The sequence below is a fragment of the Pseudomonas sp. NFACC51 genome, from assembly GCF_900103575.1.
Taxonomy (GTDB): Bacteria; Pseudomonadota; Gammaproteobacteria; order Pseudomonadales; family Pseudomonadaceae; genus Aquipseudomonas; species Aquipseudomonas fluorescens_Q.
The window spans coordinates 1-192,922 of sequence record NZ_FMXH01000014.1 but is presented as its reverse complement, the minus strand read 5'-3'; the positions used below and the strand labels follow the sequence as shown (position 1 = coordinate 192,922).

The 192,922-nt window shown below is 60.3% G+C and carries 184 protein-coding genes, 4 tRNA genes and 4 pseudogenes; 109 read left to right on the top strand and 83 right to left on the bottom strand.

From position 1 onward, the window contains the following. Both BLT00_RS24520 and BLT00_RS24515 read left to right on the top strand, forming a co-directional pair. Positions 1–622, top strand: a pseudogene (locus BLT00_RS24520) (type IV secretion protein Rhs); the annotation flags it as partial. Beyond that, on the top strand, positions 619–1,038 hold the full coding sequence (locus tag BLT00_RS24515) for a hypothetical protein (RefSeq protein WP_092147709.1): 420 nt from the start codon (positions 619–621) through the stop codon (positions 1,036–1,038). The pseudogene BLT00_RS24520 and the gene BLT00_RS24515, both read left to right, overlap by 4 nt. A 554-nt stretch (positions 1,039–1,592) precedes the next feature. On the opposite strand, the gene BLT00_RS24510 is transcribed toward BLT00_RS24515, so the two are convergent. Further along, on the bottom strand, positions 1,593–3,380 hold the full coding sequence (locus BLT00_RS24510; RefSeq protein ID WP_092147712.1) for a bifunctional diguanylate cyclase/phosphodiesterase: 1,788 nt from the start codon (positions 3,378–3,380) through the stop codon (positions 1,593–1,595). A 118-nt stretch (positions 3,381–3,498) separates the two neighbouring features. Then, positions 3,499–5,577: a carboxy terminal-processing peptidase gene (locus BLT00_RS24505; protein WP_170846016.1), complete on the bottom strand. Its 2,079-nt coding sequence runs from the start codon at positions 5,575–5,577 to the stop codon at positions 3,499–3,501. Positions 5,578–5,716: 139 nt separating this feature from the next. On the opposite strand from BLT00_RS24505, the gene BLT00_RS24500 reads away from it, so the two are divergent. The 5 genes from BLT00_RS24500 (at position 5,717) to BLT00_RS24480 (ending at position 9,055) form a co-directional block, all read left to right on the top strand. After that, on the top strand, positions 5,717–6,679 hold the full coding sequence (locus tag BLT00_RS24500) for a zinc-binding dehydrogenase (RefSeq protein WP_063324792.1): 963 nt from the start codon (positions 5,717–5,719) through the stop codon (positions 6,677–6,679). A gap of 255 nt (positions 6,680–6,934) precedes the next feature. After that, positions 6,935–7,156, top strand: coding sequence for a hypothetical protein (locus BLT00_RS24495; RefSeq protein ID WP_092224639.1), 222 nt, complete (start codon positions 6,935–6,937; stop codon positions 7,154–7,156). A 9-nt stretch (positions 7,157–7,165) separates the two neighbouring features. After that, on the top strand, positions 7,166–7,405 hold the full coding sequence (locus tag BLT00_RS32635) for a hypothetical protein (RefSeq protein ID WP_092147718.1): 240 nt from the start codon (positions 7,166–7,168) through the stop codon (positions 7,403–7,405). Between the two features lie 226 nt (positions 7,406–7,631). Continuing rightward, positions 7,632–8,267, top strand: coding sequence for a DUF1326 domain-containing protein (locus tag BLT00_RS24485; RefSeq protein ID WP_092147721.1), 636 nt, complete (start codon positions 7,632–7,634; stop codon positions 8,265–8,267). Beyond that, a complete protein-coding gene (locus tag BLT00_RS24480) occupies positions 8,267–9,055 on the top strand; it encodes a DUF2182 domain-containing protein (protein ID WP_092147724.1) in 789 nt (262 codons plus the stop codon). Before BLT00_RS24485 ends, BLT00_RS24480 begins: the two co-directional genes overlap by 1 nt. Before the next feature lie 222 nt (positions 9,056–9,277). Here the strand turns inward: BLT00_RS24480 and BLT00_RS24475 are convergent, their stop codons facing one another. The 6 genes from BLT00_RS24475 to BLT00_RS24450 all read right to left on the bottom strand — a co-directional run bounded on the left by BLT00_RS24475 (position 9,278) and on the right by BLT00_RS24450 (position 14,588). After that, a complete protein-coding gene (locus tag BLT00_RS24475; RefSeq protein WP_063324797.1) occupies positions 9,278–9,931 on the bottom strand; it encodes an HAD family hydrolase in 654 nt (217 codons plus the stop codon). A 46-nt stretch (positions 9,932–9,977) separates the two neighbouring features. Beyond that, positions 9,978–10,967, bottom strand: coding sequence for an ABC transporter ATP-binding protein (locus BLT00_RS24470; protein WP_092147727.1), 990 nt, complete (start codon positions 10,965–10,967; stop codon positions 9,978–9,980). Beyond that, positions 10,964–11,764 carry an ABC transporter permease gene (locus BLT00_RS24465; RefSeq protein ID WP_092147730.1) on the bottom strand — a complete coding sequence of 267 codons (801 nt, stop codon included), beginning with the start codon at positions 11,762–11,764 and terminating at the stop codon, positions 10,964–10,966. Before BLT00_RS24465 ends, BLT00_RS24470 begins: the two co-directional genes overlap by 4 nt. Then, positions 11,751–12,587, bottom strand: coding sequence for an ABC transporter permease (locus BLT00_RS24460; RefSeq protein ID WP_161951765.1), 837 nt, complete (start codon positions 12,585–12,587; stop codon positions 11,751–11,753). Before BLT00_RS24460 ends, BLT00_RS24465 begins: the two co-directional genes overlap by 14 nt. Before the next feature lie 5 nt (positions 12,588–12,592). Next, complete coding sequence (locus BLT00_RS24455; RefSeq protein ID WP_063324801.1) at positions 12,593–13,399, bottom strand: alkaline phosphatase family protein; 807 nt, start codon at positions 13,397–13,399, stop codon at positions 12,593–12,595. Positions 13,400–13,520: 121 nt separating this feature from the next. Continuing rightward, a complete protein-coding gene (locus BLT00_RS24450; RefSeq protein WP_063324802.1) occupies positions 13,521–14,588 on the bottom strand; it encodes an ABC transporter substrate-binding protein in 1,068 nt (355 codons plus the stop codon). Between the two features lie 349 nt (positions 14,589–14,937). Here BLT00_RS24450 and BLT00_RS24445 point away from each other — a divergent pair, with 349 nt between their 5' ends. Continuing rightward, positions 14,938–15,684, top strand: a complete 747-nt coding sequence (locus tag BLT00_RS24445) for a UTRA domain-containing protein (RefSeq protein WP_063324803.1) — start codon at positions 14,938–14,940, stop codon at positions 15,682–15,684. A 7-nt stretch (positions 15,685–15,691) separates the two neighbouring features. Here the strand turns inward: BLT00_RS24445 and BLT00_RS24440 are convergent, their stop codons facing one another. The 6 genes from BLT00_RS24440 to minC all read right to left on the bottom strand — a co-directional run bounded on the left by BLT00_RS24440 (position 15,692) and on the right by minC (position 20,387). Continuing rightward, positions 15,692–15,874, bottom strand: coding sequence for a hypothetical protein (locus BLT00_RS24440; RefSeq protein ID WP_063324804.1), 183 nt, complete (start codon positions 15,872–15,874; stop codon positions 15,692–15,694). A gap of 242 nt (positions 15,875–16,116) precedes the next feature. Beyond that, complete coding sequence (locus BLT00_RS24435; RefSeq protein ID WP_014339686.1) at positions 16,117–17,406, bottom strand: M18 family aminopeptidase; 1,290 nt, start codon at positions 17,404–17,406, stop codon at positions 16,117–16,119. A 238-nt stretch (positions 17,407–17,644) separates the two neighbouring features. Further along, entirely contained in the window at positions 17,645–18,280 is a 636-nt protein-coding gene (locus BLT00_RS24430) for an RluA family pseudouridine synthase (RefSeq protein ID WP_003204542.1), read from the bottom strand. Positions 18,281–18,382: 102 nt separating this feature from the next. Then, the gene (gene minE, locus BLT00_RS24425; RefSeq protein ID WP_003179111.1) at positions 18,383–18,637 is read right to left on the bottom strand and encodes a cell division topological specificity factor MinE; all 255 of its coding nucleotides are present in this window, start codon (positions 18,635–18,637) and stop codon (positions 18,383–18,385) included. Further along, positions 18,637–19,449 carry a septum site-determining protein MinD gene (gene minD / locus BLT00_RS24420; protein WP_058542331.1) on the bottom strand — a complete coding sequence of 271 codons (813 nt, stop codon included), beginning with the start codon at positions 19,447–19,449 and terminating at the stop codon, positions 18,637–18,639. The genes minE and minD overlap by 1 nt, the downstream gene beginning before the upstream one ends. A 200-nt stretch (positions 19,450–19,649) precedes the next feature. Beyond that, entirely contained in the window at positions 19,650–20,387 is a 738-nt protein-coding gene (gene minC / locus BLT00_RS24415; protein WP_063324805.1) for a septum site-determining protein MinC, read from the bottom strand. A 118-nt stretch (positions 20,388–20,505) separates the two neighbouring features. On the opposite strand from minC, the gene BLT00_RS24410 reads away from it, so the two are divergent. Continuing rightward, positions 20,506–21,438 (top strand): lipid A biosynthesis lauroyl acyltransferase, encoded by a 933-nt coding sequence (locus BLT00_RS24410; protein WP_092147733.1) that lies wholly within the window; start codon positions 20,506–20,508, stop codon positions 21,436–21,438. A 44-nt stretch (positions 21,439–21,482) separates the two neighbouring features. Beyond that, the gene (locus tag BLT00_RS24405; RefSeq protein ID WP_092147736.1) at positions 21,483–22,643 is read left to right on the top strand and encodes a patatin-like phospholipase family protein; all 1,161 of its coding nucleotides are present in this window, start codon (positions 21,483–21,485) and stop codon (positions 22,641–22,643) included. A gap of 138 nt (positions 22,644–22,781) precedes the next feature. On the opposite strand, the gene BLT00_RS24395 is transcribed toward BLT00_RS24405, so the two are convergent. The 6 genes from BLT00_RS24395 to puuE all read right to left on the bottom strand — a co-directional run bounded on the left by BLT00_RS24395 (position 22,782) and on the right by puuE (position 28,437). Beyond that, a complete protein-coding gene (locus BLT00_RS24395) occupies positions 22,782–23,567 on the bottom strand; it encodes an outer membrane protein OmpK (protein ID WP_092147742.1) in 786 nt (261 codons plus the stop codon). 362 nt (positions 23,568–23,929) lie between these two features. Then, positions 23,930–25,231 (bottom strand): urate hydroxylase PuuD, encoded by a 1,302-nt coding sequence (locus BLT00_RS24390; RefSeq protein WP_092147745.1) that lies wholly within the window; start codon positions 25,229–25,231, stop codon positions 23,930–23,932. 51 nt (positions 25,232–25,282) lie between these two features. After that, entirely contained in the window at positions 25,283–25,786 is a 504-nt protein-coding gene (locus BLT00_RS24385) for an ureidoglycolate lyase (protein ID WP_092147750.1), read from the bottom strand. Between the two features lie 147 nt (positions 25,787–25,933). Beyond that, positions 25,934–26,929 (bottom strand): allantoicase, encoded by a 996-nt coding sequence (gene alc / locus BLT00_RS24380; RefSeq protein WP_092147753.1) that lies wholly within the window; start codon positions 26,927–26,929, stop codon positions 25,934–25,936. 54 nt (positions 26,930–26,983) lie between these two features. Then, positions 26,984–27,499, bottom strand: a complete 516-nt coding sequence (gene uraD, locus BLT00_RS24375) for a 2-oxo-4-hydroxy-4-carboxy-5-ureidoimidazoline decarboxylase (protein ID WP_092147756.1) — start codon at positions 27,497–27,499, stop codon at positions 26,984–26,986. Next, complete coding sequence (gene puuE, locus BLT00_RS24370) at positions 27,496–28,437, bottom strand: allantoinase PuuE (protein ID WP_063324813.1); 942 nt, start codon at positions 28,435–28,437, stop codon at positions 27,496–27,498. Before puuE ends, uraD begins: the two co-directional genes overlap by 4 nt. Before the next feature lie 413 nt (positions 28,438–28,850). On the opposite strand from puuE, the gene uraH reads away from it, so the two are divergent. After that, positions 28,851–29,204: a hydroxyisourate hydrolase gene (gene uraH, locus BLT00_RS24365; RefSeq protein ID WP_063324814.1), complete on the top strand. Its 354-nt coding sequence runs from the start codon at positions 28,851–28,853 to the stop codon at positions 29,202–29,204. A 96-nt stretch (positions 29,205–29,300) separates the two neighbouring features. Here uraH and BLT00_RS24360 read toward each other — a convergent pair whose 3' ends face one another. The 5 genes from BLT00_RS24360 to BLT00_RS24340 form a co-directional block, all read right to left on the bottom strand. Next, entirely contained in the window at positions 29,301–30,890 is a 1,590-nt protein-coding gene (locus BLT00_RS24360) for a hypothetical protein (RefSeq protein WP_139199629.1), read from the bottom strand. Between the two features lie 174 nt (positions 30,891–31,064). Next, positions 31,065–34,781: a calcium-binding protein gene (locus BLT00_RS24355; protein ID WP_175456243.1), complete on the bottom strand. Its 3,717-nt coding sequence runs from the start codon at positions 34,779–34,781 to the stop codon at positions 31,065–31,067. A gap of 121 nt (positions 34,782–34,902) precedes the next feature. Continuing rightward, a complete protein-coding gene (locus BLT00_RS24350) occupies positions 34,903–35,532 on the bottom strand; it encodes a LysE family translocator (protein WP_092147762.1) in 630 nt (209 codons plus the stop codon). 63 nt (positions 35,533–35,595) lie between these two features. Further along, the gene (locus BLT00_RS24345; RefSeq protein ID WP_063324817.1) at positions 35,596–36,945 is read right to left on the bottom strand and encodes an NCS2 family permease; all 1,350 of its coding nucleotides are present in this window, start codon (positions 36,943–36,945) and stop codon (positions 35,596–35,598) included. A 333-nt stretch (positions 36,946–37,278) separates the two neighbouring features. Continuing rightward, the gene (locus BLT00_RS24340; protein WP_092147764.1) at positions 37,279–37,725 is read right to left on the bottom strand and encodes a MarR family winged helix-turn-helix transcriptional regulator; all 447 of its coding nucleotides are present in this window, start codon (positions 37,723–37,725) and stop codon (positions 37,279–37,281) included. A gap of 81 nt (positions 37,726–37,806) precedes the next feature. On the opposite strand from BLT00_RS24340, the gene BLT00_RS24335 reads away from it, so the two are divergent. Further along, positions 37,807–38,973, top strand: coding sequence for an aminotransferase-like domain-containing protein (locus tag BLT00_RS24335; protein WP_092147767.1), 1,167 nt, complete (start codon positions 37,807–37,809; stop codon positions 38,971–38,973). Between the two features lie 79 nt (positions 38,974–39,052). On the opposite strand, the gene BLT00_RS24330 is transcribed toward BLT00_RS24335, so the two are convergent. The 5 genes from BLT00_RS24330 to BLT00_RS24310 form a co-directional block, all read right to left on the bottom strand. After that, the gene (locus tag BLT00_RS24330; protein ID WP_092147896.1) at positions 39,053–39,424 is read right to left on the bottom strand and encodes a glutathione S-transferase N-terminal domain-containing protein; all 372 of its coding nucleotides are present in this window, start codon (positions 39,422–39,424) and stop codon (positions 39,053–39,055) included. 104 nt (positions 39,425–39,528) lie between these two features. Next, entirely contained in the window at positions 39,529–40,074 is a 546-nt protein-coding gene (folE, locus tag BLT00_RS24325; protein ID WP_072348971.1) for a GTP cyclohydrolase I FolE, read from the bottom strand. Between the two features lie 77 nt (positions 40,075–40,151). Continuing rightward, positions 40,152–40,709, bottom strand: a complete 558-nt coding sequence (locus BLT00_RS24320) for a Smr/MutS family protein (RefSeq protein ID WP_092147899.1) — start codon at positions 40,707–40,709, stop codon at positions 40,152–40,154. Between the two features lie 73 nt (positions 40,710–40,782). Continuing rightward, positions 40,783–41,103: a hypothetical protein gene (locus BLT00_RS24315; RefSeq protein WP_063324821.1), complete on the bottom strand. Its 321-nt coding sequence runs from the start codon at positions 41,101–41,103 to the stop codon at positions 40,783–40,785. Positions 41,104–41,233: 130 nt separating this feature from the next. Further along, entirely contained in the window at positions 41,234–41,824 is a 591-nt protein-coding gene (locus BLT00_RS24310) for a cysteine hydrolase family protein (protein ID WP_003204493.1), read from the bottom strand. Between the two features lie 254 nt (positions 41,825–42,078). Here BLT00_RS24310 and prmB point away from each other — a divergent pair, with 254 nt between their 5' ends. Continuing rightward, on the top strand, positions 42,079–42,987 hold the full coding sequence (gene prmB, locus BLT00_RS24305) for a 50S ribosomal protein L3 N(5)-glutamine methyltransferase (protein ID WP_003204491.1): 909 nt from the start codon (positions 42,079–42,081) through the stop codon (positions 42,985–42,987). Between the two features lie 183 nt (positions 42,988–43,170). Here prmB and BLT00_RS24300 read toward each other — a convergent pair whose 3' ends face one another. Then, complete coding sequence (locus BLT00_RS24300; protein WP_063324822.1) at positions 43,171–43,959, bottom strand: hypothetical protein; 789 nt, start codon at positions 43,957–43,959, stop codon at positions 43,171–43,173. Between the two features lie 107 nt (positions 43,960–44,066). Beyond that, a complete protein-coding gene (locus BLT00_RS24295) occupies positions 44,067–45,032 on the bottom strand; it encodes an alpha/beta hydrolase (RefSeq protein WP_092147770.1) in 966 nt (321 codons plus the stop codon). Positions 45,033–45,174: 142 nt separating this feature from the next. Between BLT00_RS24295 and aroC the strand changes: the two genes are divergently transcribed. Genes aroC through BLT00_RS24280 form a run of 3 tightly spaced genes read left to right on the top strand, consistent with a single transcriptional unit; the run spans position 45,175 to position 48,014 of the window. Continuing rightward, positions 45,175–46,266 carry a chorismate synthase gene (gene aroC / locus BLT00_RS24290; protein WP_003204486.1) on the top strand — a complete coding sequence of 364 codons (1,092 nt, stop codon included), beginning with the start codon at positions 45,175–45,177 and terminating at the stop codon, positions 46,264–46,266. Between the two features lie 34 nt (positions 46,267–46,300). Beyond that, positions 46,301–47,446 (top strand): MFS transporter, encoded by a 1,146-nt coding sequence (locus BLT00_RS24285; protein ID WP_092147773.1) that lies wholly within the window; start codon positions 46,301–46,303, stop codon positions 47,444–47,446. 34 nt (positions 47,447–47,480) lie between these two features. Further along, a complete protein-coding gene (locus BLT00_RS24280; protein WP_092147776.1) occupies positions 47,481–48,014 on the top strand; it encodes an acireductone dioxygenase in 534 nt (177 codons plus the stop codon). 205 nt (positions 48,015–48,219) lie between these two features. On the opposite strand, the gene BLT00_RS24275 is transcribed toward BLT00_RS24280, so the two are convergent. Continuing rightward, positions 48,220–48,498, bottom strand: coding sequence for a DUF3509 domain-containing protein (locus tag BLT00_RS24275; protein ID WP_003204481.1), 279 nt, complete (start codon positions 48,496–48,498; stop codon positions 48,220–48,222). A gap of 354 nt (positions 48,499–48,852) precedes the next feature. On the opposite strand from BLT00_RS24275, the gene BLT00_RS24270 reads away from it, so the two are divergent. The 4 genes from BLT00_RS24270 (at position 48,853) to BLT00_RS24255 (ending at position 52,328) form a co-directional block, all read left to right on the top strand. Continuing rightward, positions 48,853–50,691: a long-chain-acyl-CoA synthetase gene (locus tag BLT00_RS24270; protein WP_092147779.1), complete on the top strand. Its 1,839-nt coding sequence runs from the start codon at positions 48,853–48,855 to the stop codon at positions 50,689–50,691. Positions 50,692–50,785: 94 nt separating this feature from the next. Continuing rightward, positions 50,786–51,304 carry an ankyrin repeat domain-containing protein gene (locus tag BLT00_RS24265; RefSeq protein ID WP_092147782.1) on the top strand — a complete coding sequence of 173 codons (519 nt, stop codon included), beginning with the start codon at positions 50,786–50,788 and terminating at the stop codon, positions 51,302–51,304. Positions 51,305–51,534: 230 nt separating this feature from the next. Then, a complete protein-coding gene (locus BLT00_RS24260; protein ID WP_063324827.1) occupies positions 51,535–52,065 on the top strand; it encodes a hypothetical protein in 531 nt (176 codons plus the stop codon). Between the two features lie 71 nt (positions 52,066–52,136). Beyond that, entirely contained in the window at positions 52,137–52,328 is a 192-nt protein-coding gene (locus BLT00_RS24255; protein WP_003204476.1) for a PLDc N-terminal domain-containing protein, read from the top strand. 60 nt (positions 52,329–52,388) lie between these two features. Here the strand turns inward: BLT00_RS24255 and BLT00_RS24250 are convergent, their stop codons facing one another. The 9 genes and pseudogenes from BLT00_RS24250 to gcl form a co-directional block, all read right to left on the bottom strand. Then, positions 52,389–53,591 (bottom strand): MFS transporter, encoded by a 1,203-nt coding sequence (locus tag BLT00_RS24250; protein WP_063325244.1) that lies wholly within the window; start codon positions 53,589–53,591, stop codon positions 52,389–52,391. 294 nt (positions 53,592–53,885) lie between these two features. Next, positions 53,886–54,884 carry a sulfate ABC transporter substrate-binding protein gene (locus tag BLT00_RS24245; RefSeq protein ID WP_092147785.1) on the bottom strand — a complete coding sequence of 333 codons (999 nt, stop codon included), beginning with the start codon at positions 54,882–54,884 and terminating at the stop codon, positions 53,886–53,888. A gap of 93 nt (positions 54,885–54,977) precedes the next feature. Next, positions 54,978–55,802: an ion transporter gene (locus tag BLT00_RS24240; RefSeq protein ID WP_063324829.1), complete on the bottom strand. Its 825-nt coding sequence runs from the start codon at positions 55,800–55,802 to the stop codon at positions 54,978–54,980. A gap of 20 nt (positions 55,803–55,822) precedes the next feature. Next, entirely contained in the window at positions 55,823–56,737 is a 915-nt protein-coding gene (locus BLT00_RS24235) for an urea transporter (protein ID WP_092147788.1), read from the bottom strand. Between the two features lie 142 nt (positions 56,738–56,879). Beyond that, positions 56,880–57,125: pseudogene (locus tag BLT00_RS24230) on the bottom strand (pyruvate kinase); the annotation flags it as partial. Further along, on the bottom strand, positions 57,115–58,395 hold the full coding sequence (locus BLT00_RS24225; protein WP_092147791.1) for a glycerate kinase type-2 family protein: 1,281 nt from the start codon (positions 58,393–58,395) through the stop codon (positions 57,115–57,117). The pseudogene BLT00_RS24230 and the gene BLT00_RS24225, both read right to left, overlap by 11 nt. Positions 58,396–58,483: 88 nt before the next feature. Next, positions 58,484–59,380, bottom strand: coding sequence for a 2-hydroxy-3-oxopropionate reductase (locus BLT00_RS24220; RefSeq protein ID WP_092147794.1), 897 nt, complete (start codon positions 59,378–59,380; stop codon positions 58,484–58,486). A gap of 178 nt (positions 59,381–59,558) precedes the next feature. Then, positions 59,559–60,341: a hydroxypyruvate isomerase gene (hyi, locus tag BLT00_RS24215; RefSeq protein WP_092147797.1), complete on the bottom strand. Its 783-nt coding sequence runs from the start codon at positions 60,339–60,341 to the stop codon at positions 59,559–59,561. Between the two features lie 169 nt (positions 60,342–60,510). Next, positions 60,511–62,286 (bottom strand): glyoxylate carboligase, encoded by a 1,776-nt coding sequence (gene gcl / locus BLT00_RS24210; protein ID WP_092147800.1) that lies wholly within the window; start codon positions 62,284–62,286, stop codon positions 60,511–60,513. Positions 62,287–62,553: 267 nt separating this feature from the next. Between gcl and BLT00_RS24205 the strand changes: the two genes are divergently transcribed. Continuing rightward, positions 62,554–62,994 carry a GlcG/HbpS family heme-binding protein gene (locus tag BLT00_RS24205; protein WP_092147803.1) on the top strand — a complete coding sequence of 147 codons (441 nt, stop codon included), beginning with the start codon at positions 62,554–62,556 and terminating at the stop codon, positions 62,992–62,994. Positions 62,995–63,118: 124 nt separating this feature from the next. Here BLT00_RS24205 and BLT00_RS24200 read toward each other — a convergent pair whose 3' ends face one another. Next, on the bottom strand, positions 63,119–63,724 hold the full coding sequence (locus tag BLT00_RS24200) for a TetR/AcrR family transcriptional regulator (protein WP_014339596.1): 606 nt from the start codon (positions 63,722–63,724) through the stop codon (positions 63,119–63,121). 131 nt (positions 63,725–63,855) lie between these two features. On the opposite strand from BLT00_RS24200, the gene BLT00_RS24195 reads away from it, so the two are divergent. Continuing rightward, the gene (locus BLT00_RS24195; RefSeq protein ID WP_092147806.1) at positions 63,856–64,770 is read left to right on the top strand and encodes a DUF808 domain-containing protein; all 915 of its coding nucleotides are present in this window, start codon (positions 63,856–63,858) and stop codon (positions 64,768–64,770) included. Between the two features lie 3 nt (positions 64,771–64,773). Here BLT00_RS24195 and BLT00_RS24190 read toward each other — a convergent pair whose 3' ends face one another. From BLT00_RS24190 to BLT00_RS24160, 7 genes are all read right to left on the bottom strand, one after another. Then, a complete protein-coding gene (locus BLT00_RS24190; protein ID WP_092147809.1) occupies positions 64,774–65,601 on the bottom strand; it encodes a Cof-type HAD-IIB family hydrolase in 828 nt (275 codons plus the stop codon). A gap of 58 nt (positions 65,602–65,659) precedes the next feature. Further along, the gene (locus tag BLT00_RS24185; RefSeq protein WP_092147812.1) at positions 65,660–66,328 is read right to left on the bottom strand and encodes a formyl transferase; all 669 of its coding nucleotides are present in this window, start codon (positions 66,326–66,328) and stop codon (positions 65,660–65,662) included. Next, on the bottom strand, positions 66,321–68,168 hold the full coding sequence (locus BLT00_RS24180) for an aminotransferase class I/II-fold pyridoxal phosphate-dependent enzyme (protein WP_092147815.1): 1,848 nt from the start codon (positions 68,166–68,168) through the stop codon (positions 66,321–66,323). Before BLT00_RS24180 ends, BLT00_RS24185 begins: the two co-directional genes overlap by 8 nt. Before the next feature lie 12 nt (positions 68,169–68,180). Next, a complete protein-coding gene (locus BLT00_RS24175; RefSeq protein WP_092147818.1) occupies positions 68,181–69,377 on the bottom strand; it encodes a hypothetical protein in 1,197 nt (398 codons plus the stop codon). 109 nt (positions 69,378–69,486) lie between these two features. Continuing rightward, positions 69,487–70,761, bottom strand: a complete 1,275-nt coding sequence (locus tag BLT00_RS24170) for an MFS transporter (protein WP_092147821.1) — start codon at positions 70,759–70,761, stop codon at positions 69,487–69,489. A 472-nt stretch (positions 70,762–71,233) separates the two neighbouring features. Beyond that, entirely contained in the window at positions 71,234–72,022 is a 789-nt protein-coding gene (locus BLT00_RS24165; RefSeq protein WP_092147824.1) for an MlaA family lipoprotein, read from the bottom strand. Further along, complete coding sequence (locus tag BLT00_RS24160) at positions 72,015–73,313, bottom strand: alpha/beta fold hydrolase (RefSeq protein WP_063324838.1); 1,299 nt, start codon at positions 73,311–73,313, stop codon at positions 72,015–72,017. Before BLT00_RS24160 ends, BLT00_RS24165 begins: the two co-directional genes overlap by 8 nt. A 422-nt stretch (positions 73,314–73,735) precedes the next feature. Here BLT00_RS24160 and BLT00_RS24155 point away from each other — a divergent pair, with 422 nt between their 5' ends. The 3 genes from BLT00_RS24155 to BLT00_RS24145 all read left to right on the top strand — a co-directional run bounded on the left by BLT00_RS24155 (position 73,736) and on the right by BLT00_RS24145 (position 76,897). Continuing rightward, positions 73,736–74,590 carry a glycine betaine ABC transporter substrate-binding protein gene (locus BLT00_RS24155; protein WP_063324839.1) on the top strand — a complete coding sequence of 285 codons (855 nt, stop codon included), beginning with the start codon at positions 73,736–73,738 and terminating at the stop codon, positions 74,588–74,590. 340 nt (positions 74,591–74,930) lie between these two features. Beyond that, on the top strand, positions 74,931–75,242 hold the full coding sequence (locus BLT00_RS24150) for a DUF485 domain-containing protein (protein WP_003179217.1): 312 nt from the start codon (positions 74,931–74,933) through the stop codon (positions 75,240–75,242). Continuing rightward, positions 75,239–76,897 (top strand): cation acetate symporter, encoded by a 1,659-nt coding sequence (locus BLT00_RS24145; protein ID WP_063324840.1) that lies wholly within the window; start codon positions 75,239–75,241, stop codon positions 76,895–76,897. Before BLT00_RS24150 ends, BLT00_RS24145 begins: the two co-directional genes overlap by 4 nt. 333 nt (positions 76,898–77,230) lie before the next feature. On the opposite strand, the gene gltA is transcribed toward BLT00_RS24145, so the two are convergent. Continuing rightward, entirely contained in the window at positions 77,231–78,520 is a 1,290-nt protein-coding gene (gene gltA, locus BLT00_RS24140; RefSeq protein WP_014339589.1) for a citrate synthase, read from the bottom strand. A 365-nt stretch (positions 78,521–78,885) separates the two neighbouring features. On the opposite strand from gltA, the gene sdhC reads away from it, so the two are divergent. The 11 genes from sdhC (at position 78,886) to BLT00_RS24080 (ending at position 93,038) form a co-directional block, all read left to right on the top strand. Then, positions 78,886–79,260, top strand: coding sequence for a succinate dehydrogenase, cytochrome b556 subunit (sdhC, locus tag BLT00_RS24135; protein ID WP_024780620.1), 375 nt, complete (start codon positions 78,886–78,888; stop codon positions 79,258–79,260). Beyond that, a complete protein-coding gene (sdhD, locus tag BLT00_RS24130) occupies positions 79,254–79,622 on the top strand; it encodes a succinate dehydrogenase, hydrophobic membrane anchor protein (protein ID WP_003204438.1) in 369 nt (122 codons plus the stop codon). The genes sdhC and sdhD overlap by 7 nt, the downstream gene beginning before the upstream one ends. 3 nt (positions 79,623–79,625) lie before the next feature. Next, a complete protein-coding gene (gene sdhA, locus BLT00_RS24125) occupies positions 79,626–81,398 on the top strand; it encodes a succinate dehydrogenase flavoprotein subunit (protein WP_063324841.1) in 1,773 nt (590 codons plus the stop codon). An 11-nt stretch (positions 81,399–81,409) separates the two neighbouring features. Beyond that, a complete protein-coding gene (locus BLT00_RS24120; RefSeq protein ID WP_003204434.1) occupies positions 81,410–82,114 on the top strand; it encodes a succinate dehydrogenase iron-sulfur subunit in 705 nt (234 codons plus the stop codon). 262 nt (positions 82,115–82,376) lie between these two features. Further along, entirely contained in the window at positions 82,377–85,208 is a 2,832-nt protein-coding gene (locus BLT00_RS24115; protein ID WP_092147827.1) for a 2-oxoglutarate dehydrogenase E1 component, read from the top strand. 43 nt (positions 85,209–85,251) lie between these two features. Then, positions 85,252–86,475, top strand: coding sequence for a 2-oxoglutarate dehydrogenase complex dihydrolipoyllysine-residue succinyltransferase (gene odhB / locus BLT00_RS24110; protein WP_072345690.1), 1,224 nt, complete (start codon positions 85,252–85,254; stop codon positions 86,473–86,475). A gap of 113 nt (positions 86,476–86,588) precedes the next feature. Continuing rightward, positions 86,589–88,034 carry a dihydrolipoyl dehydrogenase gene (gene lpdA, locus BLT00_RS24105; RefSeq protein WP_092147830.1) on the top strand — a complete coding sequence of 482 codons (1,446 nt, stop codon included), beginning with the start codon at positions 86,589–86,591 and terminating at the stop codon, positions 88,032–88,034. 196 nt (positions 88,035–88,230) lie between these two features. Beyond that, positions 88,231–89,397, top strand: a complete 1,167-nt coding sequence (sucC, locus tag BLT00_RS24100; RefSeq protein WP_003179235.1) for an ADP-forming succinate--CoA ligase subunit beta — start codon at positions 88,231–88,233, stop codon at positions 89,395–89,397. After that, a complete protein-coding gene (sucD, locus tag BLT00_RS24095; RefSeq protein WP_003179236.1) occupies positions 89,397–90,281 on the top strand; it encodes a succinate--CoA ligase subunit alpha in 885 nt (294 codons plus the stop codon). The genes sucC and sucD overlap by 1 nt, the downstream gene beginning before the upstream one ends. Before the next feature lie 489 nt (positions 90,282–90,770). Continuing rightward, entirely contained in the window at positions 90,771–92,084 is a 1,314-nt protein-coding gene (brnQ, locus tag BLT00_RS24085) for a branched-chain amino acid transport system II carrier protein (RefSeq protein WP_063324845.1), read from the top strand. Between the two features lie 216 nt (positions 92,085–92,300). Further along, positions 92,301–93,038 (top strand): DUF599 domain-containing protein, encoded by a 738-nt coding sequence (locus BLT00_RS24080; RefSeq protein WP_063324846.1) that lies wholly within the window; start codon positions 92,301–92,303, stop codon positions 93,036–93,038. A 72-nt stretch (positions 93,039–93,110) separates the two neighbouring features. On the opposite strand, the gene BLT00_RS24075 is transcribed toward BLT00_RS24080, so the two are convergent. Further along, positions 93,111–93,359 carry a hypothetical protein gene (locus BLT00_RS24075; RefSeq protein WP_063324847.1) on the bottom strand — a complete coding sequence of 83 codons (249 nt, stop codon included), beginning with the start codon at positions 93,357–93,359 and terminating at the stop codon, positions 93,111–93,113. 157 nt (positions 93,360–93,516) lie between these two features. On the opposite strand from BLT00_RS24075, the gene BLT00_RS24070 reads away from it, so the two are divergent. Next, positions 93,517–93,993 (top strand): PaaI family thioesterase, encoded by a 477-nt coding sequence (locus BLT00_RS24070; RefSeq protein ID WP_092147835.1) that lies wholly within the window; start codon positions 93,517–93,519, stop codon positions 93,991–93,993. Then, positions 93,990–94,451, top strand: a complete 462-nt coding sequence (locus BLT00_RS24065; RefSeq protein WP_092147838.1) for a PaaI family thioesterase — start codon at positions 93,990–93,992, stop codon at positions 94,449–94,451. Before BLT00_RS24070 ends, BLT00_RS24065 begins: the two co-directional genes overlap by 4 nt. 5 nt (positions 94,452–94,456) lie before the next feature. Here the strand turns inward: BLT00_RS24065 and BLT00_RS24060 are convergent, their stop codons facing one another. Continuing rightward, the gene (locus BLT00_RS24060; protein WP_092147841.1) at positions 94,457–95,344 is read right to left on the bottom strand and encodes a DMT family transporter; all 888 of its coding nucleotides are present in this window, start codon (positions 95,342–95,344) and stop codon (positions 94,457–94,459) included. A 117-nt stretch (positions 95,345–95,461) separates the two neighbouring features. Here BLT00_RS24060 and BLT00_RS24055 point away from each other — a divergent pair. The 3 genes and pseudogenes from BLT00_RS24055 to BLT00_RS24045 form a co-directional block, all read left to right on the top strand. Next, positions 95,462–95,581: pseudogene (locus tag BLT00_RS24055) on the top strand (PaaI family thioesterase); the annotation flags it as partial. A gap of 87 nt (positions 95,582–95,668) precedes the next feature. Continuing rightward, on the top strand, positions 95,669–97,573 hold the full coding sequence (gene htpG / locus BLT00_RS24050; protein ID WP_092147902.1) for a molecular chaperone HtpG: 1,905 nt from the start codon (positions 95,669–95,671) through the stop codon (positions 97,571–97,573). Between the two features lie 70 nt (positions 97,574–97,643). Next, positions 97,644–98,372 (top strand): dienelactone hydrolase family protein, encoded by a 729-nt coding sequence (locus tag BLT00_RS24045; protein WP_092147844.1) that lies wholly within the window; start codon positions 97,644–97,646, stop codon positions 98,370–98,372. Positions 98,373–98,497: 125 nt separating this feature from the next. Here the strand turns inward: BLT00_RS24045 and BLT00_RS24040 are convergent, their stop codons facing one another. After that, positions 98,498–99,358, bottom strand: a complete 861-nt coding sequence (locus BLT00_RS24040; protein WP_092147905.1) for a pirin family protein — start codon at positions 99,356–99,358, stop codon at positions 98,498–98,500. Between the two features lie 126 nt (positions 99,359–99,484). Between BLT00_RS24040 and BLT00_RS24035 the strand changes: the two genes are divergently transcribed. Together BLT00_RS24035 and BLT00_RS24030 are read left to right on the top strand one after the other, a co-directional pair. Next, positions 99,485–100,495, top strand: coding sequence for an amidohydrolase family protein (locus BLT00_RS24035; RefSeq protein WP_092147847.1), 1,011 nt, complete (start codon positions 99,485–99,487; stop codon positions 100,493–100,495). A gap of 184 nt (positions 100,496–100,679) precedes the next feature. Beyond that, positions 100,680–101,144 carry a DUF3859 domain-containing protein gene (locus BLT00_RS24030; protein ID WP_063324852.1) on the top strand — a complete coding sequence of 155 codons (465 nt, stop codon included), beginning with the start codon at positions 100,680–100,682 and terminating at the stop codon, positions 101,142–101,144. 97 nt (positions 101,145–101,241) lie between these two features. Here the strand turns inward: BLT00_RS24030 and fabB are convergent, their stop codons facing one another. The 5 genes from fabB to BLT00_RS24005 form a co-directional block, all read right to left on the bottom strand. Further along, positions 101,242–102,462, bottom strand: a complete 1,221-nt coding sequence (fabB, locus tag BLT00_RS24025; RefSeq protein ID WP_092147850.1) for a beta-ketoacyl-ACP synthase I — start codon at positions 102,460–102,462, stop codon at positions 101,242–101,244. 11 nt (positions 102,463–102,473) lie between these two features. Further along, on the bottom strand, positions 102,474–102,989 hold the full coding sequence (gene fabA, locus BLT00_RS24020; protein ID WP_003204400.1) for a 3-hydroxyacyl-[acyl-carrier-protein] dehydratase FabA: 516 nt from the start codon (positions 102,987–102,989) through the stop codon (positions 102,474–102,476). Positions 102,990–103,237: 248 nt separating this feature from the next. Continuing rightward, the gene (locus BLT00_RS24015; protein ID WP_092147853.1) at positions 103,238–105,139 is read right to left on the bottom strand and encodes an ATP-binding protein; all 1,902 of its coding nucleotides are present in this window, start codon (positions 105,137–105,139) and stop codon (positions 103,238–103,240) included. Then, the gene (locus BLT00_RS24010) at positions 105,136–106,068 is read right to left on the bottom strand and encodes an ABC transporter substrate-binding protein (protein WP_092147856.1); all 933 of its coding nucleotides are present in this window, start codon (positions 106,066–106,068) and stop codon (positions 105,136–105,138) included. The genes BLT00_RS24015 and BLT00_RS24010 overlap by 4 nt, the downstream gene beginning before the upstream one ends. Then, entirely contained in the window at positions 106,069–108,192 is a 2,124-nt protein-coding gene (locus BLT00_RS24005; protein ID WP_092147859.1) for a TonB-dependent receptor plug domain-containing protein, read from the bottom strand. It lies immediately after the preceding gene. 199 nt (positions 108,193–108,391) lie between these two features. On the opposite strand from BLT00_RS24005, the gene BLT00_RS24000 reads away from it, so the two are divergent. The 8 genes from BLT00_RS24000 to BLT00_RS23965 all read left to right on the top strand — a co-directional run bounded on the left by BLT00_RS24000 (position 108,392) and on the right by BLT00_RS23965 (position 114,730). Next, positions 108,392–109,417 carry an NAD(P)H-dependent glycerol-3-phosphate dehydrogenase gene (locus BLT00_RS24000; protein WP_092147862.1) on the top strand — a complete coding sequence of 342 codons (1,026 nt, stop codon included), beginning with the start codon at positions 108,392–108,394 and terminating at the stop codon, positions 109,415–109,417. Positions 109,418–109,447: 30 nt separating this feature from the next. After that, positions 109,448–109,795: a DUF4389 domain-containing protein gene (locus BLT00_RS23995; RefSeq protein WP_003204392.1), complete on the top strand. Its 348-nt coding sequence runs from the start codon at positions 109,448–109,450 to the stop codon at positions 109,793–109,795. After that, entirely contained in the window at positions 109,792–110,244 is a 453-nt protein-coding gene (sixA, locus tag BLT00_RS23990) for a phosphohistidine phosphatase SixA (RefSeq protein ID WP_092147865.1), read from the top strand. Before BLT00_RS23995 ends, sixA begins: the two co-directional genes overlap by 4 nt. Before the next feature lie 52 nt (positions 110,245–110,296). Beyond that, entirely contained in the window at positions 110,297–110,740 is a 444-nt protein-coding gene (locus BLT00_RS23985; RefSeq protein ID WP_063324859.1) for a hotdog fold thioesterase, read from the top strand. A gap of 297 nt (positions 110,741–111,037) precedes the next feature. Continuing rightward, positions 111,038–111,832, top strand: a complete 795-nt coding sequence (locus BLT00_RS23980; RefSeq protein WP_092147868.1) for an alpha/beta fold hydrolase — start codon at positions 111,038–111,040, stop codon at positions 111,830–111,832. Further along, a complete protein-coding gene (locus tag BLT00_RS23975; RefSeq protein ID WP_092147870.1) occupies positions 111,829–112,680 on the top strand; it encodes an alpha/beta hydrolase in 852 nt (283 codons plus the stop codon). Before BLT00_RS23980 ends, BLT00_RS23975 begins: the two co-directional genes overlap by 4 nt. A gap of 129 nt (positions 112,681–112,809) precedes the next feature. After that, the gene (locus tag BLT00_RS23970) at positions 112,810–113,628 is read left to right on the top strand and encodes a DUF4892 domain-containing protein (protein WP_092147873.1); all 819 of its coding nucleotides are present in this window, start codon (positions 112,810–112,812) and stop codon (positions 113,626–113,628) included. 64 nt (positions 113,629–113,692) lie between these two features. Next, complete coding sequence (locus BLT00_RS23965; RefSeq protein WP_092147876.1) at positions 113,693–114,730, top strand: AI-2E family transporter; 1,038 nt, start codon at positions 113,693–113,695, stop codon at positions 114,728–114,730. Between the two features lie 216 nt (positions 114,731–114,946). Here BLT00_RS23965 and xopAW read toward each other — a convergent pair whose 3' ends face one another. The 3 genes from xopAW to BLT00_RS23950 all read right to left on the bottom strand — a co-directional run bounded on the left by xopAW (position 114,947) and on the right by BLT00_RS23950 (position 117,651). Further along, the gene (xopAW, locus tag BLT00_RS23960; RefSeq protein WP_092147879.1) at positions 114,947–115,675 is read right to left on the bottom strand and encodes an EF-hand domain-containing protein; all 729 of its coding nucleotides are present in this window, start codon (positions 115,673–115,675) and stop codon (positions 114,947–114,949) included. 174 nt (positions 115,676–115,849) lie between these two features. Beyond that, positions 115,850–116,893 (bottom strand): sensor histidine kinase, encoded by a 1,044-nt coding sequence (locus BLT00_RS23955; RefSeq protein WP_092147882.1) that lies wholly within the window; start codon positions 116,891–116,893, stop codon positions 115,850–115,852. Next, entirely contained in the window at positions 116,893–117,651 is a 759-nt protein-coding gene (locus tag BLT00_RS23950; RefSeq protein ID WP_092147885.1) for a response regulator, read from the bottom strand. The genes BLT00_RS23955 and BLT00_RS23950 overlap by 1 nt, the downstream gene beginning before the upstream one ends. A gap of 290 nt (positions 117,652–117,941) precedes the next feature. On the opposite strand from BLT00_RS23950, the gene pyrF reads away from it, so the two are divergent. Further along, on the top strand, positions 117,942–118,640 hold the full coding sequence (pyrF, locus tag BLT00_RS23945; protein ID WP_063324865.1) for an orotidine-5'-phosphate decarboxylase: 699 nt from the start codon (positions 117,942–117,944) through the stop codon (positions 118,638–118,640). Between the two features lie 52 nt (positions 118,641–118,692). Here pyrF and BLT00_RS23940 read toward each other — a convergent pair whose 3' ends face one another. Next, positions 118,693–119,697, bottom strand: coding sequence for an NADP-dependent oxidoreductase (locus tag BLT00_RS23940; protein ID WP_092147887.1), 1,005 nt, complete (start codon positions 119,695–119,697; stop codon positions 118,693–118,695). A 226-nt stretch (positions 119,698–119,923) separates the two neighbouring features. On the opposite strand from BLT00_RS23940, the gene BLT00_RS23935 reads away from it, so the two are divergent. The 4 genes and pseudogenes from BLT00_RS23935 (at position 119,924) to BLT00_RS32625 (ending at position 124,358) form a co-directional block, all read left to right on the top strand. Next, complete coding sequence (locus BLT00_RS23935) at positions 119,924–120,685, top strand: SDR family oxidoreductase (protein WP_057451989.1); 762 nt, start codon at positions 119,924–119,926, stop codon at positions 120,683–120,685. 206 nt (positions 120,686–120,891) lie between these two features. Further along, complete coding sequence (locus tag BLT00_RS23930) at positions 120,892–122,280, top strand: aminotransferase-like domain-containing protein (RefSeq protein ID WP_092147890.1); 1,389 nt, start codon at positions 120,892–120,894, stop codon at positions 122,278–122,280. Between the two features lie 110 nt (positions 122,281–122,390). After that, positions 122,391–123,449, top strand: a pseudogene (locus BLT00_RS32630) (HAMP domain-containing protein); the annotation flags it as partial. Positions 123,450–123,476: 27 nt separating this feature from the next. Further along, a complete protein-coding gene (locus BLT00_RS32625; RefSeq protein ID WP_371914217.1) occupies positions 123,477–124,358 on the top strand; it encodes a methyl-accepting chemotaxis protein in 882 nt (293 codons plus the stop codon). Between the two features lie 196 nt (positions 124,359–124,554). On the opposite strand, the gene BLT00_RS23920 is transcribed toward BLT00_RS32625, so the two are convergent. Continuing rightward, entirely contained in the window at positions 124,555–125,313 is a 759-nt protein-coding gene (locus BLT00_RS23920; RefSeq protein ID WP_092147893.1) for a hypothetical protein, read from the bottom strand. A 371-nt stretch (positions 125,314–125,684) separates the two neighbouring features. On the opposite strand from BLT00_RS23920, the gene BLT00_RS23915 reads away from it, so the two are divergent. The 5 genes from BLT00_RS23915 (at position 125,685) to BLT00_RS23895 (ending at position 127,002) form a co-directional block, all read left to right on the top strand. Beyond that, positions 125,685–125,760, top strand: a tRNA-Glu gene (locus BLT00_RS23915). 2 nt (positions 125,761–125,762) lie between these two features. Then, a tRNA-Gly gene (locus tag BLT00_RS23910) sits at positions 125,763–125,838 on the top strand. Positions 125,839–125,942: 104 nt separating this feature from the next. Beyond that, a tRNA-Glu gene (locus tag BLT00_RS23905) sits at positions 125,943–126,018 on the top strand. Positions 126,019–126,021: 3 nt separating this feature from the next. After that, positions 126,022–126,097: transfer RNA gene (locus BLT00_RS23900), tRNA-Gly, on the top strand. 272 nt (positions 126,098–126,369) lie between these two features. Then, positions 126,370–127,002: a LysE family translocator gene (locus BLT00_RS23895; protein WP_092150200.1), complete on the top strand. Its 633-nt coding sequence runs from the start codon at positions 126,370–126,372 to the stop codon at positions 127,000–127,002. A 67-nt stretch (positions 127,003–127,069) separates the two neighbouring features. On the opposite strand, the gene BLT00_RS23890 is transcribed toward BLT00_RS23895, so the two are convergent. The 4 genes from BLT00_RS23890 to BLT00_RS23875 all read right to left on the bottom strand — a co-directional run bounded on the left by BLT00_RS23890 (position 127,070) and on the right by BLT00_RS23875 (position 131,832). Further along, positions 127,070–128,326 (bottom strand): aminotransferase-like domain-containing protein, encoded by a 1,257-nt coding sequence (locus BLT00_RS23890; RefSeq protein ID WP_092150197.1) that lies wholly within the window; start codon positions 128,324–128,326, stop codon positions 127,070–127,072. Between the two features lie 62 nt (positions 128,327–128,388). Next, positions 128,389–129,534, bottom strand: coding sequence for a PLP-dependent transferase (locus tag BLT00_RS23885; protein ID WP_092150194.1), 1,146 nt, complete (start codon positions 129,532–129,534; stop codon positions 128,389–128,391). Continuing rightward, a complete protein-coding gene (amrS, locus tag BLT00_RS23880; protein ID WP_063324873.1) occupies positions 129,531–131,015 on the bottom strand; it encodes an AmmeMemoRadiSam system radical SAM enzyme in 1,485 nt (494 codons plus the stop codon). The genes BLT00_RS23885 and amrS overlap by 4 nt, the downstream gene beginning before the upstream one ends. Positions 131,016–131,118: 103 nt before the next feature. Further along, positions 131,119–131,832: a YczE/YyaS/YitT family protein gene (locus tag BLT00_RS23875; protein ID WP_092150191.1), complete on the bottom strand. Its 714-nt coding sequence runs from the start codon at positions 131,830–131,832 to the stop codon at positions 131,119–131,121. 188 nt (positions 131,833–132,020) lie between these two features. On the opposite strand from BLT00_RS23875, the gene BLT00_RS23870 reads away from it, so the two are divergent. Then, on the top strand, positions 132,021–132,452 hold the full coding sequence (locus BLT00_RS23870) for an Lrp/AsnC family transcriptional regulator (RefSeq protein WP_063324875.1): 432 nt from the start codon (positions 132,021–132,023) through the stop codon (positions 132,450–132,452). Positions 132,453–132,525: 73 nt separating this feature from the next. Here BLT00_RS23870 and BLT00_RS23865 read toward each other — a convergent pair whose 3' ends face one another. From BLT00_RS23865 to BLT00_RS23840, 6 genes are all read right to left on the bottom strand, one after another. Next, a complete protein-coding gene (locus BLT00_RS23865; protein WP_256572789.1) occupies positions 132,526–133,665 on the bottom strand; it encodes an MFS transporter in 1,140 nt (379 codons plus the stop codon). Positions 133,666–133,739: 74 nt separating this feature from the next. Continuing rightward, a complete protein-coding gene (locus BLT00_RS23860; protein WP_092150184.1) occupies positions 133,740–134,342 on the bottom strand; it encodes a DUF1349 domain-containing protein in 603 nt (200 codons plus the stop codon). A 7-nt stretch (positions 134,343–134,349) separates the two neighbouring features. After that, a complete protein-coding gene (locus BLT00_RS23855) occupies positions 134,350–135,000 on the bottom strand; it encodes an HAD family hydrolase (RefSeq protein ID WP_092150181.1) in 651 nt (216 codons plus the stop codon). Further along, on the bottom strand, positions 135,000–135,674 hold the full coding sequence (locus tag BLT00_RS23850) for a dihydrofolate reductase family protein (RefSeq protein ID WP_063324879.1): 675 nt from the start codon (positions 135,672–135,674) through the stop codon (positions 135,000–135,002). The genes BLT00_RS23855 and BLT00_RS23850 overlap by 1 nt, the downstream gene beginning before the upstream one ends. A 29-nt stretch (positions 135,675–135,703) precedes the next feature. Next, positions 135,704–136,732, bottom strand: a complete 1,029-nt coding sequence (locus BLT00_RS23845) for an alcohol dehydrogenase catalytic domain-containing protein (protein ID WP_092150178.1) — start codon at positions 136,730–136,732, stop codon at positions 135,704–135,706. A gap of 323 nt (positions 136,733–137,055) precedes the next feature. After that, a complete protein-coding gene (locus BLT00_RS23840; protein ID WP_092150175.1) occupies positions 137,056–137,925 on the bottom strand; it encodes a response regulator transcription factor in 870 nt (289 codons plus the stop codon). 311 nt (positions 137,926–138,236) lie between these two features. On the opposite strand from BLT00_RS23840, the gene BLT00_RS23835 reads away from it, so the two are divergent. The 12 genes from BLT00_RS23835 to BLT00_RS23780 all read left to right on the top strand — a co-directional run bounded on the left by BLT00_RS23835 (position 138,237) and on the right by BLT00_RS23780 (position 148,505). Then, positions 138,237–138,431, top strand: coding sequence for a Flp family type IVb pilin (locus BLT00_RS23835; RefSeq protein ID WP_008070254.1), 195 nt, complete (start codon positions 138,237–138,239; stop codon positions 138,429–138,431). A gap of 158 nt (positions 138,432–138,589) precedes the next feature. Further along, positions 138,590–138,784, top strand: coding sequence for a Flp family type IVb pilin (locus BLT00_RS23830; protein ID WP_063324882.1), 195 nt, complete (start codon positions 138,590–138,592; stop codon positions 138,782–138,784). A 26-nt stretch (positions 138,785–138,810) separates the two neighbouring features. Next, complete coding sequence (locus tag BLT00_RS23825; protein ID WP_092150172.1) at positions 138,811–139,341, top strand: A24 family peptidase; 531 nt, start codon at positions 138,811–138,813, stop codon at positions 139,339–139,341. Between the two features lie 2 nt (positions 139,342–139,343). Further along, a complete protein-coding gene (locus BLT00_RS23820; protein ID WP_092150169.1) occupies positions 139,344–140,672 on the top strand; it encodes a P-loop NTPase family protein in 1,329 nt (442 codons plus the stop codon). Positions 140,673–140,687: 15 nt separating this feature from the next. Continuing rightward, positions 140,688–141,500: a Flp pilus assembly protein CpaB gene (gene cpaB / locus BLT00_RS23815; protein ID WP_092150166.1), complete on the top strand. Its 813-nt coding sequence runs from the start codon at positions 140,688–140,690 to the stop codon at positions 141,498–141,500. A gap of 70 nt (positions 141,501–141,570) precedes the next feature. Continuing rightward, on the top strand, positions 141,571–142,887 hold the full coding sequence (locus BLT00_RS23810; protein WP_063324886.1) for a TadE/TadG family type IV pilus assembly protein: 1,317 nt from the start codon (positions 141,571–141,573) through the stop codon (positions 142,885–142,887). 8 nt (positions 142,888–142,895) lie between these two features. Next, complete coding sequence (locus BLT00_RS23805) at positions 142,896–143,375, top strand: TadE/TadG family type IV pilus assembly protein (RefSeq protein ID WP_063324887.1); 480 nt, start codon at positions 142,896–142,898, stop codon at positions 143,373–143,375. Continuing rightward, the gene (locus BLT00_RS23800) at positions 143,375–143,869 is read left to right on the top strand and encodes a TadE/TadG family type IV pilus assembly protein (RefSeq protein ID WP_063324888.1); all 495 of its coding nucleotides are present in this window, start codon (positions 143,375–143,377) and stop codon (positions 143,867–143,869) included. Before BLT00_RS23805 ends, BLT00_RS23800 begins: the two co-directional genes overlap by 1 nt. Next, positions 143,863–145,083: an AAA family ATPase gene (locus BLT00_RS23795; RefSeq protein WP_092150163.1), complete on the top strand. Its 1,221-nt coding sequence runs from the start codon at positions 143,863–143,865 to the stop codon at positions 145,081–145,083. The genes BLT00_RS23800 and BLT00_RS23795 overlap by 7 nt, the downstream gene beginning before the upstream one ends. Before the next feature lie 3 nt (positions 145,084–145,086). Beyond that, entirely contained in the window at positions 145,087–146,529 is a 1,443-nt protein-coding gene (locus tag BLT00_RS23790) for a TadA family conjugal transfer-associated ATPase (RefSeq protein WP_092150160.1), read from the top strand. Beyond that, on the top strand, positions 146,526–147,512 hold the full coding sequence (locus BLT00_RS23785) for a type II secretion system F family protein (protein ID WP_063324891.1): 987 nt from the start codon (positions 146,526–146,528) through the stop codon (positions 147,510–147,512). The genes BLT00_RS23790 and BLT00_RS23785 overlap by 4 nt, the downstream gene beginning before the upstream one ends. Positions 147,513–147,539: 27 nt before the next feature. Next, on the top strand, positions 147,540–148,505 hold the full coding sequence (locus BLT00_RS23780; RefSeq protein WP_063324892.1) for a type II secretion system F family protein: 966 nt from the start codon (positions 147,540–147,542) through the stop codon (positions 148,503–148,505). A 568-nt stretch (positions 148,506–149,073) separates the two neighbouring features. On the opposite strand, the gene BLT00_RS23770 is transcribed toward BLT00_RS23780, so the two are convergent. The 4 genes from BLT00_RS23770 to BLT00_RS23755 form a co-directional block, all read right to left on the bottom strand. Beyond that, the gene (locus BLT00_RS23770) at positions 149,074–149,343 is read right to left on the bottom strand and encodes a DUF3613 domain-containing protein (RefSeq protein ID WP_092150154.1); all 270 of its coding nucleotides are present in this window, start codon (positions 149,341–149,343) and stop codon (positions 149,074–149,076) included. A 22-nt stretch (positions 149,344–149,365) separates the two neighbouring features. Then, positions 149,366–150,079 carry a tetratricopeptide repeat protein gene (locus tag BLT00_RS23765; protein WP_092150202.1) on the bottom strand — a complete coding sequence of 238 codons (714 nt, stop codon included), beginning with the start codon at positions 150,077–150,079 and terminating at the stop codon, positions 149,366–149,368. A 56-nt stretch (positions 150,080–150,135) separates the two neighbouring features. Beyond that, positions 150,136–151,359 (bottom strand): type II and III secretion system protein family protein, encoded by a 1,224-nt coding sequence (locus tag BLT00_RS23760; protein WP_063324894.1) that lies wholly within the window; start codon positions 151,357–151,359, stop codon positions 150,136–150,138. Positions 151,360–151,837: 478 nt separating this feature from the next. Then, complete coding sequence (locus BLT00_RS23755; protein WP_092150151.1) at positions 151,838–152,464, bottom strand: alanyl-tRNA editing protein; 627 nt, start codon at positions 152,462–152,464, stop codon at positions 151,838–151,840. 90 nt (positions 152,465–152,554) lie between these two features. On the opposite strand from BLT00_RS23755, the gene BLT00_RS23750 reads away from it, so the two are divergent. Next, positions 152,555–153,553, top strand: coding sequence for a LysR family transcriptional regulator (locus BLT00_RS23750; protein WP_092150148.1), 999 nt, complete (start codon positions 152,555–152,557; stop codon positions 153,551–153,553). A 179-nt stretch (positions 153,554–153,732) separates the two neighbouring features. Here BLT00_RS23750 and BLT00_RS23745 read toward each other — a convergent pair whose 3' ends face one another. Both BLT00_RS23745 and BLT00_RS23740 read right to left on the bottom strand, forming a co-directional pair. Then, positions 153,733–154,140 (bottom strand): PA2817 family protein, encoded by a 408-nt coding sequence (locus tag BLT00_RS23745; protein WP_003204309.1) that lies wholly within the window; start codon positions 154,138–154,140, stop codon positions 153,733–153,735. Between the two features lie 216 nt (positions 154,141–154,356). After that, positions 154,357–156,804, bottom strand: coding sequence for an acyl-CoA dehydrogenase (locus BLT00_RS23740; RefSeq protein ID WP_092150145.1), 2,448 nt, complete (start codon positions 156,802–156,804; stop codon positions 154,357–154,359). Between the two features lie 402 nt (positions 156,805–157,206). On the opposite strand from BLT00_RS23740, the gene BLT00_RS23735 reads away from it, so the two are divergent. The 4 genes from BLT00_RS23735 (at position 157,207) to BLT00_RS23720 (ending at position 160,386) form a co-directional block, all read left to right on the top strand. Continuing rightward, the gene (locus BLT00_RS23735) at positions 157,207–157,866 is read left to right on the top strand and encodes a transglutaminase-like domain-containing protein (RefSeq protein ID WP_092150142.1); all 660 of its coding nucleotides are present in this window, start codon (positions 157,207–157,209) and stop codon (positions 157,864–157,866) included. A gap of 45 nt (positions 157,867–157,911) precedes the next feature. Beyond that, a complete protein-coding gene (locus tag BLT00_RS23730; protein ID WP_092150139.1) occupies positions 157,912–158,535 on the top strand; it encodes a glutathione S-transferase family protein in 624 nt (207 codons plus the stop codon). A 136-nt stretch (positions 158,536–158,671) separates the two neighbouring features. Next, positions 158,672–159,604 carry an ABC transporter ATP-binding protein gene (locus BLT00_RS23725; RefSeq protein WP_072347156.1) on the top strand — a complete coding sequence of 311 codons (933 nt, stop codon included), beginning with the start codon at positions 158,672–158,674 and terminating at the stop codon, positions 159,602–159,604. 2 nt (positions 159,605–159,606) lie between these two features. After that, entirely contained in the window at positions 159,607–160,386 is a 780-nt protein-coding gene (locus tag BLT00_RS23720; RefSeq protein ID WP_072347169.1) for an ABC transporter permease, read from the top strand. A gap of 295 nt (positions 160,387–160,681) precedes the next feature. Here BLT00_RS23720 and BLT00_RS23715 read toward each other — a convergent pair whose 3' ends face one another. After that, positions 160,682–161,197: a DUF2062 domain-containing protein gene (locus BLT00_RS23715; protein ID WP_092150130.1), complete on the bottom strand. Its 516-nt coding sequence runs from the start codon at positions 161,195–161,197 to the stop codon at positions 160,682–160,684. Between the two features lie 144 nt (positions 161,198–161,341). Here BLT00_RS23715 and BLT00_RS23710 point away from each other — a divergent pair, with 144 nt between their 5' ends. The 12 genes from BLT00_RS23710 to BLT00_RS23655 all read left to right on the top strand — a co-directional run bounded on the left by BLT00_RS23710 (position 161,342) and on the right by BLT00_RS23655 (position 172,848). Then, the gene (locus tag BLT00_RS23710) at positions 161,342–163,588 is read left to right on the top strand and encodes a DNA internalization-related competence protein ComEC/Rec2 (protein WP_092150127.1); all 2,247 of its coding nucleotides are present in this window, start codon (positions 161,342–161,344) and stop codon (positions 163,586–163,588) included. Between the two features lie 95 nt (positions 163,589–163,683). Further along, positions 163,684–164,319, top strand: coding sequence for a MotA/TolQ/ExbB proton channel family protein (locus BLT00_RS23705; RefSeq protein ID WP_161951746.1), 636 nt, complete (start codon positions 163,684–163,686; stop codon positions 164,317–164,319). After that, positions 164,316–164,744: an ExbD/TolR family protein gene (locus BLT00_RS23700; RefSeq protein ID WP_013694002.1), complete on the top strand. Its 429-nt coding sequence runs from the start codon at positions 164,316–164,318 to the stop codon at positions 164,742–164,744. Before BLT00_RS23705 ends, BLT00_RS23700 begins: the two co-directional genes overlap by 4 nt. Next, positions 164,744–165,754, top strand: coding sequence for a tetraacyldisaccharide 4'-kinase (gene lpxK, locus BLT00_RS23695; RefSeq protein WP_092150124.1), 1,011 nt, complete (start codon positions 164,744–164,746; stop codon positions 165,752–165,754). The genes BLT00_RS23700 and lpxK overlap by 1 nt, the downstream gene beginning before the upstream one ends. Positions 165,755–165,777: 23 nt before the next feature. Beyond that, the gene (locus BLT00_RS23690; protein WP_003179363.1) at positions 165,778–165,963 is read left to right on the top strand and encodes a Trm112 family protein; all 186 of its coding nucleotides are present in this window, start codon (positions 165,778–165,780) and stop codon (positions 165,961–165,963) included. After that, a complete protein-coding gene (kdsB, locus tag BLT00_RS23685) occupies positions 165,960–166,724 on the top strand; it encodes a 3-deoxy-manno-octulosonate cytidylyltransferase (RefSeq protein WP_053189634.1) in 765 nt (254 codons plus the stop codon). Before BLT00_RS23690 ends, kdsB begins: the two co-directional genes overlap by 4 nt. Further along, positions 166,724–167,188 carry a low molecular weight protein-tyrosine-phosphatase gene (locus BLT00_RS23680; protein ID WP_072347151.1) on the top strand — a complete coding sequence of 155 codons (465 nt, stop codon included), beginning with the start codon at positions 166,724–166,726 and terminating at the stop codon, positions 167,186–167,188. Before kdsB ends, BLT00_RS23680 begins: the two co-directional genes overlap by 1 nt. Continuing rightward, positions 167,185–168,204: a UDP-N-acetylmuramate dehydrogenase gene (murB, locus tag BLT00_RS23675; RefSeq protein ID WP_092150121.1), complete on the top strand. Its 1,020-nt coding sequence runs from the start codon at positions 167,185–167,187 to the stop codon at positions 168,202–168,204. The genes BLT00_RS23680 and murB overlap by 4 nt, the downstream gene beginning before the upstream one ends. Positions 168,205–168,483: 279 nt before the next feature. Next, positions 168,484–168,954, top strand: a complete 471-nt coding sequence (locus BLT00_RS23670; protein ID WP_003204280.1) for a (2Fe-2S)-binding protein — start codon at positions 168,484–168,486, stop codon at positions 168,952–168,954. Continuing rightward, the gene (locus BLT00_RS23665) at positions 168,951–171,266 is read left to right on the top strand and encodes a xanthine dehydrogenase family protein molybdopterin-binding subunit (protein WP_092150118.1); all 2,316 of its coding nucleotides are present in this window, start codon (positions 168,951–168,953) and stop codon (positions 171,264–171,266) included. The genes BLT00_RS23670 and BLT00_RS23665 overlap by 4 nt, the downstream gene beginning before the upstream one ends. Beyond that, complete coding sequence (locus BLT00_RS23660; RefSeq protein ID WP_063324909.1) at positions 171,266–172,237, top strand: XdhC family protein; 972 nt, start codon at positions 171,266–171,268, stop codon at positions 172,235–172,237. Before BLT00_RS23665 ends, BLT00_RS23660 begins: the two co-directional genes overlap by 1 nt. Positions 172,238–172,257: 20 nt before the next feature. Beyond that, positions 172,258–172,848 (top strand): nucleotidyltransferase family protein, encoded by a 591-nt coding sequence (locus tag BLT00_RS23655; RefSeq protein WP_092150115.1) that lies wholly within the window; start codon positions 172,258–172,260, stop codon positions 172,846–172,848. A gap of 226 nt (positions 172,849–173,074) precedes the next feature. Here BLT00_RS23655 and rne read toward each other — a convergent pair whose 3' ends face one another. Beyond that, the gene (gene rne / locus BLT00_RS23650) at positions 173,075–176,269 is read right to left on the bottom strand and encodes a ribonuclease E (protein ID WP_092150112.1); all 3,195 of its coding nucleotides are present in this window, start codon (positions 176,267–176,269) and stop codon (positions 173,075–173,077) included. A 699-nt stretch (positions 176,270–176,968) separates the two neighbouring features. Between rne and rluC the strand changes: the two genes are divergently transcribed. Genes rluC through BLT00_RS23635 form a run of 3 tightly spaced genes read left to right on the top strand, consistent with a single transcriptional unit; the run spans position 176,969 to position 179,587 of the window. Further along, the gene (gene rluC / locus BLT00_RS23645) at positions 176,969–177,925 is read left to right on the top strand and encodes a 23S rRNA pseudouridine(955/2504/2580) synthase RluC (protein ID WP_063325247.1); all 957 of its coding nucleotides are present in this window, start codon (positions 176,969–176,971) and stop codon (positions 177,923–177,925) included. Further along, positions 177,915–178,577, top strand: a complete 663-nt coding sequence (locus BLT00_RS23640; RefSeq protein ID WP_092150109.1) for an HAD-IA family hydrolase — start codon at positions 177,915–177,917, stop codon at positions 178,575–178,577. Before rluC ends, BLT00_RS23640 begins: the two co-directional genes overlap by 11 nt. A gap of 20 nt (positions 178,578–178,597) precedes the next feature. Beyond that, the gene (locus BLT00_RS23635; RefSeq protein ID WP_063324913.1) at positions 178,598–179,587 is read left to right on the top strand and encodes a S49 family peptidase; all 990 of its coding nucleotides are present in this window, start codon (positions 178,598–178,600) and stop codon (positions 179,585–179,587) included. 138 nt (positions 179,588–179,725) lie between these two features. Here BLT00_RS23635 and BLT00_RS23630 read toward each other — a convergent pair whose 3' ends face one another. Then, complete coding sequence (locus BLT00_RS23630) at positions 179,726–180,304, bottom strand: Maf family protein (RefSeq protein ID WP_092150106.1); 579 nt, start codon at positions 180,302–180,304, stop codon at positions 179,726–179,728. A 105-nt stretch (positions 180,305–180,409) separates the two neighbouring features. Here BLT00_RS23630 and BLT00_RS23625 point away from each other — a divergent pair, with 105 nt between their 5' ends. From BLT00_RS23625 to BLT00_RS23555, 15 genes are all read left to right on the top strand, one after another. Next, on the top strand, positions 180,410–180,937 hold the full coding sequence (locus tag BLT00_RS23625; protein ID WP_003204262.1) for a YceD family protein: 528 nt from the start codon (positions 180,410–180,412) through the stop codon (positions 180,935–180,937). A 13-nt stretch (positions 180,938–180,950) separates the two neighbouring features. Next, positions 180,951–181,133, top strand: coding sequence for a 50S ribosomal protein L32 (gene rpmF / locus BLT00_RS23620; RefSeq protein WP_003179396.1), 183 nt, complete (start codon positions 180,951–180,953; stop codon positions 181,131–181,133). Between the two features lie 4 nt (positions 181,134–181,137). Then, positions 181,138–182,148 carry a phosphate acyltransferase PlsX gene (gene plsX, locus BLT00_RS23615; protein WP_092150103.1) on the top strand — a complete coding sequence of 337 codons (1,011 nt, stop codon included), beginning with the start codon at positions 181,138–181,140 and terminating at the stop codon, positions 182,146–182,148. 123 nt (positions 182,149–182,271) lie between these two features. Further along, positions 182,272–183,210: an ACP S-malonyltransferase gene (gene fabD / locus BLT00_RS23610; RefSeq protein ID WP_003204258.1), complete on the top strand. Its 939-nt coding sequence runs from the start codon at positions 182,272–182,274 to the stop codon at positions 183,208–183,210. A 15-nt stretch (positions 183,211–183,225) separates the two neighbouring features. Next, positions 183,226–183,969: a 3-oxoacyl-ACP reductase FabG gene (fabG, locus tag BLT00_RS23605; RefSeq protein WP_018613558.1), complete on the top strand. Its 744-nt coding sequence runs from the start codon at positions 183,226–183,228 to the stop codon at positions 183,967–183,969. Between the two features lie 191 nt (positions 183,970–184,160). After that, complete coding sequence (acpP, locus tag BLT00_RS23600; RefSeq protein WP_003175607.1) at positions 184,161–184,397, top strand: acyl carrier protein; 237 nt, start codon at positions 184,161–184,163, stop codon at positions 184,395–184,397. A gap of 108 nt (positions 184,398–184,505) precedes the next feature. After that, positions 184,506–185,750, top strand: coding sequence for a beta-ketoacyl-ACP synthase II (fabF, locus tag BLT00_RS23595; protein WP_063324916.1), 1,245 nt, complete (start codon positions 184,506–184,508; stop codon positions 185,748–185,750). Continuing rightward, on the top strand, positions 185,750–186,565 hold the full coding sequence (gene pabC / locus BLT00_RS23590) for an aminodeoxychorismate lyase (RefSeq protein ID WP_092150100.1): 816 nt from the start codon (positions 185,750–185,752) through the stop codon (positions 186,563–186,565). The genes fabF and pabC overlap by 1 nt, the downstream gene beginning before the upstream one ends. Before the next feature lie 3 nt (positions 186,566–186,568). Then, on the top strand, positions 186,569–187,729 hold the full coding sequence (gene mltG, locus BLT00_RS23585) for an endolytic transglycosylase MltG (protein ID WP_086936743.1): 1,161 nt from the start codon (positions 186,569–186,571) through the stop codon (positions 187,727–187,729). A gap of 19 nt (positions 187,730–187,748) precedes the next feature. Then, a complete protein-coding gene (gene tmk / locus BLT00_RS23580; protein ID WP_063324919.1) occupies positions 187,749–188,381 on the top strand; it encodes a dTMP kinase in 633 nt (210 codons plus the stop codon). After that, positions 188,374–189,360 (top strand): DNA polymerase III subunit delta', encoded by a 987-nt coding sequence (locus BLT00_RS23575; protein WP_072344216.1) that lies wholly within the window; start codon positions 188,374–188,376, stop codon positions 189,358–189,360. The genes tmk and BLT00_RS23575 overlap by 8 nt, the downstream gene beginning before the upstream one ends. A 125-nt stretch (positions 189,361–189,485) precedes the next feature. Then, a complete protein-coding gene (locus BLT00_RS23570; RefSeq protein ID WP_053180946.1) occupies positions 189,486–189,842 on the top strand; it encodes a PilZ domain-containing protein in 357 nt (118 codons plus the stop codon). A gap of 11 nt (positions 189,843–189,853) precedes the next feature. Beyond that, positions 189,854–190,648, top strand: coding sequence for a TatD family hydrolase (locus BLT00_RS23565; protein ID WP_092150097.1), 795 nt, complete (start codon positions 189,854–189,856; stop codon positions 190,646–190,648). Positions 190,649–191,031: 383 nt separating this feature from the next. Next, a complete protein-coding gene (locus BLT00_RS23560; RefSeq protein WP_060741238.1) occupies positions 191,032–191,670 on the top strand; it encodes a TetR/AcrR family transcriptional regulator in 639 nt (212 codons plus the stop codon). A gap of 153 nt (positions 191,671–191,823) precedes the next feature. After that, entirely contained in the window at positions 191,824–192,792 is a 969-nt protein-coding gene (locus tag BLT00_RS23555) for a GTP 3',8-cyclase MoaA (protein ID WP_092150094.1), read from the top strand. Positions 192,793–192,922: the final 130 nt, after the last annotated feature.

The following is a 192,922-nucleotide window of genomic DNA, read 5'->3' as shown; positions in this document are numbered from 1 at the left end:
TGGGTATCGCTACACGGTGAACCCGACGGGGTGGGTGGATCCGTTGGGGTTGGTGGATTGTCCGGGGAAGGGTGGGTGTCGGCCGGCGGTTGGGGGGCAGGATCCGGCGGTTAAGGTTGGGGTGGACGAGGGGGAGCCGCGGCTGCCGATGACGGCGGAGCAGCGGCGGGCGCGGATTGATGCGTTGGGGGAGGCGAATGCTAAGAGACGGGTTGTTGCTATGGAAGAAAAATACCGTATGCACACTGTTGAAAAACACAGTTCGGAAATATCAGATGTGGCGCTCAAACAGCGTGCCATTAACGGTGCAAATCCGCACACGGGTGAAATTCCCAAAGGAGCTAATGGAAGCCTAAGTTCTCAATTTAGCAACTGGCGAATTCATTTGAATGCGCTAAATAAAGCTATGACAAGAGAAAAGCTTGGACTGGATCCGTTTACTGGTGTAGATCACAAAAATGATAGAGTTGTCAGGCAGGAATTGCCGGGAGCAGGGCGTGGCTACAAACCAAATAAAAAGGATAAGCAAAATCCTAAATTGAACGAAGATTTAAATTGGTTTGAAGTTAAGTTTGGTAAGGACGGCTTACCTTACACCGGATTTCCTATGGAGAAAAAATGATGCTGATGCACCCTTTTATAAATGAGGAGTTTGTACCTGACTTAACCTGGTTCGTTGGTCAGTTTGATGTGTATGATCGCGAAGAAACACTCGGAGCGATACTAGAGGTCTACGATCCTGAGAATAAGCGTGACAGATCAGAGTTGATTGTTAGATATGGTCTGGATTTAGATTGCCTGTCTTATAGGCATAAATATGTATTGGTTAGATTTTTGGGTGACAAGCTTAATGATCCGAATTTTGACTTTAAAAGGTTGTTTGAGATAGATGAAGATTGTGCGGGTAGCTGGCCTCGAGGGGAGTGGTATAACTTAAAAAATCCTAAAGAATTTTTTCAGGACGTTTATGTCCTGGCAAAAGAAACCTGGAAGGAAGATCTCAGAAAAGCAGCTCTTGAAGATCCATCTACTTGGTAGGCCGTTTACCATCGAACCGCTTTTGTGGCGAGGGAGCTTGCTCCCGCTGGGCTGCGCAGCAGCCCTAAAAACAACTAACTCGGTCAGCCAGATACACCGTGGCGTTGGTCAGAAGAGGGGGGCTGCTACGCAGCCCAGCGGGAGCAAGCTCCCTCGCCACAGGGTTAGCGCCAGGCGTTTGGGCTGTGGTGAATAGAGAATCCGCCTAAAGCGGCGAACTCAATCTTCCTGACACTTGATCGTCCCCACGCTCCGCGTGGGAATGCATCCCGTGACGCTCTGCGTCACCTTCAGAGGCGGAACGCAGAGCGTCCCTGGCGACATTCCCACGCAGGAGCGTGGGAACGATCGAAACGCCCCCCTGCTGCACACCAAACCGCTTTTCGTGGCGAGGGAGCTTGCTCCCGCTGGGTTGCGCAGCAGCCCTAAAAACAACTAACTCGGTCAGCCAGATACACCGTGGTGTTGGTCAGAAGAGAGGGGCTGCTACGCAGCCCAGCGGGAGCAAGCTCCCTCGCCACAGGCGTTCGGGCTGTGGTGAGTGGGGAATCCGCTTACACCGACAAACCCAACGTTACCCCAGACTCCCGCTCCGCCAAACCCTCCACCAAATACACACTTCCTCCCAAAATTTCCTTGGCATGATGCTTGGCCTGGGAAGCCAGTTCCGCCAACTGGCTGGCGTCCAATTCCTCACAGGCCTCGGCGCGCAGGTGCACCACGCCAATCGACAGCGACAACAACGCGAACTCCTGTCGAACGCCCTGTCGGTTCAACGCTGTAAAGCAGCCAACCTCCAGGTGTTCGGGGCGGTAGAAGCGGCGGCAGTGGGTCTGGAAGTCGCTGAGTAGCTGGTCCAGGCGTCTGCGCCAGTCTTCCGGGCCGAGGACCAGCAGGAAGTCGTCGCCGCCGATATGACCGACGAAGTCGCGGCTGGGGTCGATACGTTCGTTCAGGCATTGGGCCAGGCACAGCAGGACTTCGTCGCCGCGACCGTAGCCGTAGATGTCGTTGAAGGGTTTGAAACTGTCGATGTCCACGTAGCAGATCACCGACTCCTGCCGCTGCTGCAGCAGGCGCGTGAGGCATTGCTGGATCGGTACGTTGCCCGGTAGCAGCGTCAGTGGGTTAGCGTAGCGGGCCTGTTGGATTTTCAGTTCAGTGATGAGCTTGAGCACATCGATCACCCGGCCCAGGCCCATGTAGCTGCCGTTGAGGGTGATGATGAAGTCCTCTTCGATGCGTTGTCGGGCGCGGCTGGTGATCAGGCGACTGACTTGTTGCAACGACTGGTTCAACTCCACTGCGAGAAAGTCGTCGCTCATCAAGCGGCTGATGGGTTTGCGGGCGAACAGGTCGGTGGCGAAGGGTTTGAGCAAGGCATCCGAGAGCGAATGGCGATGAACGATGCCGCAGGGCTGCCCTTGATCATCCAGCACCGCCAGGGAGTTGAGGTTGGCCTGGCGACGAAAGGCTTCCAGCACGGTGGCTGTCGGCGTGTTGTGGGCCACTGCCGGTTGTTCGTTGAGTAGCGCACCGAGGTCGTTGACCTCATCGCTCAACGCCGCCACGCCGCTGTCCTGCTTGGGCATCAGCGCCCTGGCATCGCGTGACGGTTGTTCCTGAGGCCGGGCCAGCAGATAGCCCTGGACCAGGTCGACGCCCATTTCGATCAGCACCGCCAATTCTTCCGGCAGTTCGATTCCCTCGGCAATCACCTGGGCGCGGGAGGCCCGGGCGATTTTCAGGATCGAGCCCACGAACTCGCGCTTGAGGGCGTCCTGGTGGATGCCGTCGATGAAATGCCGGTCGATCTTCACATAATCGGGTCGCAATTCAGACCACAGCCGCAGGCTCGAATAGCCGGCGCCCAGGTCGTCCAGGGCAATCGAGAAACCCATCGCACGATAATGATGCAGCGCGGTTTGCAGGAGCTGGAAGTCATCGATAGGGGTTTGTTCAGTCAGTTCGATCACGACTTGGCTGGGGGCAATGCCGAGGTCCTGCAGCAGTTGCAGGGTGCGCCCGGTCTGGTGCGCGGACTCCAGCAGCGACTCGGGCGAGACGTTGAGAAACAGCTTGCCCGGGAGCTTTTGCTCATTGAAACGCTGGCAGGCGCTGCGGCGGCAGGCCAACTCTAGTTCGCTGAGGCGGCCGGCCTGGCGCGCCACGGAGAGTAGCGCGATGGGGGAGTGCAACGGGCTGTTGGAGGGGCCGCGGGTCAAGGCTTCATAACCCACGATGCGCCGTTCGGAAAGGCAGATGATCGGTTGGAACAGGCTGTGCAAACCGCTTTGAGCCAGGATCGAACTCAAGGCACTCAGCTGTTCTGTCGTGGTCATGGCAATCTCTGGCGATAAAAAAAGGACCGGGTGCGTGGCACCCAGTCCTGTATTTCACGACAGACTGATGTCAGTTTGATGACACTCCGACGAGCATCACCATTAAATGGCCATCATCCTAGTGCTTGGCGATCGCTGTGTTGAGTTTCAGGTAATCCAGCAGGATCCGCCCGGTCTCGCTCAGGTAGGCATCGTCTTCCGGCTTGGTTTTCTCCGGCTCGGTGATCAGGTCTTCGTCCTCTTTCTTCAGTTCTTTGAGCGGTTCTTCGCCCTTGGCCTTGCGACGCAGGTTTTCCATGGTCAGTTGCTTGGCCTCGATGTCGGCATGCTGCGCGCGACGGTCGGCTTCGTTGAGGGTGACGGTTTTCTCCATCATCAACTTCTGCGCCAGGGCCAGCTTGTCGCGGATGAAGACAAACTCTGCATCCTGGGCCGTGCGGGTGTCATGCTCGGACTTGAGCTGGGCCAGGAACGGCTTGAACGGATCCACCGCCGGCTTGATCGCCGGGCGGATGGTGTCCCACGGCATCGCTTCGGGCAGGGCGCTTTCGCCGATTTCCTTGGTGTCGATGATCGACGGGTAGTCGATGTCAGGCAGTACGCCCTGATGCTGGGTGCTCTGGCCGGAAACCCGGTAGAACTTCGCCAGGGTCAGCTTCAGTTCGCCATGGTTGAGGGGCTGGATGGTCTGCACGGTGCCTTTGCCGAAGGTCTGGCCGCCGATGATCAGCGCACGGTGATAGTCCTGCATGGCGCCGGCAAAAATCTCCGAGGCGGAAGCGGACAGGCGATTGACCAGCAAGGCCATTGGCCCCTTGTAGAACGCACCGGGGTTTTCGTCTTCCAGCACATCCACTCGACCATCGGCGTTACGCACGAGCACGGTCGGGCCCTTGTCGATGAACAGGCTGGTCAGCTCGGTGGCTTCCTGCAGGGAGCCGCCGCCGTTGTTGCGCAAGTCGATGACCACGCCGTCGACTTTTTCCTTCTGCAGCTCGGTCAGCAGCTTCTTGACGTCGCGCGTGGTGCTCTTGTAGTCCGGATCCCCGGCGCGGAAGGCCTTGAAGTCCAGGTAGAAGGCCGGGATCTCGATGATGCCGAGCTTGTAGTCCTTGCCGTCCTGCTTGAGGTTGAGGACCGATTTCTTCGCTGCCTGTTCTTCCAGCTTCACCGCTTCACGGGTGATGGACACGATCTTGCTGGTCTGGTCGTTCGGCGCATTGCTGGCCGGGATGACTTCCAGGCGCACCACCGAGCCTTTCGGACCACGGATCAGCTTGACCACTTCGTCCAGGCGCCAGCCGACCACGTCGACCATTTCCTTGTTGCCTTGGGCGACGCCGATGATCTTGTCCGCCGGGCTGACCTGTTTGGTCTTGTCCGCCGGGCCCGCCGGGACCAGGCGCACGATTTTCACCTGGTCGTTGTCGCTCTGCAGCACCGCACCGATGCCTTCCAGGGACAGGCTCATGTTGATGTCGAAGTTTTCCGCGTTATCCGGCGACAGATAATTGGTGTGCGGGTCGTAGGACATGGCGAAGGTGTTGATGTACGCCTGGAAAACGTCTTCGGCGCGAGTCTGGTCCAGGCGAGCCAATTGGTTCTTGTAACGCTTGGTCAGGGTTTCCTGGATCTGCTTGGAATCCTTGCCGGCGATCTTCATGCGCAGCACTTCGTCCTTGACGCGCTTGCGCCACAGGTCATCGAGTTCGGCTGTGCTTTTGAGCCAGGGGGCGTCCTTGCGGTCGACCAGCAAGGTTTCCTTGGTATTGAAATCGATTTTGTCGACGCCTTTGTTCAGCTCGGCAAGGGCGTAGTCCAGACGCGCCTTCACGCGGTCCAGGTAGCGCTTGTAGATGGTGAACCCGGCGTTCAGGTCGCCGCTCTTGAGGAAGTCGTCGAACTGGGTCTTCCATTTGTCGAATTCAGCGATGTCGCTGGCCAGGAAGTAACTGCGCGACGGATCGAGCAGCTTCAGGTAGCTGTCGTAGATGATGATCGAGCGCGCATCATCGAGTGGCGGCTTGCTGTAGTGATGGCGCTTGAGCAACTCGACCACGTTAAGGCTGGCAATCACCTCGTCACGATCGGGCTGAAGCTTGTCCCAGCTGTTGGCTGCGAACGTATCGTTCGACAGCGGTAACAGGCCGAGGCCAATGACTAGCGCGAGGGCGGTACTGGGGAACAGATGCTTCATGCTGATTCGACGCAGGGACAATTGATAACGCATATTAGGCCGTCTTTGAAGTCGCCGGTTCCATGTGGCCCGGGCGCATAATGCAAGAAAGCCCGGCGTTGAAGCAGCGGGCCCAGTCGAGACTCACTATGGAGGCACCGTGAAAGCATTGCAAGGCGTTGAAGGCCAAGTGGTATGGGCAGATGAGCCGAGCCCGGCGTGTGATGTCGGGCAAGTTCGTATTCGTGTGGCAGCCGCCGGCCTGAATCGGGCCGATTTGCTGCAAAAAGCCGGACTTTACCCGCCGCCGCCCGGCGCCAGCCAGGTGTTGGGGCTGGAGTGCGCCGGGGTGATCAGCGAGGTCGGGCCGGGCTCGTCCTGGCAGGTGGGCGACCGCGTTTGCGCGTTGCTGGCCGGCGGTGGGATGGCCGAGGAGGTGGTGGTCGATGGCCGGCATGTATTGCCGGTGCCGGAGGGCCTGTCATTGACTGAGGCGGCCGCGCTGCCGGAGGTCTACGGCACTGCGTGGCTGAACCTGTTCCAGCTGGCGGCGCTCAAGCCGGGTGAAAAAGTACTGTTGCACGCTGGGGCCAGCGGCGTCGGCTCGGCCGCGATCCAGCTGTGCAAGGCGTTCGGCAACCCATGCTGGGTCAGTGTCGGTTCGACCGAGCGGCTGGCCTATTGCGAGGCCCTGGGCGCCCAGGGTGGCGTGGTACGCACCGATGGCCTGGAGAGTTTGAACGATCTCGGTCCGTTCGACGTGATCCTCGATCCGGTGGGCGGCAGCTACGCCAAACTCAACGTGAAACTTTTGTCAGTTGACGGCCGCTGGGTGTTGATCGGCCTGATGGGGGGGCGCTCGACCGAACTGGATCTGGCACAGGTGCTGGGCAAGCGTATCCAATTGCTCGGTTCGACCTTGCGCAGCCGTGACGAGCAGTTCAAGGCCGACCTGATCAGCGAGCTGGGCCAACAGGTGTGGCCGCTGTTTGCCGACAAGCGCCTGAGCCCGCAACTGGCCAAGACCTTCGCGATCAAGGATGCCGAAGCGGCGTTCGCGGAGTTGGCGACCAACCAGGTGTCAGGGAAGTTGGTGTTGGTGATCGACGAGAGTCTGAGCTAGTCGCGCAAGCAGTACAGCTGCGGTTCCTGTGTCGAGCAAGCTTGCTCGACAGAGGAATTTGAGTGTCCTGTAGTAAGTGCCCGCTCCCGCGCTCGCTGGAATTTGCAAAGGGCTAGATAGGGATACACCCTGTCAAGTCTGACAGTAGACACCACGAAGAAAGTCACTCTAGAGTGGGTTTGAGAGTAATAGATGTCTCTCTGTTTAGTGTCCACTGACAGAAGAGGTGCTGTGATGGCTACGAAAGAGCTCCGCATGACCCAGGAATATGTTGACGACAACAGATCGCCCGACGTTGTCCTGGAGATATATAAGGGCAAGAAGTTGCTGTTCGCGACTTTTGTCTCTGCGTCGAAAAAGAACGGCCCCTACGATACCGTCAATGTCAAAACCGACGCTGATGGCGACGGCGACATGGACAGGCAAGACGAAAAAGCAATTCTGGATCTGGCAAAAGCCTTTTCCAAGTTCAAGTAGGGCACTGGCATGTCTGATCATGTCGTTCTACACGCGCTGGTTTGTGCACTTTCATGGGTACTCGTTGAGGCTGCCCAAGCACAAGTGCCTTCAGACACGTCAGAACAAGGGCTATGGGGAGATTGGGGCGCGGCTGCATACTGCCCTCAGGAACAATATGTCTGGGGATTCCGACTCAAAAGTGAACCCGATCAGGGCAGTGGGGATGATACGGCCCTGAATGCGATGCAGGTGTATTGCGGGCTCTAGCTCTAGTGCCTGTTGCCGTTTCGCAGACTCACCAGCACAGTGCAGGTGCGGCCAGTGGCAGCGACAAGGTGATATCGATGGTGGCTTTCACCTTTGACCGGCGACCACGGGCAAGCTGACCTTCGGTCGGCAGCCCGTATCCGATGCGCGGGCCCTGCTAGCGTTAACTAATGGGGGATGGGGTAACCGCAGCTTTCATTTCACCCGCCAGGTGAAGAGGTTGATCATGGCCATCGCCGAATGGCGCATGCAGGGCGTCGAATTCATTGCCTGCAACTGCAATTGGGGCTGCCCCTGTCAATTCAATGCACCACCGACCCATGGTCACTGCCAGGCGGTGGCGTCGATGCGAGTGGAACACGGATATTTCAATCAGGTCGCGCTGGACGGTTTGTGCTGGGCCGCCACCTTCGCTTGGCCGGGTGCCATCCATGAGGGCAGCGGCAGTTGCCAGGTGTTCATCGATGAACGCGCCGATGAGGCGCAACGCCAGGCCCTGTTGACCATTCTTTCTGGCTTGGAGAGCGACCCTGGGGCCAACGTGTTTCAGGTGTTCAGCAGCACCATGAGTGAAGCGTTCGAACCGCTGTTCGTGCCCATCACTCTTTCCATCGATGTCGATCAGCGCTTGGCGCACCTGGACATTCCAGGCGTGCTGCAGGCCAGCGGCGAGCCGATCCGCAGCCCGATCGACGGTTCACCTCATCGAGCCCGCCTGTCCCTGCCCAACGGCTTCGAGTTCCGTGAGGCCGAAGTGGCCAGCGGCAGCTACCAGACGCATTCAGCCCTCAAACTACAATCCCAGGGCAGTCATAGCCACCTCGCCCACGTGCACTTCACCGGCCATGGCATAGAGCCGTAATGGCAGAACCTCAGGCGGCGACGCCGAGCAAGCGACTGACAGGCGAGCAGTTACTGCTCCTGCTCTGCCTGCTCGCGCTGACTGCCCTGGCCTGGCTGATGTTGCTGGAGATGGCTCGCGACATGAGTGCGCCGGGCGGCATGGCTGATGCGGCGATGGGTGGCATGGTCATGCCTTGGAGCCTGGCCGATGCGCTGCTGATGTTCGCCATGTGGGTGGTGATGATGGTCGGCATGATGCTGCCCAGCACCTTGCCCATGCTGTTGATCTACCAGCAGATGCTGCGCAAGCGCATGCCGGCACCGCGGCGACACCTGGCCCTGCTGCTGTTCGGCAGCGCCTATGTCCTGGTCTGGGCCGGTTTTGCCCTGGGCGCCACGGCGCTGCAATGGGCGCTCGAGCAGCTCGCCCTGCTCAGTCCGGGGATGCGTAGCACCAGTACCGCGCTGGGCGCCGGCCTGCTGTTGGTCGCAGGCGTCTATCAGTGGCTGCCAGGCAAGGCGGTCTGCCTTGAGCATTGTCGCGGGCCGCTGCATTTTCTGCTCAGCTACTGGCGCCCCGACGTGCTCGGGGGTTGGCGCATGGGGCTGGCCCATGGCGCTTACTGCCTGGGCTGCTGCTGGGCCCTGATGGGCCTGCTGTTCGTGGTCGGCGTGATGAACCTGCTCTGGGTGGCAGTGATCGGTGCCTTCATTTTGCTGGAGAAAAACCTGCCGCAGGGACTCTGGTTCAGCCGTGTCTGCGGTGTGTTGTTGCTCGGCTGGAGCCTGTGGCTGTTGCTGGGCTGAACCTGTGGGAGCGAGTGTGCCTTATTGTCAGGAACTTACCGACGCACTCGTGCCCCGTGGCGAGGGAGCTTGCTCCCGCTGGGTGGCGTAGCCGCCCCAATCGAGACGACGCAATTGCCCAGGCAGATCGCGTCAACCGTTTTTACGACTGCTTCGCAGCCGAGCGGGAGCAAGCTCCCTCGCCACACAAGCCTGGGTGTTCTTCCTGGGGCTGTTCAGTGTTCATTTCCAGGTATGGATTGGCCACCCGGCCGATTCGGCATGGGCCTTCAGCACGGGATCCGGGTTGACCACGTGGGGGAAATCCACCCGCAGCAACAACGGCAGGTCATTGCGCGAGTCGGAATAGAAACTGGCGCCCTCCAGGTTTTCTTCCTCGGCATCCAGCCAGTCCAGCAACCGCGCGATCTTGCCTTCGCGGTAGGTCAGGGTGCCTACGGTCTTGCCGCTGTAGACGCCATGGGCCACTTCAAGGTTGATCGCCAGGATCTCGTCGATGCCCAGGCGTTCGGCAATCGGCTTGACCAGGTGCGTGCCCGAAGCCGAGATCACCAGGATCCGGTCGCCGGCCTTGCGGTGTTCGGCGATGGTCTTGGTGGCGTCGCTGAAGATGATCGGTTCGATGAAGTCTTCCACCCAAGGCCCTACCAAGTGTTCGATTTCTTCCGGTGTGCGGCCGATCATCGGTTCCAGGCTGAAGTCCATGTACTCTTCCATGCTCAGTTTGCCGTGGCTGTAGGCATCCATCAGCGCGTTGTTGCGTTGCATGAACGACTCGGGATCGACCCAGCCCAGGCGTCCCATCTGTTCGCTCCAGAGGGTGGCGCAGTCGCCGTGGATCAGGGTTTCGTCCAGATCAAAAATTGCCAGGGCCATCAGCGCGTTTTCCTCTTCAAGATCAACTTCAAAATCGATAAAGCCATCAGGCTACCTCACACAGCGCCGACGGATCGATGGCAAGTGACAACCGTGCGCCATCGGGGTGCAGGTCGGCGGCCGAGCGATTGAGTACATCCACCACCAGTTCCACGCCACGGGCCTCGACCCGGTAGCGAATCACGTTGCCCAACAGGCTGTGGCTGCGGATCAGCGCATCGGCTTCGCCACCGCGACTCAGCTCGATGGCTTCCGGGCGAATGGCGATGCGGCCGTTCACCGGGCGTTGCAGCAGCCGGCTGGCACTGTCGGCGTCCAGCAGGTTGTAGTTGCCGATGAACCCGGCGGCAAAGACGTCGACCGGCGCAGTGTAAAGGGTTTCGGCATCGCCGCTTTGTACGATCTTTCCCTGGTTCATCAGGAAAATCCGATCAGACATCGTCAGGGCTTCTTCCTGGTCGTGTGTGACGAAGATCGTGGTCAGGCCCAGTTCGCGCTGGATCTGACGGATCTGTTCGCGCAGGTGTTTGCGAATCCGCGCATCCAGGGCCGACAGCGGCTCGTCCAGCAGCAACAGGCGCGGCCGGGTCACCAGGGAGCGGGCGAGGGCGACGCGCTGGCATTGGCCGCCGGAGAGTTGATGGGGATAGCGGCCGGCAAAATCATGCAGCTCCACCAGGCGCAGGATCTCCAGCACACGCTTGTGGCTGTCCGAGGCGTCGACTTTTTGCATGCGCAGGCCGAAGGCGACGTTCTGTTCCACGGTCATGTTGGGGAACAAGGCGTAGCTCTGGAAGACCATGCCGATGCCGCGTTTCTGCGGGCTCAACGGGACGATGTCTTGCCCGTCCAGGATGATCTGGCCAGCATCCACAGCGGTCAGGCCGGCAATGCAGCGCAGCAGTGTGGACTTGCCGCAACCGGAAGGGCCGAGGAGGGTGACGAACTCGCCTTTGCTGATCTCGCAATTGATGTCGCTGAACACCGGCGTGCCGGCGTAGCTTTTTTGCAGGTGTTGGACGCTGACGTAGCTCATTGGCTTTTGTCCTTGTTCAAGATGTTGGCCGCCCAGGTCAGGACCAGTACGAAGAAGAAGTAGGAAATCACCAGGGCACTGGTGAAGTGGCCGCTGCTGTTGCGCATGTTGTTCAGGTAGACCTGCAGGGTTTCATAGCGCGTGCCGACGAGGATGTTGGCAAACACGAATTCGCCGAACAGGAACGAGAAGGACAGCAGCAACGCCACCATCAAGCCCTTGCGCAGGTTCGGCAGTACGACCAGGAACGCGGCCTGAAAGGTGCTGGCGCCGAGCAGTTGGGCGGCGTCCATCAGGTCGCGCAGGTTGATGGCTTGCAGGTTGTTGGTGATCGCCCGGTACATGAACGGCAGGGCGACGGTGAAGTAGCAGCCGATCAGGATCCACGGCGTGCCGACCATCGCCAGCGGTCCGGAGCCATAGAGTTGCAACAGCCCCACCGACGACACCACCGGCGGCACCGCGAAGGGCAGCAGGATGAGGATGTTCATCAGCGCGTCGAGCCTGGGGAAGTGGTAATGCACTACGAACAGCAACGGCAGGATCAACACCACCGAGAGCACCAGCGCACCGACGCAGACCAACAGCGATTGGCCGAAGGCGTGGAGAAAGCGCGGATCGCTCCACAACTGCACATACCATTTTAACGTGAAGCCGCTGGGCAGCACGGTGGCCGACCAACTGCTGGCGATGGAGTAGACGAGCGTGCCCGCCAGGGGCAGCAGCAGGATGGCGAACAGCAGGTACACCACCGCCCGATGATAGAGCCCGGCGGAGCCCGGTTCAGCGCGAGACATGGTAGCTCCTCTTGAGCAGCAACTGGTGGACGATGGTCACGACGGTCATCAACGCCACCAACACCACGGCCAGGGCGCTGGCCAGGTTCGGGTCGAGGGAAATGTCGCCGGAAACCATGGCGGCGATGCGAATCGGCAGCACGTTGAAGTTGCCGGTGGTCAGCGCATAGACCGTGGCATAGGCGCCGAGGGCGTTGGCCAGCAGGATCACGAAGGTGCCCAGCAGCGCCGGGGTCAGCACCGGCAAGCCGATGTGCCGCCAGAACTGCCAACCGCTGGCCCCCAGCAGTTCGGCGGACTCGCGCCAGTCTTCGCGCAGGGCGTCGAAGGCCGGATAGAGCAGCAGCACACCCAGGGGAATCTGGAAGTAGGTGTAGAGAATGATCAGCCCGGTTTTCGAATACAGGTTGAAATCCTCGATGATCCCCGCCTGTTTGAGCATGATCGTGATGCTGCCGTTGAACCCGAGCAAAATGATGAAGGCGAAGGCCAGGGGCACGCCAGCGAAGTTGCTGGTCATGTTGGCGAACGCGTTGACGAAGTTGCGCAACCGCGAATCCACCCGGCGCAGGGAGTAGCTGCCGAGTACGGCGATGACGATGCCGAACACACTGGACCAGAAGCTGATCTCCAGGCTGTGCTGGATCGCTTGCAGGTAGAACTTGGAACTGAAGATCTTGCTGAAGTTGGCCAGGCCCCAGCCGAACTCTTCCGATTCCAGGCTGTTGACCAGCACCCACAGCAGCGGGGCGATCTGGAACACGATGAAGAAAATCGCGAAGGGCACCAGGCACAACGCTGCCAGCCATTTGCCGCGCGTCATGGCGTTCACTTGAGTAACTCCTGGCAATAGGGTTTGTCGTGGTCGACGCCGAGCAATTGGCAAATGGTGCCGCACAGTTCGGTCTGCCGGGGCGCGGCCGCGGGATCGAGACTGAAGCCGTCACCCAGGACAAACAGCGGCACTTCCCGTTCTTCGGCCAGCAGGCCGTTATGGGAGCGATCGTTGTTCATGCCGTGGTCGGACGTCACCAGCACCTGGTAACCGGCGTCGAGCCAGCCTTGCAGGTAGACCGCCAGGTTGATGTCGGCCGAGCGGGCGCTGTTGCGGTATTGCGGGGTGTCGAGGCCGTGCTTGTGGCCGGCGTCGTCGATGTTCATCGGGTGCACCAGCAGGAAGTTCGGCAAGTAGCGCTGGCGCAGGTGTTCGGCGTCGGCGAACAGATGGGAATCGGGGTAGTGGTCATTCCAATAGAAATGCCCGTACTGGATCGGCAAATCGGGGTTGTCGGTGTGACGATCTCGACCGGCCACGAAGGGTGAGACGTTGTAGAGCTCGCTGACCCAGTGATACGCCGCGGCCGCCGTACTCAAGCCGGCCTGGGTGGCGTAGTGGAAAATGCTGCGCTGATTCGACAGGCGCGAGACGTTGTTGTGCACGATCCCGCTGTCGATGGGCACGACGCCAGTGAGGATGCATTCATAGAGCGGGCGGGACAGGGCGGGCAACTCACATTCCAGTTTGTAGAGGGCCGCGCGTCCTGCGCCGACGTAAGCCTGCAAATGCCCCATGGCATGCCGGGCGACTTCATGGTTGAGGCCGTCGAGCACCACCAGGATGACGTTGTGCTTCATGGATACCAGGACTCCGGATGGGAACCAGAAAACTCGGATTCACCGCAGGTCCAATGTGGGAGCGAGATTGCTCACTCCCACAATTGGATTTCCATTGGATATCCGAGCGAGAGCTAGCGCCTCATTGCATATTGATGATCACTTCTTCCTGCCATTTCTGCGGCAGAGCCTTGGAGGTTTTTTCCCACGCATCGGCATCCTTGATCGGCGTCACGCCTTTGTACTGCTCATTCGGCAGCAGCTTGGCCTTGACCTCTTCCGGCAGTGTCAGGTGCTCGGCGCGGATGGGCCGGGCGTTGCCCTTGGCCAGGTTGATCTGGCCGGCGTCACTGAAGATGTACTCGCGAGCCAGCTTGGCGGCGTTCGGGTGCTTGGCGTATTTGTTGATGATGGTGGTGTAGCCGGAGATGACCGAGCCGTCGGACGGAATCAGCACGACGTAGTCATCCGGGTTGGCCATCTTGGCCTTGTAGCTCAGGCCGTTGAAGTCCCAGACCACACCGACTTCGACTTCACCTTTCTCCATCGTGGCGATGGTCGGGTTGGCCATGGACAGGCGCCCTTGCTTGGCGATCTCGGCGAACATCAACAGCGCCGGTTGCAGGTTTTTCTCGTCGCCGCCGTTGGCCAGGGCGGCAGCCAGCACGCCGTTGGCCGCCTGGGCCGCGGTGCTCACGTCACCAATGGAGACTTTGTACTTGCCGGTCTTCAGGTCAGCCCATTTGGTCGGCACTTCGGAGCCGTGCAGCAGCTTCTTGTTGACGATGAACGCGATGGTACCGGTGTAGGCCAATGCCCAGTTGCCGTCCTTGTCCTTGGCCCAGGCAGGTACTTGTTCCCAGGTGCTTGGCTTGTAGGGTTGTACCACGCCCTGCTTGACCGCGATCGGGCCGAACGCTGCACCGACGTCGCCGATGTCGGCGCTGGCGTTGTCTTTCTCGGCGGCGAACTTGGCGATTTCCTGGGCCGAGCTCATGTCGGTGTCGATGTGTTTCAGGCCGTAGACCTTGGCCAGGTCGTCCCAGGTGCCTTTCCAGTTTGCCCAGTCATCGGGCATGCCGACGCTGTTCACGGCGCCTTCCGCTTTCGCAGCGGCTTCCAATGTTTTCAGATCGGTGTCAGCGGCCATGGCGGCGGTGCACATGGCAATGGTCGAGCCTAACAGTGATGCCAGGAAAAGCTGTTTCATCCGAAGCTCCTATGGGCGTTTTCAACGCTGCGATTGCGGTTGTGTTGGTCTAGGTCAGCAATACCTGAGCCAATGTAGGCGAGCCCTGTGACATTTTGATGTCGGTGGTGGAGGCTTCAGGAAATGCCCGGCTCGTGGAGGTTGGCTGCGAATTAAGCGTAGACCATGGTTAAACAGCTGATCTGAAAGGACTTGGCCGTTAATTTGCACGCTTGCAAAACGACCGTTCGGCGGCTCTGTCATCTGCCAGTCATGTGCAGTGCCTAGGCTTGCTGGACCAAGAAGCGGATCGATGGACAGTCGATCTTGCCCCGAAACAGTGCTGGTCTAGTCCAGATAGGTAACGTTGATGCGCATCGATGCAACCAAAGCGGTGACAGCCATCGGACAGGTCCTGCAAGAGCAGCTCGACCACGGGTTGCTGGCGCCCGGCAGCAAATTGCCGGCCGAGCGCAAGCTCAGTGAGTTGTTCGGGACCACGCGGATTACCGTGCGTGAGGCGTTGTTGCAGCTCGAAGCCCAGGGGCAGATTTATCGGGAGGAGCGCCGGGGCTGGTTCGTTTCGCCGCCGCGCCTGGCCTACAACCTGATGCAACGCAGCCATTTCCACGCCATGGTCGCAGCCCAAGGGCGTGTGCCTTCTACCCAAGTGATCTCGGCGCGCCTGCAACCGGCCTCGGCGGCGGTATGTGCCTGGTTGCAACTGCCGGCGTTGTCCAGCGTGATCCAGATCTGCCGCGTGCGGCGTATCGACGAGCGGCTGGTGCTGTACGTCGAGCACTACCTGAACCCGCAGTATTTTCCGGACATCCTGGGGTTCGACCTCAACCAATCCATCACCGAACTGTACGCCCGCCATTACGACCTGCACTACGGCCGGGTGAAGTTTGAAATCGTGCCCACCTCGTTACAGCCGGAAGCGGCAGCGGCGTTGAAGGTTTCGGTGGGCAGCCCCGGGCTTCGCATCGCACGGGTCAACTATGACCAGCACCAGCGGCTGATCGATTGCGACCTGGAATTCTGGCGACACGATGCTATCCATGTCGGCGTGGATGTGCCGGAGCAACCTGTACCGGAACAATCGCCCGCAGCCTGAGGCAGGCTCAGAGCGACTCGTTGAGCTTGCTCAGGATCTTGATCACCACCGTGGCGAGGATCAGCAACATGCCGATCCACATGGCAAAGACCCCGACGCTCTTGTCACGGAAGTTGAAGCCGATGGCCAGCAGGATCATGCCGGCAATGATGGGCACCAGCATGGCGTTGAACGAAGATATGGAAACCATGGAGACAGCCTTGTCGGGGGGGATAAGGTCAGTCTAGTTGGGGTTTTCCCAGGATGTGATGATGTAAGTCACATCCCCCGCGATCCCGAGGTGAACACTCTTGTGGCGAGGGAGCTTGCTCCCGCTCCAGTGCGCAGCACTGGCAAATCTGCATTCAACCGCAGTTTTGGGGCTGCTGCGCAGCCCAGCGGGAGCAAGCTCCCTCGCCACATGGGGCCATTCACACAGAGGGGTCGCGGCGGTTATGGCAACTCGCGCGACGCATAAAACGCGCTCAACACCTTCACCAGATGCGCCAGGTCATGGCTGCCGCACAGTTCGCGGATCGAATGCATGGCGAAGGTCGGTAGACCGATGTCCACGGTGCGCACGCCCAGTTGGCTGGCGGTGATCGGGCCGATGGTCGAACCGCAGCCCATGTCGCTGCGCACTACGAAGCTCTGCACCGGCACTTCTTCAGCCATGCACAGGTGGCGGAAGAACCCGGCGGTTTCGCTGTTGGTGGCGTAGCGCTGGTTGCTGTTGACCTTGATCACCGGGCCGGCGTTGAGCTTGGGACCGTGGTTGGCGTCGTGCTTGTCGGCATAGTTGGGATGCACGCCGTGGGCGTTGTCCGCCGACACCAGCAAGGATTTCTGAATGGTGCGGACGAACTCTTCACCTTCAGGCAGCAGGCGACGCAGGGTTTGCTCCAGCATCGGGCCGTCGGCACCACAGGCCGAGCACGAACCGACCTCCTCGTGATCGTTGCAGACCAGCACGCAGGTTTCTTCGGTATCCGCGTTCAGCAACGCTTGCAGGCCGGCGTAGCACGACAGCAGGTTGTCCAGGCGCGCACCGGCGATGAAATCGCCGTGCAGGCCAATGACCGCAGCGCTTTGTGTGTCGTAGAAACTCAACTCGTAATCGAGTACCACGTCGGCGTTCAGGCCGTGTTCGCGGGCCAGTTGATCGGTGAGCACGGCACGGAAATCGACGCGCTCGTCCCCGGCGAACTGGGCAAGGATCGGCGGCAGTTCATTCTGCGGGTTGATGGCCCAACCCTGGTTGGCTTCGCGATTGAGGTGGATGGCCAGGTTCGGAATCGTAGCGATCGGCGCCTTGAAGTCGATCAACTGGCTTTCAACCTTGCCATCACGGCGGAAAGTCACGCGCCCGGCCAGTGACAGGTCGCGGTCGAACCACGGCGCCAGCAACGCGCCGCCGTAGACTTCCACGCCCAGTTGCCAGAACCCGTGGCGTTGCAGTTCCGGCTGCGGTTTGACCCGCAGGCAGGGGCTGTCGGTGTGGGCACCGACCAGGCGGATGCCATCGTGCAACGGTGAGTTGCGGCCGAGCTTGAAGGCGATGATCGAGGAGTCGTTGCGCGTGACGTAATAGCGACCGTTGGCCTCGGTGGCCCAGGTCTCGCGTTCGTCAAGACGCTGATAGCCAGCCGCTTCCAGGCGCTTGGCAAGGCTGGCGGTGGCATGGAACGGGGTAGGGGAGGCCTTGAGAAAGTCGATCAGGCCCTGGTTCAACTCTGCGCGCATAAGAAACTCCAGACAGCAATGGGCGGCAGTTTACCGTATTGGTGGTCGCTGGGGAGGGTGCGGCGTGGATATGTGAGTGACTCGGGGTGGGCCTGTGGCGAGGGAGCTTGCTCCCGCTGGGCTGCGCAGCAGCCCCAACAGCAGCAACCCAAGCAGACTTTCCGAGGTGTCAGTCTCTAGGGCCGCTTCGCGGCCCAGCGGGGATAAATCCCTTCACCACAGGGATCGGTGGTGTCTCTTAGAACGGTGCCGGGCACTCGAAGCGCAGGCGCTCGCCGCTTTGCGGATGGGTGAAGCTCAGCATGCTGGCGTGCAGGCACAGGCGCGGCCAGGCAGCGAGGGCCTGCGGGTGGGCGTAGAGTCCGTCGCCCAGCAGCGGATGACCGATGGACAGCATGTGCACGCGCAATTGGTGCGAGCGCCCGGTGATCGGCGTCAGCTCGACCCGGCACCAGTCGCCGCAACGTTCCAGTACGCGCCAGAAGGTCAGGGCGTGTTTGCCGTGCTCATGGTCCACCACATGCCGGGGTTTGGTCGGCGGATCGTAGCGCAAGGGCAGGTCGATGCTGCCGCTGTCCAGCTCCGGTTGGCCCCAGCACAACGCCGTGTAGGCTTTTTCGGTTTCGCGATCATGAAATTGCCGGGACAGTTCGCGATGAGTGTCCGGGTCGCGGGCCAACAGGATGATACCGGAGGTTTCCCAGTCCAGTCGGTGCACGATTCGGGCTTCCGGATAGCCGTTTTCCTGCAGGCGGGTGATCAGGCAGTCCTTGTTGTCGTCGGCCCGGCCGGGCACGGAGAGCAACAGGGTCGGCTTGTCGACCACCAGGACAGCGGCGTCCTGATGAATGATGCGGATGTTGGACAGGGGCATTGAAAACAGTCTCGTTACAAACGCCAACGGCGGCGCGGGCCCTTCTCAAGCCCACGAATGGGAGGAGAAGGACCCGAGCCGCCGTGGCTCCCGCCGGCGCGATCAGCGATCCGGCAGGGTGATGTTGAGTTCCAGGATCGAGCAACTGCCCTGGCTTTCCAGTGCCACGTGCACGTCATCGCTACCGATGTTGACGTATTTGCGGATCACTTCCACCAGTTCCTTCTGCAAGGCCGGCAGGTAGTCAGGGGTGCTGCGTTGGCCGCGTTCGTGCGCCACGATGATCTGTAGACGCTCTTTCGCGACCGAGGCGGTACTGGGCTTTTTGTTGGCACGAAAGAAGTCAAAAAGGTTCATTACCTACCTCCAAACAGGCGCTCGAAGAAACCCTTCTTCGTTACATCGAGGAATCGATGCGCTACGGTTTTGCCCAGCAGGCGATCGACGGCATCGCTATATGCCTGGCCGGCGTCGCTCTGGTCGTCGAGAATCACCGGCACGCCGGAGTTGGAGGCCTTGAGTACCGCTTGGGATTCGGGAATGACGCCCAGCAGGGTGACCGCGAGGATTTCCTTGACGTCTTCGACGCCGAGCATTTCGCCGTCGCTGACCCGTTGTGGGTTATAGCGAGTCAGCAGCAGGTGTTCCTTGATCGGCTCTTCGCCCTTTTCGGCGCGGCGGGATTTGCTTGCCAGCAGGCCCAGCATGCGGTCGGAGTCGCGGACCGACGACACTTCCGGGTTGGTCACGACAATCGCCTCATCGGCGAAGTACATGGCCAGGTGGGCACCTTTCTCGATACCGGCCGGGGAGTCGCAGACCACGAACTCGAAGTCTTCCTTGAGTTGCATCAGGACTTTTTCCACGCCTTCCTGGGTCAGCGCGTCTTTGTCGCGGGTCTGGCTGGCGGCCAGCACGTAGAGGTTCTCAAGGCGCTTGTCCTTGATCAGGGCTTGTTGCAGGTTCGCTTCACCGTTGACGACGTTGACGAAGTCATAGACCACGCGACGCTCGCAACCCATGATCAGGTCCAGGTTACGCAGGCCGACGTCGAAGTCGACGATGACTGTCTTGTGGCCGCGCAGAGCGAGACCGGTACCGATAGCGGCGCTGGTGGTGGTCTTACCCACACCACCCTTGCCGGATGTAACCACGAGAATCTTGGCCAAGGTGTTTCACCCCTAAGGAAAAAGGACTTTTTCAGCCCCTGAAAAACATCTCTGGAAAACGGCTGCAATTGGACAGGCTTGGCTGGAATCGGATGTCGGACGGGGTCTACCTCCGGTAAACACTGCCTGATCCTTTTTCCTACGTCGTTTAAGCCGTTTTCGCTCGTTTTAGAGATGCTTGGAAAATGCGGCAGTATCCGTTAAAGCCGAATGATGTTCAACACGTCGCCCGACAGGCTGATCTGAACGCCCGCCCCCCACAACGGATCGCGGCGCAAATCCTCGGAGACCTTGTACTGCCCGGCGATGGAGACCAGTTCAGCGCTCAATTGCTGACAGAAGATCCTGGCTTTCGTATCCCCCTTGACGCCGGCCAGCGCGCGGCCGCGCATCGGGCCGTATACATGGATGTTGCCATCGGCCAGAAGTTCCGCGCCCGGGCTGACCGAGGACACCACGACCAGATCGCCACCCTGGGCATAGATCTGCTGCCCGCCGCGTACTGGCGAGGTGATCACGCGCGTCGGCTTGATGGTGGGCTCTGGTGGTTTTTCCGGGACTTTCCTGGCTTCGACCGGGCTCAGTTCCAGCACGCGCTCCCGGGCGCCGGACGGCGGCAGCACCGGAATGTCCACGGCGATGGCCGCGGCGATGTCTTCGATGCGGCTGGCGCGGATCGCCAGGGTGCGCAGGCCGTGCTGGCGGCAAACGCGCATCAGGCCTGGCAGGTCCACCGCGCCTTCGCCGGCCGGCAGCTTGTCCAGGGCCAGCACCAGCGGTGCATTGCTGAAGAAGTTCGGCGCCTGGGCGACTTTGGCCGCCAACTGCCGGTCAAGGCCTTCCAGGTCGTTGCGGGCCAGCTCCAGCACCGTAATGGCGAGCATGCTGCCCTTCAACTGGAACACGGGATCTTGGTCTAGCGGTTCGGTTTGGCTCATGGTCGGCGTACAACGGCTTGTCACTAAAAGTGCCGAGACTTATAACGAGATCGTCCGCCAGCCGCAACCCGGGTCGAACAATGTAGAATGCGCGGCCCATGTCTTAATGGAAGCTGTAATGGATCGCCCGCGTTTTCGAGCTGCATTTTTTCATCCGCGTTTCTGGCTGCTGTGGTGCGGCCTGGGCCTGCTGTGGCTGATCGTTCAATTGCCTTATCCGTTGTTGCTGCGGGTCGGTCGCGCACTGGGCGCGCTGATGTATCGAGTAGCCGGCGACCGACGGCGCATCGCCCGGCGCAATCTGGAACTGTGTTTCCCGCAAAAGTCCGCCGTCGAGCGCAAGCGTCTGCTCAAGGAAAACTTTGCCTCCACCGGCATCGCTTTTTTCGAAATGGCCATGAGCTGGTGGTGGTCGCGTTCGCGTTTGGCGAAACTGGCCCATGTCGAAGGGCTGGAGCATCTCAAGCAGGCCCAGCGCGAGGGCAAGGGCGTGATCCTGATGGCGCTGCATTTCACCACCCTGGAAATCGGCGCGGCGTTGCTCGGCCAGCAGCACACCATCGATGGCATGTACCGCGAGCACAAGAACCCGCTGTTCGACTACATCCAGCGCCGCGGCCGCGAGCGGCACAACCTCGACTCCCTGGCCGTGGAGCGTGACGACGTGCGCGGCATGCTCAAGCTGCTGCGCGCCGGGCGGGCGATCTGGTATGCGCCGGACCAGGATTACGGCCCCAAGCAGAGCGTGTTCGTGCCGCTGTTCGGCATCCAGGCCGCGACGGTCACCGCCACCAGCAAGTTCGCCCGCTTGGGCAAGGCGCTGGTGGTGCCCTTCATCCAGGAACGCCTGGCCGACGGCAGCGGTTATCGCCTGGTGATCCAGGCCCCGCTGACGGATTTTCCGGGCGAGACCGAGGAAGCCGATTGCATCCGAATCAACCAGTGGGTCGAGCAGTCGGTGAGTGATTGTCCTGAGCAATACCTCTGGGCCCACCGGCGCTTCAAGAGCCGTCCACCGGGCGAGCCGAAGCTGTACGACAAACGCGGTTGAGCCAATATCCGCCATTTTCAGCACCTTGAGCACGGAGCATTGCGATGACCCCAGCTGAACCGGTTACAGGTTTGATTCTTTCCGGCGGTGGGGCTCGAGCGGCGTATCAAGTAGGCGTGCTGGCGGCCATCGCCGAATTGTTGCCAGACGGTGCGGACAACCCGTTCCCGGTGATCGTCGGTACGTCGGCCGGGGCAATCAACGCCGTCAGCCTGGCGAGCGGGGCGATGGACTTCAAGACCGCCATCGAGCGGCTGACGGCGTTCTGGCAAGCGGTGCGCAGCCATCAGGTCATGCGCAGCGACTGGCGAGGCGTGATCGCCCAGGCGACGCGTTTCATTACCCACAGCCTGTTGGGCCTGGGGGCCAAGTTGCCCGTGGCGCTGATCGACAGTTCGCCGTTGCGCGAACTGCTCCAGGCCCAATTCCACGCCTCGGGTATCGAGCAGGCCATCGTCGAGCAGCAACTGCGCGCCGTGGCAGTGACGGCGTTCGGTTATGAATCCGGCCAGGCCGTCACCTTCTACCAAGGGCGCGGGACCATCGATGCCTGGCTGCGACATCGACGTATCGGGGTGCCGACGCAGTTATCGGTGGAGCACCTGCTGGCCAGCTCGGCGATTCCCTTGTTGTTCGCGCCGGTCAGGATCGGCCCGCAATACTTCGGTGACGGCGCGGTACGGCAATCGGCGCCCATCAGCCCGGCCTTGCACCTGGGGGCCAATCGGGTGCTGGTGATCGGCGTCAGCGGCAATCCCCGTGGCGCGGGTGGTCAGGATCCCGCCGAGCGCAGCTACACCGGCCTGCAACCGACCCTGGCGCAGATCGGCGGCCATATGCTCAACAGCACGTTCATTGACAGCCTGGAAAGCGACATCGAGTTGCTTGAGCGCCTGAACGGGTTCAGTCACCTGCTGCCCGCCGACGTACCGGCCCACGCCCTCGGCGCGGCGCCGGTGGACGTGCTGGTGATTTCCCCAAGCCAGCCGATCGACGAAATCGCCGCCCGTCATCGGCAGGAACTGCCCCGTGCGCTGCGGTTATTCTTGCGCGGGCCGGGCGCGACCAAGACCAGCGGCGCTGGGGTGCTGAGTTATTTGTTGTTCGAGTCGGGCTATTGCAGCGAACTGATCGAGCTGGGACGCCAGGATGCACTGGCGCAGCGTGAGGCGTTGAGTCGGTTTTTGGGGTTGGCTCAGGGATGAGTCCATCTCGAGCCCCTGTGGCAGCGGGCTTGCTCGCGAAAGCGGTGGATCAGCTTGCACTGATATTGAATGTTCAGTCGTCTTCGCGAGCAAGCCCGCTCCCACAAGGATCTGTGGCGGGCCTGAGACTGGGTCGGATCAGAAATGGTACTTGAGCAAGAAGCTGGTATTGCTCTGGTTGGTCTTGAACCCGTCGCTGTCTTCGATCCCGTACTTGTTCTTCCAGTAGTCGTACTCCACGCCCACATACAACTGCTTGGCACCGAGCTTCAACGCCTTGCCCAGGTCATATTTGATCTGCGGGTTGATGTGCAGGTTGGCGTGGTAGGTGCCCTTGGAGTTGGTGTCATTGTCCACCACCCAGTCGATGAAACCGTCGATCAGGAGGTCGGATGAGCCCATGGGGATGGTGTAGGCCCAGGTCGGGGTGATCTGCCAGACGTTGTCGCCGGCGCGTGGACCTTCGGTCTGGCGGTTGTAGAAGTTCAGCTGGAAGTAGTCGAAGCCGGGAATCGCCAGGTCGAAACCCGGGCCGATCAGGTAGGACTCGTTGTCGCCTTCGCCGAATTCATACGTCATGGCCAGCAGCACGTCCTTGATCGGACCCAGTTCCAGCTTCTGGTCGAAGATCTTGCCGAACGACAGGCGTGGGCTGAACTCACCGTAGTAGGTGTTCGGGCCGGACTGGCTGTCGTCCTGGCCGTTGTAGAAGATCCGGTCGAGGAAGAAGAAGTTATCCCCGTATTTCCAGGCATCGGCGTGTTCGAAGGTCACGGTCTGCTGGATGCGCGGGTTGACCTGGAAATCCTTGCCGTACAGGTAGGTCAGACTATTGTTCTGCCATTGGAACAGGTCATCGGCCATCGCTTGGCCTGCGACCAACAAGGCGCCTGCGAGTGTCAGGCTGGTGCATGTACGTTTCATTCGGTTTGCTCCCAAAGGTAAGTGGTACCGCCATTTTTTTTTCAGATCAGCGCTCTTGATGTGGCGCTTTTTTCTACGGATAAAAACATCCGTTCGGTCAGCTTTTTGCTCATGGCAGATGCTGATAGCAAGAGCTGAGCCAAACCCGAAAAAAGCTCGTCCGGCTATTTGGAACAGTCGAAAAAGATGTTTTCCAGGGACGTCCGATATCCCCGGTGATGCCTGGATAAGCTGGCGTTTCGGTCAGGATTCGATGATTTTTTTACGCTGCCCGGGTGTGAACGGCCGCGCAGGGTACGGGCTTGTCCTGGTGGGATCAAGTGCCCTGCAACGGCGCATTCGCGGCGAATTTGGGGCGCGGCTCAGTTGGTCCGCGCGCCCTGGTTGATCCACGCGCCGATCAGGTCGCGTTCCTGCTGGGTCATCTGGGTGATGTTGCCCAAGGGCATGATCTGGGTGGCCACGGCCTGGGCCTGGATGCGCGCAGCCTGTTGCTGGATCTGCTCTGGTGTATCGAACATCACCCCACCTGGTGCGGCGCTGAACAACGGGCTGGTGGGCTTGGCCGAATGGCAGACTGAACAGCGCTCCTGGATCACGCTGTGGACCTTCTCGAACGATGGGCCCTGAGCGTTGGCGGCCTGAGTGGGGGCCGATGCCGGTGCGGCCGGGGCGGTTGCCGGTTTCGCGCCGCCACCCACTGCCGTTTCCGGCAACGGTTGGTACTCGATCACGCCAGGTACCTTGGCTACTTCCGGCGTGGTGGGCATGGGCTTGGGCCCCGTGACATACGCCAGGCAGATCATCGCCAGGGCGCCGACTGGCAGCGTCCAGGCAAACCGGTTGCTGTCATGGCGCGTGTTGAAGTAATGCCGCACCAACACCGCCGCCACGGCGATCCCGGCCAGGATCAGCCAGTTGTACTGGCTGCCGTAGGTGCTCGGGAAATGGTTGCTGATCATGATGAACAGCACCGGCAGGGTGAAGTAGTTGTTGTGGCGCGAACGCAACAAACCCTTGGCCGGCAGTGCAGGATCGGGCGTGCGGTTCTCGGCGATGGCCGCCACCAGTGCACGTTGGGCTGGCATGATGATGCGGAACACGTTGCCGACCATGATCGTGCCGATGACCGCCCCGACGTGCAGGTAGGCACCGCGACCGCTGAACACCTTGCTGAACCCGTAGGCGGCGGCGATCAACAGCACAAACAGGATCAAACCGAGCAGGGCGGGGCGCTTGCCCAGGGCCGAGTCGCAGAGAAAGGAATAGACGAACCAGCCGACGAACAACGAGCCTATACCCAGCGCCACGCCTTCGGGGCCGCTGAGGCTGCTGCCGGGGGCCAGCAGGTATAGGGTCGGGTTCCAATAGAACACCACGCACAGCAGCGCGACACCCGACATCCAGGTGAAATAGGCTTCCCATTTGAACCAGTGCAGGTTGTCCGGCATGGACGGTGGCGCGAGTTTGTATTTTTCCAGGTGGTAGATGCCACCACCGTGGATGGCCCACAAGTCACCAGCCAGACCACTTTTTGGATTGACGCGATTGAGGTTGTTTTCCAGCCAGACGAAGTAGAACGACGCGCCGATCCAGGCCACGCCAGTGATCATATGAACCCAGCGCACGCTCAGGTTCAGCCATTCCAGCATATGTGCTTCCACAGTCTTTACCTCTCGCCCGTCACGCTTGTCTGCGCGTGATCGGACCTTCTCTTATTGGTGGGGGGCGAGGATTAGAAATTCATCCTCTTGGAAAAAATGCTCATCGCAGTTATTGCCTGTGCCACTGCGATCAACCACCAGGAAGTCATCCCGCTTTTCGATCGTCAGCACCGGGTGGTGCCAGACGCCGCGATGGTAATTAATGCCCTGCCTGCCGTTGGTGACGAAGGCGCGGACCAAGCCTGATACAGGTGCATCGCCAAGTGGCGCGACCACGATCAGAAAGGGGTTGCCGAGCAGCGGAATGAACGCCTGGCTGCCCAGCGGATGGCGCTCCAGCATGCGCACGGTCAACGGCATCTCCAACGCGTCGGCGCGGAAGATGCTGATGATCGCCTGATCGTCCGGCGTGGCGGTTTGCACCGTTGCCAGGCGATGGAAGCGCATGGTCGAGCCGTTGTTGATCATGAAGTGATCGCTGCCATCGGTTTCGATCACGTCACCGAACGGGGCGAAGGCTTCTTTGGTCAACGGTTCGATCTTGAGTGTGCGCATGCTGGTCTTCTTATCCAAAAAATTCTGTGTCGTTTGTTCAGCTTTTGTGGCGAGGGAGCTTGCTCCCGCTGGGTCGCGAAGCGGCCCTCGAAATGGGACTGCTGCGCAGTCCAGCGGGAGCAAGCTCCCTCGCCACAGGTGCGGTGTCTACTTCGCTATCTTGCCCAGCACCCGCAGACGACTCACGCCACCATCCGGGAACACGTTCAGGCGAATGTGGGTGATCGGTCCCAGGACCTTGATCTGCTCGGCGAAGGTGTGTTCGGCGTGCATTTCCAGTTTCTGGCTGGGCAACAGCTCACGCCAGAACAGCGATTGAGTTTCGATCTGGCTGTCGGTGCCGCCCTTGACGAACGCGCCCTGGATCGAGCAACTGTCGGGGTAGTTGCCCTTGAAGTGCAGGGTGTCGACGATGACTTGCTCAACGATGCCGGCGTGGCCCAGGGCGACGATGACCCAGTCATTGCCCGGGGTGCGACGACGGGCGGTTTCCCAGCCATCACCCATGTTGACGCCACGACCCGGGTTGAGGATGTTGCTCATGCGGCCGAAGTGTTCATCGGAGCAGGCCAGGGCACGGCCTCCGTTGAGGGCTGCGGCCAGGTCGATCTGTTCGTTGTCGCCCACGGCCGACCAGTCGCGGTACGGAATGCCGTAGACCCGCAACCGAGCCACGCCGCCATCGGGGTAAATATTGAAACGCAGATGGCTGAAGGCCTGGTCGTTGTTGATTTCGTGATAGTGGTGGCTGTTGCCTTGCAACTCGACGGCCGACAGCACTTCAGTCCATTGGGTGTTTTCGTCTGGCTCGCCTTCAGTCAGGAAGCAGGCTTCGAGGGAGGCCGACGGGGGATAGTTACCGGTGAAGAATGAGGTGTCGATGTCCACGCCTTTGATCGAACCCGCCACGCCCAGGCGGATCACTGCGCTGTCGTAGCCTTCGAAGCGCTTGCGCCGCGATTCCCAGCCGTCCATCCACTTGCCGTTGTCGTCGAACACGCCCTCCTTCCACACGGCCGGGGTCGGCTGGAACAGACGGTTGGCGTCGGCGAACCAGTCATCGGTGACCGAGATGATCTTGGTGCCGAGGCGGGCGTCGGCCAGGTTGACGAACTTCTCGAAAGGTACGGCGTAAGCTTTCATTCTTCTTGTCTGCCTTTAATAAGTTGGCTGGGGATGCTTGCAGGAGGCTGCTCGCTAAAGGGTCAGTAGTCGGAACAACGCGATCTTGTTGATCTCTGCCAGCGCGCATTTGAATTCGGTGTCTACCGAGTGATGGATGCGCGTTTCGAACGCCGCGAGGATCTGATGCCGGTTGCTGCCTTTTACCGCCATGATGAAGGGAAACTTGAACTTGGCCTTGTAGGCGTCGTTCAGCTCGGTGAAGCGCTGAAACTCTTCGGCCGTGCATTGATGAATACCGGCGCCGGCCTGTTCGTTCGTGCTGGCTTCGGTCAGTTGGCCCTGGACGGCAGCTTTGCCGGCCAGGTCCGGGTGAGCATTGATCAGTGCCAGCTGGCTGGCGTGATCGGCACTCAACAGGATGTCGCTCATGCGCTGGTGCAGGGTTTCGATCTGGTCGATCGACAGGTCCTGGCCCAGGTCGAAAGCCTTTTCGGCGACCCATGGCGAATGTTCGTAGATGTCGGCAAAAGCCCGGATGAAGGCTTCACGGCTCAAGGTCGAGGGCTTGAGGGTCTGGAAGGCGCTCATTTCGACGCTCCTGGTTTCGAAGCCCCTTGATACGGATGGGTCTGCTGCCAGTGACGCGCAATGTCGACACGACGACTGAACCAGACGTGTTCATGGCCTTTGACGTATTCGAGGAAACGCTTGAGGGACGCCAGGCGGGCAGGGCGGCCGATCAGGCGGCAATGCAAGCCTATGGAGAGCATCTTGGGGGCTTCGGCGCCTTCGGCATACAGCACGTCGAAGGCGTCCTTGAGGTATTGGAAGAAATCATCGCCCTTGTTGAAACCCTGCACCTGGGTGAAGCGCATGTCGTTGGTGTCGAGGGTGTAGGGGATCACCAGATGCGGTTTGCCATTGGGCGTGTTCGGTTCCCAGTAGGGCAGGTCGTCGTCGTAGGTGTCGCTGTCATAGAGAAAACCGCCTTCCTCCATGACCAGCCGGCGGGTATTGGGGCCGGTGCGACCGGTGTACCAACCCAGCGGGCGCTCGCCAGTGATTTCGGTGAGGATGCGGATCGCTTCGAGCATGTGCTCGCGCTCCTGGGCCTCATCCATGTATTGGTAGTCGATCCAGCGATAGCCGTGGCTGCAGATTTCGTGACCGGCGGCGACCATGGCACGGATCACCTCCGGATGGCGCTGGGCGGCCATGGCCACGGCGAAAATGGTCAGCGGGATATCGAATGCCTTGAACAGCTTGAGGACCCGCCAGACCCCGGCACGGCTGCCATACTCGTACAGCGATTCCATGCTCATGTTGCGTTCGCCCTGCAGCGGTTGTGCCGCGACCATCTCCGAGAGGAACGCCTCGGATTCCTTGTCGCCATGCAGGATGTTGCGCTCGCCGCCTTCTTCGTAATTGAGCACGAAGGACAGGGCGATACGGGCATTGCCCGGCCACTGCGGATGGGGAGGGTTATTGCCGTAACCGATCAGGTCGCGTGGGTAGTCAGCGCTCACTGCAGTTTTCCTTCTTGTTCGAACCATGTGGGTGGCGCCCTGGCGATGGATCATAGGCTGGCGTCACGACGATGGAGTGATTGTATACAACTTTATATGCGATTTGTAAGCCTGGTTTTTTGCATTTTTCACCGCTGTCCCGGGTTTGTCTACACTGCAAGAAACCTGCCCATATGGTCAATTAATGGTTGGAAGAATGGCGTATCCGTTGGTTTGGCTTAAGATTGGGCGGGAACCTTTGTCGGGACGAGTGCCGACTGAATATCTGTTTTTTATTGTGTACAATTTTCTTTTAAAGTGTCTTAATTCGCTCATCGCCGTAGTGTTTCGTGCTCCGAAACGGTGCGGCCTGTCTTTCAACTGATTCAGGAGGCGTCGCGCCGGACTGCCCAGCAGCGAGGCACGCACAATCAATGGGACGTTTGACTACTCACGTTTTGGATGCTGCACACGGCTGCCCGGGCAGCTCGATCAAGGTCGAGTTGTACCGCGTGGAAGGTTCGCAACTGCAGCTGGTCGCCAGCGCGCTGACTAACAGCGACGGTCGCTGCGACGCGCCGCTGCTGCAAGGGGATAACTACCGTTCGGGCGTCTATCAGATTCAATTCCATGCCGGCGATTACTACCGCGCCCGTGGTGTCCAGTTGTCCGAGCCGGCGTTCCTGGATGTGGTGGTGCTGCGCTTCGGCATTTCGGCCGAGCAGGAGCATTACCACGTGCCCCTGCTGATTTCGCCTTACGCCTATTCAACCTATCGAGGCAGTTGAGCCCCCAAGCAACTGCCTGGTCCTGGAAGCCACTGCGCATAAAGCTTCTTTGGTTTTTCGCCCGCTCACACTGCGGGCTTTTTTTGCGCGGCGTATTTACAGCCTGGAATTGTCATCCCGGATGATGAAGACCGTGTCGGCAATGCCTGGACGGATTTCAGTACCGCCTTTGAGCCAGATGATTTTGTTGGCAGCGTGGGCGTCCCTGACGACTTTCGCCGCGGCTTCGCCGAGCTGGTTTTCCAGGAGGACGCCGGCTGTATTGGGGTCCAGGTACGTTGGCAGGGAAATCTTTGGGATCCTGGTGCGATGCAGGCTCATGAAAAATACATGGTCATGCTCGGCGCGTTGGAATACCAATGCCGGGAAACTATTGTAGGAGCTTGGCTCCATGACCGTGTAGCCGTTGCGGGTCAGAAGGGCGGCCATAAAGCGTTTGAACTCCACGGGTGTGTACGTCGACTGGAAAGAAAGCCACTGTCGCTGGAACCGCATGGGATCAAAATCCAGCCGCTCCAGCGTCCCCGTCGAAAATGGGGCGGGCAGGGTTATCGAGCGGGCAGCCCCTCTGGAGGAGGCCGTGGTCGCAAGCGTTGGCAGCATCAAGAGCGGATCGGACCATTGCGGATGCGGCGCGAGGTTGGCGTTTTTCCAGCCGTTGAAAATCTGGCGCAGCGCGGTCAAGCCCGCGGCATCGGCGAACGGTCCGTTATTGGCGAGTTCGAATTGCTTTCTTGCGATGTTTTCCAAGGTGACTGTCGTGACTTCTGGAAAACAATCCCTGACGTAAGCCGTCAGTGGTTTTTCAAAGGGAAGCCGGGCGTCAATTTCCCACTGGTTATCCGGTGGGATTTGCATTGCGCCTCGGGGCTGCTCGTCAGGCGTATGCCGGAGGGTAGCTTCCAACAGGTCAAAATCATAGGTGGGATGAGTGGGCGGCTGAACGTAGGCGATCGGATGTTCTCGCGCGTCGCTGCGTGTCACCACCTTGTAGTGGACGTTGTCCAGGGTGATGAACTCGGACACCATGAATCTTGGGTCGATCCCCCAATTCTTACTGAATACCGGGGCGCTTTGCCCAGGTGCTTCGCTTTGTGAGGTCGTCGCGCGCTGACGCTTAGGCGCGGTCACTGGCGACGCCTCATCATCCGATAGCCTATGGGGCGTGGAAGCAAGATCGGAATCATCGTCGTGCATCGCCTCTCGGTGCGGAATCTGACGCCATAGGTGGCTGCCTTCCACTTGCTCCAGGCGTGGTCCGGAAGCGACGAGTTCGATGCCTGATCGGGCCCTGTAGTTCTGTTCGGAATCGCGTCCAAGCAGCACCGTCCCACCCTCTGAAAGCTCGACGTAAGTGCGTGTCCTGAACGTCCGGATCCCAGACGTTGCGTCCGGCTCCGATAACATGGGCACCAGCTCGGGTGAAAGGTAGTAGTCGTCCAGCGATACCGAGGCAGGGGCTTCACGGATGGTGGCCGGTGATGCCATTTCGGATATCTGAATGGTCGAGAGCAAAGATTCAGGCGTTTCGATCGCGTGCTCGGTTGGCGAGACGGATGGTGGATCGATCCCCTCTCCCCTCACTGGGTTTGCGAGCGTTGTTTCCGCTGTCGTATCGCGGCTGGAGTGAGGTGTATCGGGGGGCGACTTTGGCGGCTTGGGCCGGGTGTTTTGTCTTGGACTCATTGAAAATGCCTGTTCTTGAGTTTGAAAAATAGTGTTGATTCATGCGGCCATGAAGCGAGCGGCCTGTCGCATAGCGGGCAGGCCCAGGGCTTGAGAATGTTCGTGGAAAACCAACAGGCAGATGCGGTACATATGTATGGCGTCTGGAAAAAACTTCGAAAAGATGCCTGAAGCCTATATCTGTTCGGGAGAGGGCTCAGCCAATGAGAGGAGCCAGCCCATTTGCGAAAGCCTGATGCCGAAGACCGCGCTCAGGGCTAGCGCCCGGGCAAACATCACCGAGTGTGCCAATGTGACGCTCTCCATCAATTCCACGCACTTGCCACGCAACGAACGCAGGGCTTCATCCCCCATGGGTGGGGTCTGGCTGAGGCCATCGCGGGCCAGGTCCTGATAGATCTGGAGGGCGTGTTCACACAGGTCTGTTTTTCTCAGGTCCGCCGTCTCAATGACTCGGGACTTATCGGTGTCGAGGATCCATTGGCGGGTTTTGAGGTTATAGCTCAAGTTGCCGGGAGACCCATCCTTGACAGCAATGTGAAGGACCTTCAGTTCTTCGGATGCCAGGCTGGACAGTTCGCTGGGCAACACTGCGCTGGGATCGGCGAGTGGGACAAAGTACCGGCCATCGAGCGCTTCTACATAAACTCGCTCGAACAGACTGTCGACAGCATGGACAACGCCTCGTGCGGTGATGACGCGTATCTGGTCGACAAGGTCTCCAGCTTCATGGACTGGAAGATGAATGATTGCTGTGCCGATCCGCAGCAGGTTGGAGGAAAACGTGATCTCAACTGGCCCGAGGTGCCGGGCGTCGAATTCCCATAGCGAGGCCCGGGGGAGTCGAGGATTGGCGCCGGCCAGCGCGCCCGGCGTGGACAGGCGTAGCGTCATGTCCGGGCTCAAGTGAACAAGGTAGGTGGCGCCTTCGCCAATCAGGACTTCGATGCCTGTCTGTTCGGTAGGGGATGTGAGCAGGGCGCAGGCTGCCCAACTGCGCATGTAGTGGGGATGCTTGTCCAAGGGCTGTAGGTAGGCGTAGTGCTTTCTCGTCGGTGTGAGTGCCCGTGACGCTTCTGTTTTCCACTCGACCGGGTCTTTACCGATGAATGTTTTGTCCAGCAACAGATCATAGTCAGGCGAGGGTTGGACCAGGCGGTAGGATGAGCCGTCGTTCATGACCAGAATGAACGTGTGATGCGAACCCAAGGCGGAAAATGCACGCCGCCCTGTCTGCGGGTTTTGCGCGCTATAACGTTCATCGGAACTTGCCAGGTTCTTCAAGACGACTCGGCGAACGCCAAAGTGTAATGTCAGGCCACATTCGCCGTATTTTACGGTATCCCCTTCGGCTTCCTGAGTGGCGTGGGCGCTGTAATGGGCTTCGATACGGGTCAGTTCAGCGTCGCTATAGTCCAGATGGAGGGTGGTGGAGAATTTGCTTTTTTGCTTGACCTTGAGCGTGGTGAGTTCATTGATGCGTGAAACGTAAAAACTCGTGTCTTTGTCATGGGCGATCTGCTGCTCGCTTCGTCCATTGAGGATGGCCGGGTTTCGTGGTGTTCCTGCCTGCACCACGATGGCTTCAATGTCCAGCGGACCGCGGTGCTCGATCGTGTCAGGCAGGTCGGGTACCAAATGGTAGCCATCCTGGGTGATGAACGTCAGCTTATTGTTTTGTAGGGGGCTTGGATAATCGATGTCTTCATAGACGTTCCTGATGATGACTTTTCGAAGCGCCCAGTCGTTTGCGTCGAAGCAGGACGTCATAACCAAGTGACCTTCTTCTATTCGCCAGCTTTCAATCAGGTCCGCTCTCCAGTCCAGAGCGATGACGCTGTTGCCTACGCCATCTTCGCTGATGGAGACACAACCGGGTTTATGTGCAATGGCATAGACATCATCGCCAGGTCCACCGTCTGCATTACGGTTGTTTCCATTCAGGAGAAAAATCCGGTCATTTCCCGCGCCGGCCTCGATTGAGTCATTGCCGCGGGATTTAATAATGTTCGGGCCGGCGCTACCCTTGATGACGTTGGCACCGCCCTCGGGGATTTCGACATTTTCAATGCCTTCAAGGCGCGCATGGGGAGTGTGTTCGCTCTCTGTTTGATGACTGGCTTGAGTGATGACGGATACGTGCCCGGCCTCCAGGTCGACCTGATAGCCCAGGCGCGGCTCCTGACTATTGCGGGTGCGACCTGATAAGATGAGCGTATCGTTGCCCAGGCCTCCCACCAGGGTATTCGTTGTTTGTCCTCCACTGAGAGACTCTGCCGAGCCCTCGAAGATGAAAACGTCATCTTTCACGCCGCCGGTCAGTTTTTTAACGCCCGCCCCGTAATGGAAGACATTTGGCTGGTTTTCAACGCCTAGAACCGTGTCGTCGCCACCGCCGATATACCAATGGATGCCTTTATCTTCCGCCGACGTTTCAATGACTGCGCCGGGCGTCTGAGCAGTAACGCCACTTCGCGCGTCGATCCAGTCGTCGCTGTCCTTGATCCTGGGACGTACTGTGGTCGCCTGGTATTGTTCTCCCGTCCACCAATTCCAAGTGGTGTAGGTCACCGGTTCGAGTTCTACGGTGAATGCTCCGTTTACGATCGCCTCAGTGCTGTCTTTCAACGGGCCCTTGAGCAAGTACAAGGCATTGGCCCGCAGCCGCTTGGTATGTTCGGCGGTCGCCTTGGCGAGGGTGTAGCGATCCTGGATGTCTTTATCAGGGCTGATTGCCCAGAAAGCGAGCCAACCGGTGCGCAGGCGCTCGTGCGCGGTGAGTTCGATATAGTCGTCGATTTCATCGACTTGACGAATCGCGCCCCAGATTTGTGATCCCACCACCAGGATAAGCCCCGCGGCAAGGCCCACGGGTCCGGCTGAACTGAAGCCTGCCAGTGCGGCGATGCCGAGGGTCAAGCTCATGGCCGCACTGGTGACGCTCAAGGCGGCGCTGACGTAGTGGTCGGTGGCTTCCTTGCCGGTGGCGCGGGCGGCGGCCTTGAAAGAGTCGACAGCGGCGATGATATCGAAAGGCAGTGTCAGTACGCTGGCGATCAGGCTGCTTCCACGGGCGAGCCTTATGGCGAAGCCTGTTTTGGCGAAATCCCTGAGGGCGCTCTGGCCGGCCTTGATCATCTGAGTGGCTTGTCGGGTCACCGCTGCCTCGACCCCGATCGAGGCCATCTCGGCCGCCACGCCGGCCCCGTTGAAGACCGTCTGGTAAGCGTCCTTGTTCTGGATGGCGTCCTGCAGGCCTCGCAGACCGCTGTAGATGCCGAAGGCCTGGAGGCCAAGGCCCGTTGGGATGAGGAGGTTGCTCTTCGCTTGGCTCACCCAACTCATGGTTTGCGAGAGCGCATGGAGGTTGAGTCTCTGGGCGGCGTTCAAAAGCTTTTCAAGCGTGCTTCGATACCCGGTTGGTTCAGCCTGTGTATCAGGACTTTCTTTCAACAAGGGGCGCGCCGTGGGCGAACGTTGACTCGCCATTTCGAAAAGCAAAGTGGGTAACCGATAGTCGTCCACATCGCTGGTGATCGTCATACGCGTTTCGATGTCAACGGCGCTGAACTGCAGCGAGTTCAAGAAAAAGCGATTGGGGGTGCGGAAAAAAGTATTGTCCCCTGTCAGCGGTTGTCCATCGGTCGTGGCGCCCAACGCATCCAGGGCTGAACGGGTCACCTTCACGGTGCCGATAGAGAGTGGGCCATAAAGTTTATCCACGACATCGAGTTGGGCCTGCCGATGCTTGTGTTCGGCGCTGAGCGGCGTCTCATCGGCCACCCTGAAATCGAGTGTTTCGACGGTGTGCTCATTGGCATGAAAGCCCAGGTCCGTAATGACTACGGCGTGCTCGTCAGAAACAGGGGAGGGATAGAAAACCTTGGTCATTGTGAACGTCCTTGTTCAACGATGATGTGAATGGCCCTCTATCTAAGGTGTTTTCCTGAAGGGTGTACATCGATTGGTTGTTGCGGTGTTTTGCGAAAGCCCGACATGAAAAACGACGGGTTCAGTGACTGGACAGTAAAGAGGCTGCGCCCGCGCCGCTAAATAATCCGGCACTGATGCGATTGAACCAGCTCTGGCCTTTTCCCGTACGCAAGTACCGCGCCGCGCCGTGGGCGCCGAGACCGTAGGCCAGCTTGCACAGCAGGTCGAGTACGGTCCAGGTGGCGATCATGATCAACAGTTGCGGCAGGAACGCTTGCTCGGCGCTCAAGAATTGCGGCAGGAACGCGGCGAAGAACAGGATGTCCTTCGGGTTGCTGGCGCCCAGCACGAACGCCCGGCCGAAGAGGGCGCCAAAGCGTGGGACGGCTGCGGCCTGGGGCACTTCGGCGCCTTGGGCGGGTTGGCGCGACTGCTGCCAGCTCTGCCAGGCTAGATAAAAAAGGTACAGCGCACCAACGATCTTCAGGGCGCTGAACAGTTGCTCCGAGGCCATCAACAACGCACCGAGCCCCAGCGCCGATGCGCTCAACAGGCAGATCGAGGCGATTACGCCGCCGAGGAACGCCGGGTACGAGCGGCGCAGGCCGTAGTTCAGGCTATTGCCGATCATCAACAGCGACAGAGGGCCGGGGATGAGGATCACCACCAAGGCGGCGCCGCTGAACAACAGCCAGGTTTCCAGATTCATTGCGTGGGTCCTCAGGTGCAAAAGCCTCATCCAAGGGATGAGGCGGGTGGCTAGGTGTATCGCTTACAAGAAGATGAACTTGGCGATGAAGATCGCGCAGAGCACCCACAGGCTGACGGAGATTTCCTTGTGTTTACCGGTGCCGGCCTTGAGCACCACATAGGTGATGAAACCCAGGGCGATACCGTCGGCGACCGAGAACGTCAGGGGCATCATGATGGCCGTGACGATGGCCGGGATACTGTCGGTCGCCTCGTCCCATTCGATATGGGCCATGCCGCCCATCATCAGCATGGCGACGTAGATCAACGCGCCGGCCGTGGCGTAGGCCGGGATCATCCCGGCCAGCGGTGCGAAGAACATGGCGGCAATAAATAGCACACCGACGGTCACGGCGGTAAGCCCCGTCCGGCCACCCGCCGCTACACCGGCGGCGCTTTCCACGTAGCTGGTCACCGGCGGCACGCCAACCATGGCGCCGAATACACTGGAGGCGCTGTCGGCTTTCAAGGCGCGGGACAGGTTCTCGATCTTGCCGTCGGCTTTCACCAGGCCGGCGCGCTGGGCAACGCCCATCAGGGTGCCGGCGGTGTCGAACATGTGCACGAACAGGAAGGCCAGCACCACGCTGATCATGCTGACGTTGAACACACCGGCTACGTCCATCGCCATCCAGGTGGGAGCCAGGCTCGGTGGTGTCGACATGACGCCGTTGTACTGCACCAATCCCAGGCCCCAACCGGCCAGGGTCACCGCGATGATGCTGATCAGGATCGCGCCGAACACGCGGTGATAACTGAGCACGGCGATCATCAGGAAGCACACCGCGGCCAACAATGGACCGGGCTCACGCAACGAGCCGAGCTTGATCAGGGTCGCGGGGCTGTCGACGATGATCCCGGCGGTTTTCAGGCCGATCAGTCCGAGGAACAAGCCGACCCCCGCGCCCATGGCGAACCGCAGGCTCACTGGAATGCTGTTGAGCAGCCACTCGCGCACCCGTGACAGGGTCAGGATCATGAACAGCACACCGGAAATGAACACCGCGCCCAACGCGGTTTCCCAGTTGTAGCCCATGGTCCCGACCACGGTGTAGGTGAAGAACGCGTTCAAGCCCATGCCTGGCGCCAGGCCCACCGGCCAGTTGGCGTACAGCCCCATCAGCAGGCAACCCAGGGCCGCGGCGATGCAGGTGGCGACGAAGGCGGCGCCGTGGTCGATGCCGGCGTCGGCCATGATGTTGGGGTTGACGAAGATGATGTAGGCCATGGTGATGAAGGTTGTCAGGCCGGCAATCAGCTCGGTCTTCACCGTGGTGCCATGCAAGCTGAGTTTGAAGATGCGCTCCAGCCAGCCACTGCGTAGCGGCGGCGAGAGGTCCAGCGTCCGGGCTTCGGGTTTGCGGCTTTCCACAGCGAGTACTCCTCAAGAGTCTTATTGTTATTTCCAGCACCGCATACGCCCTGGGGGTGGTTGCGATGCGCTGAGGCAGGTAAGGCTGGCGAAGTATGTTGACCTATTGGTCAGGAACTCGCACGAAGCGAATTATGCTTTTGTATACAAATAATGCAAATAATGTTTTCTGTGTTGTCGACGAAATGTCGGGCGATAGGGATATATCGCCGTTGCGGGCGCTATCGCGAGCACGCTTTGCTCCCACAGCGAGCGTCCGCTGAGACCCTCCGTGGGAGCAAGGCTTGCCCGCGATGGCGATAGACCGGGCAATACACAGCTTGCGGAGGAAACTCAGTCGACAGCCACCTGTCCCTTCCCCAGTGCCAGGTTTACCGCTAACCAGCCATTCACCGCCGCCTCCCCAGCCTCGGTAAACACCCGCTCCAGCAATTTCACCTGCTCACGCCGCAACGCCTGTTCGAACCGCTCGCCCTCGGCCGTCAGTTCCAGCAGCCGTTTACGCTTGTCGGTCTCGGACGCGACGCTGTTCACCAGGTGCATTTCCATCAGCTGCCGCAACGGCATGTTCAGCGCTTGCTTGCTCACGCCAAGAACCGCCAGCAACTCCTTCACGCTCAGGGACGGGTAGCGGGCGATGAAAAAAACGATTCGCTGGTGCACCCGGCTCAACCCGCGGCGCTCGAGCATTTCATCGGCCTTGGCGGTGAACGCCTGGTAACCGAAGAAGAACGCTTCCATGGCCATTTGTTGGGAAGTTGGGTTTTTAAGGTCAAGCATATTGACGTATCTACACGGGGCGGCGTAATTTCGGTCAACCAGTTTGACTCATTCCTCCCGTGCCCCGCTACAGGTGACCCCATGGCTTTTTCCGAACGTGTCTCGCGCCTCAAAAGTTCTTTGATTCGAGAAATCCTCGCGGCGGCGCAGCGCCCTGAAGTGATGTCGTTCGCCGGCGGCCTGCCGGCCGAAGCCATGCTGCCGAAAGTGGAATGGGCGGCCATGCCCTTGTCCATGGGCCAGTACGGCATGAGCGAAGGCGAACCCGCCCTGCGCGAAGCCCTGGCGGCCCAGGCGCGGGCGCTGGGTGTGGCCTGTGAGGCGAGTCAGGTGCTGGTGGTCAGCGGCTCCCAGCAAACCCTTGACCTGGCGGCCAAGCTGCACATCGACGTTGGGACTGAAGTGATGTTGGAAGCGCCCACTTACCTGGCGGCGTTGCAGATTTTCCAGCTGTTTGGCGCCGATTGCATCACGGTGCCCCTGGAAGCCGACGGTCCGGACCTGAAAGCGTTACGGGCTCGGCTGGAGCGGCATCGGCCGGCGTTCATCTACCTGATTCCGACCTTCCAGAACCCCTCGGCGGTGCGCTACAGCGAGACCAAGCGCGATGCCGTGGCGGCGCTGCTGGATGAGTTTGGCGTGACCCTGATCGAGGACGAACCCTACCGCGAGCTGACGTTCGATGGCGGCAGCGCCACGCCGATCGTCAGTCGCTTGAAGAAGGCCAGTTGGATCTACACCGGCACCGTGTCGAAAACCCTGTTGCCGGGGCTACGGGTAGGCTATTTGATTGCCAGCCCGGATCTGTTCCCGCATCTGCTGCGACTCAAGCAGTCAGCGGACCTGCACACCAATCGCATCGGCCAATGGCAAGCGCTGCAATGGATCGGCACCGAGCAGTACCGTCGCCATCTGAGTGAGCTGAGGGATTTTTACCGAGACCGCCGCGATCGGTTCCAGGCCGCGCTGGAGAAGCATTTCACCGACCTCGCGGACTGGAACGTGCCCGAGGGCGGGCTGTTCTTCTGGCTGACCCTCAAGCAACCGCTGGACACCCGCACCTTGCTCGCCGCCGCACTGGCTGCCGACGTGGCGTTCATGCCGGGGGAGCCCTTTTTCCCCGAGCCGGACCAGCACCCGGGGCACTTGCGTTTGAATTTCAGCCACATCGACCCGGCGCGGCTGGATGAAGGGCTCAAGCGCTTGGCGGGGGTGGTGCGGGAGGCGTTGGCGGCAAAAGCGGCTTGATATCAGGATTCTACGGTGGCTGTCCGGGCCCCATCGCGAGCAAGCTCGCGATGGGGCCAGTCGTCACGGTGGAAAATGGTCAGGCTGCCGAGAACCGCTTGTCCAGATACTCAATGATCACCTTGGACTCATACATCCAGGTGGTCTCGCCATTTTCTTCAATCCGCAGGCACGGCACCTTGATCCGGCCGCCTTGTTCCAGCAGTGTCTGGCGATCCTGCGCGTTGTTTTTCGCATCGCGCAGGGCCACCGGTACGTTGAGGCGGCGCAGGGTGCGGCGGGTTTTCACGCAGAACGGGCAGGCGTGGAACTGATACAGCGTCAGGCTGCGAGCGGCCTGCTCGACCTGCGCCTGGGCCTCGGCCGGGCGCTTTTTCTTGCCCGGGCGGGTGATGAAGTCGATGAAGATGATGAGCTGGCCCAAGCCAACCCGAAGCGCTTTGACGATCACGGTATTAAGCCTCGCGGCAGGGAAGAAGAGGGCGCGCAGCTTACCTGATTTTTCACAGGCGAAAAAAAACCGGCGATCAATGCCGGTTTTCTTCATGCGGCGGATTACTTGATGAGGCTGAGGAATTCGCTGCGAGTGGCGGCGTTTTCCCGGAACTCGCCGAGCATCACCGAGGTGATCATCGAGGAATTCTGCTTTTCCACACCGCGCATCATCATGCACATGTGCTTGGCCTCGATCACCACCGCCACGCCCAAGGCACCGGTCACTTGCTGGACCGCGTCGGCGATCTGGCGGCTGAGGTTTTCCTGGATCTGCAGGCGACGGGCATACATGTCGACGATGCGCGCGACCTTCGACAGCCCCAGCACCTTGCCGCTCGGGATGTAGGCCACGTGAGCCTTGCCGATGAAAGGCAGCAGGTGATGTTCGCACAACGAGTACAGCTCGATGTCCTTGACCAGCACCATCTCGCTGTTGTCGGAGCTGAACAAGGCACCGTTGGTGACTTCTTCAAGGGTCTGTTCATAACCGCGGCAGAGGTACTGCATGGCCTTGGCAGCACGCTTGGGCGTGTCGAGCAGGCCCTCGCGGGAAACGTCCTCGCCCAATTGGCCGAGGATCGCGGAATAATTCTGTTCCAGAGACATGAAACTACCTGTGGGATTTTACGCAAAGGGCAAGGGTACGGTGGCGGACACGGCGCTGCAAGCTCGGCAATCGAGGGCTATTCGTCGCGACCTTCCATCATGGTGCGCTTGAGCATCACGTACACCGCTCCGGCGCCGCCGTGTTTTGCCTGGCAGGAGGTGAAGCCCAGCACTTGCGGGTGCTGGCGCAGCCAGGTGTTGACGTGGCTCTTGATCATCGGCCGCTTACCGTCCAGGCGCACGGCTTTGCCATGGGTGACGCGCACGCAGCGGATTTCGAATTTCGTGGCTTCGGCCAGGAACGCCCAAAGAGTTTCCCGGGCCTTTTCCACGGTCATGCCGTGCAGGTCGAGGCTGCCTTCGAAGGGGATCTGGCCGACCTTCAGCTTGCGCATCTGGCTTTCCTGGACACCGTCGCGTGCCCACATCAACTCGTCTTCCGGCCCGACGTCGATCACGAACTGATCGGACAAGCCATCCACGGTCGTGGCGTCGGTGCGCACGGTAGCGGCCTGGCGCAGCTTGGCGATTTGTGCGCGGTCGGCCTTGGGCTTGCCGGTCTCGGCGCGGTCGTGCTTGATCGGTTTTACGCCCTGGATCGCACTTTTGAACAGGGAAAAGTCGTCGTTTTGCATGTCAGCCTCCGCGAAGCCGACCAGTTTACCCAACTCTGGCGGGATCAGGCGCGACAAAACGTCGGATGGCGGGTCAGTCGTGCTTTTTCATCAGGTGCGGAGCCATGGCCAGCTCCAGGGATTGGCGGGCGCGACGGCGGCAGCGGCGCCAGAGCCAGACGCCCAGCAACAACACGAAAAGACCGATCGCCAGGATGATCGCCGAACCCAGTGGGGTGGCATTCAATTCGCCCAGAGCGGGCGGGCGGCCCAGCAGGCTGGCCGCACCGGCCATGGCCAGCAACACACCGAGTGTTGCCAGTAGCGCGGCGATTGCCGCGCCAAAACGAAACCGCCAGTTGCTCGGGCCCTTGGGCCGCAAGCGACGTGCGTCAAAACCATCGGATAACTTCATTCCGACCTTCCTCAATGGGTATCGGCCCTTCGACCGGAAGATGTTCGGGTTGTTCCTGAAGGTAGGGCAATTGCGGCAAATGCGAGGCTTTTGCGGATGAGCGGCGAAAGTGGCCGCTCATCAAGGCGAATCAGATGAAGTCACGGGTCAACGCCAGGGTGGCGAAGTTGTCCGCCATGATCGCCATTTCGGTCTGCTGAACGTGTTCGGCGCTGAGGACGCCGCCCTTGTACGGCAGGTCGCGAGTGGCGCAGGCGTCTTCCACCAGGGTACAGCGAAAGCCCAGGTTCTTGGCGGCGCGCACGGTGGTGCTGACGCTGGAATGGCTCATGAACCCGCACACGATCAGGTCCAGGGGGCCGAAGTCTTCCAGGCGCTTTTTCAACTCGGTGCCGTGGAAGGCGCTGGGCAGTAGCTTTTCGATCACGGTTTCGTCGGCCTGGGGTTCGAGGCCGGGAATGAACTCCCCGCGCTCGCCTTGTGGATCGAACAGCCCGCCATGGGTGCCCAGGTGGCGCACATGCACGATTGGCCGACCGGCTGCACGGGCCGCGCCGAGCAATTGCTTGATGTTCGCGACGGCTGCATCCATGCCGCTCAGGGCCAGGGGGCCGGCGAGGTATTCTTTCTGGGCATCGATGATGATCAGGGTCGCTTGACTCAGATTGGCCGCTGCATAACCACGGCCGCTGAGTTGAAACATCGTTTTTGGAACGGACATTCTGGGGCTCCTTCGAGTGGGGCTTTTGCGACATTGTCCTCTGGCTGAGCGGTTCTGTGAATCGCTTCCATCGCAAGGGCCGCCGTTGCTGGCCTACAGCCTTGTCAAGATGCTCATCTTGTTCAATAGGCTGATCAAAAAACGGATAATTCCTACGATTGGTCCGGGGTTTTTCGTTCGTCATCGGGGCGTGTTTGGGTGGGGTCGCGTTTGACTGGTAGACTCGCCCGTCGATTTTTCTGGAGTTTGCCGCCGTGATCACTTCTCGTCTCCGTACCCTGCGCGACCATATCCGTTGGGCCGTCAGCCGTTTCCATGGGGAGGATCTGTTTTTCGGCCATGGCACCGACAATGCGTGGGATGAAGCCCGGCAACTGGTGTTGGGCGCATTGCACCTGCCATGGGAAATTGCCGACAGCTACCTGGACTGCCGTCTTGAAGACGAAGAATTGGTTCATGTGCAGCGCCTGCTGCGCCGGCGTATCACAGAGCGTGTGCCAACCGCCTATTTGTTGGGTGAGGCCTGGTTCTGCGGGATGTCGTTCATCGTCGACGAGCGCGTGCTCATTCCGCGCTCGCCCATCGGCGAACTGATCGAAAAGCATTTCGAGCCGTGGCTGGGCCAGGAACCGGCACGAATTCTTGATCTGTGCACCGGTTCCGGCTGCATCGGCATTGCCTGTGCCTATGAGTTTCCGGAGGCCGAGGTGGTGCTGGCCGACCTGTCGTTCGAAGCGCTGGAAGTGGCCAACCAGAACATCGAGCGCCATGGCGTCGACGAGCGCGTGTTCACGGTCCAGGGCGATGGCTTCGACGGTCTGCCGGGGCAACGTTTCGACTTGATCGTGTCGAACCCGCCTTACGTCGATGCGGAAGATTTCGCCGACATGCCGCAGGAGTACCAGCACGAACCGGAGCTGGGCCTGGCCTGTGGCGATGATGGCTTGAACCTGGTTCGCCGGATGCTGGCCGAGGCGGCCGATCATCTGACCGAGAAGGGATTATTGATTGTCGAGGTGGGCAACAGCCAGGTGCACGTCGAGGCGTTGTACCCGGAAGTCGATTTCGCCTGGCTCGACTTCGAACGCGGTGGTCATGGCGTGTTCATGCTCAGCGCCGAGCAGTGCCGCCAGCACCAGGGGTTGTTTGCTTCGCGGGTTTGACCCGATCGATGGTGAGCGGCTTTTGTGGCGAGGGAGCTTGCTCCCGCTGGGCTGCGCAGCAGCCCCGAAACCCACGCATGGTGATTTTTCAGGCCCGTCGCATCCGGCGGATTTACGGCTGCTGCGCAGCCGAGCGGGAGCAAGCTCCCTCGCCACAGGGGTGTGTGGGCAAGCCGCTGGCAATCAGTGCCGCGTCGCAATCCAGATCAGCAACCCCGCCTGGAACATGGCAAAGGCCACCAGACAGGTGATGGTGAAGCGCAGGCCGGCGTCTTCGCGCTTGAACTTGGTGACCTTTTCTTCCTGCTGCTTGAGTTTGACTTCCTGTTCCGCCAGGTTCTGCTCGGCCTGTTGCAGCATCTGCGCCGCTTCAAGGATTTCCACGAACTGCAGCTTCTCGGTGTTCCAGTCCCCGAGCAGATCACCAACGTGGGTTGGCTTGACGCTGCCCTTGAGGTGCTGGGCGTCGGCGTAGACCACCTCGAAACCCTGGGCTTTGAGAAAGCGGTCGCGGCGCAGGCGAGTGTCTTCGTTCAGGGCGTCCTTGTTATCCAGGTCGGTGCCGTGCACCTGGTAGGCCGACCAGCGTTTCTTGGCCCAGGTAATGCCCTGGGCCGCCAGGAAACGGCCGATGCCACGGTTGGACGGCTCGACTTGCAGGTTGTCCGGGGAAAAAAACAGGCGTTTCTCGACGTGGTCCGCCCAGACGTCCAAGTGATTCTGTTCCTTGCGCACACGCTGGTTCGGCAACTGGATGCTCATGCGCAGCAGGCTGCGTTCCTTGCTGTGGCGCTCGGCATAGCTGAACTCGACAAACCGCAATGGCCGCGCACCGGTGGCGCGGTCGGTCTTGAGCGGCGCCAGGCGGAGCATCTTGTGATGCTCGGTATGCACGTCGGCCCACGGCAGTTCCACCGCAGACGAGGCGGGGGCTTCGGCAGCGGTGTCGGGGGAAGCTTGAGTTTCAGTCATAACGGCAAAAATCCTGTCCAGGCCGGCGGGTCGGTAGCCATTGCGCTATCCGACACCGGGTTATCGGCTGTTTTTGCCAGTACTGAAGCTAAATCGACTAAAACCGCCTAACGGGCGGCTAACGAGTCAATAAAACGCAAAATCCGCGTACCCAGCTCGGCCGCCAGGGGTAGGTTGGGATCCTTGTAGGAGGCCAGTTGCCGTTTCACGTCGTTGGGCACGATGCGCATCACGTGGTTCATGCCCTCGATCAGCGCCAATTCAGCGTCGGGCTTGGCGGCTTTCAACTGCCTGGCGTCATCGACGCTGACCTGGATATCGTTGCTGCCCTGGATGATCAAGGCTGGCATCTTCAATGCCGCAAAGGCCCGGGCCGGGTCCTGGCGGAACAACGAGATCAGGTAGGGCTGTACGCTGGGGCGGAAAATGACCAGCAGTTGTGCCGGCACGTTATCGTCGGGCCGACCGGCCTTGAGGCTGTCGAGCAGCTCGTTGCTGCGCAACATCAGCGGCGGTGGCAAGCGGTTGCTCAATTGTTGACGCAGCACCTGGTCGATCGGCCTGGCGCTGCCAGACAGTGAAATCACCGCCGCCGCGTTGGCCTGGGGCGCGGCGAGACTGGCGATCAACGCGCCTTCGCTGTGGCCCAGCAGGATCAATGGGCCCAGGCGCGGATCGGCGGCGAGCTTGTGGCTCCAGGCCACGGCATCGGCCACATAGGCCTCGACGCTCAGGTTGCGCTCGTCCGGGGTCGCCGCGAGGCTGGCGGCCACCCCACGCTTGTCATAGCGCACGCTGGCGATGTTGTGCCTGGCCAGCACCCAGGCCAGGCGCTTGAGGCTGTCGTTGCGTCCGCCGTCGGGGTTGTTTCCGTCGCGATCCGTAGGACCTGACCCGGAGATGATCAGAACAACCGGCACCGGCGTGTCGGACTTGGGCAGCAACAAGGTACCGAAAAGCTCACCGCTGCCTGTATCGAGGCTGATGGGGCGTTGCAGCACCGTGGCCTGGGCCACGCCGGAAAGCAGGCCGGTGAACAAGGTAAGGCTTAGAGCAAGCAGCTTTAACATCATCACGCCATTAGTTGCGAAGGTGCCGGTTGGACTGGTGGCCGCCGATAAGGTTCGAGGATGAACTACGCGGGGAGCCTGCGTATACTGGCGCCCATTACGAATCCAAGGTTGAGTCTCTCAGCGATTTCACGGAGCACCCTGCATGTCCGGCAATACCTACGGCAAGCTGTTCACTGTCACCACCGCGGGCGAAAGCCATGGCCCGGCGTTGGTCGCCATTGTCGACGGCTGCCCGCCGGGCCTGGAGATTTCCCTGGACGACCTGCAGCGTGACCTGGACCGCCGCAAGCCCGGCACCAGCCGCCACACCACCCAGCGCCAGGAAGCCGATGAAGTCGAAATCCTCTCTGGCGTGTTCGAAGGGCGCACCACCGGCTGCGCCATCGGCCTGTTGATCCGCAACACCGACCAGAAGTCCAAGGACTACTCGGCCATCAAGGATCTGTTCCGCCCGGCCCACGCCGACTACACCTACCATCACAAATACGGTGAGCGCGATTACCGTGGCGGCGGTCGCAGTTCGGCGCGGGAAACCGCCATGCGCGTGGCGGCCGGGGCGATTGCCAAGAAGTACCTGGCCAGCCAGGGCATCGTCATCCGTGGCTACATGAGCCAGTTGGGCCCCATCGAAATCCCGTTCAAGACCTGGGACTCGGTGGAGCAGAACGCCTTCTTCTGCCCCGACCCGGACAAGGTGCCGGAACTCGAGGCCTACATGGACCAACTACGCCGGGACCAGGATTCGGTCGGCGCGAAGATCACCGTGGTCGCCGAAGGGGTGATGCCGGGCCTTGGCGAGCCGATCTTCGACCGCCTCGACGCCGAGCTGGCCCACGCGCTGATGAGCATCAACGCGGTGAAGGGCGTGGAGATCGGCGCCGGTTTCGCCTGTGTCGCCCAGCGCGGCACCGAGCACCGTGACGAACTGACTCCGCAAGGTTTCCTGAGCAACAATGCCGGCGGTATCCTCGGCGGCATTTCCTCGGGCCAGCCAATCGTGGCGCACCTGGCCTTGAAACCGACGTCCAGCATCACCACGCCGGGCCGCTCCATCGACATCCATGGCAACCCGGTGGACGTCATCACCAAGGGCCGTCATGACCCGTGCGTCGGCATCCGTGCCACGCCCATCGCCGAGGCGATGATGGCGATCGTGTTGATGGATCACCTGCTGCGTCATCGCGGCCAGAACGCCGACGTCCGCGTCAGCACCCCGGTGCTGGGGCAGCTTTGATGGTTGGCCTGCCGACCGCCGTGGCCTGACGACCATGGCGGCACTGCCGTACTGGCGGCTCTCCAGTTTCTATCTGTTCTATTTCGCGCTGCTCGGTTCGACGGCGCCGTTCCTGGCGCTGTATTTCGATCACCTGGGGTTCAATGCGGCGCGCATCGGCGAGCTGGTGGCGATTCCCATGCTGATGCGCTGTGTGGCGCCGAACATCTGGGGCTGGCTGGGGGATTACACCGGCCGGCGCCTGGCGATTGTGCGTTTTGGCGCGATCTGCACGCTGCTGGCTTTCTCGCTGATCTTCATCTATAAAAGCTACGCCTGGCTGGCGATGGTCATGGCGCTGCATGCGTTCTTCTGGCACGCGGTGTTGCCGCAGTTCGAAGTCATTACCCTGGCCCATCTGGGCGGGCAGGCCTCGCGCTACAGCCAGATCCGCCTGTGGGGTTCCATCGGTTTCATCATCACCGTGGTGGTGCTCGGCCGCTTGTTCGAATGGCTGAGCCTGGACGTCTATCCGGTGGCGCTGGTACTGATCATGGCCGGCATCGTGCTCGCCAGCTTCTGGGTGCCCAATGCCCAGCCATTGCAGGGGCCGCGCATCGCGGGGGAGGGGTTCCTACGGCAACTGCGCAACCCTGGCGTGTTGGCGTTCTATACCTGTGTGGGCCTGATGCAGGTGAGTCACGGGCCGTATTACACCTTCCTGACCTTGCACCTCGAACACCTGGGCTACAGTCGCGGGTTGATCGGCCTGCTCTGGGCCCTCGGCGTGGTGGCGGAAGTTCTGGTCTTCCTGCTGATGAGCCGGATCCTGACGCGGTTTTCCGTGCGCCGGGTGCTGCTGGCGAGCTTCCTGCTGGCGGCGTTGCGCTGGTTGTTGTTGGGCTCGCTGGCCGAGTTTCTCTGGGTATTGTTGTTCGCCCAGGTGCTGCACGCGGCGACCTTCGGCAGCTTTCACGCCGCTGCCATCCATTTCGTGCAACGCAGTTTCGGGCCTCGCCAGCAAGGCCAGGGGCAGGCGCTGTATGCGGCGTTGGCCGGCACGGGCGGGGCCCTGGGCGCGTTGTATTCCGGCTATAGCTGGAACGCCTTGGGGGCCAGTTGGACGTTCAGTCTCGCCAGCCTCGCGGCTTTCGCGGCAGCCGTTATCATTGCCACACGTATGCAAGAGGACCGGCCATGAGCCTTCGAACCGTTAATTTGCTGGAGCCTTTGTCATGAGCAGCCTGTCCGTCTATCACGTTTCGAGCCCTGACATCCCGAACAAAGTGTTGACCCACGTCGAGGACATTGCCGCGACCCTGGCTGAACAAGGTATTCACTTTGCCCGTTGGGAAGCGGCGGTGAAAATCCAGCCGGGTGCCAGTGAGGAGGACATCATTGCGGCTTACCAGGCGCAGATCGATGGGTTGATGACTGAGCGGGGTTATGTTGAGGTCGATGTTGTCAGTGTCAGCAGTGATCAGCCGGAACAGGCTGGGGAGATCGATGAGTATCGCCATAGCCAGGATGAAGTGCGATTTTTCGTTGCTGGTCGTGGCTTGTTTAACCTGCACGTTGGGGATTATGTCTATGCGGTGCTGTGTGAAAGGAGCGACTTGATAACGGTGCCGGCTGGTATGCCGCATTGGTTTGACATGGGGGAGCGGCCGCATTTCGTTACGATTCGCTTGTCTGGTGATTTGCAGGGGTTGGTTGCTGAGGTTACAGGGGATGATATTGCTCGCCGGTTTCCTCGCCTGGAAGATTGACCTGCGCGGGTGGTGCCGTGAGGTTTTTTGGGTGTGTATATCCGTTGCTGCGCAACCGTCAGCAGCCATTACCGAAGAAACGGATATACAGACCAGAACCAAAAGCGGACTCGCCCAAAAGAAGCCCCAAAAAAAACGGCGCTTCCCATTTCTGAAAGAAGCGCCGTTTTTTTCAAGCAAGCAGCATCGCGTTTTGCCAGCAGGCTCAAGCGCTATGGTAAGTCGGCAAAGCAAACCGATGCTGGCTCTGCAACAAGGTGATCTGTGGCAACTCGCTAGCCTGTTCAGCCAGGTCACGACGAATCGCGCTGATCGCCCAGGACAACTGATCCCCAGCGTGCAGTTGAGCATAGGAAATCGTGCGTTTGAACAGCTTGCCGTCGCTATTACGCAAGGTCAGCAGAATGCCGCCATCGGGGCGGGGCTGGGTGGTCACTTCGTAGTTGGAAAACAGGGACGCAAACTTTTCTTGAATCATGTTCATAGTTGACTGCTCCATGGTATGGCAAACCGTGGAGGGGAAGTTGCACTGTCTGTGCCAGCATTTGGCTTTATATAAAGTCCTTTAAAAACAAGTAGTTATGTTTTTGCTGTATTTTTGATTTCGTGCATCTTGCATGAATAGCCATCGTGCATCCTGCATTTTGCGTGGTCGGGCAATGATTTTTGGAACCAAATCGTTTTGCGGCGCTCACGCTTCGCCTGTCTCGGGCAGCGGATACAAAACATTGCAAAAACCGCATGTACAGCGCCGCAATCGCCGGCGTACTTTCGAGCCAAATCATCTGCTGCCCGATAACAAGAACCGAGACCACGAGGTCGAACGGGGAAGATCACCATGAGTCGTACACCCAGCGACGCGATTACCTGGGGCATGATGCTGCGCAAGCTGCCTGCCATTGCCAAAGCCGTCCCCCGGATCGTCAAAGGCATGAAGCAGGCCAACGTCCAGGACCCGACCCAGCCTTGCGGCCTGGGCTGGTGCTTCGAACAGGCCACGCAACGCAATCCCCAGGGCCCGGCACTGCTGTATGGCGAGACGGTGTTGAGTTATGCACAGGTCAACGCGCAGGCCAATCGCATCGCCCATTACCTGCTGGCCCAAGGCATCGGCAAGGGCGATTGCGTGGCGATATTCATCGAGAACCGGCCGCAGCTGCTGATCAGCGTGCTGGCGATGGCCAAGGTTGGCGCGGTCAGTGCCATGCTCAACACCTCGCAAACCGGCGATGCGCTGGTGCACAGCCTGGCCTTGGTCAACCCGGTCGCGGTGGTGGTCGGGGATGAACGGGGCGCGGCCTTCAACGACATACGAGCGCGAACCACTCTGTCGAGCAGCAGGACCTGGTGGCTGGCGGATCAGGACTGCGCCGATACCCCGTCCCATGCACCGTCCGGTTTCATCGACCTGATGGCGGGCAGCGAGGATTACCCAAGCGATAACCCGGCATGCAGCCAACAGGTTTTCTGCAACGACCCGTGTTTTTATCTCTACACCTCGGGTACCACCGGCCTGCCCAAGGCTGGGGTGTTTCGCCATGGTCGCTGGATGCGCACGTCCACCAGCTTCGGCCTGATCGCCTTGGACATGCAGCCCGACGACGTCGTGTATTGCACGTTGCCGCTGTACCACGCCACCGGCCTGTGCGTGTGCTGGGGCGCGGCGATCTGTGGGGCATCGGGGTTCGCGATTCGGCGCAAGTTCAGCGCCAGTCAGTTCTGGAGCGACGTGCGCCGCTACCGGGCGACCACGCTGGGGTATGTCGGTGAGTTGTGCCGCTACCTGATCGACCAGCCTGCCGCTGCCGATGACCGTCACCACGGTGTGAAGAAAATGATCGGCAACGGTCTGCGGCCCGGGGCCTGGTCGACCTTCAAGACCCGGTTTGGCATCGACCATATCTGTGAGCTGTATGCCGCCAGCGACGGCAATATCGGTTTCACCAACATCCTGAATTTCGACAACACCATCGGGTTTTCCCTGATGGGCTGGGAGCTGGTGCAGTACGACCATGCCAGCGGCCTGCCGCTGCGCAACCTGCAAGGTCGCATGCAAAAAGTGCCCAGGGGCCAACCGGGCCTGTTGCTGGCGCGCATCGACGAGAAGGCGCCGCTGGATGGCTACACCGATCAGGCCTTGACCGAAAAAACCATCTGCCGGGATGTCTTTGTCCCGGGCGACCGTTACTTCAATACCGGAGACCTGTTGCGCAACATTGGTTTCGGGCATGGGCAGTTCGTTGATCGCCTCGGCGACACCTATCGCTGGAAAGGCGAAAACGTCTCCACCACGGAAGTCGAAAATGTGCTGCTACAGCATCCGCAGGTGGCCGAGGCGGTGGCTTATGGCGTGGAGATCAACGGCACCAATGGCCGTGCCGGCATGGCGGCAATCACCCCGTCCGAGTCCCTGGCGACCCTGGACTTCAGCGAGTTGTTGCAGTTTTTGCAAGGCAAGTTGCCTGCCTATGCCGTGCCGCTGTTCCTGCGCATCAAGGTGAAAATGGACACCACCGGCACCTTCAAGTACCAGAAGACTCGACTCAAGGCCGAAGCATTCGATCCATGCGTTACCGGGGATGAGCCGGTCTACGCCTGGCTGCCGGGCACCGATACTTACGTGCGGGTGGATCGGCAGCTGGCAGTTCGGATTCAGGGTGGACAATTGCGTTATTGATTCTGGCTATGACAGGCACAGTGAAAAAAGGGATGACAGCGCCCGGGTCCCTCGGGAAACTAGCCGCTTTGCGAAGAGCCGAGTGGAGTTTCCCATGTCCGATACAAGCCGCCAGATGACCCCGGAAGAGGCTGCGGAGTTTGCCGAGCAAGTGTTCAACGTCGCACGCCAGGGCGATGCGGCCATGATGGCTGCGTTGCTGAGCAAGGGCCTGCCGCCCAATCTGCGTAACCACAAGGGCGACACCTTGTTGATGTTGGCCGCTTACCACGGGCATGTGGAAACGGTGAAAGTGTTGCTGGAGCACAAGGCCGATCCGGAAATCCGCAACGACAACGGCCAGAGCCCGATTGCCGGTGCGGCGTTCAAGGGCGACCTGGCAGTGGTTTCGGCGTTGGTGGATGGCGGCGCGCAAGTGGAAGGTGCCTCCTTCGATGGTCGTACTGCGCTGATGATGGCGGCGATGTTCAACCGCGTGGAAATCGTCGACTACCTGATCGGCAAAGGCGCCGACCCGAAAGCCAAGGATGCCAACGGCGTCTCGGCTCTGGATGCCGCCAAGACCATGGGCGCGGTGGACACCACGGCGCAGTTGGAAAAGATGTTGGGCTGAAAGGTCCGAGCAGATCCCGACGGCTTTTGTGGCGAGGGAGCTTGCTCCCGCTGGGCTGCGCAGCAGCCCAAAATCCAGCCACCGCAACCTGTCAGGTTTACCGCTGTTTGGCGGGTTTACGACTGCTTCGCAGCCGAGCGGGAGCAAGCTCCCTCGCCACGCCTGACTCGACCGATGTGATGCGCTATCCTGCCCGCCCTCAAGACACCCTTCGCCACAGGATCCACCCCATGAAAGCCGCACTCGTCGAACTCATCAGCAAAATCAGCTCCGGCTGCCTCGGCGAGGCGGACATTGCGAAAATCGCTGACGAAGCGGCCCAGGCCTACGCCGATCCGACGGCTTTCCTGGGGGCCAACCCCGATATCAACTACGACGACACGTTTCCGATCCCGTTGGGTGAGTGGGTAGTGGTGGGCAGCCTGCCGGACACCGTGCTGTTCCAGGCCGACACCTACGTGGACCTGTTCGAACAGATCGTCGCCTCGTTCGGCCCCGGCGTGGCGTTCAACCTCAAGCCCAAGCAATTGGCGAAAACCGAAGCCCTGACCGCGCTCAACCGCATCCAGATCCAGATGAGCAGCCTGAACAAGGAAAACGGCGGCTACGTGCTGATGAACTTCAGCCAATTGCTCGACGATGAATTGCAAATGGTGTTGGTGTACGGCAACGATGTTCCGCGTGTGCTGGAACTGTGTGCTGAAGTCGGCATCGCCGCCGCGCCCTCCCTGGAAGCCCTCAAGGTCGCGGTCCACGTCTGAAGCAATAAAACGGAACCCTTGCCAGAGGCCCGCTATCCTAAGTGTGCACATCACCATTTGGGAGCGACACCATGGGTTCCACTTTCAACGGCCTGGTCGGCCTGATCATCCTGGCGCTCGATATCTGGGCGATTATCAACGTACTCAAGAGTGGCGCGGAAACCGGGATGAAAATCCTCTGGGTGTTGCTGATCCTGCTGTTGCCGGTACTGGGCCTGATCATCTGGGCGATTGCCGGGCCGCGTGGCAACGTGCGGATTTGACACGCTCCACCAAAAAGCCCGGGCGCTGACGGCGACCGGGCTTTTTTATGCGTGGGGTATTCAGGCCGTAGCCAGGGACCGCTTGCGCGAGGTGCTCAAGAAGCGCAGCAAGGCCAACAGCGGGAAGGCACTGCCGACGATCACCACCCACAACCAGCCGCCGTGTTCGTACACCGCACTGGCAATCGATGAGCCGAAGGCGCCACCGACGAAGATGCTGGTCATGTACAGCGCATTCAGCCGGCTGCGACTCTTGGCATCGAGGGCATAGATGGTGCGCTGGCCCAGGACCAGGTTCATCTGCACACAGAAATCCAGGACCACGCCGGTCACCGCCAGGCCGATCACGCTGTAGAACGGATGGATGAATGTCGGCAGGAAACTCAGGCTGGCGAACAGCATCGCCAGCAGCGAGGCGATGCGGGTATGGCCGGCATCCGCCAGGCGACCGGCGATGGGCGCGGCAATGGCGCCAATGGCACCGACCAGGGCGAACAAGGCGATTTCAGTCTGGGACAGGCCATGGTTGCGTGACAGTTCCAGCGGCACGGCGGTCCAGAACAGACTGAACGTGGCAAACATGCAGGCCTGGTAGAACGCCCGTTGCCGCAACAGCGGTTGTTGGCGCAGCAGGGTGCCGAGCGAACCCAGCAGTTGGCCATAAGAGGCGCTGTGGTCGGGCTGGCGCTTGGGCACGGTCAGTGCCAGGACGATGCTGATGGCGGCCATCAACGCGGCGGCGATGATGAACATGGCCCGCCAGCCGAAGTGATCGGCCACGATGCTGGAGACCGGCCGCGCCAGCAGGATTCCCAGCAGCAGGCCACCCATGATCCCACCCACGACCCGACCCCGGGTCTGCTCCGGCGCCAGGTGTGCGGCCAGCGGAATCAGGACTTGCACCGACACCGAGCTGAACCCCACCAACAGCGAAACCAGCAGGAATACGTTCGGTTGATCGGTGAACGCTGCCCCTAACAAACTGGCGATCGCCACCACGGTAGTGATGATCATCAGCCGACGGTTTTCCAGCAAGTCCCCCAGTGGCACCAGGAAAAACAGGCCCAAGGCATAACCGATCTGGGTCAGCGAGACGATCAGGCTGGCCATGGTGCTGCTCAAGCCGACGTCGGGTGCGATCAGTTCGATGATGGGTTGGGCGTAGTAGATGTTGGCGACGATGGCGCCGCAGCAGAAGGCGAAGAGCAGGACCATGCCGCGGGTCAGGGGGCTGCCGGGCGAGGTAGGTGAATGAGCACTCATGGCAATCTCGTCGATCAATTGAAAGGATGGCGTGAGGCTAAAGTGTTCCCGGATGTTGCGACAGGCTTTGTGGTTGATAGCGGTCATGCTTGCCGTTAATGGTTGCAGCGAGCGCCTTGTTTGGAGCGGAGGCAGGGTGGCCTTTGTGGCGAGGGAGCTTGCTCCCGCTGGGCTGCGTAGCAGCCCCTTGGGTCGGCCATCGAGGTGTTTCAGGCCGACCGCATTCTGCTTTATTGGGGCGGCTGCGCTGCCCAGCGGGAGCAAGCTCCCTCGCCACAGGGGATCGGCAGCGATTTATTGCCCGCTGTAGACCTGGTCGAAAATCCCACCGTCATTGAAGTGAGTCTTCTGCACCGTGCGCCAGTCGCCGAAGGTTTTTTCCACCGACAGGAAGTCCACTTTCGGGAAGCGGTCGGTGTATTTGGCCAGTACCGCCGGGTCCCGTGGGCGCAGATAGTTGGCGGCGGCGATTTCCTGGCCTTCGGGCGACCACAGGTACTTGAGGTAGGCCTCGGCGGCTTCGCGGGAGCCTTTTTTCTCGACAACCTTGTCGACCACGCTGACCGGTGGCTCGGCCTCGGCGGAAACGCTCGGGTAGATCACTTCGAACTGGTCGCGGCCGAATTCGCGGGCAATCATTTCCGCTTCGTTTTCAAAGGTCACCAGCACGTCGCCGATCTGGTTGGTCATGAAAGTGGTCGTCGCGGCGCGGCCGCCGGTGTCCAGTACCGGCGCCTGCTTGAACAGTTTGCCGACGAAGGCCTTGGCCTTGTTCTCGTCACCGCCATTTTTCAGCACGTAACCCCAGGCCGACAGGTAGGTGTAGCGACCGTTGCCGGAGGTTTTCGGGTTGGGCACGATCACCTGCACACCGTCCTTGAGCAGGTCGGGCCAGTCTTTCAAGGCTTTTGGGTTGCCTTTGCGCACGATGAACACCGTGGCCGAGGTGAACGGCGCGCTGTTGTTCGGCAGGCGGGTGGCCCAGTTCTCGGGCACCAGTTTGCCGTTGTCCGCCAGGGCATTGATGTCGGTGGCCATGTTCATGGTGATGACATCCGCTGGCAGCCCGTCGATCACCGAGCGCGCCTGCTTGCTGGAGCCGCCGAACGACATCTGCACGGTGATGTTTTCGTTGTGCTCGGCCTGCCAGTGCTTCTGGAAAGCGGTGTTGTAGTCCTTGTAGAAATCGCGCATCACGTCGTAGGAAACGTTGAGCAGGGTCGGGGCGGCCTGGGCCAGGCTGCCAAAAGTCAGGCCGGCGGCGAGAAGGGAGGCGCCAAAGAAGTTCTTCACTGCGAATTCCTTTTTATCAACGGGGGTTCCGGGCAATTAGCCAGCACACTAGCTGCAAGCCTATAGACCTTCAAGCATCAAAAAGTGCTTTGCTTATTCCAATTTCTTAAACAGCGCATTGCCACAACGGGAGCAGAAAGCGGCACCGTGTTCGTGGTTGTTTTTGCTGCACACCGGGCAATCGTGCTTGAGCTGGTCCCCGCGCATGGCGGTGGCCAGTTCAGCCGTGAAAATACCCGTCGGCACAGCGATGATCGAATAGCCGGTAATCATTACCAGGGATGACACCACCTGGCCCAGCGGCGTCTTGGGCACGATGTCGCCGAAGCCCACGGTGGTGAGTGTCACGATAGCCCAATAGATGCCCTTGGGAATGCTGGTAAAGCCATGCTCGGGGCCTTCGATGACGTACATCAGCGTGCCGAAGACGGTCACCAGGGTCGAGACGCTGACCAGGAACACGATGATTTTCTGTTTGCTCCCGCGCAGCGCCGCCATCAGGTAGTTGGCTTGCTTGAGGTAAGGACTGAGCTTGAGCACGCGGAAAATCCGCAGCATGCGGATGATCCGAATGATCAACAGGTATTGGGCATCGCTGTAGTACAGCGCCAGGATCCCCGGCACGATCGCCAGCAGGTCCACCAGCCCGTAGAAACTGAAGGCATAGCGTAGCGGCTTGGGAGAGCAGTACAGGCGCAGGCCGTACTCGACGATGAAGACGAAGGTGAAGCCCCACTCGATACCGGCCAGCAGGGCCGCGTAGTTTTTATGCACGCTGTCGATGCTGTCGAGCATCACGATCACCAGGCTGGCGAGGATGATCAACAGCAAGGTGCTATCGAAGCGCCGACCGGCGACGGTGTCGGACTGGAAAATGATCACGTAGAGGCGTTCGCGCCAGTTGTTGCTGCTTTGCATAATCGTCGCCTGAACCGGAATCAGCGAAGCCTAGGGCGATTGCCCTGCAGAGCGCAAGGCGTGCTGTCGAGGCTGGCCTGGCGCCACGCCCGGCCGGTGGCCTGGATCAACCAGCACGCGAGGATGAACGGTGCCGTCAGGGGAGGCAGGCCGAGGGCGATAAAACCAGGGGTAAGCATGACCGCCAGGAGAATGCCCGCCAGTGGCAGCCAGGTTTGGCGGCCCTGTTGGCTGAGGGCCAGCGCCACCAACACCGGGTTGTAGCCACCCAGCCCGCAAAGGGCGGTTGCGTTTTCATGTTGCGACAAGGTGAAGGCCAGGCCGGCGGCGGAACCGACCAATGCCCAAGCGCCGGCGCGCCGGTTGGCCAGCAGCAGACCGGCGGCGATCAGCGCACCGGCCGCTGGATGGCCGAGAAACATGACCTGGCCCAGCCCGCTCAAATGCGCGGCCAGCAGATTGGGTACTGTCATTTCAATCGAGGTGGTTGAGGGCGGCGGCAGGGTGAAACTCATCAGCAGCCAAGCCAACCCTACAAAAGGCGCAGTGTAGGCGGGCAGGCATCGAGGGCCTCGGCTGCGCTTGAGCCACTGCTGGGTCAGCATCGCGCTGAGACCGCCTGCGGCGATGATCAACGGCGGCAACAGGACGGACCAGGGCAACGCGAGGCTCAGTAGCAAGCCCAGCAGGATGCCGTTGTAACTGAACAGCCCGGCTTCCCGGTCGGCCTTGGCGTAACCGCGTCGCTGGGCCGTGAGCAATCCGGCCACCCCGCCCAGTAACGCGCCGCCGAACAGGGCCGGCGCAGTGAGCAGGATCGCCAGCAGGCACAGCAGGCCGCACAACGGATGGCGTTGGAGGAAGACTTGGCTGAAGCCGTTGAGCAGGGCGGTGGCCCAGTCGGGGCAGTGGGTGTTGGAGAAATGGTTGGGCATGATGGATCGCAGATAAGAGAGCACTGTGGCGAGGGCGCTTGCTCCCGCTCGGTTGCGTAGCAACCGTCAAAAAGAGGGGCCGCTGCGCAGCCCAGCGGGAGCAAGCTCCCTCGCCACAGAAAATTAGATCAACGTCTCAATGCGCAGCGAATCGGCCGACCCGCAGCTTCGGGCCTTGCAGGTCCATCAGGATACCCAGCGGGTAATTGAGCTGCTGCTCGACCTCGCGAATCCACTGGTAGCGCTGGGCGTGGTCTGCATGCTCGCCGTGGCTGAAGTTCAGGCGGAAGATGTTCACGCCGGCCTGCACCAGTGCGCGGATGTCATCAATGCCGCGGGTGGCGGGGCCGAGGGGCGCGAGGATCTTGACCTTTTTATCAAGCGTCATGTTTGGGGGGCTCGAGGATCAGGATGGCGCGAAAGTCGTTGACGTTGGTGCGGGTTGGTTCGGTGACGATCAGCGCATCCAGGGCGGCGAAGTAGCCGTAGCCATTGTTGTTGTCCAACTCGTCGCTGGCGCACAGGCCCAGCGCGGCGGCGCGGCGATAACTGTCCGGGGTCATGAGGGCGCCGGCGTTGTCTTCGGAGCCGTCGATGCCGTCGGTGTCGCCGGCCAGCGCATAGATGCCAGGATGACCCTTGAGGCTGTCGGTCAGGCTCAGCAGGAATTCTGCATTGCGCCCGCCCCGGCCATTGCCGCGCACGGTGACGGTGGTTTCGCCACCGGAGAGGATCACACACGGTGCTGCCAGCGGCTGGCCGTGCAGGGCGATTTGCCGGGCAATGCCGGCGTGGACTTTCGCCACCTCCCGGGATTCGCCTTCCAGGTCGCCGAGGATCAACGGGCTGAAGCCGGCCTGGCGCGCCTTTACCGCTGCCGCTTCCAGGGATTGCTGGGGGCGGGCGATCAATTGGAAGTGGCTGCGGGCCAGGCTCGGGTCGCCGGGCTTGACGGTTTCCGATGCCGGGTTGTGCAACCAGTTGCGGACCGAGGGCGGCACCTCGATCTGGTAGCGTTGGAGAATCGCCAGGGCTTCGGCCGAGGTGCTGGGGTCGGCCACGGTGGGGCCGGAGGCGATGACCGTGGCAAGATCCCCGGGGACGTCGGAAATCGCGTAGGTGTACACCGTCGCCGGCCAGCAGGCCTTGCCCAGGCGCCCGCCCTTGATCGCCGAGAGGTGCTTGCGCACGCAATTCATCTCGCCGATGGTCGCGCCGGATTTGAGCAGGGCTTTGTTGATCGATTGCTTGTCGGCCAGGGTGATGCCTTCGGCGGGCAGGGCCAGCAGGGCAGAACCGCCGCCGGACAGCAGGAAGATTACCCGGTCGTCTTCGCTGAGGTTGCTGACCATTTCCAGCACCCGCTGGGCCACGGCCAAGCCGGCGGCGTCAGGCACCGGGTGGGCGGCTTCCACTACTTCGATTTTCTGACAGGGCGCGCCATGGCCGTAGCGGGTCACCACCAGGCCAGACACTTCGCCTTGCCAGCAGCGCTCGACCACTTGCGCCATGGCCGCCGCGGCCTTGCCGGCACCGATGACGATCACCCGGCCGCTGCGATCGCCGGGCAGGTAGCGTTCAAGGACGTGTTGCGGATGGGCCGCGTCGATGGCTGTGGCAAACAGCTCGCGCAGCAGTTGTTGCGGATCGACCGACATGGCGGGCTCCCGGTTTTTATTATTGGCTGAAGCGACTCGGTTATCTGTGGGAGCGAGCAAGCTCGCTCCCACAAGGGGAATGCAGGGCTTATTTGTCGCGAATGGAGAAATTGGCCATATGCTCCAACCCCTTGATCAACGCCGAGTGATCCCAGTTGCTGCCACCGATGGCCGCGCAGGTGCTGAACACTTGCTGGGCATTGGCGGTGTTGGGCAGGTTGATGTTCAGTTCCCTGGCGCCTTGCAGGGCCAGGTTCAGGTCCTTCTGGTGCAGGCTGATGCGAAAGCCCGGGTCGAAGGTGCCCTTGATCATGCGTTCGCCGTGCACTTCGAGGATCTTCGACGAAGCGAAACCGCCCATCAGTGCTTCACGGACCTTGGCCGGGTCGGCACCGTTTTTCGAGGCGAACAGCAACGCTTCGGCCACCGCCTGGATGTTCAGGGCGACGATGATCTGGTTCGCCACTTTGGCGGTCTGGCCATCGCCGTTGCCGCCCACCAGAGTGATGTTCTTGCCCATGGCCTGGAACAGCGGCAAGGCTCGCTCGAAGGCGTTGCTGTCGCCACCGACCATGATGCTCAGCGTCGCAGCCTTGGCACCGACTTCACCACCGGAGACCGGGGCATCGAGGTACTGCGCGCCTTTTTCATTGATCTTCGCCGCGAAGGCCTTGGTGGCTGTGGGGGAGATCGAGCTCATGTCGATCACCACCTTGCCCGCGCCCGCGCCCACGCCCGCCGCCACGCCGTCGGTGCGGAACAGCACGTCGTCGACCTGCGGGGTGTCCGGGACCATGACGATGATGAACTCGGCTTCCTGGGCCACTTCCTTCGGGTTGGCCAAAGCCACCGCGCCACCGGCCAGCAGGTCGGCCGGGGCCGCGTCGTGGTGCTGGGACAGGAACAGGTTGTGCCCGGCCTTTTGCAGGTTCAGGGCCATGGGGTGGCCCATGATGCCGGTGCCGATGAATCCGATTTTAGCCATGAAAAAAATCCTCTTGTTGTTAGATGTCCCGGTGTCTCTGGGTTCGGTGTCCCTGTGGCGAGGGAGCTTGCTCCCGCTGGGGCGCGAAGCGGTCCCAGAAATCGTGCCGGGTAAAATCATGCATCTGCTTCGCAGCCGAGCGGGAGCAAGCTCCCTCGCCACAAAAGCTCGCGCGGGATCAGATCACGTTATGGGTTTTAAGCCAGCCCAGGCCGGCTTCGGTGGTGGTCAGCGGCTTGTATTCACAGCCGATCCAACCCTGGTAGCCGATGCGGTCCAGGTGTTCGAACAGGAAGCGGTAGTTGATCTCGCCTGTACCCGGCTCGTTGCGCCCCGGGTTGTCCGCCAGTTGCACGTGGTTGATCTCGCCCAGGTGCGCCGACAGGGTCCGGGCCAGGTCACCTTCCATGATCTGCATGTGGTAGATGTCGTATTGCAGGAACAGGTTGGCGCTGCCCACCTGCTCGCGGATCGACAGGGCCTGGGCAGTGTTGTTCAGGTAGAAGCCGGGAATGTCGCGGGTGTTGATGGCTTCCATCACCAGCTTGATGCCTTTGGCCTGCAGCTTCTCGGCAGCGTATTTCAGGTTGGCGACGAAGGTTTTTTCCACCAGGGTTTCACTGCAGTTCTGCGGGCGAATCCCCGACAGGCAGTTGACCTGGGTGTTGCCCAGCACCTGGGCGTAGGCGATGGCCAGGTCGACACCGGCGCGGAATTCCTCGACCCGGTCCGGCAGGCAGGCAATGCCGCGCTCGCCCTTGGCCCAGTCACCGGCCGGCAGGTTGAACAGCACCTGGGTCAGGCCGTTGGCGTCGAGCAGGGCCTTGAGTTCGGAGGAGCTGTAGTCGTAGGGGAACAGGTATTCGACGCCACTGAACCCGGCCTTGGCGGCGGCTTCGAAACGGGCGAGGAAATCCTGCTCGGTGAACAGCATGGACAGGTTGGCGGCGAAACGCGGCATGACAGTCTCCTATGGACGAGTAGAGGCCCCTTGTGGCGAGGGAGCTTGCTCCCGCTCGAGTGCGAAGCACTCACAAAATGGGCTGCTGCGCAGCCAGCGGGAGCAAGCTCCCTCGCCACAGGTCCGGTGATTTCCTTGATGAACAGTATTGCCTGTGAAGGCCTCAGTACTAGTCGAGCAACGAAATGGCAGTCGGTGCATCGTTGCCCACCAGCGCCAGATCTTCAAACTCATTGACGGCGTTGATCTCGGTGCCCATGGAAATGTTAGTCACCCGCTCCAGGATAATCTCGACGATCACCGGCACCTTGAACTCCTCGATCATTTTCTCGGCCTGGCGCAGTGCCGGTGCGATCTGACTCGGTTCGAACACCCGTAGCGCTTTGCACCCCAGGCCTTCGGCCACGGCAATGTGGTCCACGCCATAGCCGTTGAGCTCCGGTGCGTTGAGGTTGTCGAAGGACAGCTGCACGCAGTAATCCATGTCGAACCCGCGCTGGGCCTGGCGGATCAGCCCCAGGTAAGAGTTGTTCACCACCACATGGATGTACGGCAGCTTGAACTGCGCACCCACCGCCAGCTCTTCGATCATGAACTGGAAGTCATAGTCGCCCGACAGCGCCACGACCTTGCGGCTCGGATCGGCCTTGACCACCCCCAGCGCGGCCGGAATGGTCCAGCCCAAAGGACCGGCCTGGCCACAGTTGATCCAATGGCGTGGCTTGTAGACGTGGAGGAACTGCGCCCCGGCGATCTGTGACAGGCCAATGGTGCTGACGTAGCAGGTGTCCTTGCCGAATACCTGGTTCATTTCTTCGTACACACGCTGTGGCTTGACCGGCACGTTGTCGAAGTGCGTCTTGCGTTGCAGGCTGGCCTTGCGTTGCTGGCAGTCTTGCAACCAGGCGTCGCGGTTTTTCAGCTTACCGGCGGCTTGCCATTCACGGGCCACTTCGATGAACACCGTCAGGGCCGAGGCGGCATCGGAAACGATGCCCAGGTCGGGAGTGAACACGCGGCCGATCTGGGTCGGCTCGATGTCCACGTGAATGAACGTGCGGCCTTCGGTATAGACATCCACCGAACCGGTGTGACGGTTGGCCCAGCGGTTGCCGATGCCCAGCACCACGTCCGACTTGAGCAAGGTTGCGTTGCCATAGCGATGGGAGGTTTGCAGGCCGACCATGCCGACCATCAGCGGGTGATCGTCGGGGATGGTGCCCCAGCCCATCAAGGTTGGGATAACGGGGATGCCAGTCAGTTCGGCGAACGCCACCAGCAGTTCGCTGGCATCGGCGTTGATGATGCCGCCGCCAGCCACCAGCAATGGACGCTCAGCCTGATTGAGCATCGCCAGGGCTTTCTCGATCTGCAGGCGGTTGGCCGCGGGTTTGGCCAGGGGCAGTGGCTGGTAGGCGTCGATATCGAATTCGATCTCGGCCATCTGCACGTCGAACGGCAGGTCGATCAGCACCGGGCCTGGACGGCCGGAGCGCATCTCGAAGAACGCCTTCTGGAAGGCATACGGCACCTGGCCCGGCTCGAGCACGGTGGTTGCCCATTTGGTCACGGGTTTGACGATGCTGGTGATATCCACAGCCTGGAAGTCTTCCTTGTGCAGACGGGCGCGAGGGGCTTGCCCGGTGATGCACAGGATCGGGATCGAGTCGGCCGAGGCGCTGTAGAGCCCTGTCACCATGTCGGTGCCGGCCGGGCCCGAGGTGCCGATGCACACACCGATATTGCCGGCCTTGGTGCGGGTGTAGCCCTCGGCCATGTGGGAGGCGCCTTCAACATGGCGAGCAAGGACGTGATCGATGCCACCCACCTTCTGCAGGGCGGAGTACAGCGGGTTGATCGCGGCACCCGGGATACCGAAGGCGGTGTCCACGCCTTCACGGCGCATTACCAGAACGGCGGCTTCGATTGCTCTCATTTTGCTCATTATTTGTGCCTCTTACGTTTTGTAATTGTATACAAGTTGCTGTGTGAAGAGTGTATTCACGGGAAATGGCGCAGGTCAATCCATTTCCTCAAGCATCTGTTTCATTCGTCGGAAGGCCAGGTTTTGCTGCGGTCTTCATCGATTAAAGTGCCTTTTGAGAAATTATTGTATACAAACATATGTATTGTTGTGTTCTATTTGTTGTGTTCGGTTTTGCTGAAAGTGAAGCCAGCAAGGTTCTCCCATAACAGAAGAAGGACAGTACCCATGAGCGTTCTAACCTTGAAAATCGCCGTTAACCTGGCCGGGCAAGCCCTTGCCGTCGGTCGTGAAATCAGCGCTGCACCCCTGGCCGTCGCGGTCCTGGACAGCGGCGGGCACCTGGTTGCCTTGCAGCGCGAAGACGGCGCCAGCCTGCTTCGCCCGCAGATCGCCATCGGCAAGGCCTGGGGCGCCATCGCCCTGGGTAAAGGCTCGCGCCTGCTCGCCCAGGACGCCCAGCAACGCCCGGCGTTCTTTGCCGCTTTGAATGGGTTAGGACAGGGCAACGTGGTACCGGCCCCGGGTGGGGTATTGATCAGGGATCAGGATGGGAAGGTGCTGGGGGCGATGGGGGTCAGTGGTGATGTTTCGGATGTGGATGAGCAGGTGGCGGTCAGGGCGGTGGAGGCGCTGCGGTTGAGGGCGGATGTGGGGGTGGTTGCTTGATTTTTATGCTGATTTGACTGGCGTCTTCGCGAGCAGGCTCAGATTTGATGCTGGACACATAATGTCTAAATACCGCAAACCCAGTGTGGGAGCGGGCTTGCTGCGATTGAAGGCGGCTCGGCCTTCAGTCTGGCTCACATCCCTTCAACACCAACCGAATAATCGTCTGCGCCGCCGCTTCGTAATCCGCTTCATCCAGCTTGGCCTTGCCGGTCACGGCGCTGATCTGCCAGTCGAAATCGGCATAGGTCTGGGTGGCGGCCCAGATGCTGAACATCAGGTGGTTGGGGTCGATGGGGGCGATCTGGCCACGGTCGATCCAGGTCTGGATGCAGTCGATGTTGTGCCGGGCCTGGGCGTTGAGTTGTTCCACCAGGTCGGGGCTCAGGTGGGGGGCGCCGTGCATGATTTCGCTGGCGAAGACTTTCGAGGCGAAGGGCAGGTCGCGGGAAATGCGGATCTTGGAGCGGATGTAATGACTCAGTACCTCGCCGGGCACACCGTCGGCATTGAACGGTGTCGAAGCCTGGAGAATCGGCTCGATGATGCTTTCCAGTACCTCGCGGTAGAGGTTTTCCTTGGATTTGAAGTAGTAGTAGACGTTGGGTTTGGGCAGGCCCGCCTTGGCCGCGATGTCGCTGGTCTTGGTCGCGGCGAAGCCCTTGTCGGCAAACTCTTCGCTGGCGGCACGCAGGATCAATTCTTTGTTGCGCTCGCGGATAGTGCTCATAAACCCAGGGGTTCCTTGCCTGTTCTGGCGGTGGCGCATGGTAGCACCGGCCTCGCGCGGCGCTCAAGAATGCCCAAGGCGCCGCGGCTCGCGGTATGCTGCACGGCATTATTATTCAAGGAGCCCACTCCATGGCTGGAAGCAGTTTGCTGGTACTGATCGACGATATCGCCACCGTGCTTGACGATGTCGCGCTGATGACCAAGATGGCCGCCAAGAAAACCGCCGGCGTGCTCGGCGATGACCTGGCGCTCAATGCCCAGCAAGTCTCGGGTGTGCGTGCCGAGCGGGAACTGCCGGTAGTCTGGGCAGTGGCCAAGGGATCGTTCGTCAATAAGCTGATCCTGGTGCCGTCGGCGCTGGCGATCAGCGCCTTTGTGCCCTGGCTGGTGACGCCGCTGTTGATGGTGGGCGGCGCCTACCTGTGTTTCGAAGGGTTCGAAAAGCTGGCCCACAAGTTCCTCCACAGCCCGGCCGAAGACCAGGCTGAACATGCGCAACTGGTCGAGGCCGTGGCGGATCCGGCGGTCGATCTGGTGGCCTTTGAAAAGGACAAGATCAAGGGTGCGGTACGCACCGATTTCATTCTTTCAGCGGAAATCATCGCCATCACCCTCGGCACCGTTGCCGACGCCGCACTGACCCAGCAGGTGATCGTCCTGTCGGGCATCGCCATCGTCATGACCATTGGCGTCTATGGCCTGGTGGCCGGCATCGTCAAGCTCGATGACTTGGGGCTTTGGTTGACCCAGAAACCAGGGCAGGCCGCCAAAAGCATCGGCGGCGCCATCCTGAGTGCAGCGCCCTACATGATGAAAAGTCTGTCGGTGATCGGCACGGCGGCGATGTTCCTGGTGGGCGGTGGCATCCTGACCCATGGCGTGCCGGTGGTGCATCACTGGATCGAAGGCGTGGCTGCCAGTGTCGGCGGTGCCGGGTTTATCGTGCCGATGTTGCTCAATGCGGTGGCGGGTATTGTCGCCGGTGGCGTGGTGTTGCTGGGCGTCATGGCCGTGGCCAAGCTTTGGAAAGCGGTACGATCCTGAACCTCAGGATTGCGTTACCGATTGAATTGGCAGCAGCACATGTTTCGAGAGGTATCGGGCCACGGCTTCGTCACAGCAGGCGCCAATGATCTGCGCATCAGGCAGCGCCTGGGTGACGTCTTGATGAGCGGTTCCCATGATGACCGCCTTGCCTGCCACTGAGAGCATGCCAATGTCATTCATGCCGTCACCAAAGGCGATGCACGCGCCAATGGGGACATCAAGAAACGCGGCCAGCTGTTTCAGGGCGTGGCCCTTGCAAACGTCGCTGGCCATGACTTCCAGGCACCAGGTAAACGAGAACACCGTGCTGATGCGGTTTCCGAATTTCCGCTCCAGCCGCTTCTGCAAAGCCAGTAAAGCCTGGTGATCTTTTTCCTTCTGAAAGAAAAACACCTTTTCGACGTTTTCCGTGGGCCACGTGTCGGGTCGGATCACGGTCGGTTGGAAATGCGGGTTGCGATTAAAGTCGCTGACATCATGCTCACAGCCGATTAACCAGCCGCAAGGACCGTACAGGTTGATGATCAGGTCAGGGCTGTGGCGGGCTTCTTCAATCAGCCCTTGGACAACGTCGTCAGGCAGCGCTTCGCAACGCATCAATCCGCCACAGGCGCTGCTGATCTTGGCGCCGTTGGAGGTGATCAGATGCAAGGGAGGCGAGCTGTCGTCGAGCAACGTCTCGACGTCGGCCTGTTGGCGACCTGTTGCCAACACCACATGCAGGCCGGCATCGTAAAGATGGCGCATCACCGTCCGGGTGTAGTTGCCCAGCGTATCGCCGGGCATCAGCAAGGTCCCGTCCAGGTCCGTAGCAATCAATGAATACATGGTGTTCCTCGAATAGGCTGCCGAGCCACAACCAAAGGCTGTGGCTCGGCACGGTAGATCAACGTCGGCCAAGCATTTTCAGCGACTGCTCGCGGGTGAACGTCATCCGTTCTTCCAATCGGGCGTTATCCTTCTCGAAATAGATGCTCATCTCTTCGTGACGTTGCTCAACAGGGATAATCCTGTCGAGCAACGGCAGCGTGTCGATCAGCAACTGGCGGGCGTAGCCGATTGCCCGATTGTAGGTGTCGATGACTTCTTCGAACTCCGGGTAAATACAGAACGACACCTGGTTGAGAATCGGGCCGTCGTCGATGCCTTCATTGATTTCATGAAGGGTCACCCCATGTTGGCGCTCGTTGTTCTTTAACGCCCAGTTGACGGGCCGCACCCCACGATAATGGGGCAGGTACGACAAGTGCAGGTTGACGATGCGCTTGCAGCAGTCGATGTAGGCCCGAGGCAGTATTCGTTTGTGGAAGATCACCAGGCACAGGTCGCATGAAAAGAGACCTTCCTTGTAGCCAGGCAAGTCTTCTATCTTGCCGCTTTCAATGAGGGGAATGTTCTTGTTACGGCAGTACTGGATCAACGTGAGCTCGCTGCTCACTGGCTCGAACGGATCCGCAACCACATAAGCGACGATGTGTTCGGACGAGGCATTGAAGTATTCACAGGCAAAAATCGCCAGTTCACCCTTACCGCAGATCACTACATTTTTAGGCATGGGACAGTTCCTTCTTCATGCGTGTACTTCTCGGTGTCGTCAGTGCCTGCATGGTCGATTTCAAGGCGCTTATGAGTTGGGCGTTTTCCTGGCGGGTGCGGCAGGAAATTCTCAGGTAGTGGTCGGAGTCGGTGTTGCGCTTGCCAGAGCATTCCTTGACGTAAAGGTTGTGCTCAAGCAAAAGGCGGCACAAGGTTTGAGCCGGGACCTGCTCGGTCTGGCAATACACAAAGTTGGAGTCGGTTGCAAAAGCTGTGATGCCTTCGATTTCGTCCAGCGCCTGGCGCAATGCCTGGGTGTCACGGATGACCTGCTGGCAGCTGTCCAGGTATTCCTGTTTGTATTGCGGCAGATGCAGCAACACTTCCTCGGCAAAGCCATTGAGATTCCAAATGGGCAGTAGCGAGTTGATCTGTGCCAATAAGCCGTGATTTGCACTGGCGAGGTAACCGATACGGATCCCCCCGATGCCGAATGTCTTGCTCATGCTGCGAATAACGACAAGGTTCGCGTGCTGGTCCAGCGAAGACAGCAGGGTGTTTGCGGCGCTGGGCGAAAAGTCCAGGAACGACTCGTCGACAATCAGCGCGATATCCAGTTCAGCCAGTTGGCTCGCCAGTTCCGAGAGCGCTGCGGCTGGCGTGAGGCAGCCGGTCGGATTATTCGGCGACTCGATGACGACGACCGATGGGCGCTCTTTCCTACAGGTCTGCAACAAGGCATCCAGATCGATATTGAAGCCTTGGTCTGCCTGGGTGTGATGACTGAGCGTGCGCTCCTCACCGAAAACATTGGCGTATTCGTTGAAGGACGGAACAGTGACCAACACTTTGCCTGGATACACAGAGGGCAATAATTTGATGATTTCCGCTGCGCCATTGGCCACGCAAAGGTGTCGGGCGGGGACGCTTATGAATTCGCTCAGCGACTCTTCAATGAGTTTCCGGCCGCCAGGATAGTTGAGGAGAATATCGTCGAAGTTTTCCTTGATCCGGTCTTTCATCTGCTGGGGGGGAAAGTGGAAATTATAGATCAGGGCGAAATCGAGGACCGGGTAGCGCCAGTAGCCACCGTGGCGGCTCTGGAGAAACGCTAGGCGATCCCGACTGGAAATGTAATTGCACACTGTCAGGTCATAATAGTTGTCGACCTCGTACCATTCGGTCGAAGGCACCACCGCGGCCTCGATGTCCCACTTTCCGGTCTTGCATGCTTGTTTGAAAACGTCTTCGTAATAGGCGTTCAGGTTGCCTTCTGCGACCTCGGCTTCGAGTTGCTCGCGCACGTGTTGGGCGAACAGCGGGGAGCCTATCCGATATAAGTTGACGGTCTTGTACTGTTCCTCCTGCGCCTGATGACCGCTATCTTTAGTCGAGCCGAAACTCTGGAGCTGTCCCTCATAAAGGTTGGCGTAGGTACCCTCCATGTTTTTCCCCAGCGGCGAGACCAGTGCAACCAGATCGCTTGACGTTCGCAGCAGTTTTTCCAGGCAGGCTTCGGAGAAAAAGATGTCACCTTCAACGATGAGTGTGTCCTGACCGATGTGTTGGCGAGCCAGATACAACGAATAGATGTTGTTGGTCGTCTCCCAGTCCGGGTTATTCACATACTCGATATCCAGCAGGGTCTCCAGGCTGTTCAGGTGCCCGGTAATGATCTCGGCTTGATAACCCACTACCACCACGACCCGCTTGACGCCATGCAGTTGAAGATTGCTCAACGCGTTATCTATAAATGCGATGTCGTTGGTCTTGACCAGAGGTTTGGGCATATGACGGGTGCGATTGGCCAAGCGGCTGCCGCGTCCGGCGCAGAGAATAATGGCTGTTCCAGTGTTCATTGAATGTCCTTATTAATGAAAAGCGAGTCGGGGCACCACGTGCTGGTAAATCCACACGCCGTCTATCCGGCCGCTGAAGCTTTCCTCGCCGCCGCTGTCACCCCCGGTCTTGATGCCGGCGCCCAAGCCGAAGGCGTGGAAGTTCTCTAGCGTTCGATCCGATATCGTGGTGGGATTCAGCCGGTGATCCACGATCAGGCCGTGGGCGTCCTGGCGCAGCGTGATAGGGGAGCCGTCGATATCGAGCAGTCGGACTGGCGTTGCGCTGAAACCGGTGCATTTGATCGTCAGATCGACCGAGTCAAGGCGCTTGCGCAGTGTCTCGGGACCCTCGGCGCTGATGTTCACAACGGTCAGGTTGGAGATTTCTCCCCGTTGGATCTTGCGAGCAAACGCGAGCGAGTCATACCGAAGGCCAGAGTAGCGATTGACACGCTGGCTGGCCTGGCAAACATCCGCATCGACAAAAGGGTAGCCCTGAGCCAGTGCCGCTTGTGGGGAGTCAAAGAAAAGCTTGAAGTTACGCTTGACCAGCAGTTGGATAGGGCCTTGAAAATCCAATTGTTCAATCAGGCGGATCAGGCAGGAAACGGCGCTATGGGATGAGCCCAGAATTGCAATGCTTGGGTATTGGCCTGCCTTGATTTGCTCGTCATATTGGCCTTTGAGCATGGCGTCGCTATTGATGGCATTCGGGTGTGGCAAGGCGACGTTGTTGACTTGTCCACCCAGGTTGACCATGACTTTCCTGCACAGCGCCTCTCGGGTTTGGCCGTCAACGGTATAGCGCACGGTATAGCGCCCATCGCCGGTCAGTTGGATTTCTTCGACGGTGGACAAGGTCGATACTTCGAAGCGCTTGTACAGCGTCTTGTGCTGTTGGACGAAGGCGCCGATGTGTTCCAGAAACTGTCCTACGTAGCGCAACTCGACCGCCTCGTCACGTCGTTCGCTGAAATACGCCCATTCCGCCGTGGTACGCATGTATCGGCTGAGTTCATCCTGCTTGCCCTGGAACTTTTCCAGGAAAACGCCGCCCAGAGAGTTGGCGGTAATGCGGTACTGTCCGATCGCACCGCTGCCCAAGGTGTTGGATTTCTCCAGAATCAAACACCGATGGATATCTTCCTTCTGTATGAGGTCAGGCAACAATGAAATGTTTGCCGGGCCCGCACCACATAAAATAATGTCGTAGTCGTCCTTGTTCATTCTTACTCCAGTTGAGCGCTGCATAGTTAAAAACATAATTTCAAGGCGCAGAAAGGCCTGATGTCATTGTGAGTGACCTCAATAGAATGGCGGGTGCATGCGTCAGGCGTTATTGGCCGATAGGGAGTTCCTGGCCGGTGCTGCGGGTTCCCTGTTTGTCGTTAGTTAAGTTGCGGTGGTGCAGTCGGGTGAAAATAGCGGCGAAGGTAAAGGCCATGACGAGACTGGTCACCGTCAGGAAAACAAACAGCGCTGTTCCGCTCAACGCTTGTATGAAAAAGCCTCCGACAATGGGCGCCATGGAAAAGCCAATGCTGTAAAGCGACGCGGCGCCAAAGTAAGCGCCTCTCAGGTTTCGAGGTGCCAGGCTGTCGACAAAAAGATTCAAACATGGAAACAGTAGGGCCTGGCTAAGGCTCAGCAGCAGCACCGCGCCGTACCACAATAGTTGCACTTGATAAAAGTGTGCCGCCAGTGTCATGCCGGCCTGACTTAAAACCAGCAATACAGAACCGATATGGATCTTGGTCTCTAATGTTGCCTGTGCCAGAACCCTGGCCAGTGGCAGTTGAAGCAGCACGATCACGGTGGCATGCAGCACGATCAGATTGGCGACAAAGGGCAGGTACCCCTCGAACGCGAGCGAAGCCATCAATTGAGGCACGCTGGAATCAAAGCTGCCGAAGATGAACATCATGACGATGTTGTTGATCACGAGCAGGAGGAACACATGATCCCGGGAGAGGATCTGCAAGGTACTTCGCAAGGAGGTGGTGTTGATGGCCTTCAGGGTAATACCGCGACCGAACACCATGACGCCCGACAGCAGGGCCAGGTAGGAGGCCGTCACCAGCACAAAGGACAGGGAATCCGTGGAAATGCCAAGCTTGAGCCCGAAGTAAGGGCCCACGGCGGCCCCAGCATTGAGAAAGAAATAGCGCAGGTGCATGGCACGTTCCACCAGAGAACAGGACTCGATGACATCACCGATGACCGTCTTGATTGGATTGTTGACCAGGGCCCAGGAGAGATTGGCCAACAGTGTTCCGGCGATGTAGCCCTCGGCATGCGTGCTGATACCCAGCAGCAAGTAGGAGACCATCGCCACTACGCAACCGACCAGGATGATCTTGAGGCGCCCGATCTTGTCGGAAAGATACCCGCTGTAGAAGCTGACCAGCGAAGAGAGGGCGATAGAGCAAGTCAGAATCAGGCCGATGGTCGAAGTGCTGAAACCGAACCGCGTATAGAGAACAATCGAAATGAATGGCCAAACCATCATTGACGTAGCGCGCGTCAGAAAGGTGCCAATGAACAGCATCCATATAAAGAATGGCAGCGATGAGAAATAGTATTTAAAACGGACAAGTTGGAAGGCGAGCATAAATAATCACATTGGATGTAATGCTTGGCGCATGACAATGAGGTAACGAAACGCAAACGACGAGACTTGAGCGTCTGGAGTTTAACGAAGGGCGGGCGCTGTAGAGTGTTTCCTGAGCCAGTTGTGCTCAGTCACTTTATTTAGTAAGCGCAGGCGTGTACCGAAGTTTGCCGATCGAAGCATCTGGTGATGCACAGCGAGGGGAGAGGAATTTTTTCATATCGATCCTTGATCTTAAACACGGTATTGCATCCTTTCTTTGGATCCAATCCTACACGACGTGTCACAAAATGTTAATAAAAAATTCACAATCGAACATTTGCTGTCGTTGAGCACCTCATGACGCTGCAATCGCGCACATGTTGTCTTCATTAAACGAAGTTGAACCAGAAGAAATTAGGTCGGCGGGAGGGGGCATTGCGCAGGGATACAGCAGCCAACACGCCGGATTCAGGCGTGTTGGCCTTAAGGATTACTCGGAAATCTGCAACTTGCGCGACTCGGTGTACACGTAGCGCACCTTCTCATACTCGAACGGCGAGTTCAGTTGCCCGTAGCGGAAGCTGGTCTGGTAGCGTTTGTCGACGCCGCGCAGAAGCAGCAATTCCGGGTGGTTGGCGCTGACTTCGGCGACATTGAGGTAGTTGATCGCTGATTCGGCCGTGTAGTCCACCAACAAGCCTGAGGTGTCGCGCAGGTTCGAAGGGCCGAAGATCGGCAATACGAAGTACGCGCCGCCAGGGACGCCGTAGAAGCCCAGGGTCTGGCCGAAGTCTTCGCTCTGGCGCGGCAGGCCCATGGCGGTGGCCGGGTCCCACAGGCCGGCGATGCCGACGGTGGTGTTGAGCAGCAGGCGCGCTGTGGTTTCCATCGAACGCTTGCCCTTGAATTGCAGCAGGCTGTTCATCAGGTTCGGCACATCCCCCAGGTTGTTGAAGAAGTTGCTGACGCCGGTGCGCACGAAGCTGGGCGTGACGTAGCGGTAGCCATCGACCACCGGCAGGAAGACCCATTGGTCGAAGCGGTAGTTGAAGTGGTAGACGCGGCGGTTCCAGGATTCCAGCGGGTCATAGACGTTCAAGGCATTGAGCGTCGAGCGCTCGAACTCACGCTGGTCCAGCCCCGGGTTGAACTTGAGCTTGCTCAACGGCTCCTTGAAACCGTCGGAGTCCACCACCACAGGCGCATTGGCCTTGCTGTTATCGGCCTGGGCCAGGCCAGCACTCATTAACGCAGCGATAAGCAGGAGATATTTAGCCACGGAAGAACTCCAGCATCGCGTCGCTGTTGACGCGGTAATTAATGTTGCCGCAATGGCCGCCCAGTGGATAAACCGTCAAGCGGTCGCCAAAGGTCTTGCGCAGGAAGCCCAGGTCACCCGGGCCGAGGATCACGTCGTCAGCGTTGTGCATGACGGCAATCTTCGGGCTGTCGTGCAGGTAATCCTTCAGCGCGTACAGGCTGACCTGGTCGACCAGTTGCAACAGGCTGCCGCCGTCAGTGCGCGCGCGCCACATCGGAATCACCTGCTCGGTGAGGTAACAGTCGAAATCGCATTGCAGTGCACGCTTGAGGAACGGCGTCAGGCTGGTGCTTTCGGTAATCGGGAACTTGGGCGGGATGATCAGCCCGCGCCGATTGATCAGGTCCGAAGTGAACGCGATGTCGGCCGCCGAGAAACGGAACGAGGTGCCGATCAGCATGGCCATCTGCTCGTTGCTCAAGTGTTGCTTGGACTGCTGGAAGTCATAGAGCAGCGCATCGTTGAGGTCGATGTAGCCTTTTTGCTGGAAGTAGCGCGTCAGCTTGTTCAGTACCAGTTCGTAGAACGTGGTGGTGCTGTTGATGCCCTTGACCTCGGTCTGGACCAGTTTGTCCAGGTTGGTGATCGAGGTGTAGAGGTTCACCGGTGGGTTGAGCAACAGCACTTTCTTGAAATTGAAGCTGCGCCGGGTTTCGTCCAGGTGTGCGACGAAGGCCGCGTCCAGGGCGCCGAGGCTGTAGCCGGTCAGGTAATACTCGGTCACTGGCAGCTTGGGGTTCTGCGCGCGCACGGCTTGCATCACCCGGTACATGTCTTCGGCGTCTTCCTTGCTGATGCCCGGGGTGGCAAAGCGTGAGGCGGCGCTCATGAAGTCGAAGCTGGTGGGCGAGGACAACTGCACCACGTGGTAGCCGGCCTTGTAGTAGAGGCGCTTGAGGTATTCATTAATGCTACTGTCAAAGCGCGCACCGGTGCCGGCGATGAGGAAGATCAGCGGCGCGGGTTTGTCCTGGGTGGCCATGCGGTAAGTGAGGCTTTTCACCGGCCAGAAGTTGTCCGGCAGGATGAACTCGCGTTCCGGGCGCAGGGTCAGGCTGTGGTCCGCCTGATTGATGTCTTCGATCAGCGGCAGCTCCGGGCGCAGGTCCGGCGGAGTGGTGGCGATGGTCGCTTCGAACGGGTTGGTCAAGGGGTAGCCATAGCTGGCGGCGTCAATGTCTGCCGCCAGCGCGGACGCACTCAGGATAAGGCCGCCGAGAAGGGCAGCGAAGCGCAAGGAACGGAGCATGACTGGATCCCTTAGAGGAAGGTGCCGAATGAGGTTCGCAGGCTATGACCACCGAAGCGGAGCCAAGTGCCATGACGGGCACAAAACAGGCACGGACGGGGTGCGATAGTAGCGGGACGATACACGGTCGTGCGTGCTGGCGGCTAGTTATCTGGCGTTTGCCGGATTTGACTGCTAAATCTCATGTGTGATGGAGCTACAAATGCCCGGAACTGAGAGCTGGCGTTCTGATGTCGTTTCTCGTTGCCTCGACGTCGCAGGCAGAGCAGGTTCCAGATCGGCGCGGGTTGATGATCGACAGGTCAGTACTCCACTGACGTTCGAGCCGGTTTCTAAGCGGGCGTGATGGGGGCGCTGCCACCATAACTATACGTTGACGCCGCTCGGCATCCGCCGGGCGCAGCACTTTCGGGGAAGTAACGATGAAGATGCGACGACTCTTGGGCGCAGGTGCCGCACTGGTACTGGCGATCAGCTCCACACTGGCTAGCGCCGAAACCAAAACCCTGAGCATCGGTTACGTTGACGGCTGGTCCGACAGCGTCGCGACCACTCACGTGGCCGCCGAAGTGATCAAGCAGAAACTCGGTTATGACGTGAAGCTGCAAGCGGTCGCGACCGGGATCATGTGGCAAGGCGTGGCCACCGGCAAACTCGACGCGATGCTTTCGGCTTGGCTGCCGGTGACTCACGGCGATTATTGGACCAAGAACAAGGACCAAGTGGTCGATTATGGCCCGAACTTCAAGGACGCCAAAATCGGCCTGATCGTGCCGGAGTACGTCAAGGCCAAGTCGCTCGAAGATCTCAAGACCGACGACTCCTTCAAGAAGCGCATCGTCGGCATCGATGCCGGTTCAGGCGTGATGCTCAAGACCGAACAGGCAATCAAGGACTACGACCTGACCGGTTATCAACTCAAGGCCAGTTCCGGTGCCGGCATGATTGCCGAGCTGACCCGTGCCGAGAAGAAAAACGAATCCATCGCGGTCACCGGTTGGGTGCCGCACTGGATGTTCGCCAAGTGGAAACTGCGCTTCCTGGAAGACCCGAAAGGCGTCTACGGCGCGGCTGAGACTGTAAACAGCATCGGCAGCAAGGAACTGGGCGCGAAGGCGCCGGAAGTGGCCGAGTTCCTGAAGAAGTTCCAGTGGGCTTCGAAAGACGAGATCGGCGAAGTCATGCTGGCGATCCAGGAAGGGGCTAAGCCGGACGCAGCGGCCAAGGACTGGGTCGCCAAGCACCCGGACCGTGTAAAAGAGTGGACCGGCAAGTAACTCACCGGGTTTAGCTGGCTCGAAAACCGCATGGCGTTGTGTCATGCGGTTTTTTTGTGCCCGCAATTCCTGAGTTCTACACCGAGCCCGGTGGGAGCAAGGTCTGTGGGAGCAAGGCTTGCCCGCGATAGCATCGCCTAGGTCTCAAGTTCAATCGAGGTGCCTGCATCGCGGGCAAGCCTTGCTCCCACAGGGGCTCGCTCCCATAGGGGGGCACAAGTAAACGCGGGAAACTGGTAAAGCGTCATGTCGTTCTAATACTAAGGTCGTCTGGAACCTGGCCTTGAGCCGCATAGAGTAGGGCTGTTCCAATTAAATCTGTGCTGCGAGGATAAAAACAATGAACGACAGCATTTACCTCTCGATTCAAAACAGCCCGCGCTTCAAGGAGCTGGTTCGAAAAAGAGAAAAGTTCGCCTGGATTCTCTCGGCGATCATGCTTGGGTTGTATTCCGGCTTCATTCTTCTGATCGCCTACGGGCCACACATTCTCGGGGCCAAGATCACGCCTGAGTCCACCATGACCTGGGGGATTCCCATCGGTGTCGGCCTGATTCTCTCGGCTTTCGTTCTGACTGCAATCTACGTACGGCGCGCCAACGGCGAGTTCGACGACCTGAACAACGCGATTCTCAAGGAGGCTCAGCAATGATCCGGCGTCTATTGGCCCTATTGAGCATCGCAGCGTTCGCCCCGGGCGCCTGGGCGGCTGAAGCCCTGACCGGTGCCGTGCAGAAGCAACCCCTTAACGTCGCGGCGATCCTGATGTTCGTTGCCTTCGTCGGCGCGACTTTGTACATCACCTACTGGGCGTCCAAGAAAAACAACTCGGCGGCCGACTACTATGCGGCCGGCGGCAAGATCACCGGCTTCCAGAACGGCCTGGCAATTGCTGGCGACTACATGTCGGCGGCGTCTTTCCTGGGCATTTCCGCGCTGGTGTTCACCTCCGGTTATGACGGTCTGATCTACTCCATCGGGTTCCTGGTGGGCTGGCCGATCATTCTGTTCCTGATCGCTGAGCGCCTGCGTAACCTGGGTAAATACACTTTTGCCGACGTGGCGTCCTATCGCCTCGGGCAAACCCAGATCCGCAGTCTGTCCGCCAGCGGCTCGCTGGTGGTGGTGGCGTTCTACCTGATCGCGCAAATGGTCGGTGCCGGCAAGCTGATCCAGCTGCTGTTCGGCCTGGACTACCACGTTGCGGTGATCCTGGTGGGCATCCTGATGTGCCTCTACGTGTTGTTCGGCGGCATGCTGGCCACCACCTGGGTACAGATCATCAAGGCGGTGCTGTTGCTGTCGGGTGCTTCGTTCATGGCGCTGATGGTGATGAAGCACGTCAACTTTGACTTCAACATGCTGTTTGCCGAAGCGGTCAAGGTTCACCCTAAGGGTGAGGCGATCATGAGCCCTGGCGGCCTGGTGAAGGATCCGATCTCGGCCTTCTCCCTCGGTCTGGCGCTGATGTTCGGTACCGCTGGCCTGCCACACATCCTGATGCGCTTCTTCACCGTGAGCGACGCCAAGGAAGCGCGCAAGAGCGTGCTGTATGCCACCGGCTTCATCGGTTACTTCTACATCCTGACCTTCATCATCGGCTTCGGCGCGATCCTGCTGGTCAGCACCAACCCGGCCTTCAAGGACGCGGCAGGTGCCTTGCTCGGCGGTAACAACATGGCGGCGGTGCACCTGGCCAATGCCGTGGGCGGCAGCATCTTCCTCGGCTTCATCTCGGCGGTAGCCTTTGCCACCATCCTGGCGGTAGTCGCGGGTCTGACCTTGGCCGGTGCCTCGGCGGTGTCCCATGACCTGTATGCCAGCGTGATCAGGAAAGGCAGGGTCAACGAGAAGGATGAGATCCGCGTCTCGAAAATCACCACCATTGCCCTGGCGGTGCTGGCGATCACCCTGGGTATCCTGTTCGAGAAGCAGAACATCGCGTTCATGGTCGGCCTGGCGTTCTCCATCGCGGCGAGCTGCAACTTCCCGGTACTGCTGCTTTCGATGTACTGGAAGAAGCTGACTACCCGTGGCGCCATGATTGGCGGCTGGCTGGGCCTGGTCAGTGCCGTGGGCCTGATGATCCTCGGCCCGACCATCTGGGTGCAGATCATGGGTCACGAGAAGGCGATCTTCCCGTATGAATACCCTGCGCTGTTCTCGATGGCCATCGCCTTCGTCGGCATCTGGTTCTTCTCCATTACCGACAAGTCGGCTGAAGGTGCAAACGAGCGGGCGCTGTTCTTCCCGCAGTTCGTGCGTTCGCAGACTGGTTTGGGGGCGAGTGGGGCGGTTAACCACTGATACGGTAAGTTGTAAGCGTAGTGCTTGAAGAAATACCCCGGTCGAGAGGCTGGGGTATTTTTTTGTGTGCGATAACGGTGGTGTGAGTAATGACGCCTTCGCGAGCAACGGCGCTCCCTCGGAAAAGCGCCGTTTCCTTAAGTGAGCGGTATTACGTTCCCGCAGGGGATTTGCGTCGTACACAGGGTCCAATGTGGGAGCGAGCTCGCTCGCGAAGGTGTCGGGCCAGTCGCCGCAGATATCAAAGAGGGCATAAACAAAACAGCCCCTGCTCTTATATATAAGAAGCAGGGGCTGTTTCAGTGCAGCGTGGGACCTATGGCAAGGCAGGCCTTACTTGCGGTCTTCCAGCTGGGTAATGTCACGCGACTCGTAGCCGGTGTACAGCTGGCGTGGACGGCCGATCTTGTACGGGCTGGAGAGCATTTCCTTCCAGTGGGAGATCCAGCCCACGGTCCGCGCCAGGGCGAAGATCACGGTGAACATGCTGGTTGGAATGCCGATCGCCTTGAGGATGATCCCCGAGTAGAAGTCGACGTTCGGGTACAGCGAGCGTTCGATGAAGTATGGGTCGGTCAGGGCGATCTCTTCCAGGCGCATGGCCAGTTCGAGTTGCGGATCGTTCGTGATCCCCAGTTCCTTGAGCACTTCGTCGCAGGTCTGCTTCATGACGGTGGCGCGTGGGTCGCGGTTCTTGTAGACCCGGTGACCGAAGCCCATCAGCTTGAACGGATCGTTCTTGTCCTTGGCCTTGGCGATGAACTTGTCGATGTTCGAGACATCGCCGATTTCATCGAGCATGGTCAGTACCGCTTCGTTGGCACCGCCGTGGGCTGGGCCCCAGAGTGCGGCGATACCGGCGGCGATACAGGCGAACGGGTTGGCGCCCGAGGAACCCGCCAGGCGCACGGTGGACGTGGAGGCGTTCTGCTCGTGGTCGGCATGGAGGATGAAGATCCGGTCCATGGCCTTGGCGAGCACCGGGCTGATCGGTTTGATCTCGCACGGGGTGTTGAACATCATATGCAGGAAGTTCTCTGCATAGGTCAGGTCGTTGCGCGGGTACATCATGGGCTGGCCCATGGAGTACTTGTAGACCATGGCTGCCAGGGTCGGCATCTTCGCCACCAGGCGGATCGCGGAGATTTCGCGATGCTGGGGGTTATTGATGTCCAGGGAGTCGTGGTAGAAGGCCGAAAGGGCGCCGACAACGCCGCACATGACGGCCATCGGGTGGGCATCGCGACGGAAGCCGTTGAAGAAGGTCTTCAACTGTTCGTGAACCATGGTGTGGTTCTTCACGGTGCTGACGAACTGGGCCTTTTGCTCTGCGGTTGGCAGCTCGCCATTGAGCAGCAGGTAGCAGGTTTCCAGGTAGTCCGATTTTTCAGCCAGTTGCTCGATCGGGTAGCCGCGGTGCAGCAGGATGCCGTTGTCGCCGTCGATATAGGTGATTTTCGACTCGCACGAGGCGGTCGACATGAAACCTGGGTCAAAGGTGAAACGGCCCGTGGCCGTCAGGCCCCGTACGTCGATTACATCGGGACCAACGGTGCCGGTTAAAATGGGCAGCTCGACGGGGGCTGCGCCCTCGATGATCAACTGCGCTTTTTTGTCAGCCATGTGGCCTCCTATTAATGCTTGGAATCATCAGACAGACCCCCCACGCAGGGCCCGCACCACTATAGTGAGATAAATCCGAATGTCAATTTGCCTAAAGTCTTGCTCCAGAAGGCTTTAACCGGACTTTTTCCGCGAAATTACCTGCCGTTTACGCCTTTTGCGCCGTATGTGCAATGCGCTATTAGGGGAAGGTGAACGCGTTGTCATTAGTAGCCTAACTGTCTATACTCGGCCACCGACCGCCAGGGGCTTTTGGGCCTGCTTTCTTGGGGGTCGTCACTCCCTGGGTGGTGAGTACCTGACCAGTGCGCGCCCCAACAACTTTGCCCTGATTGTTAGGGGCTCTTCAGTGTGAAAAAAAAGCCGTGAAAAGCCAACGACCTGTAAACCTAGACCTAAGGACCATCAAACTCCCAGTCACTGCTTACACGTCCATTCTTCACCGTATTTCCGGTGTCATCCTCTTCGTCAGCCTGGCCATCATGCTTTATGCATTGGACAAGTCGCTCGATTCGGAAGAAGGCTTCGGTCAGGTGAAAGCGTGTCTGACCAGTCCGCTAGCCAAGCTAGTGATTTGGGGCATCCTGTCCGCCTTGCTGTATCACTTGGTTGCCGGTGTGCGCCACTTGATCATGGACATGGGCATCGGTGAGACGCTGGAAGGCGGCAAGCTGGGCTCGAAAATCGTTATCGCCGTTTCCGTGGTGGTAATCGTTCTGGCAGGAGTTTGGATATGGTAACCAACGTCACGAACCTTTCGCGTTCGGGCCTCTATGACTGGATGGCCCAGCGTGTGTCTGCGGTCGTTCTCGCGGCTTACTTCATCTTCCTGATCGGATATGTCGTAGCAAACCCAGGCCTGGGCTACGCCCAATGGCATGAACTGTTCGCAAACAACTGGATGCGTATCTTCAGTCTGCTGGCACTTGTCGCACTAGGCGCTCACGCCTGGGTCGGCATGTGGACCATCGCGACCGACTACCTGACGCCAATGGCGTTCGGCAAGTCGGCGACTGCCGTACGTTTCCTCTTCCAGGCAGTATGCGGCGTTGCGATGTTCGCTTACTTCGTCTGGGGTGTGCAGATTCTCTGGGGTATCTGATCCATGGCTAACATTCCAACGATTTCTTTCGACGCTATCATCATTGGTGGCGGCGGTGCCGGCATGCGCGCAGCGCTGCAACTGGCACAGGGCGGTCACAAGACTGCCGTGATCACCAAGGTTTTCCCGACCCGTTCGCACACTGTTTCCGCCCAGGGCGGCATCACCTGCGCCATCGCTTCGGCCGACCCGAACGATGACTGGCGCTGGCACATGTACGATACCGTCAAGGGTTCCGACTACATCGGTGACCAGGACGCTATCGAATACATGTGTCAGGAAGGCCCGGCCGCGGTGTTCGAGCTGGACCACATGGGTATGCCATTCTCGCGTACCGAGCAAGGTCGTATCTACCAGCGTCCGTTCGGTGGCCAGTCCAAGGACTACGGCAAGGGCGGCCAGGCCGCGCGTACTTGCGCGGCGTCCGACCGTACCGGTCACGCGCTGCTGCACACCCTGTACCAGGGCAACCTGAAAGCCGGTACCACGTTCCTGAACGAGTACTACGCCGTTGACCTGGTGAAGAACCAGGACGGCGCCTTCGTCGGTGTGATCGCGATCTGCATCGAAACCGGCGAAACCACCTACATCCGCGCCAAGGCCACCGTACTGGCGACCGGCGGTGCAGGCCGTATCTACGCATCCACCACCAATGCCCTGATCAACACCGGTGACGGCGTCGGCATGGCCCTGCGCGCTGGCGTGCCGGTGCAAGACATCGAAATGTGGCAGTTCCACCCGACCGGCATCGCCGGCGCCGGTGTACTGGTGACCGAAGGTTGCCGTGGCGAAGGTGGTTACCTGATCAACAAGCACGGCGAGCGTTTCATGGAGCGCTATGCTCCGAACGCCAAGGACCTTGCCGGTCGTGACGTGGTTGCCCGTTCGATGGTTAAAGAGATCATCGCTGGCAACGGTTGCGGTCCGAATGGCGACCACGTGATGCTCAAGCTCGACCACCTGGGCGAGGAAGTGCTGCACAGCCGCCTGCCAGGCATCTGCGAACTGTCCAAGACCTTCGCTCACGTCGATCCAGTCGTTGCGCCGGTTCCAGTGGTTCCAACCTGCCACTATATGATGGGCGGCGTTGCCACCAACATTCATGGCCAGGCAATCACCCAGAACGCCGAAGGCGTGGACGAAATCATCCCTGGCCTGTTCGCAGTGGGTGAAGTGGCGTGCGTATCGGTCCACGGTGCCAACCGCCTGGGCGGCAACTCGTTGCTCGACCTGGTGGTCTTCGGTCGCGCTGCCGGCCTGCACCTGGAAAAAGCCCTGTCCGACGGTATCGAATATGACGATGCCACCGACGCCAACATCGAAGCCGCCCTGGCGCGTCTGTCCGCCCTGAACGAGCGTACCGAAGGCGAAGACGTGGCGACCCTGCGTCGCGAGTTGCAAAACTGCATGCAGAACTACTTCGGTGTATTCCGTACCGGCGAATACATGCAGAAGGGTATTGCCCAGCTGGCGCAATTGCGTGAACGAATCGCCAACGTGAAGATCAACGATAAGTCGCAGGCGTTCAACACTGCCCGTATCGAAGCGCTGGAGTTGCAGAACCTGCTGGAAGTGGCCGAAGCCACCGCCATCGCCGCAGAAGTGCGTAAAGAGTCCCGTGGCGCCCACGCCCGCGAAGACTTCGAAGACCGTGACGACGAAAACTGGCTGTGCCACACCTTGTACTTCCCGGGTGAAAAACGCGTCGCCAAGCGTGCCGTGAACTTCTCGCCGAAGACTGTTCCGACTTTCGAACCAAAAGTCCGGACTTATTAAGGGTGACCGCTATGTTGCAAGTCAGTGTTTATCGCTACAACCCTGATCAGGACGCTGCGCCGTTCATGCAGGACTTCCAGGTCGATACCGGTGGTAAAGACCTGATGGTGCTGGACGTGCTGGCCCTGATCAAAGAACAGGACGAAGGTTTCTCCTACCGTCGTTCCTGCCGTGAGGGCGTTTGCGGCTCCGACGGCATGAACATCAACGGCAAGAACGGCCTGGCCTGCATCACGCCGCTGTCGGCCGTGGTCAAGGGCAACAAGCTGATCGTTCGTCCGCTGCCAGGTTTGCCGGTTATCCGTGACCTGGTCGTCGATATGAGCATCTTCTACAAGCAATACGAGAAGGTGAAGCCATTCCTGCAGAACGACACGCCGGCTCCGGCCATCGAGCGTCTGCAGACTCCTGAAGAGCGTGAGAAGCTCGACGGTCTGTACGAGTGCATCCTGTGCGCTTGCTGCTCGACCTCGTGCCCATCGTTCTGGTGGAACCCGGACAAGTTCCTGGGCCCGGCCGCCCTGCTGCAAGCGTACCGCTTCCTGGCAGACAGCCGTGACACCAAGACGTCCGAGCGTCTGGCTTCGCTGGATGACCCGTTTAGCGTATTCCGCTGCCGCGGGATCATGAACTGCGTCAACGTCTGCCCGAAAGGCCTGAACCCGACTAAGGCCATCGGTCACATTCGTAACATGCTGCTGCAAAGCGGCGTGTGATTCAGCTGCTGTACCCGTAGGACCGTTGTACCCGTAAAGGCCAGGGCGCGGGCTTCAACCCGCGTCATGGCTATAACCAGAACAGCCGCTCACAAAGCGGCAGTTCTTATTTTGAAGAAATGAGACAAGCAGGGGCATCCGGGCTGGTACCCGGACTATCAGCGTGATCCTAAGTGGCTTGTTTTAGTCGCTGCACTCGGACTTCTGCAAGTTTGCTCGGTGTTTTCGCCGGTGGTGTTCCCCTAATCGAGGGTGACCAAGCATGCAAGAAAGCGTGATGCAGCGCATGTGGAACAGTGCCCACCTTTCCGGTGGTAACGCTGCCTATGTGGAAGAGCTTTACGAGCTCTACCTGCACGACCCTAACGCTGTGCCAGAAGAATGGCGCACCTACTTTCAGAAGCTACCGGCCGACGGTAATTCTGCCACTGATGTTTCGCACTCGACGATTCGCGATCATTTCGTGTTGCTGGCAAAGAACCAGCGCCGCGCTCAACCGGTGTCTGCCGGCAGCGTGAGCTCCGAACACGAGAAGAAGCAAGTTGAAGTATTGCGACTGATCCAGGCCTACCGGATGCGTGGCCACCAGGCAGCCCAGCTTGACCCGCTGGGGCTGTGGCAGCGTCCTGCACCTGCAGACCTGTCGATCACTCATTACGGCTTGACCAATGCCGACCTTGATACGACCTTCCGTGCCGGCGACCTGTTCATCGGCAAAGAGGAAGCGAGCCTACGCGAAATTCACGAAGCGTTGCAGCAGACATATTGCCGCACCATCGGCGCTGAATTTACGCACATCACCGATTCCGAGCAGCGCCAGTGGTTCCAGCAGCGTCTGGAAAGCGTTCGTGGCCGTCCGACGTACTCCGCCGACATCAAGAGCCACTTGCTCGAGCGCGTTACCGCCGGTGAAGGCCTGGAGAAATACCTGGGCACCAAGTACCCGGGTACCAAGCGTTTCGGCCTGGAAGGCGGCGAAAGCCTGATTCCGATGCTCGACGAGCTGATCCAGCGTTCCGGTTCCTACGGCACCAAGGAAGTCGTCATCGGCATGGCCCACCGTGGCCGCCTGAACGTACTGGTCAACACCTTCGGCAAGAACCCGCGCGAGCTGTTCGACGAGTTCGAAGGCAAGAAGAAGGTCGAGTTGGGTTCCGGTGACGTGAAATACCACCAGGGCTTCTCGTCCAACGTGATGACCACAGGTGGCGAAGTCCACCTGGCCATGGCGTTCAACCCGTCTCACCTGGAAATCGTTTCCCCGGTGGTCGAGGGTTCGGTCCGCGCTCGCCAGGATCGTCGCAACGATCCGACCGGCGAGAAGGTGCTGCCGATTTCCATCCACGGTGACGCGGCATTCGCCGGTCAGGGCGTGGTCATGGAAACCTTCCAGATGTCGCAGACCCGCGGTTTCAAGACCGGCGGCACCGTGCACATCGTGATCAACAACCAGGTCGGTTTCACCATCAGCAACCCGGAAGACTCGCGTTCCACCGAGTACGCGACCGACGTTGCGAAAATGATCCAGGCGCCGATTCTCCATGTGAATGGCGATGACCCGGAAGCCGTACTATTCGTGACCCAGTTGGCCATCGACTACCGCATGCAGTACAAGCGCGACGTGGTCATCGACCTGGTCTGCTACCGTCGTCGCGGCCACAACGAGGCCGACGAGCCAAGCGGCACCCAGCCGTTGATGTACCAGCAGATCGCCAAGCAGCGCACCACCCGTGAGCTGTATGCCGAGCGCCTGACCCAGGGCGGTGTTCTGGATGCCGAGCGCGTCCAGGAAAAAGTCGATGAATACCGCAACGCCCTGGACAATGGCCTGCACGTTGTAAAAAGCCTGGTCAAAGAGCCGAACAAAGAGCTGTTCGTGGACTGGCGTCCATACCTGGGCCACGCCTGGACCGCGCGTCACGACACCCGTTTCGACCTCAAGACCCTGCAGGAACTGTCCGCCAAGCTGCTGGAAATCCCGGACGGCTTCGTGGTACAGCGCCAGGTCGCGAAAATCTACGAAGACCGGCAGAAGATGCAAGCCGGCGGCCTGCCGATCAACTGGGGTTACGCTGAAACCATGGCGTACGCGACCCTGGCGTTCGAAGGCCACCCAGTTCGCATCACCGGCCAGGACGTAGGCCGCGGCACTTTCTCGCACCGCCACGCGGCGCTGCACAACCAGAAAGACGCCAGCACTTACATCCCGCTGCAACACCTGTACAAGGGCCAGCCACGTTTCGACCTGTACGATTCGTTGCTGTCCGAGGAAGCCGTCCTGGCGTTCGAATATGGCTACTCCACCACCGAGCCGAATGCGCTGGTGATCTGGGAAGCCCAGTTCGGCGACTTCGCCAACGGTGCCCAGGTGGTGGTCGACCAGTTCATCACCAGCGGCGAGCACAAGTGGGGCCGTCTCTGCGGTCTGACCATGCTGTTGCCACACGGTTATGAAGGGCAGGGGCCGGAGCACTCTTCGGCACGTCTGGAGCGCTACCTGCAATTGTGCGCCGAGCACAACGTCCAGGTGTGTGTACCAACGACCCCGGCACAGATCTACCACCTGCTGCGTCGTCAGGTCATCCGTCCGCTGCGCAAGCCGCTGATCGTGCTGACACCGAAGTCGCTGCTGCGTCACAAGCTGGCGATCTCCACGCTCGAGGACCTGGCCGAAGGCTCGTTCCAGACCGTTATTTCGGAAATCGACACGCTGGACGCGGCGAAGGTCACTCGCCTGGTCCTGTGCAGCGGCAAGGTCTACTACGACCTGCTGGAAAAACGTCGTGCCGAAGGCCGCGAAGACATCGCCATCGTGCGTATCGAGCAGCTTTACCCGTTCCCGGAAGAAGACCTGATGGAGGCCATCGCGCCTTACACCAACCTCACCCATGTGGTGTGGTGTCAGGAAGAACCGATGAACCAAGGCGCGTGGTACAGCAGCCAGCATCACCTGCGTCGCAGCATCGGCAACCATAACAAGGCCCTGGGTCTTGAATATGCCGGTCGTGATGCGTCCGCTGCACCTGCGTGTGGTTATGCGTCGATGCACGCCGAGCAGCAGGAAAAACTGCTGCAAGATGCTTTCACTGTTTAAGCCTTCGTGCTGACTGAAACCGAATTTTAAGGACCCACAGATAATGGCTATCGAAATCAAAGCCCCGTCATTCCCGGAATCGGTTGCCGATGGCACCGTTGCCACCTGGCACAAGAAACCAGGCGAAGCTGTAAAGCGTGACGACCTGATCGTCGACATCGAGACCGACAAAGTCGTTCTGGAAGTGTTGGCCGAAGCTGACGGCGTGCTTGGCGCAATCGTTGCCGAAGAGGGCGCTACCGTCCTGTCCAACCAGGTACTGGGCTCGATCGAAGAGGGCGGCGCTGCTGCCGCTGCTCCGGCCGCCGCCGCCGCGCCTGCCGCTGCCCAGGCCGCTGCTCCAGCTGCCGATGGCGAAGACGATCCAGTCGCTGCCCCGGCCGCGCGCAAGATCGCCGAAGAGAACGGCATCAACATCGCCTCCGTTGCCGGCACCGGCAAGGGTGGTCGCGTGACCAAGGAAGACGTGGTTGCCGCCGTTGCCGCCAAGAAAGCCGCGCCAGCCGCTGCTCCGGCCAAGGCTGCTGCGCCTGCCGCTGCCGCGCCAGTGTTCGCTGCCGGTGACCGTGTTGAAAAACGCGTTCCGATGACCCGCGTTCGCGCTACCGTGGCCAAGCGTCTGGTCGAAGCCCAGTCGAACATGGCGATGCTGACCACCTTCAACGAAGTCGACATGACCGAAGTCATGGCCCTGCGTTCGAAGTACAAGGATCTGTTCGAGAAGTCCCACAACGGCGTACGCCTGGGCTTCATGTCGTTCTTCGTCAAGGCTGCCACCGAAGCGCTGAAACGCTTCCCGGCCGTCAACGCGTCGATCGACGGTTCGGACATCGTCTACCACGGCTACGCCGATATCGGTGTTGCTGTTTCCAGCGACCGTGGCCTGGTGGTTCCAGTACTGCGTAACGCCGAACTGATGAGCCTGGCCGAAATCGAAGGCGGCATCGCCACCTTCGGCAAGAAGGCCCGTGACGGCAAGCTGTCCATCGAAGAGATGACCGGCGGTACGTTCACCATCACCAACGGTGGTACATTCGGTTCGATGATGTCGACCCCGATCGTCAACCCGCCGCAAGCGGCTATCCTGGGCATGCACAACATTCTGCAGCGTCCTATGGCGATCAATGGTCAGGTCGTGATTCGTCCGATGATGTACCTGGCACTGTCCTACGATCACCGCCTGATCGACGGTAAAGAAGCCGTGACGTTCCTGGTAACCATCAAGAACCTGCTTGAAGATCCGGCTCGTTTGCTGCTGGATATCTGATTTTCGCCGCGAGGGCCGGTCTGTTGTGACCGGCCTCTTGCTGAAACAACCGGTTTCGTCCCACGACGGTCACCACAAGTGACCGTTCGGTTTGATTCGAAAAGGAATGACTCATGACTCAGAAATTCGACGTGGTAGTGATTGGTGCGGGCCCTGGCGGCTACGTAGCGGCCATCAAGGCTGCGCAACTGGGCCTCACCACTGCCTGCATCGAGAAATACACCGACAAAGAGGGCAAGCTGGCCCTTGGCGGTACTTGCCTGAACGTCGGTTGCATTCCCTCCAAGGCGCTGCTGGACAGCTCCTGGAAGTTCCACGAAGCGCAAGACGGCTTGGCCATTCACGGTATTGGCGGTGTCAACCGCGAAAATGTCACCATTGACGTGCCTGCCATGGTTGGCCGCAAAGCCAACATCGTCAAAGGCCTGACCTCGGGTGTTGCCACCCTGTTCAAGGCCAACGGCGTGACTTCGATCCAGGGCCACGGCAAGCTGCTGATGGGCAAGAAAGTCGAAGTGACCAAGCCAGACGGCTCGGTTGAAGTGATCGAAGCCGAGAACGTCATCCTGGCGCCAGGCTCGCGTCCGATCGACATTCCGCCGGCTCCGGTCGACCAGAACGTGATCGTCGATTCCACCGGTGCCCTGGAATTCCAGAGCGTGCCAAAACGCCTGGGCGTGATCGGCGCCGGCGTGATCGGCCTCGAGCTGGGTTCGGTATGGTCGCGCCTGGGCGCGCAAGTGACCGTCCTGGAAGCCCTCGACACCTTCCTGATGGCCGCCGATGCCGCGGTCTCCAAGGAAGCGCTGAAAACCCTGACCAAACAGGGCCTGGACATCAAGCTGGGCGCTCGCGTGACCGGTTCGAAGGTCAACGGCGAAGAAGTCGTGGTCAACTACACCGACGCCAATGGCGAACAGACCATCACTTTCGACAAGCTGATCGTTGCGGTCGGCCGTCGTCCGGTGACCACCGATCTGCTGGCTGCCGATAGCGGCGTGGACCTCGACGAACGCGGTTTCATCAAGGTTGATGATTTCTGCGCCACCACCGTACCGGGCGTCTTCGCCATCGGTGACGTGGTTCGCGGCATGATGCTGGCGCACAAGGCGTCCGAGGAAGGCATCATGGTCGTCGAGCGCATCAAGGGCCACAAAGCCCAGATGAACTACGACCTGATCCCTTCGGTTATCTACACCCACCCGGAAATCGCATGGGTCGGCAAGACCGAGCAGGCCTTGAAAGCCGAAGGCGTTGAAGTTAACGTCGGCACCTTCCCGTTTGCAGCCAGTGGCCGTGCCATGGCAGCCAACGATACCGGTGGTTTCGTGAAAGTCATCGCCGATGCCAAGACGGATCGCGTATTGGGCGTTCACGTCATTGGCCCGAGCGCTGCCGAGCTGGTACAGCAAGGCGCGATCGGCATGGAATTCGGCACCAGCGCTGAAGATCTGGGCATGATGGTCTTCTCCCATCCGACCCTGTCCGAAGCCTTGCACGAAGCGGCCCTGGCCGTAAATGGCGGCGCCATCCACGTGGCCAACCGCAAGAAGCGTTAATAGACAATAAGAAACCACGGCGGTATGGCCCGTCGTGAGCCTTGCGAGCAAGACTCACCGCGGAATATCCGCTGGACGCAGCCTTGCGTAGCTGCACCGGTTAACTGGAAAGCTACGCAAGCAGCAGTCACAGGTGGTGCGGCACCAGAACGGTGCAGCACCGAATGCGCAGTACCTAACGAAGACGGTAATAAGCATGAATCTTCACGAGTATCAGGGTAAGCAGCTGTTCGCTGAGTACGGCCTGCCAGTATCCACCGGTTACGCGGTAGACACCCCGGAAGCGGCAGCAGAAGCTTGCGACAAAATCGGCGGCAGCGAATGGGTTGTCAAAGCCCAGGTTCACGCCGGTGGTCGCGGTAAAGCGGGCGGCGTCAAGCTGGTTCGCAGCAAAGAAGACGCCAAAGCCTTCGCACAGCAGTGGCTGGGCAAGCGTCTGGTGACTTACCAGACTGACGCCAACGGTCAGCCAGTCACCAAGATCCTGGTTGAATCGTGCACTGATATCGCTAAAGAGCTGTACCTGGGCGCTGTCGTTGACCGTTCGAGCCGCCGCATCGTGTTCATGGCTTCCACCGAAGGTGGCGTGGACATCGAGAAAATCGCTCACGATACCCCTGAGAAAATCCTCAAGGCCACCATCGATCCACTGGTTGGCGCACAGCCATTCCAGGGTCGCGAGCTGGCATTCCAGCTGGGTCTGGAAGGCAAGCAGGTCACTCAATTCGCCAAGATCTTCGTAGGTCTGGCCAAGCTGTTCCAGGACCACGACCTGGCACTGCTGGAAGTGAACCCGCTGGTGATCAAGGCCGACGGCGACCTGCACTGCCTCGATGCCAAGATCAACATCGACGCCAACGCCATGTACCGTCAGCCTAAGCTGAAGACTTTCCACGATCCGTCGCAAGACGATCCGCGCGAAGCGCACGCTGCCAAGTTCGAACTGAACTACGTAGCCCTGGAAGGCAACATCGGCTGCATGGTCAACGGTGCCGGCCTGGCCATGGGTACCATGGACATCGTCAACCTGCATGGCGGCAAGCCAGCCAACTTCCTCGACGTGGGCGGTGGTGCTACCAAGGAACGCGTAACCGAAGCGTTCAAGATCATCCTGTCCGACACTAACGTCGCTGCAGTACTGGTCAACATCTTCGGCGGCATCGTTCGCTGCGACATGATTGCCGAAGGCATCATCGGCGCCGTGAAAGAAGTCGGCGTGAAAATCCCGGTTGTTGTTCGCCTCGAAGGCAACAACGCTGAGCTGGGCGCTAAAGTACTGGCAGAAAGCGGTTTGAACATCATCGCTGCTACCAGCCTGACCGACGCTGCTCAACAAGTCGTTAAAGCTGCGGAGGGCAAATAATGAGCGTCCTGATCAATAAAGACACCAAGGTTATCTGCCAGGGCATTACCGGTTCGCAAGGTAGTTTCCACACCCAGCAAGCCATCGAATACGGCACCAAGATGGTTGGCGGCGTAACACCAGGCAAGGGCGGCACCGAGCACCTGGGCCTGCCAGTGTTCAACACCGTGAAAGACGCTGTAGCCGCAACTGGCGCCACCGCCAGCGTGATCTACGTTCCAGCTCCTTTCTGCAAGGACTCCATCCTTGAAGCAGCGTTCGGCGGCATCAAGCTGATCGTCTGCATCACCGAAGGCATCCCGACCATCGACATGCTGGAAGCCAAGGTCAAGTGCGACGAGCTGGGTATCACCCTGATCGGCCCTAACTGCCCAGGCGTGATCACTCCAGGCGAATGCAAGATCGGCATCATGCCAGGTCACATTCACTTGCCAGGCAAGGTCGGTATCGTTTCCCGTTCCGGCACCCTGACCTACGAAGCTGTGAAGCAGACCACTGACGCCGGTTTCGGTCAGTCGACTTGCGTCGGCATCGGCGGTGACCCGATCCCGGGTTCGAACTTCATCGACATCCTGAAGCTGTTCCAGGAAGACCCGAAGACCGAAGCGATCGTCATGATCGGTGAGATCGGCGGTTCGGCTGAAGAAGAAGCGGCAGCCTACATCAAGGCCAACGTGACCAAGCCGGTTGTTTCCTACATCGCTGGTGTGACTGCTCCTCCGGGCAAGCGCATGGGCCATGCTGGCGCAATCATCTCTGGCGGCAAAGGCACTGCAGACGAGAAGTTCGCTGCACTGCAAGACGCAGGCGTGAAAACCGTGCGTTCGCTGGCAGACATCGGCAAGGCCCTGGCCGAGCTGACTGGCTGGGAAATGAAGAAGTAAGCTTCGGCTGACTTTTTGTTCCAGCAACAAAGGCCACCCTCGGGTGGCCTTTGTCGTTTCTGGCCCTTGAGAATTCATGTGTTGTGGCGGCGGCTCTTGTGGCGAGGGAGCTTGCTCCCGCTCGGCTGCGAAGCAGTCGTAAACCAGGCAACGCATTTTGTCTGAATGAATACGGTCGCCTGTATGGGGGCTGCTTCGCAGCCCAGCGGGAGCAAGCTCCCTCGCCACGGGGGGCTGGCTCCTGAAAATTCCGCCGCGAGCCGAAAAATAGATACGTAAACGCGACGCTGGAATGTCGCGTATCGGATAGTTCGCCCCTTAACAGTGCGTTTTCTCGCTAAATTCGTTAGGCTAGCAGCCATTTTTGCGACCGCTGCCCACAAGGAAGCGCCGCGCTAAACGGGTCGGTCCCATACGGATCGGCAGCATTTCCCTCATCCATAAGGGAAATCCCTCTCTAAATTCCGATTCAGTAGTGTGGTTTCCTTAATGAAAGTGTTGAAAGGCCAGGACATCCTGGCGCTTGGTTTCATGACATTTGCCCTGTTCGTCGGGGCCGGCAACATCATCTTCCCGCCTATCGTCGGTTTGCAGTCCGGGCCTCATGTCTGGATGGCGGCGCTGGGCTTTTTGATCACGGCGGTCGGGCTGCCGGTCATCACGGTCGTTGCACTGGCCAAGGTGGGCGGGGCAATGGATGCCTTGAGCAGCCCCATCGGCAAAGTCGCCGGTGGGTTGCTGGCGGCGGTGTGCTACCTGGCCGTTGGCCCGTTGTTCGCCACACCGCGTACCGCCACCGTTTCGTTCGAAGTCGGCTTGGCGCCATTGACTGGCGAAAGCCCGCTGGCGCTGTTCCTGTATAGCGCCGCGTATTTCCTGCTGGTGTTTTTCATCTCGCTCTACCCGGGCCGCCTGCTGGACACCGTCGGGCGCTTTCTCGCGCCACTGAAGATCATCGCCCTGGCCGTGCTCGGCATCGCGGCGTTTGCCTTGCCCGCGGGTGATATCGGCGTGGCGACCCCCGAGTACATCGCGGCGCCGTTCTCCCAAGGATTCATCAACGGCTACCTGACCATGGATACCCTGGGCGCCTTGGTGTTCGGCATTGTCATCGTCAACGCGATCCGTTCCCGGGGCGTCGAGTCGCCGGCCTTGATCACCCGCTACGCGATCATCGCCGGGCTGATCGCCGGGGTGGGCCTGGCGCTGGTCTACGTCAGCCTGTTCCGCCTCGGTTCCGGCAGCCATGAGGTGGCCGCAGGGGCGACCAACGGCGCCGCTGTGCTGCATGCCTACGTGCAACACACCTTCGGCAGCCTGGGCAGCGGTTTCCTTGCCGTGTTGATCTCCCTGGCGTGCCTGGTGACCGCAGTCGGCCTGACCTGCGCCTGCGCCGAATACTTCAGCCGTGTCCTGCCGCTGTCCTACAAGACCCTGGTGGTGATCCTGGCGGCGTTTTCGCTGCTGGTGTCCAACCTGGGCCTGACCAAGCTGATCGCGTTCTCGATTCCGGTTCTTACCGCGATCTATCCACCGTGCATCGCCCTGGTGGCCCTGAGCTTCTGCAAGGACTTCTGGCACGAGCAGGGGCGCATCGTTGGCCCGGTGATGCTGGTGTCGTTCCTGTTTGGCCTGATCGACGCGCTCAAGGGCGCCGGCCTGGCAGACTGGATGCCGACGCAACTGGCCCACCTGCCGCTCAGCGAGCAGGGCCTGGCCTGGCTAGTACCTTCGGTGATGACCCTGGCGGTCGCGGTGGTGTGTGATCGCCTGCTGGGCAAGCGCAGCGAAGCGTTGGCTTAAGCGGCTACAGGCAGATTCATCGGCAAGAACCGAAATGCCCCGTATCAATCGATACGGGGCATTTTTTTTGAGTGCAGTGTCTTTTTCCGTGGGCTAACGTCGAAGCAGTGTCTTGAAAGGCTTGCACAAAACCTTGTGGGAGCTTGCTCCCACAGGTCGGCATTTCAAGGCAAGTCTGGCTTTAGACGTCATGTTTTTAGACATACAGGAAATCGAATGTCATTCATCCAAGCCAACCTGATCCACCTGCTTGCCGCCGCCTGGTTCATTATCTGCTGGGCGGGCTACACCCGTTATGCCACCTGGAAGGCGCGCGACACGGCGTGCCTGGCCAGCGTGATGCACCTGTACCGCGAAGACTGGATGCGCCGCATGCTGCTGCGTGAGAACCGTATCGCCGATGCCAGCGTGATCGGCAACCTGGAGCGCAACGCATCCTTCTTCGCCTCCAGCACATTGATCATCCTGGCCGGTATCCTGACGGTACTCGGGGCGTCCGATCGGGCGGTGTCGTTGCTGGCGGACATACCCTTGGTGCAGCAGGCGTCCCAGGGCATGGCGGAGGTCAAGTTGCTGTGCCTGGCACTGGTGTTCGTGTATGCGTTCTTCACGTTCAGTTGGTGCATGCGCCAGTACAACTTCGCGGCAGTCCTGATTGGCTCAGCGCCGATGATTGGTGAGCGGCATGTGTCGGAGCAGGAGCGCAAGGCCTTTGCGCTGAGGGCAGCGCGAGTGATCTCCATGGCCGCCAACCAGTTCAACTTTGGCCTGCGTTCCTATTATTTCGGCATGACCATGTTGGCGTGGTTCGTCAGCCCCTGGTTATTCATGTTGATGAGTGCCGGCGTGGTGTTCGTGCTGTATCAGCGCGAGTTTCACTCCGATGTGCTGGACGTGATGGTCTATACCCCCACCGAAGCGCCAGTGTCCGAGGTGGGCAAGGAGGCGGCCTGACAAGCGTGCCGCCAAATCGCAGGCAAAAGAAAACCCGCATCAGGCGGGTTTTCTTTTACTGCTAAAACCGTATCAGTTGGTTTTAGGCGCGGTAGCAGGTGCTTCCTGCTGGGCGGCACTGTTCGATTCAGACTGAGCTTTGGCGGCTTCGGCGTTTTCTTTCGCCGCTTCGTTCACTTTATCCTGTGCTTCGCCCATTTTCTGCTGGGCTTCTTGGGAGTGTTGGTTGGCATCTTGAGCTTTGTCCTCGGATTTTTTATCGCAGGCAGCGAGGCCGAGGGAAGCGGCCAACATCAAGGCAATAGCAAAAGTCTTACGCATGGGGTGTTTCTCCTTATGGAAATAACTACTGGCCTTTTGAACGCCACCCCTCGGATTAAGTTCCTGTTGTGTAACAGATATATAACTTTGCCCTGCAATGGAACTTTGTGCATCGCGCCTGTTGCCAGGTCTCGTCACTCATTGGAGCGTTGATCGAATGGCCGAAGACCCCGTTTTTGAGCGTGCCACACGTTTTTTATCCGCACTCAGGCATTGCCAGGTGCTGGGCTTGAAGTTGCACAGTGCCAGTCGTGACGGGCTGACGGTCATCCTGCCGTTCAGCCCGCAAATCGTCGGCAATCCCCTGACGGGCATCATCCATGGCGGGGCGTTGACCTCATTGATGGACACCGCCTGTGGTATGTCGACCCTGTGTGTGCTGCCGCAATTCGAAGTCTGTCCCACCCTCGACCTGCGGATCGACTACATGCACGCTGCCGAGCCCCACAAGGATGTCTACGGCTTCGCCCAATGCTATCGGGTGACCCCGGACGTGATCTTCACCCGGGGTTTCGCCTACCAGGACGATCCCGAGCAACCCATCGCCCATGTGGTGGGCACCTTCATGCGCCTGGGCCAGCATGCCAGGGGAATGGGGAAGGGCGGTCCGATGACCGCTGTGGGCCAGCCATGACCGATATCCTCCAGGAACAACTGCGCCGCGCCTGCGAGCAGGGCGACTACGCGCTGCTGCTCGCCTCGATTCCCTATGCCCAACTCATCGGCGTCGAATGCACGCGCCAAGGCGACGACTTGTTGTTTCGCCTGCCAGCCAACAAAGACAACATTGGTAACCCTTTACTGCCGGCCATCCACGGTGGGGTCATCGCCGGTTTCATGGAGCTGGCCGCTGCCGTGCATTTGTTGATCGCCACGGGTACGTCGGGCATACCGAAAATCATCGATTTCTCCCTGGATTACCTGCGCACCGGACAGTTTCGCGACACCTACGCCAAATGCCAGGTCTGGCGCCAGGGCCGGCGGGTCGCCAACGTCGCGATCACCGCCTGGCAAGACGTCGAGGCCGAACCCATCGCCACTGCCCGGGCCCATTTCAAGATCCAGGAACCGTCGAAACCGGATCGCCCTTGAGCTGATCACTCGGAGCTTGGCGAAGTTGACGATGGCATTTTCTTTTGTTCGATCCGGAAGGTCAGATAGTTTGAGGCGAAGATAATCACTGCGCCGACCAATACCCAGATTTCAAGAGGCTCACCGTAGAGAAGAAAACCAACGACGGCAATGAGTGGCACCCTGAAAAAATCAATCGGGATGGCAATGGAAGCTTCCATGACGCTCAGCGCCTTGGCCATGGCGAAGTGCGCACTTAAACCCGTTATACCCAACAGCAGGATCCAGGGGACGCAGGCGAGCGTAGGGGTACGCCATTGTGCCAGGGACAGACCAAGGCCCAAGGGCAATTGTAGAAGCACCATCCAGATCACGATGATGGCGGGACTGCTGGTCAACGTCAGTTTTTTCACCATGATGATGGATGTTGCGTAGCCCATGGCGGCCAGAAGAACGATGAACGCGGCGGGTTCAATGCTATCAAGGCCGGGCCTTAGAACGACCAGGACACCCAGGAAACCGCCGATGGCGGCGAATACCCTGGCGGTGGAGAGTTTTTCCTTCAAGAATAAAAACGCCAGGAGGGAGACCCATATCGGGGTGGTGAACTCCAGGGCAAAGACCTTAACCAACGGAAGTGATGCCACGCCAATGGTCCAGGCATATTGTCCGGCGAAGTGAACCGCGTTCCTGCCAATCTGTAGACCCAGGTCACGGGCTTGTTTGAGCTTGGCGCGCTGTTGGTAAATAACCGGAAAAACAATGATCAGTCCAACCAAGGACCTGAAAAACAGGATCTCGAAGATCGACATGAACTTGGAAAGCTCTCGCGCCGCGACAGCCATGCCTATGAATGAAAGCAGGCTTGCTGCCATCCATAATGCTCCACCTAATGGCAGCTTTACCTGATGCATTGACGCTCCTTTTTATTCGGCCATTGTTCTTCGTGAACCGCCGCCGGGTATTAAAGCAGCGATTATCCGTGGCTCAGGCAATTTCTTCGCAACGCATTTCGTCAGTACCCGGCCAGGCGCCAGAGGCGGGTCGCCAACGTCGCGATCACCGCCTGGCAAAACGTCGAGGCCGAACCCATCGCCACTGCCCGGGCCCATTTCAAGATCCAGGAACCGTCAAAACCGGATCGCCCTTGAAATCATCAGCGTTGCCCCCACCTTGAGGACATCCCGCCGCCAATCTCAGCGAGGCGGACACCACCATCCACTTGGAGTTTGATGACCATGAGCGTGGAAACTCAAAAGGAAACCCTGGGCTTCCAGACCGAGGTGAAGCAACTGCTGCACCTGATGATTCACTCGCTGTATTCCAATAAGGAAATTTTCCTTCGCGAGTTGATTTCGAACGCCTCTGACGCTGTCGACAAATTACGTTTCGAAGCCCTTTCCAAGCCTGAATTGCTGGAAGGCGGCGCTGAGCTGAAAATCCGTGTGAGCTTCGACAAGGACGCAAAAACCGTCACCCTCGAAGACAACGGCATCGGCATGAGCCGCGAAGAGGTAATCACGCACCTGGGCACCATCGCCAAGTCCGGCACCGCCGACTTCATGAAGAACCTGTCCGGCGACCAGAAGAAAGATTCCCACCTGATCGGCCAGTTCGGCGTCGGTTTCTATTCCGCGTTCATCGTGGCCGACCAGGTCGAAGTGTTCAGCCGCCGTGCCGGCCTCGCTGCGAGCGAAGGCGTGCACTGGTCGTCCAAGGGCGAGGGCGAGTTTGAAGTCGCCACCGTCGACAAGGCCGATCGCGGCACCCGCATTGTGCTGCACCTCAAGTCCGGCGAAGACGAGTTCGCCGATGGCTGGCGCCTGCGCAACATCATCAAGAAGTACTCCGACCATATCGCGCTGCCAATCGAGCTGCCGAAGGAAGTCACCGCTGCCGAAGGCGAAGAAAAGCCTGAAGTGGAATGGGAAACCGTCAACCGCGCCAGTGCCCTGTGGACCCGTCCGCGCACCGAAGTGAAAGACGAGGAATACCAGGAGTTCTACAAGCACATCGCCCACGACTTCGAGAACCCGCTGAGCTGGAGCCACAACAAGGTCGAAGGCAAGCTGGAATACAACTCGCTGCTGTACGTGCCGGCCCGTGCGCCGTTCGACCTGTACCAGCGCGAAGCGCCACGCGGCCTGAAGCTGTATGTCCAGCGTGTGTTCGTGATGGACCAGGCCGAGTCGTTCCTGCCGCTGTACCTGCGTTTCATCAAGGGGGTGGTGGATTCCAACGACCTTTCGCTGAACGTGTCGCGGGAAATCCTGCAGAAAGATCCGATCATCGACTCCATGAAGTCGGCGCTGACCAAGCGTGTGTTGGACATGCTGGAAAAACTGGCGAAGAACGAGCCCGAGCAGTACAAGAGCTTCTGGAAAAACTTCGGCCAGGTCATGAAAGAGGGCCCGGCCGAGGACTTCGCCAACAAAGAAAAAATCGCCGGCCTGCTACGCTTTGCGTCGACCCAGGGTGACGATGGCGAACAAGTCGTAGGCTTGGCCGATTACCTGGCCCGCGCCAAGGAAGGCCAGGACAAGATCTACTACCTGACCGGTGAAACGTATGCACAGGTCAAGAACAGCCCGCACCTGGAAGTCTTCCGCAAGAAAGGCATCGAAGTGCTGCTGCTGACCGATCGCATCGACGAGTGGCTGATGAGCTACCTCAACGAGTTCGACGGCAAGAGCTTTGTCGACGTGGCCCGTGGTGACCTGGACCTCGGCAACCTGGATTCGGAAGAAGACAAGAAAGCCGCCGAAGAAGTCGCCAAGAGCAAGGAAGGTCTGGTCGAGCGGATCAAGACCGCCCTGGGCGATGCTGTCAGTGAAGTGCGCGTCTCGCACCGCCTGACCGATTCCCCGGCGATCCTGGCCATCGGTGAGCAGGACCTGGGCCTGCAAATGCGCCAGATCCTCGAAGCCAGCGGCCAGAAAGTCCCGGACTCCAAGCCGATCTTCGAATTCAACCCGGCCCACCCGTTGGTGGAAAAACTCGACAACGAGCAGAGCGAAGAGCGTTTCGGCGATCTGTCGCACATCCTGTTCGACCAAGCGGCCCTGGCGGCTGGCGACAGCTTGAAGGACCCGGCGGCGTATGTACGCCGCCTGAACAAGCTGTTGGTTGAACTGTCAGCTTAATCAAGTGCAGGAAAAACCCGCTTCGGCGGGTTTTTTCATTTCTGGTGTTCCGATTGAAGAGGAGTCCGTCATGAGTCAGGTTACGGTTCGTTCGCTGGTCTATCAGATTGAAGGTCAAACCTATGAAGGCCGCCTGGCCTTCGACATTAGCCAGCAGGGCTCGCGCCCGGGGTTGCTGATGGCGCCGAATTGGATGGGCGTAGGGGCGGGGGCCGAGGACATCGCCAGATCGGTGGCGGCCAACGGTTATGTGGTGTTGATCGCTGACCTGTACGGGCAGACGGTCCGCCCGAGCAATGCCGATGAGGCGGGAGCGGCGATGATGCCCCTCAAGAACGACCGGGCGTTGTTGCGCAAGCGCATGCAGGCGGCGCTCGAGCAACTGCAGAGCCAGGACGAAGCGCAGGTCGATACTTCCAGGCTGGCCACGTTCGGCTTCTGCTTCGGGGGTTGCTGCGCCCTGGAACTGGCCCGTAGCGGTGCGCCGCTGAAGGCCGCCATTTCCTTCCACGGCACCCTGGATACACCGAACCCGGCGGATGCGCAGAACATCAAGGGGGCGGTGTTGGTGATGCACGGCGCCTCGGACCCGCTGGTGCCCAAAGAGCAGCTCCCGGCTTTCGAAGATGAAATGAACGCGGCTGGGGTGGATTGGCAATTGCTGAGCTACGGCGGTGCGGTGCACTCGTTCACCGACCCGCAGGCCAATGTGCCGGGCAAGATGATGTACAACGCCAAGGTCGCCGGGCGGGCGTTCCGGTCGATGCATAACCTGTTGGATGAAGTGTTCAAGGGCTGAGTGCTTCAAGCAAACCCCGTGGCGAGGGAGCTTGCTCCCGCTGGGCTGCGTAGCGGCCCCGTTTTTTCTGCGGTTGCTGCGCAACCGAGCGGGAGCAAGCTCCCTCGCCACGGGATGTTGTGAGTCTAGGGCAACTCGATCCGCTCACTTTCCCCTGGCACGGTCGGCCAGTCTCCGGCTGCCCAGCGTCGACGGGCATCGTCGATCCGTGCCGGGTCGCTGGAGACGAAATTCCAGTTGATCCGTCGCGGCCCGTCCAGCGGTGCGCCGCCGAACAGCACGGCATGGCAGTCGCTCTCTGCAAACAGCGTCATTTCTTCCCCGCTTGGCAGTATCACCAACGAGTGGGGTTCCACCGGCTCACCGTCCAGCGACGCCTCGCCGTTCAAGACATACAGCGCCCGCTCTGCATGCTCGGTGGGAATCAGCAAGGTCGTCGCGGTCAGCAGGTTCAGTTCGGCGTAAAGCGTCGGCGACAGCACCGGCACCGGTGATTCCAGGCAAAAGCCCGACCCGGCGATCATCCGGATGCTGACCCCCAGGTTCTCGCTGACGGGCAGGCTGTGTGCCGGGTGATGGCTGTAGTGCCCGGGGCCTTGTTCGTGGGCCTTGGGCGAGGCCAGCCAGACTTGCAAGCCGTGCATGACGAACGCGTTGCCCAGCAATGACTCGGGGGTGCGCTCGACATGGGCGATGGCGCTGCCTGCGGTCATCCAACTGACATCCCCGGCGTCCACCACCTGGTCGGAACCCAGGCTGTCCTTGTGCTGGAGTTTTCCTTCGAACAGGTAGGTGAGGGTGGACAGGCCGATATGCGGATGTTGGCGGATGTTCATGCCTTTGCCCGCCGGGTAGGTGGTTTGCAGCATGTGATCGAAGAACACGAAAGGCCCGACGCTGCGGCATTTGGCGGACGGCAGCGGGCGAAGAATCGGCTGGCCTTCGACATCTTCGGCGCGGGGGCGAACGGTCAGGGGAGTGGTCATGTTGTTTTCCAGGTTGAACAACGGTTGCATGAAGCATAACCCGTCGTCGGCAGGCGCGGCAGATACGCCTTGAACCCCAGCGGGACGGTGGGGGTCTATGTTGCTCATGGCTTCTGGAGACTGCCTGTGCTTTTGACCCGTTTGATCTTTGCCTGGCTGCTGGTTGTTTCGAGTAGCGGTGCCGCGGCTCGCGAATATGCCTACAGCGATGCGCACCTGCATTACGTCGATTTTTTCCAGGAAACCGCCGGCATGCCCAAGTTGCTCCAGGCGATGGCGGACAATCGCATCGAGCATGTGATGATTTCCGGTGTGCCAGTGGCCAAGAAATGGCACGAAGACGAGCCCAAGCGTCCTCGTTATTACGCCGGTGACGATGCGGATGCCTATTGGTACAGCGCCACCGACGTGATTGTCGCCGCGGCGGTGAGCAAGCTGACCGACGAGCAGCGCCGGCACTTTCATCCATTCCTGTCGGGCTTCAATCCCAACGACAAGAACTCCGCCGCGCATATCCAGCGCATGCTCGACCTGTACCCGGGGCTGTGGCAAGGCATCGGTGAGGTGTTCACCCGCCATGACGACCTGACTGCGCTGACCTCGGGCGACACCCCGCGGGCCAACAACGAAGCCATGACGCGGATCTATCACTTGGCGGCCGAGAACGACCTGCCGGTGATGTTGCATTCCAACATCACTTCCAAGCGTGAGAAAAATCCGCTGTACCTGGCGGAAATCGAGGAGCCGTTGCGCAATCATCCGCACACGCGCTTCATCTGGGCCCACGCCGGTACCAGCATGGAAATCCATCGCCACCAGACCCGCTTGGATTTTCTGTTGCCGACCCTGACCCGCATGCTCGAGGCCTATCCAAATCTGTACATAGACCTGTCCTGGAGCGTGCTCACGCCGTACTTGCTGGACGAGGCGGGTGAGCCTCGGCAGGAGTGGGTACGCCTGGTAGAGCGCTTTCCGGAGCGCTTCATGGTGGGGTCGGACGTGGTAGGACGTTTCAACACGCTTGGCAAGGAGTTGCGCGGTTTCGATCCGTTCCTCGATGCCTTGCCCGAAGACGTGGCGCGGAAGGTGGCGCGGGATAACTTTCTTTCGGTATTGCCGCGCTCAGTGGCCCGCTAAGTCCGCTTTTGTGGCGAGGGAGCTTGCTCCCGCTGGGCTACGCAGTAGCCCCAAATCTGGCGACTGCTGCGCAGTCGAGCGGGAGCAAGCTCCCTCGCCACGGGATTATCGGTGGGCAGGGTTTGTCATCAGCCTGTCACTCCCGTGTCATACCCTCGCGCTCATCTCAATCAAGGAGCGCACTATGCACCTCACCCGTTCAAGCGCACTGGTCGCGCTGTGGTTGACCTGCGGCCTGGCACAGGCCGAAGTCCGTGTCGAAGGCCCGGTGGAGTACGGTGTTTTCGAAGGGCCGCAAGCCGAGCTGCAATCGGGAGAGCGGGTCCTGCGACGCAGCAATGAGCAGATCCGCCAGACCGAGAGCGTGCCGGCGAAGCTGGGCACCAAGTTCGGCATGCGCTACCAGTTGGCCGGCAAGGTCGCGGATGACCAGCCGTTGACCCTGTTGTACTTCACTCCCGGTATCCGTACCCCCGATGGCGTGCGCCACGACAAGTTCGAGGTCATCCAGAAACTGGTGCCCGGCGCGCCTCAGGATGTCATGGCCTACGAATTCACCGAAAGCCACGAAGTGGTGCCGGGAGAGTGGCGGTTCATGGTGTTCCAGGGCGATCGGCTGCTGACGCAGCAGCGGTTTGTGGTGCGCTGAATTCCATTCACCACAGACCCCATGTGGTGTAATTGAGCAGGCGCAAAAAAAAGCCCCGAACCAGTCGGGGCTTTTTGTGTGCGGCTGTCGGCGGGGCTTACTTGCCCTGCCAGCGCTTCAGTACCAGGGTGGCGTTGGTGCCGCCGAAGCCGAAGCTGTTGCTCATCACGGTATTGATGGTGGCGTTTTCGCGAGTCTTGGTCAGGATTGGCAGATCGGCCACTTCTGGGTCCAGCTCGTCGATGTTGGCGGAACCGGCCATGAAGTTGCCTTCCATCATCAGGATGCAATAGATCGCTTCGTGAACACCGGCGGCGCCCAGGGAGTGACCCGACAGGCTCTTGGTGGAGCTGATGGCTGGCGCCTTGTCGCCGAACACTTCCCGTACGCCCTTCATTTCCATCACGTCGCCCACTGGGGTCGAGGTGCCGTGGGTGTTCAGGTAGTCGATCGGGGCATCGACATTGGCCATGGCCATCTGCATGCAGCGCACGGCGCCTTCACCGCTTGGTGCGACCATGTCGTAACCGTCGGATGTGGCGCCGTAGCCAACGATTTCGGCGTAGATTTTCGCACCGCGGGCCAGGGCGTGTTCCAGTTCCTCGACCACGACCATGCCGCCACCGCCGGCGATGACGAAGCCGTCACGGTCGGCGTCGTAGGCACGGGAAGCTTTTTCCGGCGTGTCGTTGCGCTTGCTGGACAACGCGCCCATGGCGTCGAACAGGAAGGATTGGCTCCAATGTTCTTCTTCACCGCCACCGGCGAACACGATGTCCTGCTTGCCCAACTGGATCTGCTCGACCGCGTTCCCGATGCAGTGGGCACTGGTGGCGCAGGCGGAGGAGATCGAGTAGTTGATGCCCTTGATCTTGAAGGGGGTAGCCAGGCAGGCCGAAACGGTGCTGCCCATGGTCCGCGTGACGCGGTACGGGCCAACGCGCTTGACGCCTTTTTCGCGCAGGATGTCCAGCGCTTCCATCTGGTTCAAGGTCGAGGCGCCGCCGGAACCGGCGATCAGGCCGGTACGTACGTTGGACACTTGCTCTTCGGTCAGGCCGGAGTCAGCGATGGCGTCCTTCATGGCCAGGTAGGCGTAAGCCGCCGCGTGGCCGACGAAACGGTAGATCTTGCGATCGATCAGCTCTTCGAGGGGAAGGTCAATGGAGCCGGAAACCTGGCTACGCAGACCCATTTCGGCATATTCCGGGTTGAACCGGATGCCAGGGCGACTTGCACGCAGGTTAGCGGAGACGGTCTCTTTGTCATTGCCCAGGCACGAAACGATGCCCAGACCAGTGATAACGACGCGGCGCATGCGGATAACCCTTAGAAGTTGTCAGTGGAGGTGAAAACGCCGACCCGGAGGCCTTCGGCGGTGTAGATCTCGCGACCATCCACGGCAACCGAACCATCGGCAATGGCCATGTTCAGCTTGCCCTTGAGGACGCGTTTGATATGAATGTTATAGGTAATTTTCTTGGCGGTCGGCAGGACCTGACCAAAGAACTTCACTTCGCCCGAACCCAGGGCGCGACCGCGACCCGGCAGGCCTTGCCAGCCGAGGAAGAAACCGACCAGTTGCCACATGGCGTCCAGGCCCAGGCAGCCCGGCATGACCGGATCACCTTCGAAATGGCAGGCGAAGAACCACAGGTCCGGAGTGATATCCAGCTCGGCGACCAATTCACCTTTGCCGTACTTGCCACCCTCTTCGCTGATATGGGTGATGCGATCCACCATCAGCATGTTCGGGGCGGGCAGTTGCGCGTTACCTGGGCCGAACAGCTCACCGCGACTGCAGCGCAGCAGATCTTCCCGGGTAAAGGCGTTTTGTTTGGTCATGCGAGCTCCTCAATAGTCCCATGCGGCAGGGTGGGGCAAATCTTCCCGGCCGACCGAAGCGTTCATGCCTCGAATCGACAGCCTACTCATAGACTATTGCGTTGTAGTGAAAGTCACAGCACACGGGAAATGAATGTACACCTGTGCACTGAAATTTTTATTCAAGCCCCAATCGAGGCTTGTTCGGGTGCCTAAGACTGCCGCACTTTCGCCTTTCACGCCAGTCACAGATGGTCCGGTGACCTGTTCTAATTCACCCAGCGCTGCAGAATCTGTTGCAGGTCGTTCCTTTTGAACGGCTTGGCCAGGTAATCATTCATGCCCGCCGCGAGGCAGGCTTCGCGGTCACCCTGCAAGGCGTTGGCCGTCAGGGCGATGATCGGCACCTCGCCGCAGCCCGGCAACTGACGGATCTGCCGCGTGGCTTCGTAGCCATCGATGATGGGCAATCGGCAATCCATGAGGATCGCTTCGAAAATCAGGCTTTCGGCGCTGCGTACAGCCTGGGCGCCATCGGTGGCGATGCTGACGGTGAAGCCCAGGCTGCGCAGCATGGCTTCGACCACTGTCTGGTTGACCGGATTGTCTTCCACCAGCAATACGTTGCGGCCTTCACCATCGCCGCTGCCGTTGGGCAGGCGCGGCGCCAGGGTCGGTGGCGTCTGGCGCGACAGGGCCAGCGGGATTTCGAGGGTGAACACCGAGCCCTGGCCTTCTTCGCTCTGGGCTCGCAGCGTCCCGCCCATGCGTTCGGCCAGGGTACGGGCGATCGGCAGACCCAGGCCGGTACCGCCGTAGCGCCGGGAGATCGAATTGTCGGCCTGCTGGAAGGCATCGAACATGCGCTCCAGGCTCTCGGCCGGGATTCCGATGCCACTGTCGCGCACCGCGCAGGTGAACCACAGCAGTTCGTGGTCCAGGGCCTGCCACTGGCATTGCACGGTGACACGGCCTTGCTCGGTGAATTTCAGTGCATTGCCGATCAGGTTGACCAGGATCTGCCGTATCCGCGTCGGATCGCCCTGGACCTGCAAGGCCTGCATGTCGTCCGGGACCAGCAGGTCCAGGCCCAGCTTGCGTTGCGCGGCGCTGTGCTGGAACGATTGCGCGCAACTGCCCACCAGTTCTGCCAGGTTGAACGGGATGTGCTCCAGCTCCAGGGCCGAGCGTTCGATGCGCGAGAAATCGAGAATGTCGTTGATCACCTTCAACAGGTGTTCGGTGGATTCCGAGGCCAGCGCCGTGTACTCGTGCTGCTCGTCGGTCAGGCGGGTGGTTTCCAACAACTGCAGCATGCCCAGTACGCCGTTCATGGGCGTGCGCAGTTCATGGCTCATCATCGCCAGGAATTCGGACTTGGCGCTGTTGGCTTTTTCCGCTTCTTCGCGGGTCTTGATCAACTGCGCCATGGCCTGGTGCTGTTCGCGGCTGGCTTGCCCCAAACCCTCGGCCAGGTTGTTGATGTGCCGCGACAAGGCCCCCAGTTCGGCGTCATCGACGATGGGTAGCGGGGTGCTGTAGTCGCCTTGCTGGATGGCCTTGACCGCGTTGCCGATGTCGCGGATCGGCCGGGACAGGTTGGTCGCCAGCCGGCGCGCCACCAGGAAGGTGAACAGCAGGGCGAACAGCGCCAGGATCGCGGCCTTGAACAGAATCTCCTGTTGCCGCTGACTGAAGGCGTCACTGGACATGCCGACGATCACGCGGCCCAGGTAATCTTCGCCGGAGGCCTCCACGGATGGGCTGTTGCCCTGCAGGAAATCATTGTTCAGGGCGATGCGCTGCAAGCGCACCGGGGCCTGGAAGACTTCGACCTGCTGGGCATGGCTGCGGGTCTGCTCGGGTTGTTCGACGTACACCAGGACCTTGTCGGTGCTGTCCTGGACCTCCAGGAAGCGCACGTGTGGGGTCGCCAGGGTGGCGGTGAGCAGGCTTTCCAACACTTCTTTGTTGCCGGAAATCACCCCGTATTCCGTGGCGGGGGCCAGTTGGTTGGCGATCAGTTGCCCGGTGTGATTGAGTTCCTGGCGCAAGTCCTGGATCCGCACGAAGGTAAAGAAACTGATCAGCAGCACAGTCAGCAGCAACGCCGGGCCGAGGGCGATGAGCTGGGTTCGGGTGTTGATGTCCCAACGGCGACGCAAGGTCATGGGCGGTGTTCTCCTTCGGCCAACGTTGCCGCGACGGATTCGGCATCAATCGGTTCGATCCCCAGCGAGCGGGAGACCTGCCGGTTGCCCAGGACCTTGAAACGGTCCGGATACAGGGTGCGCGGCCAAGTGGTGGCAGGGCGGTCGAGCAACTCGTCGAGAATCGCCAGCCAGTCTTGTTGGTCGCTATAGGTGCTGGCCAGGCTGCCGGCCTTGACGAATGCGGCGCTGGGCCCGATCAGGGCGCGTTGCCGGGCGTAGCTGCTGAGCAACAGGTTCTTCACTGTCTTGGGGTTGTACAAGTCGGGGTCATCGAGACCCAGAAGCACGTCGCTCTGGCCCAGCAGGTTTTGCAGGGGACGGCTGTCGTTGGTGTCGTCCCAGCGTTCGCTGACGATGGTCAGGCCCAGCGGTGCCGCGGCCTGTTGAATGTCCTTGAGCAGGAATTCGCTGTGGGTGTCGAAGAGCACGCCGACCCGTCGCACCTGCGGCAGGATGGCGCGGATCAGCCGCAATTGCCGCGCCATCGGTGGATCGCTCCACAGCAGGCTCAGGTGCGCAGGCGTTGCTTCGCCCAGGCGATCGCGGGCTTGCTGGCGGCTGATGCGCAGCACCAGGGTGGCCGGGCCTCGGGCGTCCTGCAGGCGCCAGTCGAGGCTGGGCAGGTCAAGCAGGATCAGGCGGACATTGCCCGGCAGCTTGTCTGGCGCTGGCAGGTCGGCCAGCGGCGTAAACCGCACGCTGTCTTCAGGGCGCAGGGTTTTCAGGGCCTGGGTAAAAGATTGCACGCCGGGGCTGTCCTCGGTGCCGGTCAGCAGGATTTCCGCGCCCCGGGCTTCGATGGTCGCCAGCCAACCGGCAAACACCAGGCATAGGACTAGCGTCAGGCGGCCATGAAATGGCGTCTTGCGGGGTGGGCGTCGGGACATCTAGAAAGACAACTCCGCGCTGAAGTACACGACATGGCGGGAGTCGTAGCGATTGTCGGTAAACGTGGTGGGCTGGTTGTCCAGGCGCTGTTGCAGGACTCCCGCCAGTTCCAGGCTGGCCTTGCCCAGGGAAATGCGCCGGGCGAGGCGGGTGTCTACCCGTTCGTAGCGATAGCCATTGAGGGCGTCGGCGGCGTAATAGAACAGCGCACTGTTCCAGCCTTGGCCCCAGTCCCGTAGCCAGCCGGCCGAACCGCTGTTGCGGGCGGTCAGTTGTTCGTCGAGGGGGGTACTGGCCTGGGCGTCGATATAGGCATAGGTCAGGCGCAGGCGGTCGGCGCTGGTCACGCGCCAGTCGACCTGGGTTTCGGCCCCGGAGAATTGCGATTCGTTGCTGTTGCTGGCGATGTACTGATTGTTGCGCAACGGTTCGCTGATCATGCCGGTGATTTCGTCATGGAACAGTTTTACGTCCACCGCCAGCGCCAGGTCCACGAAATAACCGTTGTAGCCCAATTCCCGGGAGCGCATGTGCTCTTGTTCCAAGTTACCCGGGCCGCGGGTCTGGACGAAATAACGGGCACTGTTCTGGCCGAAGGCGGCGGGTTGCAGGTTGGTGACCTGATAGCTCCAGTTGACGTTGTTCTCGAACATGTCCGGGGAGCGTACCGCTTCGGAGTACACCGCGCGCAGGCCGTGGCGCGGGGTGATCAGGTAGTTGACCGCGACCCGTGGGGTCAGCGAACTGCCGGTCAGGCGGGTGTCCTCGAACATCGCGCCGCCTTGCAACAACCAATGCTCGGTGGCCCGCCATTCGAGCTGGCCGAACAGGCGCCAAGTGGTGTCGTCCAGGGTGCCGTTGAAGTATGTCTGCGAATCGGCCCGGTCATAGCGATAGTTGGCGCCGGTGACCAGCCGCAGGCTGTCGGACAGGCTCAGCGTGTCCTGGATCTCCAGGTCGTAGCGCGATTCCCGGGTGCTCTGGTCGATATCGCCGCACAGGGTTTGCGAGGCGCCGTTGCGCCACTGGTCGAGCACCTGATTGGCCAACGCCTGTTCCTGTGGTGTGCCGGCTGGCGCGCCGCCGCTGATGTAGCTGGGGATATTGCGCGCCAGCTTCTCGGCATAGTAGGGATTGAGCTGCCACAGGTCGGTCAATTGCGGGCTGAAGGACACCTCGGCGTCGCAGGCGCGCCAGGTCTGCTGGCGATCCCAATGCTGGATCGAGCCCTGTACATAAAGACTGTGGTCGGCGTCCAGGTCCAGGTTCCAGCGCAGTGAGCCGGCGTAGTCCTTGGCGATCACGTCGGAGTTATCCCCAGCGGCGGTAATCCCGGCGAACACCGGGTGGTAGGTGTAGGGCCGCTGATTGGTCCCGTCCTTGGCGTTCAATTGCCAGTCGATACTTTGCTGCTCGTTCAACGTCTGGCTGACGGACAGGTTGAAGCGGTTCAGGCGGCGGCTGTCGCGGTAATCGGCACCGTTGCGGTCGCTGTCAAAGCCATCGTCCTCCTGGCCGGACAACGACAACCGCAGGTCGCCGCCGTCCCAACCGCTGCCCTGGCTGGCGTACCAATCGCTGATGCCGCGCTGGCCACGGGTGATTTTCAGCCGGGTGCCGTGGCTGTCGGCCGGCGCGCGGGTGATGATGTTGACCACTGCCATCAGCGCATTGGCGCCGTAGCTGACGGTGTTGGGGCCGCGGAAGACTTCGATCCGCTCGATGTCTTCCATGGCCACCGGAATATCGCTCCAGTCCACCGTGGCCAGGCCGGCGCGGTACACCGAGCGGCCGTCGATCAGTACTTGCATGCGGCGGGCTTCGCTGGCGTTGGTGCCATGGTAGTTCACGGCAGCCTGGTTGCCGCTGATGTTGCCGACCATCATGCCCGGCACCAGGCGCAGCAGTTCGCTGATGTCGCGGGCGCCGCTGGCCTTGATCAACTCGCTGTCGAGTACGGTCATGCTGCCTGGCACTGCCGCTGGTGATTGCTTGAGGCGCGTGGCCGTCAGCACCTGGGGCATGGGCTGGCTGTCCACGAACAGGTCGTCGCCCAGCACTGGCGGGCTGATGATCAGTGCCAATAGCAGGGACGAGCCAGGACGGGAAGGGCCAACGGACACGGCACAGCCTTTGAGATGGGATGGATGGCGGGCATGTTAACCGAGCTGAACGACTTTTCCATTCGCGTTGACAGCATTTTCCTAGGAATTGATGGTCAGCTTCCTACAGCGGATGGTAATTGTTGCCGGGGCTGGTCGCGCTCTGGCCGCTCCGTATAATGCCCCGCATTGCCACTTGGTATGGATGAACGGATTGCATATGACTGAACAGTGCCCGATTGCGGTCCTGGGAGGCGGGAGTTTCGGCACCGCCGTGGCTAACCTGCTGGCCGAGAATGGTCACCCGGTGCGCCAGTGGATGCGTGACCCGGAACAGGCCGAGGCCATCCGGATCAATCGTGAGAACCCGCGTTACCTCAAGGGCATCAAGATCCGTCCGGAAGTGGAACCGGTGACTGACTTGCAGGCAACCCTGGAGGGCAGCGACCTGTTCTTCGTCGCCTTGCCGTCCAGCGCCTTGCGTTCGGTGCTGGCGCCCTACGCAGAACGCTTGAGCGGCAAGCTGTTGGTGAGCCTGACCAAGGGCATCGAAGCCAAGACCTTCAAGCTGATGAGCGAGATTCTCGAAGAAATCGCGCCCAAGGCTCGGATCGGTGTGATCTCCGGGCCGAATCTGGCGCGGGAAATCGCCGAGCATGCGCTGACTGCCACGGTGGTCGCCAGTGAGGATGAGGAGCTGTGCCAACGGGTCCAGGCGGCCTTGCATGGCCGCACCTTTCGGGTCTACGCCAGTGCCGACCGTTTCGGTGTGGAGCTGGGCGGGGCGTTGAAGAATGTCTATGCCATCATCGCCGGCATGGCGGTGGCGCTGGGCATGGGCGAGAACACCAAGAGCATGCTGATCACCCGTGCGCTGGCGGAAATGACCCGCTTTGCCGTCAGCCAGGGCGCCAATCCTATGACCTTCCTGGGGTTGGCCGGCGTGGGCGACCTGATCGTCACCTGTTCATCGCCCAAGAGTCGCAACTACCAGGTCGGTTTTGCCCTCGGCCAAGGCTTGAGCCTCGATGAGGCCGTGTCGCGCCTGGGTGAAGTGGCCGAAGGGGTCAATACCCTCAAGGTGCTCAAGGCCAAGTCCCAGGAGGCGGGGGTGTATATGCCGCTGGTCGCCGGGCTGCATGCGATTCTGTTCGAGGGGCGCACGCTTGAGCAGGTGATCGAGCTGTTGATGCGTGGCGAACCGAAGACCGACGTCGATTTCATTTCCACCAGCGGTTTCAACTGAACCTTTATTGACCGCAAGCAGGAGCGAGCCATGAACGATCCGCAAGGGCAACCCCAATACGAATCCATCCTGCTGCGAGTGCTGTGGATGGTGATTTACCTGCTGGTCTGGCAGGTGGCGCAATTCATCCTCGGCGCCGTGGTGCTGGTGCAATTGATCTATCGGCTGATCTACGGCGCACCCAGCGCCAGTCTGATGAATTTCGGCGACAGCCTGAGCCAGTTCCTGGCCCAGATAGGTCGTTTCGGCACCTTTCACAGCGATCAGAAACCCTGGCCGTTCGCGGACTGGCCGACCCCGCGCACGCCTGAAGGTGAAGCGCCTCACACCGTGGCGCCGGCGCCGCATCCCGCCCGGGACGAGGAGCCGAAGCTATGAAACTGTGGGTATTGCGTCATGGTGAGGCTGAGCCCCATGGTGTCCGTCCCGATCCGGAACGGGTCTTGACGGTGCACGGCCGCGAGGAGGTGTTGCTCAGCGCCGGTCGGTTGATGGGCGAGCCGTTGCGGGCCATCTACGCCAGCCCTTATGTGCGGGCCCAGCAGACCGCACAACTGGTGCGCGAAGCACTGGGGTTCGAACCTGAACTGATCACCGTCGATTGGCTCACGCCGGAGACCCGGCCGACGGAGGTGCTAAGGCATCTGGAGGACCAGGACGATGTACTGCTGGTCAGTCATAACCCATTGGTGGGCAGCCTGCTGGGCTTGTTGCAGCACGGCCATCTGCAAAAACCCGAGCAAGTGCAAACGGCTGGCCTGGCTGAACTGGAAGGTGACCTGCCCCTGGCCGGAGCGATGACGCTCAAGGGCATCCGGCACCCATAGGCAGGTTGGCAGCAAGGGTTGAGCACAGTAAAACCATAAAGGAACGACAACGATGAGTCTGTGGCGCACCACCCCCAACATCGAGCAATTGAACGCCGCCGGTAAAAATACCATCAGCGAAATGCTGGACATTCGTTTCGAGTCTTTCGACGACGAATCCCTGACCGCCAGCATGGTGGTCGATCATCGCACCCACCAGCCGTTCGGCCTGCTGCATGGCGGTGCTTCGGTGGTGTTGGCCGAAACGGTCGGGTCCATGGCGGCCTATCTCTGTGTCGATGCCAGCAAGTTCTATTGCGTGGGCCTGGAGATCAACGCCAACCATCTGCGCGGTGTGCGCAGCGGACGGGTGACCGCCACGGCCCGGATGGTCCACCTGGGCCGCACTACCCAGGTCTGGGACATCCGCCTGGTCAATGACGAGGGCAAAGTCAACTGCGTGTCGCGCCTGACCATGGCCGTGGTGCCGCTGGGCGAGCAACCGCCGGCGCGTTGAAACATGAATACAGGTTTGTGACTGATGGACCGCTCTTGTGGCGAGGGAGCTTGCTCCCGCTGGGCTGCGAGGCGGCCCCCTAAACCCATCGACGCGGTTAGCCTGGCACACCGCGTCGCCTGGTTTTGGGCCTGCTTCGCAGGCCAGCGGGAGCAAGCTCCCCCGCCACAGGGTTTCATCGCTCATACAACCCCATAGCCCAAGCCCGACTGTCATCATTCCTGTCAGTTACGGTCATTGCCGTGCCATCGGGTTCTGCGGACAATCTGCCCCAGTTCCCCCAATGGATCGGCTGTCATGTCGCAACAGATTTTTTTCGCCCACGCCAACGGTTTTCCCTCGGCCACCTACGGCAAGCTGTTCGCCGCGCTGGCGCCGCAGTACCAGGTCGCGCATCTGGAGTTGCACGGCCATGACCCGCGTTTTCCGGTGGACGATAATTGGCACAACCTGGTGGACGAACTGATCCATCACCTGGAGCAGCAAGCGGCGCCGGTGTGGGGCGTCGGTCACTCCCTGGGCGGCGTGCTGCACCTGCACGCGGCGTTGCGCTGCCCCGAGCTGTATCGTGGCGTGGTCATGCTCGATTCGCCGCTGCTGACCCGTACCGACCAGTGGGTGATCCTGGCCGCCAAGCGCCTGGGCTTCATTGACCGCCTGACGCCAGCGGGCCGGACCCTGGGTCGGCGTGAGGAGTTCGCCGACCTGGCGTCGGCCCGGCAGTATTTTGCCGGCAAGACCCTGTTCCGCAGCTTTGATCCGGATTGCTTCGACGCCTACCTGCAACACGGTCTGCAACAAGTCGGCGACCGGTTGCGGCTGCGCTTCGACCCGGCCACCGAAATCAGCATTTACCGCGGCGTGCCGCACACCAGCCCCGGGCGGCCCCGTAAGCTCAAGGTGCCGCTGGCCGTGGTGCGCGGGCGGCAGAGTCGCGTGGTGATGCGTCATCACACCCGTTCGGTGGGACGTATGCTCCATGGCGAATCCTTGAGCATGCCCGGCGGCCATATGTTCCCCCTCGAACGTCCGCAGGACACGGCCAACCTGCTCAAGAACCTGTTCCAGCGTTGGGAAGGGCGCAGCGCATGAGTGTGGTCGAGGAAGTCCGCCTGAGCCTGCCGCACATCGAATTGGCGGCCCACCTGTTCGGGCCGGAAGACGGGCTGCCGGTAATTGCCCTGCACGGCTGGCTGGACAACGCCAACAGTTTCGCCCGCCTGGCGCCCAGGCTCGAGGGCCTGCGGGTGATTGCCCTGGACATGGCCGGCCACGGTCACTCCGGGCATCGGCCACTCGGTGCCGGTTATGCCCTCTGGGACTACACCCACGATGTGCTGCAAGTCGCCGAGCAACTGGGCTTGAAGCGTTTCGCCCTGCTGGGGCACTCCATGGGGGCCATTGTCTCGCTGGTACTGGCCGGCTCCCTGCCGGAGCGGGTGACGCACCTGGGGTTGATCGACGGGGTCATTCCTCCGACAGCCAAAGGCGATAACGCGGCCGAGCGCATGGGCATGGCCCTGCAAGCCCAGTTGGACCTGCAGCAGAAACGCAAGCCGGTCTACAAAACCCTCGAGCGTGCCATCGAAGCACGGATGAAGGGGCTGGTGGCGGTGAGTCGCGAGGCCGCCGAATTGCTGGCCCAGCGCGGCCTGATGCCAGTGCCCGGGGGCTATACCTGGCGCACCGACAATCGCCTGACCTTGCCATCGCCTTTGCGCCTGACCGATGAACAGGCCATGGCGTTCGTGGCGCGGGTCGCTTGTCCGGCGCATCTGGTGGTGGCCGCCGACGGCATGCTGGCCCAGCACCCGGAGTTGCTGGAGCGTCTACCCTTCAGTCATGAGCAGTTGCCCGGCGGCCATCATCTACACCTGAACGACGAGGTCGGTGCCACGCTTGTAGCAGACTGTTTCAATCGGTTCTTCACCGTTCCTTGACTTGCGGCGGGCAACTGTCGAGGCTGGGCGGGTTGAAAGGGAGACAACCATGACAGACCTCTGTTTATCAGCCTCGCGGTGCATCGACGACGCCCGTTGCGTCCAAGCGTCCCAGGCCAAGCCGACCCGATGAAATTATCCGTTCACTCACTCGTCCTGCTGGTGCTGGCCTGCTTCAGCCCGGCGTCGTTCGCCGTCGATGTGCCAGGCAGTCGCGACCTGGAGCGTGTGCCGCGCATGCCCGACGCGCAGATTGTCGATTACCGGCAAACCAGCGACCTGGAACGCGTCTATCCCATGGGCTCGATTCGCAAGATCAGCGGCCAGTTGCGCTTCGACGGCCAGGTCGATGCCCGGGGGAACGCCACGTCTGTTACTTACGAACTGCCGCCGGAACATTCCGCCACCCAGGCCTTTACTGCCGCGCGCGAAGCGTTGCAGAAACAGGACGCCGAGCTGTTGTTCTGGTGCCAGGCCCGCGATTGCGGCGAAAGCAGCCTGTGGGCCAACGATGTCTTCGGCAACGCCAAGCTCTATGGCGCCGACAACGGTCAGGCCTTCCTGCTGCTGCGCCTGGCTCCACCGGCGGACAACACACTGATTGCGCTGTATGCCATAACCCGCGGCAATCGCAAGGCCTACCTGCATGTCGAGCAGTTCGAGGCGAATGCACCGCTGGGGGACCTGCTGCCGACGTCGGCCACGCTGCTGCGCCAGCTCAAGGACACTGGGGTCCTGGATTTACCGCGTCTTGCCGGTGAGCCAGACGACACCTGGTTGCGCCTGTTGTCCCGGGCGCTGAACCTGGACACGGGCTTGCGGGTCAGTATCGCCGGTCCCCGGGCCGAGGATTGGATCGAGGCTCTGGCGGGCCAGGGCGTTCGGGCGGCGCGCATGGAGGCCGCCAGCGGCGAGGCGGCGGGATTGCACCTGGAGTTGCTGCGCTAAGCTGTCTCGGGGCCGCGGGTTTCACGCCGTTGCCTCGCTCCTGTTCATTTTTTCGAGACCCTACATGATCAATAACGATCGGCTGTTGGTGCAGATCCTGCTCCTGGTGTTGTTCGGCGCAAGCCTCTGGGTCATGGCGCCGTTCTGGTCGGCGCTGTTCTGGGGGGCGGTGCTGGCGTTCGCCAGTTGGCCGCTGATGCGCCTGCTGACCCGCTGGGTCAATGGCCGCGAATCCCTGGCGGCGGCGCTGCTGACAGTAGGCTGGATGTTGTTGGTGGCGGTGCCGCTGGTGTGGCTGGGTTTCAACCTGGCCGACCATGTGCGTGATGCCACCGTGTTCATCAAGGACGCACAGGTCGACGGCCTGCCCGAAGCCCCGACCTGGTTGGCCGGTGTACCGCTGGTGGGCGAACGGCTGGTCGGCATCTGGAACAGCATCGACCAGCAGGGGGCCGCGCTGATGGTGTCCGCCAGGCCTTACCTGGGGCAGGTCGGCAACTGGCTGCTGGCGCGCAGTGCACAGATTGGTGGTGGCATACTCGAGCTGACCCTGAGTATCGTGTTCGTGTTCTTTTTCTATCGCGACGGCCCGCGCCTGGCGGTATTCGTCCACGGGTTGCTGGAGCGTCTGATCGGAGACCGTGCCGGTTACTACATCGAGCTGGTGGCTGGTACGGTGCAACGGGTGGTCAACGGCGTGATTGGCACCGCGGCGGCCCAGGCCGTACTGGCGCTGATCGGCTTCCTGATCGCCGGGGTCCCGGGGGCGCTGGTGCTGGGTATCGTCACGTTCCTGTTGAGCCTGATCCCCATGGGGCCACCGCTGGTGTGGATCCCCGCAACGGCGTGGCTGGCGTGGAAGGGTGAGTACGGGATGGCGGTGTTCCTGGGCATTTGGGGCACGTTCATCATCAGTGGCGTGGACAACGTGCTCAAGCCCTACCTGATCAGCCGTGGCGGAAACCTGCCCTTGGTCATCGTGCTGCTGGGGGTGTTCGGCGGGTTGATTGCCTTCGGTTTCATCGGCCTGTTCATCGGCCCGACCTTGCTGGCGGTGGCGTATAGCCTGTTGACGGACTGGAGCAAAAGCCAGGCGCGGTAACCCCGGCAAGCCCAAGACCCTGTGGCGAGGGAGCTTGCTCCCGCCGGGTTGCGCAGCGACCCCAAACCAATCTTTTCGATATACCTGACACACCGCGTTGTCTGGCTTTAAGGGCTGCTGCGCAGCCCAGCGGGAGCAAGCTCCCTCGCCACAGGGTTATCGTCGATCAATCAACCGCGAACCTGGCTCCCGAGCGGCCAGGTGTGTACGGATGAATCAGGTCGCCACGTTCAGGTGTTTCCCTACAGTGGCGACGTTATCCAGCGAGTACTGCCGGCTGAGGTTGGCGATCATTCTGTTCAACGCTTCGCTGACATTGGCCTGTTCGGTGGAACTGTCGCTGCGGCGACCGGCCTGCAAGACGCTGCTCAGTTCGCTGGCGGTGACGGTGGCTTCGCCATCGGCATCGAGCTGGCTGAACAGCTCTTCACCGGAGGCCTGTTGCGGTGGTGGCGGTGGTGCAAGGCTGGCGGAGAGTTCGTCGAGGCTGACAGTGCCGTCTTCATTCTTGTCCAACGCCGAGAACACTTGCTGGCTGTCGGCATCGCTGTCCGTGCTGGCCAGGCCGTTGCTCAACTCATCGCTGCTGACCGAGCCATCACCGTCGCTGTCCAGGACGCTGAGCAGCGCATCGGCCAGTTCGGTATTCGGCGCCTGGCTCCGTGGCGGCGGAGGTGGTGGCGCCATTGCGGCCATTTCCTCGCTGCTCAGGTCACCACTACCGTCACTGTCCAGGTCGCCGAAATTGTCGCTCAGGCTGACCAGGATGCCATCGTCGCTTTTTTGCGACAGGGCGGTGCTCAACTCTTGCTGATTGATCGAACCGTCGCCGTCACTGTCGAGCTTGCTCAGCAGTTCCTTTTGAAACTGCTGGCTGCGGGCACTGCTGGTTGCGGTACTGCTGGTGCTGGTATAGGTGGAGTAACTGCTGACGCTACCGATCATGGGCGCTCTCCTTGGGCTGGGATAGCCGGTGGGTGCACCGGCTTATGCAGCCTCTGCGAGGGAGTTGTCTGGGGTGTGTGGAGTTTGTACCGGTGGGTGTACAAACTCAGTCCCGGCGCAGTGTCGAGTGTGGGAGCGAGCAAGCCCGCTCCCACAGAGGGACATCGGTGGGATTCAGGTGCGAGGCAGGCTGATCACCGCTGTCAAACCGCCCCCTGGCGTCTCTTCCAGGGTCAATTGCCCGCCCAGGCGTTCGGTGGCTTCCCGGGCGATGGTCATGCCCAGGCCGACGCCGCCGGAGTTGCGGTTGCGTGAGCCTTCCAGGCGAAAGAACGGCTCGAACACCGCCTCGCGTTTGTCCGCCGCAATACCGGGACCATGGTCGATGACACGAATCAGCACCTGCTTATGTTGGTCTTCCAGGCTAATCAAGGCATGACCGGCGTAGCGCAGGGCATTGTCGATGAGGTTGTTGAGGCACGAACGCAGCGCCATCGGTTGCACCTGCAGCGGTGCACAGGTCCCGCTGACCTGTACATCGGCGCCCTGGTCCTGGGCGTTTTCGCTCAACGATTCCACCAAGGCCTGCACGTCCATCCATTGCAACGCTTCACTGGTGCGCTGTTCGTGCAAGTAGGTGAGGGTGGCATCGAGCATGCCGATCATGTCGTCCAGGTCCTGGCGCATCTGGCCTTGCAGCTTGATGTCATCGATCTGCTCCAGGCGCAGCTTGAGCCGCGAAAGCGGCGTGCGCAGGTCATGGGACACCGCGCCGAGCATGCGCGAACGCTGCTGCACCTGCTCGCGAATCCGTTGCTGCATCAGGTTGAACGTATGGGCTGCCTGTCGCGCTTCACGGGGGCCGTTTTCATCCAGCGGCGGGCTGTCGAGGTTTTCGCTCAGGCGCTCGGCCGCATCGCTCAGGCGCTGGATGGGGCGGGTCAGGAGCTTGGCGCCGTACCAGGCCGCGACGATCAGGCACACGAATTGAAAGGTCAGCGGCACCAGCGGGCCGCCGAACCAGGGGCGCGCAGGGCGGTTAGGGGGCGGGCCGAAGCGCGGGGGGCTTTCGGCCTGTCGGGAAAGTTCCGGCGGTGGCCCGGGAGGCGGCCTGTCGTATTGAGAAAACCAGGCAAACGCCAACAGGTGCGCCAGGACAATCGCCAGCAACAGCACGCCAAACAGGCGGCCGAACAGGGAGTCGAGGCGCAGTTGCATCAACCGATGTCCCGCGCGTCGAACAAGTAGCCTTCACCACGCACGGTCTTGATCAGTTGCGGGGCCTTGGGGTCGTCGCCCAGCTTCTGGCGCAGGCGTGATACAAGCAGGTCGATGCTGCGGTCGAAGGCCTCGATGGAGCGCCCGCGAGCTGCGTCCAGCAGTTGTTCGCGGCTGAGCACTCGGCGCGGTCGTTCGATGAAGACCCACAACAGGCGGAACTCGGCATTGGACAGCGGCACCACCAGCCCATCGGCGGAGATCAGTTGGCGCAGCACGCTGTTGAGCCGCCAGTTGTCGAAACGGATATTGGCCCGATGTTCGCTGCGGTCGTCGCGCACCCGGCGCAGGATGGTCTGGATACGCGCCACCAGCTCCCTGGGTTCGAATGGTTTGGCCATGTAGTCATCGGCGCCCAGCTCCAGGCCGATGATGCGGTCGGTGGGCTCGCAGCGGGCGGTGAGCATCAGGATCGGGATGTCCGATTCGGCGCGCAGCCAGCGGCACAACTGCAAGCCATCTTCACCCGGTAGCATCAGGTCGAGCACGATCACGTCGAAGTGCTCTGCCTGCATTGCCTGGCGCATGGCCGCGCCATCGGTCACGCCGCTGGCTCGTATGCTGAAGCGGGCGAGGTAATCGATCAGCAGCTCGCGGATCGGCAGGTCGTCATCGACGATCAGCGCGCGGGTGGTCCAGCGCTTGTCATCGTCGGGTACTTTTTGATCGTCAGAATTTGCAACAGGGGTGTTCTGCATGGATGCATCATCTGCCAGGTAGGCTGCCAACCGCAAAGAAGGCGGCGAGGTTGAGCCCTCAGCATAAGGCTTCGTGCCGCGAGGCGTGAAGCGCTGAAAGGACGGGTTGCGGCGGCGGACGGTAGCGTGTCGACGTGTTGTACGCATGTCATGAATGTATCGGCTTCGACACAAAGGCCGGTATCGTCCATGCTGCTGGGGGACGATGATATTTACCGATCATCGGGTCCCGCACGGGCGCTCGTTCCGCTACAATGCGCGCCGATTTCGACTTGCCTGAGAGCCCGCTCATGTCCGCCTGCCAGACGCCCATTATCGTCGCCCTGGATTTCCCCTCCCGTGACGCCGCCCTGAAGCTGGCCGACCAGTTGGACCCCAAGCTTTGCCGGGTCAAAGTCGGCAAGGAACTGTTCACCAGTTGTGCTTCGGAAATTGTCGGGACCCTGCGCGACAAGGGTTTCGAAGTGTTCCTGGACCTGAAGTTCCACGATATTCCCAACACCACTGCCATGGCCGTCAAGGCAGCTGCGGAGATGGGCGTGTGGATGGTCAACGTGCATTGCTCCGGTGGCCTGCGCATGATGGCGGCCTGCCGTGAAGTGCTGGATCAGCGCAGCGGCCCGAAACCGTTGCTGATCGGCGTAACCGTGCTGACCAGCATGGAGCGCGAGGATCTGGCCGGGATCGGCCTGGACGTCGAGCCTCAGGAGCAGGTGCTGCGGTTGGCGGCGCTGGCGCAGAAGGCCGGCCTGGACGGTCTGGTCTGTTCGGCCCTGGAGGCCAGCGCCCTGAAAGCGGCTCACCCGTCGCTGCAATTGGTGACCCCGGGGATTCGTCCGGCGGGCAGCGCCCAGGACGACCAGCGTCGCATCCTGACTCCGCGCCAGGCGCTGGACGCCGGTTCCGATTACCTGGTAATCGGCCGTCCGATCAGCCAGGCCGCCGACCCGGCTCAGGCGCTGGCGGCGGTCGTGGCCGAATTGGCCTGACCTGACACCGAAGATCCCTAATGTGGGAGCGAGCTCCCACAGTTGTTTTGTGTCAGACCTTCAATACCAACTTCCCGAAGTTCTCCCCGCTGAACAATTTGGTCAGTGTCTCGGGGAATGTCTCCAGACCTTCGACAATGTCTTCCTTGCTCTTGAGCTGTCCCTTGGCCATCCAGCCGGCCATTTCCTGTCCAGCGGCGGCGAACTGCGCGGCGTAGTCCATGACCACGAAACCTTCCATGCGCGCCCGGTTGACCAGCAGCGACAGGTAGTTGGCGGGGCCCTTCACCGCGTCCTTGTTGTTGTACTGGCTGATGGCGCCGCAGATCACCACGCGGGCCTTGAGGTTCAAGCGGCTGAGCACGGCATCCAGGATGTCGCCCCCGACGTTGTCGAAATACACATCCACGCCCTTTGGGCATTCGCGCTTGAGGCCGGCATGAACGTCTTCGTTCTTGTAGTCGATGGCGCCGTCGAAACCCAGTTCATCGACCAGGAACTTGCATTTATCGGCCCCGCCGGCGATGCCCACCACGCGACAGCCTTTGATTTTGGCGATCTGCCCGGCGATGCTGCCCACCGCACCGGCGGCGCCTGAGAGCACCACGGTCTCGCCCGCCTTGGGCGCGCCGACGTCCAGCAGGGCGAAATAGGCAGTCATGCCCGTCATGCCCAGTGCGGACAAATAACGTGGCAGCGGTGCCAGTTTCGGGTCGACCTTGTAGAAACCTCTTGGCTCGCCGAGGAAATAATCCTGCACCCCCAACGCACCGTTTACGTAGTCCCCGACCGCGAACCCCGGGTTGTTCGAGGCAATTACCTGGCCGACACCCAATGCTCGCATCACCTCGCCGATGCCGACCGGCGGGATATAGGACTTGCCCTCGTTCATCCAGCCGCGCATGGCTGGGTCCAGGGACAGGTATTCGTTTTTCACCAGGATCTGGCCGGCTACCGGTTCGCCGACCGGTACTTGCTGATAGGTGAAAGTCTCGCGGGTCGCCGCGCCTACCGGGCGTTTGGCGAGCAGGAACTGGCGATTGGTCTGGGCAGTCATGGCGGGCACTCAAGATGAATGAAGCCTTGTTGATAGACCTTCGAAGCATTTGCCGCAAGGTCTGCTGATACAGCGAATGCAGTTCGATCCAACGCAGTGATAGTTCGCCCAGGGGCCTTATCACTGGCGCCCATGAGCGCTCAACCGGCAGTTGGATAGTGCTGCCGCGTCCTCGGGACCTGTGGCTAGACTGGCGGCATCTCCCGCATTCTTCGAGGAACAGACAATGAGCATGACGTTTTCCGGACAGGTCGCCGTGGTTACCGGCGCTGCCGCTGGCATCGGCCGGGCCACTGCCCTGGCGTTCGCGGCAGAGGGGCTGAAAGTGGTGGTGGCGGACCTCGACGTGGCGGGTGGCGAGGGCACGGTGCAGTCGATTCGTGATTCGGGCGGCGAAGCGGTGTTCGTGCGCTGCAACGTGACGCTGGAAAACGATGTGCAGCAGCTGATGGACGAAGTGATCAAGACCTACGGTCGTCTTGACTACGCCTTCAACAACGCCGGGATCGAGATCGAGAAGGGCAAGCTGGCCGACGGTACCCTCGATGAGTTCGACGCGATCATGGGGGTCAATGTGAAGGGCGTCTGGCTGTGCATGAAGTACCAGTTGCCATTGCTGCTGGCCCAGGGTGGTGGCGCGATCGTCAATACGGCCTCGGTGGCGGGCCTGGGTGCGGCGCCGAAGATGAGCATCTATGCAGCGTCCAAGCATGCCGTGATCGGCCTGACCAAATCGGCCGCCATCGAATACGCCAAGAAGAAAATCCGCGTGAATGCGGTCTGTCCGGCGGTGATCGACACCGACATGTTCCGTCGCGCTTATGAGGCGGACCCGAAAAAAGGTGAGTTCGCCAATGCCATGCACCCGGTGGGGCGTATCGGCAAAGTCGAGGAAATCGCCAGCGCCGTGCTGTATTTGTGCAGCGACGGCGCGGCCTTCACCACGGGCCATTCCCTGGCGGTGGACGGCGGCGTCACGGCGTTCTGAGGACTTGCCCTTCGGCTTGTAGGACGAAGCCCGCACTGGTTGCGGGCTTTTTCGTGGGGCGCTCGAAAAAACCTCGGAACGGTCCTTCAATGTGTTTCAAAGGGTGAGAATCGACGGTTTTGGCGACGTTGTCGTACATCGTCCCGTTGCGGCCTGTGCTTAACTGTTTCCGGAAATAAAACAAATGCTTAGGAGCTTGGTTACTCATGGAGTTGAGAATCGACCGACAGGCCCTGGTGCCTGTCGTGCAGCAAATCGTTGACGCGCTGACCGGCTGGATCCGACAGGATGCGGTACAACCGGGAACTCGGCTGCCATCCGTCCGCCAACTGGCGCGGGAGAACCTGCTCAGCCAGTCCAGCGTCAATGAAGCGTGTGAACGCCTGGTCGCCCAAGGCCTGTTGGCGTCCCGCCATGGTTCCAGCTTTTTTGTCGCACCACCCCCGTCGCCCGGGCCCGAGCCCACTGATCAGAGTCGACAGCAAGCCACGTTCACCGACGGGGGCGACAGCTCGCAATGGGAGTTGAAGCTGGGGTGTGGCGGGCTGCCCGAGAGCTGGCGTGAAAGTGATGACCTGGGCTATGCGATCCGCCAGGTCACTCGCACCGACATGGCGGGATTGTTCAACTACAGCACGTCGTTGGGGCTGCCTGCCCTGCGTGAGCAACTGTCCAGGCGCTTGAAACAATTCAATATCGAGGTCGATAAAGACCTGATCCTGACCACCACCGGGGCGACCCACGGGCTGGACCTGATCGTACGGACACTGTTGCCGCCGGGTTCCCGCGTGGTCGTGGAGAGCCCCGGTTATTCCAGCCTGTTCGACCTGCTCAGGTTGCACGACATCGACATGATCGAACTGCCCAGGACCCCACGCGGCCCGGACGTCGATGCGCTGCAAGACCTGCTGGCGATGCACCGGCCCACTGCGCTATTCGTCAACAGCGCCTGCCATAACCCGACCGGCACCAGCCTGGCTCCGGCCGTCGCTCAACGGCTGCTGCAATTGACGAAGGAGCACGGCGTACTGGTGATCGAAGACGATGCCTATGGCGATTTCCAGAGCTCGGCGCGGACCCGGCTCGCGGCACTGGATCCCGAGGTGGTCTACGTGGGCAGCTTTTCGAAAACCCTGAGCAGTTCGTTGCGCGTCGGTTTCGTGGTGGCCGGACCTTCCATCATTGCGCGCATGAGCGAGGTCAAGGGCATTACCAGCATGGGGGGATCGCGGTTCTGTGAGTCGGTCCTTGCCTGCCTCCTGGCCAATGGCGCCTATCGCAAGCTGGTCCAGCGCCAGCGGCAGCGTCTGGGTGCCGATATGGCGGCGCTGTTGCAGGTACTGGAAGACGCCGACTGGGAGGTCTTTGGCAAACCGGCCGGCGGGCTTTTCATCTGGGCAAGACCGCCATTGTGTGACTACGCTGGAGTACAGCGCCTGGCCAGGCGTTTTGGCGTGCTGCTGTCTTCGCGTAGCGCATTCAGCCCTTCGGGTGCCGACAGTGACTGGCTACGGATCAACGTGGCGTATGCCCGTGACCCCAGGGCGCTGGCGTTCTTCCGGGCAGCGGCTCTGGATCGACCTCTAGTGTCCTGAAAACGACGCAGCTGTAGCTTTTTGCCATTATTCCGACGCCAGCATCTTGTGTTGCAGGGCGTCTCGTTGCGAATCTGCAATCAACACACACTGGCAGAGGACTGAGCGCAATGATTTCCGCCGTGCAAGGACGTTTTGCCAACCTGGGTATGGCAAAGAAACTGGGTATCGGATTTGTCCTGGTGCTGTTGCTGACCGCAGTGGTCGCGGCCATCGGTGTCTGGTCCCTGCAGACCATCAGCCATCGCTTCGATGGCCTGAAACAGATGTCGTCCCTCAACAGCGGGTTGCTCAAGGTCCGGCTGCTGGAGCAGGAATACGCCTCGCGCTCCGACCCCAAGACCGCCGATGCGTTGCGCCAGGGAGTCGACGCTCTGGTGGCCCAGGCGAACGAACTCAAGGTGCAGTCGGCTGCCAACGTGCCGGTGATGAACGACGTGGAGCAGGCGCTGGGCGCGTATCGCAAGGCGTTCGACGAATTTGTCGGGTTGAGCCAGAGCAAGGACCTGGCGCTGGAAATGGCCAGTTGGTCGGTGTCCAGCGTCGCCAATAACCTGGATGTGTTGCAGGCCGGGCTGGCGGATGATGGCACCTATACCTTGAAAGATTCCGAGGGCAAGGAGGGGGCCGAGTTCATCGAGCAGGCCAACCAGGTCAGCGAAGTATCCCGCTTGATGTTGCAGGCCATGAACGAAGCGCGGGTCCGCCTGGACCAGAGTCGCAAAGGCAATGTCGAGGGCGCCGGAGAAGGCAGCATCGAACAGGCCGAGCAGGCGATGAAACAGGCCGAAGTGCTCAAGACCACGGTCAAGGACCCGGGTTACCAGACCGTGCTGAATGAAGTGGCCGGGCATATCGCCGGGTTCAATGAACAATTGGCCGAATACACCGGCCTGCTGGCGAAGGAAAAAGTCGTCTACCAGCAACTGCACGAGCGGGCCGATCAAGTGGTGGCGCGGGTTGACCAGGCCTTCGGTGCCGAAGATCAGGCCATGCAGACCGAACTGAAGAAAAATTCGCTGCTGATCATCGGTTCGTCGGCCTTGGCGTTGCTGGTGGGATTGATCGCGGCGTGGGTCATAACCCGGCTGATCGTGACGCCGCTGCGCAGTGTCATTCGCGTGGCCCAGCAGATTGCGTCGGGTGACTTGAGCGCCACGGTGGAGGTGACGCGCCGAGACGAAATTGGTCAGTTGATGCAGGCGATGCAACAGATGGGAGCGGGGCTGAGCAGTATCGTCAGCGGCCTGCAGGCCGGTATCGAGCAATTGGCCAATTCGGCCCAATCGCTGTCAGCCGTGACCGAGCAGACCAACCTGGAAGTCAGTAGCCAGAAAGAAGAAACCGAGCAGGTCGCCACGGCGATGAACCAGATGACGGCCACGGTGCATGACGTGGCACGCAATGCCGAAGAAGCCGCACAAGCGGCCCAGACTGCCGACGACAAGGTCGAAAGCGGCCAGCAGGTGGTGCGTCAGAGTATGGTGCGCATCGAACAGCTGGCCGATTCGGCCACGTCGGCCAGTTCCAGTATCGAAAGCCTCAGTGCCGAGATCCAGAACATCGGTACGGTGCTGAGTGTGATCAAGAGCGTGGCCGAGCAAACCAACCTGCTGGCGCTCAATGCCGCTATCGAGGCGGCCCGGGCCGGGGAGCAGGGCCGGGGTTTTGCGGTCGTGGCCGATGAGGTGCGGGCGTTGGCCAAGCGCACGCAACAGTCCACCGAGGAGATCGAGCGACTGGTGAGTGCCCTGCGTTCAGCGGCCCAGGCTTCCGTGCAGCAGATCCAGAGCAGCGGCGAGTTGGTGAAGATGGCGGTCAGCGATGCACTACAGACCGAAAGCGCCTTGGGCAGTATTGCGGCGGCGGTGTCGCTGATCCAACAGATGAACCAACAGATCGCGGCGGCGGCCGAGCAGCAGAGTTCGGTGGCCGAGGAGATCAATCGCAGTGTCACCAGCATTCGCGCCAGCGCCGATCAATCCTCTCTGGCGATGCGCGGCAATGCCGCTTCCAGCATCGAGCTGGCGCAGTTGGGGGTTGAGCTTAAGGGGATGGTGGGGCATTTCAGGTTGTGAGTCCGCGATAGCAGGTCCAACATTCCAACAGTTTTGCCTGCCTGGCGGTGTACGGGCATAGTTTACAGCCCCGTGGCGACGGAGCTTGCTCCCGCTGGGCGGCGAAGCAGACCCAAGATTCGTGGGAGCGCTGCGCACTCCAGCGGGAGCAAGCTCCCTCGCCACAGAAACTCCACCCGCATAGGGTGGAGCCGTATCAGTCGTAGACTTTCTTCTTCTTCCACTCGTCGTTGACTTCGGCTTCCTTCAGCCCTTCGGTCAACTGGTTGACTTCGCCTTCGACCGGCTGGGTGCTGGCCAGGACCTGGGCATTGGCGCGGGCCAGGAGTTTTTCCAGGTAGGCCAGTTGTTCGGCGTAGACCTGGGGTTCCTGTTGCTTGCGCAGGTACTGCACGCCGCGCTCGAAGGCCAGGCGGGCCTGCCCGGGTTGTTCTTGCTGCAGGGCTTGCTGGCCGAGGTTGTTGAAGAACTCGATGTGCAGCAGCACCAGGATGTGTCGCACTTCGCGAATCCAGCGCTTGGCTTCGTTAGGCGGCAGGAAACCGTCCTGGGCGGCACGGGTGATCTGGCCGTGCAAGGCCTCGAGCAGAAAACGTACGTCCTTGGCCTTGGCTTCGGTCTGGATCGGTGCCGGTGGATTGTTCACCGGGATCGATTCACCTTGGGCGGCCAGTGCGCTCAATTCGTCCAGGCGTGCCTTGACCGCAGAATTGGTTTTCTCCAGGTTCAGCAGGCGCTGACAGACGTTCATCTCAAGGCGCGTCATCAACAACTTCAGGGCAGGGGTCATCAACTGCCCGGGGAAGGTTTCGGTGAGCTCCCCACAGCGACGCATGCGGTCGTTGAGTTCTACCTTGGTGCGGGCCTTTTCCAGCTTGTTGTTTTCCACCACGTGGTTCATGTAGCCAATGGCGATCAACAGGGCGATCCCGGCTACGACGAGCAGGGTGATCATGAGTGGTGTCACCGGTAAGACCTCTTTATTGTGGTACGCATGTCATGAGTGTAGTGGCTTGGCTTTTAAGCGCATAGGTCCGAGCGACGCGATTAGACGGGCGTCGTGCTGTTTATAGGAAGCATAACCGGATGGGTGCACATTGCCATCATTTGCCGGGCTCGACTATAGCGTCTCGGCGGGTGACAGAATATAGGCGCCAGAGACCGGGCGGGTAAAATGTCCGGATCGCCCCCAAACCGGGCGAAGTCATTGATTTAAATAAATTTATATCTGGGGGTTGACGACCCTTCAATCCATCCATAGAATGCGCGCCACTTACAGCGTAAAGCACTCAGCCAAACGCTGTAAGCAGTGAATGTTGTACGTGTGTCCCCTTCGTCTAGTGGCCTAGGACACCGCCCTTTCACGGCGGTAACAGGGGTTCGAGTCCCCTAGGGGACGCCAATGCGGGAATAGCTCAGTTGGTAGAGCACGACCTTGCCAAGGTCGGGGTCGCGAGTTCGAGTCTCGTTTCCCGCTCCAATTTTAAACAGCGTTGCTTTCGGGCAGGGCTGAGTGAAACCAGAGCCAAATCTTCGGAGGCGGATCTGGGCACTGGAACACACACCATGTGTTCCGGGCAGCGTGTCCCCTTCGTCTAGTGGCCTAGGACACCGCCCTTTCACGGCGGTAACAGGGGTTCGAGTCCCCTAGGGGACGCCATTTGCGGGAATAGCTCAGTTGGTAGAGCACGACCTTGCCAAGGTCGGGGTCGCGAGTTCGAGTCTCGTTTCCCGCTCCAAATTCAAAAAAACGCCGCTCATTTGAGCGGCGTTTTTTTTGCGCGTAAAAAAGGCCATCTCAATGCCCAAGGTTATGTTTCCGGCGCTCAAGGGGCTTTGACCAGCGATTCGTCTTGTCTGAGGGGGCTGACGACGATTTTCCTTAATATTGAAGGGGAGTGGAGAATACTTCCTGCAAAATTCAAGGGAAAACGCCTAGGAAGATTAATAGTTCATTCCTAAAGAAATGCACTTCTCCTAACCTTCCAGTACCCATTCTGGAGATGCATTTATGCTGATTTTCGTTAAATCGATGGTCATTGGGCTGTGCATTGCAGCCCCTGTAGGACCCATTGGGCTGTTGTGCATACAGCGAAGTCTGATGCTTGGGTGGAGAGCCGGTTTCGCGACGGGATTGGGCGCGGCCACAGCCGATTCGATCTATGGATTCATCGGTGCCCTGGGTGTTACCGCCGTCATTGCGACGCTCATCAGCTTCAAACCCTGGTTGTGCATCTTTGGAGGATTGTTCCTCGCCTACATTGGCTATCAGACAATACGATCGAAGGGTGGCGCGACGGCCATGGCGGGGGAGCGTGCGAACCTGTTCAAAGCCTACTCGACCACGCTGTTCCTGACGCTTTCCAACCCCATGACCATCTTGTCGTTTATCGCGATATTTGCTGCGTTGAGTGATGGCATGGCCAGTGACCAAGGCGGCCAGCACGCCTTGCTGCCGATGGTGACCGGTATCTTCCTGGGCTCGGCTGCCTGGTGGCTGGGGTTGAGTGGGTTCTCCTCCATTTTCAAGGCGCGGATTGCCGAATCGAAACTAAGGCTGATCAACTACTTTTCAGGGGCAACCATCGCCCTCCTGGGGGCCTACCAGGTCGCCACTGGCGTCATGCTGGCCACGGCAATCTGACCCAAGCTTTTATGCCTCGCTGAGCGGGGCATAAGCCTTGGTGTCTCCCTACGTGCACGCAGGACGTTTATTGCAGCCTGAACTCGACGTACGCCCTGAAACGGCCTATCGCCTGGGTGATTTGCGAGGTGGTTGCATTGCTGAATGACAGCCTGACCTGGGTGGTGGCCTCATTCATCAGTGAAAACAACGTGGTGGGAAATACAATCACCTTGAACAGCCTGGCGCATTCGCGCATTTCAAAATATCCAAAGACGAAAGGCAGTTGCACATTGATGAAGAAGCCGCCTGCCGGATGATTCCAACTGACCGCTCTTTGAGCGCCGGCTTTGAGTGGAAATTCGCGCTCAAGGCATTCAAGCATGTGATTCCTTTTATTTGTATAAGACAGCACCCTGGGTTGGTTCAGCTCTCTCAGCGAGTAGTGGTGCTCGATCAGCAAGCCTGCGACAACCGCTTGGCACAGGGCGGGGGTGTTCACCGTGATCAGGCTTTTGGCTTTGCACAATCGACCGCTGAAGGACATGACCCCAGTGCCCTCTGGGGCGACCACATAGCCCATGCGCAAGCCCGGGAAAATCGATTTGGCAAAGGAGCCCAGCAAGAACACCCGACGGCTGTCGATGGACTTCATCGACGCAATGGCATCGCCTTCGTACCTGAAGTAACGGTAGGCAGTGTCTTCGAGAATGAAAAAGTTCTTTTCATCGGCCAGAGAGAGCATGGCTCTCCTGTCGTCATGGGAAAGGCTGTCGGCAGTAGGATTGCTAAAGTCCGGAATCGCATAAAGCGCCTTGATTCTTTCACCTCTGGATTCCAGTGCTTCGATGAACCTGCGCAGGGCGATCGGATCAAGAAAGGCGGCCATGGGGACGGGGACTACTTTTATACCCAGCAGTTTTGCGATACCCGTGATCCCGGAAAACACCGGATCAGGTACCAATAAAACCCCTCCGCCTTCAAAAATGGACAGGAGCGTCAAGGTGCAGGCTTCTTGAAAGCCCATGCACACCACAATGCTTTCAGGGTTGGCAACGTTGATCGCTTCATCCACCTGCAGATGGCTGGCGATTATTTCATTGATGATTCCAGCGGTTTTTCCATATTGGCAAAGCAGCGTCGCAAGTGACTGTTCGGTGCCGGCAACGTGATCTTTGTATTGGCTCAGGCCCCTGTCGATGAGCGAAGGGTCGCACTGCTCATCATCGGGTCGACCGGAGGCCAGTGAAATGGCCTCCGGGTTTTCTTGGGCAATCGAGTTTAGTAGGTGAATGACGTTCAGGATGGGGTCGTCGAATATCGTGCTTTCGAGTGCGCTGGACACTTTCGCTTCTCCATAAAAAAGCAACGAGCCATTGAAGGCCCGTTGCTCATGATCAACACCCGCTACGCAGGATCGAGTGAGCTTTCTTGATCGACCTTGCGCTCCATGGCTTCGAATGCCTGCAGCAGGTCTTCCTTGAGGTCATCCAGGTCCTCCAGGCCAAAGCACAATCGAACCAGGCCTTTCTCGATGCCCATGTCCGCTTTTTCCTGATCCGTCATCGAGGCATGGCTGCCACTGAAGGGCTGGGCAACCATCGACGTCACGCAGGCCATTCCCGTGCCCGTGCCAAACCATTTGAGCGTGCTGGTGAACGTTTTGTAGAAGGGAACCAGGTCGGGTCGAATATCGACAAACACAATGCCGCCGTAACCGGTCAGTTGTTTGCCATCGATGCGTGGGTAATAGACATGCTCGATAAAAGGCAGCTCGCGCAGATAGTTGAGCATGCTGGCTGTCGTCTGGCTGTGCTTTTCCATGCGCAGGTTGAACGTCTGCATGCTTCTGCGAAGCAACCATGCGCTATTGGGCGTTAATATCGTGCCTGAATAAAAGCGACCCTCAAGCAGGCGGTTGTAAATCATTTCACTGTTGACCAGAACCAGACCGCCCATGACGTCGCTATGCCCGGAGAAGTATTTGGTGGCGCTGTACAGTGAAATGTCGGCGCCAAAGTTCAACGGCTTCTGAAATATCGGCGTGGCCCAAGTATTGTCAACCACCACCAGCGCTTGCGGGTTGTTTTGCTTGACGGCCCGGCTGACCGCATGAATATCAATGTCTTTCAGGAACGGGTTGGTCGGTGTTTCGAAAATGACCATGTCGACGTTCGCCGGCAAGGCATTCAACCCGTCTTGCGTGGTGAGATCCAGAATCGTCAGGTGTGCGCCGATGCGTGCTGCATACCGCTGGAACAATTTATAAGAGCAGCCATAGATGTATTTGTTGATGACCAGTGAAGCACCCGGCTTCAACAGTTCCAACACCATGTAGATGGCGCTCATCCCGGTGCTGTACGCCAGGGCATATTCGCTGCCCTCCAGGGACGCGACAACCTGTTCCAATTCACTCACGTTGGGATTGGCCTTCCTTGAGTAGAAGAAGGCCGAGTCAGCGCTGAAGGCGCTGCACTGATAAATAGGCGTGACCGAAGGTCGGGCGTCCCGGTCATCGACCTTGATATGAAGTATTTCAGTAGACACTTTCATGCTTGGCTGACCAGTTTGATGACCTGTTCATACATGTTTTGCTTGCCCTCGTAACCAATGGTCGGGGTAATGTCGTTTTGCGAAATACCAATTTCTTCAATCGATTCGGTGGGGAAGTGAGCCCTGTCGAATACTTCATGAAGGTTCGAGTTCACCCCGTTGGGGAGCCAGACCTCAGGACCGGTTTCGTCGATGCGTGCCTTGGCAATAATGAATCGATAGCTTTCATGGGGCCGCAGCGTCAGTGATTTCCAATCGCTGTTGTGCCCGTCCGTATAGTTGCGCCGCAGGTAGACGGTCTGTTCGAAATCTTCGGTATTCAGCACTTGAGCGTGCAGCGACACGATATCCCCATGCCACTCGAACTTGCGTTTCTCGTAAGCGCTCAGCGCCTCCTCTCGCAGCTCGACAGGAACGTTCGCCTGGTGTTCGCCCAGCAGTTTGAAATGCGCATCGTGCCCGCATTGAGAGCAGCAACCCTTGCTGTCCAGCCCGATGATTTCAGCGTTCAAACCATAGCGGGTGACGAGCAGGGCGTTACAGTTGTTGCAACTGGTGTTGGTTCCCTCAACGTCATTCACGTTGCCCAGATAGACATGCTCTACGCCCATGCTCCGAGCAACGTCCCGAGCCTTCAGCAACCGGTCCACGGGGGTACGGATGCTGTTGCTCATTTTGTAATCGGGATGGAACCTGACGAAGTGCAACGGCACATTCGGGCCCAGCTCATCCAATACCCACTGGCTGATTTTCCGGGCCGTTTCCTCGTCGTCGCTGATGTCGGTCACCATCAAGGTGCTGACCTCGACATATTTGCCGGCGTCGTAGACCTTCTTGATTCCCGCCAGGACTGGCTCTACCCAGCCGGTGGTGACCTTGCGGTAGTATTCCGGGGAAATGGATTTCAGCGAAATCGAGAAAATATCGATGACCGGCAGTAATTCATCAATGGCTTCTTCACTGATAAAGAACGCCGATTTATATAGGTTGATCAGGCCCGCTTCCTTGGCCAGCCTTGCCGTGTCGAGGATGAACTCATGCCAGACAACGGGATCGTTATATGTCCAGGAAATGACGCGTATGCCGTGCTTGAGTGCGGTTTCCACAACTTGTTCAGGGGTGTAGTAGTAAACGTCTTTGTCGGTGACGTACTTGGCCTGCGAGGTCTTCCAGTTGTGGCAATAACCGCAGTTGAGCATGCAGCCGATATTGCCCAGGGACAGGATCCGCTCTCCAGGAGCAAAGTGGAAAACGGCTTCGGTCTCAATCGTTTCTTCCGTGCTGTGAACACCTTTGCCGTAGTTCAATGTAACGAGTCTGCCGCCTCGGTTCCCGCGCACTTTGCAAAAACCTACCTTGCCCTCCTGTATGACACAGTTTCGCGGGGAAAGATGACACTTGACGACGCCCCCCGGGAGTATTTCTTCCAGTTTTGCCGGGCTGCTTTCCAAGGTCCAGTTTTTATTTTTTGTAGTGTCCATCTTTCTCACTCCTCATCACGGAAGTTGTTATCAATATCATCGGTTGAAAAAAATCGAGGCGAAACAATCCCGCTGCCATGGATGGCAACTATCTTTATGGGTGTTAGTAGGCGGATGAAGCGCGAATCAATCCATAGTTCTTGAGAGAAAAGCGCTTGGCATTCATGTTCATGAAGGGTTGAATAAGCGGGCCGATCACCAGCAGGAATGCGATCGTTCCCACGCCGAACGGGCCGCCTAAAAGCCATCCGCTCGAAAAGATGCCGATTTCAATGATCATTTTGGCTTTGGTGAATGACCAGCCCCACTTGGAAACCATGGTCAGGACCACGAGGTCCATGATTCTGATTCCAATACCGCTCATGATGATCAGCGCGGAGGAGTAGGCACATAACACCAGTCCCGTCGCCAATAACATGTACTCATTCATTCTCGCGATCAAATACTCTCCGAGCCCCAACCCTGACCAGAGATCAATCAACAGGCCGGTCAGCGTTGTTGTAATAAAGGGACTTATCGGCGGGTATTTTTTGTTCCAGAGCATCCACCATGTCAGGAAGAAGAGCGACACGATAGCCGAACAAATGCCCATGCCGAGCATAAGTATTTTATCGATGGAAATGATCAAGACGTCTAATGGGTCGGTACCCAGTTGACTGATGATGAAGCACTTGGCGCCCAGTGAAAAGAAACCGACACCCGTCAAGTACATCAGGAGCTGGTCCTTCTTGAAGTGGCGAAAACTTAGTACTTGCGTGCCAATGTACTGAGCGAATGAGTATGACTTTTTTCCACACTTTATCTTCTCATCTTCCATGCGAGCACCATCCCTGGAGAGAATATTTTATTATGAGTGCGTCACGCTAAAGAGCAGGGCTATTGATTGCCCTCAGGCTTTCAGGCTGGAAATAGACTAGCGCTCTGCTTTATTTTGGTGCATGCTTTTTTTAATGAAAAACGCGGGCTTTTCATTAAAATTTATACTTTTAACCGGGGAAAACGCACATGGATCGTATAGACGTCAAAATCCTGGGTAAGGTACAGGACTGTGGTCGCATTTCCATCACAGAGCTTTCCAAGCACGCAGGTCTTTCTATTCCTGCCACCAATGACAGGTTGCGCAAACTTGAAGACTCAGGGGTCATCAAGGGCTATCACGCTCAGTTAGATCCAACCAAACTGGGGTACGGCATATCAGCTGTCGTCGGCATCACCACCCTCAAGCCGGCGAAATCCAAATTAATAGCAACGCTCACCGACATACCTGAAGTCGTTGAATGCCTGCACATTACGGGAAACGATTCCTATCTGATCCGGATCTACGCCAGATCCATGGCTGAAATCGAGGACATCATTGCGAAAATCAACGCATACGGAGAGACGCGTACCAGCATTGTCCTGTCCATTCCCATCGAGAGAAGAAAGCTCGCCCCGTGAGTCAGGGCGCCTGTCAGGCAGGGGCGGGGAGTGCTCGATCGACGAGGTCGCTCCCCGGCCATGGGCGTCCGGGCTAGCTCTGGCACGGGTGGGGATGCTTCTGTGGCCAGCGAGACATCCACACGAGTAATAGCATCATGGCGGCGGGGCAGAGGGTGACCGCCAGTAAACCGATGTGCAAATCCGAATGCGCTGAAATAATTCCCACAAGCCATGGAATCAGACTGCATCCGGCATTACCCGAGGCTGTCAGTACAGAGAACATGGTTGCTCCACCTTGAGGGTAGGCATCTGCGGTAATGGCGAGCATCGTGGGCCATAGGCAACTGCCTGAGAACCCTGCGGCAATGGCAGCGGTTAACGCCAATGCGGGGCTGGGGGTGAAGCTGATCACGAAAAACAGGACGACGGTCACGGCGCAGCAGCCTAGCATCAGTGAAACGGCGGGTATCCGTTCTTGCAGCAGAGCGGCAGCCATGCGCCCGAGGGCCATGCCCACTGAAAAACCGGCGAGCGCAAACCCCCCCACTTCTTTCGAGTAGCCCAATCCTTGTTCAGCGAAGGCGGGCAGCCATTGAGACAGTCCCGTTTCCGTAGCTCCTCCTAGAAAGATGGCGATCATGCAGGCGATGAAATAGGGTTGTCTGATAAGCGCGGGCATGGATTCGCGTTGCACGTGCTCCTGTATCAGCGGTGGCAGGGGCAATCGCAGGAACAATAGAAAGGTTGCAAGCGGGGCAATGATCAAGCCCAAGGCGACCATGCGCCAGGAAATGTCCCATCTCAGCGCGATGCTTGCGATCAGCACGGCACTTACCGCGCCAATGCAGAAATACGAATGCAGCCAGTTCATGGCGGCGCTTCGACGCTCGGGTTGCAGGGCTGCGACAATAGGGCTGAGGATCATATCCAGCACACCCGCACCGAAACCCATGATGGCAACCGCGAAGAGCAGGAAGGTATAGGAAGGGGCAAAAGCCACAAGGGCCAGACCTGCTGAAGTGGTCATCAGCCCAAAGAGAATGATCCGCCTGGCGTCCCCTCGGTCTGCCAATGGCCCGGTGACCAGAATGGCCACTATAAAGCTGAGGAACATGACCGCCGGAATCCGTCCCAGTTGCTCCGTGGTCAGCCCTGACGAGGGGCCAAAGGCATCACTGAACGTCGTCAGGTACACCGGCAGGAAGTTGAGTGCCATGGCCAGGCACAGCATGGCTGCATAACAAGCGTAAAGCGCGTGTCGATGGGGATTGGGCGCAGACAGCATCAGGTATAAAACTCTTGAAATTAGAAACGTGGGGCGCCGTGCGCTTTCCAACAGCATTCAGTCCATTCAATCTCTGAAAAGTGTGCCGCGAAAGATGAATCGCCCGGGCTACTGGCAAAGAACCCGAACCGGACGAGTTCTTCTGCATGGAACAGGTGGAACATACGCATCATGCAGAACTGTGCCCCGTCAACCGAGTTTTCCAGAAGGAAGTCGCTGCCTCTTCGGCTCAGGCGGTAATACATGGTCTGGGTGACGCGATCGAAATCAGCCATGGACCAGTCTGAAAAACCATTGTTGGTCACGACAGAGAACAGCTGCTGGAAACCATTGTTCTGGTATTCGATGCCGCTTTTCATCCAGTGGTTTTTATCTTGGTAGATAAACAGGCCGCATTGGTCAAAGTAGGTACTTGAGGCAAAGGATACCTTGGCCTTCAATGTCCAGTATTGTTCCTCGCTGGCCACCACAATGGCCGGAGCATTGTCATACTCCAGGCCGTAATAGGTGCCTCGCCAGAAATCGGTGTCGGGTGTGGTGTGGATAATGATTTCCTGATCGTTGATGGACGATCGCTCGGGGACGTTAATCCAGGTCCAGTCTGAAATACTCAGTTTTTTCATGCTTTTATTACCCGAAAAACCAGTGGTTTATTTCCCAGTGGTGGTGAACACGTAAGTCCGCCGCGCTCAGGTCCTGCTGCCCTGAATTGGGGTTGAGCAAACCCGCGCAAAACATGCTGGCGGCTTTTGCTGCCGCCACACCATGAGCGGAGTCTTCAATCACCACACAGGATGACGGTGGGAGACCCAGGCGTTTGGCGGCCATGAGAAAGATCTCGGGATCTGGCTTGCTGTGCGTAACGTCATCGCCACACACGATCTCACTGAAAAAAAGCTGCAGCCCAGCGTTACGTAAAATCAGCTCAACGAGTGCTCGCGGTGAAGAAGAGGCGACTGCACAAGGTATTCCCGCTCTCTGTAATGCGCCGAGAAGTTCTGTCACGCCTGGCATGGGAGGCAGGGGGGCGGAACTCAATACTTCCATCAACTGCCGGTGATGCTCCGCCATGAGGCAGTCCAGATCTTCTGCAAGCCCGTATTCGGTTTTGATGGCGTTCCACATATGACGCTGCGTGGTGCCTACAAAACGAGACAGTTCTGCCTCATCAAGCACCACGCCATGGCGTGCATAGGAATGTCTTTCCTGTTTCATATAGACCGGCTCACTGTCCACCAGCACACCGTCCATATCGAAAATGAACCCCTGGAAAGCCAGCATCAATGCGCACGCCGCTGTTGAGGGTCACGCTTGAAGTGCAGGAAGTTATAGTGTGAGCGTGCTTCAAACTCATGCAGCTTGAAGGCTTTGGTCATTTCAATGTCTTGGAATCCTTCGCCATCTATTAGCGTGGTAGTGTCTGAGCCGCCAATGATGATAGGCAATTGCATGAGCATGATTTCGTCGACTAGATCAAGATTGAATACCTGCCAGTTCAGGTGGCCACCCCCTTCAACCATGATGTGATTTATTCCGCGAGCTTCAAGCATCGGGAAGAGCTGTTTGAAGTCGACTCGTGCGGTTCCTGCAAAAAGAACCTCTTTACCATGCGCGCGGATGTGCTCGACCATCTTGTGGTCACGTGCTTCTTCTGTCGTTGCGATGATAGTGTGTTCGGGAGAACTGAAGATTTTCGCAGAAGCTGGGAAGTTGAGCGATGTCGTAGGAATGATACGCACAGGATTACGACCGGACTCATAGCGATTGGTCAATTGAGGATCGTCGGTGATAATCGTATTGCGACCGACCATGATGGCATCGACTTCACCGCGGAATTTATGAATGAAGCGCATGTCTTCATCGTCGAAATGCTGAAACAGCGGTTTGCTGGAGGCTTCATTGCCGAGCGTCAGTTTGCCATCGATGGAAATCTGGCTGAATACAGTAACTTTCATAAGGGGTCTACTTGAAGGGCTGGTTAGCTTTAGCGTGACAAGTGCTTGGGATTGGGGGTGAAGACGCTTTTTATCGTGGGTGCGCAAGGATCATTCAACAAACTGTCAAATGCTGTTGAATAAGCTTCAAGGGGATAACGGTGGGTGACTAGCTTTCCAAGTTCAGGAAGCCTGTGGGCAATGCGCAGCGCCCGGGGGAAGTGCTGGTTGTACTCGCCTGCGGCAATGATACTGATGGCATTGACCAGGAAGTGTTTTGCAGGGAGTGAATATTCATAATTCCCGTTGAATCCGAACAGGACAATCCTGCCACCTCGGGCAACCCGGCTGGCGGCTGTCTCGAGCTGATTACCCACGGTATCGATGACAACATCGTATTTTTCCTGGTTTTGCCCAAGGCACTCAAGTTCCTCAGGGCGCACGATGTTCAAACCCAGGGAGTGTCCGAATTCGATTCGAAAGGTATTCAAATCGGTAGCACATGTATGGACGCCCATCGCGCGCAAAAGTAGTTGTGCGACCAGGCTCATGGGGCCCGATCCTAGAAGCAGCACACGTTCCCCCGCTTTGATGGAGGCTTGTTCAATGTTGTTCAAAATACAGGCTACGGGTTCAACCAAGACGGCTGTTTCCCAACTCATGTCGTCTGGGATGCAGTGTACAAAGCGCTCGCGTGTTATGAATCGCTCCGCAAATGTACCGTGCTTGTTGACGCCGGCGATGTCCAGGCCCGCATTTGAACCGCCATTGCATAGATGGGTTCTCGCGGCGTTGCAATGTTCGCAGTTACCGCAGTATTCGTTGGGGTCTATCACCACACGCATCCCTTTACGCGTGCGTTTGACGCCTGCCCCTACATTGACAACGACGCCGACCGCTTCGTGACCACGGACGATGCCCACCTGTCCCTCTTCACGCCCGGACAATACCGCCAGGTCTGTTCCGCAAATGCCGGAGAGTACAATGTCTATTTCTATACCATCGGCGGGTAGCGTTTCGGACACTTCGTGACTCACCAAGCTCAACGTTCGTGTGCTCGCTAAACTGATTGCTTTCATATACCCATCAGCGCTCTATTCGATTTTTTTGGATGAAGCATGCCAACTAGAGAACCCGCTCTGCTGTATCTGGAGCGGCCTACGGACGTGCAGCACGGTTCATCCATTTGGAAACGGCTGGCATTATGCAAGGCTGACAGAGTTGGTTTCAGTCGAAAAAGAATTACCGATAACGACACGATGATTCATGTTGTTTCAGCTTAGCCCGCCAGGCGCCGTAAAGACAGGCCACGCATGGTATTTTCTAAGTTGGCAGGGGGGTGAATATTATTATTTGGACACAACTTGCGATGTGCAATTAATCAATAACGGTAAAAAACCTTTTACCCTTCAAGGCTATGCACCAGGTTTTCAATCGCTTCCAGGGCGGCCTCATCCGGTGGCTCCGGTGTCGGATGTGCGTTGCGCATCTGGTATGCAAGACGGTATTCACTGGGCGTGCAACTGGCATATTGCTTGAAGGCGCGAGCGAAGTAGGACGGGTCCTTGAAGCCGGCCTCGTAGCCGATGCTGGTGATGGGCATCTGGCTGTTATCGAGCAGTTCCTTGGCGAAGCTCATGCGTTTGTTCAGTACGTAGTCAGTGAAACCGAGGCCATTGGCTTCCTTGAACACCCGGCTGAAACGAAACGTCGTCATGCCGCAACGCTTGGCCAGGTCGCGCTGATCGATGCTGTCGCGAAAATGCTGGTCGATGTACAGCATGATGTGGCTGAGGGCCTGGTGCTTCTGGTGCCCGGCGGTCAGGCGAATGCTGTCCGGCAGGGTCGGGGAGTGGTCGATCTGCGAGGTCTTTCCTCGGCCATTGGTATTGCGACGCAACTCGCACAGTTGCACCACGGCCGTGAGGTAGCGCTTTTTCTCGGCGGCGGACAAGGGCAGCACCATGTATTCCCAGACGCTGGAGCGCATGGCCCACACCGCCAACTCTTCGGAGTGCTGCACGGTGAACATGGTGATGGGCGTGCCAGGTACGGTTCGTTTGATCTCCAACAGGCGTCGCAGGCCCGGCGTGTCCGGGCGGTCGAAATGGATGCAGATCATGTCGACCTGTTCCGCGCTGGGCAGCATGGCGTTTTTTGCCAGCGTGCAGTCGCACGTGTCCTGGAATTGGGAGACGAGTTCCTTGGTGGACCGATCGTGAGTCAGATCGAACCATAACAGCTTTGGTTTTTCAGTCAGACTTGGCGTCATAGGACGACTACCCAGAGGTTCTTCCTGCCCTTTAGCTAGCAGTATTGTCACAGTGCTATCACTTCGCCGAATAAATTTTTATAAAAAACCGATCTTTTAGCGCCGTCCCGCCACGAGACGCTCGCGAGCGCCCGTCTGCGCTGCGGTACGGATGGATTTTCCGACCCAGCAGGCCCTTTCCCACCTGCCGCAAAAAAATCCTAGCGAAGTGCAAAATCCTCCTAACGGCTATGACCACCTGCTGACTAGGGTTGCATCAGGCAGTTCGCAATGTACTGCCCTTGAAAAACAACCCCGATGAGGTGTGCGAAATGACTCTTCAAACAATCAAGGCTTCGGTACTGAAGTTCGCCAAAGATGAAGATGGCCTGACCATTGTGGAATACGCCGTGGCCGGTGGGTTGATCACCGTCTTGGTGGCCGCTGCGTTTGTTCTTCTGGGCGGTGCCGTGAATACCAAGATCCGTGCGCTGTGCCAGGCGGTCAACGGCAACGTTGCTTGCTGACAGCGGCAACTTGCGGTGAAGGGGGCACGGTTACTTTCAAGGGAATAACGCTTGCGACTCTTTTGCAGTGAGTACAACGAATCAATCAAATGGACTTCGCGCTGTCCCCTCCAACCAAGTTCGTAGCATAACTTCTTAACGCGCGTGAGGTTCATGAAATGACTTTCCAGACAATAAGAACTTCGATCAGCAAGTTCGCCAAAGATGAAGACGGCCTGACCATTGTTGAATACGCGGTGGCGGGTGGCTTGATCACGGTGTTGGTGGCAGCGGCATTCGTCCTTCTGGGCGGCGCAGTGGACACCAAGATCCGTGCGTTGTGCCAAGCCGCCAATGGCAACGTCGCCTGCTAACGATAATCACACTAGGGAGACGCATCATGTCCATGGAATTGCTGGTGTCGACGGTGCTGCTGCTGGGACTGCTGGGTGTGGCGGTGGTGAGCGATCTGCTTCGCCACCGCATCCCCAACACGCTGGTCCTGTTGGGCCTTGCCCTGGGGGTGGCCGGCCAGGTTTATACCGCTGGGCTCGGCGGCCTGGGCGACAGCCTATTGGGCATGCTGATCTGTTTCGGGTTGTTCCTGCCCATGTACGCGGTGGGTGGCATGGCCGCCGGTGACGTCAAGCTGATGACCATGGTCGGCAGCTTCCTGCCTTTTCATTACGCACTGTGGGCGGCGCTGTTCAGCCTGATCGCCGGCGGTGTGTGCGGTTTCCTGATCGTCCTGGCCCGTGGCCAACTGCTCCAGACCCTGGGGCGCTATTGGTTGATGGTGCGAGCCCAGGCCTATCTGGCGCCGACTTCCGATGAAGTGGCCGGTAAACCCTTTCCTTATTCGATTGCGATCCTGATCGGTACTTTGAACAGCGTTTACTGGCAACTGGTTGCCGGCGGCTGGGGAGTCTAGTCATGCACGTCATCAACGATAGCGATGCCTACCCCAGCGAACGGGAAGCGGTCCAACGCCTGGCGCCACAACCTTGCACCATTCGCGACACCGGCCTGAGCGACAGTTTCCTGGGTGAGCTGGTGTGCAAGCATCTGCACGACGCCGGTGTGCTGGACATGTCGCGGCTGGTGGAGCGCCTGGCCCTGACCGGCGCGGTGCTGGAAGAGGTCCTGGCGTTCCTGCGCAAGGACGGTCGTGTCGAAGTGCTGGGCCAGCTGGGGCAAACGGGTGTACAGACGCTGCGCTATGGCCTGACCGAACGCGGTCGCAGTTCGGCGCGTGACGCCCTGGCCCGTAGCGGCTACATCGGCGCGGCCCCGTTCCCGGTCAGCACCTATCGCTCGCTGATCAAGATCCAGACCATTCACCATGGCCGCATCACCGCCAAGGACATGCACCAGGCCTTGGCCGGCCTGGTGCTGAGCCAAGGCATGCTCGACCAGTTGGGCGTCGCCCTGAATTCCGGGCGGGCGATCATGATCTACGGTCCGGCGGGCACGGGCAAAACCTATGTCAGCAGCCGATTGATCCGGCTGTTCGCCGAGGCGATCTGGGTGCCCCATGCCATCGTCATCAACGAGTCGGTCATCGAGATCTACGACCCGCAGGTGCACCAGCGCCTGGATGACCACGGCCAATCGAACAACCTGATGCTCAACGAAGGCATCGACCGCCGGCTGCTGTGCTGCAAACGCCCGATCGTCATTACCGGCGGCGAGCTGAACATGGAACAGCTGGACGTGCGCTACGACCCGTTCACCCGGCAATACCAGGCGGCTTTGCAGCTCAAGGCCAGCAACGGCCTGTTCATCATCGATGACATGGGCCGCCAGCGCATGGCCCCAGCCGAGTTGCTCAATCGCTGGATCGTGCCCATGGAGGAGAAGCGCGACTTCATCAACCTGGGCGGCGGCCGGCATTGCGAGCTGCCATTCGACCTGGTGCTGGTGTTTTCCACCAACCTCAATCCCCTCGAATTGGCCGACGAGGCCTTCCTGCGGCGCATTGGCTACAAGGTGCAGTTCGGCTACCTCAAGCCCGAGGAGTACGAACAGATCTGGCGCCAGGAATGCGAACGCCTGGGCATCCCGTATGACCCCCTGTTGGTGCGCTATGTCCTGCAGCGGCTTTACGCAGGCGAAGGCATGCCGCTGGTGCCTTGCCATCCCCGTGACCTGTTGAACATGGCGCTTGACCGCCAGCGCTACCTGGGCGGTTCCGGGCCCCTGTCACCGCAAGAGTTGGAATGGGCCTGGCACAACTATTTCGTTCAGCTCGACTTCCTTTGATCTGGAGATACCGACATGAGCTCTCGTACGCTTCCCCTGATAGGCGTTTCCCTGGTAATGGGCCTTGGTGCCGCATGGATGGCCGACTCCTGGCTGAGCGCACGACTCAATGCGACCCCCGATGACCACTTGCGAAGCGTGGTGGTCGCCACGGTGGAAATCCCCTTCGGGCAAATGGTCGAGGCCCAGCAGGTCACCACCGTGCGCATGCCCATGGACACGATCCCGGACGACGCCTTCGATTCCAGCGAGCAGGCCGTAGGCAAGATTGCCACCTTCGACATTCTGCGTGGCGACATCGTGCGGGGCGCGCGGTTGAGTGAGCACCTGGGTGGCAGCACCCTGGCTTCGCTGATCGCACCGGACAAACGCGCCATTTCGGTAAGGGTGGATGATGTGGTCGGCGTGGGTGGCTTCCTCCTGCCGGGCAACCGGGTCGATGTCTTGGCGACCAAGACCACCAGTGCCGGCAGCAACAGTGCGACGTCCCGGACCCTCCTGGAAAACCTGCGGGTACTGGCCGTGGACCAGACCGCAGGCACGGACAAGACCCAACCCGTAGTGGTGCGTGCTGTGACGTTGGAAATGTCGGCCACCGAAGCGGAATTGCTGGTCACTGCGCAGACCGAGGGCAAGTTGCAATTGGCCTTGCGCAACCCGTTGAACCTGGAGAAAAAGGCCGTGGCCGTTGCACCGCCAGCCCCGGCGCCAGTCATGGCGATGGCCGCTCCACTGCCAAAACCTGTGGTACAGCGCAGTGCCAAGCCGCAAGGCGGGGCGATCACGCTGATCCGCGGAACTGAAAGCAGTGTGATCAATGTCCGCTGAGTAACACCCTCCATGCCAGGCCCTTGTGGACCGTGGCGATGCCGATCCTCAAACGTTGTATGAGGGCTCGATGATGAATGCCAATATCCGGCGCCAGGGAGGGGCGGTGAGTGTACTGATGGTGATCGCGTTGGTAGCGATTTCCATGATGGCGGCGTTGGCCCTGGATGGCGGGCACATGCTGCTGAACAAGACGCGTCTGCAAAATGCGGTGGATGCCGCCGCCCTGGGCGGGGCCAAGACCCTGAGCCAGGTGAGTGGCAGCATCAACATGGCCAGCACCACTCGCGCGGCGGCCCTGGACACGCTCAACAGAAACGCCAACGCCGCCGGCAACACCGAACTGGCAACCGCCGTTGCTGGCAACCCGGGGGCGTTTGCCGTGGTGGAACTGTCCAGCAGCGTCTACGGCCCGTTCTCCTATCCAGGGCCTACCGATGCCAAATACGTACGGGTGTCGGTGGCCAGTTATCAATTGAACGGTTTTTTCTGGAGCTTCGTGCAAACGATGGGCAGCGCCGGCTTGGGCAACAAGCGCGTGGCGGCGATTGCCACCGCGGGGCCCAGCCCCACCTCTCCGTGTGATCTGGCGCCGTTGATGGTCTGTGGCGATCCCACTCAATACGACCCGGCCGCCGGCAACTTCTGGGGGTATCAGTTTGGCGATCTGGAAGTCTTGAAAACGGCGGCGGGGAACACATCACCCATCGGCCCGGGCAACTTCCAATTGCTGGATTTCGGCTCAGGCGGCAGCGCAGTCCGCGAGGATCTGGCCGGTGGTGGCTCGGTTTGCCGCAGTGTCGGCGACAACGTCCAGACTGCGCCCGGTAATAAAGCCGGTCCTACTTCCCAAGGCTTGAATACGCGCTTCGGTATCTACAACGGCCCCGTCAGTTCTTCGGACTACCCGCCGGACCTGGTCACGTCCTCAGGCACCCCGGCGATCACCTACAACGATGCGCTCTCCCAGGCGCAATACAAAGGCCAATCCATCAATTCGAGCAACGGCGATCTTTCGGCGGGCGGCGAGGCGATACAGGACTACAACGACTGGCGGGCCCAGGTCGCCGCCTGTGTGGCGGGGGGCGGCAGCGGTTGTGAAAGCAACGGGGTTTTCGAGCGCCGGATGTTGAAAATCGTGATCGGTGATTGCGCCGGGAAGCTGAGCGGCTCGACGTCGATTCCAGTCTTGGGGTTCGGCTGCTATTTCGTCGTGCAGCCGGTGGACGGCGGTGGTTCGGAGTCCATTATCTTCGGCCAGTTCGTCCAGGAGTGCGAAGGCGACAACGTGCCCGGTCCTACGCCCTCCACCGATTCCGGTCCGCAGATCATCCAGCTCTACAAAACCTATCTCAACGGCAGCGGCACGCCGAGCACCGACTCGTAGGAGGCGTCATGGGACTTTCTCATTTCAAACCCGCACAAGCCCAGCAAGGCGTAGCGCTGGTGGAGTTCACCCTGGTGCTGCCGTTGCTGCTGTTGCTGCTGCTGGCCTTCGGCGAGTTCGGCCGCATGCTCTACCAATACAACGTGCTATTGCAGGCCAGTCGCGATGCCGACCGTTTCGTCGCCAGCCAGGCGTGGAATACCACCCTGGGCGGCATCACGCTGAACAACACGTTGCTGACCCAGACAAAAAACGTCGCGGTGTATGGCGTGCCCAGTGCTACCGGCACCGCCGTGGTGTCAGGGTTGACCACGGCTCACGTTCAGGTCGCCGCCGAGGGCATCGATCATGTGCGCGTCACCATTACCTACCCCTTCTGTCCGGTGATTGGTGCGGGGAACTGCACCGGTTCGATTCCAGGATTTTTCGGCAATGCCATTCCGCTGGGGATCCAGTTGGTCGCAACCACCGTGATGAGGGCGCTGTGATGAATCACAAACACATGCGCGGCACTTACATCGTGGAGTTCTCGTTCGTGGGCTTGCTGGTGTTCATCCTGCTGTTCGGCGTGGTGGAAATGGGCCGGTTGTACTTCACGGTCAACGCGCTGGATGAAGCGGCGCGCCGTGGAGTCCGGCTGGCGGCGGTGTGCAATATCAGCGACCCGGTGGTGTTGCGTCGGGCCATCTTCAACGCCGCGACGGACGCCGGCACCAGTCAACTGATCACCAGCCTGGCGACCACGAACCTGGCGCTGACCTACCTGGATGTCAACGGAGCCGTCGTGGCGAACCCAGCCGACACCTCCGGCGCCAACGGTTTCCGTGCCATTCGCTACGTTCGCTTGAGCGTGGAGAACTTCGTTTTCAACCTGTTCATTCCCGGCTTAGGCGTGCCCATTACCTTGCCCGCGTTCAGGGCAACCTTGCCACGCGAAAGCCTTGGGCGTCATTCCGATTCCGGGGAGATCACACCATGCTGAATACCAGGGAAACTCCGCTTTCGACCGCGACTGGCAGAGCCGGGCTGCGGATACTGATCAGCAGCCGCGATGCCACGGCCCTGCGTGACCTGCAATGCGTCTGCCAGCGTATGCCTGGCCTTGAGGTGAGCACGCGCCTGGTCAGCAACGGGCATGTCGACCCGCTCTACGGCCTGGACCGCATGCCCGACCTGTTGCTGCTACGCGTCAGCCACCTGTGGCGCGAAGAATTGTCAGCCTTGCTGCAACGTCCGGCCCATGAACGTCCGCCGATGCTGGTGTGTGGTCCCTTGGGTGAGCAGGAGGGCATGCGCCTGGCGATGCAGGCCGGCGCCCGGGACGTGCTGCCCGAACCCATCGCCGATACAGAGTTGGTGGCGGCCCTGAATCGCCTGGTGACGGAAGTCCGCCTCGGCAACGGCAATGAAGGGAAGCTGATCGCGGTGATCAGCGCCAAGGGCGGTTCCGGCGGAACCCTGGTGGCGTGCAACCTGGCCCAACAACTCAGCACCCGGGCCGGCAATACGCTGTTGCTGGACATGGACCTGCAATTTGGCAGCGTGACCCATTACCTGGACGTAGCGCAGTCCCACAGCCATCTGGAAGTGCTGCAGCAGATCGATGACATGGACAGCGTCGCGCTGCGGGGTTTTTGCAGCCACTTCAGCCCGACCCTGCATGTGCTCGGTGGCCGGGCCGGCGAGTTGTGCCTGCCCCAGGACGCCCAACCCGAACAGCTCGATGCCCTGTTGCAACTGGCCCGTACCAGCTATGACTGGGTGGTGGTGGACCTGCCGCGGCAGATCGACCACCTCACCGGCTCGGTGCTGGAGCAGGTGGACCGGGTGTACGTGGTGGTGCAACAGAGCGTCAGCCACCTGCGCGATGCCAGCGCCCTGGTGCGGATCCTGCGTGAAGACCTGGGCGTGCGCGGGGATCAGTTGCAGATCGTGATCAATCGCTATGACAAAAACGCCGCCGTCAGCCTCAAGGACATCGGCGAGGCCCTGCGTTGCACGAACCTGTCGAAATTGCCCAATGACTTCAACCTGGTCAGCCAGAGTCAGAACACTGGCGTGCCGTTGGGGCTGCATGCGCCGAAGGCGGCCATCACCGCCGCCCTGCGCGATTTGACCGAAGACCTGGTCGGTCACCAGATGTCCACGGACAAGGGCTTGCTTAAACGTGCCTTCAACCGTTTTTTCGGGGGATGACCCATGATCAGCGACTTTCGTAACCGCTTGCGCAAACAACCTTCCAAATCCGGCGCCTCAGCGGGCACCCAGCCCGAGGACGGCTTGCCGGACCCGACGGACGCCTTGATGGCCTGGGAACAGGCCATCCCCGACGTGCTGTATGAAACCCGCAGCCAGGTGACCCCGGTGGAGGCCGAATGGCGGGAAAAGATCTACCAGCAACTGCTCAAGGTCATGGACCTGTCGTTGCTCGATACCCTTGAGCAAGCCGAGGCCGCGCGGCAGATACGCGAAATTTGCCAGCGTCTGCTCGAGGAACATTCGGCGCCGGTGAGTACCGTCAGCCGGCAACTGATCATCAAGCAGATCACCGATGAAGTGCTCGGTCTCGGGCCGCTGGAACCGCTGTTGGCCGACCATAGCGTGTCCGACATCCTGGTCAACGGGTTTGCCTCGGTCTACGTCGAGCGCTTCGGCAAGCTGCAACGCACCGACGTGCGTTTTCGCGACGACCAGCATCTGCTGAACATCATCGACCGCATCGTTTCCAGCCTGGGGCGACGTATCGACGAGTCCTCGCCGTTGGTGGACGCCCGGCTCAAGGACGGTTCGCGGGTCAACGCGATCATTCCACCGCTGGCCATCGACGGTCCAAGCATGTCGATCCGGCGCTTCGCCGTGGACCTGCTCAACACCGACAGCCTGATCCAGGTCGGCACCATGACCCCGGCCATTGCCTTGCTGCTCAAGGCCATTGTTCGCGGGCGCCTGAATGTGCTGATCTCCGGCGGGACCGGCAGCGGCAAGACCACCATGCTCAACGTGCTGTCGAGTTTCATCCCCCACAACGAACGCATCGTCACCATCGAGGATTCGGCCGAGTTGCAACTGCAGCAACCTCACGTGGTACGCCTGGAAACCCGGCCGTCGAACATCGAGGGACGTGGCGAGGTGAGCCAGCGGGAATTGGTGCGCAATAGCTTGCGGATGCGTCCGGACCGCATTGTCATCGGCGAGGTGCGTGGCGCCGAGGCGATGGACATGCTCACGGCGATGAACACCGGCCACGACGGTTCGCTGACCACCATTCACGCCAACACCGCACGGGACGCATTAGGTCGAATCGAGAACATGGTGTCGATGACCGGGGCGACGTTTCCGATCAAGGCCATGCGTCAACAAATTGCCTCGGCCATCGATGTGGTGATCCAACTGGAGCGTCAAGAAGACGGCAAGCGACGCGTGGTGAGCATGCAAGAGATCAATGGGATGGAAGGAGAGATCATCACCATGACCGAAATTTTCTCCTTCGTGCGCCAGGGCATCGGTGAGCACGGCGAGGTGCTTGGGGAGTATCGGCCCAGTGGCATGATCCCGGCGTTCCGCGATGTGCTGGCCAAGCGCGGCATCGAACTGCCACTGACCCTGTTTCGCCCTGAGTGGATGGAGAGCCGGACGTCATGAGCAATATCCCCAGTGAGTTCATTCTGATTTTCCTCGGCATGGTGTTCATCGCCGTATTCCTGCTGTCCCAGGGTGTGGTGGTGCCGGTGTTCGGTGAAGCCGGCAAGATGCGCAAGCGCATTCGCGGGCGCTTGCATGTGCTGGAGAAGGCCAACCACTTGCCCAACATGCAGACCGTGTTGCGGCAGAAATACCTGACGCGCCTGTCACCCTTGGAAGCCCGCCTGGAACAGCTGCCATTCATGGCCAACCTGACCCAACTGATCGAGCAGTCCGGTCATGAATACCGGGCCTATCGGGTCATGCTGCTGGGTCTGGTCCTGGGGGCGGCGGCCGGTGCCTTGGTACTGATGGTCTCGCCCGTCTGGTGGCTGGCGCTGCTGGCGGCATTTGCGTTGACCTGGGTGCCGGTGTTGAAAATCCTGCGTGACCGCAACAAGCGTTTCGCCGCGTTCGAGGAAGGTTTGCCGGATGCGCTGGACGCCATGTGCCGGGCCTTGCGCGCCGGGCATCCGTTCAACGAAACCCTGCGTCTGGTCGCCGAGGAGCACAAAGGGCCGGTCGCCCAGGAATTCGGTATGACCTTTTCCGATATCAACTACGGCAACGACGTGCGCCGGGCCATGCTCGGCCTGCTGGAGCGGATGCCGAGCATGACGGTGATGATGCTGGTGACTTCGATTCTCATCCACCGCGAGACCGGCGGCAACCTGACCGAAGTGCTGGAGCGCTTGAGCCGCCTGATTCGCGGGCGTTTCCGGTTCCAGCGCAAGATCAAGACGTTGTCGGCCGAAGGGCGCATGTCGGCCTGGGTGCTGGTGGCGATCCCGTTCGTGCTGGCGATCGCCATCGTGCTCACCAGCCCCAGCTACATGCCGGTGCTGATCAATGACCCCATAGGGCACAAGCTGATCATCGGCGCATTCTGCGCCATGTTGATCGGGATTTTCTGGATAAAGAAGATCATCCGGATCCAGGTTTAAGCGCTGTTGCGCCAAGAGGTTTCAGTCATGGACTTTTTGCTCGGATTGTTGAGTCGGTTTACCGGTAACGAAGAACTGGCGCGCCTGTTGTTCATCGCCGCGATTGGCCTCAGCACGGTGCTGGCGGCCGTCGCGCTCCTGCTATTGATGCTGGGCTTGCAGGATCCGGTGCAGCGGCGCCTGGCGTTGATCAAGCGCGGTTACGCTGGAAGCACGACGGGGCAGGAGGCGCCGGGTAACCTGCAACTCTTGCTGGAACGGATCGGCCAACGCTTTGCTTCCACCGACCAGGCCCACACGTCCGCCACCCAGACTTTGCTGACCCATGCCGGTTACCGCTCTGCCTCGGCGGTGCAGATGTATTGGGCGGTGCGCCTGATGTTGCCGTTGTTGCTGGTCGGCATTGCGTTGTTGCTGCTGCCGATGGTCAAGGTTTCAGTGGCCATTGGTCTGCTGGCGGTCACCCTCATCGCGGGTATCGGTTGGTTGCTGCCGGCGATCTACGTCGGTAAACGCAAGCAGGCACGGCAAGGCCGGCTGCGCGCCGCGTTCCCGGACGCCTTGGACCTGATGGTGGTTTGCGTCGAGTCGGGCCTGGCCCTGCCCACGACGATCGAGCGGGTGGCCGAAGAGATGTCAGTCAGCCAGGTTGAACTGGCCGAGGAACTGGCGCTGGTCAACGCGCAGATCCGGGCGGGCATCACCAGCACCGAGGCGCTCAAGCAACTGGCCGTGCGCACCGGCCTGGAGGATATCCAGGGTTTGGTCAGCCTGCTGGCGCAGAGCATTCGTTTCGGCACCAGCGTGGCCGATACCCTGCGGATCTACGCCGATGAGTTTCGCGACCGGCGCACCCAGGCCGCGGAAGAGATGGGGGCCAAGATTGGCACCAAGCTGATCTTCCCGCTGATCTTCTGCCTGTGGCCGAGCTTCTTCCTGGTTGCCATCGGCCCGGCCATGATCGGCGTGTTCAGGGCCTTCGGGAATATGTAGATCGGTGAGTGTCCATGAGCCTTGTGTTCACCACAGGCCCATTGTGGGAGCGAGCTTGCTCGCGATAATGGCTTGACAGTCAATGACGGTGTTGAATGTCGGTCCGCTATCGCGAGCAAGCTCGCTCCCACAGATCTTTCTGACAGTCACCTATCTGTCGTCACTCGATCCCTCCAGTAAATACCCCGCCCCTGTGGCCGCGAGATTTAGCTAAACGTCGAACCGCGCTGTTGGGGCACGCGGTACATGGAGTGTCAGGCCGAAGCCGGTAACCGTGGCGAGGGAGCTTGCTCCCGCTCGGCTGCGCAGCAGACGCCCAAAAGCCAGGGGCCGCTGCGCGACCCAGCGGGAGCAAGCTCCCTCGCCACAAGGGTTATGGCCTGAATGCTGATACCCGGTCGAACACCCAAAAAGCCAAAAGTCACGCCCGGCCAGATAAAGCCATAGCCTCTGCCAAGCGCGTTCGGTTCATGCAGGAAAGACCAAAAGACCGCAGCCCTCGGCAGTTCCTACATCGGATCAATGTAGGCGCTGTCGAGGGCTGCGATCTTTTCGTTTTCTGCGTGGTTCATTTGCTACTGGTGATTTCTCCTGCCGAGTCCTGGTCAAAGAATTCCGGGATCGGGTAGTTGAAGCTGTTGAGCCAACGCTGCATGGCCATCTCGCGCTCGGCGGCCGAGGCGGTTTGCAGGTTGGTGGAGGCCACCACGCCGCGAATCTGCAGTTGCATCCAGCTCTCGGTGCCTTGCTGTGCGGCCGAAGAGGGGCCTGGGTCAATGGCCCAGGCGCTGCTGGAAAGGGTCACCATGCATGCGATCATCAATTGTTTGGTCATCATTTCTTGGACTCCTCGTAACGCTCTACTTGACCGCGCCGGTTGAGGCATCGACGATCTCGGTGGGGCGGTTGGCGGGTGACGTCATTGTGTTTGTGGCCGAACCCCTGATTTTTTCCGCACGGGCTTGGGCATCTGCCACTTGCTGGGGGCTCAGCTTGGCCATGTTCGCGAGCTCGGCGGCCTGCTTCCAGTTGTCCTGGTAGATCAGCAGGGTCACCATGTTGAGCGCAGCCAGCGTGTCGGACTGCTGGAGCTCCATGGCGGTCATGAACTCGAAGCGGGCTTCTGAAATGCGTCGTTGGTTGAGGTAGACGACACCCAGGTCGTTGCGGATCTTGCCTTCGGTCGGGGCCATTTTCGCTGCGCGTTCGAGGTATTGCGTAGCGGCTGCATTGTCATTTTTGGCGACTGCCAATTGACCAAGGCCATGTTCACCGTCTGCGGCCAGGCATGTCCCGAGCAGGCTTTTGTACAACGGTTCGGCCTCGTTGCGGCCCATCAGGCGCAGCACCCGAGCCTTGCGCAGGCGGACCTGGACCAAGTCCTCGGGCAAGCGTTCGAGGTTCGCCAGGCTGGCGTACAAACGACCTTCGTTGGCCATGTCTTCGGCCATGTTCAAGGCCAGTTCCTGGTCGGCTCCGGGCTTGGCGCAATCGGTCGCGCGTGAAGCCACCACGCCGCTGCTGGCACAACCGGCAAGCATCAAGGACGCCGCTAATGCGATCACTGTTTTCATGGAATACCCCTTGGCGAACCGTTGGACGTCGTACGCGTTGCACACCAGGCGCCGGCTCATTGGGAAAGCCCGCTGCGGTTGTCGAACTCGCCATGTTCGAGGAAGTACATACGGTAGAAATTCGGGTCGTAATTGCGCAGTTGTTCGCCCGGCAATGTTGGCAGTTGCGCGTCGGCGGCCAACGGTTGGACCAGGTGCGGCGTGACGATCATCAGCAGTTCGCGCTCTTCGCGGTTGATGGCGTTGTCACGAAAGAACGCGCCGAGAATCGGCACATCGCCCAGCCCTGGAAACTTGTTCACCTGGGAGCTGTTGCGGGTGCTGATCAGGCCGCTGATGACGAAGCTTTCGCCATCGGCCAAGGCGATGCTGGTGTCGGTACGACGTACCGTGAGTGCTGGCACCAGGGTTCCGGCGATGTTCACCGCGTTGGTGAAGTCCAGCTCACTGACTTCCGGAGCCACCTTCAGTGCGATGCGATTCTTGCCGATGACGGTGGGGGTCAGGGTCAGGCGAATGCCGAATTCCTTGTACTCGATGGACACGTTGTCGCTACCGGCACTGGGCACCGGGATCGGCACTTCGCCGCCGGCCAGGAAGCTCGCACTCTGCCCGCTGAGGGCCACCAGGCTCGGCCGCGCCAGGGTATAGGCGAAACCGCTGCCTTCCAGTGCGTTGATCATCAACAGGGTCTTACCGGTGGCAAAGGACAGGTTGAACATGTCGTTATTGACCGGCAATGAAGGCCGGACAATACCGCCGACAGTGGGCAAGGTTCTCGGCGAGCCGAACAGGAAGTTGCCACGGCTGCCAAAAATCGATGTCGAGGCTTCCTTGAGTTTGGTCCGGCTGACTTCAACGAAACGAATGTCGGTCTGCACCTGGGCGAGCAGCATCGGATCTTCGGACGGTATGCTCGCAGCACCGGTCAGCGCCTCGGTGGCCCGGCCTTTGACAAAGATCATGCTCTGGCGCGGTATCTTCGAACAGTCGGTCCAGACCATCAGGCTGGTGGCGCCGGGTGCCAGGCCCGTGAGAATAAAGGCATCGCTGCCACTGGGCTGCACATCGGCAATTTTCGGGTCGCCGACTGCCAACTTCGTCACGGGGGCGAGAATGCGCAGTTCGCTCTGGAGCCCTTGGCCGACCTCGAAGGTTGCCGGCAAATTGTCCAGTTGCGAACAATTTGCCGCTGCGGCCTGGGCCGCATCCAAGCCAAGACCCATCCAGAACAGGCCATGAAGGAAATGTTTTAGAACGGGAGCAGTACGATGGGTCATGAAGTGATCCTCGATGAAGAGGCCATCCCTAGGCTTGTCTATTTGCCTCGGATCACTTAAGAGGCCCGGGCTACCCCTTTCCATCTAACCTGACTGTTCATTGATTCCGGTTTCAGGCCTCGTCGCTTACCAACAAACGGGCGCATTTCACCGGCCTGACTGAACGACAGGCTGCTTGCAAACGACTTTTCGGTACCCGGGAGCTCCGGGATTTTCGAAGGCGATGACGGTGTCGATCAGTTCGCTTCAGGGAGCGTTTTGCCGACCCTGTCATCGCTTCTGTTTGACGGTAGTTCAAGCATGGCAAAGCGCCACGCCTTAAATAAAAAAATGACTAAAAAGTGACGGAAGGGAAAAAATCGCACAAATGGGCGTCAATAATCTGTCTTTTTGTGCTGTGAAAGGGATTTGCAGGAGCCAGGTCTGACGGGGGAGGCGAGACCTGCGAGCCATTGCTGGTCGCAGGGGCTGGCGGATATCAGGCCACGTGGTAATGCACTGACAGGATTCCTTTCTTTTGCGAAAGCGAGGCGATGGTGACTGTTCCCAGTTCCTGCAGGTGCTGCACGTGAGTGCCGCCGCAACCGTAGGCGGGCAGCTCACCGAAACCGACTTCGCGCAGGCCTTCGCGTAACGTGATCAGGCGCGGCAGGTCGTTGGCAATCCATTCGTCGATGCCTTGCTGGATCATCGAGATGTCCAGTTCCTGAGGATTTTCCCTTGGCTGGAACTGTACGCGGCTTTCACCGGGCCAGTGATGGGCCTTGATCGGCGTCCAGCCGCGGGTCTCGGCGAAATGGCCGATCAGATGCCCAGCCGAGTGCAGGCGCGCATTCAACTGTCGACGTTGCGCATCCACGCGGATCGCGGCGGTGCCCAAGGCCACCGGACTGTCGACGTAATGGACGATCTGTGGCCCTTCCTGGACCACGCGTAGCACCTGGCTTTCGCCGATCCATCCGGTGTCGCAGGGCTGACCGCCACCCTGGGGATGGAACAGCGTGGCGTGCAGCACCACGGCAAACTCATGTTCCCGGGGGCTGCAATCCAGGACTTCCACGTTGGCCTTGAGGTCATCGCTATGGAAAAAGAGGCGAAGCGTCATGTGCCATATCCACATCAGAAATTGTGACGGGATTATAGGTAGGGCGTAAAAGGGTGATAATCCGTTCAAATTTCAAAGGACTGTTGCGCCATGAGCACAAATCTACCGTTGCCGTTGCTGGCCGAAATGGCCATCTTCGTCAAGGTCGTGGAGACCGGCAGTTTCTCCGAGGCGGCCCGCCAGTCAGGTTCATCACCGTCGGCCATCAGCCGCAGTATTTCTCGCTTGGAGAAAGCCCTGGCGACCCGTTTGTTGCAACGCACCACCCGCAAGTTGCGTTTGAGCGATGGTGGGGAAGAGGTGTTCAAGCGCTGTCAGGAAATGGTCGCCGCCGCTCGGTCGGTGATGGAAATCAGCGGGCAGTTCACTCAGGAGGCTGAAGGTCGCATCCGCATCAGCGTACCCAAGGCGGTGGGGCGTTTCGTGATTCATCCGCACATGCCCGAATTCTTGCGTCGTTATCCGAAGGTCGATGTGGAGCTGTTCCTGGAGGATCGGCAGGTCGACCTGATCGATGATCACGTCGACCTGGCCATCCGGATTACCGATCAACCTCCGGTCGGGCTGGTGGGGCGTCAGTTGCTGACCATTGATCACCTGCTCTGCGCCACGCCGCAGTACCTGGCTGAACACGGTACGCCCACGCATCCTCATGACCTGTTGGAGCACAGCTGCATTTACCTGGGGGCAACCCCGAACGATGCGCGCTGGAAATTCAAGAAAGGCAGCAAGGCCGTTACCGTCAGCGTGCGCGGACGCTACGCGGCCAATCACACGGGCGTGCGGTTGGGGGCCGTCTTGCAGAACATCGGCATTGGCAGCCTGCCGTACTTCACCGCCCGTCATGCCTTGGAGCAAGGCTTGATCGTACAGGTATTGGCCGACTGGACGTTCCTGGCTTCCTACCACGGTGGCTTGTGGTTGCTGCATTCACCGACCCGCTACCTGCCGCCCAAGTTGCGGGTGTTCATTGATTATCTGGTGGCGTGTCTGGAGAAGGAACCGACCTTGAGCACGGTGGGCGGCGGGAGTGGTTCCAGCAAGGTCGCGACACGTTATGAGTTGCCGGAGAGTGATGGGTTGTTGTGACGGGCCTCATCGCGAGCTCGCTCCCACAAGAGGTCTGCTGAGCCGATGAATGTTGATCAACCGCAACCAGTGTGGGGGCGAGCTCGCTCGCGATGAGGCCCGTCCAGGCAACACACTTTGGCAAGGCAAAAAAAAGCCCGCAGGGTTAACCGTGCGGGCCTTTGCATGACGGATCGCAATCAGTGCTTGCTGTCCTGGTCCGACATCGCCAGCAATTGCTTTTCCTGGTTCCAGTCGAAAGGCTCGTCGTTTTGCTCGGCTTCGAAACGACGCTCCTCCAGGGCCTGGTACAGGGCGATTTCTTCGTCGGGCATGTAGTGCAGGCAGTCGCCGGCGAAGTACCAGAGCAGGTCGCGAGGCACCAGGTGGGCGATTTGTGGATAACGGACGATCACTTGGCACAGGAGGTCCTGGCCCAGGTACTGGCTTTCGATCGGGTCGACGGGCAGTTGCGCGCGCAACTCGTCGAAGCGCTCCAGAAACAGGGCGTGGCTTTCTTCGGGCACCTGTTCGGCCTCACCCACGGCGACCAGAATGCTGCGCAAGTGGTCAAGCAAGACAAGGTGATCGGCAACGACATTGGACACGAGATAAGTCCTCAAGAGCAAAACGGGCGCAGGAGTATAAAGGGCCTGCGCGCAGTTTCATACGCTTGAGCGGATCGGGCCGATGAGAGTCAGCCTTCGTGTCGAGGGAGCTTGCTCCCGCTGGGCTGCGTAGCGGCTCCCGGCTTTTGCGGTTGAAGCAAGCTCCCTCGCCACGACGGTACAACCCCTTGGCACCGGGGTTGAAACGCTGTCCGCTCAGCGCACTTTGGCTTCGGCGAGTGTCAATTGCTCCTTGTCGAAATCATCCACATCGATGACTTTGCGCCGCGCCGCCTCGGCCGCGCGCAAGGTCTGCGCTTCACCGGCTTGCAGCACACCCGCTTCCAGGGCTGCGTCGATGAGGGGTTCGCCCGGCGCTGGGTTGAGCTGACCCTGCTTGAGCGCGACGTGCAGTTTCTTGTGCAGCGGATGAGCGGCGGCCAGCAGGTCGGCAGCGTATTGCAGGGCGCCCACCGGGTCGTCGATCGATTGCGGGCGATAGCAGCCCTGCAGCAGCTCTTCGAGGGTCGGATCACCCTTGGGCCGGCCGATGACCGCCGCCACCTCGGCGTCGAGCCTGTCGCTCGGGCCCTTGTGACGCCGACCGAAGGGGAACACCACCAGGCGCAACAGACAACCCAGCACCCGGTTCGGGAAGTTGCTCAGCAGTTCATCCAGCGCACGCTCCGACTGGCCCAGGCTTTCCTCCATGGCCCAGGTGAACAGCGGTGTCATGTGGTCCGGCGAGTCCAGGTCGTGATAGCGCTTGAGCGCTGCGGAGGCCAGGTACAGGTTGCTCAATACGTCGCCCAGGCGGGCCGACAAGCGTTCCCGGCGTTTGAGTTCACCCCCCAGCAGCATCATGCTCAGGTCCGCCAGCAGGGCGAACGCCGCAGCCTGCCGGTTGAGGGCGCGAAAATAACCCTGGCTCAAGGCATTGCCGGGGGCCTTCTCGAAATGCCCCAGGCCGAGGTTAAGCACCAGGGTGCTGGCGGCGTTACTCACGGCAAAACCAATGTGCTTGAGCAATAAGGCGTCGAACTCGACCAGTGCCTGGTCCTTGTCTTCGCGGCTTGCCAGGGCCATTTCCTTGAGCACGAACGGATGGCAGCGAATGGCGCCCTGGCCAAAGATCATCAGGTTGCGCGACAGGATGTTCGCGCCTTCGACCGTGATGAAGATCGGCGCACCTTGCCAACTGCGACCCAGGTAATTGTTCGGGCCCATGATGATGCCCTTGCCGCCATGCACGTCCATGGCGTGGCTGATGCACTCGCGGCCGCGTTCGGTCAGGTGGTACTTGAGAATGGCCGACAGCACCGAAGGCTTTTCCCCCAGGTCCACGGCGTTGGCGGTCAGCATGCGTGCGGCATCCATCATCCAGGCGTTGCCACCGATGCGTGCCATGGCTTCCTGGATACCTTCGAACGCCGACAACGGTACGTTGAATTGCTCGCGCACCTGGGCGTACTGGCCCGTTACCAGGCTGGTGAACTTTGCAGCACCGGTACCCACCGCCGGCAGGGAAATCGAGCGTCCGACCGACAGGCAGTTCATCAGCATCATCCAGCCCTTGCCGAGCATGTCCTGGCCGCCAATGAGGAAGTCCAGCGGGATGAACACGTCCTTGCCCCAGTTCGGCCCGTTCATGAACGCGGCGCCAAGGGGCAGGTGACGGCGGCCGATATGCACGCCAGGGGTGTCGGTGGGAATCAAGGCGAGGCTGATGCCCAGGTCTTCTTGCTCACCCAGCAGGTGGTCGGGGTCATACGCCTTGAAGGCCAGGCCCAGGAGGGTGGCTACCGGACCGAGGGTGATGTAGCGCTTTTCCCAGTTCAGGCGCAGGCCCAATGTTTCCTGGCCCTCCCATTCACCCTTGCAGATGACGCCAGTGTCGGGCATCGCCCCGGCGTCGGAGCCGGCCAGCGGCCCGGTCAGGGCGAAGCAGGGAATGTCGTCGCCACGGGCCAGTCGCGGCAGGTAATGGTCGCGTTGCTCATCAGTGCCGTAGTGCAGGAGCAGTTCCGCCGGGCCGAGGGAATTGGGGACCATCACGGTGGAGGCCAGGTCGCCGCTGCGCGTGGCCAGTTTCATTGCCACCTGGGAGTGGGCATAGGCGGAGAACCCCTTGCCGCCGTATTCCTTGGGAATGATCAACGCGAAGAACCCGTGCTCCTTGATATGGGCCCAGGCTTCAGGCGGCAGGTCCATGGCCTGGCCGATCTGCCAGTCGCTGACCATTGCGCAGAGGGCTTCGGTGGGGCCGTCGAGGAACGCCTGCTCCTCCTCGGTGAGTTGCACCTTGGGGTAGGCCAGCAGCAAGTCCCAGTCCGGGCGGCCGCTGAACAGTTCGCCGTCCCACCAGACCGTGCCGGCGTCGATGGCGTCGCGCTCGGTCTCGGACATGGGCGGCAGGGTTTTCTGGAACCAGTCGAACATCGGCGCACTGAAGTACCGGCGGCGCAGGTCCGGTAGCAGCAGCGGGGCCGCGACGGCTGCGAGTGCCACCCAGAGGATCAGCAGCAGCCAGCCGGGCGCATGGCTGAAAATGCCCATGGCCAACAGATAGACCGCGACGATACCCAGCGCGGGCAGCGGGTCGGTGCGCCGATGCGCCAGCCAGGCGATCCCGACGACCAGGACCAGTATCCACAACAACAGCATATGTAATCCTCCGTGAACCAAGGCAAAACCGACCTTCAGAGCTTAGACGGCATCTGCAAAACCGGCGGTCAGCGCGATGTGATTGATTTCGTGGGAAACCCTGGGTGCATTGCGCCAGTCTGGTTGGCAACAGCCGTGGGAAATCGTTCGTTAACAAGGTGAGAAAACGCCATTGTTTGGCCGGAATGCCGTTATCGCTGGGCCGGGGCGGTGGATAAACTCGTGGTTCCCGATGCCAGTTCGCCAACCACTGTTGTGGCGAGGGAACTTGCTCCCGCTGGGCTGCGTAGCGGCCCCCAACTTTTACGGTTGCTGCGCAACCGAGCGGGAGCAAGCTCCCTCGCCACAAGGACCTGGTTCGGCATTACCTGCGGTGATGTTTCCCGAGAGGTCTTTCCTTATATGCAGCAATACCTGAACCCCGGCCGCTTCATCGACAGCGATCACCCCGCGGTCATCGACTTTACCGAAACCCACCGCGGCGCCGAGCGCGACCCGCAGGCCCAGGCGGTCAGCCTGTATTACGCCGTGCGCGAGGCGGTGCGCTACAACCCCTACACCTTCAGTCGCGACCCGGCGACCCTGCGCGGCAGTTACGCGCTGGCTGCAGGCGAAAGCTATTGCGTGCCCAAGGCCACCTTGCTGGCCGGTTGCGCCCGGCATTGCGGCATCCCGGCGCGCATCGGCCTGGCGGATGTGCGCAATCACCTGTCTACGCCGCGCTTGCTGGAATTGCTCAGGAGCGACGTGTTCGCCATGCACGGTTATACCGAGCTGTACCTGAACGACCGCTGGGTCAAGGCCACGCCGGCATTCAACCAGGGGCTGTGCGAGTTGTTCGACGTGGCCCCGCTGGAGTTCGACGGTCGCCATGACAGCGTGTTCCACCCGTTCAATCGGCAAGGGGCAAAGCTGATGGAGTACATCACCGACCACGGCCAGTTCGCCGATGTGCCCGAAGCGTTCTTCTTCGAGCACCTGGAAAAATGCTACCCGCACCTGTTCGGCGCGCAGGTGCCGCGCTTGCTCGGCGACATGCAGGGTGATTTGAGTCGTGTCTGATCCGGCGTATGCTGCTGCGGCATTTATCCATCGAGGGACGCCGTGATGCTGAAGATATGGGGCCGGAAAAATTCATCGAATGTGCGCAAGGCGTTGTGGTGCGCAGAAGAGTTGGGGCTGGCCTACGAGGCCATTGATGCGGGCGGGGCATTCGGTGTGGTGGATACGCCCGAGTACCGTGCGAAAAACCCCAATGGTCGGGTGCCGATGATCGAGGACGACGGCTTCGTGCTTTGGGAGTCCAACACTATTGTGCGTTACCTGGCTGCTCGCCATGCGTCGGGTTCGGCCTGGTATCCCGCTGACGTACAGGCACGGGCCCAGGCTGAAAAATGGATGGACTGGACCACCTCCAGTTTTGCCGCACCGTTTCGCACGGTGTTCTGGGGCGTCTTGCGCACCCCGGCCGAGCAACAGGATTGGACGGCCATCAATGCGGCGATCAAGGAGTGCGACGATTTGCTGGCCATGGTCGAGCGCACCTTGAGTGAGCAGCCCTACCTGTCGGGTGATGAAATCGGCATGGGCGACATTCCCCTGGGCAGTTTCATTTATGCCTGGTTCGAGATGCCCATCCAGCGCGCCGAGCTACCTGCCGTGCAGGCCTGGTACGCGCGATTGCAGCAGCGTCCGGCCTACCGCAAAGCTGTCATGACCGCGTTGACTTAATACTTACTATCGACACACTTGACTGTACTTGTGCGGCGACGCCAAGCACCATTGCCTTCGTGCGCCGTGGTTGCATTGCTCGCCGCCCGCCCTTATCTAGTCTTTTCTTCCCTCCCTTCTTGGTGCGTAATCCGATATGAGTTCCGCTCTGTCCATCCGGCAGCTAACCAAAACCTACGGCAACGGTTTCCAGGCCTTGAGTGGTATCGATCTGGATGTCGCCGAAGGTGACTTTTTCGCCTTGCTCGGCCCGAACGGTGCCGGCAAATCCACCACCATCGGCATTCTTTCCACCTTGGTGAACAAGACCAGCGGCACGGTGAACGTGTTCGGTCACGACCTGGACCGCGAGCCTGCCGCCCTCAAGCGCTGCATTGGCGTGGTGCCCCAGGAATTCAATTTCAACCAGTTCGAAAAGACTTTCGACATCGTCGTGACCCAGGCCGGTTACTACGGCATTCCGCCGAAGATCGCCAACGAGCGCGCCGAGCAGTACCTGACCCAATTGGGCCTGTGGGACAAGCGTGACGTGCCGTCCCGTTCACTGTCCGGCGGCATGAAGCGTCGCCTGATGATTGCCCGCGCACTGGTGCATGAGCCGCGCCTGCTGATCCTCGACGAACCGACTGCCGGCGTGGACATCGAACTGCGTCGTTCGATGTGGACCTTCCTCACCGAGCTGAACCAGAAAGGCATCACCATCATCCTTACCACCCATTACCTGGAAGAGGCTGAGCAGTTGTGCCGCAACATCGGCATCATCGACCACGGCACCATCGTCGAGAACACCAGCATGCGCCAGTTGCTCAGCCAACTGCATGTGGAAACCTTCCTGCTGGACCTGAAAAACGACCTGGCGACGGCGCCCCAGCTCATGGGTTATCCGGCCCGCCTGGTAGACAGCCACACCCTGGAAGTCCAGGTCGACAAAGCCGTGGGCATCACCGGGCTGTTCACCCAACTGGCCCTGCAAAACATTGAAGTGCTGAGCCTGCGCAACAAAACCAATCGCCTCGAGGAGTTGTTCGTGTCCCTGGTGGAGAAAAATCTGGCGAAGGTGGCGGTATGAGCATGAGTTCCGAGCTGCGCCCCAACCTCATCGCCCTCAATACCATCGTTTACCGTGAAGTCCGGCGTTTCATGCGGATCTGGCCACAGACGCTGCTGCCACCGGCCATCACCATGGTCTTGTACTTCGTGATCTTCGGTAATCTGATCGGCCGGCAGATCGGCGACATGGGTGGCTTCACGTACATGGACTACATCGTGCCGGGGCTGATCATGATGTCGGTGATCACCAACTCCTACGGCAACGTGGTGTCGAGTTTCTTCGGCAGCAAGTTCCAGCGTTCGATCGAAGAACTGATGGTCTCGCCGGTGTCGCCCCATACGATCCTCATCGGCTACACCCTGGGCGGTGTCCTGCGCGGCCTGGCGGTGGGCCTGATCGTGACCCTGCTGTCGTTGTTCTTCACCCATTTGCAGGTGCATCACCTGGGCGTGACGGTATTGGTGGTGGTGCTCACGGCCACGATCTTTTCGCTGCTGGGGTTCATCAATGCCGTGTTTGCGCGCAACTTCGATGACATCTCCATCATCCCGACGTTCGTGCTCACGCCGCTGACTTACCTGGGCGGGGTGTTCTACTCGATCTCCCTGCTGCCGCCGTTCTGGCAGACCGTGTCCCTGGCCAACCCGGTGCTGCACATGGTCAACGCCTTTCGCTATGGCATTCTCGGGGTGTCGGACATCAAGATCAGCATCGCGATCACCTTCATGCTGGTGGCGACCGTGGTGCTTTACATCGGTTGCGCGCGGTTGCTGGTCAGCGGGCGCGGGATGCGTACCTAACATTCCTTGTGGGGGGCGAGCCTGCTCGCGATAGCACCAGTACGAACACCCCAAAAAAGGCCTCCATTCCCAGACAAGCGGTTCAGTCAAGAAAATGATGGACCTGTGGCGAGGGAGCTTGCTCCCGCTCGGCTGCGAAGCAGTCGTAAATCGGCGGGTGCGGTGTGTCTGATACTCCACATCTGGCAGGTTTTGGGGCCGCTTCGCGGCCCAGCGGGAGCAAGCTCCCTCGCCACGGGGTTGTCGATTGCCTTAAGTGAACAGCATGACCCTTCCCGGGAGGCCTTTTTGCGTCTCACATCCGGCTTTTCTTGCGCCGCCGCCACTGTCGGGCCACCCACCAGCGCCAGTAACTCATGGTGACGAAGTAGGCGAGGGCGCCGAGTACCAGGCCGGTCACCACCGAGCCGAGCAGGAACGGCTGCCACAAGGTGGACAACTGGCCACTGATCCATTCCCAGGTCAGCTCATCGGGCAGCGTCCGGGCGGGCACGTCCATCAGCCAGGCGCCGGTCTGATAGGTGCAGAAAAACACCGCCGGCATGGTGATCGGATTGGTCAGCCACACCAGGCTCACCGCAATCGGCATATTGCCGCGCACCGTGACGGCCAATGCGGCGGCCAGCAACATCTGCAGCGGGATTGGCAAGAACGCGGCAAACAGGCCAACAGCCATCGCCCGGGCGACAGAGTGCCGATTGAGGTGCCAAAGGTTGGGATCGTGCAGCAGCGTGCCGAGAAAACGTAAGGACTTATGTTCCCGAATGCTCTCTGGGTCTGGCATGTAACGTTTGAATAGGCGCCGGGGCATAAGGCTTCTCGGTCGGTTCAACGCAGTAAGGCCGCAAGTATGTCTGGATTCTACGGCTGGCAGATTCAGACTTTGTGACAATTGATAACGCCAGCGGTGCCGTGGACCGTCTATGCCTGAAGAGGGCACTCTCAAGGACGGGTTATGCGCACAGGGTTAGTCGCGCTTGCACTGGGGTTGTTGGCCCCGATTTTTTTGCCGGCACTGCCGCCGTTATGGCTGATTGCAGCCATGCCGGTGCTGGCGCTGATGGCGTTGCCGTTTCGAACCTATCCTCTGGGTTTTTTCCTGTTCGGGCTGGCCTGGGCCTGCCTGTCGGCGCAGTTTGCGCTGGACGATCGGTTACCCATCGCGCTCGACGGCGAAACCCGCTGGGTCGAGGGACGAGTGGTCGGTTTGCCGCAGCAGGGCGAAGGCGTGGTGCGCTTCGAACTGGCCGATGTGCATTCGCGCCGTACCCGTCTACCGACGGCGATGCGCCTCGCCTGGTTCGGGGGGCCGCCTGTAAACAGCGGCGAACGATGGCGATTGGCAGTGAAGCTCAAGCGGCCCGCCGGGTTGTTGAACCCGCACGGCTTCGACTATGCCGCCTGGTTGTTGAGCCGCGGCGTTGGTGCGACCGGTACCGTCAAGGACGGGCATCTCCTGCACGCGGCCCGGGGTGCCTGGCGTGACGAGGTGCGCCAGGCGTTGGCACAGGTTGACGCCCATGGCCGCTCCGGCGCGCTGGCGGCCTTGGTCCTGGGCGACGGCGGCGGGCTGAGTCGCGAGGATTGGCAGGTGCTGCAAGACACCGGCACCGTCCACTTGCTGGTGATCTCCGGGCAGCACATCGGCCTGCTTGCCGGCCTGGTGTACCTGTTGGTGGCCGGAGCGGCGCGTTATGGCCTGTGGCCGGCGGGGCTGGCGTGGTTGCCTTGGGCCTGTGCGCTGGCCTTTTGCGCCGCCCTGGGCTACGGCTTGCTCGCCGGCTTCGAGGTGCCGGTGCGGCGGGCCTGCGCGATGATTGGCCTGGTGTTGCTGTGGCGCTTGCGTTTCAAGCAGCCAGATCCGTGGTGGGCATGGCTGCTGGCCTTCGTCGGGGTGCTGGTGTTCGACCCGCTTGCCAGCTTGCGGCCAGGGTTCTGGTTGTCGTTTGCAGCCGTGGCCATATTGATGTTCACCTTTGGCGCCCGCCTGGGGCCCTGGCGCTGGTGGCAAACCTGGACCCGTGCCCAGTGGCTGGTAGCGCTTGGCCTGTGTCCGTTGTTGTTGATCGTGGGCTTGCCGGTCAGCCTCAGCGGGCCGTTGGTGAACTTGCTCGCGGTGCCCTGGATCAGCCTGTTGGTATTGCCGCCAGCGCTGCTAGGCACTGCATTGTTGCCGGTGCCGTTCATGGGCGAAGGCCTGCTGTGGATCGCCGGCGGGCTGTTGGATCTGCTGTTCAAGGGGCTGACGCTGGTTGCCGGACGGATGCCGGCCTGGGTCCCTGCTGCGGTCCCGCCCTGGGCCTTGGCTATCGCCGTCCTCGGTGCTTTTTTGCTGCTGTTGCCCAAAGGTGTGCCGCAACGTCTACTGGGCTGGCCGATGGTGTTGCTGATGGTCTTTCCACCGCAAGAACACCTGCCGCAAGGGCACGCCGAGATCTGGCAACTGGACGTGGGCCAAGGGCTGGCGGTGCTGGTGCGGACCCGGCGGCACACCCTGCTTTACGACGCCGGACCGCGCTTTGGCGAGGCTGACGCGGGCGAGCGGGTCGTACTGCCGACCTTGCGCAAACTGGGTGTGCGCAGCTTGGACCTGATGTTGCTCAGCCACGCCGACGCCGATCACGCTGGCGGTGCCCGCGCCGTGCGCAAGGAGCTGCCGACGCTGGAGGTGATCAGCGGCGATCCCGACGCGCTCCCCGCCGAGCTGCTGGCCGGGCCTTGCGACAGTGGCAGGCGCTGGGAATGGGACGGGGTCGGGTTCGAACTGTGGCGGTGGGCCTCTGCTGTCGAGAGCAACCAGAAGTCCTGCGTCTTGCTGGTGGAGGCCGGTGGTGAGCGCCTGCTGCTGACCGGCGATATCGACACGCATGCCGAGCGCGCCTTGCTCGACGAAGCCCTGGCGGCGCCGATCCAGTGGCTGGCCGCGCCGCACCACGGTAGCCGCAGTTCGTCGTCGATGGCGTTGCTGTCGCGCCTCAAGCCGCATTCGGTATTGATCTCCCGAGGGCAGGGCAACGCGTTCGGCCACCCTCATCCCCAGGTGATGGCCCGGTATCGGCGCTCGGGCCTGACGATATACGACAGTGCCGAGCAGGGCGCCATTCGTCTGCAACTGGGCGCTTTCGAGCGGCCGCGTACCGAGGCCGGGCATCGCCGATACTGGCGTGATCCGCCAGCAGTCGGGGCACCGGGGCAATATTGATCCAGCGCAATCGGCTGATGCGCTTATCGGTGGGGCGGGTCTGCAAGGCGAGTCGGTGTGATAAAGTGGCGCACTTTTTCGAGGGGGCAGTCACTGTGTGGGAATTGGTCAAATCCGGCGGCTGGATGATGTTGCCGATCATTCTGAGTTCCATCGTGGCACTGGGTATCGTTGCCGAACGCCTGTGGACCCTGCGGGCCAGCCGCGTGACCCCGGAGCATCTGCTCGGGCAGGTCTGGGTCTGGATCAAGGACAAGCAACTGAACAAGGACAAGCTCAAGGAGCTGCGGGCCAGTTCCCCCTTGGGGGAAGTCCTCGCCGCCGGCCTGGCGAACTCCAAGCATGGTCGCGAGATCATGAAGGAGTGCATCGAGGAAGCTGCCGCCCGGGTCATCCACGAACTGGAGCGCTATATCAATACCCTGGGCACCATCGCCGCCATGTCCCCGCTGCTGGGCCTGCTGGGTACGGTGCTGGGCATGATCGACATCTTCAGTGCGTTTACCGGCTCCGGCATGACCGCTAACGCCGCAGTACTGGCGGGGGGCATTTCCAAGGCTTTGATCACCACCGCCGCCGGCCTGATGGTGGGTATTCCGGCTGTGTTCTTCCATCGGTTCCTGCAACGCCGTGTCGACGAGTTGGTGGTCGGTATGGAGCAGGAAGCGATCAAGCTGGTCGAGGTGGTGCAAGGTGACCGTGACGTGGACCTGGCTGGGGGCAAGAAGTGAAATTCCGCCGCAAGCCACGGGAAAACATCGAGATCAACCTTGCATCGCTGATCGACGTGGTGTTCATCCTGCTGCTGTTTTTCGTCGTGACCACCACGTTCACCCGGGAAACCCAGCTCAAGGTTGAATTGCCACAGGCCGTCAGCGGCTCGCCGGCCGAAGACCAGCAACTGAAGAATCTGGAAATCACCATCAGCGCCGAAGGGGCGTTCTCGGTGAACAACCAATTGCTGCCCAAGAGCGACCTGGCGAGCCTGATCGAGGCCCTGCAGAAAGAATCCGGCGGCGACACCAACCTGCCGCTGTCCATCAGCGCCGACGGCAAGACCCCTCATCAATCGGTGATCACCGCCATGGACGCGGCCGGCAAGCTCGGTTTCAGCCATCTGCGCATGACCACGGTCGAGGCGGCCCCCGCACCCTGATGGCCATGTCCGATCGATTGCTTGCCGCGTGGTACGAAGGTCACCCGGCCCTGACGTTGTTGCGGCCGCTGGAGTGGTTGTACCGACGGGTGGTGGTGGGCAAGCGCGAGCGTTTCCTGGCGGGCGAAGGCCACATCTACCAGCCCCCCGTGCCGTTGGTGGTGGTGGGCAATATCACGGTCGGTGGCACCGGCAAGACACCGTTGATCCTGTGGATGATCCAGCACTGCCAGCGCAGTGGCCTGCGGGTCGGCGTGGTCAGCCGGGGTTACGGCGCCAAGCCGCCGCAGTTGCCATGGCGGGTCGCGGCCGAGCAGGGCGCCGACATCGCGGGTGATGAGCCACTGTTGATCGTCCAGCGCACAGGTGTGCCGTTGATGATCGACCCTGATCGCAGTCGCGCGATCCAGGCGCTGCTGGAGGCCGAACCACTGGACCTGATCCTGTCCGACGACGGCATGCAGCATTATCGGATGGCCCGGGACCTCGAGCTGGTGTTGATAGACAACGCCCGCGGCTTGGGCAACCGCCGTTGTCTGCCTGCAGGGCCGTTGCGCGAGCCGGTCGAGCGCCTGCAATCGGTCGACGCGGTGCTGTACAACGGCGCCAGTGCCGACCGTGAAGACGGTTTCGCCTTCCAATTGCGCCCCACCGCGCTGGTGAACCTGGCCAGCGGCGAGCGGCGTTCCCTCGACCATTTTCCACCCGGCCAGGCCCTGCATGCCGTGGCCGGCATCGGCAATCCCCAGCGTTTCTTCAAGACCCTCGAAACGCTACACTGGCGGCCAATACCGCATGGGTTTGCCGACCACGCCGAATACAGCGCCCAGGCCTTGAGTTTCACGCCATCGCTGCCGGTGGTCATGACGGAAAAGGACGCCGTCAAATGCCGTGCCTTCGCCGCACCCGACTGGTGGTACCTGGCGGTAGACGCCGCGCCGTCACCGGCTTTCGCGGCCTGGTTCGATACGCAGTTGATACGCCTGTTGCCGGATCGGCTTTTGCCTTAAAACCTTTTATCCAGGGGAATTCCATGGACACCAAATTGCTCGATATTCTGGCCTGCCCGGTCTGCAAAGGCCCGCTCAAGCTCAGCGCCGACAAGACCGAACTGATCAGCAAGGGGGCCGGCCTGGCCTACCCGATTCGCGACGGCATCCCGGTGATGCTCGAAAGCGAAGCCCGCACCCTGACCACCGACGAGCGCCTGGATAAATGACCGCAGCCTTTACCGTTGTCATTCCGTCGCGTTTCGCTTCGACGCGCCTGCCCGGCAAGCCGTTGCTGTCGATTGCCGGCAAGCCGATGATTCAGCATGTCTGGGAGCAGGCCTGCAAAAGCAGCGCCCAGCGTGTGGTGGTGGCGACTGACGATGCGCGCATCGTCGAGGCCTGCAAAGGCTTTGGCGCCGAAGTCGTCCTGACGCGTGAAGACCATAATTCCGGCACTGACCGCCTGGCGGAGGTCGCGGCGAAGCTCGGTCTTGCCGCCGACGCTATCGTGGTCAATGTGCAAGGCGACGAGCCGTTGATCCCGCCGAGCGTTATCGATCAGGTCGCCGCCAACCTCGCGGCCCACACCGAGGCGCGCATGGCCACCCTGGCCGAGCCGATCGAGGATGTGCAGACCTTGTTCAATCCCAACGTGGTCAAGGTGGTCAGTGACCTCAATGGCCTGGCGTTGACCTTCAGCCGCGCGACGTTGCCCTGGGCGCGGGACGCATTTGCCCAAAGCCGTGACGTGATGCCGGAAGGCGTGCCATACCGCCGCCACATCGGCATCTATGCCTACCGCGCCGGCTTCCTCCAGGACTTCGTCGCCTGGGGCCCGTGCTGGCTGGAAAACACTGAAGCCCTGGAACAGCTGCGTGCCCTGTGGCACGGCGTGCGGATCCACGTCGCCGATGCGCTGATCGCCCCGCCGACCGGCGTGGACACCGCCGAAGACCTCGAGCGCGTTCGTCGCCTGCTGGAGGCTTGATGCGGGTCCTGTTTGTCTGCCTCGGCAATATCTGCCGCTCGCCCACCGCCGAAGGCATCCTGCGCCACAAGTTGCGTGAGGCCGGGTTGGCCGGGCAGGTGGAAGTCGCTTCCGCCGGCACCGGTGACTGGCACGTCGGCAAGGCTCCGGACAAGCGCAGCCAGGCGGCGGCCCTGAAGCGTGGCTACGACTTGTCGGCCCAGCGTGCGCAACAGGTGACCCGCGCTGATTTCGCCGCCTATGACCTGATCCTGGCGATGGACAGCAGCAACCTGCGCCACCTCAAGGCCTTGCAACCGGCCAATGGCAAGGCCGAGCTGGACCTGTTCCTGCGGCGCTACGAAGCTGAACTCGACGATGTGCCGGACCCGTACTACGACGGCGAACAAGGCTTCGAACAAGTGCTGGACCTGATCGAGCGCGCTACCGATCGCCTGGTGATCGAATTGAAGGGGCGGTTATGACCTTGCAGGTGCGGGCGGGCGTCAGCCTCAAGCCCTTCAACAGTTTCGGGGTGGACGTCACTGCCCGGTTGTTCGCCGAAGCCCACAGCGATGGTGATGTTCGCGAGGCGTTGGCTTATGCCGCCGAACATGCCGTGCCATTGTTGGTAATAGGGGGCGGCAGCAACCTGTTGCTGACCGGCGACATCGACGCGCTGGTGCTGCGCATGGCCAGCCACGGTATTCGCCTGCTCAGCGATGACGGCGAACGCGTAGTGGTCGAAGCCGAAGCAGGGGAGCCCTGGCACCCGTTCGTCCAGCACACGTTGGCGCAGGGCTGGTCCGGATTGGAGAACCTCAGTCTGATCCCCGGTACTGTGGGCGCGGCACCGATGCAAAACATCGGCGCCTACGGTGTGGAGATCAAGGACGTCTTCGCCGGCCTCACCGCGCTGGATCGCCAGACCGGCGAGCTGCGCGATTTCAGCCTTGAAGACTGTCGGTTCGCTTATCGCGACAGCCTGTTCAAACAGCAAGCGGGTCGCTGGTTGATCCTGCGGGTGCGCTTCGCCCTCAGTCGCGCCGCACACTTGCATCTGGAGTACGGTCCGGTTCGCCAGCGATTGACCGAGCAGGGCATCGAGCAGGCGACACCCACCGACGTGAGCCGGGCCATTTGCAGCATCCGCAGCGAAAAACTCCCGGACCCGGCCGTGCTGGGCAATGCCGGCAGCTTCTTCAAGAACCCGCTGGTGCCGGCTACGCACGTAGCGCACCTCAAACTGCAATACCCTGACCTGGTGGCTTATCCGCAGCCTGAAGGGCAGATGAAAATCGCCGCCGGCTGGTTGATCGAACGGGCCGGCTGGAAGGGCTTTCGCGAAGGTGATGCCGGGGTGCACAAGTTGCAGGCGTTGGTGTTGGTCAACTACGGCAACGCCACGGGCCCGCAACTTCTGGACTTGGCCCTGCGCATCCAGAAAGACATTGCCGAGCGTTTCCAGGTCGAGCTGGAAATGGAACCCAATCGGTACTGAGCGCGGTGGGAGCAAAGCTTGCTCGCGATCAACTGAACAACGCCCTGCCACAATCACGCACAGATTATTTGTGCAGGATTGTGCAGGGCGTTTTGCGTGATCCTGGGTTAATTTAGCCTCCTAACGATGCGACCATCGCATCCCAAAGGCCCGATGCAGACGCCTGCGTGCGCCGGCATAAGAGAGCCCGATCAGCCTGAGTCAGTCTGCGACAACCGAACCGTCAACCCAGCGGCAGATTGCTCGACCCCATAACTCGATAACTATGCGGGCGTGCCCATGATTACCCTGAAACTCAATGGAAAAGACCATCAACTGGATGTGACCGAGGACATGCCGCTGCTGTGGGCTATCCGGGATGTGGCCGGTTACAACGGCACCAAATTCGGCTGCGGCATGGGCCTGTGCGGCGCGTGCACCATCCACATCGACGGCGCCCCGGCGCGCAGTTGCATTACGCCAATCGGTTCTGTGAATGGACAAAATGTCAGCACCATAGACGAACTTCATGTCGATCCGGTTGGGCAAATCGTCCAGAAGGCCTGGCTCGACACAGCAGTGGCCCAGTGCGGTTACTGCCAGGGCGGGCAGATCATGTCGGCGACCGCCTTGCTCAAGACCAACCCCAACCCGAGTGATGAGCAGATCGAAGAAGCCATGGTCGGCAACATCTGCCGTTGCGGCACCTACAACCGGATCAAGACCGCGATCCGCCAGGCCTCCACTCACCTGAAGGAGGCCAAGGCATGAGCCGCTTGCCCGATGATTTTGTCCTGAGCAACCTCAGCCGTCGCGGCTTCCTCAAAGGCGCGAGTGCCGCCGGTGTGCTGGTACTGGCGGCCACGTGGGGGCTGCCGGAGGCCTTTGCCGAGGAAAAGAAATTCGGTGCCGAGGGCATGCCCCATGGCGCGGTCGACGACCCGAAGGTGTACGTCAGCATTGCCACCGATGGCAGCGTGACCGTGATCTGCAACCGTTCGGAAATGGGGCAGGGTGTGCGTACCAGCCTGAGCATGGTCGTGGCCGATGAGCTGGAGGCCGACTGGGCGCGAGTAAAGGTGCAACAGGCGCCGGCCGATGAGGCGCGCTTCGGCAACCAGGACACCGACGGTTCACGCAGCATGCGTCATTGGTACGAGCCGATGCGCCGTTGCGGTGCTGCCGCCCGGACCATGTTGGAACTGGCCGCCGCCGCGCAGTGGAAGGTGCCGGTGGATGAATGCCATGCCCAACTGCACAAGGTGCTGCACCAGCCTTCGGGGCGTGAACTGGGTTATGGCGAATTGGCCGCCGCCGCCAGTGCCCTGGCGGTGCCGAGCCGTGGCAGCCTGCGCCTCAAGCAGCCATCGGAGTTCCGCTACATCGGCAAGGAGGCGAGCCGGGCCATCGATGGCGCAGACATCGTCAACGGTCGTGCCGTGTTTGGTGCCGATGTGCATTTCGACGGCATGCTCTATGCCGTCATCGCGCGTCCGCCGGTCTATGGTGGCAAGGTCAAGAGCGTGGACAGCAGCGCCGCGCTGAAAGTACCGGGCGTGGTCAAGGTGGTGCAGATCGAAGGGCGCCCGCTGCCCTCGGAATTCCAACCGTTGGGCGGCGTGGCGGTGGTGGCGAAGAACACCTGGGCGGCGATCAAGGGCCGCGAAGCGTTGAAAATCCAATGGGACGACGGCCCGAATGCCGGTTATGACTCCATTGCCTATCGCAAGGAGCTGGAAGCGGCGGCCCTCAAGCCCGGAAAAGTCGTGCGCAGCAGCGGCGATCTCGACGATGCACTGGCCAAGGCTGATTCGACGTTGGAAGCATCGTATTACTTGCCGCACCTGTCCCAATCACCGATGGAACCGATGGTTGCCGTCGCCCGGTTCAAGGACGGCCAATGCGAGGCCTGGGCACCGAGCCAGGCCCCGCAGGTGACCCGTGAACGTGTCGCTGAACGCCTGGGCATTCCTTTCGAGAAGGTCACGGTGAACATCACGTTGTTGGGCGGCGGTTTCGGACGCAAGTCCAAACCCGACTTTGTCGTCGAAGCGGCCGTGCTCGCCAAGGAATTTCCCGGCCAGGCAATACGGGTGCAATGGACCCGTGAAGACGACATCCATCACTCGTATTTCCACACGGTATCGGCCGAATACCTCAAGGCCGGCCTGAACCAGGACGGTATGCCGTCCGGCTGGTTGCACCGCACCGTGGCCCCGAGCATCACCGCACTGTTTGCGCCGGGCATGACCCACGAGGCGCCGTTCGAAATAGGCATGGGCGTGACCAACATGGCTTATGCCATCCCGAACCTGCGCCTGGAGAATCCCGAAGCGGTGGCCCATGCCCGGGTGGGTTGGTATCGCTCGGTGTCGAACATCCCCCATGGTTTCGCGATCCAGAGTTTCATCGACGAATTGGCCCACAAGGCCGGCCAGGATCCGCTGAAGTACCAGGTCAAATTGCTTGGCCCGGACCGCAAGATCGATCCGCGTAGCTTGAGCGAAGAGTGGAACTATGGCGAATCCCCCGAGCGCTATCCGATTGATACCGCGCGGATCCGCACGGTGCTGGAAACCGCTGCCAAGGCCGCCGGTTGGGGCCGGGAACTGCCCAAGGGCCGTGGCCTGGGCTTGGCCGTGCACTACAGCTTCGTCACTTACGTGGCGGCGGTGATCGACGTAGAGGTCAAGGACGACGGCACGGTGATCGTGCACAAGGCGGACATCGCCGTGGATTGCGGTCCGCAGATCAACCCCGAGCGCATCCGTTCCCAGTTCGAGGGCGCCTGCGTCATGGGGCTAGGCAATGCCATGGTGGGGGAAATCAGTTTCAAGGATGGCAAGGTGCAGCAGGACAATTTCCACATGTACGAGGTGGCGCGCATGTCCCTGGCGCCCAAGGAAGTGGCCGTGCACTTGGTCACGCCGCCGGGTGAGGTGCCGTTGGGCGGTGTCGGCGAGCCGGGTGTGCCACCGATTGCGCCTGCGCTGTGCAACGCGATTTTCGCCGCCACTGGCAAGCGCATCCGTAACCTGCCTGTACGCTATCAGCTGCAAGGCTGGCAGCAGGCGAAGGCCTGATGGACAGCGTTGATCTGAACGTCCTGCGCAGCGTGCTCGAGTGGCGCCGCGCGGGGCAGCGGGTGGTGCTGTTCACTGTGGTCCAGACCTGGGGCACAGCGCCAAGGCCGCCGGGGGCGATGCTGGCCCTGCGCGAAGATGGCGTGGTGATTGGTTCGGTGTCGGGTGGTTGTGTCGAGGATGACCTGATCGCCCGGCTGCACGACGGTCGGATTCCGGCGGACGGCCCGCCGGTGCAACTGATCACCTATGGCGTCACCCGCGAAGAAGCGGCGCGCTTCGGCCTGCCGTGCGGCGGCACCCTGCGCCTGACCGAAGAGCGGGTGGGCGATCCACACTGGGTCGCGCAATTGCTGGAACGTTGCGAAGCCCATGAGATTGTCGCCCGGGAGCTGACAGTCGCCAGCGGCAACGTGGTCCTGACCCCGGCCAGCAAAACCGACGCCCTGGTGTTCGATGGACAGGTCCTGCGGGCCATATACGGCCCACGTTGGCGGCTGTTGCTGATCGGCGCCGGGCAACTGTCGCGCTACGTGGCGGAAATGGCCCGGTTGCTGGACTTCGAAGTGCTGATTTGCGATCCGCGCAAGGAGTTTGTCTATGGTTGGGAAGAGCAGCATGGCCGCTTCGTCTCGGGGATGCCCGACGAAGCCGTGTTGAGCATCCAGACCGACGAGCGCACCGCCATTGTGGCGCTGACCCATGATCCACGCCTGGATGACATGGCGCTGCTCACGGCCCTGGACTCCAAGGCCTTTTATGTCGGCGCCCTGGGCTCGCGAGTCAACAGCCAGAAGCGCCGGGATAATCTGGCTCAGCTAGGCTTGTCAGCACAGGCCATTGAACGCTTGCATGGACCCATCGGCCTGCACATCGGCAGCCACACCCCGGCGGAAATCGCCTTGTCGTTGCTGGCCGAGATCGTGGCCATCAAGAATGGCGTTGAACTGCGGCAGAAAAAGCCGTTGTAAGCCGCGGGGGAGGAGGGCGTATGAGCGAGTCGATAGGCGTGATCATTCTCGCGGCCGGATCGGGCAGTCGTTTCCGTCAGGTGGCCGGCCCCGACAAGGATAAGTTGCTGGCCGATTGCACCGGGCGGGACGGTGCCGTCCGTTCGGTGATCGAGCAGGTGCTGGTGAACTTGCCTGCCTCCCTGCAAAAGCGCGTCCTGGTGACGAGCCAGGATCGTCCGCAAGCCATCCGCATGGCCCAAGCCTATGGCTGCGATTTCGTGGCGCTGGACTCTCCCGGTCTGGGGGACAGCATCGCGGCCGGTGTCCAGGCTTGCCCGGACCTTGCTGGCTGGTTGATGGTACTGGGTGATATGCCTTTCATCCTGCCGTCGACTATCGAGCAGGTGGCGGCGAGGATTCGCGAGGATGGCATCAGTGTGCCGGTCCTCTCCGGCGAATACGGGCATCCGGTGGGATTCGGCCGTGCGTTTGGCCCAAGACTGATGGCACTGACTGGAGATCGCGGTGCCAAGGCATTGTTTGCCGGGGCGCAAGTGGTCGAGGTGCCGGTGGATGACCCTGGCGTGACGTGGGATGTCGATGTGCCAGAGGCATTGGCCTTCAAATAACAAACGACGCAGAACCCTGTGGGAGCGAGCTTGCTCGCGAAAGCGGTCCGATATTCAGCATTGATGCAAGCTGACCCGGCGCCATCGCGAGCAAGCTCGCTCCCACAGTGGATCTTCAGTGGGCATAAGTCTTGTGTCTGGTCCCAGTCCCGCTGTGGATAAGTATGAAGGCATAAAAAAGCCCCGCCTGGCATCACCAGGCGGGGCTTTTTACTGGGCGGTGGAATCAGGCGTGAGGTTTAGGCTCGTGCTCTTTTTCCAGGGCTTCAGTGTGACGCGGCACGACTTCTTCAGCGCTGTGCTGAGGTTCGTCGAATGTCGGAGCTGATTCAACCGGGGTTTCGGCGACCGGGGCAGGGGCTGCCTCGGCGACTTCTTCCACGGCTGGAGCTGGCTCGGCAGCAGGCGCTTGAGCGGCAGCAGCGGCAGCTTGTTCGGCTTCCTTCTGCAGACGCTCGGCTTCACGCTTGCGACGGCGCACTTCGCGCGGATCGTTCGGCGCACGGCCGTTCGCGGTCAGGGCGCTGGCGGGTGCAGGCACTTCCACCGGGGCAGGGGCTTCGGCAACCACCGGCGCCTCGACCACTGGAGCAGACTCAACCACTTCTGGCTCGACCGCTTTCATAGGCTCTGGTGCCGGCTCAGGCTCCGCAACAGGTGCCGGTGCGGCTGGCTCGGCGGTCCAGTTGAATGCAGTCTGCTCCTCGCGGGCAGGCTCCGGGGCCTTTTCCTCGGCCGGTGTTTCAACGGCCGGCTCAGCGGCTACCACTGGCTGCTCAACAACCGGTGCAGGCTCGGCGACCACTTCAGTTTCAGCAACCTGGGCTTCATGGGCCGGGGCGACTTCCACTTCTGGCGAAGCGGTGACTTCTACCGGGGTAGTGGCTTCGACCACCGGAGCTTCGGCAACTGGCGCGCTTTCCACCGCAGCGGTAGCGCGTTCGGCTTGTTCGTGAGCCTGGGCTTCGGCCGGGGCGCTGATTGCGCTGCTGGCAACGGCCGCAGTCACGGCCAGGCCGGCAGCCAGATCGGCAGCGCTTGGCGCTTCAGTGTTCTCGGTGGACTCGGACTCTTCCGAACCTTCGATCACGTTGCCGTTGGCGTCGCGCTGACGCTCACGACGGTTGCTGCGACGACGCTGGCCACGGGAGCGGCGGCGTGGACGATCGCCTTCGGCGGTGTCCTGGCCGTCTTCCTGCAACTGCTCTTCGGTGTTCAGCACTTCTTCTTCGCTGGCAGCGGCGGCTGCCTGCTCGGCGCGTGGCTGGCGCTCTTCACGTGGCGGACGCGGTGCGCGTTCTTCACGAGGCTGGCGGGCCGGACGCTCTTCAGCGGTGGTGGCAGCAGCCGGGGCGGCATCCAGTGGCTCGCGCAGTTCGCGAACACGTTCTTCACGCTCGCCACGTGGCTTGCGATCTTCACGCGGTGCGCGCGGCTGACGTTCTTCACGGGGCGGACGCGGTGCACGCTCTTCGCGGGCTACGGCTGGCGCTTCCTCACGGGCTTCGCGTGGCTGACGCTCTTCACGCGGCTCGCGTGGCGCACGTTCTTCACGCGGTGCACGTTCTTCGCGAGGTTTGCGTTCTTCGTCGCGACGACCGTTGCGGTTGCGGGTCTGTTGGCGACCGTTACGGCGTTCTTCGTTGCGGGCAGGACGCTCGGTCGTGGCAGGCTTGGCGACAACGGCCGGGGCAGCAGGTTCTTCCTTGGTGGCGAACAGGCTGACCAGCGACTTCACCAGGCCTTTGAACAGGCTTGGCTCTGGTGCGGCGGCCGGGGCGGCAACCGGAGCGGCCACTTCGGTCGGAACCGGAGCATTGGCGCGGGCCGGAGCGGTCTTGACCGCAGCTTCCTGGCGAACCAGGGTGCGAGTGGCGGCGGCCGGCTGGACTTCTTCCACTTCGGCAGCGGCAGCAGCGATTTCGTAGCTGGACTGGTTGGTGTGGGCTTCCGGGCTGTCATCGCGCAGGCGCTGCACTTCGAAGTGCGGCGTCTCGAGGTGATCGTTCGGCAGGATGACGATGCGGGCACGGGTCCGCAGTTCGATCTTGGTGATCGAGTTGCGTTTTTCGTTGAGCAGGAACGCGGCCACCGGGATCGGCACTTGGGCGCGAACTTCGGCGGTGCGGTCTTTCAGGGCTTCTTCTTCGATCAGGCGCAGGATCGCCAGGGACAGCGACTCGACGTCACGGATGATGCCGGTGCCGTTGCAGCGAGGGCAGACGATGCCGCTGCTTTCGCCCAGGGACGGACGCAGGCGCTGACGGGACATTTCCAGCAGGCCGAAGCGCGAGATGCGACCGACCTGTACGCGGGCACGGTCGGCTTCCAGGCATTCACGGACCTTTTCTTCCACGGCGCGCTGGTTCTTGGCCGGGGTCATGTCGATGAAGTCGATGACGATCAGGCCGCCGATGTCGCGCAGGCGCAACTGACGGGCGATTTCCTCGGCCGCTTCAAGGTTGGTCTGCAGGGCGGTCTCTTCGATGTCGCTGCCTTTGGTGGCGCGCGCCGAGTTGATGTCGATGGACACCAGGGCTTCGGTCGGGTCGATGACGATGGAGCCGCCGGACGGCAGTTCGACGACGCGCTGGAAGGCGGTTTCGATCTGGCTTTCGATCTGGAAACGGTTGAACAGCGGAACGCTGTCTTCGTAGAGCTTGATCTTGCTGGCGTACTGCGGCATCACCTGGCGAATGAAGGTCAGGGCTTCGTCCTGGGCTTCGACGCTGTCGATCAGCACTTCGCCGATGTCCTGGCGCAGGTAATCGCGGATGGCGCGGATGATCACGTTGCTTTCCTGGTAGATCAGGAACGGCGCGGAGCGATCCAGCGAGGCTTCTTTGATGGCGGTCCACAGTTGCAGCAGGTAGTCGAGGTCCCACTGCATTTCTTCGCTGCTGCGGCCCAGGCCGGCAGTGCGAACGATCAGGCCCATGTCAGCCGGGGCAACCAGGCCGTTCAGGGCTTCACGCAGTTCATTGCGCTCTTCGCCTTCGATGCGGCGGGAGATGCCGCCGGCGCGAGGGTTGTTCGGCATCAGGACCAGGTAACGGCCGGCCAGGCTGATGAAGGTGGTCAGGGCGGCGCCCTTGTTGCCACGTTCTTCTTTTTCGACCTGGACGATGACTTCCTGGCCTTCGCTCAGGACGTCCTTGATGTTGACGCGGCCTTCAGGGGCCTTCTTGAAGTATTCGCGGGAGATTTCTTTGAGGGGCAGGAAGCCGTGGCGCTCGGAGCCGAAATCGACAAAGGCAGCCTCAAGGCTTGGTTCGATGCGAGTAATCCGGCCTTTATAGATGTTGGCCTTCTTCTGCTCGCGTGCACCGGATTCGATATCCAGGTCGTAGAGGCGCTGGCCGTCTACCAGTGCAACACGCAACTCTTCGGGTTGAGTTGCGTTAATCAGCATTCTTTTCATGTAGTACCGTCGGTTTCCGGGCTGCCGGAAACGGCGTTCGGCACACACGACTTCTCACGGTCGGTGTCAGGTGCGTCCTGGAGATGGCAAGGCCACTCCAGTGTCCAGCGAGTTCGACCCAATGATGGCGAAGTCGCGACGGACGCGTCCTGCTTGCTGGTACTCAAGCACTCAGTCAGGAGGAGGAATCAACCGGCGCCTGTGGACGAGATGAAGCGTCTAAATATAAGCCTAGTGCTACACAGTCCGACGGTTGTACATCTCCACCCTACACGTATCCCTGATAATTCGGGTGCTGCCGCGCGCAGAATCCGCAGCGGGTTGGCATTTACCGTGAGCTCCGGAAGGGGAGGTCACGCATCATGGCTAATTTAGGCGTTGTTTCCGAAGCATTCGCTCGGGGTCGTCCGCAGCTGACTGCACTTTGTGAACTGGCCGTGAATATGGCGCGCAAGGCGAGTCAAAACTCTGCTTTGCGGCGTATTTCAGGCCTCATGTCACCTGCGCTCGTTACACCTGAAAACTCTACCGTTACGTAGCGAAAGCCCCGTAGGACGGCCTCTCGTCCTCGTGAATTGCGTTGGTCAGGGCCGGTTTTTGACCGCTGGTCCACTGTCCAGCCACTTTTGGCGGCGTTCGCGACTATAGCAGCAATGATTAAGTGCTTCAATTCCATAAAAAATTGTTATGATCGCCGCCATGACAACTACTGCCCCTTCGACCCCTGGCGTTCAACTGCTCGAGGTCTCGCCGGAATATGCCGGCCAACGAATCGATAACTTCCTGCTGGCCCGGCTCAAAGGCGTGCCCAAGACCTTGATCTACCGCATTTTGCGCAAAGGCGAAGTGCGAGTGAACAAAGGTCGGATCAAGCCTGAGTACAAGCTCCAGGCCGGTGACATCGTGCGCGTGCCGCCGGTTCGCGTGCCCGAGCGCGATGAGCCGGTGCCCCTGGCCCAGGGGCTGCTGCAACGCCTTGAAGCCTCGATTATCTATGAAGACAAAGCCCTGATCGTGATCAACAAGCCCGCAGGCATTGCGGTTCACGGCGGCAGCGGCCTGAATTTCGGTGTGATCGAAGCCTTTCGTCAGTTGCGCCCGGACGCCAAGGAGCTGGAACTGGTCCACCGCCTCGATCGCGACACCTCCGGCCTGCTGATGATCGCCAAGAAACGCAGCATGTTGCGCCACCTGCACGAGCAATTGCGCGGCGACGGCGTCGACAAGCGCTACATGGCGCTGGTGCGTGGTCGCTGGGAAACCTCCATCAAGCAAGTCCGTGCGCCGTTGCTCAAGAGCAACCTGCGTTCGGGCGAGCGCATGGTCGAAGTCAACGAGGAGGGCAAGGAGGCGCTGACGGTATTCAAGGTGCTGCGCCGTTTCGATGACTTCGCCACCCTGGTCGAAGCCAAGCCGGTGACCGGGCGCACCCACCAGATCCGTGTCCATACCTTGCATGCCGGGCATTGCATTGCCGGCGACAGCAAGTACGGCGATGACGATTTCACCAAGGAAATCCGCGATCTGGGCGGCAAACGCCTGTTTCTCCATGCTTACATGCTGACCGTGCCGCTGCCCGATGGTGGCGAGCTGAAATTGCAGGCCCCGGTGGATGACATGTGGGCCAAGACCGTGGAGCGGTTGAGTGCATCCTGACTACAAACTGTTGATCTTCGATTGGGATGGCACTCTGGCCAACTCCATTGGCCGGATCGTGGAGGCGATGCATGTCGCCTCGGACCGCATGGCGTATGCCCGGTGCGATGACTTAGCGGTAAAAGGCATTATTGGCCTCGGATTGCCAGAAGCTATTCGCAGCCTGTACCCGGAAATCGACGACAATGAGCTGGTGGTTTTTCGCCAGCATTATGCCGATCACTATATCGCGCTGGACGCCGAGCCTTCACCGTTGTTCGAGGGTGTGGCGGGTACGCTGGAGGTTCTGCGGACCGAGGGCTATCACCTGGCTGTCGCGACCGGCAAGGCTCGTCGCGGGTTGGATCGAGTGCTCAAGTCCCATGGCTGGGAGGATTATTTCGATATCACCCGTGCCGCGGACGAAACCGCCAGCAAGCCGCATCCGTTGATGCTTGAGCAGATCCTGGCGCACTGCGACGTGCGGCCGGAGCAGGCGCTGATGGTGGGGGATTCGTCATTCGACCTGCAGATGGCGCGCAACGCCGGCATGGGGTCGGTGGCGGTCAGCTACGGCGCTCAAACGATCGAGGCGCTACGGGCATTCGAGCCGCGACTGGCCATTGATCATTTTCCTGAGTTGCACGCCTGGCTGAGCCAGCGGGCTCTTTAAGTTTTGCTGGGGATTCACGCATGACCGATGAATGGAAAGCACCTGTCAAGGCGAGCGCCGAGAGCGGGGATGACAAAAGCTGGAAGCTGTTGGAGAAAACCTTGCTCGCCAGCGTGCAGGAACAGCGTCGCTCCCGCCGCTGGGGTATTTTCTTCAAGTTGCTGACCTTTATTTATCTTTTTGGTGCACTGGCGCTGTTCACGCCGCTGATGAACATGGAGAAAAGCGCTGTCGCCGGCTCGGCGTACACCGCCTTGATCAATATCGAGGGCATGATCGCCGACAAAGAGCCTGCCAGTGCCGACAATATCGTCGGTAGCCTGCGGGCCGCCTTCGAGGACCCGAAGGTCAAGGGCGTGGTGCTGCGTATCAACAGTCCAGGCGGTAGTCCGGTGCAATCGGGGTACGTTTACGACGAGATCGTGCGGCTGCGCGCATTGCACCCGGATACCAAGGTGTATGCGGTCATTTCAGATCTCGGTGCCTCCGGTGCTTATTACATTGCCAGCGCGGCGGATCAGATCTATGCCGACAAGGCCAGCCTGGTGGGCTCCATTGGTGTGACTGCGACCGGCTATGGCTTTGTCGGGACCATGGATAAGTTGGGGGTGGAGCGTCGCGTGTATACCTCCGGCGAGCATAAATCCTTCCTTGATCCGTTCCAGCCGCAAAAGCCTGAAGAAACCGCTTTTTGGCAGGGCGTGCTCGATACCACTCACAAGCAATTCATTGCCAGCGTCAAGAAGGGTCGGGGCGAGCGCCTGAAGGACAAGGAGCATCCGGAGTTGTTCTCCGGGCTGGTCTGGTCGGGTGAGCAGGCGTTGCCGCTGGGCCTGATCGACGGCTTGGGCAGTGCCAGTTCGGTGGCGCGGGATGTGATCGGCCAGAAAGACCTCGTGGACTTCACCATCGAAGAGTCGCCGTTCGATCGTTTCTCGAAAAAGCTGGGGGCTAGCATTGCCGAGCATTTGGCGATGTGGATGGGGTTCCAGGGCCCGGCGTTGCGCTGATTGCCAGTGCTGTTCTCGATCCCTGTGGCGAGGGAGCTTGCTCCCGCTGGGCTGCGCAGCAGCCCCGTTTGTTGCGGTCGCTGCGCAACCGAGCGGGAGCAAGCTCCCTCGCCACACAGGTTTGCAGGCCGGGCTGCTTCAGGGGATCTGCACACCCTCGGCCAGCAACATATCCACAAGACGAATCAACGGCAGGCCAACCAGGCTGGTGGCGTCTGGCCCTTCGGTGCTCTGGAACAGGCTCACGCCCAGTCCTTCGGCCTTGAAGCTGCCGGCGCAGTCGTAAGGCTGCTCGGCCCGCAGGTAGCGTTCGACGCGCCCTGGGTCCAGTGCGCGCATGTTCACGGTAAATGGAGCGCAATCGACCTGGCAGTGGCCGGTCTGGCTGTTGAGCAGCGCCAGGCCTGTCAGGAACGTGACCCTCGCGCCGCTGGCGGCCAACAATTGCTCGCGAGCGTTCTCGAAGGTGTGAGGCTTGCCCAGGATGCGTTCGCCGAGCACGGCGACCTGGTCTGAGCCGATGATCAGGTGCGCCGGGTGGCTGTCGGCCAGTGCCAGGGCTTTTTCCCGGGCCAGGCGCTTGACCAGTTCAAGGGCGGGCTCGCCGGGACGACGGCTTTCATCGATGTCGGGTGAGCAGCAGACGAACGGCAGTCCCAGGCGGGCAAGCAATTCCCGGCGGTAGACCGAGCTTGAGGCAAGTAATAAAGGCAGCATGGGCGGCTCCAAAAGGCAGGGGCGAATTCTAGCGAGGCGCGCAAGTGACGGACAGGGCTGAATTTCCTTTGACATGGCCGGGGGCATCCCTATAATGCTGCGCCTATGTTGAATGACCCGATTCCACCTCACGTTGACCCGCGCAAATTGGCTGACCGTGGCACCACCCTTCAAGGTGAACTGCTGCTGGCCGATTTGAAGAGACTCTGCGACCCGCTTTCCGACGATGTCGGTACGGTCCAGGCCAAATTCGTTTTTGAACGAGATGAACGTAAATCTGTGGTAATCCACAGCTTTATCGACACTGAAGTCAAAATGGTTTGCCAGCGTTGTCTTGAGCTGGTCACCCTGCCGATCCACAGCGAATGCAGTTACGCCGTGGTGAAGGAGGGTGCGAATACCCAGTCGTTGCCGAAAGGTTATGACGTGCTGGAACTGGGCGAAGATCCATTGGATCTGCAGTCACTGATCGAGGAGGAGCTTCTGCTCGCCTTGCCCATTGTGCCTGCTCATCATCCGGAAGAATGCCAGCAGCCGGCGGGAGCAGATGAGCCCGAACCGAGCGAGGACGAGGTAACGCGGTCCAACCCGTTCAGTGTATTGGCGCAGTTAAAGCGTGACCCAAACGTTTAGGAGTTAATCAATTATGGCTGTTCAGCAGAACAAAAAATCCCGCTCTGCCCGTGACATGCGCCGTTCGCACGACGCTCTCGAGGCTAGCACCCTGTCCGTAGAAAAAACCACTGGTGAAGTTCACCTGCGTCACCACGTATCGCCAGAAGGCGTATACCGTGGTCGTAAAGTGATCGACAAGGGCGCCGACGAGTAATCACTTGTCCGCTCAAGTCATCGCGATTGACGCAATGGGCGGGGACTTCGGTCCCCGCAGCATTGTTCAGGCCAGCCTTGCTTGTCTGAATGCTACGCCCTCGCTGCACCTGACCCTCGTCGGTCAACCCTCCCTCCTGGAAGAAATGCTCAGCGGCCAATCGGCTGTCGACCGCGCGCGCCTGACGATTGCCCCAGCGTCCGAAATCATCACCATGGACGAAAAGCCGGCCCAGGTCCTGCGCGGCAAGCCTGACGCCTCGATGCGGGTAGCCCTTGAGCTGCTGCGCGATGGCAAGGTCCAGGCATGCGTCAGCGCAGGCAATACCGGTGCGCTGATGGCGCTGTCGCGCTACGTGCTCAAGACCTTGCCGGGTATCGACCGGCCTGCAATGGTGGCGGCGATTCCGACCCAGCGTGGGTTTTGTCAGTTGCTCGACCTGGGGGCCAACGTCGATTGCAGTGCCGAACATTTGCTGCAGTTTGCGGTGATGGGCTCGGTCGCGGCGCAAACCCTGGGCATCGTGCGCCCTCGTGTGGCGTTGCTGAACATCGGTACCGAAGACATCAAGGGCAACCAGCAGGTCAAGCTGGCGGCCACGCTGCTGCAGGGCGCGCGCGGCATCAACTACATCGGTTTCGTCGAAGGCGATGGCTTGTACCGTGGCGAGGCCGATGTGGTGGTGTGCGATGGCTTCGTCGGCAATATCCTGCTCAAGTCCAGCGAAGGCCTGGCGACCATGATCGGCCAGCGCATCGAGGCCTTGTTCAAGCAAAGCTTCGCCTCGCGGGTGGTCGGCGCCCTGGCGCTGCCGTTGATGCGTCGGTTGCAGGCTGACCTGGCGCCAGCGCGGCATAACGGTGCGAGTTTCCTTGGGTTGCAGGGGATCGTGATCAAGAGTCACGGTTCGGCGGGGGTGCAGGGTTTCCAGAGTGCGATCAACCGAGCGGTGATCGAGATCCAGGAAAACCTGCCGGAGCGCCTGCATGGTCGCCTCGAGGATTTGTTAACTTAGGCGTTTTCGTCCGACAATGCTTAAATGTGACCGGTCGGTTCAAGCCGCCATCCAACTCTCAGTTTCCTAGCGCCCCCAGGGGCGTCAATTTTTGACGACAAGATCATTAGGGGCTTTGTTTTCATGTCTGCTTCCCTCGCATTCGTCTTTCCAGGACAGGGCTCGCAGTCCCTCGGCATGCTGGCCGAGCTGGGCGCGCAATACCCGCTGATCCTCGAAACATTCAAAGAAGCTTCCGATGCGCTCGGCTATGACCTCTGGGCACTGACCCAGCAAGGGCCGGAAGAGCGCCTCAATCAAACCGATAAAACCCAGCCGGCCATCCTGACCGCCTCGATCGCATTGTGGCGCCTGTGGCTGGCTGAAGGCGGCGCGCGCCCGGCATTCGTCGCCGGTCACAGCCTGGGCGAATACAGCGCCCTCGTAGCCGCTGGCAGCCTGAGCCTGGGCGACGCGGTGAAACTGGTGGAGCGTCGTGGCCAGTTGATGCAGGAAGCGGTTCCGGCCGGGCAGGGCGGCATGGCCGCGATCCTCGGCCTGGAAGACGCCGATGTGCTGGCCGCCTGTGCCGAAGCGGCGCAAGGCGATGTGGTCAGTGCGGTGAACTTCAACTCTCCGGGCCAAGTGGTCATCGCCGGTGCCAAGGCGGCTGTCGAGCGCGCCATCGAGGGCTGCAAGGCCCGTGGAGCCAAGCGCGCCATGCCACTGCCGGTCAGCGTGCCGTCGCACTGCGAACTGATGCGTCCGGCTGCCGAGCGCTTTGCCGAATCCATCGCCGCCATCGACTGGCAGGCGCCGCAGATTCCCGTGGTGCAGAATGTCAGCGCCAACGTGGCGCCGGATCTCGAGACCCTCAAGCGTGATCTGCTGGAGCAGCTCTACAAGCCGGTTCGCTGGGTCGAATCGGTGCAGACCCTGGCGGCCAAGGGCGCGACCGAGCTGGTCGAGTGCGGCCCTGGCAAAGTGCTGGCAGGCCTGAACAAACGCTGCGCCGAAGGCGTATCGACTTCCAACCTCAACACCCCAGACGCCTTCGCTGCCGCCCGTGCAGCGCAGGCCTGAACAGGAGAAGCTTGCATGAGTCTGCAAGGTAAAGTTGCACTGGTGACCGGTGCAAGCCGTGGCATCGGCCAGGCCATCGCCCTGGAACTGGGTCGTCAAGGCGCCATCGTCATCGGTACCGCGACTTCCGCTTCGGGCGCCGAGCGTATTGCTGCGACCCTGAAGGAAAACGGCATCCAAGGCACCGGCCTTGAGTTGAACGTCACCAGCGACGAATCCGTTGCGGCGGTGCTGGCAAGCATTCAGGAGCAGTTCGGTGCGCCGGCGATCCTGGTCAACAATGCCGGTATCACCCGCGATAACCTGATGATGCGCATGAAAGATGACGAATGGTTCGACGTCGTCGACACCAACCTGAACAGCCTGTACCGACTGTCCAAGGGCGTTTTGCGTGGCATGACCAAGGCTCGCTGGGGTCGAATTATCAGTATCGGTTCGGTTGTGGGTGCCATGGGCAACGCAGGCCAAGTAAACTATGCTGCGGCGAAGGCCGGTCTGGAAGGTTTCAGCCGTGCGCTGGCGCGTGAAGTGGGTTCGCGCTCGATTACGGTAAACTCGGTTGCACCGGGTTTCATCGACACCGACATGACCCGTGAACTGCCGGAAGCACAGCGCGAAGCCTTGTTGACACAGATTCCGCTGGGTCGTCTGGGGCAAGCTCAAGAAATCGCGTCCGTGGTCGCTTTTCTTGCGTCGGACGGTGCGGCATACGTGACCGGGGCTACAATCCCGGTGAACGGCGGGATGTACATGAGTTAAATGTGACGGATTGCTTCAAAAAAATGTCATACGAGCTGTCTAAAATCCGTTATAAAGCTGCAATCAATTTATAGACGGCGGGCCGCAGGGTTTGAGGAGTGAAGCTTTCGGTTGAAAAACCGAAAAGTTCTTCTATACACTTACCCACCGGCCAGCTGCCTGAATTTGTCCATTAGGAGTGAAAACAAGGTATGAGCACCATCGAAGAGCGCGTCAAGAAAATCGTTGCCGAGCAACTGGGCGTTAAAGAAGAAGAAGTTGTGAACACCGCTTCCTTCGTAGAAGACCTGGGTGCCGACTCCCTTGACACCGTTGAGCTGGTGATGGCTCTGGAAGAGGAATTCGAGACCGAGATTCCTGACGAAGAAGCTGAGAAGATCACTACTGTACAAGCTGCTATCGACTACGTTACCAGCCACCAGGCGTAATCGTTTTTAGTCGTCGCTAGCTGTCATGGAAAAACCGCACTGCCATCACGGCGTGCGGTTTTTTCTTTAGGCCTGATGCAAAGTCGTCATTAGAAAAAGGAGAGTGCTGTGTCGCGTAGACGCGTCGTAGTCACCGGTATGGGTATGTTGTCGCCACTGGGCACGGATGTGCCGAGCAGTTGGCAGGGCATTCTGGCTGGCCGCAGTGGCATTGGTCTGATCGAACACACCGACCTTTCTGCCTATTCCACCCGTTTTGGCGGCTCGGTAAAGGGCTTCAATGTCGAGGAATACCTGTCGGTCAAGGAAGCTCGCAAGCTTGACCTGTTCATTCAATACGGCTTGGCAGCCGGTTTCCAGGCAGTGCGCAACGCCGGGCTGGAAGTCACCGACGCCAACCGTGAACGCATCGGCGTGGCCATGGGCTCGGGTATTGGCGGCTTGACCAATATCGAAGAAACCAGCCGCACGCTGCACGAATCGGGGCCGCGACGGATTTCTCCGTTCTTCGTGCCGGGCTCGATCATCAACATGATTTCCGGTTTCCTGTCCATCCACCTGGGTGCCCAGGGACCCAACTACGCCATTGCCACGGCGTGCACCACCGGTACCCACTGCATCGGCATGGCCGCGCGCAACATCATGTACGACGAAGCCGACGTGATGATTGCCGGTGGGGCCGAGATGGCGGCTTGCGGCCTGGGCATGGGGGGCTTTGGTGCTTCCCGTGCGCTGTCGACCCGCAACGACGAGCCCGCCCGTGCGAGCCGGCCGTGGGACAAGGGCCGCGATGGCTTCGTGCTGTCCGACGGTGCCGGTGCGCTGGTGCTCGAGGAGCTGGAGCACGCCAAGGCGCGCGGCGCGACCATCTACGCCGAACTGATCGGCTTTGGCACCAGCGGCGACGCCTACCACATGACGTCGCCACCGGCCGATGGCGCCGGTGCTGCCCGTTGCATCGCCAACGCCTTGCGTGATGCGAAACTCAACGGCGAGCAGGTGCAGTACATCAACGCCCACGGCACTTCGACCCCGGCCGGCGACTTGGCCGAAGCCCAGGCGATCAAGACCGTGTTCGGCGATCACGCGTACAAGCTGGCGGTCAGTTCGACCAAGTCCATGACCGGTCACCTGTTGGGTGCGGCAGGGGCGGTGGAAGCGATCTTCAGCGTCCTGGCGATCAACAGCCAGACAGCGCCGCCGACCATCAACCTCGATGAGCCGGACGAAGGTTGCGACCTGGACTTCGTGCCGCACACTGCCCGCAGCATGGACATCGATGTGGTGCTGTCCAACTCCTTCGGCTTTGGCGGGACCAACGGTTCGCTGGTGTTCCGCCGGTTCGCCGGTTGATGGAAAGCTGGGTCGACGGTCAGCCGGCCGACGTCCTGTCGCTGAAAGATCGCGGCCTGGCTTACGGCGATGGGTTGTTCGAGACCCTCGCCGTGCAAAGTGGCGAACCGGTGTTGCTGGCGCGTCACCTGCAACGCCTGGAAACCGGTTGCCGGCGGTTGGCGCTCAACGTCGACATGAGCGCGTTGAGCACCGAGTTGAATGCCTATGCCCGGCGCCTGGACTACGGCGTGCTGAAGCTGATCGTGACCCGTGGCGACAGTCTGCGCGGTTATGCCGCAGATCCCTCGACCCCGGCCCGACGCATCCTGCAAGGGAGCCCACCAGCCGCTTATCCCGCCGCCCATGCCGAACAAGGCGTTCTGCTGTTTCCCTGCAGCGTGCGGTTGTCCGAGCAGCCCTTGCTTGCCGGCCTCAAACACCTCAATCGCCTGGAACAAGTGCTGGCTCGTGCCGAATGGAGCGATGGGCAATACGCCGAAGGCTTGATGCTGGATACGTCCGGGCGGGTGATCGAAGGTGTCTTCAGCAACCTGTTCCTGGTGCGCGACGGCGTGTTGTTCACGGCGGACCTGAGCCGTTGCGGCGTGGCCGGCGTGATGCGCGCAGAATTATTGTTTCAAGCCAAGTCCCAAGGCATCGCCACGCAAATCACGGATATCAGTCTCGAACAGCTGCACCAGGCTGATGAAGTCTTTGTCTGCAACAGCGTTTATGGCGTGTGGCCGGTACGCGGATGCGGTTCGGCGCGCTGGTCGGTTGGCCCGCTCACCCGTAAACTGCAAACCCTTGCCCGTGCGCTATTGGATGTTTGATTCGTGAGACGTAAATTCTTGCTGCTGCTGGAGACCGGACTGGTTCTGGCAGGGCTGATGTTGGGCGCTTCGGCCTGGAAGATTCATTCGGCGCTGCAACAGCCGCTGAACATCACCCAGGAAGAATTGCTGGACGTGCCCAACGGGACCACCCCGACCGGAACCCTCAAGCGCCTCGAAGCCGATGGCCTGATCAAGGACGCCTTCTGGCTGCGGATCTATTGGCGCTTCAATCTCGCCGACCAGCCACTGCATTCCGGTGAATATCGGATGGTGCCGGGCATGACCATGGAAGGCCTGATCGGTGTCTGGAAACGCGGCGAAGTGGTGCAGTACAGCGTGACACTGGTGGAGGGCTGGAATTTCCGCCAGGTGCGCGCCGCACTGGCCAAGGATGAAAAACTCCAGCAGACCCTCACCGGCCTGAGCGACGCCCAGGTCATGGACCGTCTGGGTCACTCCGGGATATTTCCCGAAGGCCGATTCTTCCCGGATACCTATCGCTTCGTGCGCGGCACCTCGGACGTCGACCTGCTGAAAAAAGCCTACGAGCGCCTGGAAGACGTGCTCGCCAAGGAGTGGGCACAGCGTGCCGCCGATGTGCCTTATACCCAGCCGTATCAGGCGCTGATCATGGCGTCGTTGGTGGAGAAGGAAACCGGCGTGCCCCAGGAACGCGGGCAGATTGCCGGCGTCTTTGTGCGGCGCATGCGCTTGGGGATGCTGCTGCAGACTGACCCCACGGTGATCTATGGTCTGGGCGAGCGCTATACCGGCAAACTCACCCGCGCCCATCTGAAAGAAGAAAATCCGTACAACACCTATTTGATTCCTGGCCTGCCGCCGACGCCGATTGCGATGGTGGGGCGCGAGGCGATTCATGCCGCGTTGAACCCGGCGCAGGGCAACAGCCTTTACTTTGTCGCCCGCGGTGACGGCAGCCACGTGTTTTCCGATGACTTGGAGTCGCACAACAACGCGGTGCGCGAATTCCAACTCAAGCGCCGTGCCGATTACCGCTCCAGTCCGGCCCCGGCAACACCGGACGAGCAGGCACCCATTCCCGCGGCATCACCCGACACGGCGCCCGACGCTGTACCCCAGGTGCCGCCCCAAGTGCCGGCTCCCGAACCGGATGCCAGCGAGCCGCCGAGCCCGCAATGACTTTGATTAAGGATCGCCTGTGACTGGCTTGTTTATAACGCTGGAAGGCCCGGAAGGCGCCGGCAAGAGCACTAACCGCGAATACCTGGCCGAACGCCTGCGGGCGGCTGGCATCGAGGTGGTGTTGACCCGCGAACCGGGCGGTACGCCGCTGGCCGAGCGAATTCGCGAGGTACTGCTGGCGCCCATTGAAGAGGTCATGAACCCCGACACCGAGCTGTTGCTGGTGTTCGCGGCCAGGGCACAGCATCTGGCCGAGGTGATTCGCCCGGCGCTGGCCCGTGGCGCGGTGGTGCTCTGCGATCGTTTTACCGATTCGACCTATGCCTACCAGGGCGGCGGCCGGGGCTTGTCCGTGGAGCGCATCGGCGCGTTGGAAACCTTCGTCCAGGGTGACCTGCGGCCAGACCTGACCCTGGTGTTCGACCTGCCGGTGGAAATCGGCCTGGCCCGCGCCAGTGCCCGTGGTCGGCTGGATCGTTTCGAGCTGGAGGGCCAGGCTTTCTTCAACGCCGTACGCAGTGCCTTCCTGAATCGCGCCAAGGCCGATCCGGCGCGTTACCTGCTGATCGATGCCGCGCAACCGCTGGCACAGGTCCAACAGTCCCTGGACGGCTTGCTGCCGCGTTTGCTGGAGCGCGTCCGTGGCTGAAGCCTATCCCTGGCAAGACGGCCTCTGGCAGCAACTGGCCGGTCGTGCCCAGCATGCCCACGCCTATCTGCTGCACGGCCCGGCCGGCATCGGCAAGCGGGCGCTGGCCGAGCGCCTGATGGCCAGCCTGCTGTGCCAGCGTCCTGGTGTCTCGAACGCCTGCGGCGAGTGCAAGTCCTGCCTGCTGCTTAAGGCGGGCAGCCATCCCGACAACTACGTGCTGGAACCGGAGGAGGCGGACAAGGCGATCAAGGTCGACCAGGTTCGGGATCTGGTCAGCTTCGTGGTCCAGACCTCACAGATGGGCGGGCGCAAGGTGGTGCTGATCGAACCCGTCGAGTCGATGAACATCAACGCCGCCAACGCCTTGCTTAAAAGTCTCGAAGAGCCTTCCGGCGACACCGTGCTGTTGCTGGTCAGCCACCAGCCGAGTCGCTTGCTGCCGACCATCAAGAGTCGCTGCGTGCAACAGGCCTGCCCGCTGCCGAGCGAGGCGATGAGCTTGCAGTGGCTGGCCCAGGCCTTGCCCGACAGCAGCGACGAAGAGCGTGTCGAGTTGCTGACCCTGGCGGCCGGCTCGCCCCTGGCGGCTGTCAGCCTTCAGGCCCAGGGTGTACGGGAGCAGCGGGCCTTGGTGGTGGATGGGGTCAAGAAACTGCTCAAGCAGCAGCAATCCCCCACGCAACTGGCCGAGGGTTGGAACGCGATCCCGTTGCTCTTGCTGTTTGACTGGTTCTGCGACTGGTCGAGCCTGATCCTGCGCTACCAATTGACCGAGGACGAGGCTGGCCTGGGGTTGGCGGACATGCGCAAGGTGATCCAGTACCTGGCGCAAAAAAGCAGCCAGGATAAAATCTTGAACATTCAGGACTGGATTCTTGCCCAACGTCAGAAGGTGCTGGGCAAAGCGAACCTCAATCGGGTGCTGTTGCTCGAGGCGCTGTTGGTGCAGTGGGCGAGTTTGCCGGGTCGAAACTGACAGACACGGCCCAGTGTCCTGTTTCGCCAATACGTTCCTTTCGTGACGACAACAGACGCCGTCAAAAAGGAACAGTATTTGTGATACAGGACGCTAAACTCAGCTCAATCGCAGCGGAGATCAGCATGAACGAACCTGTCAGTCCCGGGCCACGCAACGGCATCCTGTCCCTGACTATCAAGGACAAGTCGGTGCTTTACGCCGCCTACATGCCTTTCATCAAGAACGGCGGCCTGTTCATTCCCACCAACAAGAATTATCGCTTGGGTGATGAAGTGTTCATGCTCTTGAGCCTGATGGATGAGTCGGAAAAGATCCCGGTCGCCGGCAAGGTGATCTGGATTACCCCCAAAGGCGCCCAGGGCAATAGGGCCGCCGGCGTTGGTGTGCAATTCAGCGACGGCGACAATTCAGCCCGTAATCAGATCGAAACCCACTTGGCCGGCTCCCTGAAGTCCGACCGTCCCACTCATACGATGTAGCCCGGCCTTTTATGCTTGTAGATTCCCATTGTCACCTTGACCGTCTCGACCTCGCTGCCCATGGCGGCTCCCTGGATGCTGCGCTGGACGCGGCCCGTGAACGGGGTGTCGGTCATTTCCTGTGCATCGGCGTCAGCGCCGACAACGCCGCCGACGTCAAGGCTCTGGCCGAACGTTATGCCGATGTCGATTGCTCGGTCGGTGTTCACCCGCTGGATGTCCAGCCCGACGCCGCGCCGGCGCTCGATTGGTTGTTGCGTGAGCTGGACCATCCACGGGTAGTCGCCATCGGCGAAACCGGCCTGGACTATCACTACGAACCGGAAGCCGCCGACGTGCAGCAGGCGTCGTTTCGGCTGCACCTGGAGGCCGCCCGGCAAACCGGCAAGCCGGTGATCATCCACACCCGCGGCGCCCGGGCCGACACCCTGGCCTTGCTGCGTGACGCCGCGCTGCCCCAGGCCGGGGTGCTGCATTGCTTCACCGAAGATTGGGACATGGCCAGGGCCGCCCTGGACATGGGCTATTACATTTCCTTGTCCGGGATTGTCACGTTCCGCAATGCCGATGCATTGCGCGACGTTGCCAGCAAAGTGCCGGCTGATCGGCTGTTGGTGGAGACCGACTCGCCTTACCTGGCGCCCATTCCCTATCGTGGCAAGCCGAACCTTCCGCAATACGTACGGGAAGTGGCAGAGTTTCTGGCGATGCTGCGCGGTGAGCCCTACGAGCGGTTTGCCGAGCAGACGACGGAAAATTTTAAGGAGTTGTTTCCACTGGCTCACGTGCGTGTGGCGCCAGCCTGAATTCCATGCAAAAAAAACCCGGGTTCTGGGGGGTGAATCCGGGTTAAGACCATTAGGAGTAAAACAAAGGCACGCGGTCCGTTGGTACCTTCATCAGCGCGTCACTTGGGGGAGATGTCGCGCCGACAGTTCAAGTATTGATCAGTATGCCAACCCGTCCAGTCTGGCCGGGGTGGTTTTTAAACAAATTTGGAATACGCTCGCTTCGGATAAGTTCTCACTGTCGCCAAAGCTCGCAGGTGCGGCGCATTGGCGTGAGAAATGGCGAGCCGGGCGTGTCGGTTTTGTGAAGAACAGTGGCCGAGAACGGATGATCCGTGCATTTTTGCGTAAGTTAGGCATAATACCCGGCTTCGAATTTTGACCCTTCAGACCTTTTTCTTATGCACAAAGAACCCCGTAAGGTCCGTGAGTTTCGCCGCCGCGAGCAGGAAATTCTCGACACCGCGCTCAAGTTGTTCCTCGACCAGGGTGAAGACAGTGTCACCGTCGAGATGATTGCGGATGCCGTGGGTATCGGCAAAGGCACGATTTATAAACATTTCAAATCCAAGGCGGAGATCTACCTGCGCCTGATGCTCGACTACGAGCGCGATTTGAACGAGCTGCTGCATTCGGCCGATGTGGACAAGGACAAGGAGGCCCTGTCCCGGGCCTACTTCGAGTTCCGCATGCGCGACCCGCAGCGCTACCGCTTGTTCGATCGCCTGGAAGAGAAGGTGGTCAAGGGCAACCAGGTGCCGGAGATGGTCGAGGAGCTGCACAAGATCCGTGCCTCGAACTTCGAACGCCTGACGCTGCTGATCAAGGGCCGGATCAGCGAAGGCAAGCTCGAAGATGTGCCGCCTTATTTCCATTACTGCGCTGCCTGGGCGCTGGTGCATGGCGCGGTGGCGCTGTATCACTCGCCGTTCTGGAGCAACGTGCTGGAAGACCAGGAAGGTTTCTTCCAGTTCCTGATGGACATTGGTGTGCGCATGGGCAACAAGCGCAAGCGCGATACCGACGTCCCGAGCAACTGAGGCCGCACAGGCCAAGACATTCAGCTGTCTTATTGCGCCATGTCCGCTTACATGGCGCAGTGTCCCAGTAATATACTCAGGCTTGGGTCTTGCGAAATCTTGATTTCTAGGTCAATTTTTGCGAGTCCGATTTTTCTCGTGCCGGAGTGACCCATGATCGTTGACCGTCAAGGCAGGCGTTTCCGTAATCTGCGGATAAGCCTGACTTCAGCCTGCAATTACGCCTGTACCTATTGCGTGCCTGACGGCAAGCGGTTGGTGGCTGCGCAGGATGAACTGTCGGCCGAGGCCATGGCGCGTGGCGTGGCCTATTTGATCGAGGCCGCTGGCATCGAGCGGCTGCGCATCACCGGCGGCGAACCGTTGGTCAGCCCCAAGCTCGAGTGTTTCATGATGGCGGTGGGGCAGATGGGCCTGGAGGACATCAGCCTGACCACCAATGGCCAGTTGCTGGCGAAAAAACTGCCCTTGCTGGTAGACGCCGGTATCCGTCGCATCAACGTTTCCCTCGACACCCTGGACCCCGCCGCGTTTCGCAGTATCGCCCGGGGCGGCGACCTGGCGACCGTGCTCGATGGCATGGACCAGGCCCGAGCCGCCGGGATGAAGATCAAGGTCAACATGGTGCCATTGCGCGGGCAGAACCTGGACCAGGTGATGCCTTTGCTCGAATACTGTCTGGAACGTGGTTATGAGTTGCGTTTCATCGAGTTGATGCGCATGGGGCACCTGGCCAGCGACTCCAATGCGTTCCTGCAACAGTTCGTCAGCCTCCAGCAACTGCTCAGCCTGATCGGCGATCAGTACGAATACCTGCAAGCCGATGCGCCGGTGGATGCTACCGCGGTGCGCTATGAGATACCGGGGCTGGGGCACTTTGGCGTGATCGCCAACGAAAGCGTGCCTTTCTGCCGTACCTGCTCACGGTTGCGGTTGTCTTCCACGGGTTGGCTGCATGGCTGCCTGTCGTCGAGTAACCGTCATTTCGTCGGCGACCTGCTGGATAAGCCCCGCCACCAGGCATTGCCGGCGCTTCAGCGCTTGTTGGTCAAGGCGTTGGGGGACAAGCAGGAAGTGGCATTCTCCGGCGGCGCGACCATCATGAAAATCATCGGCGGCTGAATGAGGCTTTTGTGGCGAGGGAGCTTGCTCCCGCAGGGCTGCGCAGCAGCCCCCTCTCAAGCTCACTCAATCAACCTGATCTACCGTGTCGCCGGGTTTTAGGGCCGCTGCGCGCCCCAGCGGGAGCAAG

Bases quoted from the DNA above. Each gene is read 5' to 3' on its own strand.
- pyrF (WP_063324865.1), top strand. From the start codon at position 117,942: ATGTCCGCCTGCCAGACGCCCATTATCGTCGCCCTGGATTTCCCCTCC.
- uraH (WP_063324814.1), top strand. From the start codon at position 28,851: ATGGGACGTTTGACTACTCACGTTTTGGATGCTGCACACGGCTGCCCG.
- BLT00_RS24510 (WP_092147712.1), bottom strand. From the start codon at position 3,380: ATGACCACGACAGAACAGCTGAGTGCCTTGAGTTCGATCCTGGCTCAA.
- BLT00_RS24295 (WP_092147770.1), bottom strand. From the start codon at position 45,032: ATGATGTTAAAGCTGCTTGCTCTAAGCCTTACCTTGTTCACCGGCCTG.
- BLT00_RS24350 (WP_092147762.1), bottom strand. From the start codon at position 35,532: ATGAATCTGGAAACCTGGCTGTTGTTCAGCGGCGCCGCCTTGGTGGTG.
- BLT00_RS24465 (WP_092147730.1), bottom strand. From the start codon at position 11,764: ATGTCTCGCGCTGAACCGGGCTCCGCCGGGCTCTATCATCGGGCGGTG.
- BLT00_RS23865 (WP_256572789.1), bottom strand. From the start codon at position 133,665: ATGCTGTGCCTGGCCATGGCACTCAACTTCCTGCCGGTGTACCTGACG.
- BLT00_RS24460 (WP_161951765.1), bottom strand. From the start codon at position 12,587: ATGACGCGCGGCAAATGGCTGGCAGCGTTGTGCCTGGTGCCCTTCGCG.
- BLT00_RS24180 (WP_092147815.1), bottom strand. From the start codon at position 68,168: ATGAACACTGGAACAGCCATTATTCTCTGCGCCGGACGCGGCAGCCGC.
- uraD (WP_092147756.1), bottom strand. From the start codon at position 27,499: ATGAGCGCCTTCCAGACCCTCAAGCCCTCGACCTTGAGCCGTGAAGCC.
- BLT00_RS23835 (WP_008070254.1), top strand. From the start codon at position 138,237: ATGACTCTTCAAACAATCAAGGCTTCGGTACTGAAGTTCGCCAAAGAT.
- BLT00_RS24280 (WP_092147776.1), top strand. From the start codon at position 47,481: ATGAGCAGCCTGTCCGTCTATCACGTTTCGAGCCCTGACATCCCGAAC.
- BLT00_RS23825 (WP_092150172.1), top strand. From the start codon at position 138,811: ATGTCCATGGAATTGCTGGTGTCGACGGTGCTGCTGCTGGGACTGCTG.
- BLT00_RS23690 (WP_003179363.1), top strand. From the start codon at position 165,778: ATGGACACCAAATTGCTCGATATTCTGGCCTGCCCGGTCTGCAAAGGC.
- BLT00_RS24220 (WP_092147794.1), bottom strand. From the start codon at position 59,380: ATGGCTAAAATCGGATTCATCGGCACCGGCATCATGGGCCACCCCATG.
- BLT00_RS24485 (WP_092147721.1), top strand. From the start codon at position 7,632: ATGGCCATCGCCGAATGGCGCATGCAGGGCGTCGAATTCATTGCCTGC.
- BLT00_RS23680 (WP_072347151.1), top strand. From the start codon at position 166,724: ATGCGGGTCCTGTTTGTCTGCCTCGGCAATATCTGCCGCTCGCCCACC.
- BLT00_RS23785 (WP_063324891.1), top strand. From the start codon at position 146,526: ATGAGCAATATCCCCAGTGAGTTCATTCTGATTTTCCTCGGCATGGTG.
- BLT00_RS23850 (WP_063324879.1), bottom strand. From the start codon at position 135,674: ATGAAAGTTACTGTATTCAGCCAGATTTCCATCGATGGCAAACTGACG.
- BLT00_RS24440 (WP_063324804.1), bottom strand. From the start codon at position 15,874: ATGGTTTCCATATCTTCGTTCAACGCCATGCTGGTGCCCATCATTGCC.
- BLT00_RS24285 (WP_092147773.1), top strand. From the start codon at position 46,301: ATGGCGGCACTGCCGTACTGGCGGCTCTCCAGTTTCTATCTGTTCTAT.
- rne (WP_092150112.1), bottom strand. From the start codon at position 176,269: ATGAAAAGAATGCTGATTAACGCAACTCAACCCGAAGAGTTGCGTGTT.
- BLT00_RS24145 (WP_063324840.1), top strand. From the start codon at position 75,239: ATGATCCGGCGTCTATTGGCCCTATTGAGCATCGCAGCGTTCGCCCCG.
- acpP (WP_003175607.1), top strand. From the start codon at position 184,161: ATGAGCACCATCGAAGAGCGCGTCAAGAAAATCGTTGCCGAGCAACTG.
- BLT00_RS23970 (WP_092147873.1), top strand. From the start codon at position 112,810: ATGAAATTATCCGTTCACTCACTCGTCCTGCTGGTGCTGGCCTGCTTC.
- BLT00_RS23895 (WP_092150200.1), top strand. From the start codon at position 126,370: ATGCTGATTTTCGTTAAATCGATGGTCATTGGGCTGTGCATTGCAGCC.
- BLT00_RS24250 (WP_063325244.1), bottom strand. From the start codon at position 53,591: ATGAGTGCTCATTCACCTACCTCGCCCGGCAGCCCCCTGACCCGCGGC.
- sucD (WP_003179236.1), top strand. From the start codon at position 89,397: ATGAGCGTCCTGATCAATAAAGACACCAAGGTTATCTGCCAGGGCATT.
- BLT00_RS23740 (WP_092150145.1), bottom strand. From the start codon at position 156,804: ATGCTGTTGTTGTGGATACTGGTCCTGGTCGTCGGGATCGCCTGGCTG.
- BLT00_RS24240 (WP_063324829.1), bottom strand. From the start codon at position 55,802: ATGCAAAGCAGCAACAACTGGCGCGAACGCCTCTACGTGATCATTTTC.
- BLT00_RS24430 (WP_003204542.1), bottom strand. From the start codon at position 18,280: ATGCCCCTGTCCAACATCCGCATCATTCATCAGGACGCCGCTGTCCTG.
- BLT00_RS23855 (WP_092150181.1), bottom strand. From the start codon at position 135,000: ATGCTGGCTTTCCAGGGGTTCATTTTCGATATGGACGGTGTGCTGGTG.
- fabB (WP_092147850.1), bottom strand. From the start codon at position 102,462: ATGCGCCGCGTCGTTATCACTGGTCTGGGCATCGTTTCGTGCCTGGGC.
- minC (WP_063324805.1), bottom strand. From the start codon at position 20,387: ATGAGCCAAACCGAACCGCTAGACCAAGATCCCGTGTTCCAGTTGAAG.
- BLT00_RS24410 (WP_092147733.1), top strand. From the start codon at position 20,506: ATGGATCGCCCGCGTTTTCGAGCTGCATTTTTTCATCCGCGTTTCTGG.
- BLT00_RS24495 (WP_092224639.1), top strand. From the start codon at position 6,935: ATGACCCAGGAATATGTTGACGACAACAGATCGCCCGACGTTGTCCTG.
- BLT00_RS24515 (WP_092147709.1), top strand. From the start codon at position 619: ATGATGCTGATGCACCCTTTTATAAATGAGGAGTTTGTACCTGACTTA.
- BLT00_RS23765 (WP_092150202.1), bottom strand. From the start codon at position 150,079: ATGAAAACAGTGATCGCATTAGCGGCGTCCTTGATGCTTGCCGGTTGT.
- sdhA (WP_063324841.1), top strand. From the start codon at position 79,626: ATGGCTAACATTCCAACGATTTCTTTCGACGCTATCATCATTGGTGGC.
- BLT00_RS24155 (WP_063324839.1), top strand. From the start codon at position 73,736: ATGAAGATGCGACGACTCTTGGGCGCAGGTGCCGCACTGGTACTGGCG.
- BLT00_RS24450 (WP_063324802.1), bottom strand. From the start codon at position 14,588: ATGAAACAGCTTTTCCTGGCATCACTGTTAGGCTCGACCATTGCCATG.
- BLT00_RS24060 (WP_092147841.1), bottom strand. From the start codon at position 95,344: ATGCATCAGGTAAAGCTGCCATTAGGTGGAGCATTATGGATGGCAGCA.
- BLT00_RS23790 (WP_092150160.1), top strand. From the start codon at position 145,087: ATGATCAGCGACTTTCGTAACCGCTTGCGCAAACAACCTTCCAAATCC.
- BLT00_RS23625 (WP_003204262.1), top strand. From the start codon at position 180,410: ATGTTGAATGACCCGATTCCACCTCACGTTGACCCGCGCAAATTGGCT.
- pabC (WP_092150100.1), top strand. From the start codon at position 185,750: ATGGAAAGCTGGGTCGACGGTCAGCCGGCCGACGTCCTGTCGCTGAAA.
- BLT00_RS23975 (WP_092147870.1), top strand. From the start codon at position 111,829: ATGAGTGTGGTCGAGGAAGTCCGCCTGAGCCTGCCGCACATCGAATTG.
- BLT00_RS24030 (WP_063324852.1), top strand. From the start codon at position 100,680: ATGCACCTCACCCGTTCAAGCGCACTGGTCGCGCTGTGGTTGACCTGC.
- minE (WP_003179111.1), bottom strand. From the start codon at position 18,637: ATGAACCTTTTTGACTTCTTTCGTGCCAACAAAAAGCCCAGTACCGCC.
- BLT00_RS24265 (WP_092147782.1), top strand. From the start codon at position 50,786: ATGTCCGATACAAGCCGCCAGATGACCCCGGAAGAGGCTGCGGAGTTT.
- BLT00_RS24255 (WP_003204476.1), top strand. From the start codon at position 52,137: ATGGGTTCCACTTTCAACGGCCTGGTCGGCCTGATCATCCTGGCGCTC.
- BLT00_RS24405 (WP_092147736.1), top strand. From the start codon at position 21,483: ATGACCCCAGCTGAACCGGTTACAGGTTTGATTCTTTCCGGCGGTGGG.
- BLT00_RS23635 (WP_063324913.1), top strand. From the start codon at position 178,598: ATGACCGATGAATGGAAAGCACCTGTCAAGGCGAGCGCCGAGAGCGGG.
- BLT00_RS24080 (WP_063324846.1), top strand. From the start codon at position 92,301: ATGTCATTCATCCAAGCCAACCTGATCCACCTGCTTGCCGCCGCCTGG.
- BLT00_RS24160 (WP_063324838.1), bottom strand. From the start codon at position 73,313: ATGCTCCGTTCCTTGCGCTTCGCTGCCCTTCTCGGCGGCCTTATCCTG.
- BLT00_RS24225 (WP_092147791.1), bottom strand. From the start codon at position 58,395: ATGTCGGTCGATCCGCAACAACTGCTGCGCGAGCTGTTTGCCACAGCC.
- BLT00_RS24435 (WP_014339686.1), bottom strand. From the start codon at position 17,406: ATGCGCGCAGAGTTGAACCAGGGCCTGATCGACTTTCTCAAGGCCTCC.
- BLT00_RS23720 (WP_072347169.1), top strand. From the start codon at position 159,607: ATGAGTTCCGAGCTGCGCCCCAACCTCATCGCCCTCAATACCATCGTT.
- BLT00_RS24505 (WP_170846016.1), bottom strand. From the start codon at position 5,577: ATGAAGCATCTGTTCCCCAGTACCGCCCTCGCGCTAGTCATTGGCCTC.
- gcl (WP_092147800.1), bottom strand. From the start codon at position 62,286: ATGAGCAAAATGAGAGCAATCGAAGCCGCCGTTCTGGTAATGCGCCGT.
- BLT00_RS24320 (WP_092147899.1), bottom strand. From the start codon at position 40,709: ATGCAAAACGACGACTTTTCCCTGTTCAAAAGTGCGATCCAGGGCGTA.
- BLT00_RS23560 (WP_060741238.1), top strand. From the start codon at position 191,032: ATGCACAAAGAACCCCGTAAGGTCCGTGAGTTTCGCCGCCGCGAGCAG.
- BLT00_RS24270 (WP_092147779.1), top strand. From the start codon at position 48,853: ATGAGTCGTACACCCAGCGACGCGATTACCTGGGGCATGATGCTGCGC.
- BLT00_RS32635 (WP_092147718.1), top strand. From the start codon at position 7,166: ATGTCTGATCATGTCGTTCTACACGCGCTGGTTTGTGCACTTTCATGG.
- BLT00_RS24185 (WP_092147812.1), bottom strand. From the start codon at position 66,328: ATGCCTAAAAATGTAGTGATCTGCGGTAAGGGTGAACTGGCGATTTTT.
- BLT00_RS23810 (WP_063324886.1), top strand. From the start codon at position 141,571: ATGATGAATGCCAATATCCGGCGCCAGGGAGGGGCGGTGAGTGTACTG.
- BLT00_RS24315 (WP_063324821.1), bottom strand. From the start codon at position 41,103: ATGAAGTTATCCGATGGTTTTGACGCACGTCGCTTGCGGCCCAAGGGC.
- BLT00_RS23555 (WP_092150094.1), top strand. From the start codon at position 191,824: ATGATCGTTGACCGTCAAGGCAGGCGTTTCCGTAATCTGCGGATAAGC.
- BLT00_RS24275 (WP_003204481.1), bottom strand. From the start codon at position 48,498: ATGAACATGATTCAAGAAAAGTTTGCGTCCCTGTTTTCCAACTACGAA.
- BLT00_RS23565 (WP_092150097.1), top strand. From the start codon at position 189,854: ATGCTTGTAGATTCCCATTGTCACCTTGACCGTCTCGACCTCGCTGCC.
- BLT00_RS24120 (WP_003204434.1), top strand. From the start codon at position 81,410: ATGTTGCAAGTCAGTGTTTATCGCTACAACCCTGATCAGGACGCTGCG.
- BLT00_RS23800 (WP_063324888.1), top strand. From the start codon at position 143,375: ATGAATCACAAACACATGCGCGGCACTTACATCGTGGAGTTCTCGTTC.
- gltA (WP_014339589.1), bottom strand. From the start codon at position 78,520: ATGGCTGACAAAAAAGCGCAGTTGATCATCGAGGGCGCAGCCCCCGTC.
- BLT00_RS23830 (WP_063324882.1), top strand. From the start codon at position 138,590: ATGACTTTCCAGACAATAAGAACTTCGATCAGCAAGTTCGCCAAAGAT.
- BLT00_RS24260 (WP_063324827.1), top strand. From the start codon at position 51,535: ATGAAAGCCGCACTCGTCGAACTCATCAGCAAAATCAGCTCCGGCTGC.
- fabG (WP_018613558.1), top strand. From the start codon at position 183,226: ATGAGTCTGCAAGGTAAAGTTGCACTGGTGACCGGTGCAAGCCGTGGC.
- fabA (WP_003204400.1), bottom strand. From the start codon at position 102,989: ATGACCAAACAAAACGCCTTTACCCGGGAAGATCTGCTGCGCTGCAGT.
- BLT00_RS24445 (WP_063324803.1), top strand. From the start codon at position 14,938: ATGCGCATCGATGCAACCAAAGCGGTGACAGCCATCGGACAGGTCCTG.
- BLT00_RS23630 (WP_092150106.1), bottom strand. From the start codon at position 180,304: ATGCTGCCTTTATTACTTGCCTCAAGCTCGGTCTACCGCCGGGAATTG.
- fabD (WP_003204258.1), top strand. From the start codon at position 182,272: ATGTCTGCTTCCCTCGCATTCGTCTTTCCAGGACAGGGCTCGCAGTCC.
- BLT00_RS23980 (WP_092147868.1), top strand. From the start codon at position 111,038: ATGTCGCAACAGATTTTTTTCGCCCACGCCAACGGTTTTCCCTCGGCC.
- BLT00_RS24170 (WP_092147821.1), bottom strand. From the start codon at position 70,761: ATGCTCGCCTTCCAACTTGTCCGTTTTAAATACTATTTCTCATCGCTG.
- BLT00_RS24395 (WP_092147742.1), bottom strand. From the start codon at position 23,567: ATGAAACGTACATGCACCAGCCTGACACTCGCAGGCGCCTTGTTGGTC.
- BLT00_RS23845 (WP_092150178.1), bottom strand. From the start codon at position 136,732: ATGAAAGCAATCAGTTTAGCGAGCACACGAACGTTGAGCTTGGTGAGT.
- BLT00_RS24200 (WP_014339596.1), bottom strand. From the start codon at position 63,724: ATGAGCACTATCCGCGAGCGCAACAAAGAATTGATCCTGCGTGCCGCC.
- BLT00_RS24115 (WP_092147827.1), top strand. From the start codon at position 82,377: ATGCAAGAAAGCGTGATGCAGCGCATGTGGAACAGTGCCCACCTTTCC.
- folE (WP_072348971.1), bottom strand. From the start codon at position 40,074: ATGTCTCTGGAACAGAATTATTCCGCGATCCTCGGCCAATTGGGCGAG.
- BLT00_RS24045 (WP_092147844.1), top strand. From the start codon at position 97,644: ATGAGTCAGGTTACGGTTCGTTCGCTGGTCTATCAGATTGAAGGTCAA.
- BLT00_RS24065 (WP_092147838.1), top strand. From the start codon at position 93,990: ATGACCGATATCCTCCAGGAACAACTGCGCCGCGCCTGCGAGCAGGGC.
- BLT00_RS24000 (WP_092147862.1), top strand. From the start codon at position 108,392: ATGACTGAACAGTGCCCGATTGCGGTCCTGGGAGGCGGGAGTTTCGGC.
- BLT00_RS23995 (WP_003204392.1), top strand. From the start codon at position 109,448: ATGAACGATCCGCAAGGGCAACCCCAATACGAATCCATCCTGCTGCGA.
- BLT00_RS23670 (WP_003204280.1), top strand. From the start codon at position 168,484: ATGATTACCCTGAAACTCAATGGAAAAGACCATCAACTGGATGTGACC.
- BLT00_RS24040 (WP_092147905.1), bottom strand. From the start codon at position 99,358: ATGACCACTCCCCTGACCGTTCGCCCCCGCGCCGAAGATGTCGAAGGC.
- odhB (WP_072345690.1), top strand. From the start codon at position 85,252: ATGGCTATCGAAATCAAAGCCCCGTCATTCCCGGAATCGGTTGCCGAT.
- BLT00_RS23760 (WP_063324894.1), bottom strand. From the start codon at position 151,359: ATGACCCATCGTACTGCTCCCGTTCTAAAACATTTCCTTCATGGCCTG.
- BLT00_RS23930 (WP_092147890.1), top strand. From the start codon at position 120,892: ATGGAGTTGAGAATCGACCGACAGGCCCTGGTGCCTGTCGTGCAGCAA.
- lpxK (WP_092150124.1), top strand. From the start codon at position 164,744: ATGGCCATGTCCGATCGATTGCTTGCCGCGTGGTACGAAGGTCACCCG.
- htpG (WP_092147902.1), top strand. From the start codon at position 95,669: ATGAGCGTGGAAACTCAAAAGGAAACCCTGGGCTTCCAGACCGAGGTG.
- BLT00_RS24015 (WP_092147853.1), bottom strand. From the start codon at position 105,139: ATGACCTTGCGTCGCCGTTGGGACATCAACACCCGAACCCAGCTCATC.
- BLT00_RS24455 (WP_063324801.1), bottom strand. From the start codon at position 13,399: ATGAAGCACAACGTCATCCTGGTGGTGCTCGACGGCCTCAACCATGAA.
- BLT00_RS24360 (WP_139199629.1), bottom strand. From the start codon at position 30,890: ATGAGTCCAAGACAAAACACCCGGCCCAAGCCGCCAAAGTCGCCCCCC.
- BLT00_RS23985 (WP_063324859.1), top strand. From the start codon at position 110,297: ATGAGTCTGTGGCGCACCACCCCCAACATCGAGCAATTGAACGCCGCC.
- BLT00_RS23735 (WP_092150142.1), top strand. From the start codon at position 157,207: ATGCAGCAATACCTGAACCCCGGCCGCTTCATCGACAGCGATCACCCC.
- BLT00_RS23940 (WP_092147887.1), bottom strand. From the start codon at position 119,697: ATGACTGCCCAGACCAATCGCCAGTTCCTGCTCGCCAAACGCCCGGTA.
- BLT00_RS24010 (WP_092147856.1), bottom strand. From the start codon at position 106,068: ATGTCCCGACGCCCACCCCGCAAGACGCCATTTCATGGCCGCCTGACG.
- BLT00_RS23870 (WP_063324875.1), top strand. From the start codon at position 132,021: ATGGATCGTATAGACGTCAAAATCCTGGGTAAGGTACAGGACTGTGGT.
- BLT00_RS32625 (WP_371914217.1), top strand. From the start codon at position 123,477: ATGCAGGCGATGCAACAGATGGGAGCGGGGCTGAGCAGTATCGTCAGC.
- BLT00_RS24385 (WP_092147750.1), bottom strand. From the start codon at position 25,786: ATGCGCACACTCAAGATCGAACCGTTGACCAAAGAAGCCTTCGCCCCG.
- BLT00_RS23935 (WP_057451989.1), top strand. From the start codon at position 119,924: ATGAGCATGACGTTTTCCGGACAGGTCGCCGTGGTTACCGGCGCTGCC.
- BLT00_RS23770 (WP_092150154.1), bottom strand. From the start codon at position 149,343: ATGATGACCAAACAATTGATGATCGCATGCATGGTGACCCTTTCCAGC.
- BLT00_RS24205 (WP_092147803.1), top strand. From the start codon at position 62,554: ATGAGCGTTCTAACCTTGAAAATCGCCGTTAACCTGGCCGGGCAAGCC.
- alc (WP_092147753.1), bottom strand. From the start codon at position 26,929: ATGAAAGCTTACGCCGTACCTTTCGAGAAGTTCGTCAACCTGGCCGAC.
- BLT00_RS23750 (WP_092150148.1), top strand. From the start codon at position 152,555: ATGAGCACAAATCTACCGTTGCCGTTGCTGGCCGAAATGGCCATCTTC.
- BLT00_RS24480 (WP_092147724.1), top strand. From the start codon at position 8,267: ATGGCAGAACCTCAGGCGGCGACGCCGAGCAAGCGACTGACAGGCGAG.
- BLT00_RS24175 (WP_092147818.1), bottom strand. From the start codon at position 69,377: ATGAACAAGGACGACTACGACATTATTTTATGTGGTGCGGGCCCGGCA.
- BLT00_RS23885 (WP_092150194.1), bottom strand. From the start codon at position 129,534: ATGAAAGTGTCTACTGAAATACTTCATATCAAGGTCGATGACCGGGAC.
- kdsB (WP_053189634.1), top strand. From the start codon at position 165,960: ATGACCGCAGCCTTTACCGTTGTCATTCCGTCGCGTTTCGCTTCGACG.
- BLT00_RS23860 (WP_092150184.1), bottom strand. From the start codon at position 134,342: ATGAAAAAACTGAGTATTTCAGACTGGACCTGGATTAACGTCCCCGAG.
- BLT00_RS24075 (WP_063324847.1), bottom strand. From the start codon at position 93,359: ATGCGTAAGACTTTTGCTATTGCCTTGATGTTGGCCGCTTCCCTCGGC.
- BLT00_RS23710 (WP_092150127.1), top strand. From the start codon at position 161,342: ATGCGCACAGGGTTAGTCGCGCTTGCACTGGGGTTGTTGGCCCCGATT.
- sixA (WP_092147865.1), top strand. From the start codon at position 109,792: ATGAAACTGTGGGTATTGCGTCATGGTGAGGCTGAGCCCCATGGTGTC.
- BLT00_RS24470 (WP_092147727.1), bottom strand. From the start codon at position 10,967: ATGAGCTACGTCAGCGTCCAACACCTGCAAAAAAGCTACGCCGGCACG.
- BLT00_RS24355 (WP_175456243.1), bottom strand. From the start codon at position 34,781: ATGACCAAGGTTTTCTATCCCTCCCCTGTTTCTGACGAGCACGCCGTA.
- BLT00_RS24475 (WP_063324797.1), bottom strand. From the start codon at position 9,931: ATGGCCCTGGCAATTTTTGATCTGGACGAAACCCTGATCCACGGCGAC.
- BLT00_RS24335 (WP_092147767.1), top strand. From the start codon at position 37,807: ATGGCTTTTTCCGAACGTGTCTCGCGCCTCAAAAGTTCTTTGATTCGA.
- BLT00_RS24190 (WP_092147809.1), bottom strand. From the start codon at position 65,601: ATGTATTCATTGATTGCTACGGACCTGGACGGGACCTTGCTGATGCCC.
- BLT00_RS23755 (WP_092150151.1), bottom strand. From the start codon at position 152,464: ATGACGCTTCGCCTCTTTTTCCATAGCGATGACCTCAAGGCCAACGTG.
- aroC (WP_003204486.1), top strand. From the start codon at position 45,175: ATGTCCGGCAATACCTACGGCAAGCTGTTCACTGTCACCACCGCGGGC.
- BLT00_RS23920 (WP_092147893.1), bottom strand. From the start codon at position 125,313: ATGATCACCCTGCTCGTCGTAGCCGGGATCGCCCTGTTGATCGCCATT.
- lpdA (WP_092147830.1), top strand. From the start codon at position 86,589: ATGACTCAGAAATTCGACGTGGTAGTGATTGGTGCGGGCCCTGGCGGC.
- BLT00_RS24070 (WP_092147835.1), top strand. From the start codon at position 93,517: ATGGCCGAAGACCCCGTTTTTGAGCGTGCCACACGTTTTTTATCCGCA.
- BLT00_RS23965 (WP_092147876.1), top strand. From the start codon at position 113,693: ATGATCAATAACGATCGGCTGTTGGTGCAGATCCTGCTCCTGGTGTTG.
- rpmF (WP_003179396.1), top strand. From the start codon at position 180,951: ATGGCTGTTCAGCAGAACAAAAAATCCCGCTCTGCCCGTGACATGCGC.
- BLT00_RS23725 (WP_072347156.1), top strand. From the start codon at position 158,672: ATGAGTTCCGCTCTGTCCATCCGGCAGCTAACCAAAACCTACGGCAAC.
- sucC (WP_003179235.1), top strand. From the start codon at position 88,231: ATGAATCTTCACGAGTATCAGGGTAAGCAGCTGTTCGCTGAGTACGGC.
- BLT00_RS23950 (WP_092147885.1), bottom strand. From the start codon at position 117,651: ATGCAGAACACCCCTGTTGCAAATTCTGACGATCAAAAAGTACCCGAC.
- BLT00_RS24150 (WP_003179217.1), top strand. From the start codon at position 74,931: ATGAACGACAGCATTTACCTCTCGATTCAAAACAGCCCGCGCTTCAAG.
- hyi (WP_092147797.1), bottom strand. From the start codon at position 60,341: ATGCCGCGTTTCGCCGCCAACCTGTCCATGCTGTTCACCGAGCAGGAT.
- BLT00_RS23840 (WP_092150175.1), bottom strand. From the start codon at position 137,925: ATGACGCCAAGTCTGACTGAAAAACCAAAGCTGTTATGGTTCGATCTG.
- brnQ (WP_063324845.1), top strand. From the start codon at position 90,771: ATGAAAGTGTTGAAAGGCCAGGACATCCTGGCGCTTGGTTTCATGACA.
- cpaB (WP_092150166.1), top strand. From the start codon at position 140,688: ATGAGCTCTCGTACGCTTCCCCTGATAGGCGTTTCCCTGGTAATGGGC.
- BLT00_RS23795 (WP_092150163.1), top strand. From the start codon at position 143,863: ATGCTGAATACCAGGGAAACTCCGCTTTCGACCGCGACTGGCAGAGCC.
- amrS (WP_063324873.1), bottom strand. From the start codon at position 131,015: ATGGACACTACAAAAAATAAAAACTGGACCTTGGAAAGCAGCCCGGCA.
- BLT00_RS24195 (WP_092147806.1), top strand. From the start codon at position 63,856: ATGGCTGGAAGCAGTTTGCTGGTACTGATCGACGATATCGCCACCGTG.
- BLT00_RS23660 (WP_063324909.1), top strand. From the start codon at position 171,266: ATGGACAGCGTTGATCTGAACGTCCTGCGCAGCGTGCTCGAGTGGCGC.
- BLT00_RS23715 (WP_092150130.1), bottom strand. From the start codon at position 161,197: ATGCCCCGGCGCCTATTCAAACGTTACATGCCAGACCCAGAGAGCATT.
- rluC (WP_063325247.1), top strand. From the start codon at position 176,969: ATGACAACTACTGCCCCTTCGACCCCTGGCGTTCAACTGCTCGAGGTC.
- BLT00_RS23655 (WP_092150115.1), top strand. From the start codon at position 172,258: ATGAGCGAGTCGATAGGCGTGATCATTCTCGCGGCCGGATCGGGCAGT.
- BLT00_RS23875 (WP_092150191.1), bottom strand. From the start codon at position 131,832: ATGGAAGATGAGAAGATAAAGTGTGGAAAAAAGTCATACTCATTCGCT.
- BLT00_RS23665 (WP_092150118.1), top strand. From the start codon at position 168,951: ATGAGCCGCTTGCCCGATGATTTTGTCCTGAGCAACCTCAGCCGTCGC.
- BLT00_RS24310 (WP_003204493.1), bottom strand. From the start codon at position 41,824: ATGTCCGTTCCAAAAACGATGTTTCAACTCAGCGGCCGTGGTTATGCA.
- murB (WP_092150121.1), top strand. From the start codon at position 167,185: ATGACCTTGCAGGTGCGGGCGGGCGTCAGCCTCAAGCCCTTCAACAGT.
- BLT00_RS23955 (WP_092147882.1), bottom strand. From the start codon at position 116,893: ATGCAACTGCGCCTCGACTCCCTGTTCGGCCGCCTGTTTGGCGTGCTG.
- BLT00_RS23780 (WP_063324892.1), top strand. From the start codon at position 147,540: ATGGACTTTTTGCTCGGATTGTTGAGTCGGTTTACCGGTAACGAAGAA.
- BLT00_RS23820 (WP_092150169.1), top strand. From the start codon at position 139,344: ATGCACGTCATCAACGATAGCGATGCCTACCCCAGCGAACGGGAAGCG.
- sdhD (WP_003204438.1), top strand. From the start codon at position 79,254: ATGGTAACCAACGTCACGAACCTTTCGCGTTCGGGCCTCTATGACTGG.
- BLT00_RS23570 (WP_053180946.1), top strand. From the start codon at position 189,486: ATGAACGAACCTGTCAGTCCCGGGCCACGCAACGGCATCCTGTCCCTG.
- BLT00_RS24340 (WP_092147764.1), bottom strand. From the start codon at position 37,725: ATGCTTGACCTTAAAAACCCAACTTCCCAACAAATGGCCATGGAAGCG.
- BLT00_RS24235 (WP_092147788.1), bottom strand. From the start codon at position 56,737: ATGCCCAACCATTTCTCCAACACCCACTGCCCCGACTGGGCCACCGCC.
- xopAW (WP_092147879.1), bottom strand. From the start codon at position 115,675: ATGATCGGTAGCGTCAGCAGTTACTCCACCTATACCAGCACCAGCAGT.
- BLT00_RS23805 (WP_063324887.1), top strand. From the start codon at position 142,896: ATGGGACTTTCTCATTTCAAACCCGCACAAGCCCAGCAAGGCGTAGCG.
- BLT00_RS24300 (WP_063324822.1), bottom strand. From the start codon at position 43,959: ATGACTGAAACTCAAGCTTCCCCCGACACCGCTGCCGAAGCCCCCGCC.
- BLT00_RS23730 (WP_092150139.1), top strand. From the start codon at position 157,912: ATGCTGAAGATATGGGGCCGGAAAAATTCATCGAATGTGCGCAAGGCG.